211 protein-coding genes, 1 tRNA gene and 3 pseudogenes (2 of these 215 running past the window's edge) are annotated in these 230686 nt (G+C 55.3%); 116 read left to right on the forward strand and 99 right to left on the reverse strand.

Features of this window, described 5'->3' with window-relative positions:
• A protein-coding gene (dacC, locus tag ABLV07_RS07265; RefSeq protein WP_032705602.1) for a serine-type D-Ala-D-Ala carboxypeptidase crosses the window boundary here: on the forward strand, positions 1-817 show its 3' portion. Its footprint begins 386 nt before the window's first position; 817 of the gene's 1203 nt are visible here — the last part of the coding sequence; the start codon falls outside the window, past its left edge; the stop codon is at positions 815-817.
• A 28-nt stretch (positions 818-845) separates the two neighbouring features.
• Here the strand turns inward: dacC and deoR are convergent, their stop codons facing one another.
• The gene (gene deoR, locus ABLV07_RS07270; protein WP_015367546.1) at positions 846-1604 is read right to left on the reverse strand and encodes a DNA-binding transcriptional repressor DeoR; all 759 of its coding nucleotides are present in this window, start codon (positions 1602-1604) and stop codon (positions 846-848) included.
• Positions 1605-1690: 86 nt separating this feature from the next.
• On the reverse strand, positions 1691-2284 hold the full coding sequence (ybjG, locus tag ABLV07_RS07275; protein WP_045359985.1) for an undecaprenyl-diphosphate phosphatase: 594 nt from the start codon (positions 2282-2284) through the stop codon (positions 1691-1693).
• A gap of 304 nt (positions 2285-2588) precedes the next feature.
• Between ybjG and kdeA the strand changes: the two genes are divergently transcribed.
• Entirely contained in the window at positions 2589-3821 is a 1233-nt protein-coding gene (kdeA, locus tag ABLV07_RS07280) for a multidrug efflux MFS transporter KdeA (protein ID WP_015704845.1), read from the forward strand.
• Between the two features lie 41 nt (positions 3822-3862).
• On the opposite strand, the gene ABLV07_RS07285 is transcribed toward kdeA, so the two are convergent.
• Complete coding sequence (locus tag ABLV07_RS07285; RefSeq protein WP_015367542.1) at positions 3863-4675, reverse strand: Cof-type HAD-IIB family hydrolase; 813 nt, start codon at positions 4673-4675, stop codon at positions 3863-3865.
• Complete coding sequence (locus tag ABLV07_RS07290; protein WP_015367541.1) at positions 4675-5877, reverse strand: MFS transporter; 1203 nt, start codon at positions 5875-5877, stop codon at positions 4675-4677. The genes ABLV07_RS07285 and ABLV07_RS07290 overlap by 1 nt, the downstream gene beginning before the upstream one ends.
• Before the next feature lie 113 nt (positions 5878-5990).
• Between ABLV07_RS07290 and ABLV07_RS07295 the strand changes: the two genes are divergently transcribed.
• Complete coding sequence (locus ABLV07_RS07295; RefSeq protein WP_015704847.1) at positions 5991-6545, forward strand: TetR family transcriptional regulator; 555 nt, start codon at positions 5991-5993, stop codon at positions 6543-6545.
• On the opposite strand, the gene ABLV07_RS07300 is transcribed toward ABLV07_RS07295, so the two are convergent.
• Complete coding sequence (locus tag ABLV07_RS07300; RefSeq protein WP_047076963.1) at positions 6538-7335, reverse strand: SDR family oxidoreductase; 798 nt, start codon at positions 7333-7335, stop codon at positions 6538-6540. The two genes, ABLV07_RS07295 and ABLV07_RS07300, sit on opposite strands and share 8 nt — an antisense overlap.
• A 211-nt stretch (positions 7336-7546) precedes the next feature.
• On the opposite strand from ABLV07_RS07300, the gene ABLV07_RS07305 reads away from it, so the two are divergent.
• On the forward strand, positions 7547-7768 hold the full coding sequence (locus tag ABLV07_RS07305; protein ID WP_020079285.1) for a hypothetical protein: 222 nt from the start codon (positions 7547-7549) through the stop codon (positions 7766-7768).
• Between the two features lie 75 nt (positions 7769-7843).
• Here the strand turns inward: ABLV07_RS07305 and ABLV07_RS07310 are convergent, their stop codons facing one another.
• The 3 genes from ABLV07_RS07310 to ABLV07_RS07320 form a co-directional block, all read right to left on the reverse strand.
• Positions 7844-8179, reverse strand: a complete 336-nt coding sequence (locus ABLV07_RS07310) for a hypothetical protein (protein ID WP_032714145.1) — start codon at positions 8177-8179, stop codon at positions 7844-7846.
• Between the two features lie 173 nt (positions 8180-8352).
• Positions 8353-9051: a DUF6216 family protein gene (locus ABLV07_RS07315; protein ID WP_020079283.1), complete on the reverse strand. Its 699-nt coding sequence runs from the start codon at positions 9049-9051 to the stop codon at positions 8353-8355.
• A gap of 395 nt (positions 9052-9446) precedes the next feature.
• Positions 9447-11132: an aspartate:alanine antiporter gene (locus tag ABLV07_RS07320; protein ID WP_015704851.1), complete on the reverse strand. Its 1686-nt coding sequence runs from the start codon at positions 11130-11132 to the stop codon at positions 9447-9449.
• A 266-nt stretch (positions 11133-11398) separates the two neighbouring features.
• Between ABLV07_RS07320 and ABLV07_RS07325 the strand changes: the two genes are divergently transcribed.
• The gene (locus ABLV07_RS07325) at positions 11399-11782 is read left to right on the forward strand and encodes an inner membrane protein YbjM (RefSeq protein ID WP_015367534.1); all 384 of its coding nucleotides are present in this window, start codon (positions 11399-11401) and stop codon (positions 11780-11782) included.
• A 6-nt stretch (positions 11783-11788) separates the two neighbouring features.
• On the opposite strand, the gene ABLV07_RS07330 is transcribed toward ABLV07_RS07325, so the two are convergent.
• Positions 11789-12052 carry a GrxA family glutaredoxin gene (locus ABLV07_RS07330; RefSeq protein WP_015367533.1) on the reverse strand — a complete coding sequence of 88 codons (264 nt, stop codon included), beginning with the start codon at positions 12050-12052 and terminating at the stop codon, positions 11789-11791.
• 191 nt (positions 12053-12243) lie between these two features.
• Between ABLV07_RS07330 and ABLV07_RS07335 the strand changes: the two genes are divergently transcribed.
• The 12 genes from ABLV07_RS07335 (at position 12244) to ABLV07_RS07390 (ending at position 23269) form a co-directional block, all read left to right on the forward strand.
• Positions 12244-12534, forward strand: coding sequence for a YbjC family protein (locus tag ABLV07_RS07335; RefSeq protein WP_015367531.1), 291 nt, complete (start codon positions 12244-12246; stop codon positions 12532-12534).
• On the forward strand, positions 12518-13240 hold the full coding sequence (gene nfsA, locus ABLV07_RS07340; protein ID WP_015704853.1) for a nitroreductase NfsA: 723 nt from the start codon (positions 12518-12520) through the stop codon (positions 13238-13240). Before ABLV07_RS07335 ends, nfsA begins: the two co-directional genes overlap by 17 nt.
• Before the next feature lie 66 nt (positions 13241-13306).
• Positions 13307-14209 carry a 30S ribosomal protein S6--L-glutamate ligase gene (gene rimK / locus ABLV07_RS07345; protein ID WP_015367529.1) on the forward strand — a complete coding sequence of 301 codons (903 nt, stop codon included), beginning with the start codon at positions 13307-13309 and terminating at the stop codon, positions 14207-14209.
• An 88-nt stretch (positions 14210-14297) separates the two neighbouring features.
• A complete protein-coding gene (locus tag ABLV07_RS07350) occupies positions 14298-14783 on the forward strand; it encodes a YbjN domain-containing protein (RefSeq protein ID WP_015367528.1) in 486 nt (161 codons plus the stop codon).
• A gap of 330 nt (positions 14784-15113) precedes the next feature.
• On the forward strand, positions 15114-16226 hold the full coding sequence (gene potF / locus ABLV07_RS07355) for a spermidine/putrescine ABC transporter substrate-binding protein PotF (protein ID WP_348853466.1): 1113 nt from the start codon (positions 15114-15116) through the stop codon (positions 16224-16226).
• A 123-nt stretch (positions 16227-16349) separates the two neighbouring features.
• Complete coding sequence (gene potG / locus ABLV07_RS07360; protein ID WP_015367526.1) at positions 16350-17483, forward strand: putrescine ABC transporter ATP-binding subunit PotG; 1134 nt, start codon at positions 16350-16352, stop codon at positions 17481-17483.
• Between the two features lie 10 nt (positions 17484-17493).
• On the forward strand, positions 17494-18447 hold the full coding sequence (gene potH, locus ABLV07_RS07365; protein WP_015367525.1) for a putrescine ABC transporter permease PotH: 954 nt from the start codon (positions 17494-17496) through the stop codon (positions 18445-18447).
• Positions 18444-19289, forward strand: coding sequence for a putrescine ABC transporter permease PotI (gene potI, locus ABLV07_RS07370; protein ID WP_015367524.1), 846 nt, complete (start codon positions 18444-18446; stop codon positions 19287-19289). The genes potH and potI overlap by 4 nt, the downstream gene beginning before the upstream one ends.
• A 58-nt stretch (positions 19290-19347) precedes the next feature.
• Positions 19348-19836 carry a YbjO family protein gene (locus ABLV07_RS07375; protein ID WP_015704855.1) on the forward strand — a complete coding sequence of 163 codons (489 nt, stop codon included), beginning with the start codon at positions 19348-19350 and terminating at the stop codon, positions 19834-19836.
• A gap of 42 nt (positions 19837-19878) precedes the next feature.
• Positions 19879-21006, forward strand: a complete 1128-nt coding sequence (gene rlmC / locus ABLV07_RS07380; protein ID WP_047076932.1) for a 23S rRNA (uracil(747)-C(5))-methyltransferase RlmC — start codon at positions 19879-19881, stop codon at positions 21004-21006.
• A gap of 77 nt (positions 21007-21083) precedes the next feature.
• Positions 21084-21800, forward strand: coding sequence for a response regulator transcription factor (locus ABLV07_RS07385; protein WP_045359971.1), 717 nt, complete (start codon positions 21084-21086; stop codon positions 21798-21800).
• Positions 21797-23269 (forward strand): sensor histidine kinase, encoded by a 1473-nt coding sequence (locus tag ABLV07_RS07390; RefSeq protein ID WP_116289411.1) that lies wholly within the window; start codon positions 21797-21799, stop codon positions 23267-23269. The genes ABLV07_RS07385 and ABLV07_RS07390 overlap by 4 nt, the downstream gene beginning before the upstream one ends.
• A gap of 62 nt (positions 23270-23331) precedes the next feature.
• Here the strand turns inward: ABLV07_RS07390 and artJ are convergent, their stop codons facing one another.
• The 8 genes from artJ to yahO all read right to left on the reverse strand — a co-directional run bounded on the left by artJ (position 23332) and on the right by yahO (position 29761).
• Complete coding sequence (gene artJ, locus ABLV07_RS07395) at positions 23332-24063, reverse strand: arginine ABC transporter substrate-binding protein ArtJ (RefSeq protein WP_015367519.1); 732 nt, start codon at positions 24061-24063, stop codon at positions 23332-23334.
• Positions 24064-24242: 179 nt separating this feature from the next.
• Positions 24243-24911, reverse strand: a complete 669-nt coding sequence (gene artM / locus ABLV07_RS07400; protein WP_015367518.1) for an arginine ABC transporter permease ArtM — start codon at positions 24909-24911, stop codon at positions 24243-24245.
• Complete coding sequence (artQ, locus tag ABLV07_RS07405) at positions 24911-25627, reverse strand: arginine ABC transporter permease ArtQ (RefSeq protein ID WP_015367517.1); 717 nt, start codon at positions 25625-25627, stop codon at positions 24911-24913. The genes artM and artQ overlap by 1 nt, the downstream gene beginning before the upstream one ends.
• Positions 25628-25633: 6 nt before the next feature.
• Positions 25634-26365 carry an arginine ABC transporter substrate-binding protein ArtI gene (gene artI, locus ABLV07_RS07410; protein ID WP_126027594.1) on the reverse strand — a complete coding sequence of 244 codons (732 nt, stop codon included), beginning with the start codon at positions 26363-26365 and terminating at the stop codon, positions 25634-25636.
• Between the two features lie 19 nt (positions 26366-26384).
• The gene (gene artP, locus ABLV07_RS07415) at positions 26385-27113 is read right to left on the reverse strand and encodes an arginine ABC transporter ATP-binding protein ArtP (protein ID WP_015367515.1); all 729 of its coding nucleotides are present in this window, start codon (positions 27111-27113) and stop codon (positions 26385-26387) included.
• Between the two features lie 226 nt (positions 27114-27339).
• Positions 27340-27855 (reverse strand): lipoprotein, encoded by a 516-nt coding sequence (locus tag ABLV07_RS07420; RefSeq protein WP_032714152.1) that lies wholly within the window; start codon positions 27853-27855, stop codon positions 27340-27342.
• A 146-nt stretch (positions 27856-28001) separates the two neighbouring features.
• Complete coding sequence (locus ABLV07_RS07425; RefSeq protein WP_032707672.1) at positions 28002-29189, reverse strand: outer membrane protein transport protein; 1188 nt, start codon at positions 29187-29189, stop codon at positions 28002-28004.
• 299 nt (positions 29190-29488) lie between these two features.
• The gene (yahO, locus tag ABLV07_RS07430) at positions 29489-29761 is read right to left on the reverse strand and encodes a DUF1471 family periplasmic protein YahO (RefSeq protein ID WP_020079275.1); all 273 of its coding nucleotides are present in this window, start codon (positions 29759-29761) and stop codon (positions 29489-29491) included.
• A gap of 365 nt (positions 29762-30126) precedes the next feature.
• Here yahO and ABLV07_RS07435 point away from each other — a divergent pair, with 365 nt between their 5' ends.
• Genes ABLV07_RS07435 through ABLV07_RS07445 form a run of 3 tightly spaced genes read left to right on the forward strand, consistent with a single transcriptional unit; the run spans position 30127 to position 32672 of the window.
• On the forward strand, positions 30127-31266 hold the full coding sequence (locus ABLV07_RS07435; protein ID WP_015367511.1) for a GGDEF domain-containing protein: 1140 nt from the start codon (positions 30127-30129) through the stop codon (positions 31264-31266).
• Positions 31254-32096: an N-acetylmuramoyl-L-alanine amidase gene (locus tag ABLV07_RS07440; RefSeq protein WP_045359964.1), complete on the forward strand. Its 843-nt coding sequence runs from the start codon at positions 31254-31256 to the stop codon at positions 32094-32096. Before ABLV07_RS07435 ends, ABLV07_RS07440 begins: the two co-directional genes overlap by 13 nt.
• A gap of 12 nt (positions 32097-32108) precedes the next feature.
• Positions 32109-32672, forward strand: a complete 564-nt coding sequence (locus ABLV07_RS07445; protein WP_015367509.1) for a WG repeat-containing protein — start codon at positions 32109-32111, stop codon at positions 32670-32672.
• 9 nt (positions 32673-32681) lie between these two features.
• On the opposite strand, the gene ABLV07_RS07450 is transcribed toward ABLV07_RS07445, so the two are convergent.
• The 4 genes from ABLV07_RS07450 to poxB all read right to left on the reverse strand — a co-directional run bounded on the left by ABLV07_RS07450 (position 32682) and on the right by poxB (position 37994).
• Positions 32682-33695: an NAD(P)-dependent oxidoreductase gene (locus ABLV07_RS07450; RefSeq protein ID WP_015367508.1), complete on the reverse strand. Its 1014-nt coding sequence runs from the start codon at positions 33693-33695 to the stop codon at positions 32682-32684.
• Positions 33696-33782: 87 nt separating this feature from the next.
• Complete coding sequence (locus ABLV07_RS07455; RefSeq protein WP_049034523.1) at positions 33783-35225, reverse strand: SDR family oxidoreductase; 1443 nt, start codon at positions 35223-35225, stop codon at positions 33783-33785.
• Between the two features lie 10 nt (positions 35226-35235).
• Positions 35236-36237 (reverse strand): low-specificity L-threonine aldolase, encoded by a 1002-nt coding sequence (ltaE, locus tag ABLV07_RS07460; protein ID WP_015704864.1) that lies wholly within the window; start codon positions 36235-36237, stop codon positions 35236-35238.
• A gap of 38 nt (positions 36238-36275) precedes the next feature.
• Positions 36276-37994, reverse strand: a complete 1719-nt coding sequence (gene poxB / locus ABLV07_RS07465; RefSeq protein ID WP_015704865.1) for a ubiquinone-dependent pyruvate dehydrogenase — start codon at positions 37992-37994, stop codon at positions 36276-36278.
• A 152-nt stretch (positions 37995-38146) separates the two neighbouring features.
• Here poxB and ABLV07_RS07470 point away from each other — a divergent pair, with 152 nt between their 5' ends.
• Positions 38147-38581 (forward strand): DoxX family protein, encoded by a 435-nt coding sequence (locus tag ABLV07_RS07470; RefSeq protein ID WP_046883514.1) that lies wholly within the window; start codon positions 38147-38149, stop codon positions 38579-38581.
• 95 nt (positions 38582-38676) lie between these two features.
• Here the strand turns inward: ABLV07_RS07470 and hcr are convergent, their stop codons facing one another.
• The 4 genes from hcr to aqpZ all read right to left on the reverse strand — a co-directional run bounded on the left by hcr (position 38677) and on the right by aqpZ (position 43165).
• Positions 38677-39645 (reverse strand): NADH oxidoreductase, encoded by a 969-nt coding sequence (gene hcr / locus ABLV07_RS07475; protein ID WP_047041990.1) that lies wholly within the window; start codon positions 39643-39645, stop codon positions 38677-38679.
• 11 nt (positions 39646-39656) lie between these two features.
• Positions 39657-41309, reverse strand: a complete 1653-nt coding sequence (hcp, locus tag ABLV07_RS07480; RefSeq protein WP_015704869.1) for a hydroxylamine reductase — start codon at positions 41307-41309, stop codon at positions 39657-39659.
• A 143-nt stretch (positions 41310-41452) separates the two neighbouring features.
• Complete coding sequence (locus ABLV07_RS07485) at positions 41453-42352, reverse strand: lysine exporter LysO family protein (protein ID WP_015367501.1); 900 nt, start codon at positions 42350-42352, stop codon at positions 41453-41455.
• A 117-nt stretch (positions 42353-42469) separates the two neighbouring features.
• The gene (aqpZ, locus tag ABLV07_RS07490) at positions 42470-43165 is read right to left on the reverse strand and encodes an aquaporin Z (protein ID WP_015367500.1); all 696 of its coding nucleotides are present in this window, start codon (positions 43163-43165) and stop codon (positions 42470-42472) included.
• Positions 43166-43560: 395 nt separating this feature from the next.
• Between aqpZ and ABLV07_RS07495 the strand changes: the two genes are divergently transcribed.
• Positions 43561-45219, forward strand: coding sequence for an ATP-dependent endonuclease (locus ABLV07_RS07495; RefSeq protein WP_126027598.1), 1659 nt, complete (start codon positions 43561-43563; stop codon positions 45217-45219).
• Here ABLV07_RS07495 and ABLV07_RS07500 read toward each other — a convergent pair.
• On the reverse strand, positions 45216-46172 hold the full coding sequence (locus tag ABLV07_RS07500; protein ID WP_049034527.1) for a VirK/YbjX family protein: 957 nt from the start codon (positions 46170-46172) through the stop codon (positions 45216-45218). The genes ABLV07_RS07495 and ABLV07_RS07500 overlap by 4 nt on opposite strands.
• A gap of 158 nt (positions 46173-46330) precedes the next feature.
• Between ABLV07_RS07500 and macA the strand changes: the two genes are divergently transcribed.
• On the forward strand, positions 46331-47446 hold the full coding sequence (gene macA / locus ABLV07_RS07505; protein WP_126027599.1) for a macrolide transporter subunit MacA: 1116 nt from the start codon (positions 46331-46333) through the stop codon (positions 47444-47446).
• Positions 47443-49389 carry a macrolide ABC transporter ATP-binding protein/permease MacB gene (gene macB, locus ABLV07_RS07510; protein ID WP_015704872.1) on the forward strand — a complete coding sequence of 649 codons (1947 nt, stop codon included), beginning with the start codon at positions 47443-47445 and terminating at the stop codon, positions 49387-49389. Before macA ends, macB begins: the two co-directional genes overlap by 4 nt.
• Before the next feature lie 68 nt (positions 49390-49457).
• Here the strand turns inward: macB and cspD are convergent, their stop codons facing one another.
• A complete protein-coding gene (cspD, locus tag ABLV07_RS07515; protein WP_015367495.1) occupies positions 49458-49679 on the reverse strand; it encodes a cold shock-like protein CspD in 222 nt (73 codons plus the stop codon).
• Positions 49680-50003: 324 nt separating this feature from the next.
• On the opposite strand from cspD, the gene clpS reads away from it, so the two are divergent.
• Positions 50004-50321 (forward strand): ATP-dependent Clp protease adapter ClpS, encoded by a 318-nt coding sequence (gene clpS / locus ABLV07_RS07520; RefSeq protein WP_015367494.1) that lies wholly within the window; start codon positions 50004-50006, stop codon positions 50319-50321.
• A 30-nt stretch (positions 50322-50351) separates the two neighbouring features.
• The gene (clpA, locus tag ABLV07_RS07525) at positions 50352-52631 is read left to right on the forward strand and encodes an ATP-dependent Clp protease ATP-binding subunit ClpA (RefSeq protein WP_015367493.1); all 2280 of its coding nucleotides are present in this window, start codon (positions 50352-50354) and stop codon (positions 52629-52631) included.
• A gap of 251 nt (positions 52632-52882) precedes the next feature.
• Here the strand turns inward: clpA and infA are convergent, their stop codons facing one another.
• The 5 genes from infA to trxB all read right to left on the reverse strand — a co-directional run bounded on the left by infA (position 52883) and on the right by trxB (position 58779).
• The gene (infA, locus tag ABLV07_RS07530; RefSeq protein WP_001040187.1) at positions 52883-53101 is read right to left on the reverse strand and encodes a translation initiation factor IF-1; all 219 of its coding nucleotides are present in this window, start codon (positions 53099-53101) and stop codon (positions 52883-52885) included.
• Positions 53102-53460: 359 nt separating this feature from the next.
• Positions 53461-54165: a leucyl/phenylalanyl-tRNA--protein transferase gene (aat, locus tag ABLV07_RS07535; protein ID WP_015367492.1), complete on the reverse strand. Its 705-nt coding sequence runs from the start codon at positions 54163-54165 to the stop codon at positions 53461-53463.
• 42 nt (positions 54166-54207) lie between these two features.
• Positions 54208-55929, reverse strand: a complete 1722-nt coding sequence (cydC, locus tag ABLV07_RS07540; RefSeq protein WP_042895421.1) for a cysteine/glutathione ABC transporter ATP-binding protein/permease CydC — start codon at positions 55927-55929, stop codon at positions 54208-54210.
• Positions 55930-57696, reverse strand: coding sequence for a cysteine/glutathione ABC transporter permease/ATP-binding protein CydD (gene cydD / locus ABLV07_RS07545; RefSeq protein ID WP_045411152.1), 1767 nt, complete (start codon positions 57694-57696; stop codon positions 55930-55932).
• A gap of 114 nt (positions 57697-57810) precedes the next feature.
• Positions 57811-58779 carry a thioredoxin-disulfide reductase gene (trxB, locus tag ABLV07_RS07550; protein ID WP_015367489.1) on the reverse strand — a complete coding sequence of 323 codons (969 nt, stop codon included), beginning with the start codon at positions 58777-58779 and terminating at the stop codon, positions 57811-57813.
• 532 nt (positions 58780-59311) lie between these two features.
• On the opposite strand from trxB, the gene lrp reads away from it, so the two are divergent.
• The 9 genes from lrp to ABLV07_RS07595 all read left to right on the forward strand — a co-directional run bounded on the left by lrp (position 59312) and on the right by ABLV07_RS07595 (position 73040).
• Positions 59312-59806, forward strand: coding sequence for a leucine-responsive transcriptional regulator Lrp (lrp, locus tag ABLV07_RS07555; RefSeq protein ID WP_000228469.1), 495 nt, complete (start codon positions 59312-59314; stop codon positions 59804-59806).
• A 135-nt stretch (positions 59807-59941) separates the two neighbouring features.
• Positions 59942-64021, forward strand: a complete 4080-nt coding sequence (ftsK, locus tag ABLV07_RS07560) for a DNA translocase FtsK (protein ID WP_348853465.1) — start codon at positions 59942-59944, stop codon at positions 64019-64021.
• Positions 64022-64143: 122 nt separating this feature from the next.
• The gene (gene lolA, locus ABLV07_RS07565) at positions 64144-64755 is read left to right on the forward strand and encodes an outer membrane lipoprotein chaperone LolA (protein ID WP_015367486.1); all 612 of its coding nucleotides are present in this window, start codon (positions 64144-64146) and stop codon (positions 64753-64755) included.
• Between the two features lie 8 nt (positions 64756-64763).
• Positions 64764-66107 (forward strand): replication-associated recombination protein RarA, encoded by a 1344-nt coding sequence (gene rarA / locus ABLV07_RS07570; protein WP_015367485.1) that lies wholly within the window; start codon positions 64764-64766, stop codon positions 66105-66107.
• Positions 66108-66199: 92 nt separating this feature from the next.
• The gene (gene serS / locus ABLV07_RS07575; protein WP_015367484.1) at positions 66200-67492 is read left to right on the forward strand and encodes a serine--tRNA ligase; all 1293 of its coding nucleotides are present in this window, start codon (positions 66200-66202) and stop codon (positions 67490-67492) included.
• A gap of 194 nt (positions 67493-67686) precedes the next feature.
• On the forward strand, positions 67687-70125 hold the full coding sequence (dmsA, locus tag ABLV07_RS07580; protein WP_047064286.1) for a dimethylsulfoxide reductase subunit A: 2439 nt from the start codon (positions 67687-67689) through the stop codon (positions 70123-70125).
• 10 nt (positions 70126-70135) lie between these two features.
• On the forward strand, positions 70136-70753 hold the full coding sequence (locus ABLV07_RS07585; RefSeq protein ID WP_015367482.1) for a DMSO/selenate family reductase complex B subunit: 618 nt from the start codon (positions 70136-70138) through the stop codon (positions 70751-70753).
• Between the two features lies 1 nt (position 70754).
• Positions 70755-71618 carry a dimethyl sulfoxide reductase anchor subunit family protein gene (locus ABLV07_RS07590; protein ID WP_116326804.1) on the forward strand — a complete coding sequence of 288 codons (864 nt, stop codon included), beginning with the start codon at positions 70755-70757 and terminating at the stop codon, positions 71616-71618.
• Positions 71619-71891: 273 nt separating this feature from the next.
• Positions 71892-73040, forward strand: coding sequence for an MFS transporter (locus ABLV07_RS07595; RefSeq protein ID WP_015367480.1), 1149 nt, complete (start codon positions 71892-71894; stop codon positions 73038-73040).
• 111 nt (positions 73041-73151) lie between these two features.
• Here the strand turns inward: ABLV07_RS07595 and pflA are convergent, their stop codons facing one another.
• The 5 genes from pflA to ABLV07_RS07620 all read right to left on the reverse strand — a co-directional run bounded on the left by pflA (position 73152) and on the right by ABLV07_RS07620 (position 79781).
• The gene (gene pflA, locus ABLV07_RS07600; protein ID WP_015367479.1) at positions 73152-73892 is read right to left on the reverse strand and encodes a pyruvate formate lyase 1-activating protein; all 741 of its coding nucleotides are present in this window, start codon (positions 73890-73892) and stop codon (positions 73152-73154) included.
• A 191-nt stretch (positions 73893-74083) separates the two neighbouring features.
• A complete protein-coding gene (gene pflB / locus ABLV07_RS07605) occupies positions 74084-76366 on the reverse strand; it encodes a formate C-acetyltransferase (RefSeq protein ID WP_015367478.1) in 2283 nt (760 codons plus the stop codon).
• Positions 76367-76417: 51 nt separating this feature from the next.
• On the reverse strand, positions 76418-77275 hold the full coding sequence (focA, locus tag ABLV07_RS07610) for a formate transporter FocA (RefSeq protein WP_015367477.1): 858 nt from the start codon (positions 77273-77275) through the stop codon (positions 76418-76420).
• 380 nt (positions 77276-77655) lie between these two features.
• Entirely contained in the window at positions 77656-79416 is a 1761-nt protein-coding gene (gene ycaO, locus ABLV07_RS07615) for a 30S ribosomal protein S12 methylthiotransferase accessory factor YcaO (RefSeq protein ID WP_015367476.1), read from the reverse strand.
• A gap of 137 nt (positions 79417-79553) precedes the next feature.
• Complete coding sequence (locus ABLV07_RS07620; protein WP_015367475.1) at positions 79554-79781, reverse strand: hypothetical protein; 228 nt, start codon at positions 79779-79781, stop codon at positions 79554-79556.
• 448 nt (positions 79782-80229) lie between these two features.
• Between ABLV07_RS07620 and serC the strand changes: the two genes are divergently transcribed.
• The 12 genes from serC (at position 80230) to ABLV07_RS07680 (ending at position 94330) form a co-directional block, all read left to right on the forward strand.
• Positions 80230-81318 carry a 3-phosphoserine/phosphohydroxythreonine transaminase gene (gene serC, locus ABLV07_RS07625; RefSeq protein ID WP_020079259.1) on the forward strand — a complete coding sequence of 363 codons (1089 nt, stop codon included), beginning with the start codon at positions 80230-80232 and terminating at the stop codon, positions 81316-81318.
• Between the two features lie 74 nt (positions 81319-81392).
• Positions 81393-82676, forward strand: coding sequence for a 3-phosphoshikimate 1-carboxyvinyltransferase (aroA, locus tag ABLV07_RS07630; RefSeq protein ID WP_045412207.1), 1284 nt, complete (start codon positions 81393-81395; stop codon positions 82674-82676).
• A 193-nt stretch (positions 82677-82869) separates the two neighbouring features.
• Positions 82870-83553 carry a (d)CMP kinase gene (cmk, locus tag ABLV07_RS07635; protein ID WP_015367471.1) on the forward strand — a complete coding sequence of 228 codons (684 nt, stop codon included), beginning with the start codon at positions 82870-82872 and terminating at the stop codon, positions 83551-83553.
• Between the two features lie 137 nt (positions 83554-83690).
• Positions 83691-85364, forward strand: a complete 1674-nt coding sequence (gene rpsA, locus ABLV07_RS07640) for a 30S ribosomal protein S1 (protein WP_015367470.1) — start codon at positions 83691-83693, stop codon at positions 85362-85364.
• 150 nt (positions 85365-85514) lie between these two features.
• Entirely contained in the window at positions 85515-85802 is a 288-nt protein-coding gene (ihfB, locus tag ABLV07_RS07645; RefSeq protein WP_004100704.1) for an integration host factor subunit beta, read from the forward strand.
• 205 nt (positions 85803-86007) lie between these two features.
• On the forward strand, positions 86008-88263 hold the full coding sequence (locus ABLV07_RS07650; protein ID WP_042892914.1) for a ComEC family protein: 2256 nt from the start codon (positions 86008-86010) through the stop codon (positions 88261-88263).
• 45 nt (positions 88264-88308) lie between these two features.
• Complete coding sequence (gene msbA / locus ABLV07_RS07655) at positions 88309-90057, forward strand: lipid A ABC transporter ATP-binding protein/permease MsbA (RefSeq protein ID WP_348853461.1); 1749 nt, start codon at positions 88309-88311, stop codon at positions 90055-90057.
• The gene (lpxK, locus tag ABLV07_RS07660) at positions 90054-91034 is read left to right on the forward strand and encodes a tetraacyldisaccharide 4'-kinase (RefSeq protein ID WP_032711294.1); all 981 of its coding nucleotides are present in this window, start codon (positions 90054-90056) and stop codon (positions 91032-91034) included. The genes msbA and lpxK overlap by 4 nt, the downstream gene beginning before the upstream one ends.
• Positions 91035-91088: 54 nt before the next feature.
• Complete coding sequence (locus tag ABLV07_RS07665) at positions 91089-92318, forward strand: winged helix-turn-helix domain-containing protein (RefSeq protein WP_015704888.1); 1230 nt, start codon at positions 91089-91091, stop codon at positions 92316-92318.
• Positions 92319-92380: 62 nt separating this feature from the next.
• On the forward strand, positions 92381-92563 hold the full coding sequence (gene ycaR, locus ABLV07_RS07670) for a protein YcaR (RefSeq protein ID WP_015367465.1): 183 nt from the start codon (positions 92381-92383) through the stop codon (positions 92561-92563).
• Positions 92560-93306, forward strand: a complete 747-nt coding sequence (gene kdsB, locus ABLV07_RS07675) for a 3-deoxy-manno-octulosonate cytidylyltransferase (protein WP_015367464.1) — start codon at positions 92560-92562, stop codon at positions 93304-93306. The genes ycaR and kdsB overlap by 4 nt, the downstream gene beginning before the upstream one ends.
• 130 nt (positions 93307-93436) lie before the next feature.
• Positions 93437-94330, forward strand: coding sequence for a YcbJ family phosphotransferase (locus tag ABLV07_RS07680; RefSeq protein WP_032712602.1), 894 nt, complete (start codon positions 93437-93439; stop codon positions 94328-94330).
• Here ABLV07_RS07680 and elyC read toward each other — a convergent pair.
• Positions 94307-95086, reverse strand: a complete 780-nt coding sequence (gene elyC, locus ABLV07_RS07685) for an envelope biogenesis factor ElyC (RefSeq protein ID WP_015704890.1) — start codon at positions 95084-95086, stop codon at positions 94307-94309. The genes ABLV07_RS07680 and elyC overlap by 24 nt on opposite strands.
• Before the next feature lie 121 nt (positions 95087-95207).
• On the opposite strand from elyC, the pseudogene cmoM reads away from it, so the two are divergent.
• The 7 genes and pseudogenes from cmoM (at position 95208) to ABLV07_RS07720 (ending at position 105910) form a co-directional block, all read left to right on the forward strand.
• Positions 95208-96012 (forward strand): annotated as a pseudogene (gene cmoM / locus ABLV07_RS07690) (tRNA uridine 5-oxyacetic acid(34) methyltransferase CmoM).
• The gene (mukF, locus tag ABLV07_RS07695; RefSeq protein WP_015367460.1) at positions 96009-97331 is read left to right on the forward strand and encodes a chromosome partition protein MukF; all 1323 of its coding nucleotides are present in this window, start codon (positions 96009-96011) and stop codon (positions 97329-97331) included. Before cmoM ends, mukF begins: the two are co-directional and overlap by 4 nt.
• The gene (mukE, locus tag ABLV07_RS07700) at positions 97312-98016 is read left to right on the forward strand and encodes a chromosome partition protein MukE (protein WP_015367459.1); all 705 of its coding nucleotides are present in this window, start codon (positions 97312-97314) and stop codon (positions 98014-98016) included. The genes mukF and mukE overlap by 20 nt, the downstream gene beginning before the upstream one ends.
• Positions 98016-102464: a chromosome partition protein MukB gene (mukB, locus tag ABLV07_RS07705; RefSeq protein WP_032711296.1), complete on the forward strand. Its 4449-nt coding sequence runs from the start codon at positions 98016-98018 to the stop codon at positions 102462-102464. The genes mukE and mukB overlap by 1 nt, the downstream gene beginning before the upstream one ends.
• A 184-nt stretch (positions 102465-102648) precedes the next feature.
• Positions 102649-104445, forward strand: a complete 1797-nt coding sequence (gene ldtD / locus ABLV07_RS07710; protein ID WP_348853460.1) for a L,D-transpeptidase — start codon at positions 102649-102651, stop codon at positions 104443-104445.
• A gap of 252 nt (positions 104446-104697) precedes the next feature.
• Positions 104698-105249, forward strand: coding sequence for a YcbK family protein (locus tag ABLV07_RS07715; RefSeq protein ID WP_015367456.1), 552 nt, complete (start codon positions 104698-104700; stop codon positions 105247-105249).
• Positions 105250-105262: 13 nt separating this feature from the next.
• A complete protein-coding gene (locus ABLV07_RS07720) occupies positions 105263-105910 on the forward strand; it encodes an MBL fold metallo-hydrolase (RefSeq protein ID WP_015367455.1) in 648 nt (215 codons plus the stop codon).
• 67 nt (positions 105911-105977) lie between these two features.
• Here ABLV07_RS07720 and ABLV07_RS07725 read toward each other — a convergent pair whose 3' ends face one another.
• The 4 genes from ABLV07_RS07725 to pncB form a co-directional block, all read right to left on the reverse strand.
• Positions 105978-107168, reverse strand: coding sequence for an amino acid aminotransferase (locus ABLV07_RS07725; protein WP_032711298.1), 1191 nt, complete (start codon positions 107166-107168; stop codon positions 105978-105980).
• Positions 107169-107354: 186 nt separating this feature from the next.
• Positions 107355-108434 carry a porin OmpK35 gene (ompK35, locus tag ABLV07_RS07730; protein WP_015367453.1) on the reverse strand — a complete coding sequence of 360 codons (1080 nt, stop codon included), beginning with the start codon at positions 108432-108434 and terminating at the stop codon, positions 107355-107357.
• Positions 108435-109026: 592 nt separating this feature from the next.
• Positions 109027-110427: an asparagine--tRNA ligase gene (gene asnS, locus ABLV07_RS07735; protein WP_015367451.1), complete on the reverse strand. Its 1401-nt coding sequence runs from the start codon at positions 110425-110427 to the stop codon at positions 109027-109029.
• Positions 110428-110591: 164 nt separating this feature from the next.
• A complete protein-coding gene (gene pncB, locus ABLV07_RS07740; protein WP_026612359.1) occupies positions 110592-111794 on the reverse strand; it encodes a nicotinate phosphoribosyltransferase in 1203 nt (400 codons plus the stop codon).
• Positions 111795-112121: 327 nt separating this feature from the next.
• Between pncB and pepN the strand changes: the two genes are divergently transcribed.
• Positions 112122-114737, forward strand: a complete 2616-nt coding sequence (gene pepN, locus ABLV07_RS07745) for an aminopeptidase N (protein WP_045362319.1) — start codon at positions 112122-112124, stop codon at positions 114735-114737.
• A 97-nt stretch (positions 114738-114834) separates the two neighbouring features.
• On the opposite strand, the gene ssuB is transcribed toward pepN, so the two are convergent.
• The 5 genes and pseudogenes from ssuB to ssuE all read right to left on the reverse strand — a co-directional run bounded on the left by ssuB (position 114835) and on the right by ssuE (position 119079).
• Positions 114835-115608: an aliphatic sulfonates ABC transporter ATP-binding protein gene (gene ssuB / locus ABLV07_RS07750; protein WP_032707697.1), complete on the reverse strand. Its 774-nt coding sequence runs from the start codon at positions 115606-115608 to the stop codon at positions 114835-114837.
• Positions 115605-116396, reverse strand: a complete 792-nt coding sequence (gene ssuC / locus ABLV07_RS07755; RefSeq protein WP_015367447.1) for an aliphatic sulfonate ABC transporter permease SsuC — start codon at positions 116394-116396, stop codon at positions 115605-115607. The genes ssuB and ssuC overlap by 4 nt, the downstream gene beginning before the upstream one ends.
• Positions 116397-116406: 10 nt before the next feature.
• Entirely contained in the window at positions 116407-117552 is a 1146-nt protein-coding gene (gene ssuD, locus ABLV07_RS07760; RefSeq protein WP_015367446.1) for an FMNH2-dependent alkanesulfonate monooxygenase, read from the reverse strand.
• Positions 117512-118511 (reverse strand): annotated as a pseudogene (locus ABLV07_RS07765) (sulfonate ABC transporter substrate-binding protein). Before ABLV07_RS07765 ends, ssuD begins: the two are co-directional and overlap by 41 nt.
• Entirely contained in the window at positions 118504-119079 is a 576-nt protein-coding gene (gene ssuE / locus ABLV07_RS07770) for an NADPH-dependent FMN reductase (RefSeq protein ID WP_015704899.1), read from the reverse strand. Before ssuE ends, ABLV07_RS07765 begins: the two are co-directional and overlap by 8 nt.
• Positions 119080-119327: 248 nt before the next feature.
• On the opposite strand from ssuE, the gene pyrD reads away from it, so the two are divergent.
• Together pyrD and zapC are read left to right on the forward strand one after the other, a co-directional pair.
• The gene (gene pyrD, locus ABLV07_RS07775; RefSeq protein ID WP_015704900.1) at positions 119328-120338 is read left to right on the forward strand and encodes a quinone-dependent dihydroorotate dehydrogenase; all 1011 of its coding nucleotides are present in this window, start codon (positions 119328-119330) and stop codon (positions 120336-120338) included.
• A 169-nt stretch (positions 120339-120507) separates the two neighbouring features.
• A complete protein-coding gene (gene zapC / locus ABLV07_RS07780) occupies positions 120508-121050 on the forward strand; it encodes a cell division protein ZapC (protein WP_015367442.1) in 543 nt (180 codons plus the stop codon).
• On the opposite strand, the gene ABLV07_RS07785 is transcribed toward zapC, so the two are convergent.
• On the reverse strand, positions 121047-122156 hold the full coding sequence (locus ABLV07_RS07785) for a YcbX family protein (protein ID WP_032711299.1): 1110 nt from the start codon (positions 122154-122156) through the stop codon (positions 121047-121049). The genes zapC and ABLV07_RS07785 overlap by 4 nt on opposite strands.
• Positions 122157-122254: 98 nt before the next feature.
• Here ABLV07_RS07785 and rlmKL point away from each other — a divergent pair, with 98 nt between their 5' ends.
• From rlmKL to rmf, 6 genes are all read left to right on the forward strand, one after another.
• Complete coding sequence (rlmKL, locus tag ABLV07_RS07790; protein WP_015367440.1) at positions 122255-124360, forward strand: bifunctional 23S rRNA (guanine(2069)-N(7))-methyltransferase RlmK/23S rRNA (guanine(2445)-N(2))-methyltransferase RlmL; 2106 nt, start codon at positions 122255-122257, stop codon at positions 124358-124360.
• 12 nt (positions 124361-124372) lie between these two features.
• Positions 124373-126280, forward strand: coding sequence for an ABC transporter ATP-binding protein (locus tag ABLV07_RS07795; RefSeq protein ID WP_045412186.1), 1908 nt, complete (start codon positions 124373-124375; stop codon positions 126278-126280).
• Positions 126281-126294: 14 nt separating this feature from the next.
• Positions 126295-127563: a membrane integrity-associated transporter subunit PqiA gene (gene pqiA, locus ABLV07_RS07800; protein ID WP_045412183.1), complete on the forward strand. Its 1269-nt coding sequence runs from the start codon at positions 126295-126297 to the stop codon at positions 127561-127563.
• Positions 127553-129190 (forward strand): intermembrane transport protein PqiB, encoded by a 1638-nt coding sequence (gene pqiB, locus ABLV07_RS07805; RefSeq protein WP_015704905.1) that lies wholly within the window; start codon positions 127553-127555, stop codon positions 129188-129190. Before pqiA ends, pqiB begins: the two co-directional genes overlap by 11 nt.
• Positions 129190-129753 carry a membrane integrity-associated transporter subunit PqiC gene (pqiC, locus tag ABLV07_RS07810; RefSeq protein WP_015367436.1) on the forward strand — a complete coding sequence of 188 codons (564 nt, stop codon included), beginning with the start codon at positions 129190-129192 and terminating at the stop codon, positions 129751-129753. The genes pqiB and pqiC overlap by 1 nt, the downstream gene beginning before the upstream one ends.
• A gap of 254 nt (positions 129754-130007) precedes the next feature.
• Positions 130008-130175, forward strand: coding sequence for a ribosome modulation factor (gene rmf, locus ABLV07_RS07815; RefSeq protein ID WP_015704906.1), 168 nt, complete (start codon positions 130008-130010; stop codon positions 130173-130175).
• Positions 130176-130251: 76 nt separating this feature from the next.
• Here the strand turns inward: rmf and fabA are convergent, their stop codons facing one another.
• Positions 130252-130770: a bifunctional 3-hydroxydecanoyl-ACP dehydratase/trans-2-decenoyl-ACP isomerase gene (fabA, locus tag ABLV07_RS07820; RefSeq protein ID WP_015704907.1), complete on the reverse strand. Its 519-nt coding sequence runs from the start codon at positions 130768-130770 to the stop codon at positions 130252-130254.
• Between the two features lie 69 nt (positions 130771-130839).
• Positions 130840-132597, reverse strand: coding sequence for a Lon protease family protein (locus tag ABLV07_RS07825; RefSeq protein WP_032711302.1), 1758 nt, complete (start codon positions 132595-132597; stop codon positions 130840-130842).
• Between the two features lie 185 nt (positions 132598-132782).
• On the opposite strand from ABLV07_RS07825, the gene matP reads away from it, so the two are divergent.
• A complete protein-coding gene (gene matP, locus ABLV07_RS07830; protein ID WP_015367432.1) occupies positions 132783-133235 on the forward strand; it encodes a macrodomain Ter protein MatP in 453 nt (150 codons plus the stop codon).
• A gap of 91 nt (positions 133236-133326) precedes the next feature.
• Here the strand turns inward: matP and ompA are convergent, their stop codons facing one another.
• The gene (gene ompA / locus ABLV07_RS07835) at positions 133327-134379 is read right to left on the reverse strand and encodes a porin OmpA (RefSeq protein ID WP_080473199.1); all 1053 of its coding nucleotides are present in this window, start codon (positions 134377-134379) and stop codon (positions 133327-133329) included.
• A 352-nt stretch (positions 134380-134731) separates the two neighbouring features.
• Positions 134732-135241, reverse strand: a complete 510-nt coding sequence (gene sulA, locus ABLV07_RS07840; RefSeq protein WP_020079240.1) for an SOS-induced cell division inhibitor SulA — start codon at positions 135239-135241, stop codon at positions 134732-134734.
• Between the two features lie 449 nt (positions 135242-135690).
• Here sulA and ABLV07_RS07845 point away from each other — a divergent pair, with 449 nt between their 5' ends.
• On the forward strand, positions 135691-136314 hold the full coding sequence (locus ABLV07_RS07845) for a TfoX/Sxy family DNA transformation protein (RefSeq protein WP_026612357.1): 624 nt from the start codon (positions 135691-135693) through the stop codon (positions 136312-136314).
• Here ABLV07_RS07845 and yccS read toward each other — a convergent pair.
• Entirely contained in the window at positions 136302-138437 is a 2136-nt protein-coding gene (yccS, locus tag ABLV07_RS07850) for a YccS family putative transporter (RefSeq protein WP_020079239.1), read from the reverse strand. The genes ABLV07_RS07845 and yccS overlap by 13 nt on opposite strands.
• A 17-nt stretch (positions 138438-138454) precedes the next feature.
• Positions 138455-138901 carry a YccF domain-containing protein gene (locus ABLV07_RS07855; RefSeq protein WP_020079238.1) on the reverse strand — a complete coding sequence of 149 codons (447 nt, stop codon included), beginning with the start codon at positions 138899-138901 and terminating at the stop codon, positions 138455-138457.
• A 123-nt stretch (positions 138902-139024) separates the two neighbouring features.
• On the opposite strand from ABLV07_RS07855, the gene helD reads away from it, so the two are divergent.
• The gene (gene helD / locus ABLV07_RS07860; RefSeq protein WP_047041726.1) at positions 139025-141079 is read left to right on the forward strand and encodes a DNA helicase IV; all 2055 of its coding nucleotides are present in this window, start codon (positions 139025-139027) and stop codon (positions 141077-141079) included.
• A 30-nt stretch (positions 141080-141109) separates the two neighbouring features.
• Here helD and mgsA read toward each other — a convergent pair whose 3' ends face one another.
• The gene (gene mgsA, locus ABLV07_RS07865; RefSeq protein WP_015367424.1) at positions 141110-141568 is read right to left on the reverse strand and encodes a methylglyoxal synthase; all 459 of its coding nucleotides are present in this window, start codon (positions 141566-141568) and stop codon (positions 141110-141112) included.
• 157 nt (positions 141569-141725) lie between these two features.
• Between mgsA and ABLV07_RS07870 the strand changes: the two genes are divergently transcribed.
• Entirely contained in the window at positions 141726-142139 is a 414-nt protein-coding gene (locus ABLV07_RS07870; RefSeq protein WP_015704912.1) for a CoA-binding protein, read from the forward strand.
• 54 nt (positions 142140-142193) lie between these two features.
• Here ABLV07_RS07870 and hspQ read toward each other — a convergent pair whose 3' ends face one another.
• Both hspQ and rlmI read right to left on the reverse strand, forming a co-directional pair.
• Positions 142194-142511, reverse strand: a complete 318-nt coding sequence (gene hspQ / locus ABLV07_RS07875; protein WP_015367415.1) for a heat shock protein HspQ — start codon at positions 142509-142511, stop codon at positions 142194-142196.
• Between the two features lie 98 nt (positions 142512-142609).
• Complete coding sequence (gene rlmI, locus ABLV07_RS07880; RefSeq protein WP_015367414.1) at positions 142610-143812, reverse strand: 23S rRNA (cytosine(1962)-C(5))-methyltransferase RlmI; 1203 nt, start codon at positions 143810-143812, stop codon at positions 142610-142612.
• A gap of 182 nt (positions 143813-143994) precedes the next feature.
• Between rlmI and yccX the strand changes: the two genes are divergently transcribed.
• On the forward strand, positions 143995-144276 hold the full coding sequence (yccX, locus tag ABLV07_RS07885) for an acylphosphatase (RefSeq protein WP_015704915.1): 282 nt from the start codon (positions 143995-143997) through the stop codon (positions 144274-144276).
• Here yccX and tusE read toward each other — a convergent pair.
• Together tusE and yccA are read right to left on the reverse strand one after the other, a co-directional pair.
• Positions 144273-144602, reverse strand: a complete 330-nt coding sequence (tusE, locus tag ABLV07_RS07890) for a sulfurtransferase TusE (RefSeq protein ID WP_015367412.1) — start codon at positions 144600-144602, stop codon at positions 144273-144275. The genes yccX and tusE overlap by 4 nt on opposite strands.
• Before the next feature lie 87 nt (positions 144603-144689).
• On the reverse strand, positions 144690-145349 hold the full coding sequence (gene yccA / locus ABLV07_RS07895; RefSeq protein WP_015704916.1) for an FtsH protease modulator YccA: 660 nt from the start codon (positions 145347-145349) through the stop codon (positions 144690-144692).
• Between the two features lie 265 nt (positions 145350-145614).
• On the opposite strand from yccA, the gene ABLV07_RS07900 reads away from it, so the two are divergent.
• Entirely contained in the window at positions 145615-147243 is a 1629-nt protein-coding gene (locus ABLV07_RS07900; protein ID WP_046884159.1) for an ABC transporter substrate-binding protein, read from the forward strand.
• A 143-nt stretch (positions 147244-147386) separates the two neighbouring features.
• Positions 147387-147474, forward strand: a tRNA-Ser gene (locus ABLV07_RS07905).
• Positions 147475-147556: 82 nt separating this feature from the next.
• Here the strand turns inward: ABLV07_RS07905 and ABLV07_RS07910 are convergent.
• The 4 genes from ABLV07_RS07910 to cynR form a co-directional block, all read right to left on the reverse strand.
• Positions 147557-148489, reverse strand: coding sequence for a LysR family transcriptional regulator (locus ABLV07_RS07910; protein ID WP_046884160.1), 933 nt, complete (start codon positions 148487-148489; stop codon positions 147557-147559).
• Positions 148490-148683: 194 nt separating this feature from the next.
• Positions 148684-149988 (reverse strand): sorbosone dehydrogenase family protein, encoded by a 1305-nt coding sequence (locus ABLV07_RS07915; RefSeq protein ID WP_042892865.1) that lies wholly within the window; start codon positions 149986-149988, stop codon positions 148684-148686.
• The gene (locus ABLV07_RS07920) at positions 149981-150418 is read right to left on the reverse strand and encodes a DUF2231 domain-containing protein (RefSeq protein ID WP_021463497.1); all 438 of its coding nucleotides are present in this window, start codon (positions 150416-150418) and stop codon (positions 149981-149983) included. The genes ABLV07_RS07915 and ABLV07_RS07920 overlap by 8 nt, the downstream gene beginning before the upstream one ends.
• A 220-nt stretch (positions 150419-150638) precedes the next feature.
• Entirely contained in the window at positions 150639-151526 is an 888-nt protein-coding gene (gene cynR, locus ABLV07_RS07925) for a transcriptional regulator CynR (protein WP_020079229.1), read from the reverse strand.
• A 109-nt stretch (positions 151527-151635) separates the two neighbouring features.
• On the opposite strand from cynR, the gene ABLV07_RS07930 reads away from it, so the two are divergent.
• Both ABLV07_RS07930 and cynS read left to right on the forward strand, forming a co-directional pair.
• Positions 151636-152286: a carbonic anhydrase gene (locus ABLV07_RS07930; RefSeq protein ID WP_348853459.1), complete on the forward strand. Its 651-nt coding sequence runs from the start codon at positions 151636-151638 to the stop codon at positions 152284-152286.
• Positions 152287-152319: 33 nt separating this feature from the next.
• A complete protein-coding gene (cynS, locus tag ABLV07_RS07935; RefSeq protein WP_015704922.1) occupies positions 152320-152790 on the forward strand; it encodes a cyanase in 471 nt (156 codons plus the stop codon).
• Between the two features lie 51 nt (positions 152791-152841).
• Here cynS and ABLV07_RS07940 read toward each other — a convergent pair whose 3' ends face one another.
• The 4 genes from ABLV07_RS07940 to ABLV07_RS07955 all read right to left on the reverse strand — a co-directional run bounded on the left by ABLV07_RS07940 (position 152842) and on the right by ABLV07_RS07955 (position 157693).
• Positions 152842-153855 carry a LacI family DNA-binding transcriptional regulator gene (locus tag ABLV07_RS07940; RefSeq protein WP_015367353.1) on the reverse strand — a complete coding sequence of 338 codons (1014 nt, stop codon included), beginning with the start codon at positions 153853-153855 and terminating at the stop codon, positions 152842-152844.
• Between the two features lie 29 nt (positions 153856-153884).
• Positions 153885-155285 carry a sucrose-6-phosphate hydrolase gene (locus tag ABLV07_RS07945; protein WP_348853457.1) on the reverse strand — a complete coding sequence of 467 codons (1401 nt, stop codon included), beginning with the start codon at positions 155283-155285 and terminating at the stop codon, positions 153885-153887.
• The gene (locus ABLV07_RS07950) at positions 155285-156655 is read right to left on the reverse strand and encodes a sucrose-specific PTS transporter subunit IIBC (RefSeq protein WP_045365488.1); all 1371 of its coding nucleotides are present in this window, start codon (positions 156653-156655) and stop codon (positions 155285-155287) included. Before ABLV07_RS07950 ends, ABLV07_RS07945 begins: the two co-directional genes overlap by 1 nt.
• 114 nt (positions 156656-156769) lie before the next feature.
• Complete coding sequence (locus tag ABLV07_RS07955) at positions 156770-157693, reverse strand: aminoimidazole riboside kinase (RefSeq protein WP_116326636.1); 924 nt, start codon at positions 157691-157693, stop codon at positions 156770-156772.
• Positions 157694-158947: 1254 nt separating this feature from the next.
• On the opposite strand from ABLV07_RS07955, the gene flhD reads away from it, so the two are divergent.
• The 15 genes from flhD to ABLV07_RS08030 all read left to right on the forward strand — a co-directional run bounded on the left by flhD (position 158948) and on the right by ABLV07_RS08030 (position 174663).
• Positions 158948-159298 carry a flagellar transcriptional regulator FlhD gene (gene flhD / locus ABLV07_RS07960; RefSeq protein WP_015367348.1) on the forward strand — a complete coding sequence of 117 codons (351 nt, stop codon included), beginning with the start codon at positions 158948-158950 and terminating at the stop codon, positions 159296-159298.
• Positions 159299-159300: 2 nt separating this feature from the next.
• Entirely contained in the window at positions 159301-159882 is a 582-nt protein-coding gene (gene flhC / locus ABLV07_RS07965) for a flagellar transcriptional regulator FlhC (protein ID WP_015367347.1), read from the forward strand.
• 141 nt (positions 159883-160023) lie between these two features.
• A complete protein-coding gene (gene motA / locus ABLV07_RS07970) occupies positions 160024-160914 on the forward strand; it encodes a flagellar motor stator protein MotA (protein ID WP_015704927.1) in 891 nt (296 codons plus the stop codon).
• A complete protein-coding gene (motB, locus tag ABLV07_RS07975) occupies positions 160911-161834 on the forward strand; it encodes a flagellar motor protein MotB (RefSeq protein WP_348853455.1) in 924 nt (307 codons plus the stop codon). Before motA ends, motB begins: the two co-directional genes overlap by 4 nt.
• On the forward strand, positions 161831-163789 hold the full coding sequence (gene cheA / locus ABLV07_RS07980; protein ID WP_348853453.1) for a chemotaxis protein CheA: 1959 nt from the start codon (positions 161831-161833) through the stop codon (positions 163787-163789). Before motB ends, cheA begins: the two co-directional genes overlap by 4 nt.
• A gap of 33 nt (positions 163790-163822) precedes the next feature.
• Positions 163823-164323: a chemotaxis protein CheW gene (gene cheW, locus ABLV07_RS07985; RefSeq protein WP_015367343.1), complete on the forward strand. Its 501-nt coding sequence runs from the start codon at positions 163823-163825 to the stop codon at positions 164321-164323.
• A gap of 132 nt (positions 164324-164455) precedes the next feature.
• Positions 164456-166126, forward strand: a complete 1671-nt coding sequence (locus ABLV07_RS07990) for a methyl-accepting chemotaxis protein (RefSeq protein ID WP_015367342.1) — start codon at positions 164456-164458, stop codon at positions 166124-166126.
• A gap of 83 nt (positions 166127-166209) precedes the next feature.
• A complete protein-coding gene (locus ABLV07_RS07995) occupies positions 166210-167820 on the forward strand; it encodes a methyl-accepting chemotaxis protein (protein ID WP_045386427.1) in 1611 nt (536 codons plus the stop codon).
• 28 nt (positions 167821-167848) lie between these two features.
• Positions 167849-168721, forward strand: coding sequence for a protein-glutamate O-methyltransferase CheR (gene cheR, locus ABLV07_RS08000; protein WP_015367340.1), 873 nt, complete (start codon positions 167849-167851; stop codon positions 168719-168721).
• Positions 168721-169770, forward strand: coding sequence for a chemotaxis response regulator protein-glutamate methylesterase (locus ABLV07_RS08005; protein WP_015367339.1), 1050 nt, complete (start codon positions 168721-168723; stop codon positions 169768-169770). Before cheR ends, ABLV07_RS08005 begins: the two co-directional genes overlap by 1 nt.
• 71 nt (positions 169771-169841) lie before the next feature.
• Positions 169842-170231 carry a chemotaxis response regulator CheY gene (gene cheY / locus ABLV07_RS08010; protein WP_015367338.1) on the forward strand — a complete coding sequence of 130 codons (390 nt, stop codon included), beginning with the start codon at positions 169842-169844 and terminating at the stop codon, positions 170229-170231.
• 10 nt (positions 170232-170241) lie between these two features.
• Positions 170242-170886: a protein phosphatase CheZ gene (gene cheZ, locus ABLV07_RS08015; protein WP_015367337.1), complete on the forward strand. Its 645-nt coding sequence runs from the start codon at positions 170242-170244 to the stop codon at positions 170884-170886.
• Positions 170887-171036: 150 nt separating this feature from the next.
• A complete protein-coding gene (flhB, locus tag ABLV07_RS08020; RefSeq protein WP_348853452.1) occupies positions 171037-172188 on the forward strand; it encodes a flagellar biosynthesis protein FlhB in 1152 nt (383 codons plus the stop codon).
• The gene (gene flhA / locus ABLV07_RS08025) at positions 172181-174259 is read left to right on the forward strand and encodes a flagellar biosynthesis protein FlhA (RefSeq protein WP_020079225.1); all 2079 of its coding nucleotides are present in this window, start codon (positions 172181-172183) and stop codon (positions 174257-174259) included. Before flhB ends, flhA begins: the two co-directional genes overlap by 8 nt.
• On the forward strand, positions 174259-174663 hold the full coding sequence (locus ABLV07_RS08030; protein WP_059305303.1) for a flagellar protein FlhE: 405 nt from the start codon (positions 174259-174261) through the stop codon (positions 174661-174663). The genes flhA and ABLV07_RS08030 overlap by 1 nt, the downstream gene beginning before the upstream one ends.
• Before the next feature lie 542 nt (positions 174664-175205).
• Here the strand turns inward: ABLV07_RS08030 and flgN are convergent.
• The 3 genes from flgN to flgA form a co-directional block, all read right to left on the reverse strand.
• Positions 175206-175640, reverse strand: a complete 435-nt coding sequence (flgN, locus tag ABLV07_RS08035) for a flagellar export chaperone FlgN (protein ID WP_047054250.1) — start codon at positions 175638-175640, stop codon at positions 175206-175208.
• A 2-nt stretch (positions 175641-175642) separates the two neighbouring features.
• On the reverse strand, positions 175643-175966 hold the full coding sequence (gene flgM / locus ABLV07_RS08040) for a flagellar biosynthesis anti-sigma factor FlgM (RefSeq protein ID WP_015704933.1): 324 nt from the start codon (positions 175964-175966) through the stop codon (positions 175643-175645).
• 63 nt (positions 175967-176029) lie between these two features.
• Positions 176030-176680 (reverse strand): flagellar basal body P-ring formation chaperone FlgA, encoded by a 651-nt coding sequence (gene flgA, locus ABLV07_RS08045; protein ID WP_032711329.1) that lies wholly within the window; start codon positions 176678-176680, stop codon positions 176030-176032.
• A gap of 159 nt (positions 176681-176839) precedes the next feature.
• Between flgA and flgB the strand changes: the two genes are divergently transcribed.
• The 11 genes from flgB (at position 176840) to flgL (ending at position 186878) form a co-directional block, all read left to right on the forward strand.
• Positions 176840-177253 (forward strand): flagellar basal body rod protein FlgB, encoded by a 414-nt coding sequence (gene flgB, locus ABLV07_RS08050; RefSeq protein WP_015367330.1) that lies wholly within the window; start codon positions 176840-176842, stop codon positions 177251-177253.
• A 5-nt stretch (positions 177254-177258) separates the two neighbouring features.
• On the forward strand, positions 177259-177663 hold the full coding sequence (gene flgC / locus ABLV07_RS08055; RefSeq protein ID WP_015367329.1) for a flagellar basal body rod protein FlgC: 405 nt from the start codon (positions 177259-177261) through the stop codon (positions 177661-177663).
• Positions 177664-177675: 12 nt separating this feature from the next.
• Positions 177676-178353: a flagellar hook assembly protein FlgD gene (gene flgD, locus ABLV07_RS08060; RefSeq protein WP_348853451.1), complete on the forward strand. Its 678-nt coding sequence runs from the start codon at positions 177676-177678 to the stop codon at positions 178351-178353.
• A 44-nt stretch (positions 178354-178397) separates the two neighbouring features.
• Positions 178398-179612: a flagellar hook protein FlgE gene (flgE, locus tag ABLV07_RS08065; protein WP_015367327.1), complete on the forward strand. Its 1215-nt coding sequence runs from the start codon at positions 178398-178400 to the stop codon at positions 179610-179612.
• A 12-nt stretch (positions 179613-179624) separates the two neighbouring features.
• Positions 179625-180380 (forward strand): flagellar basal body rod protein FlgF, encoded by a 756-nt coding sequence (locus tag ABLV07_RS08070; RefSeq protein WP_348853449.1) that lies wholly within the window; start codon positions 179625-179627, stop codon positions 180378-180380.
• A gap of 34 nt (positions 180381-180414) precedes the next feature.
• Positions 180415-181197, forward strand: a complete 783-nt coding sequence (flgG, locus tag ABLV07_RS08075) for a flagellar basal-body rod protein FlgG (protein ID WP_015367325.1) — start codon at positions 180415-180417, stop codon at positions 181195-181197.
• Between the two features lie 82 nt (positions 181198-181279).
• Positions 181280-181981: a flagellar basal body L-ring protein FlgH gene (gene flgH / locus ABLV07_RS08080; RefSeq protein WP_015367324.1), complete on the forward strand. Its 702-nt coding sequence runs from the start codon at positions 181280-181282 to the stop codon at positions 181979-181981.
• A gap of 39 nt (positions 181982-182020) precedes the next feature.
• A complete protein-coding gene (locus ABLV07_RS08085) occupies positions 182021-183121 on the forward strand; it encodes a flagellar basal body P-ring protein FlgI (protein WP_015367323.1) in 1101 nt (366 codons plus the stop codon).
• Positions 183121-184065, forward strand: a complete 945-nt coding sequence (gene flgJ / locus ABLV07_RS08090; protein ID WP_045386413.1) for a flagellar assembly peptidoglycan hydrolase FlgJ — start codon at positions 183121-183123, stop codon at positions 184063-184065. The genes ABLV07_RS08085 and flgJ overlap by 1 nt, the downstream gene beginning before the upstream one ends.
• Positions 184066-184247: 182 nt before the next feature.
• Positions 184248-185897, forward strand: coding sequence for a flagellar hook-associated protein FlgK (flgK, locus tag ABLV07_RS08095; RefSeq protein ID WP_042892837.1), 1650 nt, complete (start codon positions 184248-184250; stop codon positions 185895-185897).
• Between the two features lie 21 nt (positions 185898-185918).
• Positions 185919-186878: a flagellar hook-associated protein FlgL gene (gene flgL / locus ABLV07_RS08100; RefSeq protein ID WP_015704938.1), complete on the forward strand. Its 960-nt coding sequence runs from the start codon at positions 185919-185921 to the stop codon at positions 186876-186878.
• Positions 186879-187533: 655 nt separating this feature from the next.
• Here the strand turns inward: flgL and ABLV07_RS08105 are convergent.
• On the reverse strand, positions 187534-187932 hold the full coding sequence (locus tag ABLV07_RS08105; protein WP_047041803.1) for a helix-turn-helix domain-containing protein: 399 nt from the start codon (positions 187930-187932) through the stop codon (positions 187534-187536).
• A gap of 73 nt (positions 187933-188005) precedes the next feature.
• Between ABLV07_RS08105 and ABLV07_RS08110 the strand changes: the two genes are divergently transcribed.
• Positions 188006-188512, forward strand: coding sequence for a DUF2938 domain-containing protein (locus tag ABLV07_RS08110; protein ID WP_348853447.1), 507 nt, complete (start codon positions 188006-188008; stop codon positions 188510-188512).
• Here ABLV07_RS08110 and ABLV07_RS08115 read toward each other — a convergent pair.
• Complete coding sequence (locus tag ABLV07_RS08115) at positions 188487-189368, reverse strand: LysR family transcriptional regulator (RefSeq protein WP_032711333.1); 882 nt, start codon at positions 189366-189368, stop codon at positions 188487-188489. The genes ABLV07_RS08110 and ABLV07_RS08115 overlap by 26 nt on opposite strands.
• Positions 189369-189538: 170 nt before the next feature.
• On the opposite strand from ABLV07_RS08115, the gene ABLV07_RS08120 reads away from it, so the two are divergent.
• From ABLV07_RS08120 to ABLV07_RS08135, 4 genes are all read left to right on the forward strand, one after another.
• Positions 189539-190729 (forward strand): MFS transporter, encoded by a 1191-nt coding sequence (locus tag ABLV07_RS08120; RefSeq protein ID WP_348853445.1) that lies wholly within the window; start codon positions 189539-189541, stop codon positions 190727-190729.
• A 297-nt stretch (positions 190730-191026) separates the two neighbouring features.
• Positions 191027-192082: an amidohydrolase family protein gene (locus tag ABLV07_RS08125; RefSeq protein ID WP_020079213.1), complete on the forward strand. Its 1056-nt coding sequence runs from the start codon at positions 191027-191029 to the stop codon at positions 192080-192082.
• Entirely contained in the window at positions 192072-193340 is a 1269-nt protein-coding gene (locus ABLV07_RS08130; protein ID WP_015704942.1) for an MFS transporter, read from the forward strand. Before ABLV07_RS08125 ends, ABLV07_RS08130 begins: the two co-directional genes overlap by 11 nt.
• A 58-nt stretch (positions 193341-193398) precedes the next feature.
• Positions 193399-194733: an MFS transporter gene (locus tag ABLV07_RS08135; RefSeq protein ID WP_015367312.1), complete on the forward strand. Its 1335-nt coding sequence runs from the start codon at positions 193399-193401 to the stop codon at positions 194731-194733.
• Positions 194734-194772: 39 nt separating this feature from the next.
• On the opposite strand, the gene ABLV07_RS08140 is transcribed toward ABLV07_RS08135, so the two are convergent.
• The gene (locus tag ABLV07_RS08140; protein WP_015704943.1) at positions 194773-195489 is read right to left on the reverse strand and encodes an IclR family transcriptional regulator; all 717 of its coding nucleotides are present in this window, start codon (positions 195487-195489) and stop codon (positions 194773-194775) included.
• Positions 195490-195655: 166 nt separating this feature from the next.
• Here ABLV07_RS08140 and ABLV07_RS08145 point away from each other — a divergent pair, with 166 nt between their 5' ends.
• A complete protein-coding gene (locus tag ABLV07_RS08145) occupies positions 195656-196351 on the forward strand; it encodes a diguanylate cyclase (RefSeq protein ID WP_015704944.1) in 696 nt (231 codons plus the stop codon).
• Positions 196348-197295, forward strand: coding sequence for a hydroxyacid dehydrogenase (locus ABLV07_RS08150; RefSeq protein WP_154105299.1), 948 nt, complete (start codon positions 196348-196350; stop codon positions 197293-197295). Before ABLV07_RS08145 ends, ABLV07_RS08150 begins: the two co-directional genes overlap by 4 nt.
• Positions 197296-197374: 79 nt before the next feature.
• Here the strand turns inward: ABLV07_RS08150 and ABLV07_RS08155 are convergent, their stop codons facing one another.
• The gene (locus ABLV07_RS08155) at positions 197375-197854 is read right to left on the reverse strand and encodes a GNAT family N-acetyltransferase (RefSeq protein ID WP_015704946.1); all 480 of its coding nucleotides are present in this window, start codon (positions 197852-197854) and stop codon (positions 197375-197377) included.
• 92 nt (positions 197855-197946) lie between these two features.
• On the opposite strand from ABLV07_RS08155, the gene ABLV07_RS08160 reads away from it, so the two are divergent.
• Positions 197947-198882 carry a LysR family transcriptional regulator gene (locus ABLV07_RS08160; RefSeq protein WP_015704947.1) on the forward strand — a complete coding sequence of 312 codons (936 nt, stop codon included), beginning with the start codon at positions 197947-197949 and terminating at the stop codon, positions 198880-198882.
• 2 nt (positions 198883-198884) lie between these two features.
• On the opposite strand, the gene ABLV07_RS08165 is transcribed toward ABLV07_RS08160, so the two are convergent.
• Positions 198885-199292, reverse strand: coding sequence for an MAPEG family protein (locus ABLV07_RS08165; RefSeq protein ID WP_045360132.1), 408 nt, complete (start codon positions 199290-199292; stop codon positions 198885-198887).
• Between the two features lie 100 nt (positions 199293-199392).
• Between ABLV07_RS08165 and ABLV07_RS08170 the strand changes: the two genes are divergently transcribed.
• Positions 199393-200283 (forward strand): helix-turn-helix domain-containing protein, encoded by an 891-nt coding sequence (locus tag ABLV07_RS08170; protein WP_348853442.1) that lies wholly within the window; start codon positions 199393-199395, stop codon positions 200281-200283.
• Positions 200284-200594: 311 nt separating this feature from the next.
• Here the strand turns inward: ABLV07_RS08170 and sra are convergent, their stop codons facing one another.
• The 14 genes from sra to fliF form a co-directional block, all read right to left on the reverse strand.
• Positions 200595-200729, reverse strand: a complete 135-nt coding sequence (gene sra, locus ABLV07_RS08175; RefSeq protein WP_015367304.1) for a stationary-phase-induced ribosome-associated protein — start codon at positions 200727-200729, stop codon at positions 200595-200597.
• Between the two features lie 262 nt (positions 200730-200991).
• Positions 200992-201774 carry a flagellar biosynthetic protein FliR gene (gene fliR, locus ABLV07_RS08180; protein WP_015367303.1) on the reverse strand — a complete coding sequence of 261 codons (783 nt, stop codon included), beginning with the start codon at positions 201772-201774 and terminating at the stop codon, positions 200992-200994.
• A gap of 2 nt (positions 201775-201776) precedes the next feature.
• On the reverse strand, positions 201777-202046 hold the full coding sequence (gene fliQ / locus ABLV07_RS08185; RefSeq protein ID WP_015367302.1) for a flagellar biosynthesis protein FliQ: 270 nt from the start codon (positions 202044-202046) through the stop codon (positions 201777-201779).
• 17 nt (positions 202047-202063) lie between these two features.
• Entirely contained in the window at positions 202064-202825 is a 762-nt protein-coding gene (gene fliP / locus ABLV07_RS08190; RefSeq protein ID WP_020079205.1) for a flagellar type III secretion system pore protein FliP, read from the reverse strand.
• A 2-nt stretch (positions 202826-202827) separates the two neighbouring features.
• Entirely contained in the window at positions 202828-203220 is a 393-nt protein-coding gene (gene fliO, locus ABLV07_RS08195) for a flagellar biosynthetic protein FliO (protein WP_045360128.1), read from the reverse strand.
• Complete coding sequence (gene fliN, locus ABLV07_RS08200) at positions 203220-203636, reverse strand: flagellar motor switch protein FliN (RefSeq protein ID WP_015367299.1); 417 nt, start codon at positions 203634-203636, stop codon at positions 203220-203222. The genes fliO and fliN overlap by 1 nt, the downstream gene beginning before the upstream one ends.
• Positions 203629-204636 carry a flagellar motor switch protein FliM gene (fliM, locus tag ABLV07_RS08205; protein WP_045360126.1) on the reverse strand — a complete coding sequence of 336 codons (1008 nt, stop codon included), beginning with the start codon at positions 204634-204636 and terminating at the stop codon, positions 203629-203631. Before fliM ends, fliN begins: the two co-directional genes overlap by 8 nt.
• Before the next feature lie 5 nt (positions 204637-204641).
• A complete protein-coding gene (gene fliL, locus ABLV07_RS08210) occupies positions 204642-205130 on the reverse strand; it encodes a flagellar basal body-associated protein FliL (RefSeq protein ID WP_348853440.1) in 489 nt (162 codons plus the stop codon).
• Between the two features lie 162 nt (positions 205131-205292).
• Positions 205293-206471 carry a flagellar hook-length control protein FliK gene (locus tag ABLV07_RS08215; protein WP_108684374.1) on the reverse strand — a complete coding sequence of 393 codons (1179 nt, stop codon included), beginning with the start codon at positions 206469-206471 and terminating at the stop codon, positions 205293-205295.
• Complete coding sequence (gene fliJ, locus ABLV07_RS08220; RefSeq protein ID WP_015367295.1) at positions 206468-206914, reverse strand: flagellar export protein FliJ; 447 nt, start codon at positions 206912-206914, stop codon at positions 206468-206470. Before fliJ ends, ABLV07_RS08215 begins: the two co-directional genes overlap by 4 nt.
• A gap of 21 nt (positions 206915-206935) precedes the next feature.
• Positions 206936-208297 (reverse strand): flagellar protein export ATPase FliI, encoded by a 1362-nt coding sequence (fliI, locus tag ABLV07_RS08225; RefSeq protein WP_045360121.1) that lies wholly within the window; start codon positions 208295-208297, stop codon positions 206936-206938.
• Complete coding sequence (fliH, locus tag ABLV07_RS08230; protein WP_015367293.1) at positions 208297-208998, reverse strand: flagellar assembly protein FliH; 702 nt, start codon at positions 208996-208998, stop codon at positions 208297-208299. The genes fliI and fliH overlap by 1 nt, the downstream gene beginning before the upstream one ends.
• The gene (fliG, locus tag ABLV07_RS08235) at positions 208991-209983 is read right to left on the reverse strand and encodes a flagellar motor switch protein FliG (RefSeq protein ID WP_020079200.1); all 993 of its coding nucleotides are present in this window, start codon (positions 209981-209983) and stop codon (positions 208991-208993) included. The genes fliH and fliG overlap by 8 nt, the downstream gene beginning before the upstream one ends.
• The gene (gene fliF / locus ABLV07_RS08240) at positions 209980-211656 is read right to left on the reverse strand and encodes a flagellar basal-body MS-ring/collar protein FliF (protein ID WP_045360116.1); all 1677 of its coding nucleotides are present in this window, start codon (positions 211654-211656) and stop codon (positions 209980-209982) included. The genes fliG and fliF overlap by 4 nt, the downstream gene beginning before the upstream one ends.
• 299 nt (positions 211657-211955) lie before the next feature.
• On the opposite strand from fliF, the gene fliE (ABLV07_RS08245) reads away from it, so the two are divergent.
• Positions 211956-212270, forward strand: coding sequence for a flagellar hook-basal body complex protein FliE (gene fliE, locus ABLV07_RS08245; RefSeq protein ID WP_059305285.1), 315 nt, complete (start codon positions 211956-211958; stop codon positions 212268-212270).
• Positions 212271-212557: 287 nt separating this feature from the next.
• On the opposite strand, the gene ABLV07_RS08250 is transcribed toward fliE (ABLV07_RS08245), so the two are convergent.
• The 3 genes and pseudogenes from ABLV07_RS08250 to ABLV07_RS08260 form a co-directional block, all read right to left on the reverse strand.
• Entirely contained in the window at positions 212558-213595 is a 1038-nt protein-coding gene (locus tag ABLV07_RS08250; RefSeq protein ID WP_157194945.1) for an acyltransferase, read from the reverse strand.
• A 522-nt stretch (positions 213596-214117) separates the two neighbouring features.
• The gene (locus ABLV07_RS08255) at positions 214118-214282 is read right to left on the reverse strand and encodes a transposase (protein WP_126027523.1); all 165 of its coding nucleotides are present in this window, start codon (positions 214280-214282) and stop codon (positions 214118-214120) included.
• A gap of 271 nt (positions 214283-214553) precedes the next feature.
• Positions 214554-214773: pseudogene (locus ABLV07_RS08260) on the reverse strand (transposase); the annotation flags it as partial.
• A 519-nt stretch (positions 214774-215292) separates the two neighbouring features.
• On the opposite strand from ABLV07_RS08260, the gene fliE (ABLV07_RS08265) reads away from it, so the two are divergent.
• On the forward strand, positions 215293-215574 hold the full coding sequence (gene fliE, locus ABLV07_RS08265; protein WP_227541710.1) for a flagellar hook-basal body complex protein FliE: 282 nt from the start codon (positions 215293-215295) through the stop codon (positions 215572-215574).
• A gap of 938 nt (positions 215575-216512) precedes the next feature.
• The gene (locus ABLV07_RS08270) at positions 216513-216926 is read left to right on the forward strand and encodes a hypothetical protein (RefSeq protein ID WP_227505452.1); all 414 of its coding nucleotides are present in this window, start codon (positions 216513-216515) and stop codon (positions 216924-216926) included.
• A gap of 386 nt (positions 216927-217312) precedes the next feature.
• On the opposite strand, the gene fliT is transcribed toward ABLV07_RS08270, so the two are convergent.
• Genes fliT through fliD form a run of 3 tightly spaced genes read right to left on the reverse strand, consistent with a single transcriptional unit; the run spans position 217313 to position 219558 of the window.
• Positions 217313-217720 carry a flagella biosynthesis regulatory protein FliT gene (gene fliT, locus ABLV07_RS08275; RefSeq protein WP_015367285.1) on the reverse strand — a complete coding sequence of 136 codons (408 nt, stop codon included), beginning with the start codon at positions 217718-217720 and terminating at the stop codon, positions 217313-217315.
• The gene (gene fliS, locus ABLV07_RS08280; protein ID WP_015704959.1) at positions 217720-218130 is read right to left on the reverse strand and encodes a flagellar export chaperone FliS; all 411 of its coding nucleotides are present in this window, start codon (positions 218128-218130) and stop codon (positions 217720-217722) included. The genes fliT and fliS overlap by 1 nt, the downstream gene beginning before the upstream one ends.
• Positions 218131-218154: 24 nt before the next feature.
• Positions 218155-219558, reverse strand: a complete 1404-nt coding sequence (gene fliD, locus ABLV07_RS08285; protein ID WP_348853439.1) for a flagellar filament capping protein FliD — start codon at positions 219556-219558, stop codon at positions 218155-218157.
• Here fliD and ABLV07_RS08290 point away from each other — a divergent pair.
• From ABLV07_RS08290 to ABLV07_RS08300, 3 genes are all read left to right on the forward strand, one after another.
• The gene (locus ABLV07_RS08290) at positions 219552-219797 is read left to right on the forward strand and encodes a hypothetical protein (protein WP_047041762.1); all 246 of its coding nucleotides are present in this window, start codon (positions 219552-219554) and stop codon (positions 219795-219797) included. The genes fliD and ABLV07_RS08290 overlap by 7 nt on opposite strands.
• A 43-nt stretch (positions 219798-219840) precedes the next feature.
• Positions 219841-221121, forward strand: a complete 1281-nt coding sequence (locus ABLV07_RS08295; protein WP_047041764.1) for a FliC/FljB family flagellin — start codon at positions 219841-219843, stop codon at positions 221119-221121.
• 197 nt (positions 221122-221318) lie between these two features.
• A complete protein-coding gene (locus ABLV07_RS08300; protein WP_015704963.1) occupies positions 221319-222041 on the forward strand; it encodes an RNA polymerase sigma factor FliA in 723 nt (240 codons plus the stop codon).
• Positions 222042-222071: 30 nt separating this feature from the next.
• Here ABLV07_RS08300 and ABLV07_RS08305 read toward each other — a convergent pair whose 3' ends face one another.
• The 4 genes from ABLV07_RS08305 to ABLV07_RS08320 all read right to left on the reverse strand — a co-directional run bounded on the left by ABLV07_RS08305 (position 222072) and on the right by ABLV07_RS08320 (position 227313).
• Positions 222072-223241, reverse strand: a complete 1170-nt coding sequence (locus ABLV07_RS08305) for a hypothetical protein (RefSeq protein WP_046884176.1) — start codon at positions 223239-223241, stop codon at positions 222072-222074.
• A 28-nt stretch (positions 223242-223269) separates the two neighbouring features.
• On the reverse strand, positions 223270-225492 hold the full coding sequence (locus ABLV07_RS08310) for a TonB-dependent receptor (protein ID WP_334642568.1): 2223 nt from the start codon (positions 225490-225492) through the stop codon (positions 223270-223272).
• Between the two features lie 169 nt (positions 225493-225661).
• Entirely contained in the window at positions 225662-226453 is a 792-nt protein-coding gene (locus ABLV07_RS08315) for a TonB family protein (RefSeq protein ID WP_348853436.1), read from the reverse strand.
• Entirely contained in the window at positions 226450-227313 is an 864-nt protein-coding gene (locus ABLV07_RS08320) for a ChaN family lipoprotein (protein ID WP_348853435.1), read from the reverse strand. The genes ABLV07_RS08315 and ABLV07_RS08320 overlap by 4 nt, the downstream gene beginning before the upstream one ends.
• Before the next feature lie 453 nt (positions 227314-227766).
• On the opposite strand from ABLV07_RS08320, the gene ABLV07_RS08325 reads away from it, so the two are divergent.
• The 3 genes in view from ABLV07_RS08325 to ABLV07_RS08335 are tightly spaced (at most 23 nt apart) and all read left to right on the forward strand, a layout consistent with a single transcriptional unit that may run on beyond the window.
• On the forward strand, positions 227767-228750 hold the full coding sequence (locus tag ABLV07_RS08325; protein ID WP_223848513.1) for an iron ABC transporter substrate-binding protein: 984 nt from the start codon (positions 227767-227769) through the stop codon (positions 228748-228750).
• Between the two features lie 23 nt (positions 228751-228773).
• Positions 228774-230348 (forward strand): iron ABC transporter permease, encoded by a 1575-nt coding sequence (locus ABLV07_RS08330; protein WP_042894804.1) that lies wholly within the window; start codon positions 228774-228776, stop codon positions 230346-230348.
• Position 230349: 1 nt separating this feature from the next.
• Positions 230350-230686: the start of an ABC transporter ATP-binding protein gene (locus ABLV07_RS08335; RefSeq protein ID WP_042894806.1), read on the forward strand. 692 nt of this gene lie beyond the right edge of the window; 337 of the gene's 1029 nt are visible here — the first part of the coding sequence; its start codon is at positions 230350-230352; its stop codon lies beyond the right edge, outside the window.

A 230686-nucleotide genomic window follows, 5' to 3' on the forward strand; every position in this document is an offset into this window, starting at 1 on the left:
AATTCAGTCCGGCAACGATGCCAGCATCGCTATCGCCGACTATGTCGCCGGCAGCCAGGATTCGTTTGTCAATCTGATGAACGGCTACGCGCAGAAAATCGGCCTGACCAACACCACCTTTAAAACCGTCCACGGCCTGGACGCGCCGGGGCAGTTCAGTACCGCGCGCGATATGGCGCTGCTGACTAAAGCGATGATCCATGATGTGCCGGAAGAGTACGCGGTACACAAAGAGAAAGAGTTCACCTTCAATAAAATCCGTCAGCCAAACCGCAACCGTCTGCTGTGGAGCACCAACCTCAATGCCGATGGCGTTAAAACCGGCACCACCGCCGGCGCGGGCTACAACCTGGTCTCTTCCGCGACCCAGGGCGATATGCGCCTTATCGCGGTAGTGCTGGGCACTAAAACCGACCGTATTCGTTTTAACGAGTCCGAAAAACTGCTGACCTGGGGCTTCCGTTTCTATGAAACCGTCACGCCAATCAAACCGGATGCCACCTTTATTTCCCAGCGCGTGTGGTTCGGCGACAGTAATGAAGTCAAACTGGGCGCCGGCGAAGCCGGATCGGTGACCATTCCACGCGGGCAATTGAAAAACCTGAAAGCCAGCTACAACCTGACTGAGCCGCAGCTCACCGCGCCGTTGGCGAAAGGGCAGGTGGTGGGCACCATCGACTTTAAACTCAATGACAAAACTATCGAACAGCGACCGCTGATCGTCATGGAAGACGTGAAAGAGGGCGGCTTCTTCAGCCGCATGGTCGACTTCGTGCTGATGAAACTGCACGGCTGGTTCGGCAGCTGGTTCTCTTAAGAGACAGGCCGCGCCCTACGGGGCGCGGTTAGTACAGCAGTGATATTTGCTTTTCTTTCGCCAGCGCCAACAGATCGTCATCCGGGCGAACGTCGCTGGCGATGACGTCAAAACGCGATAATTCCCCCATCCGCGCCGGCCGCACTTTGCCAAACTTACTGTGATCGACCACCAGCACATGGTAGCGAGCGTTGTTCATGGCCCAGTGTTTCACCGGCAGCTCTTCCAGGTTATAACAGGTCGCGCCTTGCTCGCAGTCGATACCGGCGGCGGAGTAGTAGGCGATATCCGGGCTGAGATGGCTCAAGGTATCCTGCAGGCTGAGCGGCAGAAAGATGGCGTTGCTGGCGTGGAATTCGCCGCCGCACAGAATAGCGCGACACAGCGGTTTTTCCTGCAGGGCGAGAAAGGTATTTAACGAGTAACACACGCCGGTAAACGGCAGCTCGTTATCGATGGCGTCGATGATCCATGGCGTCGTGGTGCCGCAGTCAAAAAAGGCCATCTGATGCGCTTCAAGCAGCCCGGCGGCATGGCGCGCGGCGCGGCGTTTTTCATCCACCAGACGGGTTTTCTGATCGCTCAGCAGATAGTGCGTGGCGCTACGCGGTTCCAGCACGATGTAGCCGCCCAACAGCACCACCGGGCCGCTGTGGCCGTTTAAATCGCGACGAATGGTCATTTCTGATACGCCAAGCAGCGAAGCTGCTTCTTTCAGGTGAAGTTTATCGCTGCGCTTGAGTGCCTGAATGAGCTGGTTAATGCGTTCGTCACGACGAGTTTCCATATACCCTCTGAGCTAAAATCGCCCTGCAAGGGCAGGGCGTCAGCTTGATTTTACCCGGCGGCGAGGGGTTCGTCACCTGTCAGACGTTAGCCGCGTACCCAGCCTTTACGAATCGGCAGCGAGAAGCAGAGACGATACAGGCGCTGCAGCCATTGGTAGAGACCATGACCGCCGCTCTGCCACAGCAGTTGCGCCCCAAGGCAGCCGCACATGCCGGCCAGCAGCCCGCCCAACATATCCAGCGGCCAGTGTACTCCCAGATAGACGCGCGACCATGCAATCGCCGAGGCGATGACCAGCAGCAGCGCGCCGGACCACACCCGGTGCCAGAATAAAAACGCCAGCGCGAAGGTAAAGATGACGGTGCCGTGATCGCTTGGGAACGAGTCATCCGCCGCATGATGCAGGAAGTTATAGCCGACGCCGTCAACAAACGGCCGGTCGTGTGGAAACAGATGACCGATAACCCACGAAATAGACAGGCTCAGGGCCAGGGCCAGCATGACCTTAAATACCAGCTGACGTTGGTTTGGCCCCCACAGCCACAGCGCCACCACCAGCAGCGGCACAATGATAATTAAGTCTTTGGCAATAAACGTGGCGACCTCAATCGCCCACCACGAGGAGGCCGGGGTGGCGTTAATCAGGGCAAACAGCGCGTAGTTGATATTTTCCAGCATGCTTCCAGTCTCTGGTTACGATGGCAATAAGCTGCTCACCTTATTGAAAGGCAACGATAGGGTAAAGCAGCATTGTCTTAATTATCAGTTTGTTACGAAATATATCCGTGAGATGCCCTTGCCGGTATTTCGCCAAAGCGAGTATATCGCCTGTAATCTCATTGAAACATAAACGAAATATAAATATTCGTTTCATGCCGGACCGCGGGCTGGCGATATTTTTCATTGTCACTCACAATTCACTATCTCCCCGGGTCGACTTTCATTAAACTTTGCGCGATTTTTTTTTTAATTAAGAGATTGCATGCAGAATTATTCGTTATCAGGTAAGCGCCTCGGTCGTCAGGCGTTACTGTTCCCGCTGTGCCTTGTGTTATATGAATTCTCCACCTATATCGGCAACGATATGATCCAACCGGGTATGCTCGCGGTGGTGCAGGAGTTTCAGGTCGGCAATGAGTGGGTCCCCACCTCTATGACCGCCTATCTGGCGGGGGGGATGTTTTTGCAGTGGCTGCTGGGGCCGCTGTCGGATCGTATTGGCCGCCGTCCGGTGATGCTGACCGGGGTAGTGTGGTTTATCGTCACCTGTCTGGCGACGCTGCTGGCGCAAACCATTGAGCAATTTACCCTGCTGCGTTTCCTGCAGGGCATCAGCCTGTGCTTTATCGGCGCGGTGGGCTATGCGGCTATCCAGGAGTCGTTTGAGGAGGCGGTGTGTATCAAAATTACCGCCCTGATGGCTAACGTCGCGCTGATTGCGCCGCTGCTCGGGCCGCTGGTCGGCGCTGCCTGGGTGCATATGCTGCCGTGGGAGATGATGTTCGTGCTGTTTGCCGTGCTGGCGGCCATCTCCTTTGTGGGGCTGCAGCGGGCGATGCCGGAAACGGCGACGCGGATGGGGGAAAGACTGTCGGTAAAAGAGCTGGGCCGCGACTATCGTCTGGTGTTGAAAAACCTGCGCTTTGTCGCCGGCGCGCTGGCGACCGGTTTTGTTAGCCTGCCGCTGCTGGCGTGGATTGCGCAATCGCCGGTGATTATCATCAGCGGCGAGCAGGCCACCAGCTATGAGTACGGCATGCTGCAGGTGCCGATTTTCGGCGCGCTGATCGCCGGCAACCTGGTGCTGGCGCGTCTGACCTCGCGCCGCTCGGTACGTTCGCTGATTATTATGGGCGGCTGGCCGATTATGTTTGGCCTGCTCCTGTCGGCGGCGGCCACGGTGGTCTCGTCCCATGCTTATCTGTGGATGACCGCTGGTTTAAGCTTCTACGCTTTCGGGATTGGCTTGGCTAACGCCGGGCTGGTGCGCTTAACGTTGTTCGCCAGCGAAATGAGTAAAGGGACGGTTTCGGCGGCGATGGGTATGCTGCAGATGCTGATCTTTACCGTGGGCATAGAGCTTAGCAAGCATGCTTATGAGCTTGGCGGTAACGGCCTGTTCAGCCTGTTTAACCTGCTGGGCGGGGTGCTATGGCTGGGGCTGATTATTTACTTCCTGAAAGATAAAAGCGTCGGCAGTTCGCAGCAGGCGTGATACGTAGTAAACCCGGATGCCTAAAGGCACCCGGGTTCTCATCAGGCGAACGGCGCTTCGCGATTCAATACCTTATCAATAATATGCAATACGCCTTCTTCGTTATTATGCGGGGCATGATGACTGGCGACGGCTTTGACCTCCGCTTTGGCATTCGCCATGGCGAAACCAAAACCGGCATGCTGCAGCATTTCAATATCATTGCCGCTATCGCCGAAGGCCACCACCTCATGGTTATCAATGCCCCAGCGCTCCTGCAAAATGCGCAGGCCGTTGGCTTTATGCACGCCAGGGATGATTAAATCGATACTGCCGTAGCCGGTGGCGACGGCGGTAACCATATCGCCCAGCGCCGCGTGTAGCTTCGGCTGAATTTCCGGGATCAGATGATCCGGCACGTTCAGGCCGAATTTGAGGATCGCGTCATCGAGATGGTTAAAATCATCCACCAGTTCGAGACGGTGATAGTACTTCGCCGCCACCGCTTTTAGCTCGTCGTTATAGCTATTGAGCGTATAGGCGCTGCGTTTGCCGCAGGCGATAATTTCGATATGCGGCAGCGTTTGCAGGTGGTCGACGACGGCGTTGAAATGCGTCGTCGGCAGCTGGCAGTTAAAGATATCCTCTTTACCGCTCACCACCCAACCGCCGTTTTCGGCGACGAAGGCGATTTCATCGACCAGCTCGGGGAAGAACGATATCAGCTGGTAATACTGGTTGCCGCTGGCGACCACGAAGCGAATGCCCTGTTCGCGCATGCGCTGATACTGCGCCAGAAAACGTGGGCGATTATAGGTCTTGGCATCGCTTAAAAAGGTGCCGTCCATGTCTACCGCAATCAGTTTGATGCTCATTAGCTATTCTCCATCACAGGTTCAGGCTGCGGTTTGGCTACCGCGCGGGCTACCAGCGCCGCCACCATGACCAGACCCAGTACTACCATCATGGCGCTACGCAGGCCAAAATGTTCGCCAAGGAAGCCCAGCAGCGGCGGCCCGACGAGGAAAGCCAGATAGCCGGTAATCGCCACGACGCTCACGCGTTTCGGCGCATCCGGGCCGGTATCGCTGGCGGCGGAAATGGTAAGCGGGAAACCGAGCGACGCGCCGAGCCCCCACAGCAGTACAGATACCCCTGCAACCCAGGTGCTGTCGACAAAAATAATCAACCCGATACCCAGCGCGCCCATTACCGCGCTGGCGCGTACGACGGTGACGCGACTGTAGCGGTCGATAAACCAGCCGCCGGTGAAGCGGCCGAGGGTCATGCCGAGGGTGAAACCGGCGTAAATCAGCGAACCGGAAGTGGGGCTAAAGCCATGGCCGTCGACCATCAGCAGCGGCAGCCAGTCGTTGGCGGAACCTTCGGCAAAGGCCATCGCCAGCACGATCACGCCGATCAGCAATAGCTGCACGTCGCGCCAGACCGGTAGGCCTTTGGCCTCGCTATGGGCGGATTCGGCGGCGTTTTTGCCGGTACCATCAGGGATGGCGCGAATGGCGATAAGGATAGGGGCAATCGCCACCAGCGCAGCGATCAGAATATGCGGCGCGGCGGGCAGGCCAAAACCGGTCACCGCCATACCGATGCCGGCGCCCACGAGGGTGCCGAAACTGTAAAAACCGTGCATCATCGGCAGCACGGTTTTATTCATTTCCCGTTCAACGGCGGCGCCTTCGACGTTAATCGCCACTTCCGCCGAGCCGAAGCTGGCGCCAAAGATAGCCAGCCCAAAGGCGAACAGCGGCGCGGAGGCGAGCCACAGCGCCAGGCTTAACACCAGCATGCCCGCCACGGCGCACAACATAGTTGTGCGGATGACTTTACGGGTACCGAAGCGCTTCACCAGCCATGCTGAACAGAGAATACCGCTCATCGAACCAATCGACAGGCCAAATAGCACCATTCCCATTTCAGCAGTGGAGAGGGTTAGTAAATCGCGAATCGCGGGCGTACGGGTGGCCCAGGAGGCCATCAATAAGCCGGGGATAAAAAAGAACATAAATAGCGCCCACAGCCGAAGCTGGAGGGCTTTGCGAGAAGTTTGCGCCGTCATCCATAAACGCCCGAGAAAGAAGAGTTGCAGACAACAGTAGCAAGGTTGTGTACATTTGTACACATTCCGCTATCGCTTGATTTGCATAGCGCACAGAGGGGAAAAACACACCGATGACCCGCAGACCAAACGATCCGCAGCGGCGCGAGCGCATCCTGCAGGCGACGCTGGATACCATCGCCGCGCACGGAATTCATGCGGTAACGCACCGTAAAATCGCCAGCTGCGCCGGGGTACCGCTGGGCTCGCTGACCTATTATTTTAGCGGTATTGAGGCGCTGATTGAGGAGGCGTTTCGTAACTTCACCGTCGAAATGTCGGCGCAGTATCAGCAATTTTTCGACGGCGTCGGCAGCCGCCAACAGGCCTGCGACGCTATCGCCGAGCTTATCTTCAGCGCCCAGGTGACCACCGCGCGCAATATGGAGTTAATGTACCAGCTGTACGCGTTTTGCAGCAGCCGACCAGCGCTGAAAACGGTCATGCAGAGCTGGATGCTGCGCAGTCAGCAGACGCTGGAGCAGTGGTTCGAACCGGCGACGGCGCGCGGGCTGGATGCGTTTATCGAGGGGATGACGCTGCACTTCGTCACCGATAGCGCGCCGCTGTCGAAAGCGGCGATTCGCCTGATGGTCGGGCGGCTGGCGGGGGAGAATAGCGCTAGCTAAGTGTCGCCCCCGCAGTGACGTTAACCACCGTGGCGGTCATCGCCGCCGCCGATGGTGAGGCGAGAAAGGTGATGACCCCGGCTATCTGCGCGAGCGTTGGTAACCGCTGCAGCATCGTGCCGTGCGCCGCACCACCCAGCCACTGTTCGACGCTCAAGCCCAGCGCCTGTGCTTTAGGCGCAAATACCTCGGCAGTATAAGAACCCGCCAGCGCCGCATCCGCTATCGCGTGTGACCGTACGCCGAGCACGCGGATATTTTTCTCCCCCAGTTCGCTGGCCAATGCGTTGATAAAGGCTTCCATTGCGGCGCAGCCGACGATATGGCCGAGGTGTCCAGGGATGGCCATCGCCGCGGAAGGAGGGATAGTGGTAATAATGACGCCCTCGCGTTCGCCACCCATCCACGGCGCCACTGCCTTAGCAATAATAAATTGGGCATCGAGAAAGGGGACAAAACCCTGGTGATAATCGGCAAGGGATAATTGTGCCAGCGTTTTCCCCTGATTGTGAAGAAAGCCGGTGGCATTGACTACGATATCAATCCCGCCGGTTCGCCCGGCCAGGTTGGCCACCTGCGCGGTGGTTTGCCCGCCATCCAGCACATCCAGTTGCAGGGGCTCGACGCTCCCGCCTGCGGCGCGAATCTCAGCCGCCGCCTTTTCCAGCTTATCCGTCTGCCGGGCGGCCAGAAAGATCCGCGCGCCTTCTTTCGCCATGGCGAGCGCCGCCGCGCGGCCAATCGCGCCGCTGCCGCCGAAAATCACCACGGTCTTATCTTTAAGCAACATGAAGAGCGCCTTATGTGGGAGTGGATCAGCAAAGTATGGGTGAAAAAATAGACCGCGCAAGTAGGGGGGAGTTACGTTTAGGGATTGATTTTCTTTATTAGGTGTTTGTTTAACTTTTTGATTTAATAAGGGAATGCTTTAATTATTACTGGCCAATAGACGCGCTTTTGATTAGCCTTGGGTTACCTGATGCAGGGATAAGAAAGAGCCAATGAAACCAAAAAGATTCTCTTCAAGCTATGTTTGTAAAAAGATCTGCATTCATGCAATCAATATGTTTGAAGCTGTCGGAACGGGCAGCTTCTCTATCGCCGCTGTGGTTTGTTTTATTGCTCTGGATGGCTGGTTATTCAAGCTGGGTGGTTTCGCCATCTGTTTTTCGCTGGTGTGCTTGATAAGCTTTATCGCGGATTATTTAAGAGGGGATATTTAAGTGGCATGTTGAGGACATATCAGTTATACAACATAGGGAGAACGTATCGTACTGATGAAAAAATTGCTTGTTAAATTAATTTGGGTAGAGTTTCTTTCTTAAGAATGTTATCGCTTTCCATGAAAGCGGATAAGGTGTAGCTATTAGTGCAAAGGCGCAGCAAACTGCAGTCACAGCAAAGTAAGCCAGACCATAACCGGTATCATTAGTCAGCACCGCGTAGCTACAAAAGATAAGCAGGGCAATGATGATGATACAGGACATGTAAAAACGACGCCTTAGCTCCACCAACAAGACCTGCAGGCTTTGATCTTTACGTTGTGGACTCTCAAGTCCTTTTCGCAGCATATTGATCTCTTTGCTGGTAAAACCGTGCTTCTGAAGTGTTTGTTCCTGCTGTACATCAATCATGTTTTTACCTTCAACCGAAACACCTCTTAATCGTTGCGGACAATAATATCAATAATTATCACAGGATGATAGGCTCTGCAGTTCCAGTAACAATATTACCGGAACTGATAATATACGTCGTGCAAATGACAAATGTAACAGAGTTCTCACCCCCTAAGCTAAAGTCTGGAGTGCTATGTTAGATAGTCATAGGCTTTTTCATGCTCCCGGATAATGAATTTTTTAAGTCTGAGAGTATATATTAACGTCAATATTAAGCTGGTTATGAACCATATGCAGCCAACGGTAATGATCGAGATGAGAAAGGTGATGACAGGTTTATTGTGAGTGGTATCTTTAATGGATTTCATTATGTTCTCTTTGTCATCTGTATTGGTGAAGGATTCACAAATAAATCTCCCTAGTTGTGGTGTTATTATTTTGTCATTTGCCAGTTGCGTGGCCTCGCCAGAGAGACAGCTTTTTTCTGTGAGATGCCATGAGGGATGGAATGCGTGTTCTGATGCTTCTTTTTCCGAGATTAAAAACCATTCATCCGTTTCTTTAAGAATTAAAGATGTCCAGCCCGGACGTACTTGTAATAGCTTTACGCCATAATATGAACTGGTTGCTAAGCTGCCAAAAAGAAATAATAAGACGATGGAAAACAATATCACATTTGCGCGAGTCAGCCTGGGTATCTCTTTTGTCGATATTTTGATCATGAAAAATCGAATTCGCCATGTGCTTAATTTGGCTTTTTTATATATATCATCGATGTCATCTAAAGGTTTGTTTAAGTAATTTAAGATGGCTTTTATGATGGGCAGGGCGGTGATAACTGTCCCTATCATTTCTTTGCTGAATATATTAATAAGACTTTGCGTTAACATCTGAATTCCTTATCAGTAGAAGTAAAGTATCAACACTACGTTTTACATAGCAGGTTAAGTACGTCAATTCAATAGCAGTAACTATCGGACGTTGAGGAAGCGCTTTTCTGCGAGGAGAAAGCAAGACCAGAGACTGCTGTTAAGACGGGGGCGGTTTTCACGGGAGGGGCATTGCATGCAGAAACGAGTTGTCTGCTAAGAGGTTGATTCTAAGGAAGCTGAATTTCAGGCAACAAAAAACCCATCAACCTTGAACCTAAACGGCGGGGTTGATGGGCTCCACAAAATGGGGACATCAAAGAAAAGCAGTGGCACTAGTTATGACTGACGTCCTGGGAAAAAGTTCTGTTCATCACCGATTTTTTTGCGAAAAAGTTAAAAATTTTCGGCCGGGACTAGCCAAGGCCCGGCCAGATGATGACGATTAGCGTACCGGCAAGGGTGAGCAGCACGTTGGCAATAGCGTAAGTGCCAGCATAGCCGAGTGCGGGAATGTTGCTGCGCGCGGTATCGCTGATAATTTCCATCGCCGGGGCGCAGGTGCGCGCGCCCATCATCGCGCCGAACAGCATCGCGCGGTTCATGCGTAGCACATAGGCGCCGAACAGGAAGCAGATCACCACCGGCACCAGGCTGACGATAAGACCGGCAGCCAGCATTTGCCCGCCAATGGCGCCCAGACCGTTATTAATACCCGCGCCGGCGCTCAGGCCGACCCCGGCCATAAACACCATCAGACCGAACTCCTTAACCATGTTCAATGCGCCCTGCGGGATATAGCCGAAGGTCGGATGGTTGGCGCGCAGGAAGCCAAGCATAATGCCGGCGAACAGCAGGCCGGCGGCGTTACCGATGCCGAAGCTGAACGAGCTGAACTGGAAAGTGATCATGCCGATCATCAGGCCGACGATAAAGAAGGCGCAGAAAGCCAGCAGATCGGTCACCTGGCTGTGAATCGAAATAAAGCCGATGCGGTCAGCGACGGTTTTTACGCGGCGGGCGTCGCCGCTCACCTGCAGCACGTCGCCTTTATTGAGCACCACGTTATCGTCGATTGGCATCTCAATCTGGCTGCGGATCACCCGGTTTAAGAAACAGCCGTGATCGGTCAGCTTCAGCTGCGCCAGGCGGCGGCCGACGGCGTTATGATTCTTAACCACAATCTCTTCGGTGACGATACGCATATCGAGCAGGTCGCGGTCAAACACCTCTTTACCGTTACGGAAGCTTGGGTCGAGGCGGGCATGGGCGTCCGGGTAGCCAACCAGCGCGATATCGTCGCCCATCTGCAGTACCGCGTCGCCATCCGGGTTCGCCAGGATACCGTTACGACGAATACGCTCGATATAGCAGCCGGTCTGGCGGTAAATTCCCAGCTCACGAAGATTTTTGCCGTCCGCCCACGCGACCAATTCCGGGCCGACGCGGTAGGCGCGGATAACCGGCAGATAGACTTTACGCTTGGAGTCGGTATCCAGACCGCGCTCGCGGGCGATCTGCTGGGCGCTGGTCTGCAGATCCTGATGCTGCAGCTTCGGCATATAGCGCGCGCCGACGATCAGGCTCACCAGGCCAACCAGGTAAGTCAGGGCGTAACCCAGGCTCAGGTGGTCAAGCGACTGCGCCAGCTGATCGCTGGGCAGGCCAAAGTGGCGTAGGGTATCGCCAGCGCCCACCAGCACCGGGGTGGAGGTCATAGCGCCCGCCAGCATCCCGGCGGTCAGGCCGATGTCCCAGCCAAACAATTTGCCCAGCCCCATAGCGATTAACATCGCGCTGGCCACCATCACCAGCGCCAGCATTAGATAGTTTTTGCCGTCGCGGAAAAAAATCGAAAAAAAGTTGGGGCCCGCTTCGACGCCGACGCAGAAAATAAACAGCATAAAGCCAAGATTTAGCGCATCTGTGTTAATGGCGAAGTGCTGCTGACCTAATAATAAAGAAACGACTAAAACGCCAATGGAATTACCAAGTTGTACTGACCCGAGGCGAAGTTTCCCCAGGCAAAGACCCAGTGCGAGTACAACAAACAATAACAGGATGTAATTCCCGTTTAACAAATCTGCGACGTTTATATTCACGAAAGCCAACTTCTCGTTTACTAGTAAGTTGTTGAAGGAAATGGTTTTTTGGTCTAAGGTTGCTCAAGCGTTCGCACTATGCCGAACGTTATTCTGGCATCCCGTTAATACCGATAAAACAGTGCCGCTAGTTTAATCTTTCCTGGTTGCTGCGGCTAGTCACAATCGTTTTACTCTGACGGGAGCGTTATAAGCATGGACTGCCAGAATGCTATTTCTGACTGGATGAAGTGAAAGATAGTTAGAGGCGAAATCAGGAGGATGTCGTGAAATCTGAGCGCGCGTGGGCCGGTATAATTTGTGGGTTCTTTCTGTTTATTGTGGTCTGTTTATCGCTGTTGCTGCATATGAAAGGGGCTTTTCGGCAAACGGGCAACCCCGAGCTTGGACTGCTGTTCTTTGTGCTACCTGGCGCCGTGGCGAGCTGTTTATCCCCCGGAAGGCGCGTCATACGTCCGCTGATTGGCGCCATGCTGGCGGCACCGGTTTGTCTGGTGGTGATGCGGATGTTCTTTATTACTCATCGATCGTTTTGGCAGGAACTGGCGTGGCTTTTTAGCGCGGTCTTCTGGTGCGCGCTCGGGGCGCTATGCTTTTTATTTATTTGCGTCTGGCTGGACGCCAGACGCAGGCACTCAACGGAAGAGTGAAGTCTCTCAGGCAAACAGGCCGAGATTTTCCTTCGCCCAGGCTTCGAAATCCGTGCAGCCGCCGATGTGTTTCTGATCGACGAAAATCTGCGGTACGGTTTCTACCGGCTTACCGACGGTTTTTTCCAGATCGGCTTTGCTGATGCCTTCCGCGTGGATATCAATGTAGCGATAGCTGAAGTCATCGCGCTCGGTGCTCAGTTTCTCAGCCAGTTCTTTAGCGCGAACGCAGTACGGGCAACCTGGGCGACCAAAAATAACGGTAAACATGCTTCTCTCCTTAAATCTCAGCCGGATGGCGAATGTGGCTATGATGCCGCGTTCCGTTAGCAAGGGGAAGAAGGTTTTACCTTTTATAGCGATGGTTGCGGGTTATGCTTGATCAATATCATCTGCTGCAAGACCCTATACAGATGCGCCAGCGATGCGCTGTGCGCGGCATGAGTATATTGAGGAGCGTTATGCGATCGCCTGCCGCATTACCCAAAAGTATTCTGATTGTTGAGCTCGTCGGCATGGCGCTGCTGACGTTGGCCTGGCTGTCATTAAACCAGTATGTTCAGCTGCCTGCGCCATTTGCCAGCCCGACGGCGGCGCTCATCATGATCTTTGCCGGGATCCTGCTGATGATCCCGGCGGCGATAGCCTTAATGTGGCGAATAGCGAAAATTGTCGCGCCGCAGTTGACCGATAATAAGACCTCATCTTCTACCCCGTCCGAACGAGAAAAACACCATGACGCCGACCATTGATCTGCTGCGTAACCACCGTTCCATCCGCCATTTTACCGACGCGCCGATTAGCGACCAACAGCGTGAGGCGATCATTGCCGGGGCGCAAGGGGCTTCCAGCTCCAGCTTTTTACAATGTACCTCGATTATTCGCATTACCGACCCGCAGATGCGTGAGCAGCTGGTTGAGTTGACCGGCGGCCAGCAGCACGTGGCGCAGGCAGCGGAGTTTTGGGTATTCTGCGCCGATTTCAACCGCCACCTGCAAATTTGCCCGCAAGCGCAGTTGGGACTGGCTGAACAGCTGCTGCTGGGCGTCGTCGACACCGCGCTAATGGCGCAGAATGCCTTAATCGCCGCGGAATCCCTGGGATTAGGCGGCGTCTATATTGGCGGCCTGCGTAATAACATTGACGCGGTAACCGAGCTGCTGCAGCTGCCGAAACACGTGTTGCCGCTGTTTGGCCTGTGCCTTGGCTGGCCTGCTGACGACCCGCAGGTTAAGCCACGTATTCCGCCTGCGATGCTGGTGCATGAGAATCACTACCAGCCGCTTGATCAACAGGTGCTGGCGCAGTATGACGAACAGCTGGCGGACTATTATCTGACGCGCGGCAGCAATACCCGCCGCGATACCTGGAGCGATCATATCCGCCGCACCATCATCAAAGAGAGCCGGCCGTTTATTCTCGATTATTTGCATAAACAGGGCTGGGCAACGCGCTGATTCCCTATACACTTCAACCTGCAAACGCAGAGTGCTGGCCGCCAGTTATTTTCTAAGAGGTGTTGGGTGAAAATCGCTATATTATCCCGGGATGGAACGCTTTATTCTTGCCGCCGCTTGCGTGAAGCCGCGCAAAAACGCGGGCATCAGGTCGAGATCCTCGATCCGCTCTCCTGCTATATGAGCGTCAGCCCGGTTGCCTCCTCGATTCACTACAAAGGGCGACAGTTGCCCCATTTTGATGCAGTCATTCCGCGTATTGGCACGGCGATCACCTATTACGGCACCGCCGCGCTGCGGCAGTTCGAACTGCTGGGCAGCTATCCGCTAAACGAGTCGGTGGCGATTACCCGCGCCCGCGATAAGCTGCGCTCGCTGCAGTTGCTGGCGCGTCAGGGAATCGATCTACCGGTCACCGGTATTGCTCACTCGCCGGACGACACCAGCGATCTGATCGCCATGGTCGGCGGCGCGCCGCTGGTGGTGAAGTTAGTGGAGGGGACGCAGGGGATTGGCGTGGTGCTGGCGGAAACGCGACAGGCGGCGGAAAGCGTGATTGACGCCTTCCGGGGCCTCAATGCGCACATTCTGGTGCAAGAATATATCGCTGAGGCAAAAGGGTGCGATATCCGCTGCCTGGTGGTTGGCGATGAGGTGGTGGCGGCGATTGAACGGCGGGCGAAGGAGGGCGATTTTCGCTCTAACCTGCACCGCGGCGGCGTCGCCACTACGGCCACGCTTAGCGATCAGGAGCGGGAGATGGCGATTAAAGCGGCGCAAACGCTGGGTCTGGACGTGGCAGGCGTGGATATCCTGCGCGCCCATCGCGGTCCGCTGGTGATGGAAGTTAACGCCTCGCCGGGGCTGGAAGGGATTGAAACCACCACTCACGTCGATATTGCCGGACGTATGATCGCGTGGATCGAACGTCAGGCAACGCCTGGATATTGTCTAAAAATGGGAGGGTAGCGTCACTTCGTTATCCTTTCATGGAATGCGACGCATTTTTTGCGTAAGCTATGCGTCGTTTTTTATCCAGCAAGAGGTCACAGGCACTATGGATTCACTGGTCGTTCCGGGTCTTGATACGTTACGTCATTGGCTCGACGAGTTAGGCATCAGTTTTTTTGAGTGCGACTCCTGCCAGGCGTTGCACCTGCCGCATATGCAGAATTTCGACGGTATTTTCGATGCCAAAATCGACCTGCTGGACAACGTGGTGTTGTTTTCGGCGCTGGCGGAAGTGAAGCCCTCTGCGCTGCTGCCGCTGTCGGCGGATCTGTCGGCGATTAACGCCAGTTCGCTGACCGTAAAAGCGTTCCTTGATATTCAGGATGATAACCTGCCGAAGCTGGTGGTCTGCCAGGCGTTGCCCGTTGGCGCGGGCGTCACTCTCGAACAGTTTGCCTGGTTCTTCCGCCAGAGCGAAGAGCAGGTCTCGATGGTCATTCTGGAAGCCGGTGCCAATCAACTGCTGTATAAAGCGGAAGAGCAGGAAGAAGAGGCCGCAGCCGAAGAAGTGCAATACCATTTTCTGCACTAATTAATAAAAGCAGCCGCTGCGATGGCGGTTGCTTATTTATTCTGTCTCAAACCCGTCTTTAAAGAATTATTCACTGCTGTTTTAGCGCTTCGCTTTTATCTCGTAGACCTTTATTGGCTGGAAATATGATCCAGGGCGTTTTTTTGCCTGGGCTATATCCTCTTATTCTGGCTACAGTTATTCTGGCGAGGCGTCCTTTTGCGGGCAGCCAATCAGGGAGAGGTTTCCTCTCCTTATCTCAGGCAATGAAAAATATGCATGATTCTTGCATGCGTTCAGGTTCGTCTATTGCGTCCGTGAATTAACGGGCCTTGAGAAGGAAACAGAGATATGACCGCCTTGGGTATAAAATGGTTAACAGGTGTGATTACGGGTGCGCTGATGGCCGTTTCTGCCGGCTCGCTCGCAGCGGAACAAAAAACGCTGCACGTTTATAACTGGTCTGATTATATTGCGCCGGACACGGTTGCCAATTTTGAAAAAGAGACCGGTATTAAAGTGGTGTATGACGTATTTGATTCCAACGAGGTGCTGGAAGGTAAATTAATGGCCGGCAGCACCGGGTTTGATCTGGTGGTGCCGTCGGCAAGCTTCCTTGAACGCCAGCTGGCGGCCGGGGTATTCCAACCGCTGGATAAAAGCAAACTGCCGAACTGGAAAAACCTCGACCCGAAAGTTTTACAACTGGTGGCGCGTCACGATCCCGATAATAAATATGCGATGCCATACATGTGGGCGACCACCGGCATCGGCTATAACGTCGATAAAGTGAAAGCGGCGCTGGGTAAAGACGTACCGTTGAACAGCTGGGATCTGGTGCTCAAACCGGAAAACCTTGAGAAGCTGAAAAGCTGCGGCGTCTCCTTCCTTGATGCTCCGGAAGAGATTTTCTCGACGGTGCTGAACTATCTCGGCAAAGATCCAAACAGCACCAAAGCCGATGATTACACCGGACCGGCAACCGATCTGCTGCTGAAGCTGCGGCCCAATATCCGTTACTTCCACTCTTCGCAATATATCAATGACCTGGCAAACGGTGATATTTGCGTCGCTATCGGCTGGGCGGGCGATGTCTGGCAGGCGGCGAATCGGGCCAAAGAGGCGAAGAACGGCGTCAATATCTCCTACTTTATTCCGAAAGAGGGGGCGCTGGCCTTCTTTGATGTCTTCGCCATGCCGGCGGATGCCAAAAATAAAGACGAAGCCTATCAGTTCCTGAACTATCTGCTGCGTCCGGAGGTTATTGCGCATATCAGCGATCACGTCTACTACGCTAACGGTAACAAAGAGGCGACGCCGCTGGTCAGCGCCGACATCCGCAACAATCCGGCGATTTACCCGCCAGAGGATGTCTTCGCCAAGCTGTTCACCCTCAAGGTGCAGGATCCGAAGATTGACCGCGTGCGCACCCGCGCGTGGACCAAAGTAAAAAGCGGAAAATAACGCCGTCAGGCCCGGTTCGCCGGGCCTGTAAAGGTCTGACCTGCTGTTCGCTGGCGGACATAGAACTGAAGAATGTATGGCAACCGGGCCATACGGTGATTGTATTTGCCGGAGAGCACCCGAGTGAATGACGCAATGCCCCGCCCACAGGCGAAAGCCCCCAAAGCGCTGACCCCGCTGCTGGAAATCCGTAATTTAACCAAATCCTTCGATGGGCAACACGCCGTCGATGATGTCAACCTCACTATTTATAAAGGCGAAATATTTGCCTTACTGGGCGCGTCCGGCTGCGGGAAATCGACGCTGCTACGTATGCTGGCAGGTTTTGAGTTGCCCACCGCCGGGCAGATTGTGCTGGATGGCGTCGACCTGGCGCGCGTGCCGCCGTATCAGCGGCCGATCAATATGATGTTCCAGTCTTACGCGCTATTTCCCCACATGACGGTGGAGCAAAATATCGCCTTTGGTCTTAAGCAGGACAAGCTACCGAAGGCGGAGATTAACGCCCGCGTCCAGGAGATGCTGGCGTTGGTGCATATGCAGGAGTTCGCCAAACGCAAACCGCACCAGCTCTCCGGCGGGCAGCGTCAGCGCGTGGCGCTGGCGCGAAGCCTGGCGAAGCGGCCGAAACTGCTGCTGCTTGATGAACCGATGGGCGCGTTGGATAAAAAACTGCGCGACCGGATGCAGCTTGAGGTGGTGGATATTCTTGAGCGCGTCGGCGTCACCTGCGTGATGGTCACCCATGACCAGGAAGAGGCGATGACCATGGCAGGCCGTATCGCCATCATGAACCGCGGTAAGTTCGTGCAGATCGGCGAGCCGGAGGAGATCTATGAACATCCGACGACCCGCTATAGCGCCGAGTTTATCGGCTCGGTAAACGTCTTCGAAGGGCTGGTTAAAGAGCGGCTGGAAGATGGCCTGGTACTGAATGCGCCGGGGCTGGTGCATCCGCTGAAAGTCGATCCGGATGCCTCGGTGGTGGATAACGTGCCGGTCTGGGTGGCGCTGCGTCCGGAGAAAATCATGCTCTGCGACGAACCGCCGGCGGACGGCTTTAACTTTGCGGTAGGCGAGGTTATCCATATTGCCTACCTCGGCGATCTGTCTATCTATCATGTCCGTCTGAAAAGCGGGCAGATGATCAGCGCGCAGCTGCAAAATGAGCATCGCCATCGCAAAGGAATGCCGACCTGGGGTGATGAAGTTCGCTTGTGCTGGGATGCCGATAGCTGTGTTGTTCTGACGGTGTAAGGAGAGGACGATGAGCACATTAGAACCTCCAGCCGGCGGCAAAAAGCCCGGCGGTTTTGCCCTGTGGCTGGCGCGCCAGCAGATGGCTCACGGGCGTAAGCTGGTGATTGCGCTGCCGTATCTGTGGTTAATCCTGCTGTTTTTACTGCCATTCCTGATCGTTTTTAAAATCAGTCTTGCCGAAATGGCGCGGGCGATCCCGCCCTATACCGAGTTACTGTCGTGGGCCGACGGTCAACTGACGTTGACGCTCAACCTCGGCAACTTCCTGCAGCTGACCGACGATCCGCTGTACTTTGAGGCTTATCTGCAGTCGTTGCAGGTGGCGGCAATTTCCACCTTTTGCTGTCTGCTATTGGGCTATCCGCTGGCGTGGGCGGTGGCGCATAGCAAGCCGTCGACGCGCAATATCCTGCTGCTGCTGGTGATATTACCTTCGTGGACCTCGTTCCTCATCCGCGTTTACGCCTGGATGGGGCTGCTGAAAAGCAACGGGGTGCTCAATAACTTCCTGTTGTGGCTCGGAGTTATCGATCAACCGCTGGAGATTTTGCATACCAACCTGGCGGTGTACATCGGTATCGTTTACGCCTACCTGCCGTTCATGGTGCTGCCGATTTATACCGCGCTGACGCGTATCGACTATTCGCTGGTGGAAGCGTCGCTGGATCTCGGCGCCAGGCCGTTAAAGACCTTCTTCCAGGTGATTGTTCCGTTAACGAAAGGCGGCATTATCGCCGGCTCGATGCTGGTGTTTATTCCGGCGGTGGGCGAGTTCGTGATCCCGGAACTACTCGGCGGCCCCGACAGCATTATGATTGGCCGCGTGCTGTGGCAGGAGTTCTTTAATAACCGCGACTGGCCGGTAGCATCGGCGGTGGCGATTGTGATGTTGCTGTTGCTGATCGTGCCGATCATGTGGTTCCACAAGCATCAGCAAAAACAGATGGGGGATCATGGATGAATGACTTACCGGTAGTACGTTCGCCATGGCGGATTCTGATCCTCGTGCTCGGTTTTACCTTCCTGTATGCGCCGATGCTGATGCTGGTTATCTATTCATTTAACAGTTCGAAGCTGGTGACGGTATGGGCGGGGTGGTCGACTCGCTGGTATAGCGAGCTATTTCATGATGACGCGATGATGAGCGCGGTGGGGTTAAGCCTGACCATTGCCGCCTGCGCGGCGACGGCTGCGGCGATCCTTGGCACGATTGCCGCGGTGGTGCTGGTGCGTTTTGGCCGTTTTCGCGGTTCCAACGGTTTTGCTTTTATGATCACCGCGCCGCTGGTGATGCCCGATGTGATTACCGGGCTGTCGCTGCTGCTGCTGTTCGTCGCGCTGGGGCATTCCATCGGCTGGCCATCGGATCGCGGCATGTTGACGATATGGCTGGCGCATGTCACCTTCTGTACTGCCTACGTGGCGGTGGTGATCTCTTCACGTCTGCGCGAGCTGGACAGGTCAATCGAAGAGGCGGCGATGGATCTTGGCGCCGCGCCGCTGAAGGTGTTTTTCGTGATAACCTTGCCGATGATTATGCCCGCGGTCATTTCCGGCTGGCTGCTGGCGTTTACCTTGTCTCTTGATGACCTGGTGATTGCCAGCTTTGTCTCCGGGCCGGGGGCGACGACGCTGCCGATGTTGGTTTTCTCCAGCGTGCGGATGGGCGTTAACCCGGAAATTAACGCCCTGGCGACCTTAATCCTCGGCGTGGTGGGAATTGTCGGTTTTATCGCCTGGTATTTAATGGCTCGCGCAGAAAAGCAGCGAGTGCGCGATATCCAGCGTGCAAGAAGGGGCTGAACCCACTAAAATCGCTAACAGAGCCTATTATCGGTGCCGCACTCGTGGCGCCGTTTTCATGGATGACTTTACGTTGGGATTGTTTACAAAAACTCGATCGTCTCATGCTCGTCTTAACGTCCCTGCGCTGGTACAGGTGGCGGCCTTTGCTATTATCTTAATTCGCGGTCTCGACCTGTTAATGATCCTCAATCAGCTCGGCGTGCAGGGGATTGCCGATTTTGTCCATCGTAGCGTGCAAACCTGGGCCCTGACGCTGGTGTTTCTGGCGAGCCTGGCGCTGGTGTTTATCGAGATCTGGTGCGCCTTTTCGCTGGTGAAAGGCCGTAACTGGGCGCGCTGGCTCTACCTGCTGACGCAAATTATCGTCATCTCTTATCTGTGGGCGGCCTCGATTGGCTACGGCTATCCTGAATTGTTCAGCGTGGCCGGGGAGTCAAAACGAGAGATTCTCCATGCGCTGTTCTTGCAGAAGTTGCCGGATCTGCTGGTGCTGGCGCTATTGTTTATCCCTGCGTCGTGCCGACGATTTTTCCGCTTGCAATAACGGTGATACAATCCCCGCCCCGGTTTTCTTGAAGGTCTTCTTATGCATTGCGCACTTTACGACGCGGGCCGCTGCCGTTCCTGTCAGTGGCTGGAATTGCCATTGACGCAACAGCTCGCCGATAAAATGGCGAACCTGCGCGAACTGCTGGCGGGTCATCCAGCGGCGAGATGGCTTGCTCCGGTTTCAGGTCCGGAGACGGCGTTTCGCAACAAAGCGAAAATGGTCGTAAGCGGTAGCGTCGAGCGCCCGCTGCTCGGCATGCTGCATCGCGATGGTACGCCGGAAGATCTCACCGATTGCCCGCTGTATCCGCCGAGTTTTGAACCGGTTTTCGCCGCGCTGAAGCCGTTTATCGCCCGCGCCGGACTCACCCCCTATAACGTTGCCCGCAAGCGCGGCGAACTGAAGTATTTACTGCTGACCGAAAGCCAACAGGGCGGCATGATGTTGCGTTTCGTTCTGCGCTCTGCGGCTAAGCTTGCACAGTTGCGCGCCGCGCTGCCGTGGTTACAGCAGCAGTTGCCGCAGCTTAAGGTGATTACCGCCAATATTCAGCCCGTGCATATGGCTATCATGGAAGGGGAGCAGGAGATTTTCCTCAGCGATCAACAGGCGCTGGCGGAGAACTTTAACGGCGTACCGCTGTGGATCCGCCCGCAAAGCTTTTTCCAGACCAACCCGACGGTGGCGAGCCAGCTCTATGCTACCGCCCGCGACTGGGTACGCGCGCTGCCGGTCAACCACATGTGGGATCTGTTTTGCGGCGTCGGCGGTTTCGGCCTGCACTGCGCAACCCCGCAGATGCGCCTTACCGGTATCGAAATCGCCCCGGAAGCCATCGCCTGCGCGAAGCAATCCGCGGCCCAGTTGGGATTAACCAATCTTCATTTTCAGGCGCTGGATTCCACGCAATTCGCGACGCATGAAGACGATATTCCACAGCTGGTGCTGGTCAACCCGCCGCGGCGCGGCATCGGCGCCGAACTGTGCGATTATCTAAGCCGCATGGCGCCGCCGTATATTATTTATTCGAGCTGTAACGCGCGGACGATGGCCGCAGATATTGATCGTCTGCAGGGCTATCGCCTTGAGCGGGTGCAGTTGTTCGATATGTTTCCACATACCGCGCATTATGAAGTGCTGACGCTGCTGGTTCGTGAAGTTTAAACAAAATGTGAACTCTTTAAGCGGCTGAAATCGGGTAAGCTTTATGAAACGAGCGTGAAATTCGTGGAGCGAATCTGATGAGTAAAAAAATCCTGCTGGTGGAAGATGATGATGATATTGCGGCTTTGTTGCGCCTGAATCTGCAGGATGAAGGGTACCAAATCGTGCACGAGGCGGACGGCGCGCAGGCGCTGCGCCAGCTGGATAACGGCGTTTGGGATGCGGTGATTCTTGACCTGATGTTGCCCAACGTCGACGGGCTGGAGATTTGCCGTCGCATCCGTCAGCAAACGCGCTATCTACCGGTGATTATTATTAGCGCCCGTTCCAGCGAAACCCAGCGCGTGCAGGGGCTGGAAATGGGGGCCGATGATTATCTGGCGAAACCTTTTTCTCTGCTGGAGCTGATTGCCCGGGTGAAGGCGGTTTTCCGCCGTCAGGAAGCGATGGGACAAAATCTCTTGATGGATGCCGGACGTATCGCCTGCCACGGCCTGAATATCGACCCGCTGTCCCGGGAGGTCAGGCTGCACGGTGAACTGGTAGACCTCACGCCGCGCGAATTCGATCTGCTCTATTACTTTGCCCGCCATCCCGGTGAAGTTTTTTCGCGTCTGGCGCTGCTGGATAGCGTCTGGGGCTATCAGCATGAAGGCTACGAACATACGGTCAACACACATATTAATCGTCTGCGTACGAAAATAGAGCGCGACCCGGCAGAGCCGGACATTATTCTTACCGTCTGGGGGAAGGGGTATAAATTTGCGCCCTATAGCGCCGGGGCGCAGTCATGATCCGCCGACTCAGCCTCAGCCAGCGGTTATCGTTGGTGTTTATCGCCTTGCTGTTGCTGTGTGCGCTGTCCGTTTGTCTACTCCAGCTCTATAGCAGCGCGCAGTACGGTAACGTCATGGTGCAACGGCTTTCAGCCGGTCTGGCGCAGCAGATCGCCGCCCGCGAGCCGCTGCTCAACGTGCGCGGCGAGGTGGATCGCGCGGCGTTGAAACCACTATTCGACCGTCTGATGGTGTTTAACCCAAGCGTCGAGCTGTACTTCGTTTCGCCGGATGGCGAGCTGCTGGCGGATGCCGCGCCGCCGGGGCACATTAAACGCCAGCGCATTGCCATGGCGCCGGTGCAGGCGTTTCTCTCCGGCGGCGCGTGGCCAATTTATGGTGACGATCCGCGCAGCATGGACCAGCAAAAAGTGTTTAGCGCCGCGCCGCTGCGCCTTGACGGCCAGCTACGTGGCTATCTCTACATTATCCTGCAGGGCGAAACTTTTAATGAACTGGCACAAAACGCCTGGCAGAAGACGCTGTGGAGCCTGCTGCTATGGACACTGCTGCTGGTGGCGCTGTTTGGCCTGTTGGCCGGCGGCCTGGCGTGGTATTGGGTAACACGCCCGGTACGCCAGCTGACGGCGCAGGTGGCAGCCGGAGACAGCGATAGTATTCGAGCAATCAAAGCGCTGGCGGCGCAGGCGCCGGACCCGCATCCCGGAAATGAAGTGGCGCTGCTGCATAACCGCTTTATCGAACTGGCTCAGCAGATCGCCGGGCAATGGGATCGGCTGGCTGATAGCGATCGTCAGCGCCGGGAATTTATTGCCAATATTTCGCATGACCTGCGCACGCCGCTCACTTCGCTGCTGGGATATCTGGAGACGTTATCGCTAAAGGATGATCGCCTGACGGCGCAGGAGCGTAAGCAGTATCTGAATATCGCGCTACGCCAGGGAAATAAAGTTCGTCATCTGTCTCAGCAGCTATTTGAGCTGGCACGCCTTGAACATGGCGGTATTAAGCCGCAGCCGGAAAAGTTTATCCTTGCCGAGCTGATTCAGGACGTGGCGCAAAAATTCGATCTGGCGATTGCCACCCGCGAAATCTGTCTGCGCCTGGAATTGGCGTCAGGCTTGCCTTTGGTTGAGGCAGACCTCTCGATGATGGAGCGGGTATTAACCAATCTGCTGGATAACGCCATTCGCCATACTCCGCACGGGGGCGAAATTCGTCTGTCGTCGCGCCTGCAGGGGGCGCAGGTGGTGGTCGAGGTGGCCGATAGCGGCCCGGGCGTCGCCGGTGAGTTACGGGCCAATCTGTTTGAGCGGCCATCGGTACTGGAACCGGGGCAGCAGAGCGCCTCACGGGGCGGGCTGGGGTTGATGATTGTTCGCCGGATGCTGCAACTGCACGGGGGGGAAATTCGCCTGCTGGAAGTACCGGCAGGGGCCTGTTTCCAGTTTACCCTGCCGCTGTGAGGGGGGGCGTTACCGATAGACCCGGCTCAGGCGGCTGCGCCGTAAGCCGGGAAGCGTAGATCTTACTCCGGGAACCACTGGTTGCTAATTTTCTGGTAGGTTCCGTCAGCTTTAATCGCTTTCAGCGCGGCGTTCAGTTTTTCCAGCAGCGCTTTATTATCCGGGCGCACCGCAATGCCGAGGCCGGTACCGAAATACTGCGGATCGGTCACTTTCGGCGTCGCCGCGCCTAACTGCGGGTTGGTCTTCAGCCATTCGTTGACCACCGCGGTATCGCCGAAGACGCCGTCGATACGGCCGTTTTTCAGGTCGATAATGGCATTCTGGTAGCTATCGTAAGCGACGGTTTTGACTTCCGGGTGCTTATCCTGCAGGTATTTCTGGTGCGTGGTGCCGTTTTCCATGCCGATACGCTTACCTTTCAGGTCATCAAAAGAGTGGTACGCGTCTTTTTTGGCGATTACCAGCGCCGAGTTGGCGTAGTACGGGTCGGTAAACGCGACCTGTTTGCTACGCTCAGGCGTGATGTCCATGCCGGAGATCACCGCATCATACTTTTTAAATTTTAGCGCCGGGATCAGGCTGTCGAAAGCGTGGTTGGTAAAAGTACAGTCAGCCTGCATTTGCTTACACAGCGCTTTGGCCAGATCGAGATCGAAACCGACAATCTGGTTATTCGCATCCATGGATTCAAATGGCGGATAGGTCGCGGAAACGCCAAAGCTGATTTTTTCCGCGGCAGCGGCGCCAAAGGCGAAAGAGCTAAGCAGTGCGGCCAGAACTAACTTTTTCATAGTGGGACTCCCGTCGGTCAATCTTATGATGTTGTGCCGGTTTACGGCTGAAGTTCACAATGCCACCAAATGAATTTATATGCAATAAAGTTGTATGTTTATTTTGTTGGTTGTAAAAAAAACGGGTAAGCATTAGCACTTACCCGTTTCATATGTTACTGTTTATGCATTTCGTGATGTTAGTTACGGCGCTCGAAGGCCAGCGCTTTTCTTTCCACCAGACGCATCAGCAGCGTCAGCAGGCCGTTCACCACCAGATAAATGATACCGGCTGCGCCGAAGACCATCACGTCATAGGTGCGCCCGTACAGCAGCTGGCCATGACCCATCACTTCCATCAGCGTGATAGTGTAAGCCAGCGAGGTGCTTTTAAAGACCAACACCACTTCGTTAGAGTACGAGGAGAGGGCGCGTTTAAAAGCATACGGTAGCAGAATCGCCAGCGTATCCTTCTTGTTCATCCCCAGCGCGCTGCAGGACTGCCACTGGCCGTCCGGAATGGCGCGGATGGCGCCATAGAACAGCTGGGTGGTATAAGCCGCGCTGTTTAACGACAAAGCGATCAGCGCGCACAGCCAGGGCTCAGAGATCAGATGCCACAGCACCGGGTAATTCTGTAATGACGGGAACTGTCCTGGTCCATAGTAGATCAGGAAGATCTGCACCAGCAGCGGTGTCCCGGTAAACAGGGTGATATAGCCGCGGACGATCCACACCACCACCGGCGTTTTTAACGTCAGCACGATGGTAAAGATCAGCGCCAGGATCAGCGCCACGACGATCGATGCCGCCGTCAGCGTCAGGCTGGTATGCAGCCCTTTCAGCAGTTCGGGTAAGTAATCGAGCATCAACCTGGTCTCCGTTCGAAGCGCGTCGCACGCTGATCAATACGTTTGAGAATGTATTGACTCAACAGGGTGATGACGAGATATATCGCTGCCGCAATGATGTACCAGTTAAACGGCTCCTGAGTGCGGGTAGCAATACTTTTGGTTTGCAGCATCAGATCGTTGACACTGATAAGGCTGACCAGCGCGGTATCTTTCAGCAGCACCAGCCATTGGTTGCCAAGACCCGGCAGGGCATGGCGCCACATCTGCGGCATCACCAGGCGGAAGAATATCGCCGCCTTCGACAAACCCAGCGCTTGTCCGGACTCCCACTGCCCCTGCGGCACCGCTTTCAAGGCGCCGCGCAGGGTCTGCGAGGCATAGGCGGCATACAGCAGGGAAAGCGCAATGGCGCCGCAGAGGAACGGGCTGACGTCGAAATTCTCAATTTGCATCTGTACCGGAATCTGCACAAACCCAAGATTAAGAGTAAAACCGTCAGACAACGTCAGCAGCAGCTGTGAGGAACCAAAGTAGATAAACAGCACCACCAGGATTTCCGGTAGGCCGCGTAAAATCGTCACGATGCCGGTCGCCAACCATGCCACAGGGCGCCATTTCACCGACTCCAGCACGGCGAAAAGCATCGCCAGCACCAGGCCGATGACCAGCGCGCAAACGGCAAGGCCGACGGTCATCCCGGCGGCGCTTGCTAATGGAAAAAATTCGTTCATTCAGCGTTACTTCTGGAACCATTTGCTATAGATGGTCTGGTACGTCCCATCTTTCTTCACTTTTTCCAGCGCAGCGTTAAATTTCTGCTGCAGCTCGGTATTGCCCTGACGAACCGCAATGCCGAGGCCGGTACCGAAGTAGTCTTTATCCGTCACTTTATCACCCACCGGTGCCAGCTTCGGATTGCTCTTCAGCCATTCGGTCACTACCGCCGTGTCGCCGAAGACGGCGTCAATGCGGCCGTTTTGCAGATCCAGTTTGGCATTCTGGTAGCTGTCATAAGGAACGGTGGTGATTTCAGGATGCTTATCAGTGATGAATTTCTGATGGGTAGTACCGTTCTGCACGCCAACTTTTTTGCCTTTCATTTGGTCAATGCCGGTGAACTTACCCTGCTGGCCGACAAACAGCGCTGAGTTTTCATAATACGGGGTGCTGAACAGCACCTGTTTTTCACGCTCAGGGGTGATATCCATACCGGCCATGACGGCGTCGAAGCGGCGGAATTTCAGTCCTGGGATCAGGCTATCGAAAGCCTGGTTAGTAAAGGTGCAGGTCGCGTCCATCTCTTTACACAGCGCGTTAGCCAGATCGACGTCAAAGCCGACGATTTTGTTGTTGGCATCTACCAGCTCAAACGGAGGGTAGGAGGCCTCGGTGGCGAAACGGATAGTCTGGGCTGCGGTAGCGGAAAGGCTCATGCCCGCGAGCAGAGCGGCAATCAGTACTTTTTTCATCGTTATTTCCCCGAAAACATCAATGTGAAAGATAGTTTTTAAAGGCGTCGGTTTGCGGATGCGCGAAGCAGTTAGCATCCCCTTGCTCAACGATATGCCCGTTTTCCATATACACCACGCGGCTGGCGGTTTTACGCGCCACTTCCACTTCGTGGGTAACGATAACCTGGGTGATTCCGGTTTCCGCCAGTTCGCGAATGATGCTGACGATCTGGGCGGTGATTTCCGGATCCAACGCGGCGGTGGGTTCATCAAACAGCAGCACCTGTGGCTCCATCATCAGCGCGCGGGCAATCGCTACGCGCTGCTGTTGACCGCCTGACAGATGCAGCGGATAGCGGTCGCTGTAAGGTTTAAGGCGTAAACGCTCAAGTAGTTTTTCGGCGCGCGCCAGCGCCTGATCTTTGGTTAAGCCCAGCACGCGGCACGGGGCTTCGATCAGGTTTTGCACCACGGTCAGGTGTGGCCACAGGTTGTACTGCTGGAAGACCATCCCGACATTCTGGCGCAGCTCGCGAATAGCTTTGTCAGACGGCGCTTTGGTGAAGTCGAATTGATTACCGGCGATGTTTAAGGTACCGGAACGCGGCATCTCCAGCAGGTTGAGTACGCGAAGCAGCGAGCTTTTACCGGCGCCGCTTGGGCCGAGGAGCACCAGCGTTTCCCCCTGCGGGCAATCCAGCGTGATGTCGAACAGCGCCTGGTGCGCGCCGTAGAAGCAATTAATGCCGTTTAGTTTAATACTCATCTGGGCAGTCTGATACAAATAGCTATTGAGGCCGCAAATAGTACCTTTGACAGAATAGTTATGCAATATTTATGCGTTAAAAGTTAAATGTAAACCACATTTATCACTAAAGTTAGCACAAAATATGGGTTCATGTGGTAGGGGGGAACAAATGTCGGCATTACCGCACGGAATACCGACATTTTACCGGGGTTATCGTTTCAGCGGGGTGGCTTTAACGCCGAAATTAGCGTTTCTCAAGACTCTGACGCAGCGAGCCGGCCGGAGCGTGGCTGTTTATGCCGAGGTAGCGGACATCGTCAACCGCCCAGCACTGGCCTTCCTGAATCATCAGCACTTCATCTTTCCAGCTCTGGGTTCCCTGTTTTAATTCAACGCGCAGCGGAATATTGCGCGCATCGCGGTTCGGGATGGTTGAGGCGCTGGCGACGTCGGCGCTATCCGCCGGGGTAGAACTGCTGGAGAATGGATTTGATTGCAGCAGCGCGTTACGCGATGGGTCCTGACGAGCGTCGTTCAGCAGTTTAGCCAAACCGTCGCTCAGATACGGGCGCAGCGCGGTGAGATCGTTATTACGATGCTGGATTTGATAATCATAGAACTGCTGCGCTACCTCGTCCGGGCCGCCCTCGATGCAGGAACCGCTGCGGGTGCCGTTGTCTTTATAAGCCGGGGTCACGGTGGTACAGGCGCTCAGCGCCAGTGCGCAAGGCAAAACAAGTGCAAGAATGTTGTAGCGCATGATGATTTCCTTATGAACTCACTACGTTGTTAGATTCTGCTAAAGCATAGCGTAAGCGCGACAATTGTACTTGACGCAAAGAGCTAAGACCTTGATGTGACAACGACCATCGGCTGTCCGCGCCTCTTGCGCGGGCAGCCGGCGTATCAGAATTGATAACTATAGTTGACGCTGGCGAACCACAGGTAAGGGTGATCGTAGCTGCCGGAGACGATTTCCGGTGATTTTACGTGGGAAGATTGCATGTGCAGATAAGAGACCGCGACACCGATATTGCTGGCCGGGGTTATCTGGTATTGCGCGCCGGTGGCGAAGCGCCACTCATCGCCGGTTGGCAGCGAGAGCGCCGTGTCGCTTTGTGAATCATAAACCGTGCTGTCGAAACCGACGCCGGCGTTCAGACGCCACTGCTCGGTCGGCCGGTACTGTACGCCGACGGCGGTATGCCAGGAGTCCTTCAGGCGGTTATTTTTACTACTTTCGTGACCGGAAACGGTGATTTGCGGGCTGCCGAACTGGCTCCAGTCCTGCCAGCCGAGATCGCCCATCACCGACCACTGTTTATTAATATCGTGGACCATGCTGAGCATGATCTGCTGCGGCGCGCGGACCTGGGCGGAGATAGGCAAATCATACGCAACGTTCGGTAAATTGGGAAAACGCGCTTTGCCCTTAACGTTAAAGTCATAATCGGTTTTACTGTTCCAGGTGATGCCGGCGCGGGTCTGGTCGGTTAACTGCATCAGCAGACCCAGACGATAGCTCATCGCCCAGTCATGGTCTTTATCTTTCTCGTCATTACCGTCGACGTTACGCGTCAGCGATAAATAACCATAGTTCAGGTTGGCGGATGCGCCGACAGAGAGACGATCGTTAAGTTTCCACGCCAGCGACGGGCTCAGCGTCATCGCCACCATGGTGCTTTTCTTGATAAGACGATCGCCGGCCCAGTTGCCAAAATCGATGCCTAAACCGTAGTTGCCGTACAAGCCAATCCCGGCATATAAATCATCGTTAATTTTCTGTGCGTAAAAGCCGCTGGCGTTAGGAAACAGATTCATCACGTTACCAGGGCTATTACCGCCGTGTTCGTTATTCATCTGATACGGGATATCGCCGCCCATGACCTGCGCGCCGCCGGTAAACATATGGTCAGGAAGCCGGGTCATGCCGGCTGGGTTGGTGACGATGGTGGAGGCGTCCTGCGCGCGGGCGGCCTGACCTGCGCCTGCCAGGCCGACGTCTTCGGTGCCGATTTCATAAAAATAGAGTGCGCTGGCATGGCTGAAGCCAGAGCAGAGCAACCCAGAAATAAGGAATGCGATTTTTTTCATTTGCCACCTGCGGTAATGTAAAACGCGAGCATATTCTTATGCCCAAAGTATAGAGGACATATCTTTTTTAGCGTCGGATTTATACTGATAGTCCGGGGGATATATTGCGAGTCCGTTAACGGAGTGGATTACCAATTTTAGGCGTTATACGGATTAGCATCCTGATGAAGGCGCATATTTGATATGACTATTAACGAGGGGTAAATGGAAAAAGAGTATAAAAATAAATATTCACAGAGTAATAAGTAAGAAACACTATCACCATACGATGATAATGTTTCTATATCGGCAATAACTAATTATTTCTTCTTATAGATATTCGCGGATACGTGCAGTTTCTTATCGGTGTTACCGGAAGAGAGCACCACAACGTCAGCGCCTTTTTCATCGGCTTTTTTGATCAGTTCTTCGCGCGCATCGCTTGGCGCAGTTTGTCCGGTAGAGGAGATGGTGCCAATTTTTTGGTATTGACCCTCTACCTTAGCGAAATCTTCTTTGCTCAGAATTTCTGCAGAAAACGCGTTCGCGGTTAAAAACAATGCTGCACCTGCCACTAAAGCTGCATATTTCATATTATTAATCTCCATTGTTTATCTTGCTATCATCATGCTCTTGTTTTAACTAACCAATGAGCGCCATCAGATTGAATCAAGCCCGTCTTTTTTTCAAGCGAAATGCTGCATTTTTATGACCTAAAATTAACGATTTTTTAAAGAAAAGATGACAGGGTTCTCATTGATAATGCTTGCTTTTTTTTGCGTAATAGACGTTGTCGGAGCCTAAGACCATTTTCATCTGTCGTTAGCTGAAAATGACGTTAAGCGGCGAGGGGCTGAAGCGGCCAGCAACAGACATTCCGGGGTTGATGGTTTATCATAAAGAGAAAGACACAGCGGGCAGCTCAACTGCTTGTCCAGTCGCTAAAAAAGGAGTAGCTATGCCGACCGAACAACGGCTGGATCCGCGCCAGGATCGAGCAATGCTGTGGGCCAATCGCGAAAATGTGCAAAAACATGCACTGTCGCGCAGCATGCCGTGGTTAGCGTTCGTCAATATCGCCTTTGCCTTGATGGTCATCTTCCGCAACGTTCTGTTCACCGAGTTCGATCATCAGAGCTTGACTCACCAGGATATTATTCCTTATCTGGAGATGGCGCTTGGGGCCATTATCGTTTTCTCGCTGGCGCTTTGCATGATGGTTATCTCCGGGCGGATATTAAGCGGTATTTATGCCACAAAAGTGATTTCCGCTATTTTGTTGATTCTCAGTTTATGCTGGTCGGTGAGTAGTTACTGCTTCATCATTTTATGGTCGCTGCCGTTCGCGTGGCCGCTGCTGGTTATTTTAATGACCACCGGTCTTGCCGCGCTCTATTATTTTCCGGTGGGCCTCGTGGCTTACCTTGTTCCTTTATGGGGTATTTCATTACTCGCTGGCGTGCAAATACATCATGGTGTCGATTTACGTTTTCTGATTCTGTGGGGAATATGCACCGCCATTATGATTTATGGCCGGCAGATATTACAGCGCTGGTATGACGAGGCCTGGAAAACCCATCAGGAGAACATGCAACTGATTAATCGGTTGGAAAACATGGCGAATCAGGATGCCTTGACGGCGACCGCCAACCGCCGGGCTCTGGACAATTTTTTAGCGCAGGCCTGGGAACGTAAAGAGCCGCTGGCGCTGATCATCCTCGATGTCGACTTTTTTAAACGTTATAACGATCACTACGGTCACCAGGCGGGAGATTACTGCCTCTCCTGCATCGCCTCCGTGCTGAAAATGTCGGTACGCGCGCAGGAGGATATGGTGGCGCGCTATGGCGGCGAGGAGTTTGTGATTGTCCTGCCGCTGCAATCATTAGATAGCGCCACGGCGGTGGCGCAGCGGATCCAACAGAAGATTCGCGAAGCGGCGCTGCCGCATGCCAAATCCGATGCCGGGCCGCTAGTGACGGTCAGTATGGGTATTGTCGCCTCGGACGGGCGCGTCCCGGCGTCAGAGTTAATCGCGCAGGCGGATGCTGCGCTGTATAAAGCCAAGCAAGAAGGACGTAATCGATGGTCTTATTAGCAAAGCGCATTATCCAGCTTGCGCTTGCCGCTTTGCTGCTGGCAGGCTGTGCGCAGGAGCAGGGTATTGTCGACAAACAGGGTTATCAGTTGGATACCCGTCATCCGGCGCAGGCGGCCTATCCGCGTATTAAAGTCCTGGTCATTCACTATACCGCCGATAACTTTGATGTCTCGCTGGCGACCCTGACCGATAAAGAGGTTAGTTCGCACTATTTAATTCCCGAGCAGCCGCCTCTGCACCACGGTAAACCGCGTATCTGGCAACTGGTGCCGGAGGAAGATTTAGCCTGGCACGCCGGTATCAGCTTCTGGCGCGGCAGCACGCGTATCAACGATACCTCTATCGGTATTGAGCTGGAAAATCGCGGCTGGCAAAAAAACGGCGATATAAAAAGGTTTACCCCATTTAATCCGGCGCAAATTGACGCGCTTATCCCGCTGGCGAAAGATATCATCGCCCGCTATCACATTCAGCCGCAAAATGTCGTGGCTCATGCCGATATCGCGCCGCAGCGCAAGGACGACCCTGGCCCGCTGTTCCCGTGGCGGGCGCTGGCGCAGCAGGGAATTGGCGCCTGGCCTGATGATTCACGCGTCGCCTTTTATTTGCAAGGGCGTCCAGGCTGGCAGCCAGTTGATAGCGGAGAATTGTTAGACCTGCTGTCGCGCTACGGCTATCAGGTCACCCCGGAGATGACCCCGGCGCAGCAAAAACGGGTGATTATGGCCTTCCAGATGCACTTCAGGCCGGCACGCTGGGACGGCGTGGCCGATGCGCAAACGCAGGCGATCGCCGAAGCGTTGCTGGAAAAATATGGACAAGGATGATGGAGTAATAAAATGAACAAGGATGTATTGCGTCTTGCGCTGGCGGCGATGTGTTTTACCTCTGTAGCTTCCGCACAAAGTTATTCCTGCAAGTATTTAGCGAAAATCAGCGCAGAAGAGGAGACCCTGGTGAATTGCGCCAGTTGGGTTGATGGAGAGCCGCGGTTTTCCCCGCGCTTATCTCGGCTTGCGTTGTCTGCTAATGGCCTTTACCAGCTGTATATCAGTTCTGCTGAGTGGCCAGGTAGTGGGCGCTATTACTTACTTAACGATCGCAGTGAGGCGCTGTCTTTGCTGCCGTTTGATAATGGCGGCGATGAATTTGCTGAAGGACTGGTGCGTTCTCGCCAGCAGGGTAAGGTCGGTTTTTATAATGCACAGCTTCAGGCGGTAATTATCCCGCAGTTTGACTTCGCCTGGCCGTTTAAAGAAGGGAAAGCGCTGGTCTGTAACGGTTGCAATACACGGCGTGATGGCGAGCATACGTCGATGATTGGCGGGCAGTGGTTTTATATCGATAAATCAGGCGCGCGTATTTCGCCTATTGGCAGCAAACCGGGTGACTTGCTGCCGTAAGCGTCGGTTTTAATCGTGTAGTTTACCGTGGTCTTTTAACCACGCGGCGGTGCGGGTAACCCCCTCATCGAGGGTAACGATCGGCTGATAGCCAAGTTCCTGCTGAGCGCGGCTGATATCGAGGGTAAAGTCGAAATTGAGCTTCGAAACGCCGTAATGGGTGAAAGCGGGTTCTTTTGCCGATTTATTGCCGAAATGCTCCATGCTGCGGGCAATAATATCCAACATCGGATAGGGCACCGAGCGGATTCGGCACTTGATGCCCAGCTCGTCGATGAGCTTCTGCACGATACTGCGCAGCGTCCGCGGCTCGCCGTTGCTGATATTCCACGCCCGCGCGGAAGGTAAGTGGTCGCACTGCGGCTGACTGGCCAACCACATCGCATGCACCGCGTTTTCGTAGTAAGTCATGTCCACCAGCGCGTTACCGCCGCGCGGCAAGAGCACGCTGCCGTAGTGGCGCATCATTTGCACCATTCGCGGAATAAAGACCTTATCATGCGGCCCAAACAGGCTTTGCGGGCGCAATATCGTAAAACGGGTATGCGGGTTCGCCTGCGCCAGCAGGTTGATAACCTCTTCGCTGGCCGCCTTGCTGCGGGCGAATTCATTGGCAAAGCGGTGTGGGCGGAAATCTTCCTGAATATCGCGATGGTGGTGATAATCGAAATAGAGCGAAGGCGATGAAATATGGACGAAATTGCGTACGCCCCAGGCAACGGACCATTCGCCAAGGCGGCGCGTTGCGCGAACGTTAGCTAAATCGAAGGCTTGCTGGGTACCCCACGGCGAGGTAAAGCTGGAACAGTGCCATAGCGTATCAATACCGGCGAGCATCACTTTAGCCTGCGAAGAGACCAGTTCGGTTAGATCGGCAGGAATAAACTCCGCGCCCATTTTGCTCAGAAGCTTACCCATCGCTTCGTTGCGCCCGGTCGCTCGCACGCTGATGCCCTTGTTGCGCAGATATTCCACCGCATTACGGCCTAATCCGCTGGTCGCACCGGTAACCAGTACCTTCATATCAATCTACTGTCCCAGAAAAGAATTTCGTGCGCATTTTTCCGTGATTCTCCCGAGTATGCAATGAGAATCATGAAAGAATAACGCTTAATCTTCGTTTTTGCCTGTGATTTGCTCGGCCTGGCGGGCGATGCGTCGCGCCATGCCGCGAAAAATAAACAGATGCGCCGGGATCATCAGTAGCCAGTAGAACAGGCCGGGCATACCGTGCGGATGCCACCAGGCGCGAACGTCCAGTTCACGATGGTCGCCTTTATCGCTAATGGTAAAGCTTAAACGACCAAGACCGGGGGCTTTCATGCCAAACAATAGGGTTAGCTGTTGTTCTTCTTCCACAATAATCACTTTCCAACTGTCGACCGTATCGCCAGTTTGCAGATAATCATGCTGCGGCCGCCCTTTGGCTAAACGATGGCCGACCAGCAGATCCATGGCGCCGCGGATTTTCCACAGAATGTTGCCGAAGAAATAACCCTCTTTACCGCCGATTTGGTTCACCACTCGCCATAGCGACTTACGGCTTGCCTGGGTGCTAACGGTGCAGCCAGCCTGCTTTGGGTAGTAGCCATACTCCGGCCGCCAGCGGGCGAAAGCCTGAGCGTCGTAGCCCCAATCGCTGGAGTTCACCAGCTGTTCTTCTTCTTTCAAAGTACGACGCACCGCCTGATCGAAGGGAATCAAGGTTTGCGGGATCAGCGCGCGCAGCGAACGATCGTCGGCGATCAGATCGTGTTTTAGCCCCTGAATCAGCGCCTTAGCAATGGTGGGTGGCACCGAGGTGATGACGTTCAGGAACCACACCGAAATCCAGCGGGTCGGAAAGGGGATAGGGATCAACAGGCGATGCTTGCCGCTGACCGCCATAAAATGGGTGAACTGCTGCTGATAGCTGAGAATATCCGGGCCGGCGGCCTCGAAGACGCGGTGCTCGCGAGCCGGATGATTAAGTAACTCCACCAGATAGTAGAGCAGGTTTTCCAGCGCGATGGGGGTTGTGCGTGAGCGTACCCAGCGCGGCGGCGTCAACACCGGCAGGTTGTAAACCATGTCGCGCATCACTTCAAAAGCGGCGGATCCGGCGCCGACGATGATACCCGCCCGTAACTCGGTAACGGGGATCCCTGACTCGCGTAGGACATCGGCCGTCACCTGACGGGCGCGCAGATGGTCGGACTGCTCCTGCGCCGGAGCCTGCAGCGAGCTGAGAAATATCACCTGGCGCACCGGCGTCTGACGCAAGGCATCGCGCACGTTAACGGCGACCCGACGTTCATGGGCGATGAAATCGCCGCCTTCCCCCATGCCATGCACCAGATAGTAAAGAGTATCGACCCCGCGAAGCAGTGCCGGGAGATCCTGCGGCTGATTGAGGTCGATAGCGTGGCAGGTGACGTCGGGAAGATCGAGCTTCTGCAGCCTGTCGATATGGCGTGCCGCTGCCAACACCGGATAACCTCGTGCGCTTAATTCGCGCACCAGATGCTGGCCAATATAGCCGCTGGCGCCAAGCACCAGAATAGATTGCGACACGCCTGACTCCTTAGCGTTGTAAAAAGGCTTGCCAGTGACCGACCACTTCCGTCAACTGCTGGCGATTAACATCGAGATGCATGACCAGACGCACGACTGGCGAGGCGTTGATCAACACGCCGCGAGCCTGCATGAATTCGCCGAGCGCCCGAGCCTGCTCCTCGCCGACGCGTACGAACAGCATGTTGGTATCGTGACGCATCACATCAGCGCCGACGGCGCGTAGCTGTTCCGCCATCCACGCGGCGTTGTCGTGATCCTCCTGCAGACGGGCTACGTTATTCTGCAGAGCGTACAGACCGGCAGCGGCCAGAATGCCTGCCTGACGCATCCCGCCGCCGACCATTTTACGCCAGCGAATGGCGCGGCGGATGTACGCTTCGCTGCCCAGCAGCAGAGAACCAACCGGCGTACCGAGCCCTTTTGACAGGCAAATAGTGAACGAATCACAGTACTGCGCGATATCGCGCAGCTCGCAGCCGTACGCTACAACGGCGTTGAAGATACGCGCGCCATCGACATGTAGCGCCAGATTGCGCTGGCGGGTGAACGTCCAGGCCTCTTGCAGATAGCCGCGCGGCAACACCTTACCGTTGTGCGTATTCTCCAGGCTTAACAGGCGGGTGGGGGCGAAATGGATATCGTCGGGCTTAATTTTGGCCGCGACTTTATCCAGCGGCAGCGAACCGTCCGCCGCGGCATCGATCGGCTGCGGCTGAATACTGCCCAACACCGCTGCGCCGCCGGCTTCATACAGATAGTTATGCGCGCCCTGGCCGACGATGTACTCTTCGCCGCGCTGGCAGTGGCTAAGCAGGCCAACGAGGTTGGCCTGGGTGCCGGTAGGCAGAAACAGCGCCGCCTCTTTGCCTGCAAGCTCAGCGGCATAGCGCTGGAGTTCATTGACGGTTGGGTCGTCGCCATACACATCGTCCCCGACTGGGGCGGCCATCATGGCCTCCATCATGGCGCGCCCGGGGCGAGTTACGGTATCACTGCGAAGATCTATCACGGCATATCCTTGTTCTGATTCTGGGTGATAGCATTGTTTTACCTGAGCCAGTTGGTTTTCGCCAGTTCGATCACTTCATCGCCGCGTCCGCTGATAATCGCCCGCAGCATATACAGGCTAAATCCTTTGGCCTGCTCCAGCTTAATTTGCGGCGGGATCGCCAGCTCTTCCTTCGCTACCACTACATCGACTAATACCGGACCGTCGGTGCTAAAGGCGGTCTGCAGCGCCTCATCAACCTCAGAGGCTTTCTCGACGCGTATCCCTTTGATCCCGCAGGCTTCGGCAATGCGGGCGAAATTAGTGTCGTGCAGCTCGGTACCGTCGGTCAGATAGCCGCCGGCTTTCATCTCCATCGCTACAAAGCCGAGAATGCTGTTATTAAAAATAACGATTTTCACCGGCAGCTTCATCTGTGCCAGCGACAAAAAATCCCCCATCAGCATGCTGAAACCGCCATCGCCGCACATGGCGATGACCTGGCGATTCGGCGCGGTCGCTTTGGCGCCAATAGCCTGCGGCATGGCGTTGGCCATCGAGCCGTGGTTAAACGAACCCAACAGGCGGCGCTTGCCGTTCATCTGCAGATAGCGCGCCGCCCAGACGGTGGGGGTACCGACGTCGCAGGTAAAGATCGCGTCGTCGTCGGCAAAGCGGCTAATCTGCTGCGCCAGATACTGGGGATGGAGCGCTTTTTCGCTGGGTTTGGCGAGATCGTCAAGCCCTTTACGCGCTTCGCGATAATCCTCCAGCGCTTTATCGAGGAAGCGACGATCGGTTTTCTCTTCCAGCAGCGGCAGCAGGGCTTTCAGTGTCGATTTGATATCGCCCACCAGCGCCATGTCGACCTTACTATGCGCGCCGATGCTACCGGGGTTGATGTCGATCTGAATAATTTTGGCGTCGGTAGGGTAGAACGCGCGATAAGGGAACTGGGTGCCGAGCAGGATCAGCGTGTCGGCGTTCATCATGGTATGGAAACCGGAAGAGAAGCCGATAAGCCCGGTCATGCCAACATCGTAAGGATTGTCGTATTCGACGTGCTCTTTCCCGCGCAGGGCATGGACGACAGGGGCCTTAATTTTTGCCGCAAACTCCACCAGCTCCTGGTGCGCGCCGGCGCAGCCGCTGCCGCACATCAGGGCAATATTACTCGAGTATCGGATCAGCTGCGCCAGCTTGTGCAGCTCTTCATCCGCCGGAGTGACCGTGGGCTGCGGAGCGTGATACCAGTGGCTGCTGGCGCTTTCCGGGGCCGGTTTCAGCGCCACGTCGCCGGGCAGGACCACCACCGACACGCCGCGGTTAATCACCGCCTTACGCATGGCGATAGCCAGCACTTGCGGAATTTGCTCCGGTGTGGAGACCAGCTCGCAGTAGTGGCTACATTCGCGGAACAGCTCCTGCGGATGCGTTTCCTGGAAATAACCGCTGCCGATTTCGCTCGACGGAATATGGGCGGCGATAGCCAGCACCGGTACGTGGTTACGATGGCAATCAAACAGACCGTTAATCAGATGAAGGTTGCCAGGCCCGCAGGAGCCGGCGCACACCGCCAGCTCGCCGGTGAGCTGTGCTTCCGCGCCGGCGGCAAAGGCGGCGACCTCTTCATGGCGGGTCGGCATCCATTCGATGGTACCCATGCGGTTTAAGCTATCGCTCAAGCCGTTGAGGGAATCCCCGGTCACTCCCCAAATACGTTTCACGCCGGCCTGTTCAAGCGTTTTGGCAATATATGACGCTACGGTCTGTTTCATGGTTTTCCATCTCCTTTTTGTGATAACGCTATCAAGCTTAGATGAAACTACAGGTTACGTTGCCAATTGCCCCTTATTTTTCGCTGGTTTTGTTGGCGGAATATTGGGCATACTCTGGGATCACACAGGGTGTAAAACAGGAAGCACATCAAATGGTTAAGGGATTGTTAAACGTAGTAAATAAAACGCTGTCGCATGAAGATGCCGGTAAACTCTTGTTACGACTTGCCGTTGGCGGCTTAATGTTGTTTCACGGTCTGCATAAGCTCATCGACGGCGTGGATGGCATTAGCGGGATGCTGGTCGCGAAAGGGCTACCGGGGTTCATTGCCTACGGCGTGCTGGTGGGGGAAGTCGTCGCGCCTTGTTTACTTATTCTTGGCGTCTTGACGCGCCCGGCGGCGCTGGTGCTGGCATTTACCATGGCGGTGGCCTGGCTGATGGTTGGGACAGGAAAGACATTTGCGCTGGATGCCGTCGGTGCATGGGCGATTGAAAGCCTGGTCTATTTCTTTATAGGCGCGTTAGCGATTGCGCTATTAGGGGCTGGGCGTTATTCGTTGGCCGGTCAGTCGGCCTGGCGGTAAAAAAGTGCCGGATAAGGCATTAATGCCTTATCCGGCCAACGGTCCTGTAGCCCCAGAAAGCGGTATGTACCGTAGCGCTTTTGGGGATTTTGACCTCAGGCGAGAACCAGATCGCTCTGCGGGTGGCAGGAGCAGGCTAGCACGTAGCCGTCGGCGATTTCGGCATCGGTCAGCGTCATGGTGCTGGTAACGCTATATTCGCCGGCAACCACTTTGGTTTTGCAGCAGCCGCAGACGCCAGCGCGGCAGGCGACGGTCACCGGTACTTTATTGCTCTCCAGCGCTTCCAGCAACGTGGTGCCGACCGGCGCGTAGAACGTTTTCGCCGGCTGCAGCTTGGTGAATTTCAATCCGTCGGTAGCGGCTTCCGCCACCGGGGTAAAGAACTTCTCTTTAAAGAAACGCGTCACGCCAAGCGCCGTCACTTCCTGTTCGACCATCTCCATATAAGGCGCCGGGCCGCAGGTCATCACGGTGCGGCTCGCCAGGTCCGGGACGCTTTGCAGCAGCTCGCGGGTGAGACGACCGGCGACGAAGCCCGACGTCGCGTCGTGTTCCGCTACCAGCGTCACCGGATACTGACGCCACTCTTCGGCAAAAATCACATCTTTCGGCGAGCGCACGTTAAAGATAACCTGCACATCCGCCTGCGGACGATACTTCGCTAACCAGCGGCGCATCGACATAATCGGCGTCACGCCGCAGCCGGCGGCCAGCATCAGAAAACGATCGGTTGTTTTATCTTCACAGGTAAACTCGCCCATCGCGTCCGACAGCCAGATATAGTCGCCGCGTTTCACATCGCGGGTTAACCACTGTGAGCCTGCGCCATCATCAATACGACGAACGGTCAGCGTAATGTATTCACTGACCCCCGGCGTTGAGGAGAGGGTGTAGGCGCGCAGCGTATCCGCCGAATGGCGCACGCTGACCAGCGCGTACTGTCCGGCGCGATAGGGATAGTAGTCGTGGCACAGCAACGAAATGGTCCACACATCAGGCGTTTCCTGCTGAATATGATGAACCTGCATCCGCCACGGGCACTGATCGGTTGGCATTGTCATGCGGTGACTCCTTATGCGCTCAGCAACTGCTGCATATCTTGTTCTACGGTGGTGACGGAACGCAGACCAAATTTCTCGTTGAGGATAGCCAGCAGGTCCGGGGTAAAGAAGCCTGGCGCGGTCGGACCGGTGACGATGTTTTTCACCCCCAGCGACAGCAGCGTCAGCAGGATGACGATGGCTTTTTGTTCGAACCAGGAGAGCACCAACGACAGCGGCAGATCGTTTACGCCACAGCCCAGTTTTTCCGCCAGCGTTACCGCGAGAATAATCGCCGAGTAGGCATCGTTACACTGACCGGCGTCAACCAGACGCGGCAGGCCTTCGATATCGCCGAAATCCAGTTTGTTGAAGCGGTATTTACCGCATGCGAGAGTCAAAATCAGGCAGTCGTCCGGTACGCTGGTAGCGAAATCGGTGAAGTAGTTACGTTCGCCGCGCGCGCCGTCGCAGCCGCCGACGAGGAAGATGTGACGCAGTTTTTCACGGCTAACCAGATCAATCAGCGTATCCGCCGCGCCTAGCAGCGTCTGGCGACCGAAGCCGACGGTGATCAGATGCGGGATTTCGCTGTACGGGAAGCCTGCCATTTGCTGTGCCTGGGTGATAACCGGGGAGAAATCTTCGCCTTCCAGATGATTGACGCCCGGCCAGCCGACGATGCTGCGGGTCCAGATGCGGTCGTCGTAGGCGCCGACGGTTGGGTCGATGATGCAGTTCGAGGTCATCACGATGGGGCCCGGGAAGCGGGCGAATTCAACCTGCTGGTTTTGCCAACCGCTGCCGTAGTTGCCAATCAGGTGTTTGAACTTACGCAGCTCCGGATAACCGTGCGCCGGCAACATTTCACCGTGGGTATAGACGTTAACGCCGGTGCCTTCAGTCTGCTCCAGCAGGTTATAGAGATCTTTCAGGTCGTGTCCGGAAATCAGGATGCACTTACCTTCGGTGGCTTTAACGTTGACCTGAGTCGGCGTTGGGTGACCATATTTCGTGGTTTCACCGGCGTCGAGGATACTCATCACTTTGAAGTTCATCTGGCCGATTTCCATCGAACACTCCAGCAAAGCGTTCATATCGGCAGGCCAGGTACCCAGCCACGCCATGATTTTATGATACTGGGCATAAATGTCGTTGTCGTACTGACCGAGCACGTGCGCGTGTTCCATATAGGCCGCGGCGCCTTTCAGGCCGTACAGGCACAGCAGGCGCAGGCCGAGGATATTCTCGCCGATCGCGGCCTTGTCTTTATTTGGCGTATAGTCCGCCGCCTGACGCTGCAGATCGCCGAGATCATCGCTGACCAGTTGCAGATCGGCTACCGGGCTGTCGACCGAAGCGTTGGCATCAATATTCAGGCATTGCGCTTTCAGCGCCTCGCGCATGGCGATCGCCTGACGGGCGTAACCAACGATACGCGGCGAGTCGAAGTTCACGTTGGTCAAAGTAGAGAAGAATGCGCGCGGGGCAAAATTATCCACCTCATGATCGATGATGCCATATTCACGCGCTTTAACGGCCCATGCGGACAGACCCTGCAGAGAAGCAATCAACAGATCCTGCAAATCAGAGGTCTCAGCGGTTTTACCGCACATACCCTGCGCGTAAGAACAGCCATTTCCTGCCGGCGTACGGATAGTTTGTTCACATTGCACACAAAACATGATCACACCTTTTAAAGTTATATTTTAGATACATGTTTAAGGTTATGCCTGTGGCTGTACGGAGAAAAGGTATTTCTGACACAACTTAAAGGGAGATTGATTTAGCGCAATTTTGGCGGTAGGGAATCTACCGCCACGGGGGATCAGGCTGAGAAGAACGCCATCAGTACCGGCACCAGCAGACTAAGGATAAAACCGTGTACGATAGCTGCAGGGACGATTTCTACGCCGCCGGAGCGCTGTAGCACCGGTAGAGTAAAGTCCATTGAGGTTGCGCCGCACAGCCCAAGCGCGGTGGAGCGGCTACGCAATACCATGCCGGGGATCAGCATAATAGCCAGCAGTTCGCGGGCCAGATCGTTAAAGAATGTCGCGCTGCCAATGACCGGGCCATAGGATTCGGTCATTAGGATCCCGGAAAGGGAGTACCAGCCGAAGCCGGACGCCATCGCCAGACCGGTTTTAATGGGCAGGCCAAGAATAAGGGCATTAATCACTCCGCCAAATAATGAGCTGGCCGCGACCACTACCGCGACAATCATTCCGCGGCGATTAAGCACAATTTGCCGTAATGTCATTCCATTATTACGCAGCTGAATACCGATAAGGAATAACAAGAAAATTAACGTATATTCGCTGGCTTCAGTCGCGTGTTGTAAAAATGAGAGGCCGCTTAACCCCAGCAGGAAACCAATTAGTACGACGCCAAGCAGCTGCAGCGACTCGAGAGCCATCGCCAGGCGCGAGGGTAATTTTTCCGGACGATGCTTGACCCGCCACGGCATTTTTTTATCCAGCCATAGCAGTGCGGCAATATTGCACAGAATAATAACCACAATGCTTACCGCGGAGTAATGCAGTATCGATAACAGATTGCTGCTGAGATTATCGAGGAAAGCAAGGCTAATCCCCATGAAAAAGAGGATCACGTAAACAATCCAGCTCAGCAGCCGGGTAATCAGTTTAAGTGCGGAAGGGTGACGCAGCGGAATCAGATAGCCGACAATCAACGGCAGCAGAATGATTAATAGTCCCGAAAACATGAACGGCATGGTCCTTGCGAATTAAGAATAGCGCCAATGACACTACCCAATTCGCCAGGCCGAGTAAAGCTGTCGGCAAAAAGAAAAAGCCCGGCGTCGCCGGGCTTCTCGCGAGGGTTAATCGCGTTTTTCGAGCAGGGTACGATACAGTACGCCGCCGAGGATACCGCCGATAATTGGCATCACCCAGAACAGCCACAGCTGTTGCAGCGCCCAGCCGCCCTGGAAGATAGCGACCGCGGTGCTACGCGCCGGGTTAACGGACGTATTGGTCACAGGAATGCTAATCAGGTGGATAAGGGTCAGCGCCAGGCCGATAGCAATCGGCGCAAAGCCCGCCGGGGCGTTTTTATCGGTCGCACCGTGAATGACCAGCAGGAATCCGCAGGTCAGCACGATTTCGATAACGATAGCGGACAGCATGGAGTAGCCACCCGGAGAGTGTTCGCCGAAACCGTTTGAAGCGAAGCCGCTCGCTGCAGCGTCAAAACCGGCTTTACCGCTGGCGACAACATACAGCACCGCGGCGGCAATAATACCACCGACAACCTGGGCGATAATATAACCAATGACGTCTTTAGCCGGGAAACGACCGCCAGCCCACAGACCTAACGTCACCGCCGGGTTAAAGTGACCGCCGGAAATATGGCCCACGGCGAACGCCATGGTTAATACGGTTAAACCAAAGGCTAAAGCCACGCCGGCAAAACCAATTCCCAATTCCGGGAAAGCCGCCGCCAGCACTGCGCTGCCGCAGCCGCCGAATACGAGCCAGAATGTGCCAAAGCACTCTGCTGCTAATTTTCTGAACATAACCACCTCAAATAATAATGTAAACGAACACGTTATGACGTGCCGGTCTTTATTTATCGACGCAAAGGATGACGATAAAAATAAAGCGTCGCTATTTTAGGGACGAACGCCACCCTCGGACTAGTTAAATAAATTGATGTAATTTGATTTAGAGCAATGAGATGATTTTCCTTTCACCATGCATGATTTATGCAAGTGTAGAACACAATGCTGAAAAATAAACTACTACCGAAGATGAATTAATTTATTAATTATATGAAATCAAGAGCCGTTACCTTACAAACTCATTCATTTCTGGATTCAATTATCGGCCAGCGACGCTGGGGGTGCCATGTCGTGTGCGTCTCGCTATACTACTGATTACTGAAGGAGAATGTGGGCCAGGCGGAGGGGATATGCATCTTGAGCGTGTAGAGATCGTCGGATTTCGCGGTATCAACCGTTTATCGTTGATGCTTGAGCAAAACAATGTGCTGATCGGCGAAAACGCCTGGGGTAAATCCAGCCTGCTGGACGCTCTGACGCTGCTGTTATCGCCGGAATTTGACCTGTACCATTTCGTGCGCGATGACTTCTGGTTTCCACCTGGCGATATTCAGGGACGCGAGCATCATCTGCATATCATTTTAACTTTCCGTGAAAATGAACCCGGGCGCCATCGCGTGCGCCGTTTTCGTCCGCTTAGCGATTGCTGGGTGCCCTGTGATGACGGCTATCAGCGCATTTTCTATCGCCTTGAGGGTGAGCTGGCGGATGACGGCAGCGTGATGACCCTGCGTAGTTTTATTAACTGCCAGGGAGAGGCGCTGGAGATGCAAGATATCGACGAACTGGCGCGCCACCTGGTGCGCTTAATGCCGGTATTGCGCCTGCGCGACGCACGCTTTATGCGCCGAATTCACAACGGTACCGTGCCGCATTCGCCGCAAATTGAGATCACCGCCCGTCAGCTGGATTTTCTCTCCCGCGAGCTGGTTAATCACCCGCAAAATCTCACCGACGGGCAAATCCGCGAAGGGCTGTCGGCGATGGTGCAACTGCTAGAACATTATTTCGCCGAGCAGAGCAGCGCGCAAAGCCGCAATCGCCTGATGCGCCGCCGTTCTCATGACGAACAACGCAGCTGGCGCTATCTCGATATTATTAACCGAATGATTGATAAACCCGGCGGACGCAGTCATCGGGTGATCCTGCTTGGGCTGTTCTCCACTTTATTACAGGCGAAGGGAACCGTCCGACTCGATCGCGATGCGCGGCCGCTGCTGCTGATTGAGGACCCGGAAACGCGTCTGCATCCGATCATGCTCTCGGTCGCCTGGCATTTATTGAATTTGCTACCGCTGCAGCGAGTGACCACGACCAATTCCGGCGAGCTTTTGTCGTTGACGCCGGTTGAGCAGGTGTGTCGCCTGGTGCGTGAATCGTCCCGCGTCTCGGCGTGGCGGCTCGGTCCCGGCGGGATGAATGCGGAAGATAGCCGCCGCATTGCGTTTCACATTCGCTTCAACCGCGCCTCATCGCTGTTTGCCCGCTGCTGGTTGCTGGTGGAAGGCGAAACGGAAACCTGGGTTATCAACGAACTGGCGCGCCAGTGCGGGCATCATTTCGATGCTGAAGGGGTGAAGGTGATTGAATTCGCCCAATCCGGGCTCAAGCCGCTGATAAAATTCGCCCGCCGGATGGGGATTGAATGGCATGTGTTGGTAGATGGTGATGAGGCCGGTAAGAAGTATGCCGCTACGGTACGTGGGCTGCTCAACAATGATAACGAACTGGAACGAGTGCACTTAACCATGCTTCCGGCAATGGACATGGAACACTTTATGTATCGTCAGGGGTTCGACGATGTTTACCATCGCGTGGCGCAGATCCCGGATAATATGCCGATGAACATGCGCCGGGTGATAACAAAAGCCATACATCGTTCATCGAAACCCGATCTGGCGATAGAGGTCGCGATGGAGGCCGGGCGGCGGGGAGTAGACGCCGTCCCGACATTACTGAAAAAGATGTTTTCCCGCGTGCTGTGGCTGGCGCGTGGTCGCGCTGATTAGGGGCGGCAGCATGCGACGGTCTGTTGCTGTAGGCTATCCAGTAAGGCATAACGACGGCGGTATTCCGCTCGTTTTTTACTGGCAATCTCTTCCATTGGTTTACGCGGCATGACCAGCGGCAGTTGGAAATCGCCGCTCGCCAGCGGATGCGCGCCTAACGATTGCCAAAAACTATCGTAATCCGCATGCAGTAATCCCTGTTTTTTCTTGCGATAGCGAATACTGCGATAAATATGTGTGGTATTGCTCACTGCCTGCAGGCGCTCAACAGAGAATGATTGCCCCATTGACATCGCCGCTTCCACCAGCAGTCGTTTCGGGAACAGTCCATGACAGGCTTTAGTCGCATCTTGTATCAACTGATGCGATACATTTGCTTTGGCACCTTGAAGCCCGCCAATCCACATGACGCGTTTGCCTTCCAGTCGACAAAGCGTAAAGGTGAGTTCGGCAAGTACGATATCTTCTTCTGTCACGAAACTTAGCGTGGCTTCGCCTTCCTTATCGAGATTCGGCTCAGCGCGCAGCACAATACGAAACTGCCGATCGTCTTTACCGCTGATAGTCGCCAGCAGGGTTCCCGCACGTGATAAATACCCATTTAGCGCCAGCGGCGTCAATTGTTCACTCATAGCTTGATAGTGGAAATTGAGCGCATCCAGAATCTGCTGTTGGCTGCAATTTACCGACAACCAGGGACGATGCAGTCGGCAGGGTAAACCCGGCTGTACGTTAAGCATGGCCGGAAGCTGAGGCTGACGCGCCAGGTCGTTTAATAATTGCGCGGTGGCAAATGGCTTCATCAATGAACGTAAAATAAACTTGCGGCGGTATGCCGGGTTACGCCAGGCACGTCCCGGCGTTATCTCTCCGCTGGCGAGACGGCAGAAAAGTTTCCAGCCTGTTTTAGGTTGCGATAGTTCGGAATCTGGATTTTCAGCAATTGAAGACATGATCATTCCTGGTTCTGTTATTTTTTCGCCATTTCATCATCCCCCCGATTAACACCGCTTAAACAAAAATGAAGGATTGCTAAAAATTAAGTTCTGTTGTCACGCGGTTTAGATAGAATCATCGTCCGAGCTGCGGGGAAAAGATCAGGAATTTTTTTATGACATTGAATGGAAAACGCAGGAAAGTCTGGTGGCTGTTGGCGTTAGTGGTAGTGATAGCGGCCATCTGGGGATGGCGCATTCTTAACGCGCCGTTGCCGCAGTATCAAACGCTGGTGGCGCGCAAAAGCGATCTGCAGCAGAGCGTTCTGGCGACGGGCAAATTAGATGCTCTGCGTAAAGTCGACGTCGGCGCCCAGGTCAGCGGCCAGTTGAAAACGCTGCGCGTCAATATTGGCGATAAAGTGCAGAAAGACCAGCTACTGGGGGTCATCGACCCGGAGCAGGCGGAAAACCAGATTAAAGAAGTCGACGCGACGCTCATGGAACTGCGCGCGCAGTTGAAACAGGCGCAGGCCGAACGCAAGCTCGCGCAAGTAACATTAGCGCGCCAGCAGCAGTTGGCGCAGCGTCAGCTGGTTTCTCGCCAGGATCTGGATACCGCCGCCACCGATGTGGCGGTGAAAGAGGCGCAAATCGGCACCATCGAAGCGCAGATCAAACGCAACCAGGCGACCCTCGACACCGCGAAAACCAACCTCGACTATACGCGTATCCTGGCGCCGATGTCCGGTGAAGTGACGCAAATCACCACCCTGCAGGGACAGACGGTGATTGCCGCCCAGCAGGCGCCAAACATTCTGACCCTGGCGGACCTCAGTACCATGCTGGTCAAAGCGCAGGTTTCGGAAGCTGACGTGATCCATCTTAAGCCGGGACAAAAAGCCTGGTTTACGGTACTCGGCGATCCTCTGACTCGTTACGAAGGTACGCTGAAGGATATTCTGCCGACGCCGGAAAAGGTCAATGATGCCATATTTTATTATGCGCGTTTTGAAGTCCCTAACCCGCAGGGGATCCTGCGTCTTGAAATGACTGCGCAGGTGCATATCCAGCTAGCGGAAGTGAAAAACGTGATTACTATTCCCCTCAGCGCGCTGGGCGACGCCATCGGCGATAACCGCTATAACGTGCGCCTGCTGCGCAACGGGGAAGTGAAAGATCGTGAAATCGTTATTGGCGCGCGTAACGATACCGATGTGGCGGTGGCGAAAGGGCTGGAAGAGGGCGATGAGGTCATTATCAGCGAAAGCACGCCCGGAGCGACAAAATGACGGCGCTGCTTGAACTGCGTGATATTCGCCGCAGTTACCCCTCTGGCGACGGTGAAGTTGACGTGCTTAAGGGGATCACCCTTAGTATTGCCGCCGGGGAAATGGTGGCGATCGTCGGGGCTTCAGGGTCCGGGAAATCGACGCTGATGAACATCCTTGGCTGCCTTGATAAGCCCACCAGCGGCACCTATCAGGTTGCCGGGGTCGATGTGGCGCATCTGAGCGGCGATGAACTGGCCAGGCTGCGCCGCGAGCACTTCGGCTTTATTTTCCAGCGTTACCATCTGTTATCGCACCTCACGGCGGCGCAAAACGTCGAGGTCCCTGCTATCTATGCCGGTAAAGAGCGCCGGATTCGTCTTGAACGGGCGCGAGATTTACTCACCCGATTAGGTCTGGGCGAGCGAGCGGAATACTTCCCGTCGCAGCTATCCGGCGGCCAGCAGCAGCGCGTGAGTATTGCGCGCGCCCTGATGAACGGCGGTGAGGTGATCCTCGCCGATGAACCGACCGGGGCGCTGGATAGCCGCTCAGGCGAAGAGGTCATGGCCATCCTGCATCAGCTAAAGGCGCAAGGGCATACGGTGATTATCGTCACCCACGACCCGCAGGTCGCGGCGCAGGCGGAGAGAATCATCGAGCTGCGCGACGGTGAAATTGTGCGTAACCCGCCGCCGTCATCGTCGGAGAAAGGCGGCGTGCTTCGCGCCGAAGCCCGTGGGGAACCTTCCGTCTGGCGTCAGTTCAGTAGCGGTTTTCGCGAGGCGCTGGTGATGGCCTGGCGGGCGATGGCGGCGAATAAAATGCGTACGCTGCTTACTATGCTCGGCATCATTATTGGTATCGCTTCGGTGGTCTCTATTGTGGTGGTTGGCGATGCGGCGAAACAACTGGTCTTAGCCGATATTCGCGCTATCGGCACCAATACCATCGATGTTTACCCCGGCAAAGATTTTGGCGATGACGATCCGCGTTATCAGCAGGCGTTAAAATATGATGATCTGCTGGCAATTCAAAAACAGCCGTGGGTGAGCTCTGCAACGCCGGCGGTATCGAAAAGCCTGCGCCTGCGCGCCAATAATATCGATGTGGCCGCCAGCGCCGAAGGCGTTGGCGCGCAATATTTCAATGTTTACGGTATGACGTTCAGCGAGGGAAATACGTTCAATGAGCTGCAGCTGAATAGCCGGGCGCAGGTGGTGGTGCTGGATAGCAATGCCCGCCGCCAGCTATTTCCTCACAAGGCGAAAGTGGTTGGCGAGGTGATTTTGGTCGGTAATATGCCGGCGACGATTGTCGGCGTGGCCGATGAGAAGCAATCGATGTTCGGCAGCAGCAAAATTCTTCGCGTCTGGCTACCTTACTCCACGATGGCCGGACGGGTGATGGGGCAATCGTGGTTAAACTCGATAACCGTCCGCGTGCAGGAGGGCTACGATAGCGCCACCGCTGAACAGCAGCTGGTGCGGTTGCTGGAGCTCCGCCATGGCAAAAAAGATGTTTTCACCTGGAATATGGACAGTGTCTTGAAAACGGCGGAAAGGACCACACATACATTACAGCTGTTCCTGACCCTGGTGGCGGTGATCGCGCTGGTCGTCGGCGGAATCGGGGTGATGAATATCATGCTGGTGTCAGTGACGGAACGTACCCGTGAAATCGGCATCAGAATGGCGGTTGGCGCCCGGGCCAGGGATGTTCTGCAGCAGTTTCTTATTGAAGCGGTGCTGGTTTGTCTGGTGGGCGGCGCCATCGGCGTGAGTTTATCGTTGATGATTGCGTTCATTTTGCAACTGTTCTTACCCGGTTGGGAAATCGGTTTTTCGCCGCTGGCGCTATTGACCGCATTTTTATGTTCGACGTTGACCGGGGTGCTGTTTGGCTGGTTGCCGGCGCGTAATGCCGCGCGATTAGACCCTGTGGATGCGTTGGCACGAGAGTAAGGTGATAAAAATGCCAGTCAGAAGGACTGGCATTTTATTAGCAGGATGTACACAATGAAGCAAAAGAGTTATGCAGCCGTTTCTGCTTCCACAGGAACAATCACGCTGGCGTGATTGCCTTTCGGCCCCTGGTGAACATCAAACCGAACGGATTGCCCGGCTTTTAGCGTTCTGTAACCATCCATCTGGATGGTGGAGTAATGGGCGAAAATGTCTTCGCCGCCGCCCTCAGGGCAAATGAAACCGAACCCTTTGGCATTGTTGAACCACTTAACAGTACCCATTTCCATACTTCGACATCCTTCGTAAATCTTTATAAGTAAGATGGAATGAACCGGTAGGGAGTCACGAGTTGTACAATTGCTCGCCAACTCTCGCCAGTACAATTTAGAGAAATACGGAAATGCGTCAAGCAATTGACGAGGGTGGACGGTGAAAAATGCGTCAAAATTTGAAGCAGTTAACGCTATTGCTGGGGAATGTGACAGGCGTCGCGGATGGAAGCAATAGATGATAGTTATCTATGATCTATTGTAGATTTGTAACGTGCATAACCTCAGATCATCGACAGGCCGCGGCCTGTTGGCAACAGCAACCGATGACGAACATTGACGATGAGTAAGAGAGATTGGCTGGACTTCGATCAACTGGTAGAAGATGAAGTTCGTGATGCGCTTAAACCACCATCTATGTATAAAGTGATATTAGTCAATGATGACTACACTCCAATGGAGTTTGTTATTGACGTGTTACAAAAATTCTTTTCTTATGATGTAGAACGTGCAACGCAACTGATGCTCACGGTTCACTATGAAGGTAAGGCGATTTGCGGCGTTTTTACCGCCGAAGTTGCGGAAACCAAAGTCGCTATGGTGAACCAGTATGCCAAGGAGAACGAGCATCCATTGCTGTGTACGCTAGAGAAAGCCTGATTACAGGCATGAAAATTGGGGGAGGTGCCTATGCTCAATCAAGAACTGGAACTCAGTTTAAACATGGCTTTCGCCAGAGCGCGCGAGCACCGTCATGAATTTATGACCGTCGAGCACTTGTTGCTGGCTTTGCTCAGCAACCCCTCGGCACGCGAAGCGCTGGAAGCCTGTTCCGTGGACCTGGTCGCTTTGCGTCAGGAACTTGAAGCCTTCATCGAACAGACCACTCCCGTCCTTCCGGCTACGGAAGAAGAGCGAGACACCCAGCCGACGCTAAGCTTTCAGCGCGTGCTGCAGCGTGCGGTTTTCCACGTCCAATCCTCCGGTCGCAGCGAAGTGACCGGCGCTAACGTACTGGTCGCGATTTTCAGCGAGCAGGAGTCGCAGGCCGCCTATCTGCTGCGTAAACATGAAGTCAGCCGCCTTGATGTGGTGAATTTCATCTCTCACGGCACGCGCAAAGACGAGCCCAGCCAGCCTTCGGAAAACAATGCGAGCCAGCCGGGTAACGAAGAGCAAGCAGGCGGGGAGGATCGTATGGAAAACTTCACCACCAATCTCAACCAGCTTGCGCGCGTAGGCGGTATCGATCCGCTGATCGGCCGTGATAAAGAGCTGGAGCGTGCTATTCAGGTATTGTGCCGCCGCCGTAAGAACAACCCGCTGCTGGTGGGAGAATCCGGCGTCGGCAAGACCGCGATTGCGGAAGGGCTCGCCTGGCGTATCGTCCAGGGCGACGTGCCGGAAGTGATGGCGGATTGCACTATTTACTCGCTGGATATCGGTTCGCTGCTGGCAGGAACCAAATATCGCGGCGATTTTGAAAAACGCTTTAAAGCGTTGCTGAAACAGCTTGAGCAGGATACCAATAGCATCCTGTTTATCGATGAGATCCATACCATCATCGGCGCAGGGGCGGCCTCCGGCGGCCAGGTTGATGCGGCTAACCTGATTAAACCGCTGCTTTCCGGCGGCAAGATCAGGGTGATTGGCTCCACGACCTACCAGGAGTTCAGCAACATCTTCGAAAAAGATCGTGCCTTAGCGCGTCGTTTCCAGAAAATCGACGTGACCGAGCCTTCTGTCGAAGAGACGGTGCAGATCATCAACGGCCTGAAACCGAAGTATGAAGCGCACCACGATGTGCGTTATACCGCCAAAGCGGTGCGTGCGGCGGTCGAGCTGGCGGTGAAATACATCAACGATCGCCATCTGCCGGATAAGGCGATTGACGTGATCGACGAAGCGGGCGCGCGGGCGCGGCTGATGCCGGTCAGCAAGCGTAAGAAAACGGTCAATGTGGCGGATATCGAATCCGTGGTTGCGCGCATCGCGCGTATCCCGGAGAAGAGCGTCTCCCGCAGCGATCGCGATACGCTGAAAAACCTTGGCGACCGCCTGAAAATGCTGGTCTTTGGTCAGGATAAAGCGATTGAAGCGCTTACCGAAGCCATCAAAATGGCGCGTGCCGGGCTTGGACATGAGCATAAACCGGTTGGGTCCTTCCTGTTCGCCGGGCCGACCGGGGTTGGGAAAACTGAAGTCACCGTGCAGCTGGCGAAAGCGCTGGGTATTGAACTGCTGCGGTTTGATATGTCCGAGTATATGGAACGTCATACCGTCAGCCGTTTGATTGGCGCCCCTCCGGGATACGTCGGTTTCGATCAGGGCGGGCTGTTGACCGATGCGGTTATCAAACATCCGCACGCGGTACTGCTGCTTGATGAGATCGAAAAAGCGCATCCGGATGTCTTCAATATCCTGCTGCAGGTGATGGATAACGGTACGCTGACAGATAACAACGGCCGTAAAGCGGACTTCCGCAACGTGGTGCTGGTGATGACCACCAACGCCGGGGTGCGTGAAACCGAGCGTAAATCGATTGGTCTTATTCAGCAGGATAACAGCACCGATGCGATGGAAGAGATCAAAAAGATCTTTACGCCGGAGTTCCGTAACCGTCTCGACAACATCATCTGGTTCGATCACCTCTCTACCACCGTGATCCATCAGGTAGTCGATAAGTTTATCGTCGAACTGCAGGTACAGTTGGATCAGAAAGGCGTATCGCTGGAAGTGAGTCAGGAAGCGCGTGACTGGCTGGCTGAGAAGGGCTATGACCGGGCAATGGGCGCGCGTCCAATGGCGCGGGTGATTCAGGACAACCTGAAGAAACCGCTGGCAAACGAGCTGCTGTTTGGTTCGCTGGTGGATGGCGGCCAGGTCACCGTTGAGTTGGATAAAGCCAACAATGTGCTGACCTACGGCTTCCACAGCGCGCAGAAGCACAAACCGGAAGCGGCGCATTAATAAATTCTGAATTGTTCAGTGATAAAGACCGGGTTGGTGACAGCCCGGTCTTTTTTTATCGCTCAGGTCAAATGTCCGGATATGACGGGAGTTTATCGTTAAACTCGGCGCGCAGATCGCGAAAAAGGGCAAAACGACACCCTGGCGTTGGTGAAAGCGCCGGAAAACTCAGCTTGCGTGAGGGAAGTTGAAATGAAAAGACCGGGCAGGAGCCCGGCCTTCAGCATCTGACGCCTTAGCGGCGGAAACAATTAGCGACTACGGAAGACAATGCGGCCTTTGCTCAGGTCGTACGGGGTCAGCTCAACAGTCACTTTGTCGCCCGTCAGAATGCGGATGTAGTTTTTACGCATTTTACCGGAAATATGCGCAGTTACCACGTGACCGTTTTCCAGTTCTACGCGGAACATAGTGTTAGGCAACGTTTCAAGTACGGTGCCCTGCATTTCAATATTGTCTTCTTTGGCCATCTAGTCCTCTGGGGTATCACTACCGTAGTTTTGAACCGGCAAGATAATGCCGAAGTTCAGCAAGTATGTAAAGTTTTACGTATACCCAAAACAGTTCGCGTCGCAGGCTGGCGGTAAATAATTGCGCGCAGCCAGCGCCTGCAGCTTAAAACATGACGGGTATAAATCGCCGAAGTAGTTTTGGCGCATTGCCCGGAATACACGCGGTAAAACCACATGACAGGCGCAAACGTAAAGGGCAGTGACAGAACGATGGGCGTTATCTGACTCTTAATATTCCCAAACGGCGGCGGGGCAACAGGCAGAAGCTACTCTACCGCGCAATTATACCACCGCGCTAAGAAATGTGCTGAAAACATTTATCCATTACCGGTAAATAGCACCCTTGGTACCCAAAATCGCTCCGGTAAGCGATAGGTGCGTAATACGGAAAGGTAATCGAGATAATCGCGGCGCGGGATTTCAATCGCTCCTAAAGAGGCGGTATGCGCGTTAAGAACCTGACAGTCAATTAATCTGCCACCGCCCTGGGCAAAAGCCTGACAGAAGATCATTAGCGCGGTTTTGGAGGCATTTTCCGCCCGGCTGAACATCGACTCGCCGCAAAACAGCGCTCCCTGCGCTACGCCATACATGCCGCCGACCAGCCTATCCTCATCCCATACTTCGATGGAGTGAGCATGACCGAGTTCATGTAACTGGTGATAGGCCTGAACGATACCATGGGTGATCCAGGTGCCTTCATCGCGATGGCTGGCGCAGCCCTCGATAACCTGGCCGAAGGCGTGATTGAGCGTCACCCGATAGGGCGAACGTTGATGGAAACGTTTCATGCTCCGGCTATAGTGGAATTGCTCCGGCCACAGTACGGCGCGTGGATCGGGCGACCACCATAAAATAGGGTCGCCGGGAGAAAACCATGGAAAGATACCGCGCTGATAGGCCATCAACAAACGGGCTGGGCTGAGATCGCCACCCAGCGCCAGCAGGCCATTTGGTTCACGCAGAGCGCCTTCCGGGGAAGGGAAGGCGATAGAGTCACGAGAGAGCTGAACCAGACGCATTTTTGACCTCAATACGCACCAGCAATTGTTGACAATAATAGCTTACAGACGTTGCTTAAACTGGTAATAACGGCCCTGTTCCGCCAGCAGCTCTGCGTGACTACCTTGCTCAATAATTTGGCCGTTGTCCATGACTATTATCTGATTAAAACGCGCCAGCCCGCGCAGACGGTGAGTGACCATCAACACGGTTTTATCGCGCATCACTTCACTAAGTAAATCAAGGATCTGGCTTTCCGTTGTTGCATCCAGACCTTCGGTGGGTTCATCAAGCAGCATCAGCGGCGCATCGTGCAATAGCGCGCGGGCGATAGCCAGTCGACGTAATTCGCCGCCGGAAAGCTGACGTCCGCCTTCGCCAAGCCAGCTATTCAGGCCGCTATCTTCAAGCAATTTCTCCAGGCCGACTCGCGCCAGGATATCGGCAAGCCTGGCGTCGCTGACCTGCGGCGCGGCGAGCAGCAGATTATCGCGCAGCGTCGCGCTGAAGAGATGCACCCGCTGCGGCACGACGCTCATCGCCTGGCGCAGTGTCGTTTCAGACAGCTCGCTAAGTGGCTGGCCATTTAGCTGAATCTGACCGTTGGCCGGATCCCAGGCGCGGGTCAATAGCTGCAGCAGAGTCGATTTACCGCAGCCGGTACGGCCAAGAATGGCGATATGCTCGCCTGCCGCGACCTGCAGAGAAATATCTTTTAGCGCCGGGGCCGACTGCTGCGGGTAGCTGAAGGTTACCTCATTCAGGGTAAGCGCTACCTGGGAGAAGCTTTGCGGCGCCTGCTGGCTGAAGGTCACCTCGGGCTGCTGCTCGGTAATCTGTGTAATGCGGCGAGCGGACGCGATGACCTGGCCGAGATGTTGGAAGGCGCCGGTGACCGGCGCCAGCGCTTCAAATGCCGCTAAGGCGCAGAACACGAAGAGGGCGATCAGCGCCCCCGGCTGGCTATTACCGCCAACGCCTTCGGAGGCCATCCACAGCATGGCGATCACTGCGATGCCGCCAATCAGCAGCATCAGCGCCTGCGACAGGGCGGTGAGCTCAGCCTGGCGGCGCTGCGCCTCCTGCCAGCGCTGTTCCGTTTTTTCCATCTGTTTACGGTAGCGATCGCTGGCATTAAACAGCATTAACTCGGCTTGCCCCTGTAGCCAGGAGGTGAGTTGCTGGCGATACTGCCCGCGGAGCTGGGTGATCTGCTCCCCGGTCGGCTTACCGGCACGGTAAAACAGCGGTGGCAGCAGGAGTAGCGTCGCCAGCATAATTCCGCCAAGCGTTAGCGCCAGGGTGACATCGAGTACGCTTAAGCCGATGGTCACCACCAGGATGACCACCAGTGCGCCAACCAGCGGCGAGATCACGCGCAAATAGAGGTGATCCAGCGTATCGACATCTGCCACGATGCGGTTGAGCAACTCACCCTGACGAAAACGCGCCAGCCCGGCAGGGGAGAGCGGCAGTAGTTTGCTAAACGTGGCGACGCGCAGGTGCTGCAATACCCGGAAAGTGGCATCGTGGCTCACCAGACGCTCAAAGTAGCGGCCGGCGGTACGAATAATTGCCGCGCCGCGAACGCCTGCGGCAGGCAGCATGTAGTTAAAACTGTAAATCCCGGCGACCCCGACCACCGCAGAGGCCGACAGGAACCAGCCGGAAAGCGTTAATAGCCCGATACTTGCCAGCAGGGTGACGATAGCCAGCACCACGCCGAGGGTCAGCAGCCATTTGTGGCGTTTGTATAGCGCCAGATAGGGTAACAGTGCGCGCATTTAAATTTCCTCCTGGCGATGGGCTAACAGTGAGGCAAACGCGCCTCCAGCGGCAGAAAGCTGCGCATAGCCGCCTTGCTCGACAATCTGTCCATTCTGCATCACCCAAATAGCATCCCACTCGGCCAGTCCTGCCAGTTGGTGAGTAACCATCAGCGTGGTCTGCTGGGTAGAAGCGTTAGATAGCGCCTGCATCACACGCTGTTCGCTGTGAGCGTCAAGGCTGGCCGCTGGTTCATCAAGCAGCAACAGGCGGCACGGCACCAGCAGCGCGCGCGCAACGGCAATACGCTGAGCCTGGCCGACCGAGAGGCCGCCAGCCTGATCGCCTAACGGGGTATTAATACCTTGTGGCAATTGGGAAATAAACTCGCTGACCCAGGCCTTATCCAGGGCTAGCTGCAGTTGCGCTTCCGTGGCTTCTGGCCACGCTAGCAGCACGTTTTCACGCAGCGTGGCGGCGGGCAGTTGCGGGTTTTGACCGACCCAGCTAATTAGCCGACGCCAGCGTTCAGCATCGAGATCGCGCAGCTCCACGCCGTTAACCTGTAGCGAACCTTCATAGGGAAGAAAGCCTGTCAGCGTATTCAGCAGCGAGCTTTTACCGGAACCGCTCTGGCCGACCAGGACCACGCGCTCGCCAGCGTTCAGGGTGAAACTCAGCGGGCCTGCCAGCGTTTTGCCATCCGGCGATTTCACCATCAGATCGCGGGCTTCGAGGCGAATCAGTTCATGATCGCTTAGCGTTTTCACGCCCCGTTCAGCCTGCGCCAGCGGCGTTTCCATAAAAGTCTTGAGGCTATCCGCTGCGCCAATGGCCTGCGCCTTGGCATGGTAAAATGTGCCTAAATCACGTAGCGGCTGGAAAAACTCCGGCGCCAGTATCAAGGTTAAAAAACCGGACATCAGCGTGACGCCGACGCCGTAGTGGCCGAAGTCGAGCTCGCCGAGGTAGGAAAAACCGAAATAGACCGCCACCAGCGCGATAGAGAGCGAGGTAAAGAACTCCAGCACGCCGGAGGAGAGAAAAGCCAGGCGCAGGACTTCCATCGTCCGCTGGCGGAAATCCTGCGACGCATCGCGGATATTGTTAATTTCCGCCTCGCCGCGGTTGAACAGGCGTAGCGTTTCCATGCCGCGCAGACGGTCGAGGAAGTGGCCGCTAAGGCGACCGAGCGCAAGGAAATTGCGCCGGTTAGCATCGGCGGCGCCCATCCCGACCAGCGCCATAAAGAGCGGGATCAGCGGGGCGGTGCCGAGTAAAATTAGCGCGGCTGCCCAGTTGCTGGGGAAGATAGTGATAACAATCAGCAGCGGCACGCAGGCGGCCAGCGTCATCTGCGGCAGATAGCGCGCGTAGTAATCATGCATATCGTCGATTTGCTCAAGGATGAGCGTCGCCCAACTGCCGGCGGGTTTTCCTTGAATCCAGGCTGGGCCCGCCTGCTGAAGACGGTCAAGCACCTGGCGGCGAATTTCATAACGGATATGCTGGCCGGCGTGGAAGCCGACGCGTTCGCGTAGCCACACCACCCAGGCGCGCAGGATCAGCACCAGCGCCAGCAAGGTAAACGGCAGCAGCAGCGCCGTCGCCGGGATATTTTCCATTATCATTCGGTGAAGTATTCGCGCCAGGAACCACGCCTGAGCGACGATCAATAGACCGCTCACGACGCCCAGCAGGCGAGAAATCATCAACCAGCGACGGGAGATAATGCTTTTTTCTTTTAACCAGCGGGTTAACTCTTGTTGACGGGTTTTATTCATTGCGCGCTTAGCAGGTGTCGTTATGAGATTTTTGGGCATGGCAATGTTACAACGGGGCAAAAATAAAGGCGACTTTTCGTCGCCTTCTTTACCTTTGTTACTGACTTGTAAAGATTATTTGCAAGCGTCAGCTAAACCATCCAGATAGCGTTCCGCGTCCAGCGCCGCCATACAGCCGGTGCCGGCGGAGGTAATCGCCTGACGGTAAATATGGTCCATCACGTCGCCCGCGGCGAACACGCCAGGGATACTGGTTTGCGTGGCGTTGCCGTGGATGCCGGATTGTACTTTGATATAACCGTTTTCCAGCGCTAACTGACCTTCAAAGATAGCGGTGTTCGGGCTGTGTCCAATGGCGACGAACAGACCGGCGACGTCCAGCGTCTCAACGTTATCGCTATTTTTGGTATCGCGCAGACGCAGCCCGCTGACGCCCATCTGGTCGCCGGTGACTTCTTCCAGGGTGCGATCGGTGTGCAGCACGATATTGCCGCTTTCCACTTTATCCATCAGGCGCTTGATCAGGATTTTTTCCGCACGGAAGGTGTCGCGACGGTGGATCAGATGCACTTCAGCAGCGATGTTGGACAGATACAGCGCTTCTTCAACCGCCGTGTTGCCGCCGCCGATGACCGCGACTTTCTGGTTACGATAGAAGAAACCGTCGCAGGTGGCGCAGGCAGAGACGCCGCGTCCTTTGAAAGCTTCTTCAGAAGGCAGACCCAGATAACGGGCGGAAGCGCCGGTAGCGATAATCAGCGCGTCACAGGTGTACTCGCCGCTGTCGCCGACCAGGCGGAACGGACGGTTTTGCAGATCGACGCTGCTGATATGGTCGAAAATAATTTCAGTTTCGAACTTGGTGGCATGCTCGTGCATGCGTTCCATGAGCAGCGGACCGGTCAGATCGTTTGGGTCGCCTGGCCAGTTTTCCACTTCAGTGGTGGTGGTCAGCTGACCGCCTTTTTCCATGCCGGTGATCAGCACCGGCTGCAGGTTTGCGCGCGCAGCATAGACCGCCGCGGTATATCCTGCAGGTCCAGAACCTAGAATAAGCAGTTTACTGTGTTTGGCTGTGCCCATGAGATCCCCATATTTTATTGGCATACATTGGGCTGGATTGTAGGGAATTTGCGGGCGTAAAAAAAGAGCGTAGCGATTTTGTTAACGATATGTGCAATAGAACCCGCCGATGGATTGGCGATTTAACGAGCGGAAAATATAATTAATTCTACTGTTAGCGCCCTGATTATAAGATGAAAACATGAGATTCAGAGGGGGTTGATGATGAATATCTGGCATCTTGTACTAAAAATCGATGTTTTGCTTTGACAATCCCCTGTGCTTTTGCGAAAACATTCATGGAAGAAGAAAAGCAGTGTTTCGCGTGTGGCGAATGTTCATGCACGCAAATGCCATTTTTATCCGGGTCAGCGAAATCTACGCATGGTGTGGACAGACGCCATGCGTGATGTCGGTGACTGCCATCAGGCAACGGGCTTCTCACGTACCCCTGGGTTACTCAACGTCGTACGGGTAATAACGGGATGGGCTCTGGCAGTGAAGGCGCAGAGTCAGAACAGGAGTAGGGAAGGAATACAGAGAGACAATAATAATGGTAGATAGCAAGAAACGCCCTGGCAAAGATCTCGACCGCATCGATCGTAACATTCTGAATGAACTGCAAAAAGACGGGCGTATTTCCAACGTCGAGCTTTCCAAACGGGTGGGACTTTCTCCGACGCCTTGCCTTGAGCGTGTGCGTCGACTGGAAAGACAGGGTTTTATTCAGGGCTATACGGCGCTGCTCAACCCGCATTATCTGGATGCATCACTTCTGGTATTTGTTGAGATTACTCTGAATCGTGGTGCGCCAGATGTGTTTGAGCAATTTAACGCCGCAGTACAAAAACTTGAAGAAATTCAAGAGTGTCACTTGGTATCCGGTGATTTTGACTATCTGTTGAAAACCCGCGTACCGGACATGTCAGCGTATCGTAAATTGCTGGGCGAAACCCTGCTGCGCCTGCCGGGCGTAAACGACACCCGTACCTACGTGGTTATGGAAGAAGTCAAGCAGAGTAATCGTCTGGTAATCAAGACGCGCTAACACGGAACAGGTGCAAAATCGACGTAGTTTGATTACACTCCTGTTAATCCATACAGCAACAGTGCCGGGGAGACCCGGCGCTGTTGTCCGTTTTAGCAGCAGGCAGGAAATTGCCTGATACCTGGAGAGCCTTTCTTGAGCCAGGAATACACCGAAGACAAAGAAGTCAAACTAACGAAGCTAAGCAGCGGGCGCCGCGTTCTTGAGGCGTTACTCATCCTTTGCTCTCTTTTTGCCATCTGGCTGATGGCGGCATTACTGAGCTTTAATCCATCCGATCCCAGTTGGTCACAGACCGCCTGGCATGAGCCTATCCATAATCTGGGCGGCATGCCCGGCGCGTGGCTGGCGGACACGTTATTTTTCATCTTTGGCGTAATGGCCTACACCATCCCCGTGATTATCATCGGCGGCTGCTGGTTTGCATGGCGTCATCAGGAAAATGACGAGTATGTCGATTACTTCGCTGTTTCGTTGCGCCTGATCGGCGCGCTGGCGCTGATCCTCACCTCCTGCGGCCTGGCGGCAATTAACGCCGACGATATCTGGTACTTTGCCTCCGGCGGCGTCATTGGCAGCCTGCTTAGCACCACCTTACAACCCTTGCTGCACAGCAGCGGCGGCACTATCGCCTTGCTCTGTATCTGGGCCGCGGGTTTAACACTGTTTACCGGCTGGTCATGGGTCAGCATTGCCGAGAAACTCGGCGGCGCAATCCTTTCTATTCTGACCTTTGCCAGTAATCGTACCCGTCGGGACGATACCTGGGTTGATGAAGGGGAATATGAAGATGATGAATATGAAGATGAAGAAGACGACGATACCGCACAGCCGCGGGAATCGCGTCGCGCCCGCATCTTACGCAGCGCGCTAGCGCGTCGTAAGCGTCTGGCGGAAAAGTTCGCCAACCCGATGGGGCGTAAAACCGATGCCGCGCTGTTCTCCGGTAAACGTATGGATGATGCGGAAGCAGTACAATACAGCGCCAGCGGCGCGCCTGTCGCTGCGGATGATGTCCTGTTCTCAGGCGCCAGCGCCGCGCGTCCTGGCGATTTAGACCCTTACGATCCGCTACTGAATGGCCATACGGTGGCCGACCCGATCGGCGCCGCCTCCGCCGCTGTCGTTGCGCCGCAGGCATGGGCGGAGCAGGGGACAGGGCAGGCATACCAACCGGAGGCCGCTCACCTGCAACCACCGGTGTATCAGCCTGAATATGCGCCGCAGCAGCCGCCGGTTTATCAACCGGAAGCCGCGCATCCTCAGCAGCCGGCGTATCAGCCTGAGTATGCGCCACAGCAGCCGCCGGTTTACCAGCCGGAAGCCGCGCATCCACAGCAGCCAGTGTATCAGCCGGAATACGCGCCGCAGCAGCAGCCGGTTTATCAGCCGGAAGCCGCACACCTGCAACAACCGGTGTATCAGCCTGAGTATGCGCCGCAGCAGCCGCCGGTTTACCAGCCGGAAGCCGCGCATCCACAGCAGCCGGCGTATCAGCCTGAGTATGCGCCGCAGCAGCCGCCGGTTTATCAGCCGGAAGCCGCGCATCCACAGCTGCCGGCGTATCAGCCTCAGTATGCGCCGCAGCAGCCGCCGGTTTACCAGCCGGAAGCCGCGCACCCACAGCAGCCGATATACCAGCCTGAACCGGCTGTTCAACAACCTGTTTATCATCAGGAACCGGCGCCAGCCGCTGAGCCTGAGGCTCCTCAGGAAGAAACTAAACGCCCGCCGATGTACTACTTCGAGGAAGTCGAAGAGAAGCGCGCGCGCGAGCGTGAGTTGCTGGAATCCTGGTATCAGCCAATCCCTGAACCAGCGAGCCCGGTGGCGACCAAACCGATAACCACCCCGGCTGCCCCATCCAAACCGTCAGTTGATGCCGCCGCCGTGACGGCCGTCGCTGCAGGCGTTCATCAGGCCACCACTTCTGGCAGCGCAGCCGCAGCCGCCTCAGTGGCGTCAACCGCCGCTGACGCAGCGCCAGTTTTCAGCCCGGCATCCAGCGGCCCGCGGGTACAGGTAAAAGAAGGCATTGGTCCGAAATTGCCGCGTCCGAATCGCGTCCGTGTGCCGACGCGTCGGGAGCTTGCTTCCTATGGCATTAAGCTGCCGTCTCAGCGTATTGCTGAAGAGCGCGCGCGTCGGGCCGAGCTTGAACATCATTACGATAATGAGCCGCTGAGTGACGAAGAAGCCGATGCGCTGGAACAGGACGAGCTGGCGCGTCAGTTTGCCGCTACCCAGCAACAGCGCTATGGCGAGTCCTGGGAATCCGAAAGCGATGAGCAGGACGAAGACGCTGCCGCTGAAGCCGAACTGGCGCGCCAGTTTGCCGCGACCCAGCAGCAGCGCTATGCCAGCGAGCAGCCGCCGGGAGCCAATCCCTTCTCACCGGCGGACTATGAGTTCTCGCCGATGAAAACGCTGGTCAATGATGGTCCAAGCGAGCCGTTGTTTACGCCGACGCCGGAAGTGCAGCCCCAGCAACCGGCTCAGCATTATCAACAACCGGCAGCCGCGCCACAGCAGGGTTATCAACCTGCGCAGCCGCCCGTACACCATCAGCCGGTAGCGCCGCAGCCGCAGGCTTACCAGCCTGCGCAGCAGCCAATGCAGCAACAACAGCCAGTTGCTCAGCAGTCTTATCAGCAGCCCGCGCCGTCGCCTCAGGATAGCCTTATTCATCCGCTACTGATGCGTAATGGCGACAGCCGTCCACTGCAAAGACCAACAACGCCGCTGCCGTCGCTGGATCTCTTGACGCCGCCGCCGAGTGAAGTTGAACCTGTTGATACCTTTGCGCTTGAGCAGATGGCGCGTCTGGTTGAAGCGCGTCTCGCCGATTTCCGCATTAAAGCGGATGTGGTGAACTACTCGCCGGGTCCGGTGATCACTCGTTTCGAGCTGAACCTCGCGCCGGGGGTGAAGGCCGCGCGTATCTCTAACCTGTCGCGCGACCTTGCGCGTTCGCTGTCGACCGTGGCGGTGCGTGTGGTGGAAGTTATTCCGGGTAAACCATACGTTGGCCTGGAATTACCGAACAAAAAACGCCAGACCGTATACCTGCGCGAAGTGCTCGATTGTCCGAAATTCCGCGAGAACCCATCGCCGCTTACCGTGGTGCTGGGCAAAGATATCGCCGGCGATCCGGTGGTGGCCGATCTGGCGAAAATGCCGCATCTGCTGGTTGCCGGTACCACTGGTTCTGGTAAATCGGTCGGCGTGAACGCCATGATCCTCAGCATGCTCTATAAGGCGCAGCCGGAAGACGTTCGTTTCATCATGATCGACCCGAAAATGCTTGAGCTGTCGGTGTACGAAGGTATCCCGCACCTGCTGACGGAAGTGGTCACCGACATGAAAGACGCCGCCAATGCGCTGCGCTGGAGCGTCAATGAAATGGAGCGCCGTTATAAGCTGATGTCGGCGCTGGGCGTGCGTAATCTGGCGGGCTACAACGAGAAGATCGCTGAGGCCGCACGCATGGGACGCCCGATCCCGGATCCTTACTGGAAACCGGGCGACAGTATGGACGCCGTGCATCCGGTGCTGGAAAAACTGCCGTACATCGTGGTGCTGGTGGATGAATTCGCCGATCTGATGATGACCGTCGGTAAGAAGGTGGAAGAACTGATTGCGCGTCTGGCGCAGAAAGCGCGCGCGGCTGGCATTCACCTGGTGCTGGCGACCCAGCGTCCGTCGGTTGACGTGATTACCGGTCTTATCAAGGCCAACATTCCGACGCGTATCGCCTTCACCGTATCGAGCAAGATTGACTCGCGTACCATCCTTGACCAGGGGGGCGCAGAATCGCTGCTGGGCATGGGTGATATGCTCTATTCCGGGCCGAACTCCACGATGCCGGTTCGCGTCCATGGCGCGTTTGTCCGTGACCAGGAAGTACACGCCGTGGTGCAGGACTGGAAAGCGCGCGGTCGTCCGCAGTATGTTGACGGTATTACCTCTGATAGCGAAAGCGAAGGCGGTGGTGGCGGCTTTGATGGCGGGGAAGAGCTGGATCCGCTGTTCGATCAGGCGGTCAACTTCGTAACCGAGAAGCGCAAAGCCTCGATCTCGGGGGTGCAGCGTCAGTTCCGTATCGGTTATAACCGCGCGGCGCGTATCATTGAGCAGATGGAAGCTCAGGGGATCGTCAGCGAGCAAGGCCATAACGGTAACCGTGAAGTCCTGGCACCGCCGCCCTTCGAGTAAGTGCAAAGTTCGGTAAATAAGCGCAAAATCAGCCTGTTCTGCTATTCCGTTGCTCTCAACGGCTCTACAGTAGGGACAGAACAGGCTCCCGCGTCGGGAGTGACGCACAATAAGGATCAACAATGAAGAAACTTGCCATCACCTGTGCATTATTGTCTGGCTTCGTGGTAAGCCAGGTTTGGGCAGACGCTGCCGGCGACTTAAAAAGCCGTCTGGATAAAGTCAGCAGCTTCCATGCCAGCTTCACTCAGAAAGTGACCGACGCAAGCGGTAATGCCGTGCAGGACGGGCAGGGCGATTTGTGGGTGAAACGCCCGAATCTGTTCAACTGGCATATGACCCAGCCGGATGAAAGTATTCTGGTATCGGATGGGAAAACGCTGTGGTTCTATAATCCGTTTGTGGAGCAGGCAACCGCGACCTGGCTGAAAAACGCGACCAGCAACACGCCGTTCATGCTGATCGCCCGCAACCAGTCAGCGGACTGGCAGCAATACAACATCAAACAAAACGGCGATGATTTTGTGCTGACGCCGAAAAGCGGTAACGGCAACCTCAAGCAGTTCACAATCAATGTGGGCCGTGACGGTACTATCCATCAGTTCAGCGCCGTCGAGCAAGACGACCAGCGCAGCAGCTATCAGCTGAAGTCGCAGCAGAATGGCGCCGTCGACGCATCTAAGTTCACTTTTACGCCGCCGCAAGGGGTGACGGTGGACGATCAACGTAAGTAGAGGCGAATGTGAGCAACTTTTCGCTCGATTTTTCCGATAATGCATTTCAACCTCTGGCCGCCCGTATGCGGCCAGAAAATTTAGCGCAGTACATTGGCCAGCAGCACCTGCTGGCGCCGGGTAAACCGCTGCCGCGGGCGATTGAGGCAGGGCATCTGCACTCGATGATCCTGTGGGGGCCGCCGGGCACGGGTAAAACTACCCTTGCGGAAGTGATCGCTCGCTACGCCAATGCTGATGTCGAGCGTATTTCGGCTGTTACATCTGGCGTCAAAGAGATCCGCGAAGCTATCGAACGTGCGCGGCAAAATCGCAACGCTGGTCGACGCACTATCCTGTTTGTTGATGAAGTGCATCGTTTCAATAAAAGCCAGCAGGATGCCTTTCTGCCGCACATCGAAGACGGCACTATTACTTTTATTGGCGCGACGACTGAAAACCCGTCATTCGAACTTAATTCCGCTTTGCTCTCCCGCGCCCGAGTCTATTTGCTCAAATCACTGACCACGGACGATATCGAGCAGGTGCTCAACCAGGCGATGAGCGATAAAGCGCGAGGCTACGGTGGGCAAGATATTATCCTGCCGGATGAAACCCGCAAAGCGATTGCCGAGCTGGTCAACGGCGATGCGCGCCGGGCGTTGAACACGCTGGAAATGATGGCCGATATGGCTGAAAACGACGATTCAGGCAAGCGAGTGCTGAAAGCGGAACTGCTTACCGAAATTGCCGGCGAGCGTAGTGCGCGTTTTGATAATAAAGGCGACCGTTTTTACGATCTTATATCCGCGTTACATAAGTCCGTGCGCGGTAGCGCGCCGGATGCGGCGCTGTACTGGTACGCACGGATTATTACCGCAGGCGGCGATCCGTTGTATGTTGCTCGCCGTTGTCTGGCTATCGCGTCTGAGGATGTCGGCAACGCCGATCCTCGCGCCATGCAGGTAGCCATTTCCGCGTGGGATTGTTTTACTCGCGTTGGGCCGGCGGAAGGTGAGCGGGCTATCGCTCAGGCGATTGTTTATCTGGCCTGCGCGCCGAAGAGCAACGCGGTCTACACCGCCTTTAAGGCCGCGCTGGCCGACGCCCGCGATCGCCCTGATTACGACGTGCCGGTTCATTTACGCAATGCGCCGACCAAACTCATGAAAGAGATGGGCTATGGTCAGGAATACCGCTACGCGCACGATGAACCTAACGCCTACGCCGCCGGCGAGCAGTATTTCCCGCAGGAAATGGCGCAAACGCGCTATTATCAGCCAACAAACAGGGGGCTCGAGGGCAAAATCGCTGAAAAGCTCGCCTGGCTTGCCGAACTGGATCAAAATAGCCAGATAAAACGCTACCGCTAATTGTGGCGTTGCGGTAAGGTTATTACCTATATTTCCGTGGCCGTAGTTTGCGGCCATTTTTCCTATTTAAATTCGATAAGCACAGGATAAGCATGCTCGATCCCAATCTGCTGCGTACCGAGCCAGACGCAGTCGCAGAAAAACTGGCACGCCGGGGCTTTAAGCTGGATGTAGATAAACTGCGCGCTCTTGAAGAGCGTCGTAAAGTTCTGCAGGTTCAAACCGAAAACCTGCAGGCGGAGCGTAACTCCCGATCGAAATCCATTGGCCAGGCGAAAGCGCGCGGGGAAGATATCGAGCCATTACGCCTGGAAGTGAACAAGCTTGGCGAACAGCTGGATGCCGCAAAGTCCGAGCTGGAAACGCTGCTGGCGGAAATTCGCGATATCGCGCTGGCGATCCCGAACATTCCTCACGATGACGTGCCGGTGGGACGTGACGAAAACGACAACGTTGAAGTCAGCCGCTGGGGTACGCCGCGTCAGTTCGATTTCGAGGTGCGCGACCACGTTACGCTGGGTGAAATGCATGGGGGGCTGGATTTCGCCGCCGCCGTTAAGCTGACCGGTTCCCGTTTCGTGGTGATGAAAGGCCAGCTGGCTCGCCTGCACCGCGCGCTGGCGCAGTTTATGCTGGATCTGCACACCGAACAGCACGGCTATAGCGAGAACTATGTTCCTTATCTGGTGAACCAGGACACGCTGTATGGTACTGGCCAGTTGCCGAAATTCGCCGGCGACCTGTTCCATACTCGTCCGCTGGAAGAAGAAGCCGATAGCAGCAACTATGCGTTGATTCCGACCGCCGAAGTGCCGCTGACTAACCTGGTCCGCGACGAAATCATCGACGAAGACGATCTGCCGATTAAAATGACCGCCCATACTCCGTGCTTCCGTTCTGAAGCGGGTTCGTATGGTCGTGATACCCGCGGTCTGATCCGTATGCACCAGTTCGACAAAGTTGAAATGGTGCAGATCGTACGTCCGGAAGACTCTATGGCGGCGCTGGAAGAGATGACCGGCCACGCTGAGAAGGTTCTGCAACTGCTGGGTCTGCCGTACCGTAAGGTAGCGCTGTGTTCCGGCGATATGGGCTTTAGCGCCTGTAAAACCTATGACCTCGAAGTGTGGGTTCCGGCGCAGGATACCTATCGCGAAATTTCTTCCTGCTCCAACGTCTGGGATTTCCAGGCGCGTCGTATGCAGGCGCGTTGCCGCAGCAAGTCCGACAAAAAGACTCGTCTCGTTCACACTTTGAATGGTTCTGGTCTGGCGGTTGGCCGTACGCTGGTTGCGGTGATGGAAAACTATCAGCAGGCCGATGGCCGTATCGAGATCCCGGAAGTCCTGCGCCCGTATATGCGCGGCCTCGAGTATATCGGGTAATCTTTTCTGCTCTTTCCTTAAAAGCGCCTGCGGGCGCTTTTTTTATATCCTTATTGATACCGGGCAATAATCCATTCAGTGAATCCGGTGATACTCCCTTTGGATTAATACAGCATAAAAAGCCAATAAAATCCGATATATATAAAATTATATAACGATTGTCAGCTTATTGTGAGCAACCAAAGCGAGTATCTATGAAAATCAAAGCCCCCGATGCTTTACTGGCTGCCGAAGTTAGCCGACGTGGTTTAATGAAAACCACGGCGATAGGCGGCCTGGCGATGGCCAGCAACGCATTGACCTTGCCCTTCACGCGTATTGCGCACGCCGCTGATACGCTGGCGCCAGTGAGTGAGAAAGTGGTCTGGAGCGCCTGCACCGTAAACTGCGGCAGCCGCTGTCCGCTGCGCATGCACGTGGTTGATGGTGCGATTAAGTACGTAGAAACCGATAATACCGGCGATGATAACTACGACGGTCTGCATCAGGTTCGCGCCTGTCTGCGAGGCCGCTCTATGCGCCGCCGCGTCTATAACCCTGACCGGCTGAAATATCCGATGAAGCGCGTCGGCAAACGCGGTGAAGGAAAATTTGAACAAATTAGCTGGGAAGAGGCGTTCGACACTATCGCCAGCAATATGCAGCGTCTGATTAAAGATTATGGCAACGAATCTATCTATCTGAACTACGGAACCGGTACGCTCGGCGGGACTCTGACTCGTTCCTGGCCGCCAGGAAAAACGCTGATTGCTCGTCTGATGAACTGCTGCGGCGGCTATCTCAATCATTATGGCGACTATTCATCGGCGCAGATTGCGGCTGGTTTGAATTACACCTATGGCGGTTGGGCCGATGGCAATAGCCCGTCGGATATCGAAAACAGTCAGTTGGTGGTGCTGTTTGGCAATAACCCTGGCGAAACGCGCATGAGCGGCGGCGGGGTGACTTACTACCTTGAACAGGCGCGGCAGAAATCCAATGCCCGCATGATCATTATCGATCCGCGTTATACCGATACCGGCGCCGGGCGTGAAGATGAATGGATCCCGATTCGTCCGGGAACCGACGCGGCGCTTATTTCAGCGCTGGCTTGGGTGATGATTACTGAAAATCTGGTCGATCAGCCCTTCCTCGATAAATACTGCGTCGGCTACGATGAGAAAACCCTGCCTGCCGATGCGCCGGCGAATGGACATTATAAAGCTTACATCCTTGGTCAGGGTTCCGACGGTATCGCTAAAACGCCGGAGTGGGCATCCACCATTACCGGGATACCTCGTGAGCGCATTGTGAAGCTGGCTCGCGAGATAGCGACGGCGAAACCGGCGTATATCAGCCAGGGGTGGGGACCTCAGCGTCACGCCAACGGCGAAATCGCCACCCGCGCCATCTCCATGCTCGCCATTCTGACTGGCAACGTAGGGATTAACGGCGGCAATAGCGGCGCGCGTGAAGGTTCATATAGCCTGCCGTTCGAACGTATGCCGACGCTGGAAAATCCGGTTGAGACCAGCATCTCTATGTTTATGTGGACCGATGCGATTGAACGTGGTCCGGAAATGACCGCGCTGCGTGATGGCGTACGCGGCAAAGATAAGCTCGACGTGCCGATCAAGATGATCTGGAACTACGCGGGTAACTGCCTTATCAACCAGCACTCCGAGATCAACCGCACCCACGAAATCCTGCAGGACGATAAGAAGTGCGAAATGATCGTGGTAATCGACTGCCACATGACGTCGTCTGCGAAATACGCCGATATTCTGCTGCCGGACTGTACCGCCTCTGAGCAGATGGACTTCGCGCTGGACGCCTCCTGCGGCAATATGTCCTATGTCATCTTTGCCGACCAGGCGATCAAACCGCGTTTCGAATGCAAAACCATCTATGAGATGACCACCGAGTTGGCGAAACGCATGGGGGTGGCGGAGAAATTTACCGAAGGCCGGACTCAGGAAGGATGGATGCGCTATTTGTATGAGCAGTCGCGGAAAGCGATTCCCGAACTTCCGGATTTCGATACTTTCCGCCAGCAGGGCATCTTCAAGCAGCGTGACCCGCAAGGTCATCATGTGGCGTATAAAGCCTTCCGTGAAGATCCGCAGGCCAACCCGCTGACCACGCCATCGGGCAAAATCGAGATCTATTCCCAGGAGCTCGCTAAAATCGCCGCGACCTGGGAGCTGCCGGAAGGCGATGTCATCGATCCGCTGCCGATCTACACTCCTGGGTTTGAAAATTACAACGATCCGTTGTCCGCCAAATATCCGTTACAGCTGACGGGATTCCACTACAAGTCTCGTGTCCACTCAACTTATGGCAACGTTGATGTCCTGCAGGCAGCCTGCCGTCAGGAAATGTGGATCAATCCGATCGATGCGCACAAACGCGGCATCGCCAATGGCGATCGCATTCGCATTTTCAACGACCGCGGCGAAGTCCATATCGAAGCGAAAGTGACGCCGCGTATGATGCCGGGCGTTGTCGCGTTGGGCGAGGGCGCCTGGTATAACCCGGACGCTTCACGCGTGGATCAGGCCGGCAGCATTAACGTGCTGACGACTCAACGTCCGTCGCCGTTGGCGAAAGGCAACCCATCGCATACCAACCTCGTCCAGGTTGAAAAGCTGTAAGGAGTAACCGATGACAACTCAGTATGGATTTTTTATCGATTCCGCCCGTTGCACCGGTTGCAAAACCTGCGAGCTGGCCTGTAAAGACTACAAGAACCTGACGCCGGACGTCAGCTTCCGTCGTATCTATGAGTATGCCGGCGGCGACTGGCAGGAGGACAACGGCGTCTGGAATCAGAACGTTTTTGCCTACTACCTTTCCATCGCCTGTAACCACTGCGAAGACCCGGCGTGCACCAAGGTCTGCCCGAGCGGGGCGATGCACAAGCGCGAAGATGGTTTTGTGGTGGTCAATGAAGAGGTGTGCATTGGCTGCCGCTACTGCCATATGGCCTGCCCGTATGGCGCGCCGCAGTACAACGCCGCTAAAGGGCATATGACCAAATGCGACGGCTGTCACGAACGCGTCGCACAAGGCAAGAAACCGATTTGCGTCGAGTCCTGCCCGCTGCGGGCGCTGGACTTCGGGCCGATTGCCGAACTGCGTGAAAAGCACGGCCAACTGGCCGCCGTGGCGCCGCTGCCGTCGGCGCACTTCACCAGGCCGAGCATTGTGATAAAACCAAACGCCAACAGCCGTCCGTGCGGCGATACCACCGGCTATCTGGCCAATCCGAAGGAGGTCTAAAATGGGAAATGGATGGCATGAATGGCCGCTGATGATTTTCACGGTCTTCGGTCAATGCGTCGCCGGGGGCTTTATCGTTCTCGCGCTGGCGTTGATGAAGGGCGAACTTTCGCGCGAGCAGCAGCGGCAGGTGATAATGAGCATGTTTGGGCTATGGGTATTAATGGGGATCGGTTTTATCGCCTCCACCATGCACCTTGGTTCGCCAATGCGCGCGTTTAATTCGCTGAATCGCGTTGGCGCATCCTCGTTAAGCAATGAAATAGCCAGCGGCGCGCTTTTCTTCGCCGTCGGCGGGATTGGCTGGCTGCTGGCGGTGGTAAATAAATTACCGTCCGGGCTGCGTAATCTGTGGCTGGTCGTCACCATGATCCTCGGCGTCATCTTTGTCTGGATGATGATCCGCGTATATAACACTATCGATACCGTACCCACCTGGTACACCATCTGGACACCGCTCAACTTCTTCCTGACCCTGTTTATCGGCGGGCCGCTGTTGGGTTACCTGCTGCTGCGTGTCGCGGGTGTGGACGGTTGGGCGATGCGTTTATTGCCGGTGATCATGCTGGTGGCGTTGGTGATTAGCGTGACCGTCGTGCTGATTCAGGGCAGCGAGTTGGCGACGATCCATAGTTCAATCCAACAGGCCTCGGCGCTGGTGCCGAATTATGGTTCCTTAATGGCATGGCGGACGGTCGCGTTAGTGCTGGCGTTGGTCTGCTGGATTGTACCGCAGCTTAAAGGTTATCAACCCGCATTGCCGCTGCTGGGGCTGGCTTTTGTACTGGTGCTGGTCGGCGAGATGATTGGCCGCGGCGTATTCTATGGTCTGCATATGACCGTCGGTATGGCTATCGCCAGTTAATAACGTGAAATCACGCCGGAAGCCTATTCCGGCGTGATTAAAAAATGCGGTTGATTCATGAAATTTTTCTACTGATATTCCCACTATAGTTTTCCAATAAATTAATAAAAACAATGGAATAATATAAAGAATAATTCCGTTGCCGTTCCGCTGGATAAAAAACTTCTATCGTTGCCCTGAAAACCGCGTCAGGCCTGAATTCTGGCGGATTGACAATGTTTACAGCAGTGGCATGATGCGCACGAAATCTGAACTTCCTCACGGTTAATACCCATGACCATCTACACTCGCCCAGTGCAAATGTTGCTCTGTGGCCTGCTTCTGTTGACGCTGGCAATCGCGGTTTTAAATACGCTTGTCCCGCTGTGGCTCGCCCATGAAAATATGCCAACCTGGCAGGTTGGGATGGTCGGCTCTTCTTATTTCACCGGTAATCTGGTGGGAACACTATTTGCCGGCTGGGTCATTAAACGTCTGGGGTTTAACCGTAGCTATTATCTGGCGTCATTAATTTTTGCTGTCGGCTGCGTTGGTCTGGGTATCACACTCGGCTTCTGGACATGGCTGAGCTGGCGTTTTATCGCCGGCGTGGGCTGTGCAATGATTTGGGTGGTGGTCGAAAGCGCACTGGTGTGCAGCGGTACTTCCCGCAGCCGCGGTCGACTGCTGGCGGCGTACATGATGGTCTATTACATCGGTACTGTATTGGGCCAACTGATGGTCAGCAAATTACCGACCGATTTAATGAGCGTGCTGCCGTGGGTTACCGGCCTGGCGCTGGCGGCGATCCTGCCGCTGATGTTTACACGTATTATGAGCCAGGCCGACGAGCCGCATGAAACGGTACGTATCTGGCCGATGCTGAAACTGCGTCAGGCACGTCACGGTGTGAATGGCTGCATCATCTCCGGCATCGTGCTTGGTTCACTGTACGGCCTGATGCCGCTGTGGCTAAATCATCAGGGCGTCAGCGATTCGGGTATTGGTTTCTGGATGGCGGTGATGGTTAGCGCAGGCATTCTCGGGCAGTGGCCGGTCGGGCGTCTGGCTGACCGCTATGGCCGCCTGCTGGTGCTGCGCGTACAGGTCTTTGTGGTGATTCTGGGCTGTCTGGCGATGCTGAGCCAGGCGGCAATGGCGCCAGCGCTTTTTGTGCTCGGCGCATCCGGTTTTACTCTGTATCCGGTGGCGATGGCCTGGGCCTGCGAGAAGGTTGAACACCATCAACTGGTGGCGATGAACCAGGCGCTGCTGATGAGCTATACCATCGGCAGTCTGCTGGGGCCGACCCTGACGGCGATGTTGATGCAGAACTTCTCGGATAATCTGCTGTTTATCATGATCGCCAGCGTATCGTTTATCTATCTGCTGACCCTGCTGCGCAAAGCCGGACATCACCCGACGCCGGTGGCACACGCGTAACCAATCTTTCTGCGGGCAGACGGTATCGCGCTCATGATGAGGCGTTATCGGCGGGATTGATACTATTATAGTTGCGGGCCGTGGTGAGAGTACCTCCGGCCCGCAGCCGGTTTAGTACATCACCTTATGGCCATATTGCTCCAGGATGCCTTTTACCCGCTCCATGGTCTCTTTCTTCGGTGGGTGTACGCCGTCAAGTTTGTACTCTTCGCCCATTGCCACCCATTTGTGTTTACCCAGCTCATGGTAGGGCAGGAGTTCGATTTTCTCGACGTTACCCATATCGCGGGTAAACTCACCCAGACGATGTGCGGAATCGTCATCATCAGACCAGCCGGGAACCACGACGTAGCGGATCCACACGTTAATCCCTTTCTTCGACAGATACTGTGCGAACTCCAGCGTACGATGGTTAGAAACGCCGACCAGGTTCTGGTGGATTTCATCGTTCATCTGCTTAAGGTCAAGCATCACCAGATCGGTGACTTCCAGCAGCTCGTCAATCACCGGATCGTAGCGACGTACGAAGCCGTTGGTATCCAGGCAGGTGTGGATACCTTCTTTTTTACAGGCGCGGAACCAGTCGCGGACAAATTCAGCCTGCAGGATCGCCTCGCCGCCGGAGGCGGTGACGCCACCGCCGGAAGCATTCATAAAGTGGCGATAGGTCACCACTTCTTTCATCAATTCTTCAACGGTGATTTCTTTACCGCCATGGGTATCCCAGGTGTCGCGGTTATGGCAGTAAAGGCAGCGCATCAGGCAGCCCTGGAAGAAGGTAATAAAGCGGATGCCTGGGCCATCGACGGTGCCACAGGATTCAAAGGAGTGAATACGACCAATAGTTGACATTGCGGTGATATCTCCGGGTTCGGCCCTCCAGGGCCTATGATGCACAGCTCAAACCGGCTGTGTTAAGTCTGTTTTGACAGGTACCCAAAGTATAGATAACTGGCAAAGCAGGCTGGGGCAGGGAATCACGTGTTAAAAAGGCCCCACTGATGTGGGGCCTTTATTGTACGCTTTTTCAGTCAGACAGGGAATTACATGGTCTGAGTGAAGGTACGGGTAATAACATCCTGCTGCTGTTCTTTAGTCAGGGAGTTAAAACGTACTGCGTAGCCAGATACACGGATGGTCAGCTGCGGATATTTTTCCGGGTTTTCCATCGCGTCGAGCAGCATTTCGCGGTTCATGACGTTCACGTTCAGGTGCTGACCACCTTCGATGGACGCTTCGTGGTGGAAGTAACCATCCATCAGGCCCGCCAGGTTGGTCTTACGAACTTCGTCATCTTTACCCAGCGCGTTCGGCACGATAGAGAAGGTGTAAGAGATACCATCTTTAGCGTAAGCAAACGGCAGTTTAGCAACGGAAGTCAGAGAGGCTACAGCGCCTTTCTGGTCACGGCCGTGCATCGGGTTAGCACCTGGTCCGAACGGCGCGCCAGCGCGACGACCATCTGGGGTGTTACCGGTTTTCTTACCATACACAACGTTAGAGGTGATGGTCAGAACGGACTGAGTCGGGATAGCGTTGCGGTAGGTGTGCAGTTTCTGAATTTTCTTCATGAAACGTTCAACCAGGTCAACGGCCATGTCATCGACGCGAGCATCGTTGTTACCAAACTGCGGGTATTCGCCTTCGATTTCGAAGTCAACAGCCAGACCGTCTTCGTCACGAATCGGTTTAACTTTCGCATATTTGATAGCAGACAGGGAGTCAGCAGCAACGGACAGACCTGCGATACCACACGCCATGGTGCGGATAACGTCACGGTCGTGCAGCGCCATCAGAGAGGCTTCGTAGCTGTACTTGTCGTGCATGTAATGAATGATGTTCAGCGCGGTGACGTACTGTTTAGCCAGCCAGTCCATGAAGTGATCCATGCGCTCCATAACTTCGTCGAAGTTCAGGACGTCGCCTTTGATCGGTTCAGATTTCGGACCAACCTGCATTTTCAGTTTTTCATCAACGCCGCCGTTGATAGCATACAGCATGGTTTTCGCGAGGTTAGCGCGAGCGCCGAAGAACTGCATTTGTTTACCAACAATCATCGGGCTTACGCAGCATGCGATAGCGTAATCGTCGTTGTTGAAGTCCGGGCGCATCAGGTCATCGTTCTCGTACTGCAGAGAAGAGGTATCGATGGATACTTTAGCGGCGAATTTCTTAAAGCTCAGCGGCAGTTTTTCAGACCACAGGATAGTGATGTTCGGCTCCGGAGACGGCCCCATGGTGTACAGGGTGTTCAGGAAGCGGAAGCTGTTTTTGGTTACCAGAGTACGGCCGTCAACGCCCATACCACCGATAGATTCCGTTGCCCAAATCGGGTCGCCGGAGAACAGTTCATCATATTCCGGGGTACGCAGGAAGCGAACCATACGCAGTTTCATGACCAGGTGGTCAACCATTTCCTGCGCGTCTTGCTCGGTGATTTTACCCGCCTGCAGGTCACGTTCGATGTAGATATCCAGGAAGCTGGAAGTACGACCGAAGGACATTGCCGCGCCGTTCTGAGATTTAACGGCGGCCAGGTAACCGAAGTAGGTCCACTGAATAGCTTCCTGAGCGGTAGTCGCCGGACCGGAGATGTCGTAGCCATATTTAGCCGCCATCTCTTTGATCTGACCCAGCGCGCGATGCTGTTCAGCAATTTCTTCACGCAGACGGATGGTTGCTTCCAGATCTTCGCCGCTTTCCAGTTTCGCCTGCAGCGAGTTGAACTGGGCGAATTTGTCCTTCATCAGGAAGTCGATACCGTACAGCGCAACGCGACGATAGTCACCGATGATACGACCACGGCCGTAGGCATCCGGCAGACCGGTCAGCACGCCGGATTTACGGCAGCGCAGGATGTCCGGGGTATATACGTCGAAAACGCCCTGGTTGTGAGTTTTACGGTACTCGGTGAAGATTTTTTTCAGCATCGGGTCCAGTTCGCGATTGTACGCTTTGCAGGAACCTTCAACCATTTTGATACCGCCGAACGGGATAATCGCACGTTTCAGCGGAGCTTCGGTTTGCAGACCAACGATTTTCTCGAGCGCTTTCTCGATGTAGCCCGCGTCGTGAGAAGTGATGGTGGATGCGAGGGAAGTGTCGAAATCAACAGGCGCGTGAGTGCGGTTTTCCTGTTTAACGCCTTCCATTACGCTGTCCCACAGCTTGGTGGTCGCATCAGTTGCGCCAGCCAGGAAGGATTCGTCACCTTCATATGGGGTGTAGTTTTTCTGGATAAAGTCACGTACGTTGACTTCGTTCTGCCAGTCACCTTTCGCAAAACCTTCCCAGGCTGTGGCTAACTTTTCATTAAGCTCGGACATGTAACACCTACCTTCTTAAGTGGATTTTTTATTTACTGCCTGAGACAACCATTAATGATGATCGTCGCCACGCAGGTAAATGACCCAGTATGTCAACCCAACCAACAAACCACCGCCGATGATGTTTCCGATAGTGACTGGAATCAGGTTATCAGTGATGAAGTTCATAACGGTTAAGTGAGAAAAACTCTCCGGAGTTGAACCGATAGCGGTCCAGAATTCCGGGCTTGCAAAGTTGCGAATTACGATACCCATCGGGATCATAAACATATTAGCGATGCTGTGTTCAAAGCCGCTGGCGACAAACATCGCAACCGGCAACACCATGATCATCGCTTTGTCCATCAGGCTGCGGCCGGAGTAACTCATCCAGACAGCCAGACAAACCATCAGGTTCGCCAGGATACCCAGGCAGACGGCTTCAATAAACGTATGGTGCATTTTGTGGTCTGCAGTTTGCAGAACATTTAAGCCCCAGCCGCCGTTGGCCGTCATATACTCGCCGGATAACCACATTAATAATACGAATAGCAGTGCGCCGATGAGGTTTCCAACATAGACGTTAAGCCAGTTTTTTGCCAGCTGACCCCAGGTAATACGCCCGCTGGCTTTCGCCACGACGATCAGTACGGTAGAGGTGAAGAGGTCAGCACCGCAGATAACGCAAAGAATCAGACCTAGTGAGAAGCATACCCCGCCGATAAGTTTGGCAATCCCGAATGGCATTGCGGCAGTACCGGTGGTCGCCGTGATATAAAACACAAAAGCGATGGAGATGAAGACACCGGCGGTAATCGCCAGATAAAACGTCTTCAGCGGATGTTTCGTCGCTTTATAGACACCTGCTTCTTCGGCGACTTTCGCCATCGCGGCAGGGAGTAAAAGATCAAAAGGGTTGTCAGCTTTCACACTAACTCTCTCTTTATATAAGTTGGCGGTGTGATACTAACAAAGCATTATAGAAGGGAATTTGATGTAGATCATATCCTACCGGAGTCATAGGCCCATTTTGCGTGTGGAATTAGCCTGTTATTGCTTTATCTTTTTGATTTTTAATAAAAAACTAAATTTTAATATTTATAAATAATGTTGAAGATTTCCATGAGTGACCATTGATTACGGTTAATTAGAATGGAGTATTTTTATTAAAATTAACAATCTAAATATCACCAAATATTGTTTTTTACTTAAAGTTAACTCATGGGCTACAAAATGGCATGGTTTTGGCTAAAATCATAAGAAAACGGAGCCGCTGTCGGCTCCGTACGTTATTTTTTACCTATAAAGGGTTATTTGGCCCAGAAGGCCGCTTTTGCACGTTGTAGCTTTTCGTAGGCCTTCAGTAAAGATTGATGCGCCGGGAAAGCGTGTAGATCGCTATCGACCGCCTGCAGGCCATAGAACGGCGCTTCGCCGCTCAGAGCGGCGCTCGCGGCTTCTACTGCATCCGCGCCATACATACGGATGAAGGCATTCAGATACTGTAACGGCTGGCGTTCTTCTTCCTGGCTAAGCAGCAGCAACGTTTGCAGGCAACGATAATAGTTGGCGCGCTCAGGGCTGAAGATGGAGGCATTGAATTCCATGGTCCACTCCGTCCAAATCAACGCCTGATCTAGGTCGCCGCCGGCCAACGCCAGCATCGCTTTTAGCTCGCCGATGCGCAGGGTATACCAGCCGTTGTCTTTGCCGGTTGCCAGTCCTAACAGCTCGCGTACACGCGTGAAGTCATCAAGACCTTCGTCGTCCATTTGCTCAATAAGCGCCAGATAATCTTCTTTTTCCCACTCGCTACCCGGCAGGGAGAGAATAGTGTCGCGCAGATGCGCGCCCATGCTGTTGTTTGCAAGCCACAGGTCTTCCGCCGGATAAATATCGGACATCCCTGGAACGATGATTCGGCAGGCATAGACGCTCAGATGTTCGTAGTCGGCGATATAGACTTCTTTATCTTCTGCTTTGAAGATAGCCATCAGGGTGGCGAACTCTTCTTCAGTCGTGCCGGAGAAATTCCAGTCTACAAACGGATAGTCGGCATCCTGTTTGAACATATCCCAGGAGATCAGGCCGCTGGAATCAATGAAGTGAGTTTCCAGGTTGGCGTGCTCGGCGACTTCTTCGTCATCAAAGGTCGGCGGGGTAAAGACGTCGAGGTCTTTCAGGCTGCGGCCCTGTAGCAGTTCGGTGACGGTACGCTCCAGCGCCACGCCGAAATCCGGATGGGCGCCGAAAGAGGCGAAGCAGGTGCCGTTAGCCGGGTTAAACAGAACCACGCAAATAACCGGGTATTTGCCGCCCAATGAGCCATCGTAAGCGAAGATCGGGAAACCTTCAGCTTCAAGTTTAGCGATAGATTCAACGACGCCCGGATAGCGCGCCATCACTTCCGCCGGGATCTCCGGCAGGCTGATGCTCTCTGCGATGATACGGTTTTTGATATGACGCTCAAAGACTTCAGACAAGCCCTGCACGCGCGCTTCATTCGGGGTATTACCCGCTGACATGCCGTTAGAAACGTACAAGTTGCCGACGATATTCATCGGAATATAAACAGTTTCGCCGTCGGATTGACGGGTAAACGGCAGGCCGCAAACGCCGCGCTCGTCATTACCGGATTGCAAATCCACGAGCATGCTGGCGGTCAGCTGATCGTCCGGATCGTAAAAGGCGCGCAGGCGGGCATCCAGCAGGCCTTCCGGTACTTCATCATCTTCGGTCAACGGGAACCACTTTTCGTTCGGATAATGAACAAATGGACCGTTGGCGATGGTTTCGCCTAACCAGAAGTCCGCGAAGAAGTAGTTGGTGGACAGACGTTCGAAATATTCGCCCAGCGCGGAAGCCAGCGCCGCCTTTTTCGTCGCGCCTTTACCATTGGTAAAGCACAGCGCGCACTCTTTATCGCGAATGTGAACGGACCACACGTGTGGTACCGGGTTCAGCCACGAGGCCTCTTCGATATCAAATCCGAGGTCGAGCAGTTTCTGCTGGAAGCGAGCGATGGAATCTTCCAGGGCGGCATCTTTGCCGGGGATAAATGTCTGGGTCATAGCAATTCGTTTATTGTTGGCAGGATGGGCAATGATACGGGTTTTACCGGTAAGTGGCTATGTCGTTAGCCGCGCTAAGGGATAAAAAGAGAAGAGCGATAAATGGCATGCGGAGAAACTCCACATGCCATAGCAAGTTACAGGATTGGCGTACAAATGCTAACGATCATAGCGGCGCCAGCAAGACTGGTACCGACGATGCCTGCCGCCATCACTGCGAAGCCTGCCCCCAGCGTAAAGGGCCCGGTAATCGCGCCGATGACAATTGTCGGGATACTGACCAGCAAACCAATTGCTGCCGGAATGGATAACAGGCCAAAACCGCCGCTCACATCAGACATTTCGTTATAGGTTAATTCACGCATAACTATTCCTTTAAAAGTGATTAATACCAGTCTTCATCGGCTGGCTTAAAAATTTTAATGATCTGGAAATGCAGCGGTAAATGGCGATGCTCTCGCGGAAACATAATTCATGAAGAATTAAGATAATATTCAAGTATTAAATGAGTTGACGGATTGCGCTATGGCGAGATCGTTACCTGTGAATGTAGTGGATAACTATTTATGCCGTGGGTCAAAATCCGGAATGGGTGACGGAACACAGGCTAAAAAGCGATTCTCTTGCAGCAATTATGTCGGTTTAATGACGTCAAGCTGGTTGATTCTTTTGTGTGACGATGGCCTCATTTATGGGCCGCTTAGTTTTACTCGTTGCGGTGTGTGTCACTGAATGATAAAACCGATAGCCACAGGAATAACTTATGCCCGCGACGGTTCGCGTGCAGACAATATAGCAACGTGGTGAGGGGAAATGGCTCAGGTCTATAACTTTAGTTCGGGCCCGGCAATGCTGCCGGCAGAAGTTCTCAAACTGGCGCAACAGGAACTGTGCGACTGGCATGGTCTGGGGACGTCGGTAATGGAAATCAGCCACCGTGGTAAAGAGTTTATCCAGGTGGCTGAAACGGCAGAACAGGATTTCCGCGATCTGCTTAATATCCCTTCCAACTATAAAGTGTTGTTCTGTCATGGCGGCGGTCGCGGCCAGTTTGCCGGGATCCCGTTAAATCTGCTGGGTGACAAAACGACAGCAGATTATGTGGATGCTGGCTACTGGGCGGCAAGTGCGGTGAAAGAAGCGCAAAAATACTGCACGCCAAACGTTATTGATGCGAAAACCACCGTTGACGGCCTGCGAGCCGTTAAACCGATGAGCGAATGGCAGTTGACGCCGGGCGCGGCTTACCTGCACTTCTGTCCAAATGAAACCATTGATGGTATCGCTATCCACGAAACGCCAAACTTTGGCGATGATGTGGTCGTTACCGCGGATTACTCCTCCAGTATTTTGTCGCATGAAATTGACGTCAGCCGCTATGGCGTGATTTACGCTGGCGCGCAGAAGAATATCGGCCCGGCAGGGTTAACGCTGGTTATCGTGCGTGAAGATCTGCTGGGTAAAGCCAGCGTCGCCTGCCCATCGATCCTTGATTACACCGTGCTGAACGCCAATGATTCAATGTTCAACACGCCGCCGACCTTCGCCTGGTATCTGGCGGGGCTGGTATTTAAATGGCTGAAAGAGCAGGGCGGCGTCGCTGCGATGGATAAAATCAACCAGCAGAAGGCTGAATTGCTGTATGGCGTGATTGATAATAGCGATTTCTATCGTAACGATGTTGCCGCGGCCAACCGCTCGCGGATGAACGTGCCGTTCCAACTGGCGGATAGCGCGCTGGACAAACTGTTCCTTGAAGAATCTTTTGCGGCTGGTCTGCATGCGCTGAAGGGCCACCGCGTGGTGGGCGGTATGCGTGCTTCTATATACAATGCGATGCCGCTGGCCGGCGTCAAGGCGCTTACCGACTTCATGCAGGACTTTGAACGTCGTCGCGGCTAATTGCTGAGCGCTTATTTTCATCCCCGCGGCCGGTCTGCGGGGTTTTTATTCTGTTTTTTTGAGAGTCGAGTTTCATGGAATCCCTGACGTTACAACCCATTGCGCGCGTTGATGGCACCGTAAACCTACCCGGGTCAAAAAGTGTCTCTAACCGCGCTTTGCTGCTGGCGGCATTAGCCCACGGCACCACCGTGCTGACCAATTTGCTGGACAGCGATGATGTTCGCCACATGCTTAATGCGCTTAACGCCCTGGGAGTTCACTATACCCTGTCCGCCGATCGTACTCGCTGTGAAGTCACCGGCAACGGCGGTCCGCTTCAGGCCAGCGGCGCGCTGGAGTTGTTTCTCGGTAATGCTGGTACGGCGATGCGCCCACTGGCGGCGGCGTTGTGCCTCGGCGACAACGATATTGTGCTGACCGGCGAACCGCGAATGAAAGAGCGACCGATAGGCCACCTGGTCGATGCGTTACGCCAGGGGGGCGCGCAAATTGAGTATCTGGAGCAGGAAAACTATCCGCCTCTGCGCCTGCGCGGCGGTTTCAACGGCGGCCAGGTGGAAGTTGATGGCAGCGTCTCCAGCCAGTTCCTTACCGCTTTACTGATGACTGCGCCGCTGGCGCCGCAGGACACGACGATCGCGATTAAAGGCGACCTGGTGTCCAAACCTTACATCGACATCACGCTACACCTGATGAAAACCTTTGGCGTTGACGTTGAAAACCACAACTACCAGCGCTTTGTCGTACGCGGCAAGCAACAGTATCAGTCGCCGGGCGACTATCTGGTGGAAGGTGATGCCTCTTCAGCCTCGTATTTCCTTGCTGCCGGCGCGATTAAAGGCGGTACGGTAAAAGTGACCGGGATTGGCCGCAATAGCGTTCAGGGCGACATTCGCTTTGCCGATGTGCTGGAAAAAATGGGCGCGACAATTACCTGGGGCGACGATTTCATCGCCTGTACTCACGGTGAGCTGAATGCTGTCGATATGGATATGAACCATATCCCGGATGCTGCAATGACCATCGCCACTGCGGCGCTATTCGCGAAAGGCACCACGGTGCTGCGCAATATTTACAACTGGCGGGTGAAAGAGACCGACCGCCTGTTCGCGATGGCCACTGAACTGCGTAAAGTGGGCGCCGAAGTAGAAGAGGGCGAAGATTATATTCGTATTACGCCGCCTGAGACGCTGAAATTTGCTGAAATCGGTACTTACAACGATCACCGCATGGCGATGTGCTTCTCGCTGGTGGCCTTATCGGCGACACCGGTCACTATCCTTGATCCGAAATGCACGGCGAAAACGTTCCCGGATTATTTCGAGCAGTTGGCGCGAATTAGTACCCTCGCGTAAAGTCTGTTCTGTCCTTTAAGGTAAAGCTTTGTCATCTTGCGGGCTGGTATTCTGCCAGCCCGCTATAATTGCGCAATTCTTCTACATTTAATTTCTTCTATTCCGTAATTTGCACGCAATGCTCACTTTCTGGCGCATTGATGCGTATAATGCGCGGCGTTTATATTCATGCGCCTTGCTGAAGGAGAAAAAGATGACGGCAAATGTTCCGGTAATCACCATTGATGGACCTGGCGGTGCGGGTAAGGGCACGTTGTGCAAGGCAATGGCGGAAGCGCTTGGCTGGCATCTGCTGGATTCCGGGGCTATCTACCGCGTTCTTGCGCTGGCAGCCTTACATCATCACGTAGACGTCGAGTCAGAAGAGGCGCTGGTTCCGCTGGCAGCTCATCTCGATGTGCGTTTTATTTCTACTGACGGCAACCTGGAAGTGGTGCTGGAAGGCGAGGATGTCAGCGCAGAGATCCGTACCCAGGAAGTGGCCAATACCGCCTCTAAGGTCGCGGCTTTCCCACGTGTTCGTGAAGCGCTGCTGCGCCGTCAACGCGCCTTCCGCGAACTGCCTGGCCTGATTGCCGACGGCCGCGATATGGGCACCGTCGTGTTCCCGGATGCGCCGGTTAAAATTTTCCTCGATGCGTCGGCGGAAGAACGTGCCCAGCGCCGCCTGCTACAGTTGCAGGAGAAGGGTTTTAGTGTTAACTTTGAACGTCTTTTGTCCGAGATAAAAGAGCGTGACGATCGCGATCGTAATCGTGCTGTGGCGCCGCTTGTCCCGGCCGCTGATGCATTAGTTCTCGATTCCACTGAACTAAGCATTGAGCAAGTAATTGAAAAAGCGCTACAATATGCGCGCGAAAAACTGGCTATCGCTTAACCGTTAACCGGCAAAGCGTCGCAAGCCTCCGAATTATAGCAGTACCCCCGCAGCAACGGAGTGTTAGCGGGTATGTTAAACAACCCCATCCGGCACGGAGCCAGGTGGACGTTAAATATGAAACCTGAAGATTAAACATGACTGAATCTTTTGCTCAACTATTTGAAGAATCCTTAAAAGAAATCGAAACCCGCCCGGGTTCCATCGTTCGTGGTGTTGTTGTTGCTATCGACAAAGATATCGTACTGGTTGACGCTGGTCTGAAATCTGAGTCCGCCATCCCGGCTGAGCAGTTCAAAAACGCCCAGGGCGAGCTGGAAATCCAGGTTGGTGACGAAGTTGACGTTGCTCTGGATGCAGTAGAAGACGGCTTCGGTGAAACCCTGCTGTCCCGTGAGAAAGCTAAACGTCACGAAGCTTGGATCACGCTGGAAAAAGCTTACGAAGACGCTGAAACTGTAGTCGGTGTTATCAACGGCAAAGTTAAAGGTGGCTTCACTGTTGAGCTGAATGGTATTCGTGCGTTCCTGCCGGGTTCCCTGGTAGACGTTCGTCCGGTGCGCGACACGCTGCACCTGGAAGGCAAAGAGCTTGAATTCAAAGTCATCAAGCTGGACCAGAAACGTAACAACGTCGTTGTTTCTCGTCGTGCCGTTATCGAATCCGAAAACAGCGCAGAGCGCGATCAGCTGCTGGAAAACCTGCAGGAAGGCATGGAAGTCAAAGGTATCGTTAAGAACCTCACTGACTACGGTGCATTCGTTGATCTGGGCGGCGTTGACGGCCTGCTGCACATCACCGATATGGCCTGGAAACGCGTTAAGCATCCGAGCGAAATCGTAAACGTTGGCGACGAAATCACTGTTAAAGTGCTGAAGTTCGACCGCGAGCGTACCCGTGTATCCCTGGGCCTGAAACAGCTGGGCGAAGATCCGTGGGTAGCTATCGCTAAGCGTTATCCGGAAGGTACCAAACTGACTGGTCGCGTGACCAACCTGACCGACTACGGCTGCTTCGTTGAAATCGAAGAAGGCGTTGAAGGCCTGGTTCACGTTTCCGAAATGGATTGGACCAACAAAAACATCCACCCGTCCAAAGTTGTTAACGTTGGCGATGTAGTGGAAGTTATGGTTCTGGATATCGACGAAGAACGTCGTCGTATCTCCCTGGGTCTGAAGCAGTGCAAATCTAACCCATGGCAGCAGTTCGCGGAAACCCACAACAAGGGCGACCGTGTTGAAGGTAAAATCAAGTCTATCACTGACTTCGGTATCTTCATCGGCCTGGACGGCGGCATCGACGGCCTGGTTCACCTGTCTGACATCTCCTGGAACGTTGCAGGCGAAGAAGCAGTTCGTGAATACAAAAAAGGCGACGAAATCGCTGCAGTTGTACTGCAGGTTGACGCAGAACGTGAGCGTATCTCCCTGGGCGTTAAACAGCTGGCGGAAGATCCGTTCAACAACTACGTTGCTCTGAACAAGAAAGGCGCTATCGTAACCGGTAAAGTAACTGCAGTTGACGCTAAAGGCGCAACCGTAGAACTGGCTGACGGCGTTGAAGGTTACCTGCGTGCTTCTGAAGCATCCCGTGACCGCGTTGAAGATGCAACTCTGGTTCTGAGCGTTGGCGACGAAGTTGAAGCTAAATTCACCGGCGTTGATCGTAAAAACCGCGCAATCAGCCTGTCTGTTCGTGCGAAAGACGAAGCTGACGAGAAAGATGCAATCGCAACTGTTAACAAACAGGAAGATGCAAACTTCTCTAACAACGCAATGGCTGAAGCTTTCAAAGCAGCTAAAGGCGAGTAATCTTAGTTATTCAGGCCACAACGGCCTGAATAATGACGAGTTTACTTGACAGATTGCAGGATTCGTCCTGTAATCAAGCACAAAGGGCGGCTACGGCCGCCCTTGTTTAAGCTGTAAGCTAACTTTGCCTTGAAGGAAACCGGAGGAAAAATGACCAAGTCAGAATTGATAGAAAGACTTGCCAGCCAGCAATCTCATATCCCGGCGAAAGCGGTGGAAGATGCTGTTAAAGAAATGCTGGAGCATATGGCCTCAACGCTTGCTCAAGGTGAGCGCATTGAAATCCGCGGTTTCGGCAGCTTCTCTCTGCACTATCGAGCACCTCGCACCGGGCGTAACCCGAAGACTGGCGATAAAGTGGAACTGGAAGGTAAATACGTTCCTCACTTTAAGCCCGGGAAAGAACTACGCGACCGCGCCAATATTTACGAAGAGTAAGTTTTTCCGCATCAGGCAAAGACTTACTTAATAAAAAAGCACCTGAGGGTGCTTTTTTTATGTCTGTTTTTCGCGTCCGCTCGCAAAACTTTTGTTACCTGATAGCAAGCGCCAACATTTCCCGGATAGCGCGACGCAACGCCATTCTTTAATGCATGATCACGGCGGCGAATTGTCTGACACTCCCCGATAACAGGGAGGTGTTATGCGATTACCACATCTGGCAGGCTGCGCCATAATCGGAATTTCGCCGCTGCTTTGGCTACCGGCGCTACCGAATATGCTAAGCGTCTGGTGCTTGATTGGCGCTGCGCTAATCATTGCAACGCTGCGCAAACCTTGCACAACGTATGCCGCATTGACGTTGCTATTTTTCGTATGGGGAATATTACATGCCCGGCAAGCGCTGTGGCCCACTGAGCATATTCCCGGTCGCAACCGACAGGCCATTATTGAGCTGGTAGGCGGTGATGGCCTGACGAGCTGGCAAGGTAAGATAATTCGTCTTGAGGGTCGGCGTTTATATCCTGCGGTTGGGATTACCCTCTACGGCAGCGAACTACCTGAAGCAGGCTGCGTTGGGCAGCGCTGGCTGATGACCATCCGCGCTCGTCCGGTACATGGGCAGTTAAATGAGGGCGGCTTCGATAGCCAGCGCTACGCTCTTGCGCAGCATCGCCCGCTTAGCGGACGTTTTCTAAATGCCTCATCGCTTGATTCACGTTGCAGCTTCCGGGCTCGCTATCTGGCCTCGTTAAACCGCACACTCGCTGAGTATCCATGGAAAACGGTGATGCTGGGGCTGGGAATGGGGGAGCGCCTGGCAGTTGCGGATGAGATAAAAAGATTAATGCAGGAGACGGGAACCTCCCATTTAATGGCTATCTCCGGCCTGCATATTGCGCTGGGGGCGTCGCTTGGCTGGTTGTTGGTTCGTGGAATACAGTTCTTTCTTCCGTGCCGCTGGATAGGCTGGCGGATACCGCTACTTGTCGGGTTAGGCTGCGCGCTGTTTTACGCCTGGCTTACCGGCATGCAACCCCCGGCGCTGCGTACCTGTGCGGCCTTAAGCGCAGGATGTCTGTTAAGGCTACAGGCCAGGCGTTGGTCGCCGTGGCAAATCTTTTGCTGTTGTATTGCGGCAATACTGTTGGCTGATCCGCTGGCGATGATTTCAGAAAGCCTGTGGTTATCGGTGTTTGCGGTTGCTGCGTTGATTTTCTGGTATCAGCTTGCGCCGCTTCGCCGGCTCCGCTGTCGTTCACCGTGGCGGCAACTGTTGGCGCTGGGCCACCTGCAATGCGGCCTGATGTTACTGCTGGCGCCGCTGCAGATAGGGCTTTTTCATGGGATTAGCCTGACTTCATTGATAGCAAACCTGGTTGCCGTTCCGCTGGTGACATTTCTGATAGTCCCGCTGATTTTAGCGGCGATGCTACTGCATCTAAGCGGCCCGGTGTTGCTTGAAATGGCGTTATGGCAACTCGCCGATCGTCTGCTGGCAATATTATTCTGGTTCTTACGCCATTTGCCTGCCGGATGGTTATCGCTTGACGAACGGTGGTTGGCGATCAGTGTACTACCGTGGCTGGCGCTCCTGGCATGGCGTTTTCAGGCCTGGCGTCAGATGCCGTTACTCTGTATGAGCGGCGTGGCGCTACTCAGTTGGCCCTTCTGGCGCACCGCGACGCCAGGCGAGTGGAGAGTGACGATGTTGGATGTCGGACAAGGGTTAGCGGTGGTTATCGAGCGTCAGGGAGCAGCTATTCTGTACGATACCGGCCCCGCCTGGCCGGGGGGCGATAGCGGCCAGCGACTCATCGTGCCCTGGTTGCGCTGGCGTGGTCTCCATCCTGAAGGAGTCATCTTGAGCCACGAACATCTTGATCATCGCGGTGGCCTGAATGCGATTGTTCAGGCGTGGCCAAATCTCGTTATTCGTAGCTCGCTTAATCTGCGTGGACATCTCCCTTGCCGCAGAGGGGAAGCCTGGCGCTGGCGAGGGCTTCGATTTCAGGCGCTTTGGCCGTTGCCTGCAGGCGAGCATAAGGGAAACAATGGTTCCTGCGTGGTTAGGGTCGATGACGGCAGGCGTAGCGTTTTGCTTACCGGTGATATCGAAATCCCTGCCGAACAGCAAATGATAAGCCATTACTGGCAACATCTTACGTCTACACTTATTCAGGTTCCGCACCATGGCAGTAATACGTCATCCGGCGTGACATTGCTGCAGCGGGTAGGAGGAGAGGCGGCTATCGCCTCGGCAGCGCGTTACAATGCATGGAAGATGCCTTCCAAAAAAGTCGAAGAGCGTTATCGTAAGCAGGGATATCTGTGGTTTGATACGCCGCACTCGGGGCAAATAACGATTATTTTTTCTCCAGATGGTTGGCAAATCCAGAGCTTACGGGATCAACTTTTCCCTCGTTGGTATCATCAGTGGTTTGGCGCAGAGGCGTAGAACGGGTAGAATATGCGGCTATTTCAACATAAGCTGGTTTATTGAATGCAGAACGATAAAGATCTCTCCACGTGGCAGACCTTCCGCCGACTTTGGCCGATGATAGCGCCGTTTAAAGCCGGGCTAATCGTAGCGGCCGTGGCGTTGGTGCTTAACGCGGCAAGTGATACCTTCATGTTATCGCTTCTTAAACCGTTATTGGATGATGGTTTTGGTAAAACGGATCGCTCAGTACTGTTATGGATGCCGCTGGTGGTGATTGGTTTAATGGTGCTGCGCGGCATCACCAGTTATATCTCAAGCTACTGCATCTCCTGGGTTTCCGGCAAAGTGGTGATGACGATGCGTCGCCGCCTGTTTGGCCATATGATGGGTATGCCTGTCGCCTTCTTCGACAAACAGTCCACCGGGACATTGCTGTCGCGTATCACCTATGATTCTGAGCAGGTCGCGTCATCTTCCTCCAGCGCGTTGATCACCGTGGTGCGAGAGGGGGCCTCAATTATCGGTCTGTTCGCCATGATGTTCTATTACAGCTGGCAATTGTCGCTGATTCTTATCGTGCTGGCGCCTATCGTCTCAGTGGCGATTCGGGTGGTTTCGAAGCGTTTTCGTAATATCAGTAAGAATATGCAGAACACCATGGGGCAGGTGACCACCAGCGCGGAACAGATGCTCAAAGGGCATAAAGAAGTGCTGATGTTCGGCGGTCAGGAAGTCGAAACCAAGCGTTTTGACAAGGTCAGTAATAAGATGCGCCTGCAGGGGATGAAAATGGTCTCCGCGTCCTCTATCTCCGACCCGGTCATTCAGCTGATTGCCTCTCTGGCTCTGGCCTTTGTGCTTTATGCGGCGAGCTTCCCAAGCGTCATGGAAACCCTGACCGCCGGTACCATCACCGTGGTCTTTTCTTCGATGATCGCGCTAATGCGTCCGCTGAAATCCCTGACTAACGTCAACGCGCAGTTCCAGCGTGGGATGGCGGCATGTCAGACGCTGTTCTCCATTCTGGATTCCGAGCAGGAGAAAGATGAAGGCACGCGCGTGATTGAGCGCGCCAAAGGTAACCTGGAGTTCCACAACGTCACCTTTAGCTATCCTGGTCGCGAAGTTGCCGCGCTGCGTAACATTAATCTGAGCATTCCGGAGGGAAAAACCGTTGCGCTGGTAGGGCGTTCCGGCTCAGGTAAATCCACCATCGCCAGCCTGATTACCCGTTTTTACGATGTTGACGAGGGGCAAATTCTGCTGGATGGCCACGATCTGCGCGAGTACAAACTGAGCTCGTTGCGTGACCAGGTGGCGCTGGTTTCGCAGAACGTGCACCTGTTCAATGACACCGTCGCCAATAACATCGCCTATGCGCGTACCGAAGAGTACACCCGTGAGCAAATTGAAGAAGCGGCGCGTATGGCCTATGCGATGGACTTTATCAACAAGATGGATAACGGTCTGGACACGATTATCGGCGAGAATGGCGTCATGCTCTCCGGCGGTCAACGTCAGCGTATCGCTATTGCGCGTGCGCTGCTGCGCAACAGCCCTATCCTGATCCTCGATGAAGCCACCTCGGCGCTGGATACCGAGTCGGAACGTGCGATTCAGGCGGCACTGGATGAACTGCAGAAAAACCGCACTTCACTGGTTATCGCCCACCGCCTGTCAACTATCGAACAGGCTGACGAAATCGTGGTGGTAGAAGATGGCCGCATTGTTGAACGCGGTAGCCATCTGGATCTGCTGGAACATAAAGGCGTTTACGCGCAGCTACACAAGATGCAATTCGGTCAATGATAGCGCGCATCTGGTCCGGCGAATCGCCGCTATGGCGGCTATTGCTGCCGCTCTCCTGGCTGTATGGCCTGGTGAGCGCTTTCATTCGCCTCAGCTATAAGCTGGGGTGGAAAAAAGCCTGGCGCGCGCCGGTGCCTGTAGTCGTGGTCGGTAACCTGACCGCCGGCGGCAACGGTAAAACGCCGGTGGTGGTGTGGCTGGTGGAACAGCTGAACCAGCGCGGTATTCGCGTCGGCGTGGTGTCTCGCGGTTACGGCGGCAAAGCCGACAGCTATCCGTTGGTTCTGGATGACGCGACCAGTACGGCGCAGGCGGGCGATGAACCGGTATTGATTCATCAGCGTACCGGCGCGCCGGTAGCGGTTTCTCCGCTACGCAGCGACGCGGTAAAAGCGTTATTGGCCGCACACGATTTGCAAATTATTGTTACCGATGACGGTCTGCAGCACTATAAGCTGGCGCGGGATGTAGAAATTGTCGTGATTGACGGTGTACGCCGCTTTGGCAACGGCTGGTGGCTGCCGGCCGGGCCGATGCGCGAGCGCGCATCCCGTTTGCAAAGCGTCGATGCCGTTATCGTCAACGGCGGGGTCGCCCGCCCGGGTGAAATTCCGATGCAGTTGCGTCCCGGCATGGCGGTGAACCTGCTTACCGGCGAGCGTCGCGATGTTGCGACCCTCGATAACGTAGTAGCGATGGCCGGCATTGGCCATCCGCCGCGCTTTTTCGCGACGCTAGAAAACTGCGGCGTGCGGCCGGTGAAAACCGTGGCGCTGGCGGATCATCAGGCGCTGAGTCAAAGCGCTGTCGCCGCATTGGTAACCCCGTCGCAGACGTTGTTGATGACCGAGAAAGACGCGGTAAAATGCCGTGAATTCGCCGCCGCTAACTGGTGGTATCTGCCGGTTGACGCCATAATGACCGATGATCGCGCACAGCGGTTGCTCGCGGACTTAGTGACGCTGGCGCAACGTTAACCTGCGTGCTGGCTTTGCTCGCCGCTGTGCTTGAATCCCCTACGGAGAACCTGCATGTCGGTATTGCAACTGTCGCTAAAAGAGGCTCGCCATCTTCATCTTGCGGCGCAGGGGTTACTGAAAAAGCCCCGACGTCGCGCTCGCCAGACTGACATCCTTTCCACCATCCAGCAGATGTCGCTGCTGCAAATCGATACGATCAACGTGGTCGCCCGTAGCCCTTATCTGGTGCTGTTTAGCCGCCTTGGTAGCTATCCGCAGCACTGGCTGGATGATTCCTTGCGTAGCGGCGAACTGATGGAATACTGGGCGCATGAAGCCTGTTTTTTGCCACGCAGCGATTTCGCCCTCGTGCGCCACCGGATGTTGAATCCCGACAAGATGGGCTGGAAATACCATAAAGAGTGGATGCTCGAGCATGCCGCGAGCATAGAAGAGTTGCTGGCGCATATCGCGCAAAATGGCCCGGTTCGCTCGGCGGATTTTTCCCATCCACGTAAAGGCGCCAGCGGCTGGTGGGAGTGGAAACCACATAAACGTCATCTGGAAGGGTTGTTCACCGCCGGCAAACTGATGGTCGTTGAGCGGCGTAATTTTCATCGCGTCTATGATTTAACCCATCGGGCGATGCCGCACTGGGATGATGGGCGCGATGCGCTCTCCCGTCAGGAGGCCGAGTCCATTATGCTACGTAACAGCGCGCGCAGCCTGGGCGTTTTTCGTCCACAGTGGCTGGCCGATTATTATCGTCTACGCCAGCCTGCATTACCGGCGCTGCTGAAGGGCTGGCAGGATGAGGGGCTGGTGGTGCCGGTGATGGTTGAGGAACTGGGTGAGATGTGGCTGCACCGCGATCTGCAAGCTGTGCTGGAATCGGCATCTGGCGGTAAGTTAACCGCCAGCCACAGCGCCGTGCTCTCGCCGTTTGATCCGGTAGTCTGGGACCGTAAACGCGCCGAGCAGTTATTCAACTTCAGCTATCGGCTGGAATGTTATACCCCAGCGCCGAAACGGCAATACGGCTACTTTGTACTACCGTTGCTGCATCAGGGCAAACTGGTTGGCAGGATGGACAGCAAGTTGCACCGTAAGGGCGGCGTGCTGGAGATCTTTTCGCTGTGGCTGGAAGAGGGGGTTAAAGTGACTGCCGGGCTGGAGAGCGGACTCCAGCGAGCAATTAATGATTTTGCGCGCTGGCAAGGGGCAGAAGAGGTTGTGCTGCGCCAGTTACCCGCGGCGCTATTTGCTAACCAGCGGCAAGGTTGGGGTGTTGATGCCGCGTGATACGCGGGCTACCATCCTGTGATATGCTGCTGCCAAATCTATTCGGTCCATCAGGAGGAATCATGGATCACCGTTTACTCGAAATTATCGCCTGCCCGGTTTGTAACGGTAAGCTGTACTACAGCCAGGATAAGCAAGAGCTTATCTGCAAAGCCGACAGCCTGGCCTTCCCGCTGCGCGACGGGATCCCGGTACTACTTGAAAACGAAGCGCGCTCGCTCGCGGTAGAAGAGAGCCAGCCATGAGTTTTGTCGTCATTATTCCCGCGCGATTTGCCTCCACGCGCCTGCCGGGGAAACCTCTGCAGGATATCAACGGTAAGCCGATGATCGTCCATGTACTGGAACGCGCCCGCGAATCCGGCGCGGATCGCATTATCGTCGCCACCGATCATGAAGATGTCGCGCGTGCGGTTGAAGCCGCGGGCGGCGAGGTTTGCATGACCCGCGCCGATCATCAGTCCGGCACCGAACGTCTGGCGGAAGTCGTTGAAAAATGTGCTTTCAGCGATGACACTATCATCGTCAATATTCAGGGTGATGAACCGATGATCCCGTCGGCGATCGTGCGCCAGGTGGCGGAAAACCTTGCGGCCAGCACCAGCGGGATGGCAACGCTGGCGGTGCCTATCCACGATGCCGAAGAAGCATTTAACCCGAATGCGGTCAAAGTGGTCATGGATGCCGACGGCTATGCGCTCTATTTTTCTCGAGCGACTATTCCCTGGGATCGCGATCGTTTTGCAAAATCGCGCGAAGAAATTGGTGATTCCCTGCTGCGCCATATTGGTATTTACGCTTATCGCGCCGGTTTTATTCGCCGCTACGTCAGCTGGGCGCCAAGCCCACTGGAGCAAATTGAGATGCTCGAACAGCTGCGCGTACTATGGTACGGCGAAAAAATCCACGTCGCGGTGGCGGAAGTGGTTCCTGGCACCGGCGTTGATACGCCGGAAGATCTGGAGCGCGTCCGCGCCGAGCTGCGTTAATCCTTGCCGTCCCCTTCGGCTGAAGGGGACATATTTCTGCCTCTAATTAGCCCATTTTTGATCTTATCCGCTGACAAGTCGCCCCCAGACGCTCATTATGAAAACAGTAGTCTTCATGAGGGTATCTATGATGGAACAGTTGCGAGCCGAACTGAGCCACCTGCTTGGCGAGAAGCTAAGCCGCGTGGAGTGCGTTAGCGAGAAACCCTCGTCAGCGCTATGGTCGCTGTATGATGCGCAGGGAAACCCAATGCCGCTGTTGGCGAAAAGCTTTACCACGCCCGGCGTGGCGCGCCAGCTGGCGTGGAAAATTTCGCTGCTTGCCCGTAGCGGCACCGTTCGTATGCCGGTGGTATACGGCGTCATGACGCATGAAGAACATCCGGGACCTGACGTATTGCTCATTGAACGGTTACGCGGCGTTTCAGTGGAAGCGCCAGCGCGCACGCCCGAGCGTTGGGAGCAGCTGCAGGATCAGATTGTCGAGGGGTTACTGGCGTGGCATCGGCATGATAGCGGCGGCTGTGTGGGGATGGTCGATAGCACTCAGGAAAACCTCTGGCCGCACTGGTATCGCCAGCGGGTAGAAATGCTGTGGAGCACGCTCAACCTCTATTATGACACCGGGCTAACGATGCAGGATAAGCGCATTTTATTCCGCAGTCGTGAGAGCCTGCCGCAGTTGTTTAGCGATTTCAACGATAACTGCGTACTGGTCCATGGCTGCTTTACGCTACGAAGTATGCTCAAAGACGCGCGCAGCGATCAGCTGTTGGCGATGGTCGGTCCGGGGATGATGCTGTGGGCGCCGCGGGAGTACGAACTGTTCCGCCTCGCCGACGGCGGATTAGGGGAGCAGTTACTATGGCGCTACCTGCAGCGGGCGCCGGTAGCGGAGTCTTTCGTCTGGCGGCGTTGGCTATATCAGTTATGGGATGAAGTCGAAAATCTGGTGAATACCGGGCGCTTCGATCGCGCCCGTTTCTCGCTTGCCGCGAAATCAATCCTGCCCTGGATCGCCTGACGCTCCCTTCAGCCACTGCCAGCTTCGTCCCAGGGTCTCGTAAATCGCGCGTTCGCTGTGCATCAGCCAATACGGTGACGGCAGCGCGCGTTCCCAGGGGTTAAGCGCCGATTCTACCGCCAACTGGTTGGCTGGCGCCGGTAATGGATTCAGTCCGGCATGGCGGAAAAATATCATCGCTCGCGGCAGATGCGAGGCGGATGTCACCAGCAGGAATGGCGCGCCGCCGATGGCTTTTTTTACTTCAGCCGCCTCCTGTTCGGTATCTTTTGGTCGGTCAAGGACGATAATCGCGCTGCGCGGTACGCCGAGGCTTTCGGCGACGCGCGCCCCCGCCTCGGCGGTACTAACCGGGTTGGTTTTGGCCGCCGCGCCGGTAAAGATCATTTTCGCGCCTGGGTTTTCCCGCCACAGCCGGATCCCCTCAGCCAGCCGCGGCAGGCTGTTGTTGATCAGATTGGAGCTCGGCGCCCACTGCGGATTCCAGGTATAGCCGCCGCCCAGCACCACGACATACTCAACGGATTGGCCGCCACGCCAGGTCGGGTAGCTTTTTTCGATAGGTTTTAACAACCCGTCGGCCACCGGCTGCAGGCTTAACAGCGTCAGCAACAGCCAGCTCAGGGTGACCAGCGCTTTGCCGGTTTTTTGAAAACGGCTGCGCCATAGCAGAATGATGCCGATCGCCATCAGCAATAACAGCAGAGGAAGCGGCAGCATCATGCCGCCCAATACCTTTTTCAGTGTGAAAAGCATCCCGAATGGTTCCTTTTTTAACCATATAACCAAAGTTATATACGGATCTTATAACAGATCGCTTCATTATCGCCGTGGGTATGACAAAATAGCGGTTTTGTGTTGGCTTGTGGAGTCGTCCGTGCAGGATCGCAATTTTGATGACATCGCTGAAAAGTTTTCGCGCAATATTTATGGCACCACCAAAGGCCAACTGCGCCAGGCGATCCTTTGGCAGGATCTGGAACCGCTGCTCGCGCAGATGGGGCCAGGGCCGTTGCGGGTACTTGATGCCGGCGGCGGCGAAGGGCAAACGGCGATCCGCGTCGCGGAATTAGGCCATCACGTGACGCTATGCGATCTTTCCGCCGAAATGGTGGCTCGTGCTCAGCAGGCCGCCTGCGATAAAGGTGTGATCGACAACATGCATTTTGTACAATGCGCGGCGCAGGATATTGCTCAGCATTTGGAAAGCCCCGTCGATCTGATACTGTTTCATGCGGTGCTTGAGTGGGTCGCGGAACCGCAGGAAATGTTGCGCACGCTGTGGTCGGTATTGCGCGCGGGCGGCGCGCTGTCGTTAATGTTCTACAATGCTAACGGCCTGCTGATGCACAATATGGTTGCGGGAAACTTCGACTACGTGCAAATCGGCATGCCGAAAAAGAAAAAACGCACGCTGTCGCCGGATTATCCGCGCGATCCGCAGCAGGTATACGGCTGGCTGGAAGCTCTCGGTTGGCAGATAACCGGTAAAACCGGCGTGCGGGTGTTTCATGATTATCTGCGTGAGAAACGTAAACAGCATGACAGCTTTACTGCGCTGCTGGAGCTGGAAACGCGCTACTGTCGCCAGGAGCCGTATATCAGCCTGGGCCGCTATATTCATGTCACTGCGCTTAAGAAAGATCCAGGCGCACAGCCGCAGATGCAAGGATAAACTATGAGTGAATTTTCCCAGACAGTCCCCGAACTGGTTGCCTGGGCCAGGAAAAATGATTTTTCCATCTCGCTGCCGGTCGACAGACTCTCTTTTCTGCTGGCTGTCGCCACGCTGAACGGCGAGCGGCTGGAAGGGGAAATGACCGAGGGAGAACTGGTGGACGCGTTCCGCCACGTCAGTGATGCGTTTGAGCAGACCAGCGAAACCATCAGCCAGCGCGCCAATAACGCCATCAACGATATGGTGCGCCAGCGTCTGCTGAACCGCTTTACCAGCGAAATAACGGAAGGGAATGCGATCTACCGCCTGACGCCGTTAGGTATTGGCATTACCGACTACTATATTCGCCAGCGTGAATTCTCCACCCTGCGTTTGTCGATGCAGCTGTCGATTGTGGCCGGCGAACTGAAGCGGGCTGCGGATTCCGCGGATGAGGGCGGCGATGAATTCCACTGGCATCGCAACGTCTTTGCGCCGCTGAAATATTCGGTGGCGGAAATCTTCGATAGTATCGATCTGACTCAACGCATCATGGATGAGCAGCAACAGCAGGTGAAAGACGATATCGCTCAGTTGCTGAACAAAGACTGGCGCGCGGCGATTTCCAGCTGCGAACTGTTGCTGTCCGAAACCTCCGGTACTCTGCGCGAATTGCAAGATACTCTGGATGCGGCGGGCGATAAGCTGCAGGCCAACCTGCTGCGTATCCAGGACGCCACCATCGCGCGCGACGATCTGCATTTTGTCGACCGTCTGGTGTTCGACCTGCAAAGCAAGCTCGACCGTATTGTCAGCTGGGGTCAACAGGCTATCGACCTGTGGATCGGTTACGATCGTCACGTACATAAATTTATCCGTACCGCCATCGATATGGATAAAAACCGCGTTTTCGCCCAGCGTTTGCGTCAGTCGGTACAGACCTACTTCGACGCTCCGTGGGCGCTGACCTATGCCAGCGCCGACCGTTTGCTGGATATGCGCGATGAAGAGATGGCGCTGCGCGATGAAGAAGTCACCGGCGAGCTGCCGGCAGACCTTGAATTCGAAGAGTTCAACGAAATTCGCGAGCAGCTGGCCGCGCTGATTGAAGCGCAGCTGGCGGTCTACAAAGAGAAGGGTATGCCGCTGGATCTCGGCCTGGTGGCGCGAGAGTTTCTGGCGCAGTATCCGCGCGCGCGTCACTTTGACGTCGCGCGAATCGTTGTTGACCAGGCGGTACAGCTGGGCGTCGCCCAGGCAGATTTCACCGGACTGCCGGCAAAATGGCAGCCGATTAATGATTACGGAGCCAAGGTACAGGCGCATGTCATTGACAAATATTGAACAAGTGATGCCAGCTAAGCTGGCGCAGGCGTTGGCCAATCCGTTATTTCCGGCGCTGGACAGCGCCCTGCGTGCGGGCCGCCACATTGGCCTGGATGAGCTGGATAATCACGCATTTTTGATGGATTTTCAGGATTACCTGGAAGAGTTTTACGCGCGCTACAACGTTGAGCTGATTCGCGCGCCGGAGGGGTTCTTCTACCTGCGTCCGCGCTCCACGACGTTGATCCCGCGCTCGGTATTATCAGAGCTGGATATGATGGTCGGCAAAATTCTGTGCTACCTCTACCTCAGCCCCGAACGTCTGGCTAATGAAGGCATCTTCACTCAGCAAGAGCTCTACGATGAGCTGCTGACGCTGGCGGACGAAAGCAAATTGCTGAAGCTGGTCAACAACCGTTCCACCGGTTCCGACCTCGACCGCCAGAAGCTGCAGGAAAAAATGCGCGCGTCCCTCAACCGCCTGCGCCGCCTCGGCATGGTGTGGTTTATGGGCCACGACAGCAGTAAATTCCGCATCACCGAATCGGTATTCCGCTTTGGCGCTGACGTGCGCGTTGGCGACGATCCGCGCGAAGCGCAGCTGCGCATGATCCGCGACGGCGAAGCGATGGCGCTGGAGAATCACCTGCAGCTCAATGATGAGAATGAAGAGAATCAGCCGGATAGCGGGGAGGAAGAATAATGATTGAACGCGGTAAGTTTCGCTCGCTGACGCTGGTTAACTGGAACGGTTTTTTTGCCCGGACCTTCGATCTTGATGAGCTGGTAACCACCCTTTCCGGGGGTAACGGTGCCGGTAAATCCACGACCATGGCGGCTTTCGTCACGGCGCTGATCCCGGATTTAACCCTGCTGCACTTCCGTAACACCACCGAAGCGGGCGCTACCAGCGGTTCGCGCGATAAAGGCCTGCACGGTAAACTGCGCGCCGGCGTCTGTTACTCGGTGCTTGACGTGATCAACTCGCGCCACCAGCGCGTGGTGGTTGGCGTGCGTCTGCAGCAGGTTGCCGGGCGCGACCGTAAAGTCGATATTAAGCCATTTGCCATCCAGGGATTGCCAACCTCGATCCAGCCGACCCAACTGTTGACCGAAACCCTTAACGAGCGCCAGGCGCGCGTCGTGAGCCTCAACGAGCTGAAAGAGAAGCTCGACGCGATGGAAGGGGTGCAGTTCAAACAGTTTAACTCGATTACCGAATATCACTCGCTGATGTTTGATTTGGGCGTGGTAGCGCGTCGTCTGCGTTCAGCATCCGATCGTAGCAAATACTACCGCCTGATTGAGGCCTCGCTGTACGGCGGGATCTCCAGCACCATTACCCGCTCCCTGCGCGATTACCTGCTGCCGGAAAACAGCGGCGTACGTAAGGCATTCCAGGATATGGAAGCGGCGCTGCGTGAAAACCGTATGACGCTGGAAGCGATTCGCGTTACCCAGTCCGATCGCGATCTGTTTAAGCACCTTATCAGTGAAGCCACCAACTACGTGGCGGCGGACTACATGCGTCACGCCAACGAGCGGCGCATCCATCTGGATAAAGCGCTGGAGTACCGTCGCGAGCTCTTTACCTCGCGTTCGCAGCTGGCGGCAGAGCAGTACAAACATGTCGATATGGCACGCGAGCTGCAGGAGCACAACGGCGCAGAAGGCGATCTGGAAGCCGACTACCAGGCCGCCAGCGATCACCTGAACCTGGTACAAACCGCGCTGCGTCAGCAGGAAAAAATCGAGCGCTACGAGGCGGATCTCGACGAACTGCAGATCCGTCTGGAAGAGCAAAATGAAGTGGTGGCGGAAGCCGCCGACCAGCAGGAAGAGAACGAAGCCCGCGCCGAGGCCGCCGAACTGGAAGTGGATGAGCTGAAGAGCCAGCTCGCCGATTACCAGCAGGCGCTCGACGTGCAGCAGACTCGCGCCATTCAGTACAATCAGGCGCTACAGGCGCTGGAACGCGCGCGCGCGCTGTGTCACCTGCCGGATCTAACCGCCGACAGCGCCGACGAATGGCTGGAAACGTTCCAGGCGAAAGAGCTGGAAGCGACGGAAAAAATGCTGTCGCTGGAACAGAAAATGAGCGTGGCACAAACCGCGCACAGCCAGTTTGAACAAGCGTATCAGCTGGTTGCGGCGATCAACGGGCCGCTGGCGCGTAATGAAGCCTGGGATGTGGCGCGTGAATTACTACGCGACGGCGTCAACCAGCGTCATCTGGCGGAGCAGGCGCATGGGCTGCGTAGCCGTCTCAACGAGCTGGAACAGCGTCTGCGTGAACAACAAGACGCCGAGCGCCAGCTGGCCGAATTCTGTAAGCGCCAGGGCAAACGCTACGATATTGACGATTTGGAAACGCTGCATCAGGAGCTGGAAGCGCGCATTGCCTCATTGGCCGACAGCGTCTCTAACGCTCAGGAACAGCGCATGGCTCTGCGTCAGGAGCTTGAGCAGCTGCAGTCGCGTACCCAGACGCTGATGCGCCGAGCGCCGATTTGGCTGGCGGCGCAAAACAGCCTCAACCAACTGTGCGAGCAGTGCGGCGAGCAGTTTGAATCAAGCCAGGACGTCACCGAATACCTGCAGCAACTGCTGGAGCGCGAGCGCGAAGCCATTGTTGAGCGCGATGAAGTCGGCGCCCGCAAGCGCGCCATTGACGAAGAAATTGAGCGTCTCAGCCAACCGGGCGGCTCTGAAGACCCGCGTCTGAACGCGCTAGCGGAGCGCTTTGGCGGCGTGCTGTTGTCGGAAATCTATGACGACGTTAGCCTCGACGATGCGCCGTACTTCTCCGCGCTGTATGGCCCATCGCGCCATGCGATCGTGGTTCCGGATCTGTCACAGGTGGCGGAGCAGCTCGAAGGGCTGGAAGATTGCCCGGAAGACCTGTATCTGATCGAAGGCGATCCGCAGTCCTTCGATGACAGCGTATTCAGCGTCGATGAGCTGGAAAAAGCGGTGGTGGTGAAGATTGCCGACCGCCAGTGGCGCTATTCGCGTTTCCCGACGCTGCCGCTGTTTGGCCGCGCCGCCCGTGAAAACCGCATCGAAACGCTGCACGCCGAGCGTGAAAGTCTCTCCGAGCGTTTTGCTACGCTGTCGTTTGACGTGCAGAAAACGCAGCGCCTGCATCAGGCCTTCAGCCGCTTCATCGGTAGCCATCTGGCGGTTGCCTTCGATGACGATCCGGAAGAAGAGATCCGTAAACTCAATAGCCGCCGCGGCGAACTCGAGCGTGCGCTGAATGCGCATGAAAGTGATAACCAGCAGAACCGCGTCCAGTACGAGCAGGCGAAAGAGGGCGTGTCGGCGCTTAACCGCCTGCTGCCGCGTCTGAATCTGCTGGCCGATGAGACGCTGGCCGATCGCGTAGATGAAATCCAGGAGCGTCTGGACGAAGCGCAGGAAGCGGCGCGCTTTATCCAGCAGCATGGCAATCAGCTGGCGAAACTGGAACCGATCGTCTCGGTACTGCAGAGCGACCCGGAACAGTTCGAACAGCTGAAAGAAGACTATGCCTACTCACAGCAAATGCAGCGCGATGCGCGCCAGCAGGCTTTCGCGTTGGCGGAAGTCGTGCAGCGCCGCGCCCACTTCAGCTACTCTGACTCGGCGGAGATGCTCAGCGGCAACAGCGATCTCAACGAAAAGCTGCGCCAGCGCCTGCAACAAGCAGAATCCGAACGTAGCCGCGCTCGCGAAGCGATGCGTAGCCACGTTGCGCAGTTGAACCAGTACAACCAGGTGCTGGCGTCGCTGAAAAGCTCGTATGACACCAAGAAAGAGCTGCTCAACGATCTGTATAAAGAATTGCAGGATATCGGCGTACGTGCCGATGTCGGCGCGGAAGAGCGTGCGCGTGCGCGTCGTGATGAGCTGCATATGCAGCTGAGCAACAACCGCTCCCGTCGTAATCAACTGGAGAAAGCGTTGACCTTCTGCGAAGCGGAGATGGACAACCTGACCCGCAAACTGCGCAAGCTGGAGCGCGATTACTGCGAAATGCGCGAGCAGGTGGTGAGCGCTAAAGCGGGATGGTGCGCGGTGATGCGTCTGGTGAAAGACAACGGCGTGGAACGTCGTCTGCACCGCCGCGAGCTGGCCTATCTCTCCGCCGACGAACTGCGTTCGATGTCGGATAAGGCGCTGGGCGCGCTGCGTCTGGCGGTCGCCGATAACGAACACCTGCGCGACGTCCTGCGTATTTCGGAAGATCCGAAACGTCCGGAGCGCAAAATTCAGTTCTTCGTTGCGGTTTATCAGCATCTGCGCGAGCGAATCCGCCAGGATATTATTCGCACTGACGATCCGGTAGAAGCGATCGAGCAGATGGAAATCGAGCTCAGCCGTCTGACCGAAGAGCTGACCAACCGCGAACAGAAGCTGGCAATTAGCTCCCGCAGCGTGGCGAATATCATTCGCAAGACCATCCAGCGTGAACAGAACCGTATTCGCATGCTCAACCAGGGGCTGCAGAGCGTATCGTTCGGCCAGGTCAACAGCGTGCGTCTGAACGTCAACGTGCGCGAGACCCACTCGACGCTGCTGGATGTCCTGTCTGAACAGCATGAGCAACATCAGGATCTGTTTAACAGCAATCGCCTGACCTTCTCGGAAGCGCTGGCCAAACTGTATCAGCGCCTGAATCCGCAGATTGACATGGGGCAACGTACGCCGCAAACCATCGGTGAGGAACTGCTCGACTACCGCAACTATCTGGAGATGGAAGTGGAAGTTAACCGTGGTTCAGACGGCTGGCTGCGTGCGGAGTCCGGCGCGCTGTCGACCGGTGAAGCGATCGGTACCGGGATGTCGATTCTGGTGATGGTGGTGCAGAGCTGGGAAGATGAATCCCGTCGCCTGCGCGGCAAGGATATCTCGCCTTGCCGTCTGCTGTTCCTCGATGAAGCTGCGCGTCTGGATGCTCGCTCTATCGCCACGCTGTTCGAACTGTGCGAACGTCTGGAGATGCAGCTGATTATCGCGGCTCCGGAAAATATCAGCCCGGAAAAAGGCACCACCTATAAACTGGTGCGTAAAGTGTTCAATAATCACGAACATGTACACGTTGTCGGGCTGCGCGGTTTTGCCGCGCCGGTACCGGAAGCGCTGCCTGGAACCGCTGACGCCTCCTGAAAGGGCGTCGATTAATAGGAAAAAGGGTGACAATTTGTCGCCCTTTTTGTTTTTCTGTACAGTATTCTTACAACATGTGATCTTTAAACTTCTTTACATTTGGCAAGGCAAAAGCGTTTTCGCCTTTATATACTGAGAGAAAGCCCCATTTGGCGGGCGGCAATGTGTCAACAGGGGGCAAGGGATGTTGCTAAAAAAACGGTATGGTCGTCAATTGTCAGTGCTCAGCTTGAGCCTGGCTTTTGCATTTGCTCCGCTGTTCAATGTCCAGGCCGCAGAGCCTGAAGTCATACCCACAGATAGCTCTGCGACGGTGGGCGATCTTTCTTCGGCATTACTACAAAACGACGGTCAATCCGCTGCGGTCGCGCAAATGGCCGGCGAGCAGCCGCTGGCGGCGGATGCGGTGGCGAAAAGCCGCACTGAAATCGAGGCCTTACTGCCGTCGGGTTATCATCCGGTTTATATCAACCCGCTGGTGGCGCTATACGCTGCCCGCGACATGAAACCCATGTGGGAGAACCGCGAAGCGGTACAGGCCTTCCAGCAGCAGCTGGCAGAGGTCGCTATCGCCGGTTTCCAGCCGCAGTTCACCACCTGGGTGAGCCTGCTGACGGATCCGTCCGTCAGCGGCATGGCTCGCGATGTCGTGCTTTCCGACGCCATGATGGGATATCTGCATTTTATTAGCGGTATTCCGATGCAGGGGAACCGTTGGCTGTATGGCTCAACGCCGTACAAAATGGCGACGCCGCCGCTGTCGGTGATTAACCAGTGGCAGCTGGCGCTGGATAACGGTTCGCTACCGCAGTTTATTGCCGGACTGGCGCCACAACATTCACAATATGAAGCAATGCATCAGGCGCTGCTGACGCTGGTGGCGGATAACCGTCCGTGGCCACAACTGACCAGCAACGCCTCGCTTCGTCCGGGAGAGTGGAGTAACGATATCGGCGCGCTGCGTGAAATCCTGCAGCGTACCGGCATGCTGGATGATTCGGCGAAAATCGCTCTACCGGGCGATGTGGTTAGCCCATCGGCGAAACCGAAGTCGAAAGCAAAACCTGCCGCGCGTGGCGTTTACGATCGTCAACTGGTAGAAGGCGTTAAGCGCTTTCAGGCCTGGCAAGGGCTGGGCGCTGATGGCGTCATCGGCCAGTCCACCCGCGACTGGCTGAACGTCTCTTCGGCGCAGCGTGCCGGGGTGCTGGCGCTGAATATCCAGCGTCTGCGTTTGCTACCGAGCAAATTGTCCACCGGCATCATGGTCAATATTCCAGCGTTCTCGCTGGTCTACTATCAGGACGGCAGTCAGGTGCTGGCATCGAGGGTCATTGTCGGTCGTCCGGATCGTAAAACGCCGATGATGAGCAGCGCGTTGAACAACGTGGTGGTCAACCCGCCGTGGAACGTGCCGCCGACGCTGGCGCGCAAAGATATTCTGCCGAAGGTGCGTAACAATCCGGGCTATCTGGAGCAGCATGGCTATACGTTGATGCGCGGCTGGAACAGCAAAGAAGCTATCGATCCGTATGGTGTCGATTGGTCTACCATCACCGAGAAGAATCTACCGTTCCGTTTTCAGCAGGCGCCGGGCGCACGCAACTCGCTGGGGCGGTATAAGTTCAATATGCCAAGCTCGGATGCTATTTATCTCCACGATACGCCGAACCACAATCTGTTCCAGAAAGATGTTCGCGCGTTGAGCTCGGGCTGCGTTCGCGTCAATAAAGCCTCTGAGCTGGCGAATATGCTATTGCAGGATGCGGGCTGGAATGATTCACGTATTTCCGACGCGCTGAAGCAGGGGGATACGCGCTACGTCAATATTCGGCAAAATATTCCGGTTAATTTATATTATTTAACCGCCTTTGTTGGTGCTGATGGACGTACACAATATCGAACAGATATTTACAATTACGATCTCACCGCGCGATCCAGCGCACAAATTCTGCCAAAAGCGGAACAATTAATCAGGTAAATGAAGTAGTTCTGCGAAAAATGTTGTCCTAGCACTGAACGAAATCGGGCCCTGGTCGTCTACAAGGCCCGTATTTCCTGGGGTGAGGCTGCCTTGACGTTGGCAATAATGCCCGGTAAGGTGCCTTTCGTGCGCCAGAAGTGCATATACATATAATCCGCAAAAATGTGTTGCGGCGGTCAATACGACCCAGCCAAGGACATTTTAGCGGAAAAGTATATTACGATTCATTTACCTGTAGACCTGATTATCATGGACAAATTTGACGCTAATCGCCGCAGATTGCTGGCGTTGGGTGGCGCTGCCCTCGGTGCTGCCGCCATTCTCCCTGCGCCGGCATTTGCCACCCTCTCGACCCCCCGACCGCGTATTTTGACGCTGAATAACCTGCACACCGGTGAATCACTCAAGGCGGAGTTTTTCGATGGTAGAGGCTATATTCAGGATGAATTAGCAAGACTTAACCACTTTTTCCGTGATTTCCGCGCGAACAAAATTAAGTCTATTGACCCAGGATTGTTCGATCAGCTTTACCGCCTGCAGGGACTACTCGGCACCAACAAGCCTGTCCAGCTCATCTCCGGTTATCGCTCCGTCGATACCAACGATGAACTTCGCGCACGAAGCCGTGGTGTAGCGAAACACAGCTATCACACCAAAGGCCAGGCGATGGATTTCCACATTGAAGGCGTTGCCTTAAGCAATATTCGCAAAGCGGCGTTATCTATGCGCTCAGGTGGTGTAGGATACTACCCACGTAGCAACTTTGTGCATATTGATACCGGTCCGGTACGGCACTGGTAACGAAAGGAGCATCATGAACTATCGTATTATTCCGGTCACGGCGTTCGCCCAGAACTGTTCTTTAATCTGGTGTGAACAAACCCGGCTTGCCGCGCTGGTCGATCCTGGCGGCGATGCCGAGCGCATCAAGGAAGAAGTGGCGGCGGCAGGCGTCAGCCTGATGCAGATCCTGTTGACGCATGGTCACCTGGATCACGTCGGCGCCGCAGCCGAGCTGGCGCAACATTACGGTGTGCCAATTATTGGACCGGAAAAAGAAGATGAGTTCTGGCTGGAAGGATTGCCGGCGCAAAGCCGTATGTTCGGGCTGGATGAGTGTCAGCCGTTGCAGCCGGACCGCTGGCTAAATGAAGGCGATGTGGTGACCGTCGGCAATATCGCTTTGCAGGTATTGCACTGTCCAGGTCATACGCCGGGGCACGTGGTTTTCTTTGACGATGCCTCTCGTCTGCTGATTTCCGGCGATGTGATTTTCAAAGGCGGAGTAGGGCGCAGCGACTTCCCGCGCGGCGACCATGGCCAACTGATTGATGCGATTAAACGTAAGCTGTTGCCATTGGGCGACGACGTGACGTTTATCCCCGGTCATGGCCCCTTGTCGACGCTGGGATATGAGCGACTTCACAATCCGTTCCTGCAGGATGAAATGCCGGTCTGGTAATGCCTGACCTCAAAGAAATAAAAAAGGCCGCGTCTGCGGCCTTTTTCTTATGCGTCACGGCTGAAAATTACAGCACCGCGACAATGGCTTCGCACAGCGGCGACATGTTATCAGGCGTCATGCCGGCAACGTTGATACGCCCGGATGCGACCGCATAAATAGCGAACTCTTCACGCAGACGAAGTACTTGCTCTTTGGTCAGGCCGCTAAATGAGAACATCCCATTCTGTTTGGTGATGAAGGTAAAGTCGCGGCTGGCGCCTTTTTCCTGCAGGGTATTCACAAACAGTAAGCGCATGCGCTGAATACGCTGGCGCATATCGGTGAGCTCTTGTTCCCAGATGGCGCGCAGCGCGTCGTTGCTGAGAATCGTCGCCACCACGGAGGCGCCGTGCGCCGGCGGGTTAGAGTAGTTGGCGCGGATCACCGCTTTCATCTGGCTAAACGCGCGATCGACGGTGTCTTGATCGGCGGCAACCAGCGTACAGGCGCCAACGCGCTCGTTATACAGGCCGAAGTTTTTCGAGTAAGAACTGGCGACCAGCAACTCTTTATGCAGAGCGGCAAACGCGCGCAGGCCTTCAGCGTCTTCTTCCAGACCGCGGGCGAAGCCCTGGTAGGCGAAGTCAAACAGCGGCAGCCAGCCTTTTTCAGCAGACATTTGCGCCAGCTGTTGCCACTGTTCCAGCGTCGGATCGATGCCGGTTGGGTTGTGGCAGCAGCCGTGGAACAGTACGACATCACCCGCTTGCGCCTCGTTCAGGCTGGCCAGCAAGCCGTCGAAATCAAGCTGGTGGTTGGCGGCATCATAATAAGCATATTCGCGCACTTCCAGCCCGGCGGCGCCGAAAACGCTTTTATGGTTTGGCCAGCTTGGATTGCTTACCCATACCCGTTTAACGTCGGTGTTTTTGGCAAGGAAATCAGCCGCAACGCGCAGGCCGCCGGTGCCGCCTGGGGTCTGGGCGGTACGGGCGCGCTTATCGCTGATAATTGCGCTTCCTTTACCGAACAGCAGCTCCTGAGTGCAGCGACCAAACTCCGGAATACCATCAATACCGAGGTAGTTTTTGGTGGTTTCATTTTCCAGCAGATATTGCTCGGCTTTTTTTACGCTGGTCAGAACAGGCGTTTTACCTGTCTCATCTTTGTAAACACCAATTCCGAGGTTAATTTTGCCTGGGCGGTCATCGGCACGAAACAGATCGGCCAGGCCCAGAATAGGGTCGGCAGGGGCGGCTGTAATGTTCTCAAACATGACGAGGTTCCATTGTGATTACTGAGGGAAATCCGCTATCAGGGTAACGGTAGATTTACAAATTGCCAACCGTTTGCGACAAAAAGCGAGAAGGTTTTTGCAAGTTACGATCTTCGTCTTAGTAACGCAGAAAAGCAGGACCGAAGTCCTGCTTTTTAGGCATATCACGAAGGGGTGTACTACAGATTAGAACTGGTAAACGATACCAACCGCAGCCTGGTCGTCGGTGGCTACGCCAGCTGCGCGAGTGTAGGCATTATCATCCAGTTGGTTGAACTTGTACGCCGCGTACACGTTCATGTTTTTGTTGAAGTAGTACCAGGTACCCAGTTCTACGTATTTAACCAGGTCCGCATCGCCGCCGCCGAAGCCACCGCGAGCCTGCAGGTTTTTACCTTTAGTCTGCACGTAGCCCAGGGACGGACGCAGACCGAAATCGAACTGGTACTGAACTACGGCTTCGAAGTTCTGAGTTTTGCCCGCGAAGTGGTCATCTTCTTCCGGCGTCATGTTGTAAGTCTGGGAGTACATAACTGCGGCATAGATGTTGTTAGCATCGTACTTGGCAGAGGTTGCCCATGCTTCAGCTTTGTCACCGTTGCCGTCACGTTTCTGGTCAACGCTACGGTTGGAGTTAGCGTAACCTGCAGACAGCGCGATACCGTTATCAAACGCGTAGGTTGCCGCGGTGCTGAAACCGTCGCCATTCTGTTTGCGAATTGAGCGGTCGTGATCGTTTTTACCCTGATACTGCAGCGCGAAGCTCAGGCCGTCCACCAGACCGAAGAAGTCTGAGTTACGGTAGGTGGCCACGCCGTTGGTACGGCCGGTCATGAAGTTATCGGTGTAGTTCCAGCCGTCGCCGCCCCACTCAACCAGCATATCGGTTGCGGATTCAACGTCGTAGATGGCGCCGTAGTTACGGCCGTAATCGAATGAACCGTATTCACCCGCTTTCAGACCGGCGAAAGCCAGACGGGTTTTGGTGGTCTGGGAACCTTCAACGTTGGACGCATCCATGTTGTATTCCCACTGGCCGTAACCGATCAACTGGTCGTTGATCTGGGTTTCGCCTTTCAGGCCGATACGGGCATAGGTGGTGTCGTCGCTGCTGGTGTCACCATTGGTGGTCCAGACATGTTCGCCAACCATTTTTCCGTAGAAATCCAGTTTGTTACCATTTTTGTTATAGATTTCCGCAGCGTTGGCCGCACCGGCTACCAGCAGGGCAGGGATCACCACTGCCAGAATATTGCGCTTCATCATTATTTATTACCCTCATTAATATTTTTTATATGACACTTGCCACCGCCAGCAATAATTTCCGTCAATGAAAATTTACAGAACTATTGAAGATAGTTTGGTGTCTGAAGGCATCTTTCCATCGGTAGTGCCGTTTCGCTAGCCGGAAAATGCTACCAATATCGTAAAATAGTTACTAAAAGAAAAAACATGTAACCAAATATGTATTTTTTGGAACTTTGTGAACTCAATCAAAATTCCGTTCCACTTTGCGAAGATTGTCACCTTCTCATATATATCTATATGAATTAGTTATGAATATTTTCGCTAAAGACAGATTTGATTATTTTTTGGCTCAATTCGGTCCCTTTTTTGTTCAGGCGCTATTTTTGCATAACGTGCGCAGAATGATTAAAAAATAATCAAATCAATCAGTGTATTCACTTGTGTCTTAACATAAGGTGCGAAATCTACGTACGAAGGGTAAGGAAATAGTGAGTAACATAATTACGAATTGTGAAGGTTGATGTTTAAGTTTGTTGAAATTCGTTCACGAAAATTGACATAAAAAAAGGCCGGCTTGCGCCGACCTTGTCCGTGTTTTAGCGAAACGCGATTAGAATGTGGCGTTACGTGGCGTACGTGGGAAAGGAATCACGTCGCGAACGTTCTGTACGCCGGTTACGTAGGCGATAAGACGCTCGAAGCCCAGACCGAAGCCAGAATGCGGTACGGTGCCGTAACGACGCAGGTCGCGATACCACCAGTAATCTTCTTTATTCAGACCCATTTCGGCCATACGCGCGTCCAGCACGTCGAGACGCTCTTCACGCTGGGACCCGCCGATGATTTCGCCGATGCCCGGCGCCAGAACGTCCATTGCGGCGACGGTCTTACCGTCTTCGTTAAGGCGCATGTAGAACGCCTTAATGTCTTTCGGATAGTTTTTCACGACCACCGGCGCTTTGAAGTGCTCTTCGGCCAGATAACGCTCATGCTCGGAGGAGAGATCCACGCCCCAATACACCGGGTTCTCAAACTGCTTGCCGCAGTTTTCCAGGATAGTGACGGCGTCGGTGTAATCAACCTGGGCGAAATCAGCAGAGACAAAACGCTGCAGACGGTCGATGGCGTCTTTATCTACGCGCTCGGCGAAGAACTTCATGTCATCCGCACGCTCTTCCAGCACCGCCTTGAAGACGTACTTCAGCATGGCTTCCGCCAGACCGGCAACATCGTTGAGGCTGGCGAAGGCTACCTCTGGCTCCAGCATCCAGAACTCCGCCAGGTGGCGGCTGGTGTTGGAGTTTTCGGCGCGGAAGGTTGGGCCGAAGGTATAGATTTTGGACAATGCGCAGGCATAGGTCTCACCGTTCAACTGACCGGAAACGGTCAGGAACGACTCTTTACCGAAGAAGTCTTTATCGAAGTCGACTTTACCCTGGTCGTTACGCGGCAGGTTTTCCAGATCCAGCGTCGATACGCGGAACATTTCACCGGCGCCTTCGGTATCGGAAGCGGTGATCAGCGGGGTGGATACCCAGAAGAAACCCTGTTCGTCGAAGAAACGGTGCAGCGCCTGCGCCAGGGTGTGACGTACGCGCGCTACCGCGCCAATCAGGTTGGTGCGCGGACGCAGGTGCGCCACTTCACGCAGATATTCGATGCTGTGGCGCTTCGCCGCCATCGGGTAGGTGTCCGGATCCTCAACCCAGCCGGTGACTTCCACATTGGAGGCCTGGATTTCAAAGCTCTGTCCCTGACCCTGGGAGGCCACGACTTTACCGGTGACGATAACCGAGCAGCCGGTGGTCAGGCGCAACACTTCCTGATTGTAATTGGGCAGAGAATTATTAATAACGGCCTGTACAGGATCAAAGCAGGAACCGTCATAGACGGCGAGGAAAGAAAAGCCAGCTTTAGAATCTCGGCGGGTACGCACCCATCCGCGCACGGTGACTTCGCTGTCAACGGCAACGCGGCCCTGGAGTACGTCGGCTACAGGCACAACGCTCATAATATTCTCTCTATATAGTCCAATAAAAAAGTCTCTTCCCCTGCAACGGGGGGATATCTATGTTACCTGTCATCTTCCATCAGACAAGCAGAATTCGCATCATAAAGGGATAATTTGATAATAATTAATAAAGAGAAAGGAGCCTGCCAGGCTCCTTGTTGAAATTAACTCGCCTTTTTAATCGGCGGCAGGTCAAACGCCTCGCGCAGGGCGCGGACGAACGCCTTATCATGGCAGATGGTTTTACCCGGGCTGTCGGAGAGTTTCGCCACCGGCTTGCCGTTACATTCTACTAGTTTTATCACGATATTTAGCGGTTTTACCTGTGGGATGTCGCAGGTTAACCGGGTGCCGATACCGAAGCTGAGCTTCACCCGCGAGGAGAAGTGGCGATACAGATCGACCGCTTTGCCGAGGTCGAGGTTATCGGAGAACACCAGCACTTTACTCATCGGGTCGATACCCAATTTCTGATAATGGGCGATTGCTTTCTCGCCCCACTCCAGCGGATCCCCGGAGTCATGGCGTAGCCCCTGATAGCGGGTGGCGAATTCAGGACCGAAATCACGCAGGAAAGCGTCCATGGTGATGCAGTCGGTCAGGGCAATACCCAGCTGATCCGGATATTCCGCCAGCCAGGCGGCAAGCGCCGCGCGTTGGCTGCTGGCCAGGTTTGGACTGATCTGCTGGTGGGCCTGGAACCATTCGTGCGCCTGGGTACCCATCGGGGTTAAATTCAATCGGCGGGCCAGATCGTAGTTGCTGGTGCCGACAAACCACGGCTCCTGCTGCAAGCGCTGCACGATAGCCTGCTGTACTTCGCGGGAGAAGCGGCGGCGGGTGCCAAAATCCATCAGGCGGAATGCCGACATATCGATGTCGGCGGTCATGTCGGCGAAGTCGGCAAGCTTATGTTCGAGCGTCTCCAGCGCCAGGCCGACGCTGATTTCCGGCGAACGGTAGTGGTGCACCAGTTCGCTGATGACCGCCAGCAGCGGCACTTCCCACATGATCACTTCGCGCCACGGCCCGGTGAGGCGAATATTCAGCTTACCATGATCGTTGATGACGGTGACCTGGCTTGGGTCGTAACGGAAGTCGCGCAGCCAGGCGAGATAGTCCTGCGAGAAGAACGGCAGGGTGGACAGCCAGCGATACTCATCGTCCTGCAGCTTCAGGTCGCGCATGGTTTCAACCTGCTCGCGAATCGCGTCGGCATAGATGCCGAGCAGGTCGTCTCCGCGGCAGCGGAACTCTGCCGCCACCTCCACATCATAGTAGCGGTGGAAGACGGCCTGCTGCATATGCAGCTTATAGGCATCCGTATCAAGCAGCGAGTGCAGTACAGGAGAAGTGAATTGTGTCATGGTGCGCAGTAGCATCCTCTCACTGGGGCGTTCCATTCAAGCCAAAGCAGAAAAAAGAGGCGGAGTATACCTTTAATACCCGGTGCTGTCCTGCTGCGATGGCTCGACGGTAACGCTGACGGTCATTTGCGAGGCCTAGTTTAATATATTGAACACGGATCACACCACAAGCTTTGCGCCGGGTCGAGCGCATTTCGTGCCTCATGTGTTATCAATATGTAGCGATTTTCGTGTTGAACATTGAAAAGATGAAGATTCTGCATAGCGCGATCTGCGCAACAGGAATAGACTGGAGCCGATACTTTACAGACACGCTAAAGGTTTTTTATGACACAACAGCCCCAAGCCAAATACCGCCACGACTACCGTGCGCCGGATTATCTGATTAGCGATATTGATTTGACCTTTGACCTGGATGCCGCGAAAACCGTTGTCACGGCCGAGAGTAAGGTTTCCCGTCACGCGGCTGCGTCTGATGTGCCATTGCGTCTGGATGGCGAAGACCTGACCCTGATTTCACTGCAGGTGAATGGCCAGCCGTGGAACGACTATAAAGAAGAAAATAATCAGCTGGTGATTGGCGGTTTGCCGGACAGCTTCACTCTGACTATCGTCAACGAAATTAGCCCGGCGGCGAACACCGCGCTGGAAGGCCTGTATCAGTCAGGCGAAGCGCTATGTACCCAGTGCGAAGCAGAAGGTTTCCGTCACATTACCTGGTACCTCGACCGCCCGGATGTGCTGGCGCGCTTCACCACCAAAATCATTGCCGATAAAGCGAAATATCCGTTCCTGCTCTCCAACGGCAACCGCGTCGCGCAGGGCGAGCTGGACAATGGCCGTCACTGGATCCAGTGGCAGGATCCGTTCCCAAAACCCTGTTACCTGTTCGCGCTGGTGGCCGGCGATTTCGACGTGCTGCGTGACACCTTCACCACCCGCTCCGGGCGTGAAGTCGCGCTTGAGCTGTACGTTGACCGCGGCAACCTCGACCGCGCGCCGTGGGCGATGACCTCGCTGAAGAATTCAATGAAGTGGGATGAAACCCGTTTCGGTCTCGAATATGACCTCGACATCTATATGATCGTCGCCGTCGACTTCTTCAATATGGGGGCGATGGAGAACAAAGGCCTCAACGTCTTTAACTCTAAATACGTGCTGGCCCGTACCGATACCGCGACCGATAAAGATTACCTCGATATTGAGCGCGTCATTGGTCACGAATATTTCCATAACTGGACCGGCAACCGCGTGACCTGTCGCGACTGGTTCCAGCTCAGCCTGAAAGAAGGGCTGACCGTATTCCGCGATCAGGAATTCAGTTCCGACCTCGGCTCGCGCGCGGTGAACCGCATCAACAACGTTCGTACCATGCGTGGTCTGCAGTTTGCTGAAGACGCCAGCCCGATGGCGCACCCGATCCGTCCGGATATGGTTATTGAGATGAACAACTTCTACACCCTGACGGTATACGAAAAGGGCGCGGAAGTGATCCGTATGCTGCACACCCTGCTCGGCGAAGCCAATTTCCAGAAAGGGATGCAATTGTACTTTGAGCGCCACGACGGCAGCGCCGCCACCTGCGATGATTTCGTGCAGGCGATGGAAGATGCTTCGAACGTCGATCTGTCGCATTTCCGTCGCTGGTACAGCCAGTCCGGCACGCCGGTCGTTACCGTGCATGACGACTATAACCCGGAAACCGAGCAGTACACCCTGACTATCAGCCAGCGTACGCCGCCGACCGCGGAACAGGCCGACAAGCAGCCACTGCACATCCCGTTTAGTATCGAGCTGTACGATAACGAAGGCAAAGCGATCCCGCTGCAGAAGGGCGGCCATCCGGTGCACCACGTGTTGAATGTCACCCAGGCGGAACAGACGTTCGTCTTTGATAACGTTTACTTCCAGCCGGTACCGGCGCTGCTGTGTGAATTCTCCGCGCCGGTCAAACTTGAATATAAGTGGAGCGACCAGCAGTTGACGTTCCTGATGCGCCACGCGCGTAACGACTTCTCGCGTTGGGATGCCGCGCAGAGCCTGCTGGCGACCTACATCAAGCTCAACGTTAACCGTCATCAGCAGGGGCAGCCGCTGTCGCTGCCGATCCACGTCGCTGACGCTTTCCGCGCGATCCTGCTCGACGAGAAGATCGATCCGGCGCTGGCGGCGGAAATTTTAACGCTGCCGTCGGCCAACGAAATCGCCGAACTGTTCACCATCATCGATCCGATTGCCATCGCGGCGGTGCGCGAAGCGCTGACCCGTACGCTGGCGAAAGAACTGGCCGATGAGCTGCTGGTGGTTTACAACGCCAACAAGCTCGACAGCTATCGCGTAGACCATGCCGATATCGGTAAACGTTCCCTGCGCAATACCTGCCTGCGCTATCTGGCTTTTGGCGATGTTGAACTGGCAGATAAGCTGGTGCAAGCCCAGTATCATCATGCTGACAACATGACCGACGCGTTGGCTGCGCTGTCGTCGGCGGTGGCGGCGGAGTTGCCGTGCCGTGATGCATTGATGCAGGAGTATGACGATAAGTGGCACCAGGACGGCCTGGTGATGGACAAGTGGTTCATCCTGCAGTCCACCAGCCCGGCGGCCAATGTGGTTGAGACGGTACGCGGCTTGCTCAAGCACCGTTCATTCACGATGAGTAACCCGAACCGCGTACGTTCGCTGATCGGCGCCTTCGCGAGTAGCAACCCGGCGGCGTTCCACGCCGAAGACGGCAGCGGTTACCAGTTCCTGGTGGAAATGCTGACCGAGCTCAATAGCCGCAACCCGCAGGTGGCGTCGCGTCTGATTGAGCCGCTGATTCGTCTAAAACGCTACGATGAGAAACGTCAGGCCAAGATGCGTGCGGCGCTGGAACAGCTGAAAGGGCTGGAGAATCTCTCCGGCGATCTGTTCGAGAAGATCGGCAAAGCGCTGGCGTAACGGCCGCAAAATCCCCGGTGGCGCTCTCGCTGACCGGGGCTACAGCGCTGTGCGATTTGGTAGCCCGGCCGAGCGAAGCGCGGGCCGGGAACGTCAGTTAGCCATGACTAAACAAACGCGGCGCACGCTCGCTGTCGCCGCGCTTCATCACCCGATCGAGTACCTGCGCTTCCAGTTCCGCCAGCTTCGCCGAGCCGAACCGCCGCGGACGTGGAATATCCACGCTCAAATCGAGGCCAATTTTCTTTTCTTCTATTAACAGCACCCGGTCGGCCATCGCCACCGCTTCACTCACATCATGAGTTACCAGCAACACGGTAAAGCCGTGTTCTTGCCAGAGCGAAACAATCAATTCCTGCATTTCCAGACGGGTGAGGGCGTCAAGCGCTCCCAGCGGTTCATCCAGCAGCAGCAGACGCGGGCGATGGATCAGCGCGCGGGCCAGCGCAACACGCTGTTTTTGCCCGCCGGAGAGGGCCGCCGGCCACTCATCGGCTCTCTCTTCCAGCCCGACGCTGGCCAGCGCCTGGCGGGCGGCATCGCGCCACTGGCCCTTCAGCCCAAGTCCAACGTTGTCGATAACCGTCTTCCACGGCAGCAACCGCGCGTCCTGGAACATCATACGCGTATCATCCTGAATCTGCGCAAGCGGCGTCGCGCCTGCCAGTAGTTCGCCGCCGTTGGGTTTTTCCAGCCCGGCCAGCAGGCGCAGCAGGGTGCTTTTACCGCCGCCGCTGCGACCGACCACCGCGACAAATTGCCCGGTAGGAATATGTAAATCCAGCTCATTGAGAATGACATTGTCGCCGTAGCGTTTGCTGACTCCATTGAGTAACAGCGGGATCCCGGGATTAAGACGAGCAGTATTCATGCGTTAGCCTCCTGAAGACGGTACGCCGGGTTCCAGCGTAGCCACACGCGTTCCAGCAGTTGCGCGCTAAAATCGGCGAGCTTGCCGAGAATGGCGTAAAGAATAATGGCGACCACCACCACGTCAGTTTGCAGAAACTCGCGGGCGTTCATAGCCAGGTAGCCGATTCCGGCATTCGCGGAGATGGTCTCAGCGACGATAAGCGTCAGCCACATCAATCCGAGGGCGAAGCGAATGCCGACCATAATCGAGGGCAAGGCGCCGGGAAGGATCACGTGGCGGAAGAGGGCGAATCCTGATAAGCCATAGCTACGCGCCATTTCCACCAGACCGCGATCGATATTGCGGATACCGTGCCAGGTATTGATGTAAATCGGAAACATCGTCCCCAGCGCGACAAGAAATATTTTGGCGCTTTCGTCAATACCAAACCACAAAATCACCAATGGGATTAGCGCCAGATGCGGTACATTGCGCAGCATCTGGATGGACGTATCCAGCAGGCGTTCGCCCCAACGCGAGAGCCCGCTAATGAGCCCGAGCGTCAGGCCGATGGAGCCGCCAATGGCGAAGCCAAGTAAGGCGCGCCAGGAACTGATCGCCAGGTGTTGCCACAGTTCGCCGCTGGCCGAGAGCGTCCAGAAGGCTTTCAATACCCCCTCCGGAGAGGGGAGAATACGGGTTGAGAGCCAGCCTACCGATGACGCCAATTGCCAGATCAGCACGGTGCCCACCGGTAAAAACCAGGGGGCGAGGCGTAACAGAAGTTTCTGCGAAGAAGCTGCCATAGTTCGCTCCCTAACTTTGCGCCGCTTTACGCGGGATAAATTCATTCGCTACCGCTTCGCCCTGCAGACGCAGGTTTTGCGGCTGAGGGATCGTCGGGACGTTGACATCAAGCAGTGGGAACAGCAGTTCGCCGACTCTCCAGGCTTCCTCAAGGTGCGGGTAGCCGGAGAAGATAAAACTGTCGATGCCAAGTTCAGCGTATTCATTAATACGTTCAGCGACGGTTGCCGCATCGCCAACCAGCGCGGTACCCGCGCCGCCGCGCGCCAGCCCGACCCCGGCCCACAGGTTCGGGCTGATTTCCAGCTTGTCGCGACGGCCGTTGTGCAGCGCCGCCATGCGATGTTGGCCAACAGAATCGGTTTGCGCGAAGGCGGCCTGCGCGCGGGCGATGGTCTCGTCATCCAGATGGGAGATTAAGCTTTCCGCCGCTTGCCATGCCTCTTCATTGGTTTCGCGAACGATGACGTGCAAACGAATACCAAAGCGGACGCTGCGGCCGAGGCGCGCGGCTTTCTCACGCACCTGGGCGATTTTTTCCGCCACCTGCGCCGGCGGTTCGCCCCAGGTCAGGTAGAGGTCGACCTGTTCGGCGGCCAGATCCTGTGCAACGTCCGAGGAGCCGCCAAAGTAGAGCGGCGGTCGCGGCTGTTGCTGCGGCGGGAAGAGCAGTTTCGCCCCGCGCACGTGCTGGTGCTTGCCGTGGAAAGTCACGGTTTCACCTTCCATCAGTTTGCGCCAGATGTGGGTGAACTCGGCGGAGGCTTCGTAGCGTTCGGTGTGGTCGAGGAATACGCCATCGCCGGCTAATTCATTTGGATCGCTGCCGGTGACCAGATTGAACAAGGCCCGACCATTAGAGAGCCGGTCAAGCGTGGCAGCCTGGCGCGCGGCGACGGTGGGGGATACCACGCTTGGGCGCAGCGCGACAAGAAACTTCAGCCGTTGGGTGACGGGGATCATTGAAGCGGCAACCAGCCAGGCATCTTCGCACGAGCGTCCGGTAGGAATGAGTACGCCGGTGAAGCCGAGCCGGTCGGCGGCCTGGGCGATTTGCTGCAGATAACTGTAATCTACCGGGCGCGCGCCTTCATCGGTGCCCAGATAGCGGCCGTCACCGTGGGTGGGTAAGAACCAGAACATATTCAGACTCATGATTTCGCTCCTTGTGCGGGGGCAGGCTGCCAGATACGGTTTTGAATAGTGATTTTTTTCGGTACCAGCTTGTTCTCATAGAACAGATCGGCGGTTTGCTGTTGGCGAGCGGCCGTTTCAGCGCTTACCGGCGATATCGCAGTTGGCGGACGATGGTCGAGATAGCTGGCTATCACCGCTTCGGGTAGCCCCATCGTTTTGGCCAACAGGGCAATACTTTGCTGGCGATGGCTGATGGTCAGGGCATCCGCCTGGCTAAAGGTCGCCAGCACCCCTTCGATAAAGGCGCCGTTCTTTTCGGCATAAGGACGGGCGGCAAGATAGAACGAACCGGTTTGCTTCAGGTCGCTCCCATCTTTCAGTACCCGTACCCCGCCTTGCAGCAGCGCCGCAGAGTAATAGGGATCCCAGATAGCCCAGGCATCAACATTACCCTGCTGAAAAGCGGCGCGGGCATCGGCGGGGGCAAGATACACCGGCTGGATATCGCTGAATTTCAGCCCTGCCTGCTGCAGAGCGCGCAGCAGCAGATTGTGCGAGCTTGAGCCCTTCTGGAACGCCACCTTACGGCCTTTCAGTTCAGCCACGCTGTTGATTGGGCTGTTATCGGCGACCAGAATCACTTCCGCTTTCGGTTTCGCCGGCTCAGCGCCGATATAGACCAGATCGGCGCCGGCAGCCTGAGCGAAAATCGGTGGGATATCGCCGGTGCTGCCGATATCGATACTGCCGACGTTCAGCGCTTCCAGCATTTGCGGCCCGGCGGGAAACTCAACCCACGAAATCTTAGTTTGCGGATAGCGCTGCTCCAGCAGCTGATGGCTCTTCGCCAGCACCATACTGACGCTGCCTTTCTGGTAGCCGATGCGTAACGCTTCCGGCGCCTGCGGGGCCGCATGCGTAATAAAGGAAAGCGCGAGTAGCCCGCCGAGGGTCAGGGCACGCAGAGGATTAAGCATGCTCAACCCCCTGTAAGGTCTTTAGCCCCGGGATGCGGCTATTGCGGCGATTCAGCGCCTGCCAGAAGGTCTCCAGCGCCTGGTCGAGACGGTTTTGCAGATTCGGTGTGAACTGCGGTTTATGTTGATAATCGGTGACCTGGCTGTCATCGGCGAATACGCCATGGAGGATCTCCTGCGCTTTGAGAGCATTAAGCACCGGCTTCAGGGCGTAATCGACCGCCAGCATATGGGCGATGGTGCCGCCTGTCGCCAGCGGCAGGACAATTTTGCCTTCCAGAGCGCGTTCGGGGAGCAAATCCAGTAGCGTCTTCAGTGCGCCGGAAAAAGAGGCTTTATAGACGGGGGTGGCGATAATCAGGCCATCAGCGCCGGCCAGTTGTTCATTTAAGGTATGTAGCGCGGGGTTATCGAAGCGGGCGTAAAGCAGATCTTCGGGATCAAAATTCTGTAAATGCCAGTGATAGACTTCGATGTCGGCCGCGGTAAGTTTCTCTCTGGTGTACTCCAGCAATGCGCTTGAGCGAGAAGGGTAGCGGGGGCTGCCCGCGAGTGTAATAACGCGCATACTCTCTCCTTATAACCAAATGTTTGCATTTATCTATAATTGATAACATTTTGTGGCAGTGTGACAGAGGGCGTTTATTTCCCTAAATGATTTTTCCGGGGTTAAATTGCCAAAATGCGCATAACAGGCCGCAGAGAAGTAAACGTTTGCGTTGGACGCGTGATTTTTTGTCGCAGGTCAATTCCCTTTCGGGCGCGGATCGAACATAATACGCCCCCGGTTTGCACACCGGGAATCCAGGAGAGTTCATGTACTATCCCTTCGTTCGTAAAGCTCTTTTTCAGCTCGATCCTGAGCGCGCTCATGAAGTAACCTTCCAACAATTACGCCGCGTCACCGGCACGCCGCTGGAAATGCTGGTTCGACAAAAAGTACCGTCGAAACCCGTTACCTGCATGGGGCTCACTTTCAAGAATCCGCTGGGGCTGGCGGCCGGGCTTGATAAAAACGGCGAGTGCATTGATGCGCTCGGTGCGATGGGCTTCGGCTCAATCGAAATTGGTACCGTGACTCCGCGTCCGCAGCCGGGCAATGACAAGCCGAGGATCTTCCGTCTCGTCGATGCCGAAGGTTTGATCAACCGCATGGGCTTTAATAACCACGGCGTTGATAACCTGGTCGAGAATGTGAAAAAAGCGCATTTTGACGGCGTGCTGGGGATTAATATCGGTAAAAATAAAGATACCCCGGTTGAACAGGGTAAAGATGATTATCTGATTTGTATGGAAAAAGTCTATCCATACGCTGGATATATCGCCATTAATATCTCCTCGCCGAATACCCCAGGGTTACGTACTCTGCAATATGGTGAAGCGCTGGATGATTTACTCAGCGGTATTAAAAATAAGCAGCTCGAACTTCAACAGAAACATCAAAAATATGTTCCTGTGGCGGTGAAGATCGCCCCGGATCTTTCTGTCGAAGAATTGATCCAGGTAGCCGACAGCTTAGTCCGCCATAATATTGATGGCGTCATTGCTACCAATACCACCCTCGATCGTTCACTGGTCCAGGGGATGAAGCATTGTGATGAAACCGGTGGGTTGAGTGGTCGTCCATTACAATTAAAAAGCACCGAGATTATTCGTATGCTGGCCACGGAATTAAATGATCGTTTGCCCATTATCGGAGTTGGCGGTATTGACTCGGTGATTGCCGCTCGTGAAAAGCTGGCTGCTGGCGCCACACTGGTGCAGATTTATTCCGGGTTTATTTTTAAAGGGCCACCGCTGATTAAAGAAATTGTTACACACATCTAATCTTTTCCCCTTCTGAATCTTCCCCAGGGCTTTATTTCCGGCCCTGGTTGTTTTATATTCCTTCATTGTTGCTTATTTAGACATTTTAGTCTTTTCTTAATTTTAGAAATTATTCTGTAGCAGGATGCCATTGCTTTGCAGAAGGAAGTGGAAGAGGACGGGGGTAGAAATGCGGATTAAACCTGACGATAACTGGCGTTGGTATTACGACGAAGAGCATGACCGCATGATGCTCGATCTGGCCAATGGTATGTTATTTCGCTCACGTTTCGCCCGGCGCATGTTAACGCCTGACGCTTTCGCACCGTCGGGATTTTGCGTCGATGACGCGGCGCTCTATTTTTCTTTTGAAGAAAAATGCCGCGATATTGAATTAAACAAAGAGCAGCGTGCCGAATTAGTATTAAATGCCTTAACCGCGATCCGTTTTCTGAAACCGCAGATGCCGAAGAGCTGGCATTTCACTACTCACCAGCAGAACTGGCAGCCGACCAGCGGCGACGCCGCCAGCGTGTGGATCAGCGATACCGGCGAGCAGGTCAATTTGCTGGTGGTCGAACCGGGTGAAAACGCCACGCTTTGCTTGCTGGCGCAACCGGGATTGACTCTGGCAGGGCGGGTGATGCAGTTAGGCGATGTGATTAAAATTATGAACGACAGACTGCAGCCGGCGCAGAGCGCGGCCAGCTACAGCCTGGGGCAGGCGGTTTAAGGCGCCAGGCGCAGCGCGGTTTTCGGTACGCAGCTGCAGCATAAAATGGTGCCATCCGCGGCGACCGCATTTTTCTTTAACGGACTCACTTCACCCTCTTCCAGGCGGATACGACAACTGCCGCAGATCCCGGCGCGGCAGGAATAAGGGATACGAATGCCCTGTTGTTCCAGTTGCTCCAGCAGCACCTGCTGGTTATTGCCAGTGAACTGTTGCCCTTGCCACTCAATCTCAACCGTCGCGTTTGGCTGCGCATCGGCCGTCAGAGTATCGTCGCTATCGCCAGCGCCATAGACTTTCGCCGGGCCGCGCGTCAGCACTTCCACCTCATCACCCACGCGGATAACGCCGCTGTTGCGGGCGATCAGATTCTGGCCAAAATCGACATCGCCATTATCCTGCGCGGTACGAAAACGCTTTAACGTCTCCAGCGGCTCGCCGGACGGATGTTTTTGCCCACGCTCCGGGCTGACGGTGGTGAAAATGCAGCGGCTGCAGGGTTTGGCGACGTCAAATACCACCTCGCCGATGCGAATGACTTTCCAGCTATCTTCATCCCACGCCGCGGCGCCGGTGACCACCAGATTAGGGCGAAACTGTTCTATGCTTACGCTGGCAGGGCAACGTTGCTGCAGATCGCGAAGCGAGGCTTCATTGGCGAGCAGGTAGGGATAACCATCGGCGAAGGAGAGCGGCACCGCGTCGTGGCGTTTTACTCGCCGGGTTAGCTGCGGCCCGAGCCAGCGCAGTTGGACGTCGCGGTTGAAGAAGCCGCTGAGCCACTGGTTGATGGCGGCTGGCGCGATTAAGGCGGTGAAATGGTTGCCCCACACCTCCGTCGGCTCGCCCTGGGGAGCGAAATCATCAAAGCGCACCAGCGCGCTGCTGCCATCCGGCGCGGTCAAGTGCAGGCCGTCATGAAGCGGCGAAGGCAGGAATTTCACCATCTGCGGAAACTGGCGTGCGGTAATAAACGTACCGTCGGTTTCGGTCAGCATAAAGATGCGGTCGAAGGCCATGCCGCTAATATCGGCAAAGGCATGGGTGACGCCAATTCCGCGCATGGATTTGACAGGATGAATAAAAAGTTTCGATAGCGTTACCATACGCTGCCCCTGGGTTCAAAAATAAGCCTTTAACTTTATGACATAGGGCACATATTGGCTATAATGCGCACCAATTTTCTTTAAGTAAAAGTGACGATATGAAATCTCTGTTTGCCAGCACGGCTCGTGGTCTTGAAGAGCTGTTAAAAACTGAACTGGAAGGACTTGGTGCCACGGCGTGCCAGGTCGTCCAGGGCGGGGTTCATTTTCAGGGAGATACGCGCCTGCTGTATCAAAGCCTGATGTGGAGCCGGCTGGCCTCGCGCATCATGCTGCCGCTGGGCGAGTGCAGCGTGTATAGCGATCTGGATCTCTACCTGGGGGTTCAATCGATTCCGTGGACGGAGATCTTTACCACTGACGCCACCTTTGCGGTGCATTTTAGCGGCCTCAATGAGGAAATCCGCAACAGTCAGTATGGCGCATTAAAAGTCAAAGACGCTATCGTCGATAGCTTCACGCGTAAAAATCTGCCGCGTCCGAATGTCGATCGTGAGAATCCCGATCTGCGTATCAACGTCTGGCTGAACAAAGAAACGGCGCATATTTCACTGGATCTAAGCGGCGAAGGTCTGCATCTGCGCGGCTACCGTGATGGCACCGGCATGGCGCCGATCAAAGAAAACCTCGCGGCGGCAATCGTCATGCGCTCCGGCTGGGTGGCGGGAACGCCGCTGCTCGATCCGATGTGCGGTTCCGGCACGTTGCTGATTGAAGCGGCGATGCTGGCGACCGATCGTGCGCCGGGCCTGCACCGCGGCCACTGGGGCTTCGGCGGATGGGCGCAACACGATGACGCTATCTGGAAAGAGGTGAAAGCCGAGGCGCAAACGCGCGCTCGCCAGGGGCTGGCCGCTTATGAATCGCGCTTCTACGGCTCAGACGTCGACGAGCGCGTGATTGAACGCGCGCGCCGCAACGCCCGCCGCGCCGGTATTGGCGAGCTTATCAATTTCGAAGTAAAAGACGTCGCGCAGCTCAATAATCCGCTGCCGAAAGGCCCGTATGGCACCGTTATCAGTAACCCGCCATACGGCGAGCGCCTGGAAAGCGAACCGGCGCTGATTGCCCTGCACAGCCTGCTGGGACGGATTATGAAAAACCAGTTTGGCGGCTGGAACCTGTCGGTCTTCAGCGCCTCGCCGGAATTGCTGAGCTGCCTGCAGCTGCGAGCCGATAAACAGTTTAAAGCCAAAAACGGCCCGCTGGACTGCGTACAGAAGAACTATCATCTGGCGGAAAGCGAAGGCGGCAAGCCGGCGATGCTGGCGGAAGATTTTGCTAACCGCTTACGTAAAAACCTGAAGAAGTTTGAAAAGTGGGCGCGTCAGGAAGGCATTGAATGCTATCGCCTGTACGATGCCGATTTGCCGGAATATAACGTAGCTATCGACCGCTACGGCGAGTGGGTGGTGGTGCAGGAGTACGCGCCGCCGAAAACCATCGATGCGCACAAAGCGCGCCAGCGTCTGTTCGATATTATCGCCGCGACTATCGCGGTGTTAGGGATTGCGCCGAATAAACTGGTGCTGAAGACCCGCGAGCGGCAAAAGGGTAAAAATCAGTACCAGAAGATGGCGGAGAAGGGCGACTTTATCGAGGTACAGGAGTATAACGCGCGTCTGTGGGTTAACCTTACCGACTATCTCGACACCGGTCTGTTCCTTGACCACCGTATCGCCCGTCGTATGCTCGGCCAGATGAGCAAGGGTAAGGATTTCCTTAACCTGTTCTCCTATACCGGCAGCGCCAGCGTTCACGCCGGTCTGGGCGGCGCGCGCTCAACTACGACTGTCGATATGTCACGCACCTATCTGGAATGGGCGGAACGCAACCTGCGTCTCAATGGTTTAACCGGCCGTGCGCATCGCCTGATGCAGGCGGACGTGCTGGGTTGGCTGCGGGAAAGCACCGAGCAGTTCGATCTGATCTTTATCGATCCGCCGACCTTCTCCAACTCCAAACGAATGGAAGATGCCTTTGATGTGCAGCGCGATCATATCCGTCTGATGACCGATCTAAAACGTCTGCTGCGTAAAGGCGGCACGATTATGTTCTCGAATAACAAACGCGGTTTCCGTATGGATCATGACGGGCTGGCGGCACTTGGCCTGAAGGCGCAAGAAATTTCGCAAAAAACGCTGTCGCAGGATTTTGCCCGCAACCGTCAGATCCACAACTGCTGGCTGATTACCGCGGCCTGAAAGGAATAAAGAATGTCATTGATTAGTATGCACGGCGCCTGGCTTTCGTTCAGCGATGCGCCGCTGCTGGATAATGCTGAACTGCATATCGAAGATAACGAACGCGTCTGCCTGGTAGGGCGTAACGGCGCCGGTAAATCGACCCTGATGAAAATCCTCAACCGCGAGCAGGGTCTGGACGATGGGCGTATTATTTATGAACAGGATCTGATCGTTGCGCGTCTGCAGCAGGATCCTCCGCGTAATGTCGCAGGTACGGTGTACGATTTTGTCGCGGAAGGGATCGCCGAACAGGCGGCGTATCTGAAGGCCTATCATGATGTTTCGCATCAGGTGATGACCGATCCGAGCGATAAAAATTTAAATGAGCTGGCCCGCCTGCAGGAACAGCTGGATAACCTGGGGCTGTGGCAGTTAGATAGCCGTATCAACGAAGTGATCGAGCAGCTTGGCCTTAACGCCGACGCGCAGCTGGCGTCGCTGTCCGGCGGCTGGCTGCGTAAAGCGGCGCTGGGCCGCGCGCTGGTTAGCGGGCCGCGCGTGCTGTTGCTGGATGAACCGACTAACCACCTCGATATCGAAACTATCGACTGGCTGGAAGGGTTCCTCAAATCCTTCAAAGGCACCATTATCTTCATTTCGCACGACCGTTCTTTTATCCGCAATATGGCAACGCGCATTGTCGACCTCGATCGCGGCAAGCTGGTGACCTATCCGGGCAATTACGATCAATATCTGCTGGATAAAGAAGAAGCGCTGCGCGTCGAAGAGCTGCAGAATGCTGAATTCGACCGCAAGCTGGCGCAGGAAGAGGTGTGGATCCGCCAGGGGATTAAAGCGCGTCGTACCCGCAACGAAGGGCGCGTCCGCGCGCTGAAGGCGATGCGTCGCGAGCGCGGCGAACGCCGTGAAGTGATGGGCAGCGCGAAGATGCAGGTCGAGGAGGCTTCTCGCTCCGGCAAAATCGTCTTTGAGATGGAAAACGTCAACTATCAGGTTGACGGCAAAGTGCTGGTCAAAGATTTCTCCGCGCAAATCCAGCGTGGCGACAAGATTGCGCTGATTGGCCCGAACGGCTGCGGTAAAACCACGCTGCTGAAGCTGATGCTCGGCCAGTTGCAGGCCGATAGCGGGCGTATCCACGTCGGTACCAAGCTGGAAGTCGCCTACTTCGATCAGCACCGCGCGGAGTTGGATCCGGACCGCACGGTGATGGATAACCTTGCGGAAGGTAAACAAGAGGTGATGGTTAACGGTAAGCCGCGTCACGTGCTGGGCTATCTGCAGGACTTCCTGTTCCATCCAAAACGGGCGATGACCCCGGTACGCGCGTTGTCCGGCGGGGAGCGTAACCGTCTGCTGCTCGCGCGCTTGTTCCTGAAACCCAGTAACTTATTGATTCTTGATGAACCGACTAACGACCTTGATGTCGAAACGCTGGAACTGCTGGAAGAGCTGATCGATGGCTACCAGGGCACCGTGATGCTGGTGAGCCACGACCGTCAATTTGTTGACAACACCGTGACCGAGTGCTGGATCTTCGAGGGCGGCGGGCGTATCGGCCAATATATCGGCGGTTATCACGACGCGCGCGGACAGCAAGCGCAGTCGCTGGCGAATAAACCGCCGATTGTAAAAAAACCGGCGGAAGTCGCTCAACCGAAAGCAGAAAGTGTCAAACGCTCTGCCAGCAAACTAAGCTATAACCTGCAGCGCGAACTGGAACAGCTGCCGCAGAAGCTGGAAGATCTGGAAACTCAACTGCAGACGCTGCAGGAAAAAGTTGCCGATCCTTCTTTCTTCGGCCAGCCGCATGACCAGACCCAGCAGGTGCTGGCGCAGTTAGCGGAAGCGGAACAGGCCCTGGAAGCGGCCTTTGAACGCTGGGAATATCTCGAAGGACTCAAAAACGGCGCTTAAGCTGAGGAGTGTTCATGTGCGATCATCATCATGCTGCGCGGCACATATTGTGCCCACAATGTGATCTGCTGGTGGCTTTGCCGCCGCTGGAGCATCGCCAGAAAGCCGCATGCCCACGCTGCGGCACCACGCTCACCACATCGTGGGACGCGCCGCGGCAGCGCCCCACGGCCTATGCGCTGGTGGCGCTGTTCATGTTGCTGCTGGCGAACCTGTTTCCTTTTGTTTATATGAAAGTCGGCGGGATCAGCAGCGAAATTGAGCTGCTGGAAATCCCTAATGTGCTGTTCAGCGAGGATTACGCCAGCCTCGGTACGTTCTTTTTACTCTTTGTCCAACTGGTCCCGGCGTTTTGTCTGGTGACCATCTTATTGTTGGTCAATCGCGTTCATATGCCTTCACGCTTGAAGGCGTTTCTGGCGCGGATTTTGTTTCACCTCAAAAGCTGGGGGATGGCGGAGATTTTCCTCGCCGGGGTGCTGGTCAGCTTCGTTAAACTCATGGCCTATGGTGATATCGGCGTTGGGCTGAGCTTTGTTCCCTGGTGTCTGTTCTGCCTGCTGCAATTGCGGGCGTTTCAGTGCGTCGATCGCCGCTGGCTGTGGGACGACATTGCGCCAATGCCGGTCATTAAGCAGCCGCTGCGCCCTGGCGTGCCGGGGCTTCGTCAGGGATTGCGTTCCTGCTCGTGCTGCACGGCGGTGCTGCCAGCGGATGAGAAAGAGTGTCCGCGCTGTCACACCAAAGGTACCCCGCGGCGTAAAAACAGCCTGCAGTGGACGCTGGCGCTGCTGTTGACGTCATTTGTGCTCTATTTACCCGCCAATATTCTGCCGATTATGATTACCGATCTGCTGGGCGATAAAATGCCGTCGACAATCATGGCGGGCGTCGTTCTGCTGTGGAGTGAGGGCTCTTACCCGGTCGCGCTGGTTATCTTTATCGCCAGTATCATGGTGCCGACGTTAAAAATGATCGCTATCGGCTGGCTATGCTGGAGTGCGAACGGAAACGGCGCGCGTGATTCAGAGCGTATGCACCTGATTTATGAAGTGGTTGAATTTGTTGGCCGTTGGTCAATGATCGACGTTTTTGTCATCGCGGTACTCTCGGCGCTGGTGCGTATGGGAGGCTTGATGAATATCTATCCGGCGATAGGCGCGGTGATGTTCGCGCTGGTCGTTGTTATGACCATGTTCTCGGCCATGATGTTTGACCCACGTCTATTGTGGGACCGTGAACCAGATCCAAGCCATGAGGAAATGCAACAGCATGGAAAATAAGAGCGGAGAAGCGAAAGTGCAGAAGGTGAAGAACTGGTCACCGGTCTGGATCTTTCCGATTGTGACTGTGCTCATCGGCGCATGGATACTGTTTTACCACTACAGCCACCAGGGGCCGGAGGTGACGCTTATCACCACCAACGCCGAAGGCATTGAAGGGGGTAAAACGCGTATCAAGAGCCGCAGCGTTGATGTCGGGGTGGTGGAAAGCGCTATCCTGACTGATGACCTGAAACATGTAGAAATTAAAGCGCGTCTGAACTCGGGGATGCAGAAGCTGCTGCATAAAGACTCGGTGTTCTGGGTGGTGAAACCGCAGGTGGGGCGCGAGGGGATTAGCGGCCTCGGCACCTTGCTTTCCGGCGCCTATATCGAATTGCAGCCAGGTAAAGAAGGTTCTGTGGCGCCGCAGTATCCGCTGTTGGATTCGCCGCCATTGGCTTCACCGGATGCCAAAGGCATCCGTGTTCTGCTGGAAAGTAGCAAAGCCGGGCAACTCTCGCCTGGCGATCCGGTGCTGTTCCGCGGCTATCGCGTCGGTTCGGTTGAAACCAGTACCTTTGATACGCAGAAGCGCCGCATCACTTATCAGCTGTTTATCAATGCGCCGAACGACCGTCTGGTGACGACCAACGTTCGCTTCTGGAAAGATAGCGGTATCGCGGTTGACCTCACGTCCGCGGGAATGCGCGTCGAGATGGGATCGCTGTCGACGCTGTTTGGCGGCGGTGTGAGCTTTGACATTCCGGAAGGACTTGATCTCGGCGAGCCGGTGGCGAATAAAACGGAATACCACCTGTTTGACGATCAGAAGAGTATTCAGGATTCGGTGTTCACCCAGCATATTGATTACGTCCTGTTCTTTAAAGATTCAGTGCGTGGTCTGCAGCCAGGGGCGCCGGTTGAATTCCGCGGTATTCGTCTTGGTACCGTCGGCAAAGTGCCGTTCTTTATCCCCGGTTTGAAACAGAGCCTGAACGATGATTATCGTATCCCGGTTGAAATACGTATCGAGCCGGAACGTCTGATCAATCAACTGGGCGGCGATCCGAACATTCGCGCGCATATTGACGATCTGATCAACCGCGGGCTTCGTGCTTCGCTGAAAACCGGCAACCTGGTCACCGGCGCGCTGTATATCGATCTCGACTTCTATCCGAAAGCGCCTCCGCGCGGCAAGATTCAGGAGTTCGGCGGCTATCCGATCATTCCAACCGTCAGCGGCGGTCTGGCACAGATCCAGCAGCGTCTGATGGATGCGCTCGATAAGATTAACAATCTGCCGATTAACCCGCTGCTGGAGCAGGCGACCAGTACCCTGGCGCAGAGCCAGAAAACCATGCAGCGTGTCCAGACTACGCTCGACAACTTGAATAAGATCACTTCAAGCCAGTCGATGCAGCAGCTTCCAGCTGATATGCAGAGTACGTTGCGCGAGTTGAACCGCAGTATGCAGGGCTTCCAGCCTGGCTCGGCGGCCTACAATAAGATGGTTGCGGATATGCAGCGACTGGATCAGGTGCTTCGTGAACTGCAGCCGGTACTGAAAACCCTCAACGACAAGAGCAATGCGCTGGTATTTGAGGCCAAGGATAAAAAAGATCCGCAGCCGAAGGGAGCGAAATAATGAAAAAGTGGTTAGTAGCGGCAGCGGTATGCGTACTGACGGCCTGCAGCAGCGGTGGTGAGAGTAAAACTTACTATCAATTACCGGTAGCAAAGAGCGGCGCGCAAAGCGCCGTCAACCAGAGCAAGAATTTGCTGTGGGTTGAGCAGGTCAGTATCCCTGATTATCTGGCCGGGAATGGCGTGGTTTATCAGACTACCGATGTGCAGTATGTGATTGCTAATAACAATCTGTGGGCGAGCCCGCTGGACCAGCAGTTACGTACCACGCTGGTGGCGAATCTGAGCAATCAACTGCCGGGTTGGGTGGTGGCATCGCAGCCGTTAGGCAGCGAGCAGGATACGCTTAATGTCTCCGTTAGCGGCTTCCACGGCCGCTACGACGGCCGGGTCATTGTTAGCGGTGAATGGCTGCTTAAGCATCAGGGGCAGTTAATCAAGCGTCCGTTCAATATTGAACTTAAGCAACAGCAAGATGGCTATGACGCGATGGTTAAGACCCTGGCGCAGGCCTGGAGCCAGGAAGCCACCGCGATTGCGAGTGAGTTGAACCGCCTGCCATAAGTAAAATTAATAAAATTAAAGCCGCCGCGACCTGAAAAATCGCCGCGGCTTTTTTATTTGCCGCATCAGGTTGATAGTTGTGCTGGCTCACGATTTTTGTACAAATGAACTTTCATATAGCTCACAAATATGACACTGGCGTGAATTTTGCGCATTGACGCTGCCTGCGTTTCGCGGTAAAGGTTATACGTGGTTGCATATTTAGTGACCACTGTTTTCTTTTCCACCAGATCAAATAATGAGGGAAACGAGGCATGAAGAGACAAAAACGAGATCGCCTGGAACGGGCACATCAGCGTGGATATCAGGCCGGCATTACCGGTAGATCGAAAGAAATGTGTCCCTACCAGACCCTTAATCAGAGGTCCCATTGGCTAGGAGGTTGGCGAGAAGCCATGGAGGACAGGGTGCAAACTGCCTGACTGTCTCTTTAAAAAAGAAGCCTTCGCATTGCGAAGGCTTCGCCTTTTGTACTTAAGGATAAGTACGGAAGGTAAATCAGAACGCGGAAGTATCCTGGAACAGACCTACTTTCAGGTCAGTTGCAGAGTAGATCAGACGACCATCTACCAGCACTTCGCCATCCGCCAGGCCCATGATCAGGCGACGGTTTACGATGCGTTTGAAGTGGATACGATAGGTGACTTTTTTCGCCGTTGGCAGAATCTGACCGGTAAATTTCACTTCGCCTACGCCCAGCGCGCGGCCTTTCCCTTCGCCGCCCAGCCAGCCCAGATAGAAGCCAACCAGTTGCCACATTGCGTCCAGACCCAGACAGCCAGGCATTACCGGGTCGCCAATGAAGTGACAACCGAAGAACCACAGGTCTGGGTTGATGTCGAGCTCAGCTTCAACGTAACCTTTGTCGTAGTTGCCGCCGGTTTCGGTCATCTTGACGACGCGGTCCATCATCAGCATGCTCGGCGCCGGCAGTTGCGGGCCTTTCGCGCCAAACAGTTCACCACGACCAGAGGCAAGAAGATCTTCTTTTGTATAGGATTCGCGTTTATCTACCATGTTTTCAGTAAGCCTTATTTTGAGTTCGGGACGCAGGATAGCTAACACGTGTAAGCTGAACAAGTCCGATCAGTTCGAATTTGATCCGCCTAACCAGCGTAGCGGCCATGGAAAACGATGGCGAGTCTCTTGTTGCATCGCCTGCGCAATCCGTTCCTGAATGGTTTGTCGTAGCGTTTGTCCTTCACCATCCCATTGCAGCTGGGTGAGAAGCGGCAGGGCTTCGGTAACGTCGTCAATGGCCCAGATAAAGAACTGTTCGTCAGCCACCGCCTGGCGAAGCTCCTGTGCCAGGCTCAGATGGCGGACGTTGGCAGACGGAATAATAACGCCTTGCTTGCCTGTTAATCCGCGCTGCTGGCAGATGGTGAAGAAACCTTCAATCTTTTCATTCAGTCCGCCGACCGGCTGGACGCGACCGAACTGATCGACCGAGCCGGTAATCGCAATACTCTGGTTAATCGGCACATTGGCCAGCGCGCTGATAAGCGCGCACAGCTCAGCCATTGAGGCGCTATCGCCATCCACTTCACTGTAGGACTGCTCGAAGGTTAGTGAAGCGCTAAATGGCAGCTGCTGTTCAAGTTCGAGCTCGGACATAATAAACGCCTGCATGATCATCATGCCTTTGGCGTGAATATTACCGCCCAGTTCAGCTTTACGCTCAACGTCAATAAATTCGCCGTCGCCGATATGTACCACGCAGCTGATGCGCGAAGGTTCGCCAAAGGCGCGCGGGTGGCCCGGAAACTCGATTACCGACAGGGCATTGATTTGGCCGATGCATTCGCCTTCGGTATCAATCATGATTTGATCGAGAAGAATTTCATCGCGCATCCGCTCGGCAAGATAGCCTTCACGCCATTCACGGCGCTCAAGCATAGTTTGCATCTCCGCGCCGCTAATCCATTCGCCTTCGCAGAAGGCTGCCGCTTCACGCAGCTGACGGCCAATCCAGAGAGGGGAAAGCGGAAGCGTCTCCTGATCGCCGGTGTCGCGCACGCCTTCTTCAATCAGCAGCGGCCATGCGTCAGCCGCCGGCCCCGGCAGCGAAAGCTGACGAGCATGTTGCCAGACCCACTGGCACCAGAGTTTCAGGGTGTCGGCATCGGCTATCTGCAGGTTATCTTCATACTCGCTATAAATGGCCTGCGACGCGAGTTCCGGTTCCATCTCCTGAAAGTCAGCCAGCGCATCACGCTCGCCGATCAGAATGATCCTCAGGTTCAGCGGCATGGAAGGAATGCTAACGGGAAGAGGGCGGGATTCATCAATGGACAACCAGTCAAAGCGCTGACGGGTCACCATGTTCTTCAGGCGCATCCACAGCAGCGGCTGGGCCAGTAGCGCACGCAGGGAGAGCAACAGGACGCCGCCGTTCGCGCGGTGCACCAGACCCGGCTGCAGCGAAATTTCGCCGTTAAACTGGCGTACGCAACCAAAGAGCTGTTCCGCTTCAATCCAGTCGGCCGACTCAACCGGACCGTTGCTGGCAAAATTGTCTTCCGCGCTTTGTGCCGGCGACATGGTTACGTTGCCGCCGTTGACCTGATAGCGTACACCGCATAGCGCTGTCGTGGACTGCTGCAGGCTGCGCGCGGCTTCGGCTACCCAATGCAGATACTCCGGCTCTTCCGGCGCCTTTACCAGCATAAATGATGAAATGGCTGGCGTGATCAGAAGCTGTTCCAGCGCATAAAATAAACGGGGTTGTAGATCGCCGGCGAGGGATGCCTCTGTCTCGGCGAGATTGACCTGGGTAAACAGCGCCTGATAACTTTCCGTATCAGGAGCGAGGTCGTTTCGGGTAAGTTTCGTAATGGTCAAAGTCGCTGTTTTTTAGTCAGATGTAAAACGAGCGATTATACCCGATACCGCGTCTGCGCACACGGAGGATTGCGTTTATCACGCTGATAATGGAATCGTCCACTTCACGAAAGATGATTTATTCTCAGCACATCCAGAAAAAACTGATATCCTGAAATGAGTTACACGGTCACATTGAGATCGCAATGAAATATCAACAACTGGAAAACCTTGAAAGCGGCTGGAAATGGAAATATCTGGTAAAGAAGCACCGGGAAGGTGAGCTGATTACCCGCTACATTGAAGCCAGCGCTGCGCAAGCCGCGGTCGATGTCTTGCTGACGCTCGAAAATGAACCTGTTCTGGTGAATACCTGGATCGATCAGCATATGAATCCGGAGCTCGCTAACCGGATGAAGCAGACTATTCGCGCACGACGCAAGCGTCATTTTAACGCCGAGCATCAGCATACGCGGAAAAAGTCCATCGATCTGGAGTTCGTTGTCTGGCAACGCCTGGCCGGGCTTGCGCAACGGCGAGGCAAGACATTATCAGAAACCATCGTACAGCTAATTGAAGACGCCGAGCATAAAGAAAAATATGCCAGCAAGATGTCGAGCCTGAAGCACGATCTGCAGGTGCTCTTAGGAAAAGAGTAAGTAGCGGCCAACGTTGCTTGAGATTTTCCTCTGAACTCAAAATCAGGCCAAAAAAAACCCCGCATCAGCGGGGTTTTTTATCGTAGGAAACTTAAGCCTGCGGCTGAGTTACTACGTCTTTGTAACCTTTAACTTCGATCGCAACACGACGATCCGGAGCCAGGCAGTCGATCAGTGCAGCGCGAGCTTTCACGTTGTCACAGGTGTTGCCGGTAACCGGATCAGATTCGCCCATACCGCGAGCAGAGATCTTGTTAGCCGGGATGCCTTTAGCTACGAGGTAGTCAACAACGGACTGAGCACGTTTCTCAGACAGTTTCTGGTTGTACTGCTCGGAACCGATGCGGTCGGTGTAACCCAGAACAACTGCAGAACCGTCTTTCGGGTCCATGTTGCTCAGCTGGGTGTACAGCTGATCCAGAGCCTGCTGACCTTCTGGTTTCAGAGTTGCTTTGTTGAAGTTGAACAGTACGTCAGACTTCAGGGTGAAGGTCTTGGTGGTGACTTCCGGAGCCGGAGCTGGAGCCGGAGCTACAACCGGTGCATTGTCTTCCTGACCGAAACGGTAGGAAACACCAACGCTCAGCATGCCGTTGTCCGGACGAACGCCTACAGTGCCAGCGTCGCCGATGTTGTTAACCCACTGGTATTCCAGACGGGTAGCGATGTCACGGGTCATAGCCCACTCAACGCCGCCAGCGAATACTGGGGAAACGCCGGTGTCGTGGTTGTCGCCAGCGATGCTGTTGCTGGAGTCAGCGCGCCATACCATGCCGCCCAGACGGGTGTAGATGTCCAGATCGTCAGTGATCGGGTAACCCAGTTTAGCGGTCAGCTGAACGCCCTGAGCTTTGAATGCGCCGTTAACTTTGTCGCCTTTGTAAGGCATACGGCCCAGCCAGTCGTAACCCATTTCGAAACCGAGGTACGGGTTAACCTGATAACCACCGAACGCACCAGCGCCCAGCTGGCTTTCGTGGGTCGGGCCATTGTTGTTCAGGTTGCTGTTGTACCAGCCGGTGTCATGGAACTGGGACCAACCCAGTTTACCACCTGCATACCAGGTGTTATCTTTCGGAGCGGCCTGCGCTACGGTAGCGAAGCCAGCCAGTGCCACTGCAATCGCGATAGCTGTCTTTTTCATTTTTTGCGCCTCATTATCATCCAAAATTCGCCATGAAGGTACATAAGACCTCACGGTTAAATCCTTCACCGGGGGCGTGACTCGTTGTTAACTATGCTGATACATGCAGCGTAAGCCGATCACCCCTGGCGATGTAAAGTCTACAACTTAGTTAGAAACTTACAAGTGTGAACTCGGTCAGGCATATGAAAAAAAAGGGTTGTATACACAATATTTAACAAATATGGTTAATTTGTGAACGCGGTGAAAAGTCGCAAAACCGCACCACACCGGGATCTCTGTGAAATTAACCACTTTGCGAGAATGGTTTTTGACGAGGCAAAAAAAATTCCAGGATTAATCCTAATTTCACTCAATGATATAAATTTGAGTGAATTTTTAGCCCACTTAATTGTCTCCCAGGCTGGCTTGTATTTCTCACCGGGCGCATGATAAAGCCCATCGCATGACCTTCTTCTGCGGCGAGCGCCAGACGTTCATGTTCTTGTTCAGTAAGTTCATCCGTCAGCCAGCCAATAACCACGCTATAATTCCCGGTACGTAAAGCGCGAATCATCGATTCCAAAGTATTGCAGGGCGACATCTGGTTAATCTGCATCACTTTTGAAAGCGGAAGGCCGGACGACTGTACCCATTCTTTACTCAGCTTTTGCTGCGGGGTGAGCCACAGTTGCCAGCGCGACTGCTGGCCAAGCTGCTGTAATAAAGGTAGCAGCAAAAGCTGCGTCATCATGGGTTGATCTTCGCGATAGACGATTTCACTAATCAGCCCAGTGGCTGAATGTTCGACGACGCTGTGCGAAGGGCGACGTACTGAAGCCGAAGTCAGTGGTGAACGATTTGCGTGAGCTGAAGTAAACATAGTCTATCTCGCCTGTGGGTTACTGTATACATATACAGTATATCTGCCAGGGGGCGTCGTCAACCTCATTTTCCCATTTTTGCATATATTTTATGCGCTCTACCCGGCTATGAATTATCGCTGCGGCGACTTATTTATATGAATTCACTGTCTCTATGCTGAACCCGCAGGCGACATTCTCCTCCGTTAATCTTTACTTCACGGCTGCCGGGCGTGTCCTCAATGGGGCCGATATGCTGTTCATCAATTAACATTGCTTAAGTATTCAGCGAGTCTCTGTAACACAATTTGCAGAATAACTTTTTCCTGAAAGCGCCTCGCAAAACAGCGAGCTGATTGAGATGAAGCCAAAATTCATCTTGCTGCACAAAACGAACTCACTTATTTTCTTCAATAACGGATCCGTTAATAAAATTACTTTTATGTGCATGATTACCAAAGGAATGATCATGAAGAAAATTTCAAAATTACGGTTCCTCCAGTTTCAGGAGTGCCTTTCCCCCTTAGGTAAAATCAGTAGCCGGCCTTTATTCGGCGGGTATAGTCTGGCGATTGAAAATACCGTATTCGCCATGGTGGCTGAGGGCGAAATCTATCTTAGGGTTTGCGAACAAAGCGCCTCTTATCGGGTTGAACATCACAGCCCGATGCTGATGATGCGCAAGAATGGCCGGCCAGTGGCCTTAAAGTATTACCGGATAGATGAAGCACTATGGCAGGACAGTAAAATGCTGTTTCACCTATCGCAGCTGTCATTGCATTCGGCGCGAAGCGAAAAGCAGCATCAGCGTGATTCCGGCAGACTAAAGAATTTGCCTAATATCAGCTTCCATATGGAGTTGATGTTGATCCATGCCGGAATAACCGATGTGAAAATGCTGCGTACACTCGGGGCGGAAAAGAGCTGGTTAAAATTGAGAGAGCATAATAAAGGAATATCAATCAATGTCCTTGAGTCCCTGGCGGGCGCGATTGCCGGCATTCATTCCGCCGCGCTCCCGGCGCAGCGGCGCCAGGAGCTACGGGAGTGGGCTAATACACAAGGATACAGCGTGGAGGATTATTCCGGTTGACCAGCAATCCGGCGCTGCAGACGACATATTTCCGGCAGCAGTGCGAGCAGTAGCCCAATCTGCTGCAGGACCAATGGTTCTTTACTGTCGGCTCGCGGCTCCAGATGTTGAATTCGCGATTGCAGGTTGCTGAGCGCCTGCTGAACACGCTGTTCGTCTGCGGGAGAATGATGCAGCGCATCATCGACGTAGCAGACGGCATCATCGAGTAACGCCAGTATTTCCGGAGTCGTCAGTTTTTCCCTGTGCGCCCCCAACGCGGAAATATAGCTGGTAAAGGTATGGTTAAGACACAACAGGCGGAATGCCGTTTCACGCATCGTGGTGTCGGCTTTAGGCTCTGTGGATAAATTTGATACCACTGATGCCAGTTCGCTATCCCGGTTATGTGCGTTACGCCGGGCAACGCGATACTCAAGACGGTTATCGCGCCCCTGATGATACTGCTCGAGAATAGCGTCAAGATAACGGCAGTTAGCGTTGATGGCCTGATCCAGTACGCGAGGTAAGTTACGGAAGTTCCAGTCAGGCCAGATAAAGGTCACTGCCGCCCAGGCGATGGCGCAGCCGATCAGCGTATCAAGGATACGCGGTAAAGCGACTTCGAATCCTTCACCTAACAGGTTAAAGCACAGCAGTACCAGCAGCGTGATAAACATAGTGGCGTGCGCATACTGCACGTTGCGAAAAGCGAAAAACAGCACGCCGGTTAGTACAATGAGCAGCAGCTGGCCTTCAACCGAGGGAACCAGCAGCAGCACCGGTAGGCCGATCGCGACGCCAATCAATGTACCGATGATCCTTAACGCCAGACGATGCCGGGTCGCGTTATAGTTCGGCTGACAAACAAACAGGCTGGTAAGCAGAATCCAGTAACCGTGGTTGAGGCCGGTAAACTGAATGAACGCATAGCCCGCGCACAGCACCAGTGACATTCGCACCGCGTGGCGGAAAAGCGCCGATTCCGGCGTCATATTGCTGCGCAGTCGTAACCAGATATCGCTAAACCCGCTAGGGCGATCGTCGGCAAGCAGATTTTCGGGATGGTTGCTGGCCAGCACGCTGGTCTGCACCGATTCGATAGTTGCCAATTGCGCATCAATAGCGCGTAGGTTATTGAGCAGAAAACCCAGCGCTTTGACCTGATCTTGCGGCGCGCCGCTGGCGCGGACGCGATCCAGCGCCGCGTCCAGATGCATAAAGGCGCGTTCAAAGTGCGCATCATGCTGATACGGGATGCGTAAGAGAATGGCGCGGGAAAGTTTTTGACAGGCCTGCGCCTGCATTGACAACATCCGTTGGAAACGGAACATCACATCGCTGTAGCGGAAATGGTCGCGAAGCGTCTGATACTGAATATGTGATGAGCTGGCACGCTCATGAATGTCCTGGGCGACGAAATAATACTGAAGGGTGCGACGAGTGCCGCGTTGCCCGCGGTCGCCGCGCAGGCGTGTCAGTAAAGACGCTTTCGTCTGGTTAAGCATCGCAACCAGCTTGCCGTTAGCGAGCGCCAGATCGTACAACGGGGCCTGACTTTCATCTTCGATATCCGGATCGAACAGTCGGGATTTAAGTTCAAGGTATTGGGCCAGCTGTTCATAGCTGCGCGCAAGATTATCCTGCAGTGGGCGGATGGGAAAAATAAGATGCCCTGCGAGCGTCAATACGTTGTACCAGATGGCGCCAGCCAGCAAAAAGAGCGGCTGCAGGTACCAACTGTTATACAGAGTGACCCCTAACATGGTGTAGATAGCGATCAGTAAGGCGCCGAAAGCAATGGTGGCATAGCGTTGACCCAGCCCGCCGAGCAGGATAAAACCCGTCGTGGACAGGGTTAACCCAATAGCAAACAGCCACGGCCATGGAAACAGTAACTCCACCGACGCGGAGGCAATAAAGAAGCAGACCAGCGTAATAGCGAGATTACGTAACCGCCCGGTAAGGCGATCGTCGAGGTCGGTCAACGCCGCGGCAACCACCCCAAGCGTTAACGGGATGGTGAGTTTGACTTCGCCAATCCACCACGGCGCAACCGTGGTGCCACAAAGCGCAATAAATATCCTGGCGTTATATAGCCAGGCGCTATTCCATGTATAACGGCGGAGCAGGGGGCTTAACATAACAGTGTTCCGTACAATTACTGAAAGCGACGGCGGGCGTTGGCTTCGCGCGCGGCGCGAGCCGTTTCAACGGAGACCACGCGGCGTCCTACCGGCCAAAGTGCAATGGCGGCAATTTTAAAATTGGCGATCCCCACGGGGATACCAATGATGGTCAGGCACTGCGCAATACCGCTGAAAATATGCATCAGGCACAGCCACCAACCGAAGAACATGAACCACAAAATATTCAAAATAGTGCCGCCCGCGTTCAGTAAACTGTTTTTTGCTTCAGGTTCCAGTTCATCAACATGAATGGCTTCATTACCGTAGGGGAACAGCGATAGCCTGGTGATTTCCCAACATGAACGCGTCAGCGGTAACGTGAAGATCAAAATAATACTGACCAGCGTCGCCAGTAGCCAACCGAGCGTGGTGGCGAAACCGCCAAGAACAAAGTTCAAAATATTCAGAATGGTACGCATAAACCCTCTGGTTAACCCTGTGGATAATAAGACCCGGCAATTGTAACGTTTTTTTGCGCTGGAGCACCTGCTCGCGGGCGGTTAAACTTAAATACATTCAAACTGATTGAAATTTGGCGATATATGGAACTTAAAGCGACAACATTGGGCAAACGCATGGCACAGCATCCTTATGATCGGGTGCAGTTGCTTAATGCCGGGGTCAAAGTCTCAGGCGATCGTCATGAGTATCTTATACCTTTCAATCAGTTATTGTCAGTTCAATGTAAGCGTGGCCTTGTGTGGGGCGAGCTGGAGTTCGTGCTGCCGGAAAGCAAAGTTGTGCGTTTGCATGGTACCGAATGGACTGAGACGCAGCATTTCTTTCATCATCTCAATAATCTCTGGCAGCAGTGGAGCGCGGAGATGAGCGAAATCGCCGCGGACTTGCTGCGCCAGCAGTTAAGTGAAATTGAACGAGCCAGCGCCGAAGGTAAGTGGTTGACGCGCCAGCAGGTCGCGGACGTGCAGGATAAAATCCGCCGGGCTTTAACCGGGTTGCCTTTCCCTGAGAGCCGTCTGGATGAATTCGATAATTGCCGCGAACTGTGGCGCCAGTGCCAATGTTGGCTTAGCGATATCGACGAGGCTCGCCTGGCGCATAATCAAGCCTATACCGAAGCTATGCTGGAACAGTATCGCGGTTTCTTCGATAAGATTGAGTCTTCGCCGCTCAACCCGGCGCAGGCGCGGGCGGTGGTTAACGGCGAGCGTTCGCTGCTGGTTCTTGCTGGCGCCGGTAGCGGCAAAACGTCGGTACTGGTCGCTCGTGCCGGGTGGTTATTAAATCGCGGCGAAGCAGCGGCGGATCAGATCCTCCTACTGGCCTTTGGCCGTCAGGCGGCTCAGGAAATGGATGAACGTATTCAGGAGCGGTTGGGAACTGACGAGATTGCCGCGCGAACTTTCCATTCACTGGCGTTACATATTATTCAGCAGGGCAGCAAGAAAGTGCCGGCGATCAGTAAGCTGGAAAACGATACAGCCGCCCGGCAAAAGCTATTGTTGAAGGCCTGGCAGCAGCAGTGTCAGGAGAAAAAAGCGCAGGCCAAAGGCTGGCGTCAGTGGCTGGTGGATGAGATGGAGTGGCAGATTGACGAAGGCGATTTCTGGCAGGATCGTGCGCTGCTGCGCCGCCTGGCCGGCCGCCTTGACCGCTGGGTTAGTTTAATGCGCATGCACGGCGGCTCGCAGGCGGAGATGATCGCCAGCGCCCCTGAAGAAGTCCGCGATCTTTTTAATAAGCGTGTGAAACTGATGGCCCCGCTGCTGAAAGCCTGGAAAGCAGCGTTGAAAGAGGAAAATGCCGTTGATTTCTCCGGGCTTATACACCAGGCGGTTAACATACTGGATAAAGGCCGTTTTGTGAGCCCCTGGAAACATATTCTGGTTGATGAGTTTCAGGATATCTCTCCACAGCGTGCAGAACTACTGGCGGCGCTGCGTCGGCAAAATAAACAGACAACGTTATTTGCCGTGGGTGACGATTGGCAGGCGATTTATCGCTTCAGCGGCGCGCAGCTCTCTTTAACCACGGCATTTAACCACTACTTTGGTGAAGGGGACTGTTGTGCGCTGGATACCACCTATCGATTTAACGGTCGTATCGGCGAGATTGCCAACGGTTTTATTCAGCAAAACCCGCATCAACTGGCTAAACCGCTGAATAGCCTCACGGCTGGCGATAAGAAAGCGGTGACCCTGCTGCCTGACGATAAACTCGACGATCTGCTCGACAAGTTGAGCGGCTACGTTAAACCCGAACAGCGAATTTTGCTGCTGGCGCGCTATCACCATCTGAAGCCCGCCGCGCTGGAAAAGGCCGCGACCCGCTGGCCGCATCTGCAGCTAGATTTTATGACAATTCATGCCAGCAAAGGCCAGCAGGCTGACTTTGTTATTGTGTTGGGCCTGCAGGAGGGGGATGACGCCTTCCCGGCGCCGGCAAGAGAGTCGGTAATGGAACAAGCGTTGTTGCCACAGCCGGAAGATTTCCCGGATGCTGAAGAGCGTCGGCTACTGTATGTGGCGATAACCCGCGCTCGCCTGCGGGTCTGGCTGCTGTTCAATAAAGAACGGCCTTCGTCATTTGTTGAGATACTGCAGGAACTGGGCGTGCCGGTAGCGCGAAAGCCCTGATCGTCGGCGGCCATCAGGCCGCCGTGGGGATTACTTCAGGCGCTCGGCAAGGTAGCGTTGGTAATCAGGGATTAAAATTTCAATCGGTTGATTAAAGTCCGGCGACTGGATAATAAAGTCAGCGGTGGCGGCATTCGTGGCTACCGGGATATTCCACACCGTCGCCAGACGCAGGAGCGCTTTGACGTCAGGATCGTGAGGTACCGCATTGAGCGGATCCCAGAAGAAGATCAGTACATCAATTTTCCCTTCCGAAATCAGCGCGCCTACCTGCTGGTCGCCGCCCATCGGTCCGCTCAGCATCGCTTTCACTTCCAGCCCGGTGGCGCGTGAGACCAGATTGCCGGTGGTCCCGGTTGCATAGAGCTGGTGCTGAGCCAGTAGCGCCTGGTGACGTTCGACCCATTTCATCAGCAGATCTTTGCAGTGATCGTGTGCTACCAGCGCGATATGTTTGCGTGCGGGTAAGGTGCGTGTTGTCAGTTCCATAATTGGGTTCCACTTATATTAACCTGCAGACAGAGTACTGGAAGTGACTGATGCTGCAAGCGTCGGAAAGAAAAATTTTGCCGTATCTGTGAGTTAGGCTTGATGGCTGGTTTACATGGATTAGCTTACACTAGGGCTAAAGCGCAGGAGGATTATGATGAAAGAGAACGATATTGCTAGCATTCTGACCACCACCCGGACGATTGCGCTGGTAGGCGCCAGCGACAAACCCGATCGCCCGAGCTATCGGGTAATGAAATATCTGCTGGAACAGGGCTACCACGTCATTCCGGTTTCACCGAAGGTCGCAGGTAAAACCCTACTTGGTCAACAAGGCTACGCAACCCTGGCGGAAGTTCCGGAAAAAGTCGATATGGTTGATGTGTTCCGCAACTCTGAAGCGGCGTGGGGTGTGGCGCAAGAGGCGGTTGCCATCGGGGCAAAGACGTTGTGGATGCAGCTCGGCGTGATTAATGAACAGGCGGCGGTGATGGCGCGTGAAGCGGGATTAAATGTGGTTATGGACCGTTGTCCGGCTATTGAAATTCCCCGACTAGGGTTAGCGAAGTAAAATAAAACCCCGCATTTGCGGGGTTTTTAACAGAAACATCGCGGTGAAGGCCAGTCAGTTACGCAGACGCGGCGCCTGCAACTGCTTACGGATAGTCTGCGCCAGTTCGTCCATCGACGGCTGTTCGGGATGTTCATCGCTGGCTTCACTGCTGAGCTGCGCTTCCGCGAGGTAGGTGTGGACCGGCTGGCCGTCCTCATCTTCCATCACAACATGATACCAGGGGGCCGCGCGCAGTTCATCGTTGGCGCCGATTTCATCCGCGGCGGGCTCGTCAAGCGAATACTCTGGATCGATATCAACGATTACGCCAAGGTAGCCGAGTAGCGTATGGCGAACCTGTTGGCCGATACCGAATTTGCTGGCAATCATAGTCACCTCCCGGGAAACGCTGGCGCCCACTGTATCCATCATCTTCAAATGTTCTTGAGTCATGAGAATAACGTGTGGGCGATGTTCCGCTTTTCAAGTTACATGACGCGACAGGCAAACCCTTTCAGATACAGTCCTTCCGGGTAGGTTGCGATCACCGGGTGATCGGCAGCCTGACGGAACTGCTCTATAAATTGTACATCACGCCCGGCATCTATTGCGGCGTCGGCGATGATTTTCTGAAATAAATCGGTGGTCATCAGGCCGGAACAGGAGAAAGTCAGCAGCACGCCGCCTGGGTTTAACAGCTGGATCGCCAGCATATTAATGTCTTTATAACCGCGGCAGGCGCCCATCAGTTGGCTTTTGTTTTCGACGAATTTCGGCGGATCCATGACGATGACATCGAATTTTTCCCCCTGATCGCGATATTTACGTAGCAGTTTGAACACGTCGTCGCGTACGAATTCGGCTTTCGACAGATCCAGCTTATTGAGCTCAACGTTCTGTCTGGCGACATCCAGCGCCTCTTGAGAGGTATCAACGCTGGTGACCTGGCGGCAGCCGCCCATCAGCGCAGAAACCGCGAATCCGCCGGTATAAGAGAAGCAGTTGAGGACGCGCTTATCGGCGACGTAGCGGCGGGTCGCCAGACGGCTATCGCGCTGATCGAGATAGTAGCCGGTTTTATGGCCGCCCTGAATATCTACCAGCAGCTGCATGCCGTGTTCGGTAATGGGCAGTAGCGCTGGCGGCAGTTCGCCTACCACCGGGCCTTGCGCCAGGTCCAATCCTTCTTTTTTACGCACCGCCACATCGCTGCGATCGTAGATCGAGCATTGCGGGAACAGGGTCTGCAGAGCGCTGACGATGGCCGCACGCTGATATTCCGCGCCGGCGCTCAACAGCTGCAGGACGAAGAAATCGCCAAAGCGATCGATTGTCACGCCTGGCAGGCCGTCGGATTCCCCGGCGATTAAACGATAGCTGTCAAGACCATCGCGTTCGGCCAGCCATTGACGCCAGGTTTGCGCCTGCTGCAGGCGACGCTCAAAAAAAGCATTATCGATAGCTTCATGACGATCGAAACTCCAGACGCGGGCGCGGATCTGCGAGGAGGGCGAATAGGCGCCGCGAGCAAGCCATTTCCCCTGCGAATCAACGATATCGATCGTCTCGCCGGAGCGAGCTTTACCTTCCATCCGGGCGACGGCGCCGGAGAAAATCCATGGATGGCGACGCAGCAGGGATTTCTCGCGTCCTTTGGCTAATACTAAGCGGGGGATAATGGAATCTGTCATGGAGCTACCTTTAAGCGACGGAGTGTCGGCACCGAAAAATGGCGCGTAGATTAGCATAACTGGCTGGGGCAAGCACCATTCCTGCCGCCGCCGGGCGGATGTTTTAGCGTCAGGCAAAAGTGAGTATGCTGGTGGGAATTTGCTATTCTCTGCATCAGGATAGCGCAGTTGAGGGGGTAATAATGGCGAAGGTATGCACGATGGCGTGGGTTCACGGAGTCGTCCAGGGCGTGGGATTCCGCTATTCAACGCAGCGTGAAGCGCTGCAGCTGGGGCTGACCGGTTATGCGCGAAATTTGGATGATGGTAGCGTAGAAGTGCTGGCCTGCGGGGAAGCGGAGCAGGTGGAAAAACTGATTGCCTGGCTTAAGGCCGGCGGGCCGCGTAGCGCAAGGGTCGACAGGGTGTTAACTGAGCCCCATCAACCCACCAGAGAGTGGCAAAAATTCGCTATTCTCTATTAAATGCACTTTACAGGCTTCGGCAGGCCGGCGATTTTCGTCGCCTGCTTGGCCGGCCCTTTGGGGAATAACCGGTACAGATAGCGGCTGTTGCCTTTCTCTTCACCGAATTTATTCGCCATTGCTTTGACCAGCATACGGATGGCTGGCGAAGTGTTGAACTCCAGATAAAAATCGCGCACGAAGCGCACCACTTCCCAGTGTTCGACGGACAGGCTGATCCCTTCCTGCGCGGCGATAACTTCCGCCATCGCTTCACTCCACTGAGTCGTCTCTTTCAGATAGCCTTCGCTATCGGTCTCTATTTCACTGCCTTCAAAGATAAACATGATTTTTCACATAATGCGGAAACTGCGCGCAGTGTAGCAAAAAATAAGGCCCCGCATAAGCGAGGCCTGGTGTTGCAGGAGAGAAGGTTAGTCTCTGCTAGCGAAGCCGAGGATGCTGAGCAGGCTGACGAAGATGTTGTACAGCGAAACATACAGGCTAACGGTGGCGCGAATGTAGTTGGTCTCGCCGCCGCGGATGATGTTGCTGGTTTCAAACAAAATCGCGCCGGAAGAGATAAGGATGAACACCGCGCTGATGGCCAGATGTAGAGCCGGCAGCTGCAGGAAGATGTTCGCCACCATACCAATCAGAACGACCACCACGCCCGCCATCAGCATGCCGCCGAGGAAAGACATGTCTTTGCGCGTCGTCAACACGTAAGCCGAGCAGCAGAAGAAGACCAGGGCGGTGCCGCCCAACGCCAGGCCGATCAAATCGCCCATGCCTGCGGACAGGTAAGCGTTCAGCATTGGCCCCAGAATGTAGCCGAGGAAGCCGGTAAAGGCGAAGGCCGCCAGAATACCGCTTGGCTTATTAGCCAGTTTGTAGGTCAGGAACATCAGACCATACATACCCACCAGGGTGAGGATAAGGCCCGGAGAAGGCAGCATCAGCACGGTACTGGCGGTGGCGGTGATCGCCGAAAACGCCAGCGTCAGGCTGAGCAGAAAATAGGTGTTACGCAGAACTTTGTGCGTGCTGAGCAGCGATGAACGGTCACGCGATGAGGTAATTATACGATCCATGAGTCACTCTCTTATGACAGATGTAATTAGTTATGAAGCATAAGAAAAGCGAGCCGAAAGCCATAATGCTTTTACCCATCTTTACTCAGATCCCGGTGTCGGTGGGACAGCGTTTTATTCTGGTAAAACAGATTAATGCAGTATGTTTATGCGTTCAGCGGCGGAAAGCAGATCTGAATCTTATAGGTCACTGAAAAATATTGCCTTATTGCCAGTCAGCGACTAAGTGTGGAAGGGGTATCAACGAAGCATAAAGGCAAGGGAAATGAAACGACAACAATATAACCACATCACACACGCATTACTGGTTTTGGGTTTACTCGGCAGCGCGGCCACGGCAATAGCCGCCCAGGTCCCGCAGGGTACCGAACTTGCAGCAAAACAGGAGCTTGTCAGGAACAACGGTAATGAACCCGCTTCGCTCGACCCGCATAAGGTCGAAAGCGACGTCGAGTTTAATATCATTAGCGATCTGTTCGAAGGGCTGGTGAGCGTTTCGCCGCAGGGCGAGATTCAGCCGCGGCTGGCGCTGAAGTGGGAGAATAAAGATAACCTCATCTGGACTTTCCATCTGCGTCCGGGGATCACCTGGTCCGATGGTTCAGCGATTACCGCGCAGGATATCGTCTGGAGCTGGCAGCGCCTGGTCACACCGACCACCGCTTCGCCGTACGCCAGCTATCCGGGCAATATGCATATTGTTAACGCCCGCGACATCTCGGAGGGGAAACAGCCGCCGGAAACTCTCGGCGTAAAAGCGCTGGACGATACCACGCTGCAGGTCACGTTAAACCAGCCTAACGCCGCCTTCCTCGCAATGCTTGCTCACCCGTCGCTGGTGCCTATTGATAAGGTGCTGGTGGAGCGTTTTGGGGATAAATGGACTAAACCGGAACATATTGTCACCAGCGGCCCTTACACGCTGTCGAAGTGGGTCGTCAACGAGCGCATCGTGGCGCAACGCAATCCTAAGTACTGGGATAATGAACATACGGTAATCAATAAAGTGACCTATCTGCCGATTACTTCCGAAGCGGCGGATGTGAATCGTTATAAAGCCGGTGAGATAGATATTGTTTATACGGTGCCGGTGAACCAGTTTGCGTTACTCAAGAAAACGATGGGTTCGCAGTTGAACGTTGCGCCACAGCTGGCGACCTACTATTACGAACTCAATACCACTAAACCGCCCTTTAATGACCCCCGAGTGCGCCGGGCGCTCAACATGGGACTGGATAAAGATATCATCGCCGATAAAGTGATGGGGCAGGGACAACGTCCGGCATGGCTGATTAGCCAGCCCGATATCGGCGGCGTCACGCTGAAACAACCGGATTACGCCAGCTGGCCGCGCGACAAACGCATTGCCGAGGCAAAAAAACTGCTTAACGAGGCGGGCTTTAATGAAAGCCATCCGCTGGTCTTTAATCTGCTGTATAACACCTCGGAGACGCACCAGCGCATTGCTATCGCCGCCAGTTCGATGTGGAAGAAAAATCTCGGCGTAGAGGCGAAGCTGCAGAACCAGGAGTGGAAGACCATGCTGGATACCATGCATACGCATAATTTTGATGCCGTGCGTTATGCCTGGATCGCCGATTATGACGATGCGGCGTCATTCCTGAATAACTTCCGCACCGGCGACAGCGAAAACACCAGCCAATACAGTAACCCGGCCTATGATAAAGCGCTGCATGATGCGGCGAAGGCGGCGGATACTGCCGCGCGAGGCAAATTCTATCAGCAGGCGGAGGATCTGTTGGCTGAGGATGTGCCCGCGATTCCGGTTTATCACTATGTACGTACCCATTTAGTGAAGCCGTGGGTCGGCGGCTTCGAGCCGGATAAGCTGGGTTACTACTACACCAAAGATATGTACATCATAAAACATTGAGTCAAAGGGCGCTCTTAACGCCGAATTTCTGTGCAAACTGCCTGAAATTCAGACGAATAACACAGATTTGTTTGTTTTTAAGGCAGTTGAACAAAATGATGCTTTACAGCATCGGCAGAGGTGTTTATAGTGCGCCCCATACCGGAAGCGTGGCCGAGCGGTTGAAGGCACCGGTCTTGAAAACCGGCGACCCGAAAGGGTTCTAGAGTTCGAATCTCTACGCTTCCGCCAAATATGAAAAGGGGTTACCGAAAGGTAACCCCTTTTTGCTTTGGGCTCCTCCGGCACATCCCTGCTTCAACTTCTCTCGTCATTAATGAGTCTCCTCCTCCCAGTAGGGCGGCATCCCAATCTTTTCAACCATAAAGTCGATAAAGGCTCGGACTTTATGCGGCACTCTCCTGTTTTGCGGGTACAGCATCCAGATGGCGGTTTCGCTAGGGAACATACTAAATTCCCACTCCGGGAATACCCGTTGAATGAGCCCTTGTTCTTCTGCCTGCTGCGATAGCCAGTTCGGTAAAATCGCAATCCCGGTGTGATTGACGCAGGCATAAAGCATGGCGGCGCTATCGCTAACGCTCAGTCGGTAGTTAATCGGGATGCGCTGCCATTCATCTTCTGAACCCATCTTACGGGTATACCAACCGGCGCCATGCAGACGAGAAAACATCACGATATTGATCTGCTGCTGGTCGGCGCCCGGCGTGGCAGAAGGGCGGTTTTCCGCAATCCACTGCGGGCTGGCCCAGGCTGAACGCGTCTGCGAAGCCAGTTTACGGGCATGAATCGAGGAGTCAGGCAAAATGCCGATGCGAATACTCAGGTCGATGCGCGCTTCAATCAGATCCTGCACTTCATCGTTAAAACTAATATCCAGCGAAATGTTGGGGTGCAGGCGAAGAAATTCATCAACAAAAGGCATCACGTGCAGACGGCCGAAGGTACTGGGTACGCTTAACCGCAGCAGGCCGGAAGGTTGTTTATCCAGTGCGGAAGTTAACTGACGGGTTTCCTCCCATTGTAATAACAGTTGTTGGGCGTGCGAGTAAAAAAATGCCCCGGTTTCGGTTAATGCTAATCCACGGGTTGAGCGGTTAAACAACGTCACCTGTAAATACTCTTCCAGCTCGGAAATATGGCGAGAGACGGTGGATACTTCAATATTTAAGGCTTTGGCGGCGGCGCTGAAACTTTTATAGTCAGCGGCGCTAACGAATGTTCTGATTGCGGATAAATGGTTCATCTGCTCTACGTCTCTTTGATGATGAATGTTTCTCAGCAACCTGTTCTGGTGTAGTCAACTACGATAGCGGTCCTGATAACTCAGCTTATCACTTTGTTTTCTCCATTATTCCCGGCAATATCTATGGATAATAATTTCAGGGCATAAAAAAGGCTCCCCTGACCGCGGGAAGCCGGAAAATTGATAGTGATATTTTATTTTGCGCTGACGCGCCAGACGGTATTACCGACATCGTCGGCAATGATTAACGCCCCTTCATTATCCTGCGCGAGTCCGACCGGCGCGCCGTACAGCTCTTTCTCATCGCGAGAGACAAAGCCGGTGATCACGCTCTGTGGTTTACCAACCGGTTTGCCGTCTTTAAAAGCGACGAAGCTGACTTTATAACCATTCAGCGGCGAACGGTCCCAACTGCCATGCTCGCTGATAAACACGCCGCCCTGATAGGTTTGCGGCAACATGTTTCCGGTATAAAACAGCATTCCCAGCGGCGCGACGTGGGAGCTCAGGGCATAATCCGGTTTGATCGCTTTGGCGACCATGTCCGGGCGCGGCGGCTGTACGCGGCGGTCAACGTGCTGTCCGAAATAGCTCCACGGCCAGCCATAAAACCCGCCATCCTGCACCGAAGTTAAATAATCGGGCACCAGGTCGGCGCCGATCTCATCGCGCTCATTGGCAATGGCCCAAAGCTTGCCCGTCTGTGGTTCCCAACCGAGTCCGGTAGGATTCCTGATACCGCTGGCGAAGATACGGCTTGCGCCGGTTGCCGTATCAACCTCCAGAACGGTGGCGCGACGATATTCAATATCCAGTCCATTCTCAGTAATATTACTGTTCGAGCCGACGCCCACATACAGCTTCTTACCATCCGGGCTTGCCAGTAACGCTTTGGTCCAGTGGTGATTGACGGTGCTGGGCAGGTCAGCCAGCTCGCTCCCCGCATCGCTGATATGTGTCGCCCCCGGCTGGTAGTGATAACGCATGATGTTGCCGGTATTGGCGACGTAAAGATCATCGCCAATCAGTTGTACGCCGAAAGGCGAGTGCAGGTGTTCAAGGAAAATATGTTTCTCCCAGCCGCTGGCGTTTTTACGCAATAGCGTAATGCGATTCCCGCCTTTTCCACCTTTGCCTGACTGATTTTTCACTATCCCGGCAATCAGCTGTTTCGGCGTAGTTAACGGTTCCTCGCCAGGACCGTTGCTTTCAACGACCAGAATATCGTCGTTTGGCAGGACATAGACCATTCTGGGATGCAGGAATCCATCGGCTATTTTTTCTATTTTCAGCCCCTGGGCAACCGCCGGTTGTCCATCTCTCTTCCAGCCCACGCCGCGGGGAACCTGCATCGGCGGCATCAGGAAATCCTGGGCCTTCGGCATTACGGGATCGGGCCCTACCTGCTGATCCGGGCTGAGTTTCGCTTTCTCATCGCATCCTGACAGCGCCAGCGCTGTGGCGAGCATAACGGGCAGGGGCAGGAGTAATTTATTCATGGCGAATCCCCTTATTATTAGCCAGGCAAGTGGAGCTGATAATATTGGCAACAAGCAGACAGATAACGGTAATCGATGAATAGATTACGTTCTGCGGCGCAATCGCCCAGGCGTCGCGGCTATGAACAAAACAGTTTACCAACGCGGCAATAATAGCGATAAGGTTTAGCCAGAAATCAATTTTTGCCGCCGGGCGTCGAGGAGTAAAAAACCAGACCTGCGCCAGATTAATCAACCGCGGAATGATGGCAAAAATAAGGCCAAGGGCAATAAGCCAACTGGCGCATTTTCCCCACATCACGTTAGTGCTGTAGAGATAAATAATATCGAAGATGAGACCGGCGATAAAAAAGCCGTAAGGCACCGGATTGAGTAGATTATATATGACCATCGCAAGGCTATTACCTCGGTCATGAGAGCGTTCACTCATTGTCAATTCCTTGTCAGGGGGAATAAGGTAGGATGAAAATAATGCTGACGTTCAAGCCGGAATAATGAATACCGCTTAGCAGATAAAATTATACATATTGTTAACAATTTCAGTATGCCAATCGCGGGAAATCTGTTTTGCGCAAATGGTCATACTGGCTACGGGAAGATTGTCGCAGAAGGAAGGCGGCGGGCCAGATGCTGGCCGCGCCATCGTACGCTTAACTTTCTATTTGGGCTGCCAGCTCCCGGGCTATTTCGGCGAAAATTCGCGCCGCAGCTTTTGGTCGGGCGCCTTTGCGCTGCATTAACACCGCGGTTCTCTCAAGCGCGGCTTCTTTAAGCAATCGGGTCACCAGGCCAGTGCGCTGGGCGGCGACATTTAGCGGCAGAATGGTCACTAATTGGGTTCGCTGGATGATATCGAGGATGGCATTGATCGAGTGCATTTCAATGGTCACCTGCGGGTGAAAACCGGCTTGCTGTAAGCAGTGGTCAATTTGCAACCGGGTGGCGAAATGATGATTGAGCAGAATAAACTCCTCCGCGGCGAGCTGGCTCAAAGAAAGGGATTCTTCGCGGGCCAACGGGTGATGGTCCGCGACAACCAACGCCAGCACTTCCTGTAACAGCGGGGTGGAAACAATGTCTGGCGCGGTCCCCCCGGCAAAGGCAATACCAATATCCAGCTCATTTTCCAGCAGCAGGCCCTCCATCTTCTCCTGCGGCATCTCCTGAATATCCAGCGTGATATGCGGATAACGCGCATGAAATTCCGCCACTAATGGGACGACGAAATAGGAAGTAAAAGTGGGCGTCACGGCAATACGTAGAGAACCGCGGCTGAGGTCTGCGACATCATGAATGGCGCGTTGACCCTCATCCAGCAGTTGAAATGCCTGACGGGCATACTGCAAAAACACTTCTCCCGCGTCCGTTAGATGAATATGCCGGCCGCTACGGTCAAAAAGCTGCGCATCCAGGCTCTCTTCTAACATCCTGATTTGCTGTGAGAGCGCCGGTTGTGAAATATGCAGGGCTTCCGCCGCACGGGTAAAACCCTGATGTTCGGCAACGGCGAGGAAATATCTAACGTAGCGAATATTCACACTTACAACTCATAAGTTTTTTGGATGGGTTTGATTATAAACAAGACTTTTATTTTATGCCACGCGGCGCGTAACCTCCCTGACATTCCACAGCGAGGTAGACATTATCATGAAAGAAATCATTGACGGTTTTCTTAAATTTCAACGTGATGCATTTCCTGAGCGCGCTGAACTGTTTAGAAGTTTAGCCTCCCGGCAGAGCCCCAATACGCTGTTTATTTCCTGTTCCGATAGCCGAATGGTTCCTGAACTGGTTACCCAGCGTGAACCCGGCGATCTGTTTGTCATCCGTAATGCCGGCAATATTGTCCCTTCTTACGGTCCGGAGCCCGGCGGCGTGTCGGCCTCGGTGGAGTATGCCGTTGCTGTCCTGAAGGTCACGGATATTGTGATTTGCGGTCACTCCGATTGCGGGGCGATGACGGCGATTGCGCAGTGTAGCTGTCTGGATCATGTCCCCGCCGTCAAGCACTGGTTGCAATATGCGGATTCGGCAAAAGTGGTGAACGATGCCCGCGAGCATCGCGATCCGCAGGCCAAAACCGCAGCGATGGTGCATGAAAATGTCATTGCCCAACTGGCGAATATTCAAACCCATCCTGCGGTACGCCTGGCGCTTGATGAAGGACGTCTGTCGCTACATGGCTGGGTATATGACATTGAAACAGGGGATATTGCGGCTTATGACGGCAATGCCAGAGCTTTTATTTCGCTGGCCGGTCATCCGGATACCCGAGCGGTGCCGGTTTACGGTCAGTAATTTCATTTCACTACGATATAACGAGGTCACACCATGATTCAGTCACAAGTTAGCCGCGAAGTTCGTCTGGAGTTAGCGAATAAAATTTTGCTGATTAAAGCCAAAAAGGATCTCTCCTTTGCACAACTGGTTGAAGGCACCGGTTTATCAGAAGCCTTCGTGACGGCCGCGCTATTGGGTCAGCATCCGCTGCCTGCCGAAGTCGCGAAAATGGTAGGAGCGAAACTGGAACTTAACGACGATGATATTTTACTGCTGCAAACGATCCCCGTCAGAGGCTCCATTGAGGACCGCGTGCCGACGGATCCGACGATGTATCGCTTCTATGAAATGCTGCAGGTCTACGACACTACGCTGAAAGCGCTCATTCATGAAAAATTCGGCGACGGGATCATCAGCGCGATTAATTTTAAGCTGGATGTGAAAAAAGTCAGCGATCCGGAAGGCGGACATCGTGCGGTGATTACTTTCGATGGAAAGTATCTGCCAACGAAACCTTTCTGATGACAATTACCCGTTAACAGTACGGGCCTGAACCACGATCCAGGCCCGTTATTATCTGGCTGGCTGATAACGCATTTGCAGCGTGGCGGGCAGATAACGCTGTAGCGGCTGTGGCATTTTACCGTCGATCAGCTGACTGATGAGATCGTAGCAGTGCCAGGCCAACTGGCGGTTATCCTGCTGTATGGTGTCGATGCGCAGCGATAGCGAATCATACAGATAGTGGTCATCGAAGCTGGCTAAATGGATCCCGGAATCCAGCAGGTTATGCTGGCTCATATAACGTAGTACCCCTTCCAGCAAGCCGCAGGCGGCAGTAAACAGCGCCTTCGGCGGCCGCCCGAGACGGGCGCACAGCGCGGCAAACATCTCATAGCCTGAGCTTGGGTGATAGTTGCCGTTGATGATCCATTCCGGGCGTAACTCAACCCCTGCCTGGGCTAATCCCTGACTAAATCCGGCCAGCCGATCGCGCGAGGGCGAGAGCCGGGGCTGCCCGCCGAGAAACCAGAACTCATCCGCGTGTTGCCCGGCGATACGGGCGATAAGTTCCGCCGTCGGCGCCAGTGAATCGGTCATCACCAGCGGCAGCGCGCTGTCGTTTGGATTACGGTCGAACAGCACCACCGGCAGCTGCTCGCTGAGCTTCAGATAGTCGGCGTCGCTATGCATGCAAGAGGCGACAATTAAACCATCGACCTGACGGGCAATCATATTATTGACCACCATGCTCTCCTGACCGGGATTCTCATCGGTGCAAGAGATAAGCAGTTGTACGCCGGCTTCGCGACACAGGGTTTCCAGCTCGTGAGAAAACACGGCAAAACCATAGTTGGTGATCTCGGGTACCACCAGACCAATGGTATGGCTGCGGCTATCGCGCAGTGAACGGGCGTGAATACTCGGCTGGTAGTGCTGCTCGCGGGCGATAGCCAGCACCCGTTCGCGCGTCTCCTGCGCCACGCGCAGCTCTTTACCGCGACCGTTCAAGACCAGGCTGGCGGTGGCTTTAGAGACGCCAGCCAGTTCGGCGATATCTTTAATGGTAATGCGTTTAGGTTTCATCACGAGCCAGGTGCCTGAAAGCAAAACGCTTATTCTACCATGCATGGCCGCAGCGGCCAGCAGCAGAATGCCCCCGGCGTCGCACCGCTGAATACCAGTTTTCCAGGATAATCCGCAAAGAAGCGGCTGCTCATCACCCCCACGCCATCATTAATAAAGATTTCGACGCTGGAACGGTCGATGAGGATCTGCAGTTTATGCGCCGTGCCGCGCCAGTAACGGTAATCGACTGTATCGGCCACCAGGCTTCGACGGGCCAGGCGTACGCCGTGCCTGTCCAGCGAAAGCTGCAGCACGCCCGCGAAATCCAGCGTCAGCGCATCGTCTGGCGCAACCTCGAAGGCGAGTTCCATCGGCTGCAGCGCCAGCGGTTCGGTCTGCCAGCCTTGCGCCTCGCCGCGAAGCGCCGCCAGTTCGCGCACGGGATTTTGATACAGCGTGCCGTGGCGCCAGCTAAGTTCCCGCAGGCAGGTCATCTGATGGATCCAGCCGTGGGCCCGCGTAGGTTGCTGCATCTCTTCTCCGTCGGGAACCCCCATCCAGCCAACCAGCAGACGGCGACCATCCTCCGCCAGGGTGGTTTGCGGCGCATAGAATTCGAAGCCGCTATCCAGCTCTTCGACCGCGCCATGGCGCCAGGTGGCGGCGGTTTGATCGAAATGGCCCTGCATCCAGACTGCCGGATAGGTGTTCAGGAAGCGCTGTGCCTCACGCGGCAATCCCTGCGGGCAGCTCAGTAAAATATACCGATCGCCGAGCGGGAACAGATCCGGGCATTCCCACATATAGCCGGCGTCTTTCAGGCCGTTAAGTCCGCTACCGGCAATTTCGCCATGACTGCTCCACTGCATCAAATCAGTAGAGCTGAATAGCAGTACCTTGCCGAGGTCGGCCAGATCGCGCGCGCCCAGCACCATCAACCAGCGATCGCCATCGCGCCAGACTTTGGGATCGCGCACGTGGCCGCTATAGCCTGCTGGCAGCGCCAGCACCGGGCCCTGTTTGCGAAAAGTGCCGTCGGGATTTTGCGTCGCCAGACACTGCCAGGCGGTACGGCTGCCATCGTTAAATTTCACATTACCGGTGTAGCACAGCGTCAGGATGCCGTTGTTATCTACCGCGCTGCCGGAGTAACAACCGTTACGGTCGTACTCCTCCTCTGGCAGCAGAGCAATCGGTTCGTGCCGCCAGTGCAGCAGATCCGGCGAACTCCAGTGTCCCCAGCCCTTATAGCGGTGATCGCAGGCGAGGGGATTCCACTGATAAAACAGATGATAACGACCATTGAAGTGGATAAAACCGTTCGGATCGTTCAGTAGCCCGCATACCGGCGCCAGATGCCACTGCGGATAGTGCTTATCCCGCAGCGCGCGCGGCTGGTGGTTCATGACGGCCTGCAGGACCAACGGTAACAAAGAAGGCTGCGACATTATTCTGCATCCGTTTTGTATTTGAGCGTCAGCGAAACGATAAAGGCGACCATAAACGCGATAGCCAGCCCGATGAGGTAGTTAAGCAGGGAGCTGGCCTGCACGATAGCCATTCCGGGGATGGCGGTCAGGCCGACGGCGGTCATATAGACGTGCATGGAGACGACCCAGGCGCCGCCCGCCGCGCCGCCAATCAACGCGGCGATAAAGGGCTTAACGTAGCGCAGGTTGATGCCGAATATCGCCGCTTCGGTGATGCCCAGCATCGCCGAAAAGGCGGACGGGAGGGCAATGGCTTTCACTTTCGCATCTTTGGTTTTAAACCACACCGCCAGACAGGCGCCGCCCTGGGCAATATTAGCCATCGCCCAGATAGGCAGCAGGAAATTGACGCCGATCGACGGGTTACCGAGCAGCCCGGCTTCGATGGCATGGAAGCTGTGGTGGATACCGGTGATGACGATCACCGAATACAGTCCACCGAATAGCAGCCCTGCCAGCCAACCAGCATGAGCAATAAGCGTGCTGAGAATAAATGAGATGCCGTCGCCGAGGGCACGACCGGCCGGGCCGATTATCAGCAGGGCGATAAAACCGGAGATAATAACCGTCAGGAACGGCGTGAGGATCAGATCCAGCGCGTCGGGAATCAGGCGTCGCAGTTGCTTCTCAAGCAGGCTCATAAACCACACCGCCAGTAGCACCGGGAATACCGTCCCCTGATAACCGATCATCGCCACCTCGAGGCCGAAGAAATTCATGGTATGGAATCCCGAAGCCACTCCCCAGGCGTTGGTCAGCGCCGGGTGGGTAAGAATACCGCCGAGGGTTGCGCCAAGATAAGGGTTACCGCCGAATTCACGCGCGGCGGTAAACCCGATCAGGATTGGCAGGATAATAAAAGCGGCCGAACTACACATATCGAGGATCAGGTAGATGGCGTTGCCCGGATCGACCCAGCCGTAGGTTTTCACCATCCCCAGCAGTCCCATCAGCAGGCCGGAGGCGACGATAGCCGGGATAATGGGCACAAAGATGTTCGACAACAGGCGGGCGATACGCTGGAACGGATTCAGTTTTTTCGCCGCCAAATCTGCGGCTTCGGATTTGCTCGACTCGCTAATACCGGCAGCCTGAATAAAAGCGGCATACACTTTATTGACCACGCCGGTACCGAAGATGATTTGCATCTGGCCGGCGTTGCGAAAGCAGCCTTTTACCCCCTCAACTTTACCGATGGCCTGCTGGTCGGCGAGCGCGTCATCGACCAGTACCAGACGCAAGCGGGTGGCGCAGTGCGCGGCGCTGGCGATATTTTCTTTGCCGCCGAGCAGCGGCAGCAGCGCGCGAGAAATCTGTTGAAAATCCATAGTACCCTCTACAAAGTCTGTCATCATCATGGGCTATTGGGGGCCTGGAATGCCCCTAATGGCCGCTTTGCTAATTTTGCTAAAACGTTTTAATTATTTTGCCTGCTTTCATCGTTAATACTGGCGGTTCACATCGGCCTGGTACGGTAAGGCGGTCATCGCGCCTTTGGCGGTGGTCGCCAGCGCGCCGCAGGTTTGCGCCAGCGCGACGATCGGCTCCAGCGCGGCGACATCTTCAGGGAAGCCGTGAGCGGCGAGACTGGCGAGTAGCCCGGCAACAAAGGCATCGCCGGCTCCGGTGGTATCAACGCTGACCACCGGACGGGCCGGGAAGTGAATATGCTGTTGCTGGAACAGCGCCTGCACCCCTGCTTTTCCTTGCGTGATTAACAGCAGTTTTGGCTGAAAGCGCTCGCGGAACCGCGCAATACCGCGGGCAATATCGTCGCTACCGCTGATAAAGGCCAACTCCTCTTCCGACAGTTTCACCACGTCAGCCAATGTCAGCGCCCGGTCGAGACAACGCCGTAACAGCTGGGGATCCTGCCACAGATCGCTGCGGATATTAGGGTCGAAGCTGACGCTGCCGCCGGTATGTTTAATCTTTTCCATCGCCGCGAAAGCGCTGCTCCGGCTGGGCTCGGCGCTGAGAGCGATAGAGCAGACGTGCAACCACTGGCCGGCCTCAAATGGCGGGAGATCGTCTGGTTGTAAAAAAAGATCGGCGCTTGGACGGACCATAAAGGTAAAGGTGCGTTCGCCGTGTTCATCCAGCGCTACCACGACGGTTGAGGTACGTTGTGCGGGATCTAAAGAAAGATGGCTGATATCCACGTTCTCCTGGCACAGCGTCTGACGCATAAAATGGCCAAAAGGGTCGTCGCCGACCCGACCAATAAACCCGCTATTGCCGCCAAGCCGCGCGACGCCGACCGCGACGTTAGCCGGTGCGCCGCCCGGGCACTGTAATAAACGGCCATCCCCCTCAGGCAGCAGATCGACGACCGCATCCCCGAGTACCCATACTTTACTGGTCATACTGATATTCCTTTTAGCTAAACTTTATTAAACCGGTTTAGCTAATTTAAACATAACCGAAAATCCAACGGAACGAGGAAGTGATGAAAATGCGAACGGCAACGATGAAATGTGATCCAGTCGAGATATTGCACCTTTCGTGCTAGCTATTTTTTCTTTACTACAGCTTTGCAAATGAACGTGTCATTTTTCCCTACCAATAATAGGGGGAGGGGGGGCGCCAGGACGATAGGAGCTTATTGCCGGAGAAAAAATCCTCATATACCTATTTATTAATATTCATTCGCCGTTGTTGGGTGGTTTAAAAATATATTCATGATGGTTTACGGGAGAGGGTGAGACCATTAATTACTTCTCATTTTTTATTATTTTAACGTGGTAATAAGCTCGTTTCGTTAAAGGAATGTTAGAAAAGAAACTCGGGAAAAAATACCCATTTGGGGTAATGCACCAGGCGGTAAATGTTATAAAAAATTTATCCGTATCTGGCGAAGTTGAGCCACAAACAGGCGCGGAAAAATAGCGCCAGGCGTCCCGACTGAGGGTAAGTTGCGCGCATCTTGTACAATTCGTTGAGCCGATAAAACAGGCAGCCTCAGACTGTTGCTGTTCGATTTTTATACGTTTTCCGTAGGTGCTATCAGGGTATTAGATCTAATATCCTTGTATTACACCATGGTTATTTTTTATCGTAAAAACTAATGATTTACGTTGAATTTAACGCTCGTTCAGATTTTTATTCTTCAATTTTTATAATGTTATTTTTTTGTTCTAAATGTGCCAAATAAAACTAATTGCAATGGTTGATAACACTTTTTTTAAGGTAATTCATTTACTTGTGATCGTTAAATGATCGAATGTTGGTTATAAAGTGATCGAAATGAGGCGTTGTTACCGGTATTATTTTTTGTTTTTGTGATCAATGTCTCATTATATTCAAAATTTCCCCATACTTAATTGTGTGTGCTAATGATTCGGGAGTAGAGTTGCGCCGCCTTAAGAATATTCTTATAGAATTTCTAAAAATAGTTTCATGGCAATTCAACTCTCTCGAAGCAAATTCTTTACATCCTCCACTCCAGTTTGCACCTGTAACAAACTATTAACAGTGGGGTGAGTTTGACGATTAGCTGAATTTTTAGCTATCGCGAGTGAGCGTTTTAATTGCCGTCTTGGGGAAATAACTGAGGTCACGGGCGATTAAGTATCACGCCCCGTGTATGTTTTCTAACATGGCTTATCGGGATAGGGATTATGGGTACCTCCGAATTACTTAAGCATATTTATGACTTCAACCTGTCGTATTTATTTTTAGCACAGCGGCTGATCAACGATGAAAAAGTATCCGCAATGTTTCGTCTGGGAATTGACGAAACCATGGTTGATACCCTGGCGCAACTGACGTTACCGCAGATGGTGAAACTGGCTGAAACTAATCAGCTGGTGTGCAATCTGCGCTTCAGCGACCATCAGACTATCGAGCAATTGACCAAAGAGTCGCGCGTTGATGACCTCCAGCAGATCCATACCGGTATCCTGCTTTCCAGTCACCTGCTGCAAGAGCTCCGCGCCAAAGAAGGCGCTGCAGCGAAGAAAAGTGTTTGATAATGGCTGAGAAAAGTATTGTTCAGGAAGCGAAGGATATTCAGCTCGCCATGGAGCTGATTTCCCTCGGCGCGCGTCTGCAGATGCTGGAGAGTGAAACTCAGCTCAGCCGCGGGCGCTTAATTAAACTTTACAAAGAGCTGCGCGGCAGCCCGCCGCCGAAAGGGATGCTGCCGTTCTCGACCGATTGGTTTATGACCTGGGAGCAGAATATTCATTCGTCGATGTTCTACAACGCCTATTTGTTCCTGCTGAAGAGCGGCAAATGCAGTGGAGTAGAAGCGGTGATCAAAGCCTATCGCCTGTACCTCGAACAGTGTCCGCAAGAAGCGGGCGAAGCGCCGCTACTGGCGTTGACCCGCGCCTGGACGCTGGTGCGCTTTGTTGATAGCGGTATGCTGCAGCTCTCTGCCTGCAACAACTGCGGCGGCTCATTTATCACCCACGCGCACCATCCGCAGCACGATTTCGTCTGCACGTTATGCCAACCGCCTTCACGCGCCGTAAAAAGACGTAAACTTTCTCCGCAACTGGCCGATATAACCTCTCAACTGCTGGACGAGCAGGCTAAACGCGTCATGTAAGTCGCCGTTCCGACGACTTACGGCAATCCATTTCGACGTGTAATACGCAGGGGCGGTATGCCGCCCCCCATTCCCCGCCTGGTTTACGCCAGGGCGCGTTTGCCTCGCCCGCCATCCACATTGTTAATTTGAGGTATGCGTGTGCTAGTGATATTGGGTTATCTCGTGGTCCTGGGAGCGGTATTTGGCGGCTATTTACTGGTGGGCGGCCACCTTGGCGCGCTGTACCAGCCGGCGGAATTCCTGATTATCGGCGGCGCCGGCATCGGCGCGTTTATCGTCGGCAACAACGGAAAGGCCATCAAATCCACGCTGCGGGCCTTGCCCAAAATGGTACGTCGCTCCAAATACAGCAAGGCGTTGTATATGGATCTGATGGCGTTGCTGTTCCTGCTGCTCGCAAAATCCCGTCAACAGGGGATGCTGTCGCTTGAGTTCGATATCGACAATCCTCAGGAAAGTGAAATTTTCGCTAATTATCCGCGCATCCTTGCCGATAACCATCTGGTGGAGTTCATAACCGATTATTTACGCCTGATGGTGAGCGGCAACATGAATGCTTTTGAAATTGAAGCGCTGATGGACGAAGAGATCGAAACCTTCGAACAGGAGAGCGAAGTACCCGCCGGCAGCCTGGCGATGGTCGGCGACTCTCTGCCGGCATTTGGTATTGTCGCGGCGGTAATGGGCGTTGTGCACGCGCTGGCCTCGGCGGACCGCCCGGCGGCGGAACTCGGGGCGCTCATCGCCAACGCGATGGTGGGGACTTTCCTCGGCATTCTGCTGGCCTATGGATTTATCTCGCCACTATCCACGCTGCTGCGGCAAAAAAGCGCCGAGACCGTCAAGATGATGCAGTGCATCAAGGTGACGTTGCTCTCCAGCCTCAACGGCTACGCGCCGCAAATCGCCGTCGAATTTGGCCGCAAAACGTTATACACCACCGAGCGCCCGTCGTTTGTCGAGCTTGAAGAACACGTACGCCAGGTGAAAGCGCCCGCCGCGCAGGCGACGGAAAGCGAAGAAGCATGAAGCATAATCACCCGGTGGTTCTGGTCAGAAAGCGCAAATCACACCAGCCCGCCCATCACGGCGGTTCGTGGAAGATTGCCTATGCCGATTTTATGACGGCGATGATGGCCTTCTTCCTTGTGATGTGGCTGCTGGCGATCGCCAGCCCGCAGGAGCTGACGCAAATAGCAGAATATTTCCGTACGCCGCTGAAAGTCGCCCTCACCAGCGGCGATAAAAGCAGCTCGGAAAGCAGCCCGATTCCCGGCGGCGGCGAAGACCCGACCCGTGAAGTCGGGCTGGTCAGCAAACAGATCAATACCGCGGATAAACGCGCCGAAGAGCTACGGCTTAACAAACTGCGTGACAAGCTCGATCAGTTGATTGAGTCAGACCCGCGTCTGAAGGCGCTACGTCCGCATCTGCTGATCAACATGATGGACGAAGGACTGCGCATTCAGATTATCGATAGCCAGAATCGCCCGATGTTTAAAACCGGTAGCGCTCAGGTTGAAAGCTATATGCGCGATATCCTGCGGGCGATAGCGCCAATCCTCAATGATTTGCCGAACAAGATAAGCCTCTCCGGCCACACCGATGACATCCCCTACGCCAGCGGCGAACGCGGTTACAGTAACTGGGAACTGTCGGCGGATCGCGCCAACGCCTCGCGCCGCGAGCTAATTGCCGGCGGCCTGGCGGAAGGGAAGGTGCTGCGGGTGGTCGGTATGGCGGCGACCATGAGCCTGAAACAGCACGGCGCTGCTGATGCCATCAACCGCCGCATTACCGTACTGGTGCTTAACAAAGAGACCCAGCAGAGCATTGAGCATGAAAATGGCGAAAGCAATGCGCTGGAGATTAGCCAGCCGGATACGCTGCCAAAGCTGGTCGCGCCCGCGCCGGTTAACCGTGATTCACACCCAGAGGTGACCCCATGAGCATGGATATTAGCGCTTTTTATCAGACTTTTTTTGATGAAGCAGACGAGCTGCTGGCAGACATGGAGCAACACCTGCTGGAGCTGGATCCGCAGGCCCCCGATATCGAACCGCTGAACGCTATTTTTCGCGCGGCGCACTCGATCAAAGGCGGCGCGGCGACGTTTGGCTTTTCCGTATTGCAGGAAACCACCCATCTGCTGGAGAACCTGCTCGACGGCGCCCGGCGCGAAGAGATGCGCTTGAGCACCGAAATTATCAATCTGTTTCTGGAAACCAAAGATATTATGCAGGAGCAACTGGACGCCTATAAAACCTCGCAGCAGCCTGACGCTGAGAGCTTTGACTATATCTGCCAGGCGCTGCGGCAGCTGGCGCTGGAAGCACAGCAGCAGGATGCGCCAGCCGCGCCGCCCGTCGTGGCCCAGCCTGCGCCGACGGCCGTCGCCGGCGGTATGCGCGTGAGCTTAACCGGGCTAAAAGCCAATGAAATTCCGCTGATGCTGGAAGAGCTTGGCAACCTCGGCGAGGTACATGATCCGCAGCAAACTGACAATAGCCTTGAGGTGACCCTGCTGACCACCGCCAGCGAAGAAGATATTTGCGCGGTGCTCTGTTTCGTTCTTGAGCCGGAACAGATCAGCTTTAGCACGCCGCCAACCACTGACGCTAAACCATTGCCATCGGCCGAAGTTGTGCCGCCGCCGGTCGCCCAACCGCAGCCTGCTGTCGTCGAGCCGCCGAAAGCGCCGAGAGCGAAGGCCAGCGAATCGACCAGTATTCGCGTGGCGGTAGAGAAAGTTGACCAGTTGATTAACCTCGTCGGCGAACTGGTGATCACCCAGTCCATGCTGGCGCAGCGCTCGGGTAACCTGGATCCGGTGACCCATGGCGATCTGCTCAACAGCATGAGCCAGCTGGAACGTAACGCTCGCGACCTGCAGGAATCGGTGATGTCGATTCGCATGATGCCGATGGAATATGTATTCAGCCGCTACCCGCGGCTGGTACGCGACCTGGCCGGCAAGCTCAATAAGCAGGTGGAACTGACGCTGCAGGGCAGCTCCACCGAACTTGATAAGAGCCTGATCGAGCGCATTATCGACCCGTTAACCCACCTGGTGCGCAATAGCCTCGACCACGGTATTGAAGATCCGCAAACCCGTCTGGCGGCAGGTAAGTCTGAGGTGGGCAATCTCATTCTGTCCGCTGAACATCAGGGCGGCAATATCTGCATCGAAGTGATCGATGACGGCGCCGGGCTCAATCGCGAAAAAATTCTCGCCAAAGCGGCGGCGCAGGGGCTGGCGGTCAGCGACAGCATGAGTGATGAAGAGGTCGGAATGCTTATTTTTGCGCCGGGCTTTTCAACCGCGGAACAGGTGACCGACGTCTCTGGCCGCGGCGTCGGCATGGACGTCGTGAAACGGAATATTCAGGAGATGGGCGGTCACGTAGAAATCCATTCCCGTGCGGGCAAAGGGACCTCGATTCGTATTTTGTTGCCGCTAACGCTCGCCATCCTCGACGGCATGTCGGTCAAGGTCAATGAAGAGGTCTTTATTCTGCCGCTCAACGCGGTCATGGAATCGCTGCAGCCGCAGGCCGAAGACCTGCATCCAATGGCCGGCGGCGAGCGGATGCTGCAGGTTCGCGGCGAGTATCTACCGCTGGTGGAGCTCTACCGGGTGTTTGATGTCGCCGGGGCGAAAACCGAGGCCACTCAGGGCATCGTGGTGATTCTGCAAAGCGCCGGCCGCCGCTATGCGCTGCTGGTGGATCAACTGATCGGCCAGCACCAGGTGGTGGTGAAAAACCTGGAAAGCAATTACCGCAAAGTGCCGGGAATTTCCGCGGCGACGATCCTCGGCGACGGCAGCGTGGCGCTGATCGTCGACGTGTCGGCGCTGCAAATGCTCAATCGGGAAAAGCTGCTGAGCGCAGCGGCCGCATAACGACTCATCTCATCAAATTAACAGGTGCAGACCATGGCAGGATTAGCAACCGTCAGCAAATTGGCTGGCGAAACGGTAGGTCAGGAGTTTTTAATCTTTACCCTCGGCAATGAAGAATACGGCATCGATATTCTGAAAGTGCAGGAGATCCGCGGCTATGACCAGGTGACGCGTATCGCCAACACCCCGGATTTCATCAAAGGCGTCACCAATCTGCGCGGGGTGATCGTGCCGATTATCGACCTGCGGGTAAAATTCGCCCAGCAGGGCGTCTCTTATGATGAAAACACGGTGGTTATCGTGCTTAACTTCGGCCAGCGGGTGGTGGGGATTGTGGTCGATGGCGTCTCCGACGTGTTGTCTCTCACCGCCGAACAGATCCGCCCGGCGCCGGAATTCGCGGTGACGCTGGCGACCGAGTATCTCACCGGTCTTGGCGCGCTCGGCGAGCGTATGTTGATTCTCGTCGATATCGAAAAGCTGCTCAGCAGCGAAGAGATGGCGCTGGTCGATAACGTCGCCAAAAGCCACTAAGCAACCGGGCGCGCCCGGTCGCGCCCGGTAAAAATAGTCCCCGCCTGGCATAAAGTTCCCCTCCCACTCGCCGATAACCCTTTCAGTCACATACGTAAAGCCTGGCCGTTCAGGCTTCCAGGAAGGGGAAACATGTTTAATCGTATTAAGGTCGTCACCAGTCTCTTATTAGTGCTGGTGCTATTTGGCGCATTGCAGCTGATTTCAGGCGGTCTGTTTTTTTCGTCGCTGAAAAGCGATAAAGAGAACTTTACCGTCCTGCAAACCATCCGTCAGCAGCAGCTACTGCTGAGTGAAAGTCGGGTCGATCTGCTGCAGGCGCGTAACTCCCTGAACCGCGCAGGGATCCGCTACATGATGGATACCAACAAAATCGGCAGCGGCGCGACTATCGACGAGCTGCTGGCGAAAGCGAAAGAAGAGCTGGCGCGCGCCGAGCGCAACTACACCGCCTATGAAAAAATCCCGCAGGACCCGCGTCAGGATCCGCAGGCGACGGAAAAGCTTAAGCAGCAGTATGGCATCCTGTACGGCGCGCTGTCGGAGCTGATCCAGCTGCTGGGCGAGGGTAAAATCAACGCCTTCTTCGACCAGCCGACGCAAAAATACCAGGACGATTTCGAGCAGACCTATAACGCCTATCTGCAGCAAAACGGCAAGCTGTATCAAATCGCCGTTGACGCTAGCAACAGCTCTTATAGCTCGGCGATCTGGACCTTAATTGTGGTCATCATCGTGGTGCTGGCGGCGATCGTCGGCGTGTGGATGGGCATCCACCATATCCTGGTGCGCCCGCTGAACCGCATGATTGAACACATCAAACGGATCGCGTCCGGCGATCTGACCCAGCCTATTCCGGTGACCAGCCGTAATGAAATCGGCGTGCTAGCCGCCAGCCTCAAGCACATGCAGAACGAGCTTATCGAAACGGTGAGCGGCGTGCGTCAGGGGGCGGATGCCATCTATAGCGGCGCGTCGGAAATCGCCGCCGGGAATAACGATCTCTCATCGCGCACCGAACAGCAGGCGGCATCGCTGGAAGAGACCGCCGCCAGTATGGAACAGCTGACAGCGACGGTGAAACAGAACGCCGAAAACGCGCGTCAGGCCAGCCAGCTGGCGCTGAGCGCCTCCGAAACTGCGCAGAAGGGTGGCAAAGTGGTGGCTAACGTGGTGGAAACCATGCACGACATCGCCAGCAGCTCGCAGAAAATTGCCGATATCACCGGCGTTATCGACGGTATCGCCTTCCAGACCAACATCCTGGCGCTTAACGCCGCGGTAGAAGCGGCGCGTGCGGGTGAACAAGGTCGCGGCTTCGCGGTCGTGGCGGGCGAAGTCCGCAACCTGGCGCAGCGCAGCGCCCAGGCGGCCAAAGAGATCAAAGCGCTGATCGAAGACTCGGTCAACCGTGTGGATATGGGCTCGGTACTGGTGGAAAGCGCCGGCGACACCATGGGCGATATCGTCAATGCGGTCACCCGCGTGACCGACATCATGGGCGAAATCGCCTCTGCTTCCGATGAACAGAGCCGCGGTATCGACCAGGTCGGCCAGGCGGTAGCGGAAATGGATCGCGTCACCCAGCAGAACGCCTCGCTGGTGGAGGAGTCGGCCTCGGCCGCCGCCGCGCTGGAAGAGCAGGCCAGCCTGCTGACGCAGTCGGTTGCCGTCTTCCGTCTGAAGTCGGAAGGGCAGGAGGAGTATAAAGCGCCGGTCAGCAATAAAACCGCGCCTGCCGCCATCGCTACGCATAAAAAAACCAGCGCCAGCGACTACCAGGATAACTGGGAGACGTTCTAACGGGTACCGGCCGCCGCATCCCTACACGCGGCGGCCTCTCTTGCGTTGTAAGCCGGCCAAGACCGGCTACCAAGGAGATTGCTATGTTTAACCGAATCCGTATCTCTACCAGTCTTTTCCTGCTGCTGATCTCCTTTTGCATCATGCAACTGATCAGCACCGGGCTCTCTTACGTCGCGCTACGCGCCGACAACCACAATCTTGAACGTATTACCGTCAGTAGCCAGCAGCGCGATGCGCTTAGCCTGAGCTGGGTATCGCTGCTACAGGCGCGAAATACCCTTAACCGCGCCGGTACCCGCGCGGCGCTGAAGGTGCCGCAGGAGCAGGTGGATGCGCTGATGGGCGGCGCCCGCAGCTCGCTGCAAAAAGCCGATCTCTATTTTAACCAGTTCCTCGACACGCCTCGCGCGGATGAGCAGGAACAGCAGTTGGCCGATGCCACGCGCGATAGCTACGAGAAGCTACGCGGCGCGCTGCGCGAACTGATCGTGTTCCTCGAAAATCGCAACCTGCAGGCCTTTATGGACCAGCCGACGCAGAAAATACAGGACCGCTTCGAGGCCGACTTTGTGCAATATCTGCAGCTGGCGAAGGCGACGACCGATGAAGCCAGCGCCTCCAGCCAGCAGGCCTACGGCTGGTCAATCTGGTTGGTTGCCGGGGCGGTGCTGATGCTCTTGGTGGTCACCCTCAGCGCGATGTGGTGGCTGCGAACCATGCTGGTGCAGCCGCTGAATATTATTCGCGGCCATTTCGAACGTATCGCCAGCGGCGATCTTTCCGCACCGATTGAGGTCTATGGCCGTAACGAAATCAGCCAGCTATTTGCCAGCCTGCAGCGCATGCAACAGTCGCTGATTGGTACCGTCGGCGCGGTGCGCGACGGCGCGGAGTCGATTCTTATCGGCCTGCAGGAGATTGCCGAAGGCAACAACGATCTCTCCTCGCGCACCGAACAACAAGCGGCTTCGCTGGAAGAGACCGCCGCCAGTATGGAACAGCTAACGGCGACGGTAAAACAGAATGCCGATAACGCCCGCCAGGCATCGCAGCTGGCGCGTGATGCCTCCTCCACCGCCGCCAAAGGCGGCGAGCTGGCGGATGACGTGGTCACCACGATGCACGACATCGCCAACAGTTCGCAAAAAATCGGTGCCATTACCAGCGTCATCGACGGCATCGCTTTCCAGACCAATATTCTGGCGCTTAACGCGGCGGTGGAGGCGGCGCGCGCCGGTGAACAGGGGCGCGGCTTTGCGGTGGTGGCCGGTGAAGTACGCAACCTGGCCAGCCGCAGCGCCCAGGCGGCAAAAGAAATTAAGCTACTGATCGATGAATCCGTCAGCCGCGTCAAACACGGCTCGGTGCTGGTGGAGAATTCCGGCGCCACCATGCAGGACATCGTGCGCTCGGTCACCCGGGTGACCGACATCATGGGCGAAATCGCCTCCGCCTCCGATGAGCAGAGCCGCGGCATTGAGCAGGTGACGCAGGCGGTTACCCAGATGGATCAGGTCACGCAACAGAACGCCGCCCTGGTGGTGGAATCGGCTTCCGCCGCCGCTGCGCTGGAAGAGCAGGCGATTACCCTCGCCGATGCAGTGGCGGTATTCCGTCTGGCGGACGACAACTTCGTCGCGCCGGAAACCTCATCCACGGTAAAGGAGACCCTGGATTGTCAAACCGCATAAACCGCTCGTATTTTGCCGGTGAGTCGGCATGAAGCAGACGACATCAACCGCGGCGCGTGAAAGCGGATCGGCGCTGGCGCAGATGGCCCAGCGTCTGCCGCTCTCCGACGCGCATTTTCGCCGCATCAGCCAGCTTATCTATCAGCGTGCCGGGATCGTGCTGGCGGCGCATAAGCGCGAGATGGTGTACAACCGGCTGGTGCGCCGTTTGCGTCTGCTGGGCATTCATGATTTCGGCGACTACCTGGCGCTACTGGAAAGCGACCCGCACAGCGCCGAGTGGCAGGCGTTTATCAATGCGCTGACCACCAACCTGACCGCCTTTTTTCGCGAGGCGCACCACTTTCCGATTCTGGCGGAGCATGCGCGCTCGCGTCCCGGGAACTATAGCGTGTGGAGCACCGCCGCCTCGACCGGCGAAGAACCTTATTCCATCGCCATTACGCTCGGTGATGCGCTCGGGGAACGTGCGGGCAGTTGCCAGGTCTGGGCCAGCGATATTGACACCCAGGTGCTGGAGAAAGCGGAAGCGGGGATTTATCGCCATGAAGATCTGCGCACTCTGACGCCAATCCAGATGCAGCGTTATTTTCTGCGCGGCACCGGGCCGCATCAGGGGCTGGTGCGCGTGCGTCAGGAGCTGGCGGCGCGGGTCAACTTCCAGCCGCTGAATCTGCTGGCGGCGGAGTGGGCGCTGCCGGGGCCGTTCGACGCGATTTTTTGCCGCAACGTGATGATCTATTTCGATAAACCGACGCAGGAACGCATCCTGCGCCGCTTTGTCCCCTTGCTTAAACCGGGGGGGCTGTTGTTTGCCGGTCACTCCGAGAATTTCAGCCAGATCAGCCGGGATTTCTACCTGCGTGGACAGACCGTGTATGGGCTGACCAAGGAGAAGTGATGAGTAAAATCAGAGTGTTATGTGTTGATGATTCGGCCCTGATGCGCCAGTTGATGACCGAAATCGTCAATGGCCACGCCGATATGGAGATGGTGGCGGTGGCCCCGGACCCGCTGGTCGCACGGGATCTGATCAAAAAATTTAACCCACAGGTGCTGACGCTGGACGTCGAAATGCCGCGCATGGACGGCCTCGATTTCCTCGAAAAGCTGATGCGTCTGCGGCCGATGCCGGTGGTGATGGTTTCATCGCTGACCGGTAAAGGTTCGGAAATTACCCTGCGCGCGCTGGAGCTGGGGGCGGTGGATTTCGTCACCAAACCGCAGCTCGGGATCCGCGAAGGCATGCTGGCCTACAGCGAACTGATAGGCGAAAAGATCCGTACCGCCGCACGGGCGCGGCTGCCGCAGCGCGCCAATGACCAGCCGCCGGCCATTTTAAGCCACGGACCGCTGCTGAGCAGCGAGAAGCTGATCGCCATTGGCGCTTCCACCGGCGGCACCGAAGCGATTCGTCAGGTGCTACAACCGTTGCCGGCCACCAGTCCGGCTCTGCTTATCACCCAGCATATGCCGCCGGGATTTACCCGCTCGTTTGCCGAACGGTTGAATAAGCTGTGCCAGATCACGGTGAAAGAGGCGGAAGAGGGCGAACGCGTGCTCCCGGGACACGCCTATATTGCGCCTGGGGATCGCCATCTGGAGCTGGCGCGTAGCGGCGCTAACTATCAGGTCAAGCTGCACGACGGCCCGGCGGTAAATCGCCATCGTCCCTCGGTGGATGTGCTGTTTCGTTCGGTGGCCCGCCACGCCGGGCGCAATGCGGTGGGGGTGATCCTCACCGGCATGGGCAACGACGGCGCGCAGGGGATGCTGGAGATGCATCGCGCCGGGGCCTATACCCTGGCGCAGAGTGAGGCGAGCTGCGTGGTGTTCGGCATGCCGCGCGAGGCCATCGCCAGCGGCGGGGTCAACGAAGTGGTTGAACTGGAGCGCATGAGCCAACGCATGCTGGCGCAGATCGCCGGCGGCCAGGCGCTGCGAATTTAAATTCACGCCGCCGGGAAGTCCCGGCGGCGTGGTGTGAAGTGAGTTAAAAATGACACTGTTCAGGGGTAGTAATGGCAGATAAGAATCTCCGTTTTCTGGTCGTCGACGACTTTTCCACCATGCGTCGTATCATCAGAAATTTGCTTAAAGAGCTCGGCTTCAACAACGTCGAAGAGGCGGAAGATGGCGCGGACGCGCTAAATAAGCTGCGGGCCAGCAGCTTTGATTTCGTGGTCTCCGACTGGAACATGCCTAACGTTGACGGCCTGGAGCTGCTGCAGACCATTCGTGCCGATGCCGCGCTGGCGGCGATGCCGGTATTGATGGTGACGGCGGAAGCGAAAAAAGAAAATATTATTGCCGCCGCGCAGGCAGGCGCCAGCGGCTATGTGGTGAAACCTTTTACGGCGGCGACGCTGGAAGAAAAGCTCAACAAGATTTTTGAAAAATTGGGCATGTAAGGAGAGGGCGATGAGAGAGATTCCAATGCCTGCCAGCGATGCAGCGACCGCGGGAGAGATAATCTCCCGTATCGGCCAGCTCACCCGTATGCTGCGCGACAGCATGCGCGAGCTGGGGCTCGATCAGGCGATTGCCCAGGCGGCCGAGGCGATCCCGGATGCCCGCGACCGTCTTGATTACGTTGTCACCATGACGGCGCAGGCGGCGGAACGGGCGTTGAGCTGCGTGGAGGCGGCGCAGCCGCGCCAGGCCGAACTGGAGTCCGGCGCCAGCGCGCTAAAATCGCGCTGGGATGAGTGGTTCGCTAATCCGATCGAACTGGACGACGCGCGCGCGCTGGTGACCGACACCCGTGAGTATCTGGATCAGGTGCCGGGCCATACCTCCTTTACCAACGCCCAACTGATGGAAATCATGATGGCGCAGGATTTCCAGGACCTGACCGGTCAGGTTATCAAGCGCATGATGGACGTGGTGCAGGAAATTGAAAAGCAGCTGCTGATGGTGCTGATGGAAAACATGCCGGAACCGCCGGTGAAAGAGAAACGGGCCAACGATAGCCTGCTCAACGGCCCGCAGCTTGACCAGAACGGCGTCGGCGTCATCGCCAACCAGGCGCAGGTTGACGATCTGCTCGATAGTCTCGGTTTCTGACCAGGCGGGGCGCAGAACGCTGCGCCCCTGCCGCCTTTCCCTCATCCGTGAAATAACCCCTCTTTTTCGCCGTTGTTCCGCCAATGACTTCGCCATTTTTTTGGCATGCTGACCGCCATTCTTTACCCTCCCGACACAGGAACTGCAGGCTTGGCGGAAGACAGCGATCTGGAAAAAAGCGAGGCCCCCACCGCCCACCGGTTGGAGAAGGCGCGTGAAGAGGGCCAGATCCCGCGCTCGCGCGAGCTGACCTCGGTACTCATGCTGGTGGCCGGGCTCGCCATTATCCTGATGTCCGGCAGCAATATCACTCGCCAACTGGCGGAGATGCTGACGCAGGGCCTGCACTTTGACCACGGGATGGTCAGCAATGACAAACAAATGCTGCGCCAGCTGGGAGTGCTGCTGCGTCAGGCGGTGCTGGCATTGCTGCCGGTAATGGCCGGGCTGGTGCTGGTGGCGCTGGCCGCGCCGATGCTGCTTGGCGGCATTTTATTCAGCACCAAGTCGCTCAAATTCGATCTTAAACGGCTGAATCCGCTTTCCGGTCTGAAACGCATGTTCTCCACCCAGGTGCTGGCGGAGCTGTTAAAAGGGATCCTCAAAGCCACGCTGGTCGGTTGGGTAACCGGGCTGTACCTGTGGCACAACTGGGCGGCGATGCTGCATCTGATGACCCAACAGCCGCTCGACGCGTTGGCCAATGCGCTGCAGATGATCCTCTATTGCGGATTTCTGGTGGTGCTCGGATTGACGCCGATGGTGGCGTTTGACGTTTTTTATCAGCTGTGGAGCCACTTCAAAAAGCTGAAGATGACCAAACAGGATATCCGCGACGAATTCAAAGATCAGGAAGGCGACCCGCATGTTAAAGGGCGGATCCGTCAACAGCAGCGGGCGATTGCCCAGCGGCGGATGATGGCCGATGTGCCGAAAGCGGACGTGATAGTCACTAACCCGACCCACTATGCCGTGGCGTTGCAGTACAACGATAAAAAAATGAGCGCGCCGAAGGTGTTGGCTAAAGGGGCGGGGGAGATTGCGCTGCGCATTCGCGAACTGGGAGCGCAACACCGTATTCCGATGCTTGAAGCGCCGCCGCTGGCCCGCGCGCTCTATCGCCATAGCGAGATTGGCCAGCATATTCCCGCCACCCTCTATGCCGCGGTCGCCGAAGTGCTGGCCTGGGTTTATCAGCTGCGCCGCTGGCGGCGCGAGGGCGGCCTGATCCCGAAAAAACCTCAACGTTTACCGGTGCCGGAAGCACTGGATTTTGCAAAAGAGAGTGACTCTGATGGCTAATTTGGCCTCCCTGCTGCGTTTGCCGGGGAATGTTAAAGATACGCAATGGCAGGTTCTGGCCGGCCCGATCCTGATCCTGCTGATTTTGTCGATGATGGTGCTGCCGCTGCCGGCGTTTATCCTCGACCTGCTTTTTACTTTCAATATCGCGTTGTCGATCATGGTGCTGCTGGTGGCGATGTTTACCCAGCGCACGCTGGACTTCGCCGCGTTTCCGACCATTCTGCTGTTCTCGACGCTGCTGCGCCTGTCGCTCAACGTCGCCTCGACGCGCATCATTTTGATGGAAGGGCACACCGGGGCCGCCGCCGCGGGGCGGGTCGTGGAGGCCTTCGGTCACTTCCTGGTCGGCGGTAATTTCGCCATCGGTATCGTGGTGTTTATCATCCTCGTGCTGATCAACTTCATGGTTATCACCAAAGGCGCCGGGCGTATCGCCGAAGTGGGGGCGCGTTTCGTACTCGACGGCATGCCGGGTAAGCAAATGGCGATCGATGCCGACATGAACGCCGGGCTTATCGGTGAAGAAGAGGCGAAAAAACGCCGCGCGGAAGTCACGCAGGAAGCCGACTTCTACGGTTCGATGGACGGCGCGAGCAAGTTTGTTCGCGGCGATGCCATCGCCGGGCTAATGATTATGGTGATTAACGTGGTCGGCGGACTGCTGGTCGGCGTGGTGCAGCACGGTATGGAGCTGGGGGCGGCGGCGGAAAGCTACACCTTGTTGACCATCGGCGACGGGCTGGTGGCGCAAATCCCGGCGCTGGTGATCTCTACCGCCGCCGGGGTCATCGTGACCCGGGTTGCGACCGATCAGGATGTCGGCGAACAGATGGTCGGCCAGCTATTCAATAACCCAAAGGTCATGCTGCTGTGTGCCGCGGTACTTGGGCTGCTGGGGCTGGTGCCGGGGATGCCGAACCTGGTTTTCCTGCTGTTTACCGCCGCGTTGCTCGGGCTGGCCTGGTGGCTGCGCGGGCGCGAAAAACAGGCGCCGAAAGCCGCCGACGAACCCATCGTGCAGGAGAATACCCAGGCCGCGGAAGCCAGTTGGGCCGATGTCCAGTTGGAAGATCCGCTGGGCATGGAAGTGGGTTACCGGCTGATCCCGATGGTCGATTTTCAGCAAAATGGCGAGCTGTTGGGGCGTATCCGCGGTATCCGCAAGAAATTCGCCCAGGAGATGGGCTATCTGCCGCCGGTGGTGCATATCCGCGATAACCTCGAACTGGCGCCCGCCCGTTACCGCATTCTGATGAAAGGCGTGGAAATCGGCAGCGGCGAAGCGCAGCCTGGGCGCTGGCTGGCGATCAACCCCGGCAACGCCATCGGCGAGCTGGCGGGGGATAAAACCATCGATCCAGCCTTCGGTCTGGAGGCGGTATGGATCGATAGCGCGTTGCGCGAGCAGGCGCAAATACAGGGCTATACGGTGGTGGAGGCCAGTACGGTGGTGGCGACCCATCTCAACCACCTCATCGGCCAGTTCGCCAGCGAGCTGTTTGGCCGCCAGGAGACGCAGCAGCTGCTCGACCGTGTGTCGCAGGAGATGCCGAAGCTGACCGAAGATTTCGTACCGGGCGTGGTATCGCTGACCACGCTGCATAAGGTGTTGCAGAATCTGCTGGCCGAGCGGGTATCGATCCGCGATATGCGTACCATTATCGAGACGCTGGCGGAACATGCGCCGACGCAAAGCGATCCTTACGAGCTGACCACCGTCGTGCGCGTGGCGCTGGGGCGGGCGATTGCCCAGCAGTGGTTCCCTGGCAATGGCGAAATTCAGGTTATCGGCCTGGATACCCAACTGGAACGACTGCTGCTGCAGGCGCTGCAGGGCGGCGGCGGTCTCGAACCGGGGCTTGCCGACCGCCTGCTGGAGCAGGCGCGGCAGGCGTTGCAGCGCCAGGAGATGCTCAGCGCGCCGCCGGTGCTGCTGGTTAACCACGCGCTGCGCCCGCTGCTGGCGCGCTTCCTGCGCCGTAGCCTGCCGCAAATGGCGGTGCTTTCCAACCTGGAGATCAACGACGATCGCCAGATTCGCATGACCTCAACCATTGGAGCGGCCTGATGACGCGCTATCTTCCTTTATTGTGCCTTTTATTGCCGGTTGCCGCCGGCGCGGCGTCGGGCTCATGGATTGCCGAAGGGCCCGGCGTCACTCTTGAACAGGGCGGGATGAGTGATTCTTCCGCCGCGCTGCTGCCGCCCAATACGCTGCCTGGCGGCAATGCGCGCATCGAGACCGTTAGCTGGCGCTATCGTCTGCTGTCAGCGGAGCCGGCGGGGCTGCAGGTACATTTATGTAGCCTGAATCGCTGTATTCCGCTGACCAGCGCCAGCGGCACCAGCCACGCGTTGGCAGGCGAGGCGGCAGATGGGCCGCTGCGTTTTGTCTATTCCGTACAGACCCGCGGGCCGTTAAACCCGCCGCTGCGGGCGATTGCCAATCAGGTTATCGTTAATTATCAGTAGTCGCGGGGGAAAGTTTTGTATTAATACAGAGCACATTGCGCTCCCGAAATGTCTTCCGCGTTATGTCTCTCCTGGCGCAGGGAGCGCACAGGGGGCGGCCAATCGCCGCCGCCCCCTGTACCCCCGGGCTCTGGCCGCCAAAATCGCCACTTCGTGGTACCTTCGACTTATCCCTGCAGGCTTCGGGTCGGGCCGAGGCAGCGTCCGTGCAAAACACGGCCCTCAGCCCGCATCCATGCGGGCTGCCCCGGCCTTCCGGGAACGTCTCAGCGATTTTGAGGCCACCAACACCGGCAGTTTCAGTAGCCATGGGGACAAGATAGAGATCTTAAGCTCACAATAGCACGGACCGTAGGCCGGATAAGGCGCAGCCGCCATCCGGCGCGAAAATGGCTCGTTACCCGCGGTTATTGCCCGGCGGCGCTACGCTTGCGCTGGCCTACAGATCACATGCCGCCGTAGGTCAGGTAAGCGTAGCGCCACCTGACAAAAAACGGCGCTACGGATAACCGTCGCCATGGGGGAAATACAGAGAAAGGGGGTCAGACGCCGATTTTACGGCCCAGCAGACTGGCGGCGCGCGACTGACCGTCCGGCCCGTACAGCGATTTATTATTCTTGCTAAGAATTGCCAGCGCCTGCTGGTTATGGGCGATCTGTTGATTGAGCAACAGGCCGTTATGCTGATTCTTTTCACGCAGGCTCTGGCTTAACTGCTGGATCTGCCGCCAGCGTTCGCTGAAGCTTTCATGGCCCGGGTAAGGCGCGCGTAGCGCAAGGTTGGCTTCCAGCGCCGGGCGCTGTTGTTCAAGCCAGGCCACCGTCGCCAGCAGTTGACTCTTGCTATCGGTGACGCGCTGCAGCGCCACGCCGGGCAGTTCATCCGCACACAGCAATTGTTGCTCTTGCGCCAGCACGTCATCCAGCGCCCGCAGGGTTTCTGCCAGTTTATCCAGCAGAGTGCGTAATCTGTCCATCATCAGGCCTTATCTGTTTTGCTACCGGCAAGGCGCTGGATATCGTTGTGCGCATCCTGCAGCAGGGCGTCGGCGATTTTGCCCGCGTCCATTTTCAGTTCGCCGCTACGAATCGCCTGTTTGATAGCCTCGACCCGGTTCATATCAATATCCTGGGTGCCCGGCTGCATCAGCCGCGCCTGCGCATCGCTCAGTTTCACTTTGGTGGCGCTAACGGCGGTTTCCGCCGCGGTGGCCTTGCGCGGCTGAAGCGGGTTGTCGGCCGGGGTTTCACGCGGCTGCACCGTGGAAACCGGCTGTAACCGCTGGGTGCGATCGATACTCATGGTCCATCTCCAAAATGGGTTTCTAATGGGGTTATCGGCAGGGGCTGGCAAACCTTTACTTTTTTATAACGTAATACGGATGGATCCATCCTCCCCGGCGATACCGCTGACGATTTTGCCGGAAACCATGCGCACGCGCACGCTATCTTCGGCTGCCGCGTTATTCATCGCCTTACCGGCACCGCTGATGCTAAAGCCGTCCCCCTCGGCCATGACCTGCACTGGCTGACCGGCTTTGATCACCCACGCGCGACGCAACATAGAGAGCGTCAGCGGTTGGCCTGGGCTGATATTTCGCAGCGTCACCGCGCCCAGCGCTTTTTTGCTGTCGGTCAGCGTACGCGGCGGCAGGGTATCGAGCCTGCCTGATTTTAGCACCACATCCGCCGGGGTCAGCGGCGTTCCGCCGCTAATACCGCGCGCCGCCGCCAGATAACGGCCAAATACCTGCACTTGGGTCTGAATAAACCGCCGCTCCTGCCCGCAGCGGGCGGAGACGCTGATATTGCCGCCGATTCGCGCATTGGGCGCCAGCGACAACTGCGGTAATTCACACGGCGGCCACTGAGCGGGCGGCGTGCGCACCAGCACTTTCACCTGCACGGCATTATCGTTGAATTTGCTTTTAATGAAGCTTTCGATTTGCGTCGCCAGCGTGTCGGCGCGGGCGCTCAGGCTGCACAGCAGGCCGACCAGCAGGATTTTACTTTTCATCGCGTTCCCCTCACGCCACCCGGAAAGGGGTTAAGTGTAACGGCTGCCCCGAGGGACTAAACAGATAAATAGCGGCCCATTTTGCCCCTATTCCCGCGATAGGTTGGCGCAGGGGGCGTTTATGCTGTCGGCTCCAAATTCTAACCTTGCGGAGGGAGCATGCTCGACAAACTGGACGCTGCTCTGCGTTTTGGCCAGGAGGCGCTGAACCTGCGCGCCCAGCGCCAGGAAATACTGGCCGCCAATATCGCCAACGCAGACACGCCGGGCTATCAGGCGCGGGATATCGATTTCGCCAGCCAACTGAATAAAGTCCTGCAACAGGGGCGGGTAAACGGCAACGGCATGGCGCTGAACCTGACGGCGGCGCGTCATATTCCGGCGCAGACCATGCAGCCGCCGGAGCTGGATCTGCTGTTCCGGGTGCCGGACCAGCCGTCGATGGACGGCAACACGGTGGACATGGATCGTGAACGCACCAACTTCGCTGACAACAGCCTGAAATATCAGACCGACCTGACGCTGCTCAACGGTCAGATCAAAGGGATGATGTCGGTGCTGCAACAAGGATAAGGCCAATGTCTTTACTCAATATTTTTGATATCTCCGGCTCGGCGCTCTCGGCCCAGTCACAGCGGATGAATGTCAGCGCCAGCAATATGGCCAACGCCGATAGCGTCACCGGCCCGGATGGCGAACCCTATCGCGCGAAGCAGGTGGTGTTCGAAGTGGCCGCGGCACCAGGGCAGCAGACAGGCGGCGTGCGCGTCTCGCAGGTGGTCGATGACCCGGCGCCCGCGCGGATGGTTTATCAACCGGGTAATCCGCTGGCCGATGCTAAGGGTTATGTACGGATGCCGAACGTCGATGTGGTAAGCGAAATGGTTAACACCATCTCCGCCTCCCGCAGCTATCAGGCCAACGTCGAAGTGCTCAACACCACTAAGTCGATGATGATGAAAACCCTGACGTTGGGTCAGTAACCGGAGCTCCCGATGGCTATTGCCGCAACCACCAATGAATCGACCAACAACGCGGTTCTTGATTCCGCCAGCAAAAGCAGCACCAGCCAGGATCTGCATAACAGCTTCCTGACGTTGCTGGTGGCGCAGTTGAAAAATCAGGACCCGACCAACCCGATGCAGAACAACGAGCTGACCTCGCAGCTGGCGCAGATTAATACCGTACAAGGCATCGAAAAACTCAACACCACCCTTGGCGCGATCTCCGGGCAGATCAACAGCAACCAGTCGCTGCAGGCCAGCGCGCTGATCGGCCACGGCGTGATGGTACCGGGTAATAACATTCTGGTCGGCAGCAAAGAAGGCCAGGTCAGCACCACGCCGTTTGGCGTCGAACTGGAGCGCGCCGCCGACCAGGTGACGGCAACCATCACCAACGCCAACGGCCAGGTGGTGCGGACCATTGAGATTGGCGGCCTCACCGCCGGGGTGCACGCCTTCACCTGGGACGGCTCGCTGGATGATGGTACCGCCGCGCCGGACGGCGCCTATAAAGTGGCGATTAACGCCAAGAGCAACGGCGAGCAGCTGGTGGCGCGTAGCCTGCACTTCGGCATGGTTAACGGTGTGATTAACGACAGCAACGGCGCGAAGCTGGATCTCGGCCTTGCCGGTAACGCCAGTCTCGAAGAAGTGCGGCAGATCCTGTAATTCGCACCTGATTTTATCGATATCCTCAATATTTGGAGAGTAACATGGCCTTTTCTCAGGCAGTCAGCGGCTTAAATGCGGCGGCCACCAATCTCGACGTGATTGGCAACAATATCGCTAACTCCGCGACCGCGGGTTTTAAATCCGGCAGCGTGTCGTTCGCCGATATGTTCGCCGGTTCGCAGGTCGGGCTGGGGGTTAAAGTTTCCGGGATCACCCAGAACTTTAAAGGCGGCACCACTACCGGCACCAGCCGCGCGCTGGATGTGGCGATTAACGGCAACGGCTTCTTCCGCATGCAGGATAAAGACGGCGGTATTTTCTACACCCGCAACGGCCAGTTTAAGCTGGACGAAAACCGCAATCTGACCAATATGCAGGGGCTGCAGCTGACCGGCTATCCGGCCGCCGGCACGCCGCCGACCATTCAGCAGGGCGCCAACCCGGTACCGCTGAGCATTCCGGAAGGAATGATGAACGCCAAAGCGTCGACTTCCGGCGAAATGGTCGCCAATCTGAAGTCGACGCATAAAGTGCCGGAGAACAAGACCTTCGACCCGGCGAAGCAGGACAGCTATAACTACGTCAACACCATCACCGCCTACGATTCGCTGGGTAACGCCCACAACATCAACGCCTATTTCGTGAAAACCGACGATAACAAATGGCAGGTCTATACCCAGGACGGCAGCGCGGCTGCGGTCAGCGCGGGCACCATGGAGTTCAATACCAGCGGCAACCTGGTCAGCGTTAACGGCCAGGCGGGCGAGTTCAGTATGACCATTCCGATGAGCGCGAAAGACGGCGCCCCGGCGCAGAACTTCACGCTCAGCTTCGCCGGTAGTATGCAGCAGAACGTCGGTAGCGATTCGGTGAGTAAAGTGGCGCAGGATGGTTATGCCGCCGGTGAATACACCAACTTCCAGATTAACGATGACGGTACCGTCGTCGGTATCTACTCCAACCAGCAGACCCAGGTCCTGGGGCAGATTGTGATGGCCAACTTCTCCAACCCGGAAGGGCTGGCTTCACAGGGCGATAACGTCTGGCAGGAGACCGGCGCCTCGGGCCAGCCACGGGTGGGACTCTCCGGCGGCGGCGGTTTTGGCAAGCTGACCAGCGGCGCGCTGGAGTCTTCCAACGTCGACCTGAGCCAGGAGCTGGTGAACATGATTGTCGCCCAGCGTAACTATCAGTCCAACGCCCAGACCATCAAGACGCAGGATTCGATCCTGCAGACGCTGGTCAGCCTGCGCTAACGGAACTGAGTTATGGATCACGCGATTTATACCGCGATGGGCTCCGCGCGCCAGACGCTGGAGCAACAGTCGATTACCGCCAACAATCTCGCCAACGCCTCGACGCCGGGCTTTCGCGCCCAGCTCGCCGCACTGCGCGCGGTGCCGGTTGACGGGCCGAGCCTCGCCACCCGCACGCTGGTGGCGGCCTCGACGCCGGGCGCCGATATGAGCCAGGGGGCGCTGAACTACACCGGGCGCCCGCTGGACGTGGCGCTGCAGCAGGACGGTTTTCTGGCGCTCAGCCTGCCGGGCGGCGGCGAAGCCTATACCCGCAACGGCAGCATTCAGGTTTCGGCTAACGGTCAGTTGACGGTGCAGGGAATGCCGCTACAGGGCGACGGCGGGCCGATTGAGGTACCGCCATCGGCGGAAATCACTATCGCGGCCGACGGCACCATTTCGGCGCTGAACCCCGGTGACCCACCGAACACCATCGCGCAGATTGGTCGCCTGAAGCTGGTGAAAGCCGATGCGCGCGAAGTGATGCGCGGCGATGACGGCCTGTTCCGCCTGACCCCGGAAACCCAGCAGCGCCGCGGCAATCTGTTGGCCAACGACCCGCAGGTGCGGGTCATGCCGGGCGTGCTGGAGGGCAGTAACGTCAAGCCGATGGAGACCATGGTCGATATGATCGCCAACGCCCGTCGCTTTGAAATGCAAATGAAGGTCATCCACAGCGTGGATGAGAACGAACAGCGGGCGAACTCTCTGCTGTCAGTCAGCTGATAGCCAGTCGGCCCGCGGCCAAAGGAAATAACCAATGATTCCCTCTTTATGGATTGCGAAAACCGGTCTTGATGCGCAGCAGACCAATATGGACGTGATCGCCAACAACCTGGCTAACGTCAGCACCAACGGTTTTAAACGCCAGCGCGCGGTGTTTGAAGATCTGCTGTATCAGACCATGCGTCAGCCGGGGGCACAGTCCTCCGAACAGACCACGCTGCCTTCCGGCCTGCAGATCGGTACCGGCGTGCGCCCGGTCGCCACCGAGCGTCTGCATAGCCAGGGTAACCTGTCGCAGACCAACAACAGCAAAGACGTGGCGATTAAAGGCCAGGGCTTCTTCCAGGTGCTGCTGCCGGACGGCAGCCAGGCTTACACCCGCGATGGCTCGTTCCAGATCGATCAGAACGGCCAACTGGTGACCGCCAGCGGCTTCCAGGTACAGCCGGCGATCACCATACCGGCCAACGCGTTGACCATTACCATCGCCCGCGATGGCATCGTGAGTGTCACCCAGCAGGGTCAGACCGCCGCCCAGCAGGTCGGGCAACTGACGTTAACCACCTTTATTAACGACAGCGGCCTCGAAAGCGTGGGCGAGAACCTGTACCAGGAAACTGAAAGCTCCGGCGCGCCGAATGAGAGCACGCCGGGCCTGAACGGCGCCGGTATGCTCTACCAGGGTTATGTCGAGACCTCTAACGTCAACGTGGCGGAAGAGCTCGTTAATATGATCCAGACCCAGCGCGCCTATGAGATCAACAGCAAAGCGGTTTCGACGTCGGATCAGATGCTGCAGAAACTGACCCAGCTGTAATGTTTGATGACGGGCGTCGCCTGCCGCGCCCGTCGCTTTTTTGGTGTAACAAAGGCGATACCCCGTGGTAACCACACATTCGATGGCCACCCTGCCGCGCCAGGGACAACGCTTGCTGGCGGGCATGGTGATGCTGACGCTGAGCGGCTGCGCGTACATTCCGCATAAACCGTTGGTCGATGGTTCGACCTCGGCGCAGCCCGCGCCGCCGACCGCGCCGGTACCGAACGGCTCAATTTTTCAGGCCGCGCAGCCGATGAACTACGGCTATCAGCCGCTGTTCGAAGACCGCCGCCCGCGCAATGTTGGCGACACGTTGACTATTGTGCTGCAGGAAAACGTCAGCGCCAGCAAGAGTTCTTCCGCCAATGCCAGCCGTAACGGTTCCAGCAAGTTTGGCGTCGCCACCGCGCCGCGCTACTTAGACGGCCTGCTGGGCAACGCCCGCGCCGATATGGATATTTCCGGCGATAACAGTTTTGGCGGTAAAGGCGGGGCGAACGCCAATAACACCTTCAACGGCACCATTACCGTCACCGTTAATCAGGTGTTGAGCAACGGCAACCTGCACGTGGTGGGGGAAAAACAGATCGCCATTAACCAGGGCACCGAGTTCATCCGCTTCTCCGGGGTGGTTAACCCGCGCACCATCAGCGGTAGCAACTCGGTTACCTCAACGCAGGTGGCGGACGCGCGCATCGAGTATGTCGGCAACGGCTACATCAATGAAGCGCAGACGATGGGCTGGCTGCAGCGGTTCTTCCTCAACGTCTCCCCGTACTAATGAGCGGGCCATTTGCGCTGTTACTGAAAAGAGATTCACATGGTTAAAAAACTCATCATTGCGCTATTAATCGGCGCGGCCAGCTTACCGGCGACGGCGGAGCGTATTCGCGATCTGGTGACGGTACAGGGCGTGCGCGATAACGCCTTAATCGGCTACGGCCTGGTGGTGGGGCTCGACGGCTCCGGCGACCAGACCATGCAAACGCCGTTTACCACCCAAAGCCTGAGCAACATGCTATCGCAGCTCGGCATTACCGTGCCGCCGGGCACCAACATGCAGCTTAAGAACGTCGCCGCGGTGATGGTCACGGCGAAGCTGCCGCCTTTCGCGCGCGCGGGGCAGAATATCGATGTGGTGGTCTCATCAATGGGCAACGCCAAAAGCCTGCGCGGCGGGACCTTGCTGATGACACCGCTCAAAGGGGTGGATAACCAGGTTTATGCGCTGGCGCAGGGCAACGTGCTGGTGGGCGGCGCCGGCGCGGCGGCGGGCGGCAGCAGCGTACAGGTCAATCAGTTGGCCGGCGGACGCATCAGCAACGGCGCCACCATCGAGCGCGAACTACCGACCACGTTCGGCAGCGGTGGGGTGCTCAACCTGCAGCTCAATGATGAAGATTTCACCCTCGCGCAGCAGATTAGCGATGCGATTAATCGCCAGCGCGGCGGCGGCACCGCATCGCCGCTCGATGCGCGTACCATTCAGGTACTGGTGCCGCAGGGCAATAGCTCGCAGGTGCGTTTCCTCGCCGAGATCCAGAATATCAACGTTAACGTTGGCGCCATGGACGCCAAAGTGATCATCAACTCGCGTACCGGTTCGGTGGTGATGAATCGCGAGGTGATCCTTGATTCCTGCGCGGTGGCTCAGGGTAACCTGTCGGTGGTGGTCGACAGACAAACCAGCGTCAGCCAGCCGACGACGCCGTTTGGCGGCGGTCAGACGGTGGTGACGCCGAATACCCAGATTTCAATGCAGCAGCAGGGCGGTTCACTGCAGAAAATCAACGCCAGCGCCAACCTCAACAATGTGGTGCGCGCGCTGAACGCGCTGGGAGCGACGCCAATCGACCTGATGTCGATTCTGCAAGCCATGCAAAGCGCCGGCTGCCTGCGCGCCAAACTGGAAATTATCTAATGGCCAGCGATGTTATGGCGATGTCGGGCGCCGCCTATGACGCCCAGGCGCTGAACGGCCTGAAGCGCGATGCCGCCGCCGACCCGCAGGGTAACCTTAAGCAGGTGGCGCAGCAGGTCGAAGGCATGTTTGTACAGATGATGCTAAAGAGCATGCGCGCCGCGCTACCGCAGGATGGCGTACTCAGCAGCGACCAGACCCGGCTTTACACCTCGATGTACGATCAGCAGATTGCTCAGCAGATGTCGCAAAAGGGATTAGGGCTGGCCGACATGATGGTCAAGCAGATGAGCAACGCCAACGCGGTCCCCAGCGAAACGGCGGGCACCGCGCCGATGGCGCTGGATAATGAGGTGCTGCAGACGCTGCCGAATCAGGCGCTGGAGCAGATGATCCGCCGGGCGGTGCCGAAAGCGCCGCCGGTCGCCGCGCCGCTATCGCTCAACAACGGCAATTTCGTTGCCCGTCTGTCAATGCCGGCGCGCGCCGCCAGCGAGCAGAGCGGGATCCCGCATCAGCTGATTGTCGCCCAGGCGGCGCTGGAATCCGGCTGGGGGCAGCGCGAAATCCCGACCGCTGACGGTTCGCCGAGCTACAACCTGTTTGGTATTAAAGCCGGGGGCAACTGGAAGGGGCCGGTTACCGAGATCACCACCACTGAGTTTGAACAGGGGGTGGCGAAGAAGGTGAAGGCCAAATTCCGCGTCTACGATTCGTACTTCTCGGCGATTGCTGATTACGTCAAGCTGCTGACCAACAACCCGCGCTATGCCTCGGTTGCCGAAGCGTCCACTCCGGAGCAGGCGGCGCACGAGCTACAGCGCGCAGGTTACGCCACCGACCCGCAGTACGCCAGCAAGCTGGTCAGCGTGATTCAGCAGATGAAGCACGCCGGGGCGCAGGCGGTGAAAGCCTATGCCGCGGATATTAACGATCTGTTCTAGGTTCGGAGGTCGCGCCTTCTCCGGGCTACCAAATCGCACAGCGCGTAGGCCGGATAAGCGTAGCGCCATCCGGCATAAAAGCGGCTGCGGAATTTTGCAGGCAGATTTACTCAAGTTTTTACTTCTCCGGCCGATAACAAGGGCAAGCTGAGCGAATTGACTTGGCAGCATAAGGAACCCTGATGTCCAATAGCTTAATCAATACGGCGATGAGCGGACTGAATGCGGCGCAGGTGGCGCTCAGTACCGTCAGCAACAATATCTCTAACTACAACGTAGCGGGTTATAACCGGCAGACGGCGATTCTGGCCCAAAACGGCGGCCTGGCCACTATGAACGGTTTTATCGGTAACGGCGTGACCGTGACCAGCGTGAACCGCGAATATAACCAGTTCATCACCAACCAGCTGCGCGGCGCGCAGAGCGCGGCCGGTTCGCAGAACGCCTACTACGAAAAGATTTCGCAGATCGATAATCTGCTGGCCAGCAAAACCAATACCCTGTCGGGCAGCCTGCAGGATTTTTTCACCAATTTGCAGAACCTGGTGAGCAACGCCGGCGACGACGCGGCGCGCCAGACGGTGCTGGGCAAGGCTAACGGCCTGGTAAACCAGTTTAATAATACCGATAAATATCTGCGCGACATGGACAGCGGCGTTAATCAGCAGATTAATGACACTGCCCAGCAGATTAACAGCTATAGCCAGCAGATTGCCCGTCTTAACGATGAGATTACCCGCCTGCGCGGCAGCGCCAGCGGCGAACCGAACGCGCTGCTCGATCAGCGCGATCAGCTGGTCAGCGAACTCAACCAACTGGTGGGCGTTCAGGTAACCCAGCAGGACGGCGACGCCTATACCGTCTCCTTCGCCAACGGCCTGACCCTGGTGCAGGGCAACAACAGCTATCAGGTGGAAGCGATCCCTTCCAGCAGCGACTCTTCGCGCCTGACTCTCGGCTATAACCGCGGCAGCGGCGCCAGCGAAGTGCCGGAAGGGCAGATCACCAGCGGCAGCCTGAGCGGCGTACTGCGTTTTCGCAGCGAGACGCTGGACGGCGTGCGCAATCAACTCGGCCAACTGGCGCTGGCGATGGCCGATAGCTTTAACCAGCAACACCGCGAGGGCTTCGATCTCAACGGTGAGCAGGGGGGCGATTTCTTCAGCTTCAGCGGCGCGCGGGTGGTTGATAACACGCGCAATACCGGCGATGCCTCGCTGTCGGTGTCGTATACCGATACCAGCAAGGTAAAAGCCAACGATTACCGCGTAGAGTATGACGGCGCCAACTGGCAGGTCAGCCGTCTGCCGGACAACGTCAAAGTCAACGCCACCGCCGGTAAAGATGCAGCCGGTAACCCGACGCTGAGCTTTGATGGTCTCGAAGTCAGTATTGATGGCAACCCGCAGCAGAAAGATAGTTTTACGGTGAAGCCGGTCAGCGACGTGGCGGGCAACCTGAAAGTGGCGATTACCGATTCAGCGAAAATCGCCGCCGCCGGTAAAGATGACAGCGGCCGCGGCGATAACGATAACGCTAAAAAACTGCTCGATCTGCAGACCAAAAACCTGGTGGATGGCAAAGCGACGCTTAGCGGCGCCTACGCCGGGATCGTCAGCGGCGTGGGCAACCAGACCGCCGCCGCAAAGGTGAGCAGCGAATCGCAGTCCAGTATCGTCACCCAACTGGCCCGTCAACAGCAGTCGCTCTCCGGGGTAAACCTCGACGAAGAGTATGGCGAGCTCCTGCGTTTCCAGCAGTACTACATGGCGAACGCCCAGGTGATCCAGACCGCCAGCTCGCTGTTCGACGCGCTGCTGAATATTCGTTGATTGTATTGAGGAACTGACAGCATGCGCATGAGCACCAGCATGATGTACCAACAGAACATGACCGGCATCACCGGCAATCAGTCGCTGTTTATGAAGGCCGCCGAGCAGCTTTCAACCGGCAAGAAGGTGATTAATCCCTCCGACGATCCGCTGGCGGCATCGCGGGCGGTGATGCTGTCGCAATCGCAGGCCGAGAACAATCAGTACACCCTGGCGCGCACTTTCGCCCGCCAGAGCGTATCGATGGAAGAGACCGTGCTTTCCGGAGCCACCTCGACGATTTCTGATATCAAGGCGCTGATCGTTAATGCCGGCGGCACCGAGAGCGATAACGACCGCGATTCGCTGGCGACCCAGCTACAGGGGCTGAAGGATCAACTGCTCAACCAGGCCAACAGTACCGACGGCAACGGACGCTACCTGTTTGGCGGCTATGAGAATGACAAGCCGCCATTTGTCGATACTAATGGCAAGATTAGCTATCAGGGCGGCAATAAAACTGTGGAACAGAAGGTTGACGCCAACCGTACGATGACCATCGGCCATACCGGTAATTCGGTATTTATGGCGCTGACCAGCAATCCGAAGCCGGAGCCGGACGGCAGTGCGCCGGTCGCCGATGTGTTCGCCAGTATCGATATTGCGCTGGAGGCGTTGAAAACGCCGCTGCAGGGGGCCGATGACGCCACCAAACAGCAGGTGAACGATGCGCTGGCGAAGGCCAACCGCGGCCTCGATAACTCCTACAACAAGGTATTAAGCGTGCGCGCCGAGCTGGGTAACCAGCTGCAGGAGATGGATCAACTCGATAGCATCGGTAAAGAGCGTGATATGACCAACCAGTTGCAGATGAGCGCCCTGACCGATGCTGATCTTGCGGAATCTATCTCTTCTTATTTTATGCAGCAGGCGGCGCTGCAGGCATCTTATAAAACTTTCAGCGATATGCAGGGTATGTCGCTGTTTCAGATGAATCGCTAATCACGAATAACCGCTTTTTCATTTAGCACCTTGGCACCTCATCCCGTTCTCTCTGTGTACGCGGGGTGAGGTGCCCTTTTTTTATCAGGTGGAAGTGGGGGGAGCCTCGGGAACTAACTCGCCCAAACGACTATTTGGTTGAAAAGTCATCTCTCGTCAATTGTTTTTCCTTTTCCCAATGAACCCTGTGGAGGATAATTATCCTCACGACTTTTATATAACTAGATCAAATACATGTTATCGGTATAAACGATCACCACTTTCTCACACCAACATCAGACAATGACATTGCTGACGCAATTATGCGGGTTATCAGATGAATAATTTTTTAAAACGATGGTTGTCTACTCAATTGAAGTACTTTGCCAGCACCCTGATCCCGGTACTACTTATTCTTGGATTCGGGATGCTCGCAGTAACATTCTGGCCTTCTTTTGCCTGGGGATCGACAGCGATATTCGCAGTTGTCGTGATCGCCATTACCTTTTGGTTGGTTTGAGATGAAAACAGGACTCCAATTTTCATAAGATGGACTGAGGTGGCTTATATCTAAGTGGGGTCTGCTTCGTTGGCTGTAACCTGGTACTACACGTCTTGTTAGGAGCGCCATAATTACCCCGTAATCTGAGTAAAAAGCGGCATCGCTCAGGGACGATCATTTTAAGAACCGAATTCCTTTCGCCACAATTTTTTTAAATTCAGGGCATTGCATATGTTCCGGCGCAGTACAGCGGGCAGCGTGTTTTAGCCCCTGGCTTAACAGCTGTAATCGGCGAATGGTGTTATCAATTTCCTTCGCGCGCTGCTCAAGCCGGTGGTTATCAATGGCTATCTTGCCGTCAGCGTTAAATATCCCGGCTATTTCAGAAAGCGAAAAGCCGGCGGCCTGTCCCAACACGATCAGTTCCAGCTTATTCAGCACATTTTCATGGTACTGCCTTCGCAGACCATGACGACCAATCGGCTTGATCAAACCTTTCTTTTCATAAAACCGCAGCGCTGAAGGCGTAATGCCGGACAGCGCCGCGACCTCGCGGATATCCAGTTCTTTCATGATTGACTTAAACCTCGCTTTAAGTTGCACACTCGTCGACAGAGTAGCATTGACGCATAAAAGGAAGAAGAAATTGAATATCATGGTTGTTGTGCAAATTTTAGTAACGGGCCTCGGCGCCACGTTAGTCATGGATTTATGGTCGCTCTTTCAGAAGCATATACTCAAGATTGCGCCGCTGAACTATGCGCTGGTCGGTCGCTGGGCGTTATGGCTTTCGCGGGGGAAAGTGCGGCATAACACCATCGCCGCAACCCCTCCGCTAGAGGGGGAGCGTTTTATCGGCTGGTTATGTCATTATCTGATCGGTATCGCTTTTGCGGCGGTGCCGCTTGTGTTGAGCGGCGCCGATTGGTTTTATGCCCCCACTCTGGCGACAGCGCTGCTGTCAGGGGTCGTAACCTTATTCGCGCCGTTCTTGATCCTGCAGCCCGCATTTGGTTTTGGCGTCGCGGCCTCACGGACTCCCCGACCATGGCTGGCGCGTTCGCTGAGCCTGCTGGCGCACCTGGCCTACGGCATCGGGCTGTATCTGGCGGCGAGCGCTTATAGAGTTATGGCGATGTCAGTTGATCTTTAATCTCATCAAATAGGGCAATTAAATGATCGGCCACCACTCTGACGCGCCGCGAATGGGCTAAATCGGAATGCATCACCAGCCATAGGGTTTGGTCGACGCCGATATCCGCATTCACGCACTGCAGGCCATTTTTCCGCGCCATAAAGTGTGGCAACACGCCCAACCCCAGGCCGGCTGAGACCGCCGACAGCTGCGCCAGCAGCGTGTTGGCTTCCACCCGGCACGGCCTGCCGCGAAGCGTTCGAGTTATCCAGCGCGCGGCGGGCAGATGCTGGTGTGATTCTGGCCAGCCAATGTACTGAGCATGGTTGAACGCGATGTCGGTAGAGCCTGCTTGTCCGGTATCGGCGCTGTACAGACCAAACCCCACCTTCCCGAGACGCTTCAGCGTCAGGTTGCCGCTTTCCGGTTTGACCATTCGAATGGCTAAATCGGCATCCCGTCGATGCAGGTTGACGGATTGCACGCCGCTGAGCACCTCGACCCGCAGGTCGGGATATTTTTCCATCAAGCCGTTGAGTGAAGGCAGAATAAAATGCGCCGCCAGATTGTCCGAGGTAGCCAGCCGGACCAGCCCGGCAACGTTCCCCTGCAGCCTCGCCGTCTCGCCAAAGGCGAGCCCTGCATGCTCGAGCGCCTCTGCTCGCGCCAGCAGCGCCTCGCCATCATCCGTTAGCCGGTAGCCGCTTTGATGCCGGCTGAAAAGGGGGACAGCCAATGATTTTTCCAGCCGGTCGAGTCTTCTTGACAGGGTTGCGATGCCCATATCCATCGTTTCTGCCGCGCCGCTTAGCGTACCTGAGCGGGCCACAGCCAGAAAAATCCGCGTATCATCCCAGTTAAAATCTGCTTTCATTATTTTCCATTTTTGGAAAACGGCTCTCCGTTTTCATGTCTGTTTTATCACTTCTCCTGGAATGATACTGCACTTCACCTCAAGAGAAGGCAATAAGCAACGACGCGGAACTTCAACCGTATCAGGCAAGCCAACTCTTTTTTAGCCATTTACCCAGGGATACAGAAGACATGAACGACCTCGTTTTACAGGCCAACCCGACGCCAGTGCGCGCATGGCTCGCCGTAGCTGCGCTGGGCGTCAGCGCATTTTCGATTGTGACCAGCGAGCTGGCGCCGGTCGGTATGCTCAGCGCGCTGGCGAACGATTTGCATCAGTCGCAGGCGGGAGCGGGTCTTGCCGTCACCGCTTATGGCTGGGTGGCCGCGCTGGCCGCTTTACTGGCCGGCGCGATGCCCGCCCGGATTTCACGGAAGGCGCTATTGATTGTATTGATGTTAATCCTCGCATTTTCTTGTCTGGCGGCGACGCAGTCGCACACCATGCAGACGTTTATGACGGCGCGGATGACAGGGGCGCTGGCGCATGGCGCATTCTGGGCGCTAATAGGCACCGTGGCGGTACAACTGGTACCGGTTGATAAACTGGGGCTGGCCACCTCGGTGATTTTCGCCGGTGTTTCGGCGGCCAGCGTGTTGGGCGTGCCGCTATCGAGCTTTATTGCCGACATGGTCGGCTGGCGACAGGCATTCAGCGCGATTTCACTGCTCTCACTAGCCACCGCCGTGGCTTTGCTCTGGACGCTCCCCACGCTGGCGGCTCCGCAGCCGTTGAGGCTGAAGGTTTACGTTGGGATAGTTAAGAATCCGCTACTGCTTTCATTGTTCGGCGCTACAGCCTGCGTTATTTCCGCGCATTTTGCTGCCTTCACCTATCTTGAGCCGTTGCTAACGCAAACCCGTGGTATACCGACATCAACGATTTCCGCGCTGTTATTGATGTCAGGACTTTCCGGGCTGCTGGGAAATCTCATCGCCGGCAAACTCATCGATCGACATATCAGGTTGCTGATTATGACATCACTGCTGCTCAGCGCAGGCGCGCTGGGGATGCTGGGGATGAAGAGCCTGTCCTCGCTTCCTCTTTGGTTCACCGCGGTATTGCTCGGCATATGGGGCGCGGGCATGGCTATCGTGTTCGTTGGCTTGCAAACCTGGCTGCTACAAAGCGCAGGGGAGGCGACGCAGCCTGGATCCGCCTTATATGTCGCTATTTTCAATGCTGCCATCGGCACTGGCGCGCTTGTCGGCGGCCTGGTATCGGCAAGGTTTGGTCTTTCGTCACTGGCATTACTGGCGGCGGTGGCGATGATCTGCGGTATGGCGCTGGTCTGGAAGCTGAAAAGTCCCATGGCGATATAACGCTTTACTCATCGAATAGTCATCCGTAAATGGACAGAGTGAATGGGTCTGGCAGACGTAAGGTTTGCCAGATATCTGGCTGCGACGAGCGGTATGACATTATAACTTATTGAAATTAAATTTATTTTTGTTTTTTCTCAACGTTCTCCTTCTTTAGCGACTTTAAACATCTGTGATTCACCTCTTATTTACATCATTTAAACCAATCGTTAACTGGATAAAAACACGCCAGCCTCGTTATAGTAGTTTTGTAAAATAAAACACGGTTGTACATAGTACAACAATTGCGAGGTGTTCATGGAGATCGTTACCGCACCGCATCTTGCGGTCAGAAACGAGTGGCTTGCGTTACATCGTGAGCCGCCACTACAACCCGAGCTGCCCATTATTGATGCGCATCATCATCTCTGGGATCGGCAAACCGGACGCTATCTCACCCATGAGTTCAGCGACGATATCCAGACCTCAGGGCATCGCGTTTTCTCCTCGGTCTACGTGCAATGCCGCTCTATGCTGCGTCGCCACGGGCCGGAAACGTTGAAACCGCTTGGTGAAATTGAGTTTGCCAGCGGGATAGCCGCGATGTTCGCCAGCGGACATTATGCAAACGCTCTTGGATGTGAAGCCATCATCGGCGGCTTGAGCTTGCTGGCGGGCGATGCGATGCAGCCTGCCATCGAGAGCGCGCTGGCTTTATCAGGCGGGCGGTTGCGCGGAATGCGTAATCCATTGGCCTGGCATCCGGATCCGCGGGTCACGTCCAGCCCGGTTACACCACCGGCAGGACTGGCCCTGAGCGAACCGTTCCGCCGGGGCGCTGCCTGCCTCGCACAAAATGGATTGTCGCTTGATGTGTGGGTTTACCACACGCAACTGGATGAAATTGCCGAGCTGGCGCGGCAAATACCAACGCTACAGATTGTGCTCGATCACTGCGGCGGGCCTGTCGGCGTAGGGCCTTATTCAGAAAGAGATCCTGACATGTTTCAGCAGTGGCGAAGCAGTATGCGACATCTGGCGGAACTGCCGAACGTATGCGTAAAAATTAGCGGATTTGGTATGACGGTCAGGGGATTTCCCTTCGCAGCGGCAGAAACGCCGCCGGATTCGCAAATGCTGGCACAGGCATGGCAACCGTGGTTTGAGACCATCATTGCTCTTTTCGGTGCGGAACGCTGCATGTTTGCGAGTAACTTTCCGGTCGACAAAGGCATGTTCAGCTACGGCGTCTTCTGGAATGCGTGCAAACGCCTGGCGCAACAGGCTTCCCCTGATGAACAGGCGCAGTTGTTCTGGCGCACTGCCGCAACCTGCTACCGGATAACCTCTGTGGAGAATATCAATGACCAGTAAAAGCGAGCTCAAGCAGTTTACTGCGACTAAAGCGACGCCTGACGCTTTGCCTCAGCACGTGGCTGAGAAACGAACTCTGGCGCTGGGCGGCCTTGGCTGGGCATTTGAAAGCTACGACTCATTTCTACTCTCATTATTATTGCCGGTATTAGGAGTGGTGTTTGGCGTGAATAAAAGCGAACTTGGACTGTTTATCAGCGTCACGGCCGGTGGACAGATCATCGGCGGGATCCTGTTTGGTTTTATCGCCGATAAAATTGGTCGGGTAAAAACGGCCATGACCTGTATCGCCATCTATTCACTCTTTTCCGGACTGTTAGCCTTTACGCACGATCAACAGCATTTCGCACTTTTGCGTTTTTGCGGTGCGCTGGGTATGGGCGGAATGTGGACGTCAGGTGCGGCGCTGATTGCTGAAACCTGGCGGCCAGAGCGGCGCGCGCGCGGCGGCGCTTTGATGCAAATGGGCTTACCCGTTGGCGCTATTCTGGCTATCAGCCTGACGGCAATCGTGAGCTCGGTTAACGGCGGCCTGGAGCAGGGCGCATGGCGCTATCTGTTTATGATAGGCGCGCTGCCGGTATTCATTATGAGCGTGGTGGCCTGGTTCACGCCGGAATCACAGGTTTGGCTTGCACGACAGCAGGGGAAAGCTAAGCGCACTCAACCTGCCTCGAAACTGGGCAAACACAATCTGAAAGGCCTGCTGCTGGCTTTCGTCTTTATCTTCTTTATTCAGTATCTATTCTGGGGGGTATTTACCTGGACACCCACCTATCTACGAGAAGTAAAACATCTGGATTTTTTACATAGCCTGAAATTTGTGCTCGCGCTGCAGGTCGGGGCGATCGCAGGTTTTCTGGTCTTTTCAGTACTGGCGGATAAATGGGGACGCCGTCCGATGTTCCTGATTTATCTGTTAACGGGCGCCATTGCCGTCGCGCTTTACCTTGTGACCACTCAACCCTTCATTCTGATGCTGGCGATTTTCATGGCTGGTTTTGGTGTTAACGGGATTTTTGCCGGATCTGGACCATTCCTTGCAGAAATCATCGGAGACACGTCATCGCGTGGCTTCCTGATGGGGCTCGCCTACAACGGAGGCCGGCTGGGCGGATTTATCGCGCCCCTGCTCATCGGCGCTGTGGCCAGCGCCGGCGGTTTCACTGCGGGACTGGCGACTACCGTGGTCGCCTTCCTGGCGGCAATGGTGGTGGTGTGGCTGGCGCCAGAAACCAGAGGCGTCAAGCTGAAGTAAGGCATGATATCTCTACATCGTTTTCCTGATAAACATAATGAAACCCTGCGAGGAAACAATGACCGAACAATCACCGAATAGCGCTATCGACAACGATGCGCTGGAAAAAGAGACCATGCGGCGGGTTATCTGGCGCATCCTGCCTTTTCTGGTCGTAAGCTATCTGGTCTCGATTATTGACCGGGGCAATATAGGTATGGCTGCGCTACAGATGAATGAGGATCTGGGCCTGAGCAAGGCGGCTTTTGGCTTCGCCAGCAGCTTATATTTTGTCGCCTACTTTATATTTGAGGTACCCAGCAACCTGGCGATGCAGAAGGTGGGCGCGCGATTGTGGCTCCCGCGGATAATGATCAGTTGGGGAGTGGTATCGATGTGCATGGCGCTGGTGCAAAATACAACCTCCCTTTATATCGTGCGTTTTCTGCTGGGAGCGGCGGAAGCGGGCTTTTTCCCGGGCGTGGTGCTCTATCTTACCTGGTGGATCCCTTCGCGTTACCGGGCGCGTATTATTGCCTCTTTTATGGTGGCCATTCCGCTGGCTAACTTTATCGGTTCACCGCTTTCAGGTTTGATCCTGACGCTGGATGGCTGGTTTGGGCTGCGCGGCTGGCATCTGTTATTCATTATTGAGGGGCTGCCTGCGGTGCTGCTGGGGATAGCCGCATTTTTTATCCTGCGGGACCGCCCACATCAGGCTGGCTGGTTGAACGAGCGGCAGAAAGCGTGGCTGGAAAACACCCTTCAGGCAGAGCGTCAACAGCAGAAACAGATCGGCCACATCAGCACATGGCAGCTGTTGAAGCACCGCCAAATCTGGCTGATGGCGCTGATTTATGCCGGCGCGTCGTCTGCTGGCACCACGCTTAGCGTCTGGTCTCCACAGCTACTGAAGTCTTTCCATCTTGATAACCTGACTACCGGGCTGCTTAATGCTATCCCCTATGGCCTGGCCTCGGTGCTGATGATTGTCTGGGGTCGGAGTTCGGATCGCACTAATGAACGTCGCTGGCACACGGCTCTCACCCTCTTTATGATTGCGGCTGGCGTGTTCGCGGCGTTCATCAATCTCTCGCTGCCGATTACCATTGTTATTCTCAGTACCATATTAATTGGCGCTTATTCGGCGAAGGGGCCATTCTGGGCGCTGGCCTCAGGCTGGATGAGCAGCACCTCAGCCGCCGCGGGGCTGGCGGCAATCGGCGCGATAGCTAATCTGATTGGCGGAGTGGTGATGGTGAATGCCTATGGTGTGATTAGCGAACAGACAGGAAGCCATACGCTGGCGATGCTACCACTGGCTGGCTTGTGCCTGGCAGGCGGTATCGCGGTGCTGATCATGGGACGCCGTTACTCGCAGCCTGCCGGTCAGGAAAAACCGGTCACCCATTAATAAGCAAAGGCGGGGTTTTTCCCGCCTTTTCAACATACGTTATTCTTTTATATCGTAAAACGTTTCGCAGAAGGATTTACTGGCTCCTAACTTGATCGACAGGCGGTTGGCCGTCTCGCGCATTAGCTGGCTGAGGCCGCTTTCTTTGCGGTCCGCAGTCAGACGCGATGACGGTCCTGTCAGCGCCAGTGCCGCGATGGGGTTATCGTGGACGCCAAAAACCGGCATCGCGAAGGCCGCGGTGTGCGGATCGCGCGCGCCAGAGGTATAGAACGGCAGCGTTTCTTCGTCTTCCGAAAGCGCCTCACCCAGTCCCCAATGACGTAAAACTTTGCTGATAGCGGAGCCATCCAGTGGAAATTGACTGCCGGGCAGGTTGCTATGGCGTAATCCCTCTGACGCTTCGGCGCGGAACAGACACAGGCGTTGGCCGCCCTCTATCACATACCAGCTCGCGCTTTCACTGGAGGCCTGAGACAGCGCCTGCAATTCCGGTTGTACAATTCTCGCAAGCTGAAATGATTGCTCATAAAGCTTGCCGAGATAGAGCAGACGGTGGCCGAGCGTATAGGTGCCATCATCATGCCGGATAATGTAGTTCATACGCTCAAGCGAATTCATTAAGCGATAAACGGTGGTTTTGTGGTATCCCGAAAGCTGGGCCAGCTCAGTTAACGTCAGGCTGTCATTACCGGGCCGGAAGCAATCCAGTAAAGCGAGCGCCTTTTCAACGGCAATTACGCCTTCATTCCCCATCATTTTCTCCTTTTGGCCGAACAAAATTGTACCTGAATTTTGTGATTAACATCGTGTTTACATCACAAACACGCTCTCAGCGCTGGCGAAAAGAGAAGCAATGCTCGTATAGTTGTTTTATATAGTACATCCGTGTTGTACATAGTAAAACAAATGGAGACTAACCATGCCTGCATCACAACAGAAATTAATCAATGTGGATATTGAGCGCGTTAGCGCGGAGGAGGTCCGTCAGGCCGCTGAATATCAGGCGGCGATTCTCGCCGACGTAGCCGGACGCCGCGGCACATTACATGGCCGTATCAAGCCACTGGCGCCAAACATGGCTGTGGCCGGCCCGGCGATTACCGTAGAGGTCCGTCCGGGAGATAATCTGGCTATTCACGCGGCGATGGCCGTCGCCAAACCTGGCGATGTGTTAGTGATAGACGGCAAGGGCGATCTCTCCTGCGCTTTACTGGGTGAGATCATGGCCACGCAGGCGCAGGCCAGCGGCATCGCAGGTATCATCATTGACGGCGCGGTTCGCGATGCTGAAACCTTAAGTAAACAAAGCTTTCCTGTTTTCGCAGCCGGTCTTAATCCGTGTGGTCCAACCAAGTTCATTCCAGGCCGGGTCAATCATGCTATTTCGGTCGCGGGCGCCGCGGTGCAGGCGGGTGACCTGGTGGTAGGGGATATTGACGGCGTGGTGGTTATCCCCCGCGATGAAGTAGGCACCATCATTGAGCTGGCGAAAGGTAAACTGGAAGGGGAAGTCAAACGTCTGTCGGCTATCCACGATGGCGATCTTCGCCCACACTGGCTGGAGAATGCGTTGCGTCAGGCGGGTATGCTGAGCGAAGGGGAGGCATTGCCATGAGCGCTAAAAAAGTCGTACTGGTAACCGGCAGCGATTTGGCCGAAGCGGCGCTCGGCATGCTGGAAGATTATGAGCTCGTGTTTGCTGGCCGCCAACCAACAGAAAACCAATTGATAGAATTATGTCAGCAGCATAATCCGGTCGCCATATTAGTGCGCTATGGCAAGATTACGGCATCTGTGATGGATGCCGCTCCGGCGTTGAAGGTCATTTCCAAGCATGGCAGCGGCATTGATGTCATTGACGTCGAAGCGGCGGCGGCGCGCGGCATCATGGTTCGCGCGGCGACAGGCGCTAACGCCGCGGCGGTTTCAGAACACGCCTGGGCATTAATTCTGGCCTGTGCCAAGTCAATCATTCCGCTTGACCGCCGCCTGCGCGAAGGGCACTGGGATAAATCGACGCATAAATCGCTCGAACTGGAAGGCAAAACGCTGGGGCTGATTGGTCTGGGGGCGATTGGCAGTCGGGTGGCGAAAATTGCCGGCGCCTTCGGTATGAAGGTGTTGGCTTACGATCCTTATGCCGCCACGGTTCCTCCCGGATGCGAACGTGTTGATGTACTCGAAGACCTTCTCGCGCAGGCTGATGTTGTCTCCATTCATTGTCCCTTAACGCAGCAAAATCGGGGAATGATAAATGCCGTTACGCTGGCACAGTGTAAACCCGGCGCCATCCTGGTCAATACCGCGCGGGGCGGATTAATCGACGATGCAGCGCTGGCAGCGGCGCTAAAAGGAGGGGGGGTGCGTTGGGCGGCGCTCGATAGCTTTAACAGCGAACCACTCACCACGCCGCACATCTGGGAGCGGGTCGAAAATGTCATTCTATCTCCGCACGTTGGCGGCGTAAGCGACGCCTCTTACGTCAAAATGGGTACCGCCGCCGCGGCCAATATTCTACAGGTAGTGCAGGATTCATCGCAGACTGAAACAGCGTACTAACTTGCCTTTCAGCAGCTCCGCTCTTTCGGGGCTGCTGTGCTTTTTGCAAAGAGCAAGCTGAGTGATGCTGTAACCAATGTTATTGCTCCGCAAAATTAACCAGCGCTTCGCCATCGAGGCGATAGCGAACCCATTCGCTTTGCGCCGCGGCGCCAATACTGAGGTAAAAATCAATGGCCGGCTGGTTCCAGTCCAGCACGCTCCACTCAAGGCGTCCGCAGCGGCGCGCAACCGCATACCGGGCAATGGTTTTTAGCAGCGCTCGACCCGCGCCCTGGCCGCGATAATCCGGTGAGATATACAAATCTTCCATATAAATACCGTTGCGTCCGAGCCAGGTTGAATAGCTGGTGAAGAACACGGCATAGCCCGCCGTTTTACCGTCAATTTCGCAGATCAGCGCTTCGGTCTTACTGTCGTCGCCAAACAAGGTTTCGCGGATCTCGTCGGGGGTAGTAACCACTTCCTGCGGGGCTTTTTCATACACCGCCAGCTCATAAATCATGTTGTAGATGGCAGAAGCATCGTCCGGACGGGCCTGTCGAATCGTAATACTCATTATTTTTCCTGTCGTATTCACACGTTAATGATATTGATGACGCTAAGCATAGGGGGTATTGTCAGAAGAATTAAGTGCAATGAAATCACCCAATGATGAATATTATGCATCCGGCGCTCAGACGCCTCGATCTCAATCTGTTGCTTGTTTTTGATGCCATCTATCGCCACAGTTCCGTTCGTCTCGCCGCCGATGAGCTGGCGATGAGTACATCCGCGTTGAGCCACGCGCTGTCGCGGCTGCGCGTGGCGCTGAACGATCCGTTGTTTTTTCGCGAAGGGCATCGGATGTGCCCGAGCGTCTATGCCACGCAACTCGCGCCCTCCATCGCTTCAGTATTGAAATTGCTTAATCAGGAACTCACGCGACAGCCAGAATTTAGTGCCGCCGACAGCACCGAGCGGATCCAGATAGCCATTACCGATTTCACCGCGTTATGCATTTTCCCTGCGCTAATGCAAAAGCTGCAGCATGAAGCGCCGGGCCTGCGTTTTGAGCTCCGTTATTTGCCACATAGCCCGGCGCTGACGGAGCTACTGGCGGGGGAGGTGGATCTGGCGCTGGGCTTCAGCACCGCTGAAGATATTCGTCATCATGAACTCGAGGAAATTGACTGGTTTGAGGATGAGTATGTGGTTATCAGCCATACCCGTCGCACGGCGCTGACGCTGGCGGATTATCTCGCCGCGCGCCATCTGGTGGTCACGCCGTGGAACGAAAAGCAGGGGGTGTTGGATTTACGTCTGCAGGAATTAGGCTATACCCGGCAGATAGCGCTCAAAACCCCCTCAATGCTTAGCGCGCCGTTTATTGTGGCGCAAAGCGATCTGTTAATGGCGATTCCTCGTTATGCCGCAGAGAAGTTCCTTCATGCCGCCCCGATCGCGATTTTTCCTTTGCCGTTCGCCATCAGCCCGTTCACCGTGAAGATCTATTCCCATAAACGCGGCGGGCAGCGAGGGGCAACCAAATGGCTGAAGACGGCGCTACAAAGCCTGGCGTTGGCAGCGAATGCCGGGAGTTTTTAACCTCAAAAAACGGAACTTAAAATAACTATCGCAATAGTAACCGTCGCGACAAAACCGCTCTGAAAGGCGAGAGTCCGGATAACGGGGATCCCGGCGGTATACGCAATATAATGGACGATGCGCGCGAGCAAATAAATTGTAGCCGCAATTAACGTTATGGCGTTATTGACGTTAAGCAACGCGGCGGCCACAACCAGTGGGGCAAAAATAACGAGGTTTTCTACCGCGTTGGCGTGCGCCTTTTGCGCACGCTGCGCCCAGGGCGCCGTCCCGATTGATGGCGAATGGCCATTACCCGCTGCGGGCGCGACGTTAGCACGTGTGGCTCTGGCAATAATATAGGGGATCCACATCATAACCGTTAGCAGACAAATTAACGTAAGGATAATCAGTTGAGGGTTATTTTTCATGTTATTTGGCTCTGGTAATTAATAACGATAGAGGAAAGTCTATGGCTAAGGTTAAAATAGAACCATATGCAAAAATGACAATTTCAATACCATTAACGACATGAAGATAAATATTCTGGCTCTGGATGGCGTTTTCGACACCGGCTTAGCGACGTTGCTGGATACGTTCGCCGCGGCCAATGATATGGCGCGACGCCAGAGCATGAATATTTCTCGCTTTGATGTGCAAATGATTGCAATGACCGGGCAGGTTAAATCAGCCCATGGGCTGAGTATTCCTGCTCATCAGGCATCGGGTTTGGATTATCCCGACTGGATTGTGGTGCCGGCGATCTACGTTCACGCACGACAATCGCCACCGGATGGCTGGCACGAAATTGCTGCCGCTAAGCGGTTTTTGCAAAACATGGCGAAGCACGGCGTTAAAATTGCCGCTGCCTGTTTAAATACCTTTATCCTGGCTGATAGCCGTTTGCTCAATGAGCAGGCCGCCACAACGTCATGGCTCAATGCGGCCCCGCCAATGCTTCCCGGCGCTATGATGGGCCATGTGGAGCTGGCGCTGTGGTTGATTCGCCAGAGCAGCCCGCCGCTTGCGGATTTGCTGACGACAGCGATGGCGGCTGATATCCGCCATCCTCAGGTTTCACGCCTGCCGGCAGGTTATCCTCAGCATGCCGATGACCTGATAAACCGCTTTGAGCACTGGTCGCGGGCGCATCTGGCGCAGGGATTTTCCCTGCAGGCGGCCGCCGGTGCGCTTAACGTGCATCCACGAACCTTGCAGCGCAGAACGGAGGCCGCGCTGGGTAAATCACCGTTGGCTTTTTTTCAGCAATTGCGGGTCGAACGAGTAAAGCAGCTGCTTGCCGAGGGGAAAGATATTGAGACGATTACCGCTGACGTGGGTTATTCGGAAGTGTCAACGCTGCTTGCGCTGCTGCGTCGTCAGACTGGAAAGGGAATACGGGCGCTGCGTCATGCTGTGTGAGCGTATTCGTTTAAAGAAAGCAATTATAGAGTAAAGAGGCGTTGTTTTTCCTTGACTATATTATTAACTCTTTTATTTTTCCGAATCAGGCAATATCTATATCTTTGATGGTCAAATTTAGAATGGAAACCGGCAGGAATATTTTTGTCGGGTAGCGGCTAACGCCTTACCCGACCTACGGAACGTACCATTGCGAACTGAAACTGCCTGTGTGGGTGGCCTCAAAATCCCCGGTGGCGCTAGCGCTTACCGGGGCTACCGCACTGTGCAATTTGGAATTATGTTGCGAATAGATCAATTGCCAGTCAGGATTATTTCTTTTTCTTCACCACTTTCCATTTTCCGCCAGCTGCAGTGTCGGCCAGCACGATTTTAAATCGGTTACTTTCCCAGTGGGGCAGGCCTAATATGCGCCGCGCTATACGGTTACCTTTCGCCTTAATCATGATGTCGCTCCTTATTTTATTAAAGATGCACTAAACCCACGCATGAAAATATTCTGCGTTTCCCGAGGTTTCAATTTTTCTAAAAAATAAAATTCACTAACAATTAAATTCAGGCTTTATTGTAGGGTGGCTATTTTTTAATTCAAGCCGCTATGAACATTCGGACCTTAGTAGCAATAAAAACGTTTTTCCAGGCTTTTATCCCAGTAAACGGTTTTTATTGCCATTTTGTCCGGCGAAAAAGAGGGAAATAACGGCAAGGTTAAAACGTCATACCGCCGATAACGGCCGCCAGGCGATCGAACATCTCGCCAAACAGGTGTTCGCAGAAGGGGGCCAGCATCGGCATCATCATGCCGAGGGTCATAATGCCAAAGGTCATGGTCACCGGGAAACCGATCACGAATACCGATAGCTGCGGCGTCATACGGTTGAGCAGACCCAGGGCGATATTGAGCGTGAGCAACAGACAAATCAGCGGTAACGCCAGCATCATACCGTTGATAAAGATTAATGAACCCAGTTGGGCGAGCGCCAGGAAACCGTTGCCGTTCAGCGGCTGGCTCTGGATCGGCAGGGTATGGAAACTGTCGGCCAGCAGCGAGATCAGCCACAGGTGGCCGTCAAAGCTTAAAAACAGCAGCATTGCCAGCAGGTTCAGCAGCCGCGCCAGCACCGGCATATTGGGGCCGCCGCTGGGGTCGAAGAAGGTGGCGAACGATAGCCCCATCTGCATGCCGATGACTTCGCCGGCGAGGCGTACCGCGGCGAAAGCCAGCTGCATCGTTAGCCCCAGCGCCGCGCCGATCAGGATCTGCTGAATCGCCAGCCATAAACCGGCAGCAGAGATAATGGGGATCGTGTTGGCGGGCAGCGTTGGGGCGATCAGTATCGCAATCAGGCCGCCGAGGCCGATTTTTACCTTTTTGCTTATCTGCTTTTCACTCAACACCGGCGCGGTGCTGATGAGGGCCAGAATACGCAGCAGCGGCCAGAAATACTGGCTGAGCCATTCGCTAAGCTGGGCGCTGTCAAAGGGGATCACGGCTAGCCGATAATATTAGGCAGGTTGCTGAATAATGTGCGCATATAGTCCAGCAGCAGGTTCAGCATCCACGGTCCGGCGATAATAATCGTCGCCACTACCGCGAGAATTTTGGGGATGAACGATAGGGTCATCTCGTTAATCTGGGTGGCGGCCTGCAGCAGGCTGACCACCAGCCCGCTGATTAGCGCCGCCAGCAGCAGCGGGGCGGCCAGCGCCAGGGCGACCTTCATCGCTTCGGTGCCAATGGCCATCACGGATTCTGGCGTCATGATTGTTCTCCGGCGGTTCAGGAATAGAAGCTCTGCGCCAGCGAGCCCAGCAGCAGCTGCCAGCCATCCACCAGCACAAAAAGCATTAACTTAAACGGCAGCGAGATCGTCGCCGGCGGCACCATCATCATCCCCAGCGCCATCAGCACGCTGGCGACCACTAAATCGATAATCAGGAACGGAATAAACACCGTAAAACCAATCTGGAAGGCGGTTTTCAGTTCGCTGGTGACGTAGGCGGGCAGCAGAATACGCATCGGTACCGCCTCCGGCCCGGCCAGCGGCGGCTGGTTGGCCAAACGAGCGTACAGCGCCAGATCGCTTTCGCGGGTCTGGCGCAGCATAAATTCGCGCAGCGGCTGCGCGCCTTTATCCAGCGCCGTATCAAGGCCGATCTTGTCCTGGCTGAAGGGCAGGTACGCCTCCTGATAGACCTTGTCGAACACCGGCGACATGATAAAGAAGGTCAGGAACAGCGCCAGCCCAAGCATCACCTGGTTCGGCGGCGCGGAAGGCGTGCCCAGCGCGTTACGCAGCAGACCCAGTACGATGATGATGCGGGTAAAACTGGTCATCATCAGCAGCATCGCCGGCAGGAAGGTCAGCGAGGTCAACAGCACCAGCGTCTGTACCGGCAGCGACCAGCTCTGGCCGCCGTTGGCCAGCGGCTGACTGATAAGCCCCGGCAGCTGTGCGAAGGCGGCAGGGCTCAGCAGCAGTAACGCGGCGGCGAGCCACGGCGCCCGACGGCGAAGGCAAGCGAACAGAGTAGGGAACATGGCTATTTTTCCGGGCGTTTGAGGACGTTTTGCATCAGCTGGCGGAAGTCGTTCGCAGGCGTGAGCGCCGTGTTATCTTCATCACGCGGCGGCGCCGGGAACTGATGAAGCGGGGTGATCTGCTGGGCGGTGACGCCCAGCACCAGCAGGGTATTATCGACTTCTACCACCACCACGCGCTCGCGCTGGCCAACCTGGCAGCTGGCGCGCAGGTTAAGCAACCGGCCGTTGCGCGCCTGCGGCGCAAAGCCGAGACGGCGGAACAACCAACCGGCCAGCAGGATCAGGAGCAGAATCGCGCCGAGCGCGCTGCTTACCTGCATGAGCGCCGAGCCGCCGGATATTGCCGGTTCGGTAACCGGTTGACTGGCCTGCACGGTAACGGGGGCGGTCATTAGCGGCTCAACCGACGCATACGTTCGGACGGGGTAATGATATCGGTAATGCGCACGCCGAATTTATCGGCCACCACCACCACTTCGCCCTGGGCTATCAGATAGCCGTTGATCAGGATATCCAGCGGTTCGCCCGCCAGGCCATCCAGCGCGACAACCGATCCCTGCGACAGGCGCAGCAGCTCTTTAATCGTCATTTTGGTGCGCCCCAGTTCAACGGTCAGCTTTACCGGAATATCGAGGATCAGATCGATATCCTGCAGGCTGCCGAGCGCATCCTGGGCCTCCAGCGATTTGAACACCCCATCGGTGGTGGCGCTGGATTTCTCAGACGACTGCTGTTCATTAAGCGCATCAGCCCACAGATCGTCTACGGATTCCTTTCCTGCGCCAGACGGTTGCTTAGGATCACTCATTGGGCTGTTCCTCACTCAGAGCATTCAAAATAGGGTTAATCAAGTGTTCAACACGAAGGGCGTACTGCCCGTTTAAGGTGCCATATTGGCTGGTCAGCACCGGCACGCCGTCGACATGGGCGATAATGCGATCCGGTTTATCTATCGGTAAAACGTCGCCAGGCTGCAGCTTAAGTATTTTCGATAAGCGCATCGGGATATCGACGAAGTTGGCAATCAGCTCCAGCTCAGAGTGCTGCACCTGCTTGACCAACGTTTCGCGCCACTGGCTATCTTCCTGACGGGAATTCTCCAGCGGCGGATTGGTCAGCAGTTCACGCAGCGGTTCAATCATGGCGAAAGGAATACAGATATTGAATTCACCGCTTAGCGCGCCAATCTCCACCTGGAACGGCGTGGTCACCACGATATCGTTCGGCGAGGTGGTGATGTTGGTGAATTTGACCTGCATTTCCGCACGCACATATTCGACGTCAATCTTATAGATTGCGCTCCATGCGTCGCCGTAGGCGTCCAGCGCCAGGCGCAGCATGCGTTTGATGACCCGCTGTTCGGTGGGCGTGAATTCGCGGCCTTCGACCTTGGTCGGGAAACGCCCGTCGCCGCCGAACAGGTTATCGACGGCGATAAATACCAGGCTCGGCGCGAAGACAAACAGCGCCGTGCCGCGCAGCGGGTTCAGGTGTACCAGATTAAGGTTGGTCGGCACCGGCAGGTTGCGGGCAAACTCGTGGTACGGCTGAATTTTAATCGGTCCGACGGTGATATCCGGGCTGCGGCGCAACAGGTTGAACAATCCCATGCGGAACTGTCGGGCAAAACGCTCGTTGATAATTTCCAGCGCCTGCAGGCGTTCACGCACCACGCGGCGCTGGGTATTCGGATCGTAAGGCTTAACCTCGCTCTCTTTACCGCCGACAACCTTCTCGGGCTCATCGCCCGTGTTGTCGCCGTTGAGCAAGGCGTCGATCTCTGCCTGTGAAAGAATGCTATCGCCCATGGTGATTACCGCAGTATGAAGGCGGTGAACAGCACATCGCTGACCACCTGCTTCGGTTGTCCCTTAACCAGCGGCGCGCTCAGCATCTCTTTGATCTGCGCGACCAGCTGCTGTTTGCCCTGCTCATTGGCCAGATGACCGGCCTCCTGACGCGAGAGCAGCATCAGCAGGCGGCTGCGTACCTCCGGCAGGAAATCATTAAGCTGGCGGCGGGTTGCTTCATCCGGCAGGCGCAGCGTCAGGCCGATATACAGTACGCGGTCCGGATCGTTGTCCGGGGTCACCAGATTGACGGTGAAGGTATCCAGCGGCATAAATACCGGCGGCGCGGGCGGTTTTTCCTTTTCGATGGCGGTTTGCGCGCCGCCGTCGCGCTGTTGCAGCAGCCACCAGCTGTAACCTGCGGCAGCACAGGCGGCCACGGCGACGATCGTCAGCAGGATGATCAGTAAGGGGCGTTTGGGCGCGGTTGCCGGAAGGGAGTTTTGAGACATAGCCAAATCAAATTCCTGTTGTTCCGCCCGCCGCGTTGCTGACGGGCATCACGCGCGGCGGCGCCGCACGTATGACATATAAAGGTATTATCGCGGCTAACGCGCGAGGCAATAGCCGGAATAAACGGGCAAATGGGGGCCAGATTGGCCGTTTAGCGCCCCTCAGGCGAAAATATCGACGCCGTTGAGCTGGTTGGCCATTCGCTGCAGGGCTGCCGGGGCGCTGACTGGCTCAATCGGCGTGGCATCGCTGCCGCCGCCATGGCGTTCCGCGTAGCTGGCGCGGCCTTCACCGTTACCGTTTTGCTGCTGCCACTGCGGCGTCGCCTCGCCGCCAACGCTGCTCTGACCGAGGTTGATTCCGCTCTCAGCCAGCGCGTGACGTAGCTGCGGCATAGCCGCCTCGACCGCCGCGCGTACCTGGCCGTGTGCGGAAGCGATGTGCAGCTGCGCCTGTTTATCGTCGAGCTGCAGGGTGATCTGCAGCGCCCCCAGTTCCTGTGGATGCAGGCGCAGTTCGGCGCTCTGCTGGCCGTTGCGGTGGAACATCAGCACCTGCTGGCTCAGCGCCTGCTGCCATTCCGGGCTGCCGAGCTGGGCATTAAGCTGCGGCGTCGGCGGCGCGGTTACCAGCGCGTTGGTGGGCGTGGCGCTTTGGCTGGGGCTGGCGGCGGCGAGAGCGACGGCGGCTGGCTGCGCCGGAGTATTCTCCGCCGGATGTTCGGCCATATCGTGCTGCGGCGTGGTCGCGGTCTGCGCAACATGAGAAGGCAGATTTTGCCCGCTAAGGGGAGCCGTGCCCGGCTGCGGCTTCGCCGCCGCTTCGCCTTCCGGCAGGTTCGCGACATGCTGAATAGCTGCGTTGCCGATGTGGAGCGCGGTTTTATCGCCGCTGGTCGCAGCTTGTTGAGCCTGCGGTAGCGCGGTCTGCGGGGTCGGGGCGACGATTGCCGCCGGCAGCATGGCGTACAGCGCCTGTAGCGTTGCCGGATCTAAGGCTTTCGCCTCGCTGAGCGGCGGCGCATCCGCGCGCGTATCCTCTTTTTTCACTGTCGTGTCGACGGCGTTTTCCGCCGATGGCGGTAACGCATTGACCAGCAGCGCGCCGCGTTCGCCAAGCGCGGCCAGCAGTTGGTTAAGCTGGTTACGGCTTAGCGGCGGGGCGCTTTCATCGTCGGCGCTCAGTGCCGGCGGCGGCAGCGTGCCGCTTTGCGCGGGCGTGAAGCGCGCGCCAAGCAGTTGCGCAAAGGCAGATGACAGCTGAGCGTCGTCGAGCGCCAGATCCGGCAGGGCGCTGGCGTCGCCGGGCAGGCTAAGGGCGGGCAAAGCATTGAGATTCATGAAGCGGTATTCCTTTGTGTACTGCGTTGCGCGAACTCATCCATCAATTTTTGATTACGTTTGTTTTCCAACTGCAGTTCGGCGTTTTGCGCGCGCGTGTGCAGGGTATCGTAGGCGTTCAGCCGCTGCTGATGGTCCTGCCACTGCTTCACGGCGTGATCCACCTTTTGTCCCCACTGCAGCAGCTGCTGGCGCTGTTGTTCGATAGCCTGTTCGAGGGTGGCAATGAACTGCTGGTAATTCTGCCAACGCGAGCTTTCCATGCCGCCAGAAAGGGTGCTGTTGAGCTTCTGCCGGTACTCGTCCTGATAGTTAAGCAGCATCGTCAGCTGTTGCTCGGCGGCCTGTTGCGCCTGGCGCGCCTGGCCCAGACGCTGCGCCGCCTGTTCGACGGCCTCCTGGGCCAGATTGCGCAGGGTAATCAAAGGGGACTGTGCTTTCATGGCGTGGCGTCTCCGATGGCGTTAAACAATCAACTGCTGTAGCTGCTGGCAGGCTTCGTCATAACCGCAGCGCTCGAAAATTCCCTGCTGCAGATAGGTCTCCATTTGCGGATACAGGGTAATAGCTTTATCCAACAGCGGGTCGCTACCGGCGGCATAGGCGCCGACGCTTATTAAATCGCGGTTACGCTGGAAGCTGGCCAGCATCTGTTTAAAGGTGCGTACCCGGCGATAATGTTCGTCATCGATAAGCGACGTCATCGCGCGGCTGATCGAGGCTTCAATATCGATGGCCGGGTAGTGACCGGCCTCCGCCAGACGTCGGGACAGCACCACGTGACCATCGAGGATCGCGCGCGCCGAATCGGCGATCGGATCCTGCTGATCGTCCCCTTCGGTGAGTACGGTATAGAAGGCGGTGATCGAACCGCCGCCGCTGATACCGTTGCCCGCGCGTTCAACCAGCGCCGGCAGTTTGGCGAATACCGATGGCGGATAGCCTTTGGTTGCAGGCGGTTCGCCGATCGCCAGCGCGATTTCTCGCTGCGCCATCGCATAGCGGGTGAGCGAATCCATGATCAGCAGCACGTGCTGGCCGCGATCGCGAAAATCTTCGGCGATACGGGTGGCGTAAGCGGCGCCCTGCATGCGCAGCAGCGGCGATACGTCCGCCGGGGCGGCGATCACTACCGAACGCGCGCGTCCTTCGGCGCCGAGAATATTCTCGATAAAGTCTTTTACTTCCCGGCCGCGTTCGCCGATCAGGCCGACGACGATAACGTCGGCCTGGGTGTAGCGCGCCATCATGCCCAGCAGCACGCTTTTACCGACGCCGGAGCCGGCGAACAGTCCCATACGTTGGCCGCGCCCAACGGTCAGCAGGCCGTTGATGGTGCGCACGCCGACGTCCAGCACCTGCTCGATAGGGGTACGCTGCAGCGGGTTAAACGGCGCGGTAATCAGCGGCGCGCGATAGCCGGTTTCCGGCGCGGGCAGGCCGTCAAGCGGCCTGGCGCCGCCGTCGAGCACGCGTCCCAGCAGCGCCGGGCCCAGCGGGAGTTGTTTACCGGCGTGCTGGCCGTCCGTCGCGCTGCGGGCGTAAACTCTCGCCCCTGGCACGATCCCTTCGACCTCTTCCAGCGGCATCAGATACAGCCGCTGATCGTTAAAGCCGACCACTTCGCTTTCCACTTCCTGCACGCCGCCCCCGCCGTCGCGCTCGATAAGGCAGGTTGCGCCGAGCGGCAGCTGCAGGCCGGTGGCCTCCAGCACCAGACCGGTGGCGCGGGTCAGACGGCCATAGCGTCGTACGGTCGGCGTACGGGCGATACGCTGCTCCAGCGCTTCCAGCGAATTCAGCCAGCGGCCGAGACGGGCGGTCATCACAGCTCTCCCGGCGCGGCGAGGCGACACAATTCATGCCAGCGGGTGGCGAGGCTGGCGTCGAGATCGCCCTCCTCGGCGCTGACCTTACAACCGCCGGGATGCAGATCGCCATCCGCCAACAGCCGCCAGCCGTGCAGGCTGAGGGTGGTGCCTAACTGCTGCTCAACGCGCTCATAATCTTGCGGGTGTACGCGCAGCTGCGGCTTGCCGTTGAACATCGGTTCTTGCTGGATCAACTGTTGAATTTGCGTCAGCAGGGCAGTGCCGTCGCAGACCGGCGGCTGGCCAAGCACCTGTTTCGCGGCGGTTAGCGCCAGCTGCATAAGGCGTGAGGCGATGACCGAATCGAGCGCATCAAGGGTGTGCTGAAACTCGCTCACCAGCTGTTGCCAGTGGTCGGTCAGCGGCTGTTGCTGCTGTTGTGCTTCCAGCAGCCCCTGCTGGCGGCCCTCCTCAAGTCCCTGCTGAAATCCGGCTTCATAGCCTTTTTGCTGGCCATCGGCATAACCGGATTGCTGACCTTGCTGCTCGGCCTGCAGGCGCAGGGCGGCAAGCTGCTGCTGCAGTTCCGCCTGAGCGTCAGGCTGCAAGGCTTCGTTATCCAACGTCGGTAGCGGTGGTTCGAAAGCTGGCGCCGCGTCGCCGAGGTCGTTGAGCGACCAGGGCTGCCAGGGCATGGAATTAATGCGATCAGACATAGGTGTCCTCGCCGCCGCCAATAATCATTTCGCCGCTCTCCGCCAGCCGTCTGACTATCAGCAGAATCGCTTTCTGTTCGTTTTCCACCTGCGACATGCGCACCGGCCCACGGTTGGCGAGATCGTCGCGCAGAATATCGGCCGCGCGCTGGGACATGTTTTTGAGGAACTTCTCGCGCAGCGGCTGCTCGGCGCCCTTCAGAGCAATCAGCAGCGATTCGTTGTCCACGTCCTGCAGCAGGCGCTGGATACTGCGATCGTCGACCTCCACCAGGTTTTCGAACAGGAACATCTCGTCGATGATCTTCTGCGCCAGCTCGCCATCGTATTCGCGCATCGCGTCGATAACGGCTTCTTCCTGCTGGGTTTTCATCAGGTTGATAATCTCGGCGGCGGTACGCACTCCGCCCATTTTGCTGCGCTTGAGGTTCTGGCCGTCGAGCAGGTTGTTGAGCACTTCGGTCAGCTCCGCCAGCGCCGCCGGCTGCACGCCGCCGAAGGTGGCGATACGCAGCATCACGTCGTTGCGCAGGCGCTCATCGAACTGCGCCAGAATATCCGCCGCCTGGCCGCGCTTGAGGTGTACCAGGATGGTAGCGATGATCTGCGGGTGTTCATCGCGGATCAGGTCGGCGGCGCTCTGCGGCTCCATAAAGTTGAGCGTCTCCATCCCGGAGGTGGTTTCGCGGGATTCGAGGATATCCTCCAGCAGGCTGGCGGCGCGCTCTTCGCCCAGCGCTTTCACCAGCACCGATCGCAGGTAGTCGCTGGCGTTGACGCTCAGGGCGGCGAACTGTTCGGCATCGTCTTCAAATTCAGACAAGATCTCGCCGAGCTGTTTATGCGAGACCTGGCTCATGCCGGCCATGGTGCCGCTCAAAAGCTGGACTTCGCGGGAGGAGAGGTGCTTGAGCACCTCCGCCGCGCGGTCTTCGCCCAGCGTCATCAGTAAAATGGCGCTTTTATCGGTTCCGGTCAGGCTCATAGTTCGTTACTCATCCATTGGCGGATTACCAGAGCGACGACCCGCGGATCTTTATCCGCCAGTTCGCGGATGCGCTGGCTCTGGACTTCTGCGCTGACGCGCTGCTGCGATTTACGGCGCAGCGCCAGCTCCTCATTGCTTGGTTTATGGCTGTCGTTCGCTTTAGCGACCGGCGCGCTGGCGGCGGCGACCGCGGCTTGCTGTGCGGCCTGACGCTGCTGCAGCTGTGGCTTAATCAGCTTGCGCCACAATACCCAGCCGAACAGCAGCACCAGCAGATAACGTCCCAGTTCGAGCAGCAAATCGATAAACGCCTGGCTCTGCCAGAACGGCAGCTCGCCGCCGGTCATCTGATTGTCGGTAAATGGCGTATTGACTACCTGCAGGCTATCGCCGCGGGTGCTGGAGTAGCCCATCGCTTCGCGAACCAGCGCTTCAATCTGCGCCAGTTGTTCTTTACTCATCGGCTGCGCTTTGCCGTCGGCGTTGAGGCTGTAGTTCACCACCACGGCGACCGACAGACGCTCCACCGTCCCGGCTTTTTGTTGGGTATGGCGGATGGTGCGATCGAGTTCGTAGTTGGTGGTGGCGTCGCGTCGGGTGCTTAACGGGCCGCTGTTGGCCGCGGCGCTACGGGTGTTGGTCGCGTTGTTGGCGTTATTGGCCGTCGGTTTAGCCGTTTCAATCGGCGCGGTGGCCGGCGCGCTCGGCTGGTTGGATAACGCCCCAGGAACCCCGCCCACCTGCGGTCCGCCGATTTGCTCGTTGCTGCTGGTTTGCTGCGAACGGATCGCCGCTTTATCGGGCTGCTGGTTCGGCTGGTACTGTTCGTCGGTCTGCTCGCGGGAGGCGAAATCGATCTGTGCGGTCACCTGAGCACGTACGTTGGCGCTGCCGACCACCGGCGCCAGGATCGTTTCAATGCGTCGCTGATAGCCGCTTTCCACTTCGCTGGCATATTTCAACTGCGAGGCGTTGAGGTCGCGCCCGGTGCCGTCAGACTGCGTCAGCAGGCGTCCTGCCTGATCGACCACGGTGACGTTGCCAGCCGGCAGGCCGGCGACGCTACTCGATACCATATAGACGATAGCGTTGATTTGGCCATCATCCAGCGCACGGCCCGGCTGCAGCGTCAGGGTGACAGAGGCGGAAGGGGATTTTTGCTCGCGGACGAACAGCGAGGGCTTCGGCAGCGCCAGGTGCACCCGCGCGTTCTGCACCGGCCCCAGCGACTCGATAGTGCGTGAGAGTTCGCCTTCAAGAGCGCGTTGATAGTTAATCTGTTCGCTGAACTGGCTGATGCCGAATTTTTCCTGATCCAGCAGTTCGAAGCCAACTGCGCCGCCCTTCGGCAGCCCCTGCTGCGCCAGACGCAGACGGGTTTCATGCACTTTCTCCGCCGGGATCATCAGCGCCGCGCCATTCTCGGCGAAGCGGTAGGGGATGTTCATCTGCGTCAGTTGGGTGACGATAGCGCCGCCGTCGCGATCGTTCAGGTTGCTGTACAGCACGCGATAATCCGGGCTTTTCGCCCACAGCAGCAGTGCGACGATAATGGCGATAGCGGCGGAGGCGGCCACCAGCAGTGGTATTTTTGGATTGGCGCGCAGACGGCTCCAGATGGCCTGCAGGCCGTTGTCGCGGCTTTCGCCGGCGGATAACGAGGCACTCATGGTTGGCGGTATCCTTCGCTGGCGTTCAGGCGGCGACGCGCGCTGGCGTGCTGACGAACGGTATGGATAGCGTTATGTGACAAAACAGACTCCCTGATACACATCTTTTCTCAATAGCGGCGCTCCCATTTCTGGGCAGGCCATTATTCGTCTTATCAGATGATTCTGATTGCCCGATAAGCCGGGTTTTTTGCGGCTAATTAACCGCTTTAAGCAAAAATCGCTGTGTTAGGGTGTGCAGCATTGGAGAAGTACAGGGTGAAATAGCGCCTGGCGATCACGACAGTATTGAGGAAAAGATGGCGATTCAGGGTATTGAAGGCGTACTGCAACAGATGCAGGCGATGGCGATTCAGGCGGGAAATAACGGGCAGAATAGCGTACCGCAGGAAGTCAGTTTTGCCAGTGAATTGACCGCCGCGCTGGGTAAAATCAGCGATACCCAGCAGGCCGCGCGTCAACAGGCGCAAAACTTCGAGCTGGGCGTGCCGGGTATCAGCCTGAATGATGTGATGGTCGATTTACAGAAATCTTCAGTTTCGTTACAGATGGGCGTACAGGTGCGCAATAAGCTGGTGGCGGCCTATCAGGACATCATGAATATGCCAGTTTAGGTGTGGCAACAACCTTTCGTTATAGGGCTTGTTCAACTTCTTATTTCTAGTGAAAAAATCCGGTGCAATGTTCGATGCAGTTGATTGATGAATGGACATATCCCCGTCATGATTTTTGGGGGGGGAGGGGTGGATATAAAATATATTTTTTGAAGTTCTATTGGTTTCTTAATATATATCTAAGTTAATTTGCTATTGTAACCAGGTTGAGTGGTTAAAACAGATGGCGGGTGACATTGATATATTTCTCACCATCTGTCAAATATGAGTTTAAAACTGACCAAGTGTTATGCCTGATATTTTTTTTTGAATGCCAGCTTTACAATTGGGAAAATTCTTTCCAATAATTTTGGTTTTTCAATGAAACGATATGATAAATATCCAAATGCTATTGATATAGTAGCGATAATTAATGTGGCTACGTAAAAATTAATTCCATGTAGAATCGGTAATTTTTTGAAAACAGCTACACAAGCAGATACAACAAAGAGGTGGCTGAGATAGATAGAGAAAGATGCATCCCCAAGCGTCGAAAGTGCTTTATGGATTTTAAAGGATTTTATGCTCTCCTCGAGAGAGATGAACCATACAAATATAAAGAACATTGGGATACCCCACATTGCAAATCGTCTGTCTGGTGCGGCAGGGTCTAGCGTACTGTTATTTATTTCAGTAAATATTAAAAATACAAATGAAGCTAATGAAAGAACGGAGATTAAAATAAAGTTGTTTTTTAATTTCTGATTAATATATAGCTTGTAAGCAATAATTCCTAGAATGAACTCAAGTGCAATGCTTCGCCCTAAATAATCAATAAGGAAGAAATTAGTAAATAATGATGTAGTATAAAAAGCTATAATGATGAGGCTGGATGTTATCGCAATGTTTCTCTTTAAAAATAAGGAAGTGGCAAAAATAAGATAAAAGAACATTTCATAGGTAAGAGACCAACCAACTTTAAGTGCAAATTCTTGGTTGTAAAAAGGAATAAGGGTTAATGAGCCTAAAACAGTAATACCATCTTTACCTTCAGATGGTTTAATAAGTTCAGGTGCTATTAATAAAATAAAAATAGCCAATGATGTATATAGCCAGTACATTGGGTAAATTCGTTTCACCCTCTTTTTTATGAAATTTACGGGTTCGTTTTCACGGGTAGAGATTAACATCATAATAAAACCAGAAATGATGAAAAACATATCGACGCCCGATGCACCAAGCTGTAGAAAGTGCCCAGGGTAAGAAGGTGTGTTTAGCTTGAAAGACAAATGATGAATTACAACTAACGCAGCTGCAATAAATCTCAAAATTTGTATGCTCGCCATGTACTATTCCATATATACGTTTACAAAAGATTTATATTTTAGCAGTGATAGGATGATAATTAAACATAAATATGATTTTGTTAGCTATTTTATTACATTGAAATTCAGTTCATTCCTATAGTACAAAATGGTGTTGTAGTATGTATGGGTTCAAAACACGAAATTTTTGGTAACATATATAGACACATCCTGTGATGCAATTTTTTTTCAGTTAAGTGATAAACGTAGATATGTCGCCATTTCCGGTTCTGATAAGATTTCGTTTTCCCGAACCAGGAAGAAATCAACCAGACAGGTACTAATCATCCTCTGCTGACTGACTTGCCCTTACTGCCCCTCAGTTTATCCTGCCTAAGATCTTACCCGTTTTTCCATCTTCTAAAGTCACCAGCGCCTACCAAGAAAGGCAGTTTGACGAGGTTGATATTCAGTATTGTGTGTCAACATTGCCCGTATAATTCTGGCCGTTTTTGTCGCCATAGCGACAACTGCAGCACAGTAGTGCTTCCATTCAAGAAGTCCCTAGAGCCAGATATTCTCCTCCACTGCGCCATTCCAATTGACCCAGGTGGTAAGTACGCTTGCGCCGTGAACCAGGATGTATCTGAAATATTCATCGCCACGTTTGCTGATCTCTGTCTGTTGCTGTTTCCCGCAGCTTGAATGTTCCTTTGATGTCGGCCCCAACTATGAAGCAGAACTGCTCTGCGACGCTGAATTATCGGGCATTGCCCTCTGCTGCTACTATATAAGTAGCCGTTAACATGCAACCTCCTGGGATTTTGGATATTTTCTGACAGGTTTCCTGCACAACTATACCACGAAGCCTGAACTTCTTCTGCCTGTTGAACGTGATCTTAAAATTCTCAGTTATGTTTAGCCTGTGAAGATGCTGGTTCTGACAGAGGGAGATAAATCATTTTCGCCGTACTCCATTTCTAGCTTGCAGATACATTTATGGGGAGGTTGTGGGTGTAATCCCCCGGCGCTCGTGCTGAGCTAGCGTATCTCGGTTTCAAGTGTGGTAGAACCGACATTTATCGTCTCACTGGCTTATCGATTTGAGTTGCCCTTATCAACAATCAGTTGTGCACATTCAGCCTGTACTCAGGAGTGAAAGTACGTTTGGTTTTCTTGTTCATTAAGTCACCTGTTTTGTGTTGAGATGAAACTATCACCATTAATCTGGTAGCCTGATTTACTATGCCGCTACAAATTTGGCCCGTGTCAGCATCTTTCGCAAAATAATATGACCTTCGTGATCTACGCCATGAAGCTAGAAAACGTTTTTGCTTGGTTGATACCAAGAATTGATATTGTCATGTTGACACTCCTCATTTTTGAGGACGTATTGCAACGAACCAGTCTGGTACTTAGATACAGCGAAATCTAGAGCGTTTATCTCATTATCTCTGCACTAATAGAGTTCAAACTTGAATTCTGCTTCTCCATAAAATTTCAGTTGGATCAGTATTTCATGACAGTTTTTCCGCACAGAGTCAATGAGTTAAAGAAATCTTTGAGGAGGACTTACGCTGCGGTTTTATGTTGGTGTCTTCGTTATATTTTCGCCGATTTAGTGGTCTGTTACTAATGGGGGATATACCAATCCACCGAGAAACGCCGTCATTTGTAAAGCAATAAGGAATATGCATCTGTATTAGTTGGGTGACGAAAGTGCGGGTACTTGCAGTATTATTGGGGGAAGAAAGACAGTTCTGGCGGGAAAAAACGGGCAGAATAGCGTACCGCAGGGAGTCAGTTTTGCCAGTGAACTCACCGCCGCGCTGGGTAAAATCAGCGATACCCAGCAGGCCGCGTGTCAACAGGCGCAAAACTTCGAGCTGGGCGTGCCGGGTATCAGCCTGAATGATGTGATGGTCGATTTAAAGAAATCTTCAGTTTCGTTGCAGATGGGCGTGCAGGTGCGCAATAAGCTGGTGGCGGCCTATCAGGACATCATGAATATGCCGGTTTAGTTATACAATCTCGGCGCATTCTCTTCCTGCAAACCGCTATGCTAACGCTGGCGGTTTTGTCTATTTACGGCGACAACGGCAAAAAACTGCTCGCCTCTGCATTGATTTTGCTCTTTCACCCGGTGAATGAATGGGCCTGAAGTATCATTACTATTGATAGGGGATACAGATCAATAGCTGTTCATCGATCGTCACAAACGATCTGACTACTAGCACTACAAACTGTATGGTCTTGCCAAAATAATTCTAATTTGGAATAGCAGATGTCCGGAAAAGTAGACTATCAGTTGCGGAGTAAGGTGTGGATTGGGATTTTCCTCGGTTTGTTGGCCTTTTGGGGAACGATTGCGACGATTGTTACCTTAGCGTTGGCTTAACAAGGACAACTTACACCATTATTAAATATCGGCTCTTCAGCCAGAAGAGAGGGTATCTTTGTTTTAGCAGTGTAAGGCGAAAATTTAAATTTGGATGGCAATTCACTATCGTTTCTCGGCCCGGTGGCAAATAATCCGCGCAAATTTTGCTCCGTGGAGGCGTTATGCTGTGGCTTCAGACCGTTGTATTTTTTGTCGTTTTAGCTTTTGTCGCGATAGCGATGATTCATGAAACCTGGCGACAGGATAGCGAGTAACCGCCGTTTCAACTCCCTCTGATCTGTCTCCCTCCTTAACAGTGACTAAACTTAGAGCATGGCTAACGGTCTTCTGGAGGGTGTTGTGAATAGATTCCACGATGAATACGACGAGCGGGAACTGTACCATATGGTCTGCCGTTGGGAGGATGAAGGTGGGGCGGTAGCGTAACGCATCTCCTTTAAACTGACCGCATTCTGGCGGATCAGGCGTGAAACCGTTGTATGGCATAAACGCGCGCGCTTGACCCCTGGCAACTTCAGGGGCAATATTCCACGGCCTGTGGTAACCCCGGCTGTCTGCATGACACCTGAGCATTTGGTTGAGCGATATAACGGGTATCTTCAGTCGGAAACGTTGGAGAAATATATAACCAGCATGGAGGAGCCTGGCGTGGGAAAGCAGCTAACAGAAGATGATCTTCGTGAACATGGCTTCACCGATAAGGAGATTGCCCGCCTGCGCGAAATCCTGACGCGACAAGAAAGTAACAATGAAACCTATGCTACTTTGATCGACAGTTTACGAAAACGTTTTTGGGGGGGCGTTATTGTTGTTTGTATTGCCTTTGCCATAGTCGTTTCGTGGATTTTTAACTTCGAAAGTAATGATTTTACTTATCCGCTAACCATTATTTTTATTCTGATTGCTGTTTGGAAATTAACACCTTTTTCGATGGTTTTTAAAGCATATCTTATCTACTTGAAAATCGAGTGATTACTTATTATCAATTTCATATATGGTATTGCCTGTCTGTATTCCTTTACCGTTGATGAAACACCTTTAAGAGCCAACGCAGGGGCGCTCATTTCCAGAGGAATACATCCATATTTTATCCTCGTGACAAATATCATATTAACCCGGTCAAGATAACATAGATTATTTTACAGGCATATTTCCCTAAGCTTGTGAGTTGTTTCTTTTAGCTGGCAGGGCGCGTAGAATATTTAATTGATGAATGAGTGGGGCGTAAATGAAACTATATATTATTGCTTATTCACTCCTGTAAAACCCGCCGATGGCTTACCAGGCAACACTCAGCATTGCCCTGGCGAGCCCCATCATGCGCTTCCTGGCCGGAATATCAGGCTGTAAGGTTGTTGTTATTGTAATTCTTCGCTTTTGCTCTTAATGGCGACCACATTATCGGACTGCAGTTCGCCAAGCAGGAGCGAACGATCGTCGAACTGGCCGTAAGCGGTGTTGACCGCGTTCTGGCGAGTGGATTGATCGATCAGCGTTTTTAATTGTTCCATCCGCTGTTGCAATAGCCCTTTCAGTACTCCCTCATTGTCGATAATCTGCTTCAACTTAGCGTTGAGCATCTCTTGCAGAGCCAGCGATGGCCCCGCTTTGCCGGTAAATTCGGCGGTTTTCTCGACCGCCGTCACGTAGGCAAACTGCATTTCCACCAGCGCTTCCCATTGCCCGGCGCGTGCCAGGGCAATCATCTGGCTGCTCAGGGTATGGATCTGCTGATAGGCGGCTAAAAGCTGCTGTTGGCGTTCCATCACAATGTACCCTGAGCAGGTTGATAGTTTGGCCCAATTTGCCGCCACGCATCGGCGATATTCTCCAGCAGCTTGACCACTTCGACGATCGCCGCTTCGTCATTATGCAGGTTGGCCTGCATCAGGCGTCGCTTCATATAATCGTACAGCGCCGCCAGATTATCGGCGATTTCGCCGCCTTGCTGGTGGTCGAGGCCGCTTTTCAACCCGTTGTCGATGATGTTGATTGCCTTCGACAGCGCCAGGCCTTTACCGGCGATATCCCCCTGATTCATCAGGATGCGTGCGCGAAGCAGGGCGTTAAGCGCCCCGTCGAACAACATTACGATTAACTGGTGCGGACTGGCGCTCATCGCGCTGCTTTCCAGACTGACCTGTGCGTAGGCTTGCGTGCCGCTACGGTTATACATGCTGTTTCATTACCTGATTAAGGGTTACTGGGACGAGAACTGCTGTTGTAAGTAGTTACCCGTGCTGCTCAGCTTGGACATCATGGTATCCAACTGAACAAACTGTTGTTTATAGCGATCGATAGTGTTCTGGATGCTGTCGGAAACGGTGTCGATCTGGATATTCAGGCGATCGAGATTGGTGTTGATGCTTTTGGTCGAGTTCTCGATGATGCCGCCCGCTTTAATATAGTTCTGGATTTCATTATGGATTTCGGTGGCCATCCCGGTGTCTTTACCGTTGCCGGCGAAGAAGTTGGCGACCTGATCCGGTTTCTCGTCGAGCGCTTTATTGAGCTTGGTGCTGTCGACTTCAAGCTTGCCGGTTTTGGGATTGGTAGAGATCCCGAGGTTGCCAAGGCCTTTCAGCTCCGGGTTGTCCTGAGCGGCGCTGAGCGCGCTTTTAATCGAGGACTGAATGCCACGCAGGGTGTTATCGCCCAGCAGCGCGCCGTTCTTGGCGCTTTGCGCTTCACCGCTTTTCACCGGGGTATATTTGGTCAGCGAGCCGAAGGTGTCGAGCAGCGAATTATAATTATCCACCCACTCTTTGATTTTGTCGGCGGTGCCGCTTTTATCGATGCCGATCACCAGGTTTTGCGGTTCGCCGGCTTTGGTGGTGGTTTTCAGGTCGATGGTGACGCCCTGCAGCGCATCGGCAATCGAGTTGGTGCTGCGCTTAATTTTGGTGCCGTTGACGATAATCTCCGCATCCTGTCCGGCAACGGTCTGTTTCATCGCGCCGCTGTTGCTGCTGCTGTCGTAATTGAGGATGGCGCCGAGCTTATCGTCGTTATTCACCTGCAACGACACGGTGTTTTTCTCGCCGGTGCTGGTGGAGCTCAGCGCCAGCTGATAGTCATTGTCGCCGACGCGCATGATGCTGGCGGTAACGCCGGCCTTGGCGCCGTTGATGGCATCGCGCATCTCCAGCAGCGAGGTCTGGTCGTCGCTCAGCGGAATCGTGGTCTCTTTCGGCGGATTACCGGCGGTGATCGTAATGGAACGATCGCTATTGCCAGCGGTACCCAGTTTTTCCTGTTGATCGGTAATCGTCGCCTGGGTGGTCAGGGTTTGCGGCTGCGCCAGCTTCTGCACTTCAACGCTATAGTTGCCCGGCACCGCCTTATCGGTGGTGGTGATGGTGAACTGGTCGTGCTTGGTGGCGGTGGTGCTGTTGAAAAACTCCGGCTTGGCCAGCTCCTTGCTCAGGTTATCGAATTTTTCCAGCGAGCTTTTTAACGTGCCGTAAGCCGTTAGCTGCGCGTTATAGCTGGTTTGCTGAGTGGTATACGGCGTCAGGCGCTGTTGTTCCGCCTTGCTGAGTTTGTCCAGTAAACCGTTGAGGTCGAGTCCTGAGCCGATGCCTAAGGAACTGATCGATGCCATTGGTGTTTCTCCTTACTAATGACGTTATTCGCTTATTGCGTTATCGGCCCAGTGGAGAAAAAGTTTACCGAAAAAGTGAAAAAGGCGATGGCGTAATAGAAGAGGGAAAAAGCGCGTTATTTTCGCCATTGGCGGAGGGGGAAAAATTTTTCAAAAAATGGCTAAAGGTTGCAGAGGATACGTCGATACCAGAAGGGACGGTGGTTGACGCCGTGGGCAAGCAAGCCCGAACCTTTTAACCACGTTGCACAGAACGCAACTGACTCGTAAGGAATGCATATAATGGCACAAGTAATTAATACCAACAGCCTGTCGCTGATGGCGCAAAATAACCTGAACAAATCCCAGTCTTCCCTGGGCACGGCGATTGAGCGTCTGTCTTCCGGTCTGCGCATCAACAGCGCCAAGGACGATGCCGCGGGTCAGGCGATCTCCAACCGTTTCACCGCTAACATCAAAGGCCTGACTCAGGCTTCCCGTAACGCTAACGACGGTATCTCCCTGGCGCAGACCACCGAAGGCGCGCTGAATGAAGTCAACGATAACCTGCAGAACATCCGTCGTCTGACTGTGCAGGCGCAAAACGGTTCTAACTCTAAAACAGACCTGCAGTCTATCCAGGACGAAATTACCGAGCGTCTGTCTGAAATCGACCGTATTTCCCAGCAGACCGACTTTAACGGCGTTAAAGTACTGAGTAAAGATCAGTCTCTGACTATTCAGGTTGGCGCTAATGATGGCGAGACTATTAGCATTGATCTGAGCAAAGTTGATGCTAAATCTCTGAGCCTGGATACTTTTAACGTCACCGATATGAAAAACAAAGTGGGTGATAAGGTTACCAGCATTAATACTGCAGGGACGACTACCGTGAAGCCTACGCTTGGTAAGGTAGACAACTCAACCAGTGCTAATTCGTTACAGCAATACCAGGATGGTGGTTCGACTAAGTATGCGGTACTCGATGGCGGTAAATACTATGAAGTTGATGTCGATCCTGCAACAGGTAAAGCCGCAGATATTGATATTAGTACTGCAAAAGAAGTAGCAGGTAAAACTAGCGCTGACTTTAGTGCCGCAGCTGATATTACTGTCCCGGGTACCGGTAGCTCTTCTGTTAAGATCTCTGGTTTAAATGCTGGTGAGGAGCTGCACAAATTCGATGATGGCACCGGTACAGATAAGTATCTGGTAAAAACCACGAACGCCAACGGCGAAGTCATCTATAAAAATGCTGATGTTGATACTACGACGGGTGTGGTTACCACCAAAACTGAAAACACCGATGTTATCAATCCGCTGAAACAGTTGGATGATGCGTTGCAGCAGGTTGACCAACTGCGCTCCTCCCTGGGTGCGGTACAGAACCGTTTCGATTCTGTTATCAACAACCTGAACAGCACCGTGAACAACCTGTCCGCTTCCCAGTCCCGTATTCAGGATGCTGACTACGCGACCGAAGTGTCCAACATGAGCCGCGCGAACATCCTGCAGCAGGCGGGTACCTCCGTGCTGGCGCAGGCTAACCAGTCGACTCAGAACGTCCTGTCTCTGCTGCGTTAATCGCACGTCTGATTACTGTCGCATCGCAACCCCGCTTCGGCGGGGTTTTTGCTTTTTGCCCGTAACCGCCTGGCAAAACGGCTGAATGAGAAAGCATGTCGTAAATAGAGACGCTTTTATGCGGTTTTTCCGGCGATTGGCATTTTTGCCCCTGCGCATAATAGCGCTGACTCTCTTATCCGCAGGTTTCAGAAATAGTGAGCGATTTGTATACCGCCGAAGGCGTGATGGATAAAAATTCCCTCTGGCTGCGCTACGTTCCGTTAGTGCGGCACGAAGCGTTGCGCCTGCAGGTCAGGCTGCCCGCCAGCGTCGAGCTTGACGATTTATTGCAGGCCGGGGGAATCGGGTTGTTGAACGCCATCGAGCGTTACGACTCGCTACAGGGAACGGCCTTTACCACCTATGCGGTGCAACGTATCCGCGGCGCAATGCTCGATGAACTGCGTAGCCGCGACTGGGTGCCGCGCAGCGTACGGCGTAACGCCCGCGAAGTCGCCCAGGCGATGCAGAAGCTGGAGCAGCATCTGGGCCGCCCGGCCACGGAAAGCGAACTTGCGCAGACGCTGGGTATCACCCTTGCCGAGTACCGACAAATCCTGCTGGATACCAATAACAGCCAGCTGTTCTCCTATGACGAATGGCGGGAAGAACAGGGCGAGAATGCCGAACGACTGCTGGAAGGGCACGAAGAGGCCAATCCGTTGCATCATCTGCTGGAAGGCAGCCTGCGCCAGCGGGTCATCGAGGCCATTGAAGCCTTGCCGGAACGCGAAAAAATGGTCCTTACCCTCTACTACCAGGAAGAGCTCAACCTTAAAGAGATCGGCGCGGTGCTGGAGGTGGGGGAATCCCGCGTTAGCCAGCTGCACAGCCAGGCGATTAAGCGCCTGCGCGCGAAGCTGGCCAACGAAGGCTAATAACCACCTGCCGGACAGGTGGTTAGCGGATTACGATTTACGCAAATCAATGCGCAGAATGCGCTCCTTCGCCCCTTCGACAAATACCTCAGGATCCCACTCGCGATTGAACCCTTCTTTAATGCCGACGTACAGGGTATCCATGTCCGGCGACAGCACCATTTGATTCGGATAAACCGGGGCGCGGAATTCATGAGTTACCCGCCAGGTCTTGCCATCCACAACGCTGATGGTGCCGCTGGTGAAATTGCTGACGTACAGCTCGTTATATTTTGGATTGAAGCGCACCGCGTTGGCGCCCACTCCGGTACGCACGTAACCCAGCGATTTGCCGTCTTTCAGATCGAAAATATACAGGCCGTCGTGCGGGCCGCTGCGATCGTCGTGATCGAAGGCGACCACGAAAATACGCCCTGAGTCGGAATCAACGATCAGATTTTGCGCGCTGGCCAACTGCGGTGCGTTAAGCGGGATGGTGCGGACAACCCGCTGGGTTCTGGCATCGATCTCGTTGATATAGTCGCGGCCGCCAACGTAGATCTTCTGCGTCTTTTCATCCAGCGTCAGGCCGTAGGCGGTGCCGCGATAGGCGCCTTTGACTTCCCCTTTTAGCTGTAACGTCGTGCCGTCGAGCATCAGCAATTTATGCAACGGACGCATCCCGTCCTGGGTTTTCAGCATATGGCTGTAGCTGACAAATAACAGGTTAGCGGCGCGGCTGTATACCATATGCCGCAGATGTTCGAAGCGCGCATCGGCGGCGCCGTCGGTGGGGAAGCTCAGGCGCGGACTGGTGCGGGTGATTTTACCGCTGGCGGCGTCGAACTGGCTGATACGCAGCGAAGCCGACTGGGTATGGCCGACATAAAGCACGTGCGCCGACTGATTCATCGCCAGCGAGAAGGCGCGCCAGGGCATATCATAGCGCTGGATAACCTGCAGGGTGGCCGGATTAAAGGCGTAAAGATAGCCTTTATTGGCCGCGCGGTTAACCCGGTCGGTGGCCGCGGCGAATAGCAGGTTGTCGCCGTTGTCGAACGCCAGCTCATAAACCCCTTCGTTGGCTTCCTGCAGGTAATTGGTTTTCATCGCAAAGCGCGATGCCTCCCGCGGCGGCGGATCGATGGCGAAAGCCGGGTGGGGGAGCAGGGCGGCGAGCAGTAGCGCAGCCAGCGGTTTTATCAAGTTGCGATTAGGCATGATGGTTATCCTTGTTGACAAATAGGGCTCAGAACTGGATTTCGCCGCCGAAAATATAGGTGCGGCCGCGGGCGGTGGTGTTAACAGACGCGCCCTCTTTGGCGTTATCGAGACTCTGGTTCATACGGTTTAGCGCTTCGGAGTAGTCACGATTCGTTACGTTCTGTACGCTAAAGCGCAGCAGCACGTTCTCGGTCATCTGCCAGCTGCTATAGAGGTCGATAATGGTCGGGATATTCGGCATGCTCTCTTTAGGCACCGTATTGGTGTCGAGGCTAATGCCTTCGGTACTCAGGCGTTTTGATTTACCGGTGAATTTCACCAGGCTGCCGACGGTGAGTTTGCGATCGAACAGGCGCCCGCCGACATCCACCGTGGCGTAGCTGCTGGGGAGGTCGCTAAGGTCGCTATAGGCGAAGCTATAGACCGTGCTGGCAATAGAGGTGGGCTGATCGGTACGCTGCTTGCTCCATGACACATTGGCGTAGGCAAAACCGATGTCGTATCCGGCTTCAATCTCATAGCCCTCGGTGGTCACCGGCGAGGTCACGTTAACCGAGATGTTGGCGTTGAAATCCGGCGAAGCATTGGCGACATCTTTACACAGCCCGCCGTTGCTGCACAGCAGGAAGGATTCGCTGGTGATGTAATCTTTAATCCGCGAGCGGTAGGTCAGAGCTTTCAGATGCAGGCTATCCTGCTCGCTCAATAATCCTTGTTTGATAACGTTAAAACCGGCCTCCCAGGTTTCGGCTTTTTCCGGTTTCAGGAACGGGTTCATCGATGCGCCGCCCTCGTTGGCGAAGAACACTTCCTGAACGTTCGGCGCACGCGAGGAACGGCTCCAGCTGACAAACGGCTGCAGCCATGGCGTCACCTGAGCGGAGAAGGTCGCCGAGGGATTAAAACCGTTATCTTTGACGTTGAGTTGGGTTGCCCCTTGCGGGAAGCATTTTTCGTTATCTGCACAGGCCGGTTTATAGCCCTGTACCCGGCTACGGGTATAGTTGAGATTAAGATCGAGCTGATAAATATCCTTGTTTAATGTCAGCCCGCTATAGAGCGAGGCGATCTTCTGTTTGCCCGCCGGGGCAAAGGCGTTATGGTCGGTCTCGTTATCCTGCACGAAGCGGCGGGAATAGCGGGTGTCCATTAATTTGCCGCCGAGCTGGAAAGCGGCATACAGATCGTCGGTAATACGAAAACGGCTGGTGTTGTTCATGTCCAGCGCGTTGGACTTATTGGTGGTCGAAGAGTCATTAAAATTATACAGCGACTCCGGTTTATATGCCTGATTGCCGCGGCTGGTGCTGGCTAATACATTGAACTCGACCAGTTCATTGAGCGGCGCGTAGTTATAGCGCAGATAGTAGTCGTCGCTGCTAATATCGCGACGGGTAAAACTATTGCGGTAATTACGCCCGGAAAACTCGAAGCGGTTAAATTGATCGACGTTGAAATTGATTTTATATAGCTGCGAGCGCGGCTCCTGACGCAAATATTTATTATCCTCGCCGATAAACTCTTCGCTGCTGCGTCCGCCGCCGTTTTTATAGGTCGCATAGGTGCGGGTGCCGCTGATGCCGAGTAGCGCGCCAAGGCCGCCGCCGTTATCGAAGGTGTCGGTTTTGCCGGCTACCGTTACCATACCGGTGCGGCCGAGTCCGTTATCGCCCACGGAAAAACGCGACAGCAGGCCGACCTGATGCCCCGGTTTTAACACATCATCGATGCCGATGGTGCGCAGATTGGCGCTGCCCGCCAGCGCGTTGACGCCTTGCGAACCGGCGCTGTTGCCGCGGGTGATATCCACTTCGGCCAGGAAGTTGGGGTCAAGCGGTACTCCGGCGGCGGTATTCGCCCCGCCGTGGTAGTTAGCTGGCGCCATGCCGAAGAAGGTCTGGGTGACGCCATCGACCATGGTGTTTACCCGGCCCAGCCCGTTCATGCCGCGGATATTGACGCTGATGGTGCCCTGCAGCGGGTCGATTTGCGTATAGGTGCCCGCCATGCTGCGCAGCGAGGCATCGAGGCTTTGCAGATTCTTATTGAGCGCTCGCGAACTGTAGGCGCCGGGACGGGTATAGCTCTCCTCTGAGGAGCCGACCTGGCCGGCATTTTCCGCCAGCGGGTTATCGGTAATGGTGATAGGAGAGAAAACCGATTCTCCTTCGCTTTCGGCGGCGAAAGCCTGGCCGTTGACGATAAGTAGCCCGGTAACGAGCCCCGTGATTATTTGTGATTTTTCCATAATCCAATCCTGAGGTAATAAATAGTTAACGCACAAAAAGGGCAGCAGCGTGCATCGCGCTTATTGCTAAGTGCGATGACACATTGCCCAAAATAAAAAATTATTAGCGGTCAGTGACCGTGATAAATAACATCCTGGATGCCTGAATAAATAACAGGGAACCCTGGGTTTATATTTTTAATAAGCCGAACTCCACCGGCAGGGTGACCTTATTTATGCCGTTACGCAGCAGCTCTTTTGGCGGCGGCGGAAGTGGACGCGCATTTTCCAGCGCCATCAGCGCGGCGCGATCCAGTGAATGGGTCCCTGATGAGTTCGCCAACTGCGATTGCAACACCTCGCCGCGTTCGTTGACGCTGAAGGTAATAATGACGGTACCGGTACGTTTACGGCGGCGCGCATCTTCCGGGTAGTGGCGCATTTTGTTGATTTTACCTTTCACCAGCGATTCCCAACTGAGCTTGTTGTCGCTCAGGCGCGCGGCATCGCTATCGAGCGGCGCGGTGGTGCGCTGAGTGAGGACGGCCGGCGCCGGGGGCGCGGCGTAGCTGGTGATGGTTGAATTGCCCTTTTCCTCTTGCTGCTGGCGGCGGGACTGTTTTTTAACCTCGATTTTCTTTTTCCGCTGCGGTTCGGGTTTGCTGGCGGACAGCTTTATTTGCGCATTGTCGTGAATATGCAGCTTCGGCGCTTCTTTCACCGCGGCCGTTTCCTGCTCGGTCATCGCCTCGACTTTGCGCTGCTGGGTGACACCCGGCGGCAGCTCGGGATGAATAAATGACACTTCCAGTTCCGGCGCGTACTCCACCATCACCGCGGCAGGGGGGGCGGCATCCGGCGGCGAGGCGAAATGAACGATAAAAGGCACGGCCAGCGCCAGATGACCCAGCACGCTGGCCGTTGTTCCCGTGAACCAGCGGGGGCGCGACGCTATCAATGGCGTGGAGAGAGGGATATTCATTTTTCCGCCGCCACCGACCAGATGTAATCAGCCTGCTTCGCCGTCGGCGTGGTGCCGTCGGTGGTCAGCAGTAACACCAGCGGATTTTCCGCCTGGAGATCGGCCAGATGCAGCGGTACGCCAATATCTTTAGCCGCATGATAGCCGCCGGCAATCAGCAGCGCCGGGCGCGGCGCGGCTTGCATTTGCGTCGCCATCAGGCGATCGCGCTGCTGCTGAATAGCGAGCATAGAGGTGACCTGCTCGCCATCGATTTGCCCGTTATGCATCAGATAGATAATGGCCGATAGCGATTCATGTACCTGCGGGCTGTTGGAGAGCGTTCCGCGGGGAAACGTGGGATGCTGATAGATGTCGCTCACCTGCTGGCGGCTAAGGTTGGCTGCCAGCAGTGGATAAGGTGCTTGCAGCGCGGTCATCACGACGTCGCGATAAAGCGCCCACGGCCAGCCGGGGTTCCAGCGCAGGGTTTCCGCCGCGCGAGTGGCGCTCACGGTCGTCCCGCTGAGGCTGGCCCGCTTGACCCGATTGACCGCCTCCTGCTGGCTTAGGTCGATCATCTCCATCAGCACGCTACCCTGCGGGCGAAGGGTGTGGAGGTTCTGCAGCAGCCAGCGCTCAATCTGGTGATGCTGAGCGTTGGTATGTTCTTCGCCAACAATAACCAGCGGCGCCTGGGCGAGTTGGTTCAGCAATTGTTGCGGCGTCAGGGTGCGCCCGCTGGCGGTATCACGAATATTCGCCTTCTCTACCAGCGCGTGCTCCCCGGCAGGAGAGAGGGGGTGAACCGGGCTGTGACAGGCGCTCAGTAACCACGTGCAGCCTATAACCAGAGTCTTTAAAAGGGGGTCCTTAAACATAAAATATCCATTTTCGGCTTTTTAGTCGTCTTTTCTTCGTATCTTGCTGCTGTAACAGGATGATATGTGATATTGAGAATGATTATCAAGATCATTCTCATTTAAAATTATTGGCAAGGGTGATGATTTCACCCGGCAAACAGCTGGCCGTTGCTGTGTCGCGGAGAGAATCTGTGAAGACGATCAAGATTTTAAACAGCGATAATATTTAAATCTGCCGGCTTAATGTTGTCTTAATGTTTGTTTCGGTCGCGCGTTGAAATAAGCATTTTGTCATCAGGAAATTCTAATTGGCGGTGTTTTTCACTTTTTTAAAATGATGGTAATTGTTTTCATTATCATTCACATTCCTCTGTGATTTAATCCGTGCCAACCCGGTTTCTCCACGGCTTTTCGACTACCCATACTAAGGATTAGCTTATGAATTTCCGCTTATCGGCATATTGCGCGGCGATGCTCGCTGCTTCGGCTCTGTTTACCGCTCCGCAGGTTATGGCTGCTGACAATGGCGACGGCATTGTGGTGTATAACGCCCAGCATGAAAACCTGGTGAAATCCTGGGTTGACGGCTTTACCAAAGAAACCGGTATTAAAGTCACGCTGCGCAACGGCGACGATAGCGAATTGGGTAATCAACTGGTGCAGGAGGGGTCAGCCTCGCCGGCGGATGTCTTCCTGACCGAAAACTCGCCTTCAATGGTGTTGGTTGATAATGCCAAACTGTTTGCGCCGCTGGATGCCGCGACGCTGAATCAGGTCGCGCCGCAGTATCGTCCTGAGCACGGCCGCTGGATTGGCATTGCTGCCCGCAGCACCGTTTTCGTCTATAACCCGGCGAAAATCAGCGAATCTCAGCTGCCGCATTCGCTGATGGACCTGGCGAAACCTGAGTGGAAAGGGCGCTGGGCCGCCTCACCATCGGGCGCAGACTTCCAGGCCATCGTCAGCGCCATGCTGGCATTGAAGGGCGAAAAAGCGACTCTCGACTGGCTGAAGGCGATGAAAACGAACTTCGTGGCCTACAAAGGCAACAGCACGGTGATGAAAGCGGTCAACGCCGGGCAAATCGACGGTGGGGTGATCTACCACTATTACCGCTTTGTTGACCAGGCGAAAACCGGCGAGAACAGCAAAAACACCAGACTGTATTACTTTAAAAACCAGGATCCGGGCGCTTTCGTGAGTATCTCCGGCGGCGGCGTACTGGCGTCCAGCAAACATAAAGAGCAGGCGCAGGCCTTTATCAAATGGATCACCGGCAAGCAGGGTCAGGATGAGCTGCGTACCAATAATGCTTTCGAATATGCGGTGGGCGTGAATGCCGCCTCTAACCCGAAACTGACGCCGCTGAAAGAGCTGGACGCGCCGAAGGTAGAGCCGTCAACGCTGAATAGCAAAAAAGTGATCGACCTGATGACCCAGGCTGGCCTGCTGTAATTTGATGCTGAAGTGATTTATCTATGTCTGTCCTGAGTCTGGTACTCGGAAAGAAAACAGGACGCCTGCCCGAGCGCAGGCGTCCTGCATTTCCGATGGTTGCCTTAGCTGTACTGTTTTCAGTAATGGCGTTACTGCCGTTAGGTTTTGTGGCCGCGGTGGGGATTGAGACCGGCTGGCCGACCATTAAAGCACTGGTGTTTCGCCCGCGGGTAGCTGAACTGCTCAGCAATACGCTGTGGCTGACGCTGCTGGCGGTGCCTATCTCTATCGTACTGGGCGTGGCGGTGGCCTGGCTCACTGAACGCACCGCGCTTGCCGGGCGTCAGCTATGGCCGGCGCTGGCGGTCGCGCCGCTGGCTATCCCGGCATTTGTCCAGAGCTATGCCTGGGTCAGCGCGGTTCCCTCGCTGCACGGCCTGTCCGCCGGGGTGTTCCTCTCGGTGCTGGCCTACTATCCTTTTATCTACATGCCGGTGGCGGCGGTACTCCGTCGTCTCGATCCGACGCTGGAAGATGTTGCCGCCTCGTTGGGTACGCCGCCGTGGAAGGTTTTCTTCCGCGTGGTGCTGCCGCAGCTGCGGTTGGCTATCTGCGGCGGTGCGCTGCTGGTGGCGCTGCATCTGCTGGCGGAATATGGCCTGTATGTGATGATTCGCTTCGATACCTTCACCACCGCCATTTATGACCAGTTCCAGTCTACCTTTAGCGGCCCAGCGGCGAATATGCTGGCGGGAGTGCTGGCGCTGTGTTGTCTGGCGATTCTGCTACTGGAAAGCGTCTCGCGCGGCAAAGCGCGTTACGCGCGCATCGGCGCCGGCGCGGCGCGCGAACAGAAGCGTCGTCCGTTGGGTAATGTGGCCGCATGGGGCGCGCAACTGCTGCTGTTGACGCTGGTGATGCTGGCGATGGGCGTCCCGCTGCTGGTGCTGTGCCGCTGGCTATGGCTTGGCGGGGTGGAGAACTGGCTGCATGCCGATCTTTGGCATTCGCTGCGCCAGACCCTGCTGCTGGGAGCGGGCGGCGCGCTGCTGACCACCGCCTGCGCGATTCCTATCGCCTGGCTCGGCGTGCGTTATCCGCGCCGGCTGTTTCGCCTGCTGGAAGGCTGTAATTACATCACCAGCTCACTGCCGGGTATCGTCACCGCGCTGGCGCTGGTGACGGTCACCATCCACTATGCCCGTCCGGTGTACCAGACCGAGGTGACCCTGTTCCTCGCCTACCTGCTGATGTTTATGCCGCGAGCGCTGATTAACCTGCGCGCCGGTATCGCCCAGGCGCCGGTTGAGCTGGAAAATGTCGCCCGTAGCCTTGGGCGCAGCCCGGCCCGCGCCTTATGGAGCGTCACCATGCGGCTGGCCGCGCCGGGAGCGGCCGCTGGCGCCGCGCTGGTGTTTCTTGGCGTGAGCAACGAGCTCACCGCGACGTTGCTGCTATCGCCGTTAGGCACCCGCACGCTGTCGACCGGTTTTTGGGCGTTGACCAGCGAGATCGACTACGTCGCCGCGGCGCCCTATGCGATGCTGATGATCGTGATTTCGCTGCCGCTGACGGCGGTTCTTTATGTGCAGTCGAAAAAAATTGCAGGATTGTAACATGCTGGAATTGTCTTCTATCTCGAAATCTTTCGCCGACGCGCTGGTGCTCGATAATCTTAATCTGACCGTGGCGCCGGGAAGCCGTACCGCCATTGTCGGCCCGTCGGGTTCCGGTAAAACCACGCTGCTGCGGATTCTTGCCGGTTTTGAAACCCCGGATAACGGGCGAATCGTTCTGCAGGGCAATACCCTGTTTGCCGAAGGCGTGTTTGTGCCGGCGCATCAGCGCGGGATCGGTTTCGTGCCGCAGGAAGGGGCGCTGTTCCCCCATCTTAACGTCGCAGATAATATTGCCTGGGGACTCGATTGCAGTCGCGAAGAGAAACGCCGTCGGG

This window comes from Klebsiella sp. CN_Kp097 (genome assembly GCF_040064495.1).
Classification (GTDB): Bacteria; Pseudomonadota; Gammaproteobacteria; order Enterobacterales; family Enterobacteriaceae; genus Klebsiella; species Klebsiella aerogenes.

Excerpts from the sequence above, each read along its gene's own strand:
- ABLV07_RS07785 (WP_032711299.1), bottom strand. The coding sequence starts at position 122,156 with ATGGTAACGCTATCGAAACTTTTTATTCATCCTGTCAAATCCATGCGC.
- poxB (WP_015704865.1), bottom strand. The coding sequence starts at position 37,994 with ATGAAACAGACCGTAGCGTCATATATTGCCAAAACGCTTGAACAGGCC.
- fliE (WP_059305285.1), top strand. The coding sequence starts at position 211,956 with ATGGCGATTCAGGGTATTGAAGGCGTACTGCAACAGATGCAGGCGATG.
- ABLV07_RS08330 (WP_042894804.1), top strand. The coding sequence starts at position 228,774 with ATGTCTGTCCTGAGTCTGGTACTCGGAAAGAAAACAGGACGCCTGCCC.
- lrp (WP_000228469.1), top strand. The coding sequence starts at position 59,312 with ATGGTAGATAGCAAGAAACGCCCTGGCAAAGATCTCGACCGCATCGAT.
- ABLV07_RS07495 (WP_126027598.1), top strand. The coding sequence starts at position 43,561 with ATGCATCTTGAGCGTGTAGAGATCGTCGGATTTCGCGGTATCAACCGT.
- ompK35 (WP_015367453.1), bottom strand. The coding sequence starts at position 108,434 with ATGATGAAGCGCAATATTCTGGCAGTGGTGATCCCTGCCCTGCTGGTA.
- flgG (WP_015367325.1), top strand. The coding sequence starts at position 180,415 with ATGATTCCCTCTTTATGGATTGCGAAAACCGGTCTTGATGCGCAGCAG.
- cynS (WP_015704922.1), top strand. The coding sequence starts at position 152,320 with ATGATTCAGTCACAAGTTAGCCGCGAAGTTCGTCTGGAGTTAGCGAAT.
- fliH (WP_015367293.1), bottom strand. The coding sequence starts at position 208,998 with ATGTCTGATCGCATTAATTCCATGCCCTGGCAGCCCTGGTCGCTCAAC.
- ABLV07_RS07900 (WP_046884159.1), top strand. The coding sequence starts at position 145,615 with ATGAAACGACAACAATATAACCACATCACACACGCATTACTGGTTTTG.
- ABLV07_RS08295 (WP_047041764.1), top strand. The coding sequence starts at position 219,841 with ATGGCACAAGTAATTAATACCAACAGCCTGTCGCTGATGGCGCAAAAT.
- trxB (WP_015367489.1), bottom strand. The coding sequence starts at position 58,779 with ATGGGCACAGCCAAACACAGTAAACTGCTTATTCTAGGTTCTGGACCT.
- ABLV07_RS07910 (WP_046884160.1), bottom strand. The coding sequence starts at position 148,489 with ATGAACCATTTATCCGCAATCAGAACATTCGTTAGCGCCGCTGACTAT.
- artM (WP_015367518.1), bottom strand. The coding sequence starts at position 24,911 with ATGCTCGATTACTTACCCGAACTGCTGAAAGGGCTGCATACCAGCCTG.
- fliN (WP_015367299.1), bottom strand. The coding sequence starts at position 203,636 with ATGAGTGATCCTAAGCAACCGTCTGGCGCAGGAAAGGAATCCGTAGAC.
- ABLV07_RS07500 (WP_049034527.1), bottom strand. The coding sequence starts at position 46,172 with ATGTCTTCAATTGCTGAAAATCCAGATTCCGAACTATCGCAACCTAAA.
- potF (WP_348853466.1), top strand. The coding sequence starts at position 15,114 with ATGACCGCCTTGGGTATAAAATGGTTAACAGGTGTGATTACGGGTGCG.
- motB (WP_348853455.1), top strand. The coding sequence starts at position 160,911 with ATGAAGCATAATCACCCGGTGGTTCTGGTCAGAAAGCGCAAATCACAC.
- ABLV07_RS07955 (WP_116326636.1), bottom strand. The coding sequence starts at position 157,693 with ATGACCAGTAAAGTATGGGTACTCGGGGATGCGGTCGTCGATCTGCTG.
- ABLV07_RS07995 (WP_045386427.1), top strand. The coding sequence starts at position 166,210 with ATGTTTAACCGAATCCGTATCTCTACCAGTCTTTTCCTGCTGCTGATC.
- pqiB (WP_015704905.1), top strand. The coding sequence starts at position 127,553 with ATGGAAAATAAGAGCGGAGAAGCGAAAGTGCAGAAGGTGAAGAACTGG.
- fliM (WP_045360126.1), bottom strand. The coding sequence starts at position 204,636 with ATGGGCGATAGCATTCTTTCACAGGCAGAGATCGACGCCTTGCTCAAC.
- pepN (WP_045362319.1), top strand. The coding sequence starts at position 112,122 with ATGACACAACAGCCCCAAGCCAAATACCGCCACGACTACCGTGCGCCG.
- fliD (WP_348853439.1), bottom strand. The coding sequence starts at position 219,558 with ATGGCATCGATCAGTTCCTTAGGCATCGGCTCAGGACTCGACCTCAAC.
- flgK (WP_042892837.1), top strand. The coding sequence starts at position 184,248 with ATGTCCAATAGCTTAATCAATACGGCGATGAGCGGACTGAATGCGGCG.
- ABLV07_RS07335 (WP_015367531.1), top strand. The coding sequence starts at position 12,244 with ATGCGATCGCCTGCCGCATTACCCAAAAGTATTCTGATTGTTGAGCTC.
- yccA (WP_015704916.1), bottom strand. The coding sequence starts at position 145,349 with ATGGATCGTATAATTACCTCATCGCGTGACCGTTCATCGCTGCTCAGC.
- ABLV07_RS08140 (WP_015704943.1), bottom strand. The coding sequence starts at position 195,489 with ATGGGGAATGAAGGCGTAATTGCCGTTGAAAAGGCGCTCGCTTTACTG.
- cydD (WP_045411152.1), bottom strand. The coding sequence starts at position 57,696 with ATGAATAAAACCCGTCAACAAGAGTTAACCCGCTGGTTAAAAGAAAAA.
- aroA (WP_045412207.1), top strand. The coding sequence starts at position 81,393 with ATGGAATCCCTGACGTTACAACCCATTGCGCGCGTTGATGGCACCGTA.
- ABLV07_RS08170 (WP_348853442.1), top strand. The coding sequence starts at position 199,393 with ATGAAGATAAATATTCTGGCTCTGGATGGCGTTTTCGACACCGGCTTA.
- lpxK (WP_032711294.1), top strand. The coding sequence starts at position 90,054 with ATGATAGCGCGCATCTGGTCCGGCGAATCGCCGCTATGGCGGCTATTG.
- deoR (WP_015367546.1), bottom strand. The coding sequence starts at position 1,604 with ATGGAAACTCGTCGTGACGAACGCATTAACCAGCTCATTCAGGCACTC.
- ABLV07_RS08320 (WP_348853435.1), bottom strand. The coding sequence starts at position 227,313 with ATGTTTAAGGACCCCCTTTTAAAGACTCTGGTTATAGGCTGCACGTGG.
- ABLV07_RS07620 (WP_015367475.1), bottom strand. The coding sequence starts at position 79,781 with ATGCGTGAATTAACCTATAACGAAATGTCTGATGTGAGCGGCGGTTTT.
- infA (WP_001040187.1), bottom strand. The coding sequence starts at position 53,101 with ATGGCCAAAGAAGACAATATTGAAATGCAGGGCACCGTACTTGAAACG.
- pncB (WP_026612359.1), bottom strand. The coding sequence starts at position 111,794 with ATGACACAATTCACTTCTCCTGTACTGCACTCGCTGCTTGATACGGAT.
- rmf (WP_015704906.1), top strand. The coding sequence starts at position 130,008 with ATGAAGAGACAAAAACGAGATCGCCTGGAACGGGCACATCAGCGTGGA.
- rlmI (WP_015367414.1), bottom strand. The coding sequence starts at position 143,812 with ATGACAGATTCCATTATCCCCCGCTTAGTATTAGCCAAAGGACGCGAG.
- flgJ (WP_045386413.1), top strand. The coding sequence starts at position 183,121 with ATGGCCAGCGATGTTATGGCGATGTCGGGCGCCGCCTATGACGCCCAG.
- artQ (WP_015367517.1), bottom strand. The coding sequence starts at position 25,627 with ATGAACGAATTTTTTCCATTAGCAAGCGCCGCCGGGATGACCGTCGGC.
- ABLV07_RS07855 (WP_020079238.1), bottom strand. The coding sequence starts at position 138,901 with ATGCGTACCATTCTGAATATTTTGAACTTTGTTCTTGGCGGTTTCGCC.
- mukB (WP_032711296.1), top strand. The coding sequence starts at position 98,016 with ATGATTGAACGCGGTAAGTTTCGCTCGCTGACGCTGGTTAACTGGAAC.
- potH (WP_015367525.1), top strand. The coding sequence starts at position 17,494 with ATGAGCACATTAGAACCTCCAGCCGGCGGCAAAAAGCCCGGCGGTTTT.
- ABLV07_RS07390 (WP_116289411.1), top strand. The coding sequence starts at position 21,797 with ATGATCCGCCGACTCAGCCTCAGCCAGCGGTTATCGTTGGTGTTTATC.
- flgE (WP_015367327.1), top strand. The coding sequence starts at position 178,398 with ATGGCCTTTTCTCAGGCAGTCAGCGGCTTAAATGCGGCGGCCACCAAT.
- ABLV07_RS08290 (WP_047041762.1), top strand. The coding sequence starts at position 219,552 with ATGCCATTGGTGTTTCTCCTTACTAATGACGTTATTCGCTTATTGCGT.
- ABLV07_RS08005 (WP_015367339.1), top strand. The coding sequence starts at position 168,721 with ATGAGTAAAATCAGAGTGTTATGTGTTGATGATTCGGCCCTGATGCGC.
- ABLV07_RS07725 (WP_032711298.1), bottom strand. The coding sequence starts at position 107,168 with ATGTTTGAGAACATTACAGCCGCCCCTGCCGACCCTATTCTGGGCCTG.
- nfsA (WP_015704853.1), top strand. The coding sequence starts at position 12,518 with ATGACGCCGACCATTGATCTGCTGCGTAACCACCGTTCCATCCGCCAT.
- ABLV07_RS07990 (WP_015367342.1), top strand. The coding sequence starts at position 164,456 with ATGTTTAATCGTATTAAGGTCGTCACCAGTCTCTTATTAGTGCTGGTG.
- ABLV07_RS07305 (WP_020079285.1), top strand. The coding sequence starts at position 7,547 with ATGAAACCAAAAAGATTCTCTTCAAGCTATGTTTGTAAAAAGATCTGC.
- hcr (WP_047041990.1), bottom strand. The coding sequence starts at position 39,645 with ATGACAATGCCAACCGATCAGTGCCCGTGGCGGATGCAGGTTCATCAT.
- yahO (WP_020079275.1), bottom strand. The coding sequence starts at position 29,761 with ATGAAATATGCAGCTTTAGTGGCAGGTGCAGCATTGTTTTTAACCGCG.
- cspD (WP_015367495.1), bottom strand. The coding sequence starts at position 49,679 with ATGGAAATGGGTACTGTTAAGTGGTTCAACAATGCCAAAGGGTTCGGT.
- fliL (WP_348853440.1), bottom strand. The coding sequence starts at position 205,130 with ATGTCTCAAAACTCCCTTCCGGCAACCGCGCCCAAACGCCCCTTACTG.
- rlmC (WP_047076932.1), top strand. The coding sequence starts at position 19,879 with ATGCATTGCGCACTTTACGACGCGGGCCGCTGCCGTTCCTGTCAGTGG.
- artI (WP_126027594.1), bottom strand. The coding sequence starts at position 26,365 with ATGAAAAAAGTACTGATTGCCGCTCTGCTCGCGGGCATGAGCCTTTCC.
- flgH (WP_015367324.1), top strand. The coding sequence starts at position 181,280 with ATGGCCACCCTGCCGCGCCAGGGACAACGCTTGCTGGCGGGCATGGTG.
- clpA (WP_015367493.1), top strand. The coding sequence starts at position 50,352 with ATGCTCAATCAAGAACTGGAACTCAGTTTAAACATGGCTTTCGCCAGA.
- ABLV07_RS08120 (WP_348853445.1), top strand. The coding sequence starts at position 189,539 with ATGAACGACCTCGTTTTACAGGCCAACCCGACGCCAGTGCGCGCATGG.
- ABLV07_RS07845 (WP_026612357.1), top strand. The coding sequence starts at position 135,691 with ATGAAGAAAATTTCAAAATTACGGTTCCTCCAGTTTCAGGAGTGCCTT.
- ABLV07_RS07950 (WP_045365488.1), bottom strand. The coding sequence starts at position 156,655 with ATGGATTTTCAACAGATTTCTCGCGCGCTGCTGCCGCTGCTCGGCGGC.
- ABLV07_RS08125 (WP_020079213.1), top strand. The coding sequence starts at position 191,027 with ATGGAGATCGTTACCGCACCGCATCTTGCGGTCAGAAACGAGTGGCTT.
- yccX (WP_015704915.1), top strand. The coding sequence starts at position 143,995 with ATGGCGAAGGTATGCACGATGGCGTGGGTTCACGGAGTCGTCCAGGGC.
- ABLV07_RS07330 (WP_015367533.1), bottom strand. The coding sequence starts at position 12,052 with ATGTTTACCGTTATTTTTGGTCGCCCAGGTTGCCCGTACTGCGTTCGC.
- flgN (WP_047054250.1), bottom strand. The coding sequence starts at position 175,640 with ATGGACAGATTACGCACTCTGCTGGATAAACTGGCAGAAACCCTGCGG.
- fliP (WP_020079205.1), bottom strand. The coding sequence starts at position 202,825 with ATGTTCCCTACTCTGTTCGCTTGCCTTCGCCGTCGGGCGCCGTGGCTC.
- macA (WP_126027599.1), top strand. The coding sequence starts at position 46,331 with ATGACATTGAATGGAAAACGCAGGAAAGTCTGGTGGCTGTTGGCGTTA.
- ABLV07_RS08155 (WP_015704946.1), bottom strand. The coding sequence starts at position 197,854 with ATGAGTATTACGATTCGACAGGCCCGTCCGGACGATGCTTCTGCCATC.
- ABLV07_RS08215 (WP_108684374.1), bottom strand. The coding sequence starts at position 206,471 with ATGAATCTCAATGCTTTGCCCGCCCTTAGCCTGCCCGGCGACGCCAGC.
- ompA (WP_080473199.1), bottom strand. The coding sequence starts at position 134,379 with ATGAAAAAGACAGCTATCGCGATTGCAGTGGCACTGGCTGGCTTCGCT.
- ABLV07_RS08145 (WP_015704944.1), top strand. The coding sequence starts at position 195,656 with ATGCCTGCATCACAACAGAAATTAATCAATGTGGATATTGAGCGCGTT.
- tusE (WP_015367412.1), bottom strand. The coding sequence starts at position 144,602 with ATGTTTATCTTTGAAGGCAGTGAAATAGAGACCGATAGCGAAGGCTAT.
- ABLV07_RS08305 (WP_046884176.1), bottom strand. The coding sequence starts at position 223,241 with ATGCCTAATCGCAACTTGATAAAACCGCTGGCTGCGCTACTGCTCGCC.
- ABLV07_RS07930 (WP_348853459.1), top strand. The coding sequence starts at position 151,636 with ATGAAAGAAATCATTGACGGTTTTCTTAAATTTCAACGTGATGCATTT.
- flhA (WP_020079225.1), top strand. The coding sequence starts at position 172,181 with ATGGCTAATTTGGCCTCCCTGCTGCGTTTGCCGGGGAATGTTAAAGAT.
- serS (WP_015367484.1), top strand. The coding sequence starts at position 66,200 with ATGCTCGATCCCAATCTGCTGCGTACCGAGCCAGACGCAGTCGCAGAA.
- ABLV07_RS07945 (WP_348853457.1), bottom strand. The coding sequence starts at position 155,285 with ATGTCGCAGCCTTCTTTGTTACCGTTGGTCCTGCAGGCCGTCATGAAC.
- cmk (WP_015367471.1), top strand. The coding sequence starts at position 82,870 with ATGACGGCAAATGTTCCGGTAATCACCATTGATGGACCTGGCGGTGCG.
- ABLV07_RS08165 (WP_045360132.1), bottom strand. The coding sequence starts at position 199,292 with ATGAAAAATAACCCTCAACTGATTATCCTTACGTTAATTTGTCTGCTA.
- clpS (WP_015367494.1), top strand. The coding sequence starts at position 50,004 with ATGAGTAAGAGAGATTGGCTGGACTTCGATCAACTGGTAGAAGATGAA.
- ABLV07_RS08150 (WP_154105299.1), top strand. The coding sequence starts at position 196,348 with ATGAGCGCTAAAAAAGTCGTACTGGTAACCGGCAGCGATTTGGCCGAA.
- ABLV07_RS07585 (WP_015367482.1), top strand. The coding sequence starts at position 70,136 with ATGACAACTCAGTATGGATTTTTTATCGATTCCGCCCGTTGCACCGGT.
- ABLV07_RS07870 (WP_015704912.1), top strand. The coding sequence starts at position 141,726 with ATGAAAGAGAACGATATTGCTAGCATTCTGACCACCACCCGGACGATT.
- flgA (WP_032711329.1), bottom strand. The coding sequence starts at position 176,680 with ATGAAAAGTAAAATCCTGCTGGTCGGCCTGCTGTGCAGCCTGAGCGCC.
- flgC (WP_015367329.1), top strand. The coding sequence starts at position 177,259 with ATGTCTTTACTCAATATTTTTGATATCTCCGGCTCGGCGCTCTCGGCC.
- ABLV07_RS07290 (WP_015367541.1), bottom strand. The coding sequence starts at position 5,877 with ATGACGGCGCAAACTTCTCGCAAAGCCCTCCAGCTTCGGCTGTGGGCG.
- ybjG (WP_045359985.1), bottom strand. The coding sequence starts at position 2,284 with ATGCTGGAAAATATCAACTACGCGCTGTTTGCCCTGATTAACGCCACC.
- flgB (WP_015367330.1), top strand. The coding sequence starts at position 176,840 with ATGCTCGACAAACTGGACGCTGCTCTGCGTTTTGGCCAGGAGGCGCTG.
- helD (WP_047041726.1), top strand. The coding sequence starts at position 139,025 with ATGGAACTTAAAGCGACAACATTGGGCAAACGCATGGCACAGCATCCT.
- flhD (WP_015367348.1), top strand. The coding sequence starts at position 158,948 with ATGGGTACCTCCGAATTACTTAAGCATATTTATGACTTCAACCTGTCG.
- fliI (WP_045360121.1), bottom strand. The coding sequence starts at position 208,297 with ATGACCGCCCGTCTCGGCCGCTGGCTGAATTCGCTGGAAGCGCTGGAG.
- artJ (WP_015367519.1), bottom strand. The coding sequence starts at position 24,063 with ATGAAAAAGTTAGTTCTGGCCGCACTGCTTAGCTCTTTCGCCTTTGGC.
- ABLV07_RS08115 (WP_032711333.1), bottom strand. The coding sequence starts at position 189,368 with ATGAAAGCAGATTTTAACTGGGATGATACGCGGATTTTTCTGGCTGTG.
- flgD (WP_348853451.1), top strand. The coding sequence starts at position 177,676 with ATGGCTATTGCCGCAACCACCAATGAATCGACCAACAACGCGGTTCTT.
- ABLV07_RS08130 (WP_015704942.1), top strand. The coding sequence starts at position 192,072 with ATGACCAGTAAAAGCGAGCTCAAGCAGTTTACTGCGACTAAAGCGACG.
- mgsA (WP_015367424.1), bottom strand. The coding sequence starts at position 141,568 with ATGGAACTGACAACACGCACCTTACCCGCACGCAAACATATCGCGCTG.
- sulA (WP_020079240.1), bottom strand. The coding sequence starts at position 135,241 with ATGTTTACTTCAGCTCACGCAAATCGTTCACCACTGACTTCGGCTTCA.
- yccS (WP_020079239.1), bottom strand. The coding sequence starts at position 138,437 with ATGTTAAGCCCCCTGCTCCGCCGTTATACATGGAATAGCGCCTGGCTA.
- cydC (WP_042895421.1), bottom strand. The coding sequence starts at position 55,929 with ATGCGCGCACTGTTACCCTATCTGGCGCTATACAAACGCCACAAATGG.
- fliS (WP_015704959.1), bottom strand. The coding sequence starts at position 218,130 with ATGTATAACCGTAGCGGCACGCAAGCCTACGCACAGGTCAGTCTGGAA.
- asnS (WP_015367451.1), bottom strand. The coding sequence starts at position 110,427 with ATGAGCGTTGTGCCTGTAGCCGACGTACTCCAGGGCCGCGTTGCCGTT.
- fliO (WP_045360128.1), bottom strand. The coding sequence starts at position 203,220 with ATGACCGCCCCCGTTACCGTGCAGGCCAGTCAACCGGTTACCGAACCG.
- fliQ (WP_015367302.1), bottom strand. The coding sequence starts at position 202,046 with ATGACGCCAGAATCCGTGATGGCCATTGGCACCGAAGCGATGAAGGTC.
- ABLV07_RS07300 (WP_047076963.1), bottom strand. The coding sequence starts at position 7,335 with ATGTTGCTTAAAGATAAGACCGTGGTGATTTTCGGCGGCAGCGGCGCG.
- ihfB (WP_004100704.1), top strand. The coding sequence starts at position 85,515 with ATGACCAAGTCAGAATTGATAGAAAGACTTGCCAGCCAGCAATCTCAT.
- msbA (WP_348853461.1), top strand. The coding sequence starts at position 88,309 with ATGCAGAACGATAAAGATCTCTCCACGTGGCAGACCTTCCGCCGACTT.
- ABLV07_RS07420 (WP_032714152.1), bottom strand. The coding sequence starts at position 27,855 with ATGCGCTACAACATTCTTGCACTTGTTTTGCCTTGCGCACTGGCGCTG.
- ABLV07_RS07590 (WP_116326804.1), top strand. The coding sequence starts at position 70,755 with ATGGGAAATGGATGGCATGAATGGCCGCTGATGATTTTCACGGTCTTC.
- rpsA (WP_015367470.1), top strand. The coding sequence starts at position 83,691 with ATGACTGAATCTTTTGCTCAACTATTTGAAGAATCCTTAAAAGAAATC.
- ABLV07_RS07285 (WP_015367542.1), bottom strand. The coding sequence starts at position 4,675 with ATGAGCATCAAACTGATTGCGGTAGACATGGACGGCACCTTTTTAAGC.
- pyrD (WP_015704900.1), top strand. The coding sequence starts at position 119,328 with ATGTACTATCCCTTCGTTCGTAAAGCTCTTTTTCAGCTCGATCCTGAG.
- ycaR (WP_015367465.1), top strand. The coding sequence starts at position 92,381 with ATGGATCACCGTTTACTCGAAATTATCGCCTGCCCGGTTTGTAACGGT.
- ABLV07_RS07295 (WP_015704847.1), top strand. The coding sequence starts at position 5,991 with ATGACCCGCAGACCAAACGATCCGCAGCGGCGCGAGCGCATCCTGCAG.
- potI (WP_015367524.1), top strand. The coding sequence starts at position 18,444 with ATGAATGACTTACCGGTAGTACGTTCGCCATGGCGGATTCTGATCCTC.
- cheR (WP_015367340.1), top strand. The coding sequence starts at position 167,849 with ATGAAGCAGACGACATCAACCGCGGCGCGTGAAAGCGGATCGGCGCTG.
- mukF (WP_015367460.1), top strand. The coding sequence starts at position 96,009 with ATGAGTGAATTTTCCCAGACAGTCCCCGAACTGGTTGCCTGGGCCAGG.
- cheZ (WP_015367337.1), top strand. The coding sequence starts at position 170,242 with ATGAGAGAGATTCCAATGCCTGCCAGCGATGCAGCGACCGCGGGAGAG.
- ssuE (WP_015704899.1), bottom strand. The coding sequence starts at position 119,079 with ATGCGCGTTATTACACTCGCGGGCAGCCCCCGCTACCCTTCTCGCTCA.
- aqpZ (WP_015367500.1), bottom strand. The coding sequence starts at position 43,165 with ATGTTCAGAAAATTAGCAGCAGAGTGCTTTGGCACATTCTGGCTCGTA.
- ABLV07_RS08310 (WP_334642568.1), bottom strand. The coding sequence starts at position 225,492 with ATGGAAAAATCACAAATAATCACGGGGCTCGTTACCGGGCTACTTATC.
- pflB (WP_015367478.1), bottom strand. The coding sequence starts at position 76,366 with ATGTCCGAGCTTAATGAAAAGTTAGCCACAGCCTGGGAAGGTTTTGCG.
- pqiA (WP_045412183.1), top strand. The coding sequence starts at position 126,295 with ATGTGCGATCATCATCATGCTGCGCGGCACATATTGTGCCCACAATGT.
- ABLV07_RS07315 (WP_020079283.1), bottom strand. The coding sequence starts at position 9,051 with ATGTTAACGCAAAGTCTTATTAATATATTCAGCAAAGAAATGATAGGG.
- ABLV07_RS08250 (WP_157194945.1), bottom strand. The coding sequence starts at position 213,595 with ATGGCGAGCATACAAATTTTGAGATTTATTGCAGCTGCGTTAGTTGTA.
- ldtD (WP_348853460.1), top strand. The coding sequence starts at position 102,649 with ATGTTGCTAAAAAAACGGTATGGTCGTCAATTGTCAGTGCTCAGCTTG.
- ABLV07_RS07445 (WP_015367509.1), top strand. The coding sequence starts at position 32,109 with ATGAACAAGGATGTATTGCGTCTTGCGCTGGCGGCGATGTGTTTTACC.
- ABLV07_RS08135 (WP_015367312.1), top strand. The coding sequence starts at position 193,399 with ATGACCGAACAATCACCGAATAGCGCTATCGACAACGATGCGCTGGAA.
- ABLV07_RS07485 (WP_015367501.1), bottom strand. The coding sequence starts at position 42,352 with ATGTTTTCGGGACTATTAATCATTCTGCTGCCGTTGATTGTCGGCTAT.
- pqiC (WP_015367436.1), top strand. The coding sequence starts at position 129,190 with ATGAAAAAGTGGTTAGTAGCGGCAGCGGTATGCGTACTGACGGCCTGC.
- dmsA (WP_047064286.1), top strand. The coding sequence starts at position 67,687 with ATGAAAATCAAAGCCCCCGATGCTTTACTGGCTGCCGAAGTTAGCCGA.
- ABLV07_RS07470 (WP_046883514.1), top strand. The coding sequence starts at position 38,147 with ATGGTTAAGGGATTGTTAAACGTAGTAAATAAAACGCTGTCGCATGAA.
- ABLV07_RS08085 (WP_015367323.1), top strand. The coding sequence starts at position 182,021 with ATGGTTAAAAAACTCATCATTGCGCTATTAATCGGCGCGGCCAGCTTA.
- ABLV07_RS07720 (WP_015367455.1), top strand. The coding sequence starts at position 105,263 with ATGAACTATCGTATTATTCCGGTCACGGCGTTCGCCCAGAACTGTTCT.
- fliJ (WP_015367295.1), bottom strand. The coding sequence starts at position 206,914 with ATGAAAGCACAGTCCCCTTTGATTACCCTGCGCAATCTGGCCCAGGAG.
- hcp (WP_015704869.1), bottom strand. The coding sequence starts at position 41,309 with ATGTTTTGTGTGCAATGTGAACAAACTATCCGTACGCCGGCAGGAAAT.
- ABLV07_RS07595 (WP_015367480.1), top strand. The coding sequence starts at position 71,892 with ATGACCATCTACACTCGCCCAGTGCAAATGTTGCTCTGTGGCCTGCTT.
- ssuC (WP_015367447.1), bottom strand. The coding sequence starts at position 116,396 with ATGGCAGCTTCTTCGCAGAAACTTCTGTTACGCCTCGCCCCCTGGTTT.
- ABLV07_RS08105 (WP_047041803.1), bottom strand. The coding sequence starts at position 187,932 with ATGAAAGAACTGGATATCCGCGAGGTCGCGGCGCTGTCCGGCATTACG.
- ABLV07_RS07385 (WP_045359971.1), top strand. The coding sequence starts at position 21,084 with ATGAGTAAAAAAATCCTGCTGGTGGAAGATGATGATGATATTGCGGCT.
- artP (WP_015367515.1), bottom strand. The coding sequence starts at position 27,113 with ATGAGTATTAAACTAAACGGCATTAATTGCTTCTACGGCGCGCACCAG.
- ABLV07_RS07450 (WP_015367508.1), bottom strand. The coding sequence starts at position 33,695 with ATGAAGGTACTGGTTACCGGTGCGACCAGCGGATTAGGCCGTAATGCG.
- kdeA (WP_015704845.1), top strand. The coding sequence starts at position 2,589 with ATGCAGAATTATTCGTTATCAGGTAAGCGCCTCGGTCGTCAGGCGTTA.
- hspQ (WP_015367415.1), bottom strand. The coding sequence starts at position 142,511 with ATGATTGCCAGCAAATTCGGTATCGGCCAACAGGTTCGCCATACGCTA.
- ABLV07_RS07350 (WP_015367528.1), top strand. The coding sequence starts at position 14,298 with ATGGATTCACTGGTCGTTCCGGGTCTTGATACGTTACGTCATTGGCTC.
- ABLV07_RS07940 (WP_015367353.1), bottom strand. The coding sequence starts at position 153,855 with ATGAAACCTAAACGCATTACCATTAAAGATATCGCCGAACTGGCTGGC.
- fliG (WP_020079200.1), bottom strand. The coding sequence starts at position 209,983 with ATGAGCCTGACCGGAACCGATAAAAGCGCCATTTTACTGATGACGCTG.
- macB (WP_015704872.1), top strand. The coding sequence starts at position 47,443 with ATGACGGCGCTGCTTGAACTGCGTGATATTCGCCGCAGTTACCCCTCT.
- serC (WP_020079259.1), top strand. The coding sequence starts at position 80,230 with ATGGCTCAGGTCTATAACTTTAGTTCGGGCCCGGCAATGCTGCCGGCA.
- ycaO (WP_015367476.1), bottom strand. The coding sequence starts at position 79,416 with ATGACCCAGACATTTATCCCCGGCAAAGATGCCGCCCTGGAAGATTCC.
- cheY (WP_015367338.1), top strand. The coding sequence starts at position 169,842 with ATGGCAGATAAGAATCTCCGTTTTCTGGTCGTCGACGACTTTTCCACC.
- sra (WP_015367304.1), bottom strand. The coding sequence starts at position 200,729 with ATGATTAAGGCGAAAGGTAACCGTATAGCGCGGCGCATATTAGGCCTG.
- flhC (WP_015367347.1), top strand. The coding sequence starts at position 159,301 with ATGGCTGAGAAAAGTATTGTTCAGGAAGCGAAGGATATTCAGCTCGCC.
- ABLV07_RS08270 (WP_227505452.1), top strand. The coding sequence starts at position 216,513 with ATGACACCTGAGCATTTGGTTGAGCGATATAACGGGTATCTTCAGTCG.
- elyC (WP_015704890.1), bottom strand. The coding sequence starts at position 95,086 with ATGCTTTTCACACTGAAAAAGGTATTGGGCGGCATGATGCTGCCGCTT.
- fliF (WP_045360116.1), bottom strand. The coding sequence starts at position 211,656 with ATGAGTGCCTCGTTATCCGCCGGCGAAAGCCGCGACAACGGCCTGCAG.
- ABLV07_RS07920 (WP_021463497.1), bottom strand. The coding sequence starts at position 150,418 with ATGAGTGAACGCTCTCATGACCGAGGTAATAGCCTTGCGATGGTCATA.
- ABLV07_RS08160 (WP_015704947.1), top strand. The coding sequence starts at position 197,947 with ATGATGAATATTATGCATCCGGCGCTCAGACGCCTCGATCTCAATCTG.
- ABLV07_RS07650 (WP_042892914.1), top strand. The coding sequence starts at position 86,008 with ATGCGATTACCACATCTGGCAGGCTGCGCCATAATCGGAATTTCGCCG.
- ABLV07_RS07435 (WP_015367511.1), top strand. The coding sequence starts at position 30,127 with ATGCCGACCGAACAACGGCTGGATCCGCGCCAGGATCGAGCAATGCTG.
- ABLV07_RS08070 (WP_348853449.1), top strand. The coding sequence starts at position 179,625 with ATGGATCACGCGATTTATACCGCGATGGGCTCCGCGCGCCAGACGCTG.
- ABLV07_RS08315 (WP_348853436.1), bottom strand. The coding sequence starts at position 226,453 with ATGAATATCCCTCTCTCCACGCCATTGATAGCGTCGCGCCCCCGCTGG.
- rlmKL (WP_015367440.1), top strand. The coding sequence starts at position 122,255 with ATGAAATCTCTGTTTGCCAGCACGGCTCGTGGTCTTGAAGAGCTGTTA.
- ABLV07_RS07915 (WP_042892865.1), bottom strand. The coding sequence starts at position 149,988 with ATGAATAAATTACTCCTGCCCCTGCCCGTTATGCTCGCCACAGCGCTG.
- ABLV07_RS07795 (WP_045412186.1), top strand. The coding sequence starts at position 124,373 with ATGTCATTGATTAGTATGCACGGCGCCTGGCTTTCGTTCAGCGATGCG.
- aat (WP_015367492.1), bottom strand. The coding sequence starts at position 54,165 with ATGCGTCTGGTTCAGCTCTCTCGTGACTCTATCGCCTTCCCTTCCCCG.
- kdsB (WP_015367464.1), top strand. The coding sequence starts at position 92,560 with ATGAGTTTTGTCGTCATTATTCCCGCGCGATTTGCCTCCACGCGCCTG.
- ABLV07_RS07375 (WP_015704855.1), top strand. The coding sequence starts at position 19,348 with ATGGATGACTTTACGTTGGGATTGTTTACAAAAACTCGATCGTCTCAT.
- cheW (WP_015367343.1), top strand. The coding sequence starts at position 163,823 with ATGGCAGGATTAGCAACCGTCAGCAAATTGGCTGGCGAAACGGTAGGT.
- flgL (WP_015704938.1), top strand. The coding sequence starts at position 185,919 with ATGCGCATGAGCACCAGCATGATGTACCAACAGAACATGACCGGCATC.
- ABLV07_RS07680 (WP_032712602.1), top strand. The coding sequence starts at position 93,437 with ATGGAACAGTTGCGAGCCGAACTGAGCCACCTGCTTGGCGAGAAGCTA.
- cheA (WP_348853453.1), top strand. The coding sequence starts at position 161,831 with ATGAGCATGGATATTAGCGCTTTTTATCAGACTTTTTTTGATGAAGCA.
- lolA (WP_015367486.1), top strand. The coding sequence starts at position 64,144 with ATGAAGAAACTTGCCATCACCTGTGCATTATTGTCTGGCTTCGTGGTA.
- matP (WP_015367432.1), top strand. The coding sequence starts at position 132,783 with ATGAAATATCAACAACTGGAAAACCTTGAAAGCGGCTGGAAATGGAAA.
- ABLV07_RS07665 (WP_015704888.1), top strand. The coding sequence starts at position 91,089 with ATGTCGGTATTGCAACTGTCGCTAAAAGAGGCTCGCCATCTTCATCTT.
- ABLV07_RS08325 (WP_223848513.1), top strand. The coding sequence starts at position 227,767 with ATGCTCGCTGCTTCGGCTCTGTTTACCGCTCCGCAGGTTATGGCTGCT.
- ssuB (WP_032707697.1), bottom strand. The coding sequence starts at position 115,608 with ATGAATACTGCTCGTCTTAATCCCGGGATCCCGCTGTTACTCAATGGA.
- zapC (WP_015367442.1), top strand. The coding sequence starts at position 120,508 with ATGCGGATTAAACCTGACGATAACTGGCGTTGGTATTACGACGAAGAG.
- ABLV07_RS07715 (WP_015367456.1), top strand. The coding sequence starts at position 104,698 with ATGGACAAATTTGACGCTAATCGCCGCAGATTGCTGGCGTTGGGTGGC.
- ssuD (WP_015367446.1), bottom strand. The coding sequence starts at position 117,552 with ATGAGTCTGAATATGTTCTGGTTCTTACCCACCCACGGTGACGGCCGC.
- mukE (WP_015367459.1), top strand. The coding sequence starts at position 97,312 with ATGTCATTGACAAATATTGAACAAGTGATGCCAGCTAAGCTGGCGCAG.
- fliT (WP_015367285.1), bottom strand. The coding sequence starts at position 217,720 with ATGGAACGCCAACAGCAGCTTTTAGCCGCCTATCAGCAGATCCATACC.
- ABLV07_RS07425 (WP_032707672.1), bottom strand. The coding sequence starts at position 29,189 with ATGAAAAAAATCGCATTCCTTATTTCTGGGTTGCTCTGCTCTGGCTTC.
- ABLV07_RS07440 (WP_045359964.1), top strand. The coding sequence starts at position 31,254 with ATGGTCTTATTAGCAAAGCGCATTATCCAGCTTGCGCTTGCCGCTTTG.
- ABLV07_RS08030 (WP_059305303.1), top strand. The coding sequence starts at position 174,259 with ATGACGCGCTATCTTCCTTTATTGTGCCTTTTATTGCCGGTTGCCGCC.
- flgM (WP_015704933.1), bottom strand. The coding sequence starts at position 175,966 with ATGAGTATCGATCGCACCCAGCGGTTACAGCCGGTTTCCACGGTGCAG.
- pflA (WP_015367479.1), bottom strand. The coding sequence starts at position 73,892 with ATGTCAACTATTGGTCGTATTCACTCCTTTGAATCCTGTGGCACCGTC.
- fabA (WP_015704907.1), bottom strand. The coding sequence starts at position 130,770 with ATGGTAGATAAACGCGAATCCTATACAAAAGAAGATCTTCTTGCCTCT.
- ABLV07_RS07310 (WP_032714145.1), bottom strand. The coding sequence starts at position 8,179 with ATGATTGATGTACAGCAGGAACAAACACTTCAGAAGCACGGTTTTACC.